This window comes from Paracoccaceae bacterium, assembly GCA_033344815.1.
In the GTDB taxonomy this organism is placed as follows: Bacteria; Pseudomonadota; Alphaproteobacteria; order Rhodobacterales; family Rhodobacteraceae; genus Roseobacter.
On the sequence record JAWPMR010000001.1, the window covers coordinates 3512840 to 3743525 of the forward strand.

Annotated in this window: 224 protein-coding genes, 2 tRNA genes, 1 other RNA gene and 4 pseudogenes (2 of these 231 cut by a window edge); 139 read left to right on the forward strand and 92 right to left on the reverse strand. The window is 55.8% G+C overall.

Annotated elements, in window-relative coordinates; genetic code table 11:
* The 4 genes from R8G34_16250 to R8G34_16265 form a co-directional block, all read left to right on the forward strand.
* Positions 1–933, forward strand: the 3' portion of a protein-coding gene (locus R8G34_16250; GenBank protein MDW3224406.1) for an ABC transporter substrate-binding protein. The gene continues 87 nt to the left of window position 1, outside the view; only the last 933 of its 1020 coding nucleotides appear in the window; the start codon falls outside the window, past its left edge; its stop codon occupies positions 931–933.
* 5 nt (positions 934–938) lie between these two features.
* The gene (locus R8G34_16255; GenBank protein MDW3224407.1) at positions 939–1706 is read left to right on the forward strand and encodes an ABC transporter ATP-binding protein; all 768 of its coding nucleotides are present in this window, start codon (positions 939–941) and stop codon (positions 1704–1706) included.
* Positions 1699–2493: an ABC transporter permease gene (locus tag R8G34_16260; protein MDW3224408.1), complete on the forward strand. Its 795-nt coding sequence runs from the start codon at positions 1699–1701 to the stop codon at positions 2491–2493. Before R8G34_16255 ends, R8G34_16260 begins: the two co-directional genes overlap by 8 nt.
* 127 nt (positions 2494–2620) lie before the next feature.
* Positions 2621–3157, forward strand: a complete 537-nt coding sequence (locus tag R8G34_16265; protein ID MDW3224409.1) for a peroxiredoxin-like family protein — start codon at positions 2621–2623, stop codon at positions 3155–3157.
* A 38-nt stretch (positions 3158–3195) separates the two neighbouring features.
* On the opposite strand, the gene R8G34_16270 is transcribed toward R8G34_16265, so the two are convergent.
* Positions 3196–4914, reverse strand: a complete 1719-nt coding sequence (locus tag R8G34_16270) for an AMP-binding protein (protein ID MDW3224410.1) — start codon at positions 4912–4914, stop codon at positions 3196–3198.
* Between the two features lie 25 nt (positions 4915–4939).
* Positions 4940–5812 (reverse strand): MurR/RpiR family transcriptional regulator, encoded by an 873-nt coding sequence (locus R8G34_16275; GenBank protein ID MDW3224411.1) that lies wholly within the window; start codon positions 5810–5812, stop codon positions 4940–4942.
* A 134-nt stretch (positions 5813–5946) separates the two neighbouring features.
* Between R8G34_16275 and R8G34_16280 the strand changes: the two genes are divergently transcribed.
* The 7 genes from R8G34_16280 to R8G34_16310 are packed head-to-tail and all read left to right on the forward strand — an operon-like array spanning position 5947 to position 13630.
* Positions 5947–6699 carry an N-formylglutamate amidohydrolase gene (locus R8G34_16280; protein MDW3224412.1) on the forward strand — a complete coding sequence of 251 codons (753 nt, stop codon included), beginning with the start codon at positions 5947–5949 and terminating at the stop codon, positions 6697–6699.
* Entirely contained in the window at positions 6699–7274 is a 576-nt protein-coding gene (locus tag R8G34_16285; GenBank protein ID MDW3224413.1) for a TRAP transporter small permease subunit, read from the forward strand. The genes R8G34_16280 and R8G34_16285 overlap by 1 nt, the downstream gene beginning before the upstream one ends.
* Positions 7264–8586: a TRAP transporter large permease subunit gene (locus tag R8G34_16290; protein ID MDW3224414.1), complete on the forward strand. Its 1323-nt coding sequence runs from the start codon at positions 7264–7266 to the stop codon at positions 8584–8586. The genes R8G34_16285 and R8G34_16290 overlap by 11 nt, the downstream gene beginning before the upstream one ends.
* Before the next feature lie 47 nt (positions 8587–8633).
* The gene (locus tag R8G34_16295) at positions 8634–9668 is read left to right on the forward strand and encodes a TRAP transporter substrate-binding protein (protein MDW3224415.1); all 1035 of its coding nucleotides are present in this window, start codon (positions 8634–8636) and stop codon (positions 9666–9668) included.
* 53 nt (positions 9669–9721) lie between these two features.
* Positions 9722–11086 (forward strand): glutamine synthetase family protein, encoded by a 1365-nt coding sequence (locus R8G34_16300; protein ID MDW3224416.1) that lies wholly within the window; start codon positions 9722–9724, stop codon positions 11084–11086.
* A gap of 2 nt (positions 11087–11088) precedes the next feature.
* A complete protein-coding gene (locus tag R8G34_16305; protein MDW3224417.1) occupies positions 11089–12462 on the forward strand; it encodes an aldehyde dehydrogenase family protein in 1374 nt (457 codons plus the stop codon).
* A gap of 4 nt (positions 12463–12466) precedes the next feature.
* Entirely contained in the window at positions 12467–13630 is a 1164-nt protein-coding gene (locus tag R8G34_16310) for an iron-containing alcohol dehydrogenase (GenBank protein ID MDW3224418.1), read from the forward strand.
* On the opposite strand, the gene R8G34_16315 is transcribed toward R8G34_16310, so the two are convergent.
* The gene (locus R8G34_16315; protein ID MDW3224419.1) at positions 13627–14376 is read right to left on the reverse strand and encodes a sulfite exporter TauE/SafE family protein; all 750 of its coding nucleotides are present in this window, start codon (positions 14374–14376) and stop codon (positions 13627–13629) included. The two genes, R8G34_16310 and R8G34_16315, sit on opposite strands and share 4 nt — an antisense overlap.
* Before the next feature lie 129 nt (positions 14377–14505).
* Between R8G34_16315 and R8G34_16320 the strand changes: the two genes are divergently transcribed.
* Entirely contained in the window at positions 14506–14907 is a 402-nt protein-coding gene (locus R8G34_16320; protein MDW3224420.1) for a rhodanese-like domain-containing protein, read from the forward strand.
* 2 nt (positions 14908–14909) lie between these two features.
* Here the strand turns inward: R8G34_16320 and R8G34_16325 are convergent, their stop codons facing one another.
* Positions 14910–15980, reverse strand: a complete 1071-nt coding sequence (locus R8G34_16325; protein MDW3224421.1) for a LacI family DNA-binding transcriptional regulator — start codon at positions 15978–15980, stop codon at positions 14910–14912.
* Positions 15981–16175: 195 nt separating this feature from the next.
* Here R8G34_16325 and R8G34_16330 point away from each other — a divergent pair, with 195 nt between their 5' ends.
* From R8G34_16330 to R8G34_16350, 5 genes are all read left to right on the forward strand, one after another.
* Positions 16176–17258 carry an ATP-binding cassette domain-containing protein gene (locus R8G34_16330; GenBank protein MDW3224422.1) on the forward strand — a complete coding sequence of 361 codons (1083 nt, stop codon included), beginning with the start codon at positions 16176–16178 and terminating at the stop codon, positions 17256–17258.
* A gap of 32 nt (positions 17259–17290) precedes the next feature.
* The gene (locus R8G34_16335; GenBank protein MDW3224423.1) at positions 17291–18622 is read left to right on the forward strand and encodes an extracellular solute-binding protein; all 1332 of its coding nucleotides are present in this window, start codon (positions 17291–17293) and stop codon (positions 18620–18622) included.
* 72 nt (positions 18623–18694) lie between these two features.
* Positions 18695–19612 (forward strand): sugar ABC transporter permease, encoded by a 918-nt coding sequence (locus R8G34_16340; GenBank protein ID MDW3224424.1) that lies wholly within the window; start codon positions 18695–18697, stop codon positions 19610–19612.
* Positions 19613–20485, forward strand: a complete 873-nt coding sequence (locus R8G34_16345) for a carbohydrate ABC transporter permease (protein MDW3224425.1) — start codon at positions 19613–19615, stop codon at positions 20483–20485.
* Complete coding sequence (locus tag R8G34_16350) at positions 20485–21192, forward strand: cytochrome b561 domain-containing protein (GenBank protein MDW3224426.1); 708 nt, start codon at positions 20485–20487, stop codon at positions 21190–21192. Before R8G34_16345 ends, R8G34_16350 begins: the two co-directional genes overlap by 1 nt.
* Positions 21193–21195: 3 nt before the next feature.
* On the opposite strand, the gene R8G34_16355 is transcribed toward R8G34_16350, so the two are convergent.
* Positions 21196–21612, reverse strand: a complete 417-nt coding sequence (locus tag R8G34_16355) for a heme-binding protein (GenBank protein MDW3224427.1) — start codon at positions 21610–21612, stop codon at positions 21196–21198.
* A 201-nt stretch (positions 21613–21813) separates the two neighbouring features.
* Here R8G34_16355 and R8G34_16360 point away from each other — a divergent pair, with 201 nt between their 5' ends.
* The 3 genes from R8G34_16360 (at position 21814) to R8G34_16370 (ending at position 27135) form a co-directional block, all read left to right on the forward strand.
* A complete protein-coding gene (locus tag R8G34_16360) occupies positions 21814–23196 on the forward strand; it encodes an endonuclease/exonuclease/phosphatase family protein (protein ID MDW3224428.1) in 1383 nt (460 codons plus the stop codon).
* Positions 23197–24341: 1145 nt separating this feature from the next.
* Positions 24342–26114 (forward strand): calcium-binding protein, encoded by a 1773-nt coding sequence (locus R8G34_16365; GenBank protein MDW3224429.1) that lies wholly within the window; start codon positions 24342–24344, stop codon positions 26112–26114.
* Positions 26115–26598: 484 nt separating this feature from the next.
* Entirely contained in the window at positions 26599–27135 is a 537-nt protein-coding gene (locus tag R8G34_16370; protein ID MDW3224430.1) for a sigma-70 family RNA polymerase sigma factor, read from the forward strand.
* A gap of 1 nt (position 27136) precedes the next feature.
* Here the strand turns inward: R8G34_16370 and R8G34_16375 are convergent, their stop codons facing one another.
* Positions 27137–27706 carry a hypothetical protein gene (locus R8G34_16375; GenBank protein ID MDW3224431.1) on the reverse strand — a complete coding sequence of 190 codons (570 nt, stop codon included), beginning with the start codon at positions 27704–27706 and terminating at the stop codon, positions 27137–27139.
* 186 nt (positions 27707–27892) lie between these two features.
* Between R8G34_16375 and R8G34_16380 the strand changes: the two genes are divergently transcribed.
* The 3 genes from R8G34_16380 (at position 27893) to R8G34_16390 (ending at position 31416) form a co-directional block, all read left to right on the forward strand.
* Positions 27893–29062 (forward strand): S8 family serine peptidase, encoded by a 1170-nt coding sequence (locus R8G34_16380; protein MDW3224432.1) that lies wholly within the window; start codon positions 27893–27895, stop codon positions 29060–29062.
* 511 nt (positions 29063–29573) lie between these two features.
* On the forward strand, positions 29574–30584 hold the full coding sequence (locus R8G34_16385; GenBank protein ID MDW3224433.1) for a serine hydrolase: 1011 nt from the start codon (positions 29574–29576) through the stop codon (positions 30582–30584).
* A 112-nt stretch (positions 30585–30696) separates the two neighbouring features.
* A complete protein-coding gene (locus tag R8G34_16390) occupies positions 30697–31416 on the forward strand; it encodes a DUF1194 domain-containing protein (protein MDW3224434.1) in 720 nt (239 codons plus the stop codon).
* Between the two features lie 36 nt (positions 31417–31452).
* Here the strand turns inward: R8G34_16390 and R8G34_16395 are convergent, their stop codons facing one another.
* The 3 genes and pseudogenes from R8G34_16395 to R8G34_16405 form a co-directional block, all read right to left on the reverse strand.
* Positions 31453–32907: a S8 family serine peptidase gene (locus R8G34_16395; protein MDW3224435.1), complete on the reverse strand. Its 1455-nt coding sequence runs from the start codon at positions 32905–32907 to the stop codon at positions 31453–31455.
* On the reverse strand, positions 32904–33623 hold the full coding sequence (locus R8G34_16400; protein ID MDW3224436.1) for a hypothetical protein: 720 nt from the start codon (positions 33621–33623) through the stop codon (positions 32904–32906). Before R8G34_16400 ends, R8G34_16395 begins: the two co-directional genes overlap by 4 nt.
* A 302-nt stretch (positions 33624–33925) precedes the next feature.
* Positions 33926–34217, reverse strand: a pseudogene (locus R8G34_16405) (hypothetical protein).
* Positions 34218–34736: 519 nt separating this feature from the next.
* Between R8G34_16405 and R8G34_16410 the strand changes: the two are divergent.
* Positions 34737–36257 carry a phospholipase D-like domain-containing protein gene (locus R8G34_16410; protein ID MDW3224437.1) on the forward strand — a complete coding sequence of 507 codons (1521 nt, stop codon included), beginning with the start codon at positions 34737–34739 and terminating at the stop codon, positions 36255–36257.
* 1113 nt (positions 36258–37370) lie between these two features.
* On the opposite strand, the gene R8G34_16415 is transcribed toward R8G34_16410, so the two are convergent.
* The 3 genes from R8G34_16415 to R8G34_16425 all read right to left on the reverse strand — a co-directional run bounded on the left by R8G34_16415 (position 37371) and on the right by R8G34_16425 (position 39965).
* Positions 37371–38153 carry a fumarylacetoacetate hydrolase family protein gene (locus R8G34_16415; GenBank protein MDW3224438.1) on the reverse strand — a complete coding sequence of 261 codons (783 nt, stop codon included), beginning with the start codon at positions 38151–38153 and terminating at the stop codon, positions 37371–37373.
* A 318-nt stretch (positions 38154–38471) separates the two neighbouring features.
* On the reverse strand, positions 38472–39278 hold the full coding sequence (locus R8G34_16420; protein ID MDW3224439.1) for an alpha/beta hydrolase: 807 nt from the start codon (positions 39276–39278) through the stop codon (positions 38472–38474).
* 405 nt (positions 39279–39683) lie between these two features.
* Positions 39684–39965: a hypothetical protein gene (locus R8G34_16425; GenBank protein MDW3224440.1), complete on the reverse strand. Its 282-nt coding sequence runs from the start codon at positions 39963–39965 to the stop codon at positions 39684–39686.
* 1377 nt (positions 39966–41342) lie between these two features.
* Between R8G34_16425 and R8G34_16430 the strand changes: the two genes are divergently transcribed.
* Positions 41343–42530 (forward strand): IS110 family transposase, encoded by a 1188-nt coding sequence (locus R8G34_16430; GenBank protein ID MDW3224441.1) that lies wholly within the window; start codon positions 41343–41345, stop codon positions 42528–42530.
* Here the strand turns inward: R8G34_16430 and R8G34_16435 are convergent.
* Positions 42473–44512 (reverse strand): EAL domain-containing protein, encoded by a 2040-nt coding sequence (locus R8G34_16435; GenBank protein ID MDW3224442.1) that lies wholly within the window; start codon positions 44510–44512, stop codon positions 42473–42475. The genes R8G34_16430 and R8G34_16435 overlap by 58 nt on opposite strands.
* A 188-nt stretch (positions 44513–44700) precedes the next feature.
* Positions 44701–44907 carry a 30S ribosomal protein S21 gene (gene rpsU / locus R8G34_16440; GenBank protein MDW3224443.1) on the reverse strand — a complete coding sequence of 69 codons (207 nt, stop codon included), beginning with the start codon at positions 44905–44907 and terminating at the stop codon, positions 44701–44703.
* A gap of 114 nt (positions 44908–45021) precedes the next feature.
* Here rpsU and R8G34_16445 point away from each other — a divergent pair, with 114 nt between their 5' ends.
* The 3 genes from R8G34_16445 (at position 45022) to R8G34_16455 (ending at position 47872) form a co-directional block, all read left to right on the forward strand.
* Positions 45022–45720: a COQ9 family protein gene (locus R8G34_16445; GenBank protein ID MDW3224444.1), complete on the forward strand. Its 699-nt coding sequence runs from the start codon at positions 45022–45024 to the stop codon at positions 45718–45720.
* Between the two features lie 126 nt (positions 45721–45846).
* Complete coding sequence (locus R8G34_16450; GenBank protein ID MDW3224445.1) at positions 45847–46833, forward strand: NAD(P)H-quinone oxidoreductase; 987 nt, start codon at positions 45847–45849, stop codon at positions 46831–46833.
* A 64-nt stretch (positions 46834–46897) separates the two neighbouring features.
* Positions 46898–47872 carry a quinone oxidoreductase gene (locus tag R8G34_16455; protein MDW3224446.1) on the forward strand — a complete coding sequence of 325 codons (975 nt, stop codon included), beginning with the start codon at positions 46898–46900 and terminating at the stop codon, positions 47870–47872.
* A gap of 6 nt (positions 47873–47878) precedes the next feature.
* Here R8G34_16455 and R8G34_16460 read toward each other — a convergent pair whose 3' ends face one another.
* Positions 47879–48508: a ribonuclease T2 gene (locus R8G34_16460; protein ID MDW3224447.1), complete on the reverse strand. Its 630-nt coding sequence runs from the start codon at positions 48506–48508 to the stop codon at positions 47879–47881.
* Positions 48509–48648: 140 nt separating this feature from the next.
* Between R8G34_16460 and R8G34_16465 the strand changes: the two genes are divergently transcribed.
* The 4 genes from R8G34_16465 (at position 48649) to R8G34_16480 (ending at position 53143) form a co-directional block, all read left to right on the forward strand.
* Positions 48649–49413, forward strand: a complete 765-nt coding sequence (locus tag R8G34_16465) for a cell cycle transcriptional regulator TrcR (GenBank protein MDW3224448.1) — start codon at positions 48649–48651, stop codon at positions 49411–49413.
* A 649-nt stretch (positions 49414–50062) separates the two neighbouring features.
* Entirely contained in the window at positions 50063–50839 is a 777-nt protein-coding gene (locus tag R8G34_16470; protein MDW3224449.1) for an ATP-binding cassette domain-containing protein, read from the forward strand.
* Positions 50836–51948 carry an ABC transporter permease gene (locus R8G34_16475; GenBank protein MDW3224450.1) on the forward strand — a complete coding sequence of 371 codons (1113 nt, stop codon included), beginning with the start codon at positions 50836–50838 and terminating at the stop codon, positions 51946–51948. Before R8G34_16470 ends, R8G34_16475 begins: the two co-directional genes overlap by 4 nt.
* A 52-nt stretch (positions 51949–52000) precedes the next feature.
* Complete coding sequence (locus R8G34_16480) at positions 52001–53143, forward strand: substrate-binding domain-containing protein (GenBank protein ID MDW3224451.1); 1143 nt, start codon at positions 52001–52003, stop codon at positions 53141–53143.
* 61 nt (positions 53144–53204) lie between these two features.
* On the opposite strand, the gene R8G34_16485 is transcribed toward R8G34_16480, so the two are convergent.
* Positions 53205–53555 carry a cupin domain-containing protein gene (locus R8G34_16485; protein MDW3224452.1) on the reverse strand — a complete coding sequence of 117 codons (351 nt, stop codon included), beginning with the start codon at positions 53553–53555 and terminating at the stop codon, positions 53205–53207.
* Between the two features lie 329 nt (positions 53556–53884).
* Here R8G34_16485 and R8G34_16490 point away from each other — a divergent pair, with 329 nt between their 5' ends.
* Entirely contained in the window at positions 53885–54046 is a 162-nt protein-coding gene (locus tag R8G34_16490; protein ID MDW3224453.1) for a hypothetical protein, read from the forward strand.
* Between the two features lie 916 nt (positions 54047–54962).
* Entirely contained in the window at positions 54963–55649 is a 687-nt protein-coding gene (gene aqpZ, locus R8G34_16495; protein MDW3224454.1) for an aquaporin Z, read from the forward strand.
* 7 nt (positions 55650–55656) lie between these two features.
* On the opposite strand, the gene recR is transcribed toward aqpZ, so the two are convergent.
* The 5 genes from recR to R8G34_16520 all read right to left on the reverse strand — a co-directional run bounded on the left by recR (position 55657) and on the right by R8G34_16520 (position 59574).
* Complete coding sequence (recR, locus tag R8G34_16500) at positions 55657–56250, reverse strand: recombination mediator RecR (protein MDW3224455.1); 594 nt, start codon at positions 56248–56250, stop codon at positions 55657–55659.
* A gap of 86 nt (positions 56251–56336) precedes the next feature.
* On the reverse strand, positions 56337–56681 hold the full coding sequence (locus R8G34_16505) for a YbaB/EbfC family nucleoid-associated protein (protein ID MDW3224456.1): 345 nt from the start codon (positions 56679–56681) through the stop codon (positions 56337–56339).
* Positions 56682–56759: 78 nt separating this feature from the next.
* A complete protein-coding gene (locus R8G34_16510; GenBank protein ID MDW3224457.1) occupies positions 56760–58511 on the reverse strand; it encodes a DNA polymerase III subunit gamma/tau in 1752 nt (583 codons plus the stop codon).
* A gap of 336 nt (positions 58512–58847) precedes the next feature.
* Complete coding sequence (locus R8G34_16515; GenBank protein MDW3224458.1) at positions 58848–59006, reverse strand: hypothetical protein; 159 nt, start codon at positions 59004–59006, stop codon at positions 58848–58850.
* Between the two features lie 7 nt (positions 59007–59013).
* Complete coding sequence (locus R8G34_16520; protein MDW3224459.1) at positions 59014–59574, reverse strand: TetR/AcrR family transcriptional regulator; 561 nt, start codon at positions 59572–59574, stop codon at positions 59014–59016.
* Between the two features lie 73 nt (positions 59575–59647).
* Here R8G34_16520 and R8G34_16525 point away from each other — a divergent pair, with 73 nt between their 5' ends.
* The gene (locus R8G34_16525; protein ID MDW3224460.1) at positions 59648–60544 is read left to right on the forward strand and encodes an alpha/beta fold hydrolase; all 897 of its coding nucleotides are present in this window, start codon (positions 59648–59650) and stop codon (positions 60542–60544) included.
* A 21-nt stretch (positions 60545–60565) separates the two neighbouring features.
* Here R8G34_16525 and ffs read toward each other — a convergent pair.
* Positions 60566–60664: signal recognition particle sRNA small type (ffs, locus tag R8G34_16530), an RNA gene on the reverse strand.
* Between the two features lie 44 nt (positions 60665–60708).
* Positions 60709–62580 (reverse strand): 5'-nucleotidase C-terminal domain-containing protein, encoded by a 1872-nt coding sequence (locus R8G34_16535; GenBank protein ID MDW3224461.1) that lies wholly within the window; start codon positions 62578–62580, stop codon positions 60709–60711.
* A 151-nt stretch (positions 62581–62731) separates the two neighbouring features.
* Between R8G34_16535 and nudC the strand changes: the two genes are divergently transcribed.
* Both nudC and R8G34_16545 read left to right on the forward strand, forming a co-directional pair.
* Positions 62732–63700, forward strand: a complete 969-nt coding sequence (nudC, locus tag R8G34_16540; GenBank protein ID MDW3224462.1) for an NAD(+) diphosphatase — start codon at positions 62732–62734, stop codon at positions 63698–63700.
* A 36-nt stretch (positions 63701–63736) separates the two neighbouring features.
* On the forward strand, positions 63737–64204 hold the full coding sequence (locus R8G34_16545) for an SRPBCC family protein (GenBank protein MDW3224463.1): 468 nt from the start codon (positions 63737–63739) through the stop codon (positions 64202–64204).
* Positions 64205–64232: 28 nt separating this feature from the next.
* Here R8G34_16545 and R8G34_16550 read toward each other — a convergent pair whose 3' ends face one another.
* Positions 64233–65075 carry a prephenate dehydratase gene (locus tag R8G34_16550; protein MDW3224464.1) on the reverse strand — a complete coding sequence of 281 codons (843 nt, stop codon included), beginning with the start codon at positions 65073–65075 and terminating at the stop codon, positions 64233–64235.
* Between the two features lie 119 nt (positions 65076–65194).
* Here R8G34_16550 and R8G34_16555 point away from each other — a divergent pair, with 119 nt between their 5' ends.
* From R8G34_16555 to R8G34_16575, 5 genes are all read left to right on the forward strand, one after another.
* Positions 65195–65698, forward strand: a complete 504-nt coding sequence (locus R8G34_16555) for a cytochrome c family protein (GenBank protein ID MDW3224465.1) — start codon at positions 65195–65197, stop codon at positions 65696–65698.
* A gap of 187 nt (positions 65699–65885) precedes the next feature.
* Positions 65886–67817 (forward strand): extracellular solute-binding protein, encoded by a 1932-nt coding sequence (locus R8G34_16560; protein MDW3224466.1) that lies wholly within the window; start codon positions 65886–65888, stop codon positions 67815–67817.
* Between the two features lie 9 nt (positions 67818–67826).
* The gene (locus R8G34_16565; protein ID MDW3224467.1) at positions 67827–68915 is read left to right on the forward strand and encodes a microcin C ABC transporter permease YejB; all 1089 of its coding nucleotides are present in this window, start codon (positions 67827–67829) and stop codon (positions 68913–68915) included.
* Entirely contained in the window at positions 68915–70021 is a 1107-nt protein-coding gene (locus tag R8G34_16570; GenBank protein ID MDW3224468.1) for an ABC transporter permease, read from the forward strand. The genes R8G34_16565 and R8G34_16570 overlap by 1 nt, the downstream gene beginning before the upstream one ends.
* A 22-nt stretch (positions 70022–70043) precedes the next feature.
* Positions 70044–71624, forward strand: a complete 1581-nt coding sequence (locus tag R8G34_16575) for an ABC transporter ATP-binding protein (protein ID MDW3224469.1) — start codon at positions 70044–70046, stop codon at positions 71622–71624.
* A 5-nt stretch (positions 71625–71629) separates the two neighbouring features.
* On the opposite strand, the gene hemN is transcribed toward R8G34_16575, so the two are convergent.
* Positions 71630–72985 (reverse strand): oxygen-independent coproporphyrinogen III oxidase, encoded by a 1356-nt coding sequence (gene hemN, locus R8G34_16580; protein ID MDW3224470.1) that lies wholly within the window; start codon positions 72983–72985, stop codon positions 71630–71632.
* A gap of 62 nt (positions 72986–73047) precedes the next feature.
* On the opposite strand from hemN, the gene R8G34_16585 reads away from it, so the two are divergent.
* The gene (locus tag R8G34_16585; protein ID MDW3224471.1) at positions 73048–73791 is read left to right on the forward strand and encodes a Crp/Fnr family transcriptional regulator; all 744 of its coding nucleotides are present in this window, start codon (positions 73048–73050) and stop codon (positions 73789–73791) included.
* A 48-nt stretch (positions 73792–73839) separates the two neighbouring features.
* Here the strand turns inward: R8G34_16585 and R8G34_16590 are convergent, their stop codons facing one another.
* On the reverse strand, positions 73840–74676 hold the full coding sequence (locus R8G34_16590) for a universal stress protein (GenBank protein MDW3224472.1): 837 nt from the start codon (positions 74674–74676) through the stop codon (positions 73840–73842).
* A gap of 195 nt (positions 74677–74871) precedes the next feature.
* Here R8G34_16590 and ccoN point away from each other — a divergent pair, with 195 nt between their 5' ends.
* The 8 genes from ccoN to ccoS all read left to right on the forward strand — a co-directional run bounded on the left by ccoN (position 74872) and on the right by ccoS (position 82605).
* The gene (gene ccoN, locus R8G34_16595; protein MDW3224473.1) at positions 74872–76488 is read left to right on the forward strand and encodes a cytochrome-c oxidase, cbb3-type subunit I; all 1617 of its coding nucleotides are present in this window, start codon (positions 74872–74874) and stop codon (positions 76486–76488) included.
* Positions 76489–76499: 11 nt separating this feature from the next.
* Complete coding sequence (gene ccoO / locus R8G34_16600) at positions 76500–77225, forward strand: cytochrome-c oxidase, cbb3-type subunit II (protein MDW3224474.1); 726 nt, start codon at positions 76500–76502, stop codon at positions 77223–77225.
* A 10-nt stretch (positions 77226–77235) separates the two neighbouring features.
* On the forward strand, positions 77236–77421 hold the full coding sequence (locus R8G34_16605) for a cbb3-type cytochrome c oxidase subunit 3 (GenBank protein MDW3224475.1): 186 nt from the start codon (positions 77236–77238) through the stop codon (positions 77419–77421).
* Positions 77418–78281, forward strand: a complete 864-nt coding sequence (gene ccoP / locus R8G34_16610) for a cytochrome-c oxidase, cbb3-type subunit III (protein ID MDW3224476.1) — start codon at positions 77418–77420, stop codon at positions 78279–78281. The genes R8G34_16605 and ccoP overlap by 4 nt, the downstream gene beginning before the upstream one ends.
* Before the next feature lie 79 nt (positions 78282–78360).
* Positions 78361–79788 (forward strand): cytochrome c oxidase accessory protein CcoG, encoded by a 1428-nt coding sequence (ccoG, locus tag R8G34_16615; GenBank protein ID MDW3224477.1) that lies wholly within the window; start codon positions 78361–78363, stop codon positions 79786–79788.
* Between the two features lie 8 nt (positions 79789–79796).
* Positions 79797–80264: a FixH family protein gene (locus R8G34_16620; protein MDW3224478.1), complete on the forward strand. Its 468-nt coding sequence runs from the start codon at positions 79797–79799 to the stop codon at positions 80262–80264.
* Positions 80261–82450 (forward strand): heavy metal translocating P-type ATPase, encoded by a 2190-nt coding sequence (locus R8G34_16625; protein MDW3224479.1) that lies wholly within the window; start codon positions 80261–80263, stop codon positions 82448–82450. Before R8G34_16620 ends, R8G34_16625 begins: the two co-directional genes overlap by 4 nt.
* The gene (gene ccoS, locus R8G34_16630) at positions 82447–82605 is read left to right on the forward strand and encodes a cbb3-type cytochrome oxidase assembly protein CcoS (protein ID MDW3224480.1); all 159 of its coding nucleotides are present in this window, start codon (positions 82447–82449) and stop codon (positions 82603–82605) included. The genes R8G34_16625 and ccoS overlap by 4 nt, the downstream gene beginning before the upstream one ends.
* A gap of 9 nt (positions 82606–82614) precedes the next feature.
* On the opposite strand, the gene R8G34_16635 is transcribed toward ccoS, so the two are convergent.
* Complete coding sequence (locus R8G34_16635; protein ID MDW3224481.1) at positions 82615–84075, reverse strand: D-alanyl-D-alanine carboxypeptidase family protein; 1461 nt, start codon at positions 84073–84075, stop codon at positions 82615–82617.
* Between the two features lie 223 nt (positions 84076–84298).
* Positions 84299–85006: an HAD family hydrolase gene (locus R8G34_16640; protein MDW3224482.1), complete on the reverse strand. Its 708-nt coding sequence runs from the start codon at positions 85004–85006 to the stop codon at positions 84299–84301.
* 88 nt (positions 85007–85094) lie between these two features.
* Here R8G34_16640 and clpS point away from each other — a divergent pair, with 88 nt between their 5' ends.
* The 4 genes from clpS (at position 85095) to hemF (ending at position 88239) form a co-directional block, all read left to right on the forward strand.
* Positions 85095–85436 carry an ATP-dependent Clp protease adapter ClpS gene (clpS, locus tag R8G34_16645; GenBank protein MDW3224483.1) on the forward strand — a complete coding sequence of 114 codons (342 nt, stop codon included), beginning with the start codon at positions 85095–85097 and terminating at the stop codon, positions 85434–85436.
* A gap of 4 nt (positions 85437–85440) precedes the next feature.
* Positions 85441–86433, forward strand: coding sequence for a class I SAM-dependent methyltransferase (locus tag R8G34_16650; GenBank protein ID MDW3224484.1), 993 nt, complete (start codon positions 85441–85443; stop codon positions 86431–86433).
* A gap of 37 nt (positions 86434–86470) precedes the next feature.
* A complete protein-coding gene (locus R8G34_16655; protein ID MDW3224485.1) occupies positions 86471–87271 on the forward strand; it encodes an SDR family oxidoreductase in 801 nt (266 codons plus the stop codon).
* Between the two features lie 74 nt (positions 87272–87345).
* A complete protein-coding gene (gene hemF / locus R8G34_16660; GenBank protein ID MDW3224486.1) occupies positions 87346–88239 on the forward strand; it encodes an oxygen-dependent coproporphyrinogen oxidase in 894 nt (297 codons plus the stop codon).
* A gap of 44 nt (positions 88240–88283) precedes the next feature.
* Here the strand turns inward: hemF and hemC are convergent, their stop codons facing one another.
* Complete coding sequence (gene hemC / locus R8G34_16665; GenBank protein MDW3224487.1) at positions 88284–89234, reverse strand: hydroxymethylbilane synthase; 951 nt, start codon at positions 89232–89234, stop codon at positions 88284–88286.
* A 103-nt stretch (positions 89235–89337) separates the two neighbouring features.
* Here hemC and hemE point away from each other — a divergent pair, with 103 nt between their 5' ends.
* From hemE to R8G34_16725, 12 genes are all read left to right on the forward strand, one after another.
* Complete coding sequence (gene hemE, locus R8G34_16670; protein MDW3224488.1) at positions 89338–90372, forward strand: uroporphyrinogen decarboxylase; 1035 nt, start codon at positions 89338–89340, stop codon at positions 90370–90372.
* Between the two features lie 53 nt (positions 90373–90425).
* A tRNA-Met gene (locus R8G34_16675) sits at positions 90426–90502 on the forward strand.
* A 348-nt stretch (positions 90503–90850) separates the two neighbouring features.
* Positions 90851–91891: a TRAP transporter substrate-binding protein gene (locus tag R8G34_16680; GenBank protein MDW3224489.1), complete on the forward strand. Its 1041-nt coding sequence runs from the start codon at positions 90851–90853 to the stop codon at positions 91889–91891.
* A 78-nt stretch (positions 91892–91969) separates the two neighbouring features.
* Positions 91970–92539: a TRAP transporter small permease gene (locus R8G34_16685; GenBank protein ID MDW3224490.1), complete on the forward strand. Its 570-nt coding sequence runs from the start codon at positions 91970–91972 to the stop codon at positions 92537–92539.
* A gap of 10 nt (positions 92540–92549) precedes the next feature.
* The gene (locus R8G34_16690; GenBank protein MDW3224491.1) at positions 92550–93869 is read left to right on the forward strand and encodes a TRAP transporter large permease; all 1320 of its coding nucleotides are present in this window, start codon (positions 92550–92552) and stop codon (positions 93867–93869) included.
* A 108-nt stretch (positions 93870–93977) separates the two neighbouring features.
* Entirely contained in the window at positions 93978–95519 is a 1542-nt protein-coding gene (locus R8G34_16695) for a benzoate-CoA ligase family protein (protein ID MDW3224492.1), read from the forward strand.
* On the forward strand, positions 95516–96337 hold the full coding sequence (locus R8G34_16700; protein MDW3224493.1) for an alpha/beta hydrolase: 822 nt from the start codon (positions 95516–95518) through the stop codon (positions 96335–96337). The genes R8G34_16695 and R8G34_16700 overlap by 4 nt, the downstream gene beginning before the upstream one ends.
* A complete protein-coding gene (locus R8G34_16705) occupies positions 96324–96782 on the forward strand; it encodes a DUF309 domain-containing protein (protein MDW3224494.1) in 459 nt (152 codons plus the stop codon). Before R8G34_16700 ends, R8G34_16705 begins: the two co-directional genes overlap by 14 nt.
* A gap of 131 nt (positions 96783–96913) precedes the next feature.
* On the forward strand, positions 96914–98560 hold the full coding sequence (boxC, locus tag R8G34_16710; GenBank protein ID MDW3224495.1) for a 2,3-epoxybenzoyl-CoA dihydrolase: 1647 nt from the start codon (positions 96914–96916) through the stop codon (positions 98558–98560).
* Between the two features lie 40 nt (positions 98561–98600).
* Positions 98601–100052, forward strand: a complete 1452-nt coding sequence (gene boxB, locus R8G34_16715; GenBank protein ID MDW3224496.1) for a benzoyl-CoA 2,3-epoxidase subunit BoxB — start codon at positions 98601–98603, stop codon at positions 100050–100052.
* Between the two features lie 226 nt (positions 100053–100278).
* Positions 100279–101475, forward strand: coding sequence for a benzoyl-CoA 2,3-epoxidase subunit BoxA (gene boxA / locus R8G34_16720; GenBank protein MDW3224497.1), 1197 nt, complete (start codon positions 100279–100281; stop codon positions 101473–101475).
* Between the two features lie 49 nt (positions 101476–101524).
* Complete coding sequence (locus R8G34_16725; GenBank protein ID MDW3224498.1) at positions 101525–102442, forward strand: helix-turn-helix transcriptional regulator; 918 nt, start codon at positions 101525–101527, stop codon at positions 102440–102442.
* A gap of 545 nt (positions 102443–102987) precedes the next feature.
* Here the strand turns inward: R8G34_16725 and R8G34_16730 are convergent.
* The gene (locus R8G34_16730) at positions 102988–103989 is read right to left on the reverse strand and encodes an IS110 family transposase (GenBank protein MDW3224499.1); all 1002 of its coding nucleotides are present in this window, start codon (positions 103987–103989) and stop codon (positions 102988–102990) included.
* A gap of 80 nt (positions 103990–104069) precedes the next feature.
* On the opposite strand from R8G34_16730, the pseudogene R8G34_16735 reads away from it, so the two are divergent.
* Together R8G34_16735 and R8G34_16740 are read left to right on the forward strand one after the other, a co-directional pair.
* Positions 104070–104201, forward strand: a pseudogene (locus R8G34_16735) (IS3 family transposase).
* A gap of 269 nt (positions 104202–104470) precedes the next feature.
* Positions 104471–105094: pseudogene (locus R8G34_16740) on the forward strand (DDE-type integrase/transposase/recombinase).
* 68 nt (positions 105095–105162) lie between these two features.
* Here the strand turns inward: R8G34_16740 and R8G34_16745 are convergent.
* A pseudogene (locus tag R8G34_16745) lies at positions 105163–105596 on the reverse strand (integrase core domain-containing protein).
* Positions 105597–105761: 165 nt separating this feature from the next.
* Positions 105762–107426, reverse strand: coding sequence for an ABC transporter substrate-binding protein (locus tag R8G34_16750; protein ID MDW3224500.1), 1665 nt, complete (start codon positions 107424–107426; stop codon positions 105762–105764).
* Positions 107427–108223: 797 nt separating this feature from the next.
* Between R8G34_16750 and R8G34_16755 the strand changes: the two genes are divergently transcribed.
* Positions 108224–108649 (forward strand): RidA family protein, encoded by a 426-nt coding sequence (locus R8G34_16755; GenBank protein MDW3224501.1) that lies wholly within the window; start codon positions 108224–108226, stop codon positions 108647–108649.
* On the opposite strand, the gene R8G34_16760 is transcribed toward R8G34_16755, so the two are convergent.
* The 3 genes from R8G34_16760 to hmgA all read right to left on the reverse strand — a co-directional run bounded on the left by R8G34_16760 (position 108646) and on the right by hmgA (position 111798).
* Positions 108646–108861, reverse strand: coding sequence for a hypothetical protein (locus tag R8G34_16760; protein MDW3224502.1), 216 nt, complete (start codon positions 108859–108861; stop codon positions 108646–108648). The two genes, R8G34_16755 and R8G34_16760, sit on opposite strands and share 4 nt — an antisense overlap.
* A gap of 195 nt (positions 108862–109056) precedes the next feature.
* Complete coding sequence (gene fahA, locus R8G34_16765) at positions 109057–110310, reverse strand: fumarylacetoacetase (GenBank protein MDW3224503.1); 1254 nt, start codon at positions 110308–110310, stop codon at positions 109057–109059.
* A 126-nt stretch (positions 110311–110436) separates the two neighbouring features.
* On the reverse strand, positions 110437–111798 hold the full coding sequence (hmgA, locus tag R8G34_16770; GenBank protein ID MDW3224504.1) for a homogentisate 1,2-dioxygenase: 1362 nt from the start codon (positions 111796–111798) through the stop codon (positions 110437–110439).
* Positions 111799–111859: 61 nt separating this feature from the next.
* Between hmgA and R8G34_16775 the strand changes: the two genes are divergently transcribed.
* Positions 111860–112333, forward strand: coding sequence for a MarR family transcriptional regulator (locus R8G34_16775; GenBank protein ID MDW3224505.1), 474 nt, complete (start codon positions 111860–111862; stop codon positions 112331–112333).
* Between the two features lie 20 nt (positions 112334–112353).
* Here R8G34_16775 and R8G34_16780 read toward each other — a convergent pair whose 3' ends face one another.
* Both R8G34_16780 and R8G34_16785 read right to left on the reverse strand, forming a co-directional pair.
* Positions 112354–113181, reverse strand: coding sequence for a spondin domain-containing protein (locus R8G34_16780; GenBank protein MDW3224506.1), 828 nt, complete (start codon positions 113179–113181; stop codon positions 112354–112356).
* A 147-nt stretch (positions 113182–113328) separates the two neighbouring features.
* Complete coding sequence (locus R8G34_16785) at positions 113329–114138, reverse strand: division plane positioning ATPase MipZ (GenBank protein MDW3224507.1); 810 nt, start codon at positions 114136–114138, stop codon at positions 113329–113331.
* A gap of 558 nt (positions 114139–114696) precedes the next feature.
* Here R8G34_16785 and R8G34_16790 point away from each other — a divergent pair.
* A complete protein-coding gene (locus R8G34_16790) occupies positions 114697–115398 on the forward strand; it encodes a polyhydroxybutyrate depolymerase (protein ID MDW3224508.1) in 702 nt (233 codons plus the stop codon).
* A gap of 198 nt (positions 115399–115596) precedes the next feature.
* Here R8G34_16790 and rpmE read toward each other — a convergent pair whose 3' ends face one another.
* Entirely contained in the window at positions 115597–115818 is a 222-nt protein-coding gene (rpmE, locus tag R8G34_16795) for a 50S ribosomal protein L31 (GenBank protein ID MDW3224509.1), read from the reverse strand.
* A gap of 12 nt (positions 115819–115830) precedes the next feature.
* A complete protein-coding gene (gene rplS, locus R8G34_16800) occupies positions 115831–116214 on the reverse strand; it encodes a 50S ribosomal protein L19 (GenBank protein MDW3224510.1) in 384 nt (127 codons plus the stop codon).
* A 279-nt stretch (positions 116215–116493) separates the two neighbouring features.
* Between rplS and R8G34_16805 the strand changes: the two genes are divergently transcribed.
* Entirely contained in the window at positions 116494–117330 is an 837-nt protein-coding gene (locus tag R8G34_16805) for a nucleotidyltransferase domain-containing protein (GenBank protein MDW3224511.1), read from the forward strand.
* Between the two features lie 259 nt (positions 117331–117589).
* Here the strand turns inward: R8G34_16805 and trmD are convergent, their stop codons facing one another.
* The 12 genes from trmD to R8G34_16865 form a co-directional block, all read right to left on the reverse strand.
* Entirely contained in the window at positions 117590–118381 is a 792-nt protein-coding gene (gene trmD / locus R8G34_16810) for a tRNA (guanosine(37)-N1)-methyltransferase TrmD (GenBank protein ID MDW3224512.1), read from the reverse strand.
* Positions 118382–118490: 109 nt separating this feature from the next.
* Positions 118491–118997, reverse strand: coding sequence for a ribosome maturation factor RimM (gene rimM / locus R8G34_16815; protein MDW3224513.1), 507 nt, complete (start codon positions 118995–118997; stop codon positions 118491–118493).
* Complete coding sequence (locus R8G34_16820; protein MDW3224514.1) at positions 118994–119137, reverse strand: hypothetical protein; 144 nt, start codon at positions 119135–119137, stop codon at positions 118994–118996. Before R8G34_16820 ends, rimM begins: the two co-directional genes overlap by 4 nt.
* A gap of 100 nt (positions 119138–119237) precedes the next feature.
* Complete coding sequence (rpsP, locus tag R8G34_16825; protein ID MDW3224515.1) at positions 119238–119603, reverse strand: 30S ribosomal protein S16; 366 nt, start codon at positions 119601–119603, stop codon at positions 119238–119240.
* 48 nt (positions 119604–119651) lie between these two features.
* Entirely contained in the window at positions 119652–119948 is a 297-nt protein-coding gene (locus R8G34_16830; GenBank protein ID MDW3224516.1) for a chorismate mutase, read from the reverse strand.
* Positions 119949–120044: 96 nt separating this feature from the next.
* Positions 120045–120647, reverse strand: coding sequence for a GNAT family N-acetyltransferase (locus tag R8G34_16835; protein ID MDW3224517.1), 603 nt, complete (start codon positions 120645–120647; stop codon positions 120045–120047).
* Entirely contained in the window at positions 120644–121165 is a 522-nt protein-coding gene (locus tag R8G34_16840; GenBank protein ID MDW3224518.1) for a GNAT family N-acetyltransferase, read from the reverse strand. The genes R8G34_16835 and R8G34_16840 overlap by 4 nt, the downstream gene beginning before the upstream one ends.
* Entirely contained in the window at positions 121162–121683 is a 522-nt protein-coding gene (locus tag R8G34_16845; GenBank protein MDW3224519.1) for a GNAT family N-acetyltransferase, read from the reverse strand. Before R8G34_16845 ends, R8G34_16840 begins: the two co-directional genes overlap by 4 nt.
* 2 nt (positions 121684–121685) lie before the next feature.
* On the reverse strand, positions 121686–122021 hold the full coding sequence (locus R8G34_16850) for an NIPSNAP family protein (protein ID MDW3224520.1): 336 nt from the start codon (positions 122019–122021) through the stop codon (positions 121686–121688).
* The gene (locus tag R8G34_16855; GenBank protein ID MDW3224521.1) at positions 122018–122560 is read right to left on the reverse strand and encodes a GNAT family N-acetyltransferase; all 543 of its coding nucleotides are present in this window, start codon (positions 122558–122560) and stop codon (positions 122018–122020) included. Before R8G34_16855 ends, R8G34_16850 begins: the two co-directional genes overlap by 4 nt.
* Positions 122557–124065, reverse strand: a complete 1509-nt coding sequence (ffh, locus tag R8G34_16860; GenBank protein MDW3224522.1) for a signal recognition particle protein — start codon at positions 124063–124065, stop codon at positions 122557–122559. Before ffh ends, R8G34_16855 begins: the two co-directional genes overlap by 4 nt.
* 244 nt (positions 124066–124309) lie before the next feature.
* On the reverse strand, positions 124310–124558 hold the full coding sequence (locus R8G34_16865; GenBank protein ID MDW3224523.1) for a hypothetical protein: 249 nt from the start codon (positions 124556–124558) through the stop codon (positions 124310–124312).
* A gap of 159 nt (positions 124559–124717) precedes the next feature.
* Between R8G34_16865 and R8G34_16870 the strand changes: the two genes are divergently transcribed.
* The gene (locus R8G34_16870) at positions 124718–125275 is read left to right on the forward strand and encodes a hypothetical protein (protein ID MDW3224524.1); all 558 of its coding nucleotides are present in this window, start codon (positions 124718–124720) and stop codon (positions 125273–125275) included.
* 47 nt (positions 125276–125322) lie between these two features.
* Here R8G34_16870 and R8G34_16875 read toward each other — a convergent pair whose 3' ends face one another.
* Positions 125323–125901: an NAD(P)H-dependent oxidoreductase gene (locus tag R8G34_16875; GenBank protein ID MDW3224525.1), complete on the reverse strand. Its 579-nt coding sequence runs from the start codon at positions 125899–125901 to the stop codon at positions 125323–125325.
* Positions 125902–126032: 131 nt separating this feature from the next.
* Between R8G34_16875 and R8G34_16880 the strand changes: the two genes are divergently transcribed.
* Both R8G34_16880 and R8G34_16885 read left to right on the forward strand, forming a co-directional pair.
* Positions 126033–126911 (forward strand): LysR family transcriptional regulator, encoded by an 879-nt coding sequence (locus tag R8G34_16880; protein ID MDW3224526.1) that lies wholly within the window; start codon positions 126033–126035, stop codon positions 126909–126911.
* The gene (locus tag R8G34_16885) at positions 126908–127825 is read left to right on the forward strand and encodes a DMT family transporter (protein MDW3224527.1); all 918 of its coding nucleotides are present in this window, start codon (positions 126908–126910) and stop codon (positions 127823–127825) included. The genes R8G34_16880 and R8G34_16885 overlap by 4 nt, the downstream gene beginning before the upstream one ends.
* 113 nt (positions 127826–127938) lie before the next feature.
* Here R8G34_16885 and R8G34_16890 read toward each other — a convergent pair whose 3' ends face one another.
* The gene (locus R8G34_16890; GenBank protein ID MDW3224528.1) at positions 127939–128271 is read right to left on the reverse strand and encodes a metalloregulator ArsR/SmtB family transcription factor; all 333 of its coding nucleotides are present in this window, start codon (positions 128269–128271) and stop codon (positions 127939–127941) included.
* 39 nt (positions 128272–128310) lie between these two features.
* Positions 128311–128532: a hypothetical protein gene (locus R8G34_16895; protein MDW3224529.1), complete on the reverse strand. Its 222-nt coding sequence runs from the start codon at positions 128530–128532 to the stop codon at positions 128311–128313.
* Between the two features lie 104 nt (positions 128533–128636).
* On the opposite strand from R8G34_16895, the gene R8G34_16900 reads away from it, so the two are divergent.
* The 6 genes from R8G34_16900 to R8G34_16925 all read left to right on the forward strand — a co-directional run bounded on the left by R8G34_16900 (position 128637) and on the right by R8G34_16925 (position 132290).
* Positions 128637–129533: a LysR substrate-binding domain-containing protein gene (locus R8G34_16900; protein ID MDW3224530.1), complete on the forward strand. Its 897-nt coding sequence runs from the start codon at positions 128637–128639 to the stop codon at positions 129531–129533.
* Between the two features lie 204 nt (positions 129534–129737).
* Positions 129738–130070, forward strand: a complete 333-nt coding sequence (locus R8G34_16905; GenBank protein MDW3224531.1) for an AtpZ/AtpI family protein — start codon at positions 129738–129740, stop codon at positions 130068–130070.
* A gap of 2 nt (positions 130071–130072) precedes the next feature.
* Positions 130073–130825, forward strand: coding sequence for a F0F1 ATP synthase subunit A (locus tag R8G34_16910; GenBank protein MDW3224532.1), 753 nt, complete (start codon positions 130073–130075; stop codon positions 130823–130825).
* A gap of 55 nt (positions 130826–130880) precedes the next feature.
* Positions 130881–131105 carry a F0F1 ATP synthase subunit C gene (locus R8G34_16915; protein MDW3224533.1) on the forward strand — a complete coding sequence of 75 codons (225 nt, stop codon included), beginning with the start codon at positions 130881–130883 and terminating at the stop codon, positions 131103–131105.
* An 85-nt stretch (positions 131106–131190) separates the two neighbouring features.
* A complete protein-coding gene (locus tag R8G34_16920) occupies positions 131191–131718 on the forward strand; it encodes a F0F1 ATP synthase subunit B' (GenBank protein MDW3224534.1) in 528 nt (175 codons plus the stop codon).
* A 5-nt stretch (positions 131719–131723) separates the two neighbouring features.
* On the forward strand, positions 131724–132290 hold the full coding sequence (locus R8G34_16925) for a F0F1 ATP synthase subunit B (GenBank protein MDW3224535.1): 567 nt from the start codon (positions 131724–131726) through the stop codon (positions 132288–132290).
* Between the two features lie 300 nt (positions 132291–132590).
* On the opposite strand, the gene R8G34_16930 is transcribed toward R8G34_16925, so the two are convergent.
* Positions 132591–133361, reverse strand: coding sequence for an FCD domain-containing protein (locus R8G34_16930; protein ID MDW3224536.1), 771 nt, complete (start codon positions 133359–133361; stop codon positions 132591–132593).
* A gap of 352 nt (positions 133362–133713) precedes the next feature.
* Here R8G34_16930 and smc point away from each other — a divergent pair, with 352 nt between their 5' ends.
* Positions 133714–137169, forward strand: coding sequence for a chromosome segregation protein SMC (gene smc, locus R8G34_16935; protein ID MDW3224537.1), 3456 nt, complete (start codon positions 133714–133716; stop codon positions 137167–137169).
* A gap of 89 nt (positions 137170–137258) precedes the next feature.
* Positions 137259–137627, forward strand: coding sequence for a hypothetical protein (locus R8G34_16940; protein ID MDW3224538.1), 369 nt, complete (start codon positions 137259–137261; stop codon positions 137625–137627).
* A gap of 112 nt (positions 137628–137739) precedes the next feature.
* Here the strand turns inward: R8G34_16940 and R8G34_16945 are convergent, their stop codons facing one another.
* From R8G34_16945 to R8G34_16955, 3 genes are read right to left on the reverse strand one after another with little or no spacing between them, the layout of a single operon-like run.
* Positions 137740–138903, reverse strand: coding sequence for a lytic murein transglycosylase (locus R8G34_16945; protein MDW3224539.1), 1164 nt, complete (start codon positions 138901–138903; stop codon positions 137740–137742).
* A 22-nt stretch (positions 138904–138925) separates the two neighbouring features.
* Positions 138926–139831 (reverse strand): adenosylcobinamide-phosphate synthase CbiB, encoded by a 906-nt coding sequence (gene cbiB, locus R8G34_16950; protein ID MDW3224540.1) that lies wholly within the window; start codon positions 139829–139831, stop codon positions 138926–138928.
* The gene (locus R8G34_16955) at positions 139828–140784 is read right to left on the reverse strand and encodes a threonine-phosphate decarboxylase (GenBank protein MDW3224541.1); all 957 of its coding nucleotides are present in this window, start codon (positions 140782–140784) and stop codon (positions 139828–139830) included. Before R8G34_16955 ends, cbiB begins: the two co-directional genes overlap by 4 nt.
* A gap of 190 nt (positions 140785–140974) precedes the next feature.
* On the opposite strand from R8G34_16955, the gene R8G34_16960 reads away from it, so the two are divergent.
* On the forward strand, positions 140975–141364 hold the full coding sequence (locus R8G34_16960) for a response regulator (GenBank protein ID MDW3224542.1): 390 nt from the start codon (positions 140975–140977) through the stop codon (positions 141362–141364).
* Between the two features lie 22 nt (positions 141365–141386).
* Here R8G34_16960 and R8G34_16965 read toward each other — a convergent pair whose 3' ends face one another.
* Positions 141387–142361, reverse strand: coding sequence for a glutathione S-transferase family protein (locus tag R8G34_16965; GenBank protein MDW3224543.1), 975 nt, complete (start codon positions 142359–142361; stop codon positions 141387–141389).
* A gap of 181 nt (positions 142362–142542) precedes the next feature.
* Here R8G34_16965 and R8G34_16970 point away from each other — a divergent pair, with 181 nt between their 5' ends.
* Positions 142543–142893, forward strand: coding sequence for a hypothetical protein (locus R8G34_16970; protein MDW3224544.1), 351 nt, complete (start codon positions 142543–142545; stop codon positions 142891–142893).
* A gap of 3 nt (positions 142894–142896) precedes the next feature.
* Here the strand turns inward: R8G34_16970 and R8G34_16975 are convergent, their stop codons facing one another.
* Positions 142897–144090, reverse strand: a complete 1194-nt coding sequence (locus R8G34_16975; protein MDW3224545.1) for a MalY/PatB family protein — start codon at positions 144088–144090, stop codon at positions 142897–142899.
* A 99-nt stretch (positions 144091–144189) separates the two neighbouring features.
* On the opposite strand from R8G34_16975, the gene def (R8G34_16980) reads away from it, so the two are divergent.
* The 4 genes from def (R8G34_16980) (at position 144190) to fmt (ending at position 146705) form a co-directional block, all read left to right on the forward strand.
* Entirely contained in the window at positions 144190–144708 is a 519-nt protein-coding gene (gene def, locus R8G34_16980; protein ID MDW3224546.1) for a peptide deformylase, read from the forward strand.
* Positions 144705–145208, forward strand: a complete 504-nt coding sequence (gene def / locus R8G34_16985; protein MDW3224547.1) for a peptide deformylase — start codon at positions 144705–144707, stop codon at positions 145206–145208. Before def (R8G34_16980) ends, def (R8G34_16985) begins: the two co-directional genes overlap by 4 nt.
* Positions 145205–145702 carry a peptide deformylase gene (gene def, locus R8G34_16990; protein ID MDW3224548.1) on the forward strand — a complete coding sequence of 166 codons (498 nt, stop codon included), beginning with the start codon at positions 145205–145207 and terminating at the stop codon, positions 145700–145702. Before def (R8G34_16985) ends, def (R8G34_16990) begins: the two co-directional genes overlap by 4 nt.
* Before the next feature lie 94 nt (positions 145703–145796).
* Positions 145797–146705: a methionyl-tRNA formyltransferase gene (fmt, locus tag R8G34_16995; GenBank protein MDW3224549.1), complete on the forward strand. Its 909-nt coding sequence runs from the start codon at positions 145797–145799 to the stop codon at positions 146703–146705.
* A 245-nt stretch (positions 146706–146950) separates the two neighbouring features.
* Here the strand turns inward: fmt and R8G34_17000 are convergent, their stop codons facing one another.
* From R8G34_17000 to R8G34_17015, 4 genes are all read right to left on the reverse strand, one after another.
* Positions 146951–150115 carry an efflux RND transporter permease subunit gene (locus R8G34_17000; GenBank protein MDW3224550.1) on the reverse strand — a complete coding sequence of 1055 codons (3165 nt, stop codon included), beginning with the start codon at positions 150113–150115 and terminating at the stop codon, positions 146951–146953.
* Positions 150116–150124: 9 nt separating this feature from the next.
* Positions 150125–151246 (reverse strand): efflux RND transporter periplasmic adaptor subunit, encoded by a 1122-nt coding sequence (locus R8G34_17005; GenBank protein ID MDW3224551.1) that lies wholly within the window; start codon positions 151244–151246, stop codon positions 150125–150127.
* A gap of 881 nt (positions 151247–152127) precedes the next feature.
* Positions 152128–154128, reverse strand: a complete 2001-nt coding sequence (locus R8G34_17010) for a peroxidase family protein (protein ID MDW3224552.1) — start codon at positions 154126–154128, stop codon at positions 152128–152130.
* Positions 154129–154372: 244 nt separating this feature from the next.
* Entirely contained in the window at positions 154373–155116 is a 744-nt protein-coding gene (locus R8G34_17015; GenBank protein MDW3224553.1) for an aspartate/glutamate racemase family protein, read from the reverse strand.
* Between the two features lie 243 nt (positions 155117–155359).
* Here R8G34_17015 and R8G34_17020 point away from each other — a divergent pair, with 243 nt between their 5' ends.
* Positions 155360–156604 (forward strand): FAD-dependent oxidoreductase, encoded by a 1245-nt coding sequence (locus tag R8G34_17020; protein ID MDW3224554.1) that lies wholly within the window; start codon positions 155360–155362, stop codon positions 156602–156604.
* Between the two features lie 211 nt (positions 156605–156815).
* Positions 156816–158906, forward strand: coding sequence for a PQQ-dependent dehydrogenase, methanol/ethanol family (locus R8G34_17025; protein MDW3224555.1), 2091 nt, complete (start codon positions 156816–156818; stop codon positions 158904–158906).
* A 56-nt stretch (positions 158907–158962) separates the two neighbouring features.
* On the opposite strand, the gene R8G34_17030 is transcribed toward R8G34_17025, so the two are convergent.
* The 6 genes from R8G34_17030 to R8G34_17055 form a co-directional block, all read right to left on the reverse strand.
* Entirely contained in the window at positions 158963–159262 is a 300-nt protein-coding gene (locus tag R8G34_17030) for a DUF4387 family protein (protein MDW3224556.1), read from the reverse strand.
* Entirely contained in the window at positions 159255–160610 is a 1356-nt protein-coding gene (locus tag R8G34_17035) for an acyclic terpene utilization AtuA family protein (GenBank protein MDW3224557.1), read from the reverse strand. The genes R8G34_17030 and R8G34_17035 overlap by 8 nt, the downstream gene beginning before the upstream one ends.
* Positions 160610–162115 (reverse strand): tripartite tricarboxylate transporter permease, encoded by a 1506-nt coding sequence (locus R8G34_17040; protein ID MDW3224558.1) that lies wholly within the window; start codon positions 162113–162115, stop codon positions 160610–160612. The genes R8G34_17035 and R8G34_17040 overlap by 1 nt, the downstream gene beginning before the upstream one ends.
* A 1-nt stretch (position 162116) precedes the next feature.
* Positions 162117–162554 (reverse strand): tripartite tricarboxylate transporter TctB family protein, encoded by a 438-nt coding sequence (locus R8G34_17045; GenBank protein MDW3224559.1) that lies wholly within the window; start codon positions 162552–162554, stop codon positions 162117–162119.
* Positions 162554–163522 carry a tripartite tricarboxylate transporter substrate-binding protein gene (locus R8G34_17050; protein MDW3224560.1) on the reverse strand — a complete coding sequence of 323 codons (969 nt, stop codon included), beginning with the start codon at positions 163520–163522 and terminating at the stop codon, positions 162554–162556. Before R8G34_17050 ends, R8G34_17045 begins: the two co-directional genes overlap by 1 nt.
* Positions 163523–164044: 522 nt before the next feature.
* Complete coding sequence (locus tag R8G34_17055) at positions 164045–164251, reverse strand: DUF6434 domain-containing protein (GenBank protein ID MDW3224561.1); 207 nt, start codon at positions 164249–164251, stop codon at positions 164045–164047.
* A 222-nt stretch (positions 164252–164473) separates the two neighbouring features.
* Between R8G34_17055 and R8G34_17060 the strand changes: the two genes are divergently transcribed.
* The 6 genes from R8G34_17060 to R8G34_17085 all read left to right on the forward strand — a co-directional run bounded on the left by R8G34_17060 (position 164474) and on the right by R8G34_17085 (position 170064).
* Complete coding sequence (locus R8G34_17060) at positions 164474–164815, forward strand: hypothetical protein (protein MDW3224562.1); 342 nt, start codon at positions 164474–164476, stop codon at positions 164813–164815.
* A 917-nt stretch (positions 164816–165732) separates the two neighbouring features.
* Positions 165733–166044, forward strand: coding sequence for a hypothetical protein (locus R8G34_17065; GenBank protein ID MDW3224563.1), 312 nt, complete (start codon positions 165733–165735; stop codon positions 166042–166044).
* A gap of 767 nt (positions 166045–166811) precedes the next feature.
* Entirely contained in the window at positions 166812–167165 is a 354-nt protein-coding gene (locus R8G34_17070) for a hypothetical protein (GenBank protein MDW3224564.1), read from the forward strand.
* A gap of 75 nt (positions 167166–167240) precedes the next feature.
* On the forward strand, positions 167241–167399 hold the full coding sequence (locus R8G34_17075; protein MDW3224565.1) for a hypothetical protein: 159 nt from the start codon (positions 167241–167243) through the stop codon (positions 167397–167399).
* A gap of 320 nt (positions 167400–167719) precedes the next feature.
* Positions 167720–167890 (forward strand): hypothetical protein, encoded by a 171-nt coding sequence (locus R8G34_17080; GenBank protein ID MDW3224566.1) that lies wholly within the window; start codon positions 167720–167722, stop codon positions 167888–167890.
* A gap of 365 nt (positions 167891–168255) precedes the next feature.
* Positions 168256–170064 (forward strand): amidohydrolase, encoded by a 1809-nt coding sequence (locus tag R8G34_17085; protein ID MDW3224567.1) that lies wholly within the window; start codon positions 168256–168258, stop codon positions 170062–170064.
* Between the two features lie 139 nt (positions 170065–170203).
* Here R8G34_17085 and R8G34_17090 read toward each other — a convergent pair whose 3' ends face one another.
* The 8 genes from R8G34_17090 to R8G34_17125 all read right to left on the reverse strand — a co-directional run bounded on the left by R8G34_17090 (position 170204) and on the right by R8G34_17125 (position 175217).
* Positions 170204–170827, reverse strand: a complete 624-nt coding sequence (locus tag R8G34_17090; protein MDW3224568.1) for a trimeric intracellular cation channel family protein — start codon at positions 170825–170827, stop codon at positions 170204–170206.
* On the reverse strand, positions 170824–171225 hold the full coding sequence (locus tag R8G34_17095) for an NUDIX domain-containing protein (GenBank protein MDW3224569.1): 402 nt from the start codon (positions 171223–171225) through the stop codon (positions 170824–170826). Before R8G34_17095 ends, R8G34_17090 begins: the two co-directional genes overlap by 4 nt.
* Positions 171218–171679: a ribonuclease HI gene (rnhA, locus tag R8G34_17100; protein MDW3224570.1), complete on the reverse strand. Its 462-nt coding sequence runs from the start codon at positions 171677–171679 to the stop codon at positions 171218–171220. The genes R8G34_17095 and rnhA overlap by 8 nt, the downstream gene beginning before the upstream one ends.
* Positions 171672–172265 carry a class I SAM-dependent methyltransferase gene (locus R8G34_17105; GenBank protein ID MDW3224571.1) on the reverse strand — a complete coding sequence of 198 codons (594 nt, stop codon included), beginning with the start codon at positions 172263–172265 and terminating at the stop codon, positions 171672–171674. Before R8G34_17105 ends, rnhA begins: the two co-directional genes overlap by 8 nt.
* Entirely contained in the window at positions 172262–172714 is a 453-nt protein-coding gene (locus R8G34_17110; protein ID MDW3224572.1) for a DUF3429 domain-containing protein, read from the reverse strand. The genes R8G34_17105 and R8G34_17110 overlap by 4 nt, the downstream gene beginning before the upstream one ends.
* Before the next feature lie 58 nt (positions 172715–172772).
* Positions 172773–173579 (reverse strand): GNAT family N-acetyltransferase, encoded by an 807-nt coding sequence (locus R8G34_17115; protein ID MDW3224573.1) that lies wholly within the window; start codon positions 173577–173579, stop codon positions 172773–172775.
* A 9-nt stretch (positions 173580–173588) separates the two neighbouring features.
* Positions 173589–174539, reverse strand: coding sequence for a 4-hydroxy-3-methylbut-2-enyl diphosphate reductase (gene ispH / locus R8G34_17120; protein MDW3224574.1), 951 nt, complete (start codon positions 174537–174539; stop codon positions 173589–173591).
* 120 nt (positions 174540–174659) lie between these two features.
* Positions 174660–175217 carry an NYN domain-containing protein gene (locus tag R8G34_17125; protein MDW3224575.1) on the reverse strand — a complete coding sequence of 186 codons (558 nt, stop codon included), beginning with the start codon at positions 175215–175217 and terminating at the stop codon, positions 174660–174662.
* Between the two features lie 111 nt (positions 175218–175328).
* On the opposite strand from R8G34_17125, the gene folK reads away from it, so the two are divergent.
* The 12 genes from folK (at position 175329) to recO (ending at position 184914) form a co-directional block, all read left to right on the forward strand.
* Positions 175329–175925, forward strand: a complete 597-nt coding sequence (folK, locus tag R8G34_17130; GenBank protein ID MDW3224576.1) for a 2-amino-4-hydroxy-6-hydroxymethyldihydropteridine diphosphokinase — start codon at positions 175329–175331, stop codon at positions 175923–175925.
* A gap of 71 nt (positions 175926–175996) precedes the next feature.
* Positions 175997–176350, forward strand: a complete 354-nt coding sequence (gene rpoZ, locus R8G34_17135) for a DNA-directed RNA polymerase subunit omega (GenBank protein MDW3224577.1) — start codon at positions 175997–175999, stop codon at positions 176348–176350.
* Between the two features lie 31 nt (positions 176351–176381).
* A complete protein-coding gene (locus R8G34_17140; protein ID MDW3224578.1) occupies positions 176382–178538 on the forward strand; it encodes a bifunctional (p)ppGpp synthetase/guanosine-3',5'-bis(diphosphate) 3'-pyrophosphohydrolase in 2157 nt (718 codons plus the stop codon).
* Positions 178539–178626: 88 nt separating this feature from the next.
* Positions 178627–179298 (forward strand): DUF2062 domain-containing protein, encoded by a 672-nt coding sequence (locus R8G34_17145; protein MDW3224579.1) that lies wholly within the window; start codon positions 178627–178629, stop codon positions 179296–179298.
* Between the two features lie 115 nt (positions 179299–179413).
* Positions 179414–180169, forward strand: a complete 756-nt coding sequence (locus R8G34_17150) for a pyridoxine 5'-phosphate synthase (GenBank protein ID MDW3224580.1) — start codon at positions 179414–179416, stop codon at positions 180167–180169.
* A 1-nt stretch (position 180170) separates the two neighbouring features.
* On the forward strand, positions 180171–180782 hold the full coding sequence (locus R8G34_17155; protein MDW3224581.1) for a LysE family transporter: 612 nt from the start codon (positions 180171–180173) through the stop codon (positions 180780–180782).
* Positions 180779–181183, forward strand: coding sequence for a holo-ACP synthase (gene acpS / locus R8G34_17160; protein MDW3224582.1), 405 nt, complete (start codon positions 180779–180781; stop codon positions 181181–181183). The genes R8G34_17155 and acpS overlap by 4 nt, the downstream gene beginning before the upstream one ends.
* 239 nt (positions 181184–181422) lie before the next feature.
* The gene (lepB, locus tag R8G34_17165) at positions 181423–182262 is read left to right on the forward strand and encodes a signal peptidase I (protein MDW3224583.1); all 840 of its coding nucleotides are present in this window, start codon (positions 181423–181425) and stop codon (positions 182260–182262) included.
* On the forward strand, positions 182259–182945 hold the full coding sequence (rnc, locus tag R8G34_17170; GenBank protein ID MDW3224584.1) for a ribonuclease III: 687 nt from the start codon (positions 182259–182261) through the stop codon (positions 182943–182945). The genes lepB and rnc overlap by 4 nt, the downstream gene beginning before the upstream one ends.
* Complete coding sequence (era, locus tag R8G34_17175; protein ID MDW3224585.1) at positions 182942–183850, forward strand: GTPase Era; 909 nt, start codon at positions 182942–182944, stop codon at positions 183848–183850. The genes rnc and era overlap by 4 nt, the downstream gene beginning before the upstream one ends.
* Positions 183851–183859: 9 nt before the next feature.
* Entirely contained in the window at positions 183860–184189 is a 330-nt protein-coding gene (locus R8G34_17180) for a DUF1491 family protein (GenBank protein MDW3224586.1), read from the forward strand.
* Positions 184189–184914 (forward strand): DNA repair protein RecO, encoded by a 726-nt coding sequence (gene recO / locus R8G34_17185; GenBank protein MDW3224587.1) that lies wholly within the window; start codon positions 184189–184191, stop codon positions 184912–184914. The genes R8G34_17180 and recO overlap by 1 nt, the downstream gene beginning before the upstream one ends.
* Here recO and R8G34_17190 read toward each other — a convergent pair.
* The 4 genes from R8G34_17190 to R8G34_17205 all read right to left on the reverse strand — a co-directional run bounded on the left by R8G34_17190 (position 184898) and on the right by R8G34_17205 (position 188315).
* Positions 184898–185296: an META domain-containing protein gene (locus R8G34_17190; protein MDW3224588.1), complete on the reverse strand. Its 399-nt coding sequence runs from the start codon at positions 185294–185296 to the stop codon at positions 184898–184900. The two genes, recO and R8G34_17190, sit on opposite strands and share 17 nt — an antisense overlap.
* 5 nt (positions 185297–185301) lie before the next feature.
* Complete coding sequence (locus tag R8G34_17195; protein ID MDW3224589.1) at positions 185302–185823, reverse strand: TetR/AcrR family transcriptional regulator; 522 nt, start codon at positions 185821–185823, stop codon at positions 185302–185304.
* Between the two features lie 144 nt (positions 185824–185967).
* Positions 185968–187653 (reverse strand): acyl-CoA dehydrogenase family protein, encoded by a 1686-nt coding sequence (locus tag R8G34_17200; protein MDW3224590.1) that lies wholly within the window; start codon positions 187651–187653, stop codon positions 185968–185970.
* Positions 187654–187955: 302 nt separating this feature from the next.
* Positions 187956–188315: a helix-turn-helix transcriptional regulator gene (locus R8G34_17205; protein MDW3224591.1), complete on the reverse strand. Its 360-nt coding sequence runs from the start codon at positions 188313–188315 to the stop codon at positions 187956–187958.
* Between the two features lie 155 nt (positions 188316–188470).
* Here R8G34_17205 and R8G34_17210 point away from each other — a divergent pair, with 155 nt between their 5' ends.
* Together R8G34_17210 and R8G34_17215 are read left to right on the forward strand one after the other, a co-directional pair.
* Complete coding sequence (locus tag R8G34_17210; GenBank protein MDW3224592.1) at positions 188471–189403, forward strand: LysR family transcriptional regulator; 933 nt, start codon at positions 188471–188473, stop codon at positions 189401–189403.
* A 53-nt stretch (positions 189404–189456) separates the two neighbouring features.
* On the forward strand, positions 189457–190188 hold the full coding sequence (locus tag R8G34_17215) for a hypothetical protein (protein ID MDW3224593.1): 732 nt from the start codon (positions 189457–189459) through the stop codon (positions 190186–190188).
* A gap of 929 nt (positions 190189–191117) precedes the next feature.
* Here the strand turns inward: R8G34_17215 and R8G34_17220 are convergent.
* Positions 191118–192716, reverse strand: coding sequence for a phosphoenolpyruvate carboxykinase (locus R8G34_17220; protein MDW3224594.1), 1599 nt, complete (start codon positions 192714–192716; stop codon positions 191118–191120).
* Positions 192717–193039: 323 nt separating this feature from the next.
* On the opposite strand from R8G34_17220, the gene R8G34_17225 reads away from it, so the two are divergent.
* From R8G34_17225 to R8G34_17255, 7 genes are read left to right on the forward strand one after another with little or no spacing between them, the layout of a single operon-like run.
* Complete coding sequence (locus tag R8G34_17225; protein ID MDW3224595.1) at positions 193040–193741, forward strand: response regulator transcription factor; 702 nt, start codon at positions 193040–193042, stop codon at positions 193739–193741.
* Between the two features lie 8 nt (positions 193742–193749).
* A complete protein-coding gene (locus tag R8G34_17230; protein MDW3224596.1) occupies positions 193750–195468 on the forward strand; it encodes a sensor histidine kinase in 1719 nt (572 codons plus the stop codon).
* A gap of 3 nt (positions 195469–195471) precedes the next feature.
* Positions 195472–195927 (forward strand): HPr kinase/phosphatase C-terminal domain-containing protein, encoded by a 456-nt coding sequence (locus tag R8G34_17235; GenBank protein ID MDW3224597.1) that lies wholly within the window; start codon positions 195472–195474, stop codon positions 195925–195927.
* Positions 195924–196811 (forward strand): RNase adapter RapZ, encoded by an 888-nt coding sequence (gene rapZ / locus R8G34_17240; protein MDW3224598.1) that lies wholly within the window; start codon positions 195924–195926, stop codon positions 196809–196811. Before R8G34_17235 ends, rapZ begins: the two co-directional genes overlap by 4 nt.
* Before the next feature lie 3 nt (positions 196812–196814).
* Entirely contained in the window at positions 196815–197228 is a 414-nt protein-coding gene (locus R8G34_17245; protein ID MDW3224599.1) for a PTS fructose transporter subunit IIA, read from the forward strand.
* Positions 197225–197494, forward strand: coding sequence for an HPr family phosphocarrier protein (locus tag R8G34_17250; GenBank protein MDW3224600.1), 270 nt, complete (start codon positions 197225–197227; stop codon positions 197492–197494). The genes R8G34_17245 and R8G34_17250 overlap by 4 nt, the downstream gene beginning before the upstream one ends.
* 44 nt (positions 197495–197538) lie before the next feature.
* The gene (locus R8G34_17255) at positions 197539–198420 is read left to right on the forward strand and encodes a lysophospholipid acyltransferase family protein (protein MDW3224601.1); all 882 of its coding nucleotides are present in this window, start codon (positions 197539–197541) and stop codon (positions 198418–198420) included.
* 12 nt (positions 198421–198432) lie between these two features.
* Here R8G34_17255 and R8G34_17260 read toward each other — a convergent pair whose 3' ends face one another.
* A complete protein-coding gene (locus R8G34_17260; GenBank protein MDW3224602.1) occupies positions 198433–199308 on the reverse strand; it encodes a 3-hydroxybutyryl-CoA dehydrogenase in 876 nt (291 codons plus the stop codon).
* Between the two features lie 155 nt (positions 199309–199463).
* On the opposite strand from R8G34_17260, the gene R8G34_17265 reads away from it, so the two are divergent.
* Complete coding sequence (locus R8G34_17265; GenBank protein ID MDW3224603.1) at positions 199464–200300, forward strand: DUF6473 family protein; 837 nt, start codon at positions 199464–199466, stop codon at positions 200298–200300.
* Between the two features lie 52 nt (positions 200301–200352).
* On the opposite strand, the gene R8G34_17270 is transcribed toward R8G34_17265, so the two are convergent.
* From R8G34_17270 to R8G34_17295, 6 genes are all read right to left on the reverse strand, one after another.
* Positions 200353–201279: an FAD-binding protein gene (locus R8G34_17270; GenBank protein MDW3224604.1), complete on the reverse strand. Its 927-nt coding sequence runs from the start codon at positions 201277–201279 to the stop codon at positions 200353–200355.
* On the reverse strand, positions 201279–202037 hold the full coding sequence (locus R8G34_17275) for an electron transfer flavoprotein subunit beta/FixA family protein (GenBank protein MDW3224605.1): 759 nt from the start codon (positions 202035–202037) through the stop codon (positions 201279–201281). The genes R8G34_17270 and R8G34_17275 overlap by 1 nt, the downstream gene beginning before the upstream one ends.
* Positions 202038–202255: 218 nt before the next feature.
* Positions 202256–202828: a cob(I)yrinic acid a,c-diamide adenosyltransferase gene (locus tag R8G34_17280; protein MDW3224606.1), complete on the reverse strand. Its 573-nt coding sequence runs from the start codon at positions 202826–202828 to the stop codon at positions 202256–202258.
* 3 nt (positions 202829–202831) lie between these two features.
* Positions 202832–203110, reverse strand: coding sequence for a twin transmembrane helix small protein (locus R8G34_17285; protein ID MDW3224607.1), 279 nt, complete (start codon positions 203108–203110; stop codon positions 202832–202834).
* Between the two features lie 12 nt (positions 203111–203122).
* Positions 203123–203950, reverse strand: coding sequence for an SDR family NAD(P)-dependent oxidoreductase (locus R8G34_17290; GenBank protein ID MDW3224608.1), 828 nt, complete (start codon positions 203948–203950; stop codon positions 203123–203125).
* A gap of 59 nt (positions 203951–204009) precedes the next feature.
* On the reverse strand, positions 204010–204654 hold the full coding sequence (locus tag R8G34_17295) for an SH3 domain-containing protein (protein MDW3224609.1): 645 nt from the start codon (positions 204652–204654) through the stop codon (positions 204010–204012).
* A 204-nt stretch (positions 204655–204858) separates the two neighbouring features.
* Here R8G34_17295 and parC point away from each other — a divergent pair, with 204 nt between their 5' ends.
* Complete coding sequence (parC, locus tag R8G34_17300; protein MDW3224610.1) at positions 204859–207162, forward strand: DNA topoisomerase IV subunit A; 2304 nt, start codon at positions 204859–204861, stop codon at positions 207160–207162.
* Positions 207163–207173: 11 nt separating this feature from the next.
* Here the strand turns inward: parC and R8G34_17305 are convergent, their stop codons facing one another.
* Positions 207174–208544 (reverse strand): cytochrome P450, encoded by a 1371-nt coding sequence (locus tag R8G34_17305; GenBank protein MDW3224611.1) that lies wholly within the window; start codon positions 208542–208544, stop codon positions 207174–207176.
* A 129-nt stretch (positions 208545–208673) separates the two neighbouring features.
* Between R8G34_17305 and R8G34_17310 the strand changes: the two genes are divergently transcribed.
* Both R8G34_17310 and tuf read left to right on the forward strand, forming a co-directional pair.
* Positions 208674–209297, forward strand: a complete 624-nt coding sequence (locus tag R8G34_17310) for a hypothetical protein (GenBank protein ID MDW3224612.1) — start codon at positions 208674–208676, stop codon at positions 209295–209297.
* Positions 209298–209408: 111 nt separating this feature from the next.
* Complete coding sequence (tuf, locus tag R8G34_17315; protein ID MDW3224613.1) at positions 209409–210584, forward strand: elongation factor Tu; 1176 nt, start codon at positions 209409–209411, stop codon at positions 210582–210584.
* Between the two features lie 131 nt (positions 210585–210715).
* Here tuf and R8G34_17320 read toward each other — a convergent pair whose 3' ends face one another.
* Entirely contained in the window at positions 210716–211036 is a 321-nt protein-coding gene (locus tag R8G34_17320) for a hypothetical protein (GenBank protein MDW3224614.1), read from the reverse strand.
* 54 nt (positions 211037–211090) lie between these two features.
* Between R8G34_17320 and R8G34_17325 the strand changes: the two genes are divergently transcribed.
* The 16 genes from R8G34_17325 to fusA all read left to right on the forward strand — a co-directional run.
* Positions 211091–211747, forward strand: coding sequence for a CatB-related O-acetyltransferase (locus R8G34_17325; GenBank protein MDW3224615.1), 657 nt, complete (start codon positions 211091–211093; stop codon positions 211745–211747).
* A gap of 79 nt (positions 211748–211826) precedes the next feature.
* Positions 211827–211902: transfer RNA gene (locus R8G34_17330), tRNA-Trp, on the forward strand.
* A 488-nt stretch (positions 211903–212390) separates the two neighbouring features.
* Positions 212391–212588 carry a preprotein translocase subunit SecE gene (gene secE, locus R8G34_17335; GenBank protein ID MDW3224616.1) on the forward strand — a complete coding sequence of 66 codons (198 nt, stop codon included), beginning with the start codon at positions 212391–212393 and terminating at the stop codon, positions 212586–212588.
* A gap of 206 nt (positions 212589–212794) precedes the next feature.
* A complete protein-coding gene (gene nusG, locus R8G34_17340; protein MDW3224617.1) occupies positions 212795–213328 on the forward strand; it encodes a transcription termination/antitermination protein NusG in 534 nt (177 codons plus the stop codon).
* Between the two features lie 104 nt (positions 213329–213432).
* Positions 213433–213858, forward strand: a complete 426-nt coding sequence (gene rplK, locus R8G34_17345; GenBank protein MDW3224618.1) for a 50S ribosomal protein L11 — start codon at positions 213433–213435, stop codon at positions 213856–213858.
* A gap of 1 nt (position 213859) precedes the next feature.
* Positions 213860–214558 (forward strand): 50S ribosomal protein L1, encoded by a 699-nt coding sequence (gene rplA, locus R8G34_17350; GenBank protein ID MDW3224619.1) that lies wholly within the window; start codon positions 213860–213862, stop codon positions 214556–214558.
* Positions 214559–214799: 241 nt separating this feature from the next.
* Positions 214800–215315, forward strand: coding sequence for a 50S ribosomal protein L10 (rplJ, locus tag R8G34_17355; protein ID MDW3224620.1), 516 nt, complete (start codon positions 214800–214802; stop codon positions 215313–215315).
* Positions 215316–215391: 76 nt separating this feature from the next.
* Entirely contained in the window at positions 215392–215766 is a 375-nt protein-coding gene (gene rplL / locus R8G34_17360) for a 50S ribosomal protein L7/L12 (protein MDW3224621.1), read from the forward strand.
* Between the two features lie 287 nt (positions 215767–216053).
* Complete coding sequence (gene rpoB / locus R8G34_17365) at positions 216054–220190, forward strand: DNA-directed RNA polymerase subunit beta (GenBank protein MDW3224622.1); 4137 nt, start codon at positions 216054–216056, stop codon at positions 220188–220190.
* Between the two features lie 89 nt (positions 220191–220279).
* On the forward strand, positions 220280–224527 hold the full coding sequence (rpoC, locus tag R8G34_17370; protein ID MDW3224623.1) for a DNA-directed RNA polymerase subunit beta': 4248 nt from the start codon (positions 220280–220282) through the stop codon (positions 224525–224527).
* Positions 224528–224767: 240 nt separating this feature from the next.
* Positions 224768–225118, forward strand: a complete 351-nt coding sequence (locus R8G34_17375; GenBank protein ID MDW3224624.1) for a hypothetical protein — start codon at positions 224768–224770, stop codon at positions 225116–225118.
* A gap of 3 nt (positions 225119–225121) precedes the next feature.
* Positions 225122–226354: a biotin/lipoyl-binding protein gene (locus R8G34_17380; protein MDW3224625.1), complete on the forward strand. Its 1233-nt coding sequence runs from the start codon at positions 225122–225124 to the stop codon at positions 226352–226354.
* A 65-nt stretch (positions 226355–226419) separates the two neighbouring features.
* On the forward strand, positions 226420–227316 hold the full coding sequence (locus R8G34_17385; GenBank protein MDW3224626.1) for a DMT family transporter: 897 nt from the start codon (positions 226420–226422) through the stop codon (positions 227314–227316).
* 370 nt (positions 227317–227686) lie between these two features.
* Positions 227687–228058 carry a 30S ribosomal protein S12 gene (gene rpsL, locus R8G34_17390; GenBank protein MDW3224627.1) on the forward strand — a complete coding sequence of 124 codons (372 nt, stop codon included), beginning with the start codon at positions 227687–227689 and terminating at the stop codon, positions 228056–228058.
* 12 nt (positions 228059–228070) lie between these two features.
* Positions 228071–228541, forward strand: coding sequence for a 30S ribosomal protein S7 (gene rpsG / locus R8G34_17395; GenBank protein ID MDW3224628.1), 471 nt, complete (start codon positions 228071–228073; stop codon positions 228539–228541).
* Between the two features lie 62 nt (positions 228542–228603).
* Positions 228604–230686: the 5' portion of an elongation factor G gene (fusA, locus tag R8G34_17400; protein ID MDW3224629.1), read on the forward strand. 38 nt of this gene lie beyond the right edge of the window; only the first 2083 of its 2121 coding nucleotides appear in the window; the start codon lies at positions 228604–228606; its stop codon lies off the right edge, out of view.

The following is a 230686-nucleotide window of genomic DNA, read 5'->3' on the forward strand; positions in this document are numbered from 1 at the left end:
AAGAAGATCACCCTTGGTGCGTTGCGGTTCACCAGCCATTCCGGCAGTTTCATCGCGTTTGAGCGCAATTATTTCGCCGATGCAGGCCTTGATGTGGACCTGAAGTTCTTTCAGGCTGCGCAACCCATGGCCGTGGCCATTGCCAGCGGCGATGTGGATTACGCCGTCACCGCGATTTCGGGTGGTCTGGTATCTCTGGCCGACAAAGGCGCCATCAAGGTCATCGGCGGCGCACTGTCCGAAGAGCCTGGCATCGACGGGCAGAAGATCCTTGCCAGTGATGCGGCATTTCAGGCGGGTCTGACCACGCCAGCCGCGTTGGAGGGCAAGAGCTTCGGGATGTCCACGGCTGGGTCGTCTTTTCACTATATGGGATCCAAAGTCGCGGCAGCCGAAGGCGTTTCGATGAGCTTCAAACCCTTGCAAAAGGTGGGCGCGATCATTGGCGCCTTGAAAACCGGACAAATTGATGCCTGGTCGATTGTGCCTCATATTGCTAAGCCGCTGGCCGGGTCGGGGGCGGTGCATATCATTGGCAATATTGCGGATTATCTGCCCGATTATCAGGTGACGACAGTGTTTACGTCGGCAACGAACGCGGCGAATGAAAAGGCAATGACGCAGGATTATCTGGCGGCCTACGCCAAGGGTGTCGCGGATTACAACGCCACGATGATTGCGCAGGCGGATGGACAGGCAGGGGTCGACGCAATGGTCGATCTGATCCACAAATATGTCTACACGGATCGACCGCGTGAGAAGGCGGCGCCGTCAATCATCAATGGCACCATGCGTTTGAACGAGGGGGCGGCATTGAATGTGGCCTCGGTGCGCGACCAGTTGCAATGGTTCCAGTCAGAGGGTCTTGTGGGAGAGGACATTACGCTCGATACGCTGCTGGATACTTCCTATGTCGACACGGTTGGCAGCTAGACCCGGTGGAGCTTCGTCTGGCGGGTGTCGGTCACAATTACGGTGCGCGCGAAGTGTTGCGCGGCATTGATCTGGAGGTGCCGGCAGGAAAGATCGTCTGTGTTGTCGGGCCATCGGGATGCGGCAAATCCACCTTGTTGCGCATGATGGGCGGGCTGGAAGAGCCGGATCAGGGCGAGATTGTTCAGGTCGGCGCGGTGCCAGAGGGGTGTCTCAATCCGCTGACCTATATTTTTCAGGATTTCGCGCTGCTGCCGTGGCGTACTGTGGCAGGTAACGTATCGCTTGTGTTGGAGGATCATGGGCTATCCGCGTTGGAGCGATCTACATTGATTCAGGATGTCCTGACGCGCACACGGCTTGGCGAGTTTGCGGACGCCCTGCCGCGGCAGCTATCGGGTGGCATGAAGCAACGGGTGGCGATTGCAAGAGCGCTGGTGGTCAATCCTGCCGTGATGCTGATGGATGAACCGCTTTCCGCGCTGGACAGTCAGACGCGCGAATTGCTGATGGATGATCTGGTCGGATTGTGGACGCGGGCGCCGTTCACCGCCGTCTATGTGACGCATAATCTGGCGGAGGCGGTGCGTTTGGGGCATCGCATAGTTGTGCTGTCGCGCAGGCCCGGCGAAATTCGCGAGGTGTTGACCCTAGATACACCGCTGGCGGAGCGTCGCTTTGGCGATGCGGAACTGGAGCTGCAACAGCGGCATTTGTGGGAGGTCATGCGGGCCGAGGCCGCAGCCGCAGATGCGGAGTTGGTGGATGGCTGATCCAGCGCGCAAAGTGCCATTTCGCGGCGGCGGGTTCGCGCCTGTGACGCGGCGCTGGGTGGGTTTTTGCGCCTTTGCGTTGCTGATCCTCTTTGCGGAATGGGGCACGCGAGCCGGGTTCATTTCTGCTTTGACCCTGCCGCGTCCCAGTGATGTCTTGATGACCTTTCAGGAGCTTTACGTATCCGGATTGCTTTTCAAACATCTGTTGCCCTCGCTGAGCCGGTTGGTGGTCGGGGCCGCCCTTGGGGTCACGGTGGGCGTTGGTGTGGGGCTGTTAATGGGTTTGTTTTCCTATATCCGGGCAGGTCTGGTGCCGTTGGTTGCGGCGATTTTCCCGATCCCCAAGATCGCGTTGTTGCCGTTGTTCGTGATCTGGTTCGGGATTGATGAAGGCAGCAAATATGCCTTGATCGCATTTGGCACCTTCACACCGACCGTCGTGGCGACCTATGCGGCCGTGGACAATGTGGACCGTACCCTGATCCGCATGGGACAGAGTTTTGGGCTTACGTGGCAGTCGATTGTGCGCAAGATCGTCCTGCCCGGCGCGATGCCGGGGATTCTGTCGGGGCTGCGCATTTCGCTGGCAATTGCGATTATCCTGCTGGTGGCGGCTGAAATGCTGGGCGCGGAATATGGCATCGGCGCATATATTCTGGAGGCCGGGTCGCTTTATGATCTGGAACGTTTGTTTGCCGGTGTGGTCATTTTGTCGCTGTTGGGTGTGATCACAAGTGCGGCAATTGGCGCAATCGAGCGACGCGTATTGCGGTGGCGTAGCTGAAAGGCCTTACAGGACAGGCAGACGATGCATTGTAGGAAATCACAAGCATACGTGAACTGGGGGCGCTGGTCTTACACAGCCTTTCGTGAGACGACCGGCGCGCAAACACACCAAAAGGAATTCGAACATGCTGATGCCTCGTGAAAAAACTCCGGACCTTCAAGTGCCGCTTTTGGGGGGCGGGCAGTTCGATTTGTCAAACGATGGTTCGGAAAAAGGCACCGTGGTGTGTTTTTATCGTGGTTTGCATTGCCCGATCTGTGCGACGTATCTGACTGAGTTGGAAAAGCGCACGGCCGATTTTGCTGAACGTGGTGTCAAGACCATCGCGATCAGTTCGGATGGGCAAGAGCGTGCACAGGCCATGGCCGATAAGATTGAGGCAAAGACCCTGCGTTTTGGATATGATCTGAGCCTTGCGACAGCGCGCGAATGGGGCCTGTATATTTCGACGTCACGCGGCAAGACATCGATCGGAATCGAAGAGCCAGCGCTGTTTTCTGAGCCGGGATTGTTCATGGTGACGCCGCAGCAGACACTGTATTACGGGTCGGTTCAGACGATGCCCTTTGTGCGGCCGCATTTTTCAGAACTGGTAGGTGCGTTGGATTTTGCCATTGCCAATGAGTACCCGGCGCGCGGTGAGTACAGCGGCGCCGTCTGATCCAATAGCGCGGCTTGCGCCGCACGACATGTCCCGGATCAATCCTGACTGGATTGATCCGGTGTGGGTGCGCAGGCAAGGTCAGCGATCATCTGATCCCGCATGATGAATTTTTGAGGCTTGCCAGTAACGGTCATGGGCAGATCTGTCTTGAATTGGACATGCGCGGGCACTTTGAAATGCGCAATGTTGTCTTTGCAGTATTGTCTTATGGCGTCCTGCGTCTGGGAAACGCCGTCCTTGAGCACGATCCAGGCGCAGGTGATTTCGCCTAAAGCGGCATCCGGGATGCCAAAAACCTGCACCTGCGCGATGTCTGGATGGGTGTAGAGGAATTCCTCGATTTCACGCGGGTAGATGTTTTCTCCGCCGCGTAGGATCATGTCTTTCAGACGCCCTGTAATCGCACAATACCCGTCAGGATTCAGCGTGCCGAGGTCTCCGGTGTGCATCCAGCCGTCCTGATCGATGCTACTGGCGGTTTGGTCGGGCTCGCCCCAATAGCCTTGCATCACCGAATAGCCGCGGGTCAGCAGTTCGCCCTGTTGTCCAGTGGGTACGGTATTTCCATCCGGATCCACGATGCGCACTTCCACATGGGGATGAATGCGTCCGACGGAGGAGACGCGTTGTTCCAGCGGATCATCCATATTGCTTTGAAAGGAGACCGGGGAGGTTTCCGTCATGCCATAACAGATGGTCACTTCGCCCATGTTCATTTGGGATTGCACCTGCTTCATGACTTCGATCGGGCAGGGTGCCCCGGCCATCACCCCGGTGCGCAGGGAGGAAAGATCGTAGGTTTCAAAATCCGGCAGGGCCAATTCATTCACGAACATGGTGGGCACGCCAAAGAGGGCGGTGCAGGTTTCTTCGGACACCGCATGCAGGGTTTCGCGTGGATCAAACCCTTCGCCTGGCACAACGATGGTCGCCCCCTTGGTGACGCAGCCCAATGTACCCATGACCATGCCGAAGCAATGGTAAAACGGGACCGGGATGCAGAGCCTGTCCTTTGCGGTGAAACCCATCGTCCAGGTCACAAAATGGGCGTTGTTGACGATATTGTGGTGCGTCAGGCTGGCGCCTTTGGGATTGCCAGTGGTGCCGGAGGTGAATTGAATGTTGATCACATCATGGGGGTCCAGCGTGCCGCTAACAGCATCCAGATCGGCGCGTAATACGGTATCACCTGAAGCGCAGACACTGTCAAAGCTCAGCATCCCGGCAGGGACATCGGGTCCCATGACCACGATGTGACGCAGGTGCGGCAGTCTCCTGGCGTTGAGAGGCGCATCTCCTTTCAATTCAGGGGCCAGTTCACGCAGCATGCCGGTATAGTCCGAAGATTTGAACGCACGCGCCGTGATCAGGGTTTTGCAGGCGACCTTGTTGAGCGCATATTCCAGTTCCGACAGGCGATAGGCAGGGTTTATACACACAAGGATGGCACCGATACGGGCTGTCGCGAATTGTGTGAGCAACCATTCATAGCGGTTGGGGGACCAGATCCCAACCCGGTCGCCTTTTTGCAGACCTAGAAGGTGCAATCCGCCAGCGAGCCGGTCGACTTCGCGGCTGAACTCCGCGTAGCTCCAGCGGATATCTTGAGCGCGGAAAACGGATGCCGGGTGGTCCGGCAGTGCAGCCACGGTTTGTGCAAGCAGGTCGGGAATCGTGAGATTGAGCAGGGGTGTGGCGGTATCCCCGATTACATGGGACAGGCCATTGCGGGGGCGTCGGTCATGCAGGGCCATGTGGTTCCTTTCCGGGCGGCGTGTATCAGGTGAATTTACGGAAAAGTTTGGTTTGATCAAACATATCTTCCAGCGTCTGCATCCGGTCCTTGGTGTCGGACCACATGAGATCCTGCACCGCTGCAATTGCCGTTTCAACGAGCAAGAGCGTTGTGGCGGCGGAGTCCCAGGCAGAAGGAACTACGATACGACTGGAAAACGAAATCTCCGCCAGCCGATGTACAGGAGAGCGCCATTGATCGGTAAAGAGGATGATTTTTGCGCCACGTTGATGCGCCATTTCCGCCAATTTCAGTGTGTTGCTTTCATAACGACGCACGTCAAAGATCACGAAGGTATCACCCGGTTTCACATCCAGCAGGTAATGGGGCCAGGCGTTCGAGGTAGATTGGATGTGTATCACGTCGGGTCGGATCATCTGCATGTGCAAAAACAGGTATTCGGCCACTGTGTGCGTAATCCGCCCGCCCACGATGTGCAGGCGTGACGTGGTATCTGCCAGCTGCGCGCAAGCGGCGTCAAAATCACCGGTGTCGATTTGCGCCAGAGAATGGCGGATGTTGTCGATCACGGCATCGGTGAAGCGATTGAGCATATGACCAGAGGGCACGCCCTCGGCCCATGTGTCATGTTTCGCGATGGGGCTTTGGACTTTGGCCTTCAATTCTTCGCGCAGGTCGGATTGGAATTCCGGATAGCCTTTGAACCCCAGCTTCTGAACCATGCGTGCGACTGTTGGGGTCGATACATCTGCGTCCTGCGCCAAGGTTGAAATGGGCCCCAGTCCGGAGGCGGGATAGTTTTGCAGGATGGAATCGGCCAGTTGCCGTTCGGCGCGCGTCAGGCTGTCGAGCCTTTCCTGAATGCGGTCTGCGATGGTGAGGTCGGCCTCTTTCACGAGATGTGCCTTTGATTTGACGGATTTTGTTACAGGAATATAAAAACTGAAAGGATCGTTTCATTATTGTGTTGACAGAATCCCGATCCGGCAAGAGATTTGTGCCAATCGGGGGACGAATGACGCCAAAAACCATGTCTGATAGGGGGATTTCACCTGTCGTGGTCAGCCGCGAAAGCGGTGCGTCCGGCATTGTCCTGGTCTGCGAACACGCGTCCAAGGCCATTCCCGAGGCGTATGGCGATCTGGGTTTGAGTGCGGCCGCGCGCGACAGCCACATCGCGTGGGATCCCGGCGCGCTTGGCGTGGCGCAGCGATTGTCAGAGTTGTTGGATGCGCCCTTGGTCGCTGGCGGCGTGTCCCGTCTGATATATGATTGCAATCGCCCGCCCGAGGCACCGGGCGCGATGCCCGTCCGGAGCGAAGCCTATGATATTCCCGGTAATGCAGCCCTTGACGCTTCTGCTAAGGCCAAGCGCGTGGCGCAGGTATACGCTCCTTTCAAGGCCGCCCTGTCCGAAGTGTTGTCGCTGGTACAGGCCCGTGCGATGATCACCATCCACAGTTTTACACCTGTTTATCTGGGCCAGCCCCGCGCAGTTGAAATCGGCGTGCTGCACGATGCAGACACGCGACTGGCGGACGTAATGATGGCTGCTGCGCAACATCATACTGACCTGACCACACGCCGAAATGACCCTTATGGTCCGCAGGACGGCGTGACCCACACACTTCAGGAACATGGTGTCAAACGTGGTTTGCTCAATGTCATGCTGGAAGTGCGCAATGATCTCATCGCCACGCAAGAGACGCAAAGCGCGATGGCGGATACGCTGGCGCCATGGCTGGCAGAGGCCGTTGCCGCAACGTTGGAGCCGCAGGCATGATGCGATTGGCTGCGCTATACGTGCGTGTTGTCGATGCGGTAAATTACCGGATTGGGCGAGCCATGATGTATGGCATCTTTGTGATGATGGCTATTTTGCTCTGGTCTTCCGTGTCCAAGACGTTTTTTCTGCCCTCGCTCTGGACGCTGGAAATCGCGCAATTCGCCATGGTCGCCTATTACATCATGGGCGGGCCTTATGCGGTGCAGATGGGTGCGAACGTACGTATGGATCTGTTTTACGGCACCTGGTCCACGCGAAAAAAGGCGTGGTTTGATGCGTTCACCGTGCTGCTGCTGATTTTTTATCTGGGCATTCTGTTTTATGGGGGCCTCAGTTCGACCGCCTATTCACTGGGCTATTGGGGGCAGGAACCGCTGGCGTATTTCGCGGGACTTGTGACCGGGGCGGAAGAAATTGGGCGGCTCGAACGCTCCAGCACCGCATGGCGCCCCTATATCTGGCCGGTGAAGTCCATCATGGTTTTAGGCTTTTTCCTGATGTTGTTGCAGGCGATTTCTGAGCTGATCAAGGATATTGCCACCCTGCGCGAGGTTGATCTCAATGTCGTATGAGATGATCGCGCTACTGATGTTCGCATCCATGATGCTGATGATGATGACCGGACAGCGCGTGTTCGGGGCCATCGGCGGCGTGGCGGCGATCGCCGCCGTGCTGCTCTGGACGCCGGGCGGGGTGAATATCCCATTTTCCTCTGCGATGAAGCTGATGAAATGGTATCCGCTGCTGACGCTACCGATGTTCATTTTCATGGGCTATGTGTTGTCGGAATCCAAAATAGCCGATGACCTTTATAAGATGTTTCATGTCTGGATGGGCCCGGTATCGGGTGGCCTGGCGATTGGGACGATTGGCCTGATGGTTCTGGTTTCGGCGATGAACGGTCTGAGTGTGGCAGGCATGGCCATTGGTGCCACCATCGCGCTGCCCGAACTGCTGCGCAGGGGCTATGACAAGCGCATGGTAACGGGGGTGATACAGGCAGGATCGTCCTTAGGAATCCTTGTCCCGCCCTCAGTTGTCTTGGTGCTTTATGCGATGATCGCGCGCCAACCCGTTGGGCAGTTGTGGCTGGCGGGCGTGGTGCCGGGCCTGATGATGGCGGCAGCGTTCATTTTGTATATCTACCTGCGTTGCAAGGCGAACCCGGCTTTGGGGCCAGTGTTGCCGCCGGAAGAATACACCGTCCCACTGGGTGAAAAACTACGGTTGTTGCGGGCCGGTTTGTTGCCGGTTGTGATCTTCATGGCGATGATGGTGCCTTTTGTGAATGGCTGGACGTCTCTGGTGGAAAGCTCGGCAATAGGGGCGATCACGGCCTTTGTCGCGGCGGTGCTCAAAGGGCGCATGAACCGTGAAGTGTTTGAAACTTCGGTCCGCCAGACCTTGGCGATTTCCTGCATGTTCATGTGGATCATTCTGGCGGCCTTGGGTTTTGGCGCGGTTTTTGACGGGCTCGGTGCCGTCAAGGCAATCGACACGCTTTTCACTGAACAATTGGGCCTCAATCCCTGGATGATCCTGATCCTGATGCAACTGAGCTTTTTGCTGATGGGGACGTTCCTGGATGACACCGCGATGCTGGTCATTGTCGCGCCGCTCTATGTGCCGCTGGTGGCGGCTCTTGGGTTTGATCTGATCTGGTACGGCGTGCTCTATACGATCACCACGCAGATCGCCTATATGACTCCGCCTTTTGGCTATAACCTGTTTTTGATGCGCGCGATGGCCCCGCCCGAGATTACACTGCGCGATATATATACCTCGATCCTGCCTTTTGTGGGGGTCATGCTTGTGTGCCTCGCGCTGATCATGACCTTCCCGCAAATTGCCCTGTGGCTGCCGGAATACGTTTACGGAAAATAACCAAGACCCCGCAGAAGGGGGCGTTCATTTCAACAAGGAGAACCACCATGACGACAAGACGTAAGTTCATCACCACCGCTGCCGCAGGGGCCGCTGCTGCGCCGCTGGCCGCCCCCGCACTCGCACAATCCACCATCAAATGGCGGATGCAGACCTATGCTGGCCCCGCGCTGGCCGAACATGTGATCAAGCCCGCCATCGACAGTTTTAACAAGATCGCTGGCGACCGGATGCAGATCGAGCTGTTCTTTGCAGACCAGTTGGTGCCAACGGGCGAATTGTTCCGCGCCATGCAGAACGGTACCATCGACGCGGTGCAATCGGATGATGATTCCATGGCCTCGCCCACGGATGTGACTGTATTCGGGGGGTACTTCCCCTTCGCATCACGCTATTCTTTGGACGTGCCGGTCCTGTTCAACCAATACGGTTTGAACGAAATCTGGGACGAAGAATACTCCAAGGTTGGCGTGAAACACATCTCTGCGGGCGCATGGGATCCTTGCCATTTCGCCACCAAGGACCCAATCAATAGTCTTGAAGACCTTAAGGGTAAGCGCGTCTTTACATTCCCGACTGCGGGTCGGTTCCTGACGCAGTTTGGCGTCGTGCCTGTAACTCTGCCATGGGAAGACATTGAAGTCGCCGTACAAACGGGTGAGCTTGACGGTATCGCCTGGTCGGGCATCACCGAAGATTACACGGTTGGATGGGCTGATGTGACCAACTACTTCCTGACCAACAACATCTCCGGTGCCTGGGCGGGATCGTTCTTTGCCAATATGGAAAGCTACAACGCGCTGCCGCCGGATTTGCAGGAGTTGCTCAAGGTCTGCATGGATCAGTCGCACTATTACCGTCAGTGGTGGTACTGGGGCGGTGAAGCTAATCTGCGCGTGAATGGTACAAAAATGTCATTGACCACGATTCCGGATGAAGAATGGCAGCAGGTTGAGGACGCGGCACTTGTGTTCTGGGACGAAATTGCCGCCGAAAGCCCAACCAAGGCAAAGGTTGTAGAGATCTTCAAGAAATACAACGCGGATATGGTGAAGGCTGGACGCCCTTACCGTTACGGCTAAACTTGCAGGGGCGGCTTCGGTCGCCCCAACCTCAATTTGGAACGGAATTCCTGATGGCTGGCACGCTGAGTTTTGATCAACTGAAATCGCAGGTCGCGGAGGGTGCGGTCGACACCGTTCTGGTCTGCTTTGTCGACATGCAGGGGCGCCTGACCGGTAAACGCTTTCACGCCGCCAATTTCGTCGAGCATTCCTATGCAGAAACCCATTGCTGCAATTACCTGTTGGCTACGGACCTCGAAATGGCGACGCCAGAAGGTTATGCGACCACGTCTTGGGCCTCTGGGTATGGCGATTATGTGATGAAACCGGATCTTGAGACCATCCGCCCGGTGCCATGGCTGGAGGGAACGGCGATGGTGCTCTGTGATCTGCTGGATCATCGTACCCATGATCTGGTGCCACAAGCGCCGCGCACCATTTTGAAACGCCAGATCGCGCGCCTTGAGGCGATGGGTCTGACGCCGATGATGGCAACGGAACTGGAATTCTTTCTGTTTGAGAAGAGCTTTGATGATATCCGCAAAAACGGCTTCCGGGATCTGACCCCGATCAGCGGGTACAACGAGGATTATCACATCTTCCAGACCACCAAGGAAGAAGCCATCATGCGCCCGCTGCGCAACCATCTATATGCGGCGGGCATCCCGGTTGAAAACACCAAGGGTGAGGCGGAGACCGGCCAAGAAGAGCTGAACATCCGTTACGCTGAGGCGCTGGCTTGTGCGGATCATCACTCTATCGCCAAACATGCGGTCAAGGAAATTGCTTGGCAGCACGGGCATGCAGCCAGCTTCCTGCCCAAATGGGCAGCGGATAAAGTCGGTAGTTCTTCGCACGTTCATCAATCCCTCTGGGAGGGGGACACGCCCGCGTTTTACAATGCCAAAGACAAGCTGGGCATGTCGGATGTGATGAAACACTACATGGCCGGGCTGATTGCTTACGCGCCTGATTACACGTGTTTTCTGGCGCCCTACGTGAACAGCTACAAACGTTTCGCCAAGGGCACTTTTGCGCCGACAAAAACCGTCTGGTCCGTGGATAATCGCACCGCTGGGTTCCGCCTGTGCGGTGACGGCACCAAGGGTGTGCGCGTAGAGTGCCGCATCGGCGGGTCCGATCTGAACCCATACCTTGCGCAGGCCGCGATGCTGGCTGCCGGGATCAAAGGGATCGAGGACAAGATGGAACTCTCCGCCCCAACGCAAGGCGATGTTTACGAGGACGCCAAGGCTGCGGATATTCCCCAAACGCTCAGGGCGGCCACGGAGACCTTGCGCGGGTCGAGCATGTTGCGCGAAGCGATGGGGGATGAGGTTGTGGATCACTATACTCGTTGCGCCGAGTGGGAGCAGGAAGAATTTGACCGCGCGGTCACGGATTGGGAAATCGCGCGCGGTTTTGAAAGGGCATAAAGATGACAATCACCTGTATTTCGCCGATCAACGGATCGGTCTATGCGACGCGTGCGACGCTCAATGAATTTGAGGCGGCTGAGGCCGTTGCAAAAGGGCGCGCGGCGCAGATCATGTGGGCTGCGCGCCCCTTGAGCGAACGCATCGACATGGTGATGCAGGGCGTCGCCAACATCGGGGCCATGAACGACGAAATCGTGCCGGAACTGGCTTGGCAAATGGGTCGGCCTGTGCGGTACGGCGGCGAGTTTGGTGGATTTAACGAGCGCGCGCAGCATATGGCGCAGATCGCCGAAAGTGCGCTGTCTGATATTGAGGTAGAGGACAGTGGTGATTTCCGCCGTGTGATCAAGCGTGTACCGCATGGGTTGGTGCTGGTCGTCGCACCTTGGAATTACCCCTATATGACCGCGATCAACACCGTTGCGCCTGCCTTGATTGCGGGCAACGCGGTGATGTTGAAACACGCCAGTCAAACACCGCTGGTGGGAGAACGGTTGGCGCAAGCCTTTGCAGATGCGGGCGTACCTGAAGGGGTGTTCCAGAACGTTTTCCTGGATCACCAGACAACGTCCGCCCTGATTGCGGATCGTGCCTTTGGGTTCGTGAATTTTACCGGATCGGTGGGCGGTGGCCAGGCCATGGAAGCTGCCGCACAAGGCACGTTCACAGGGCTGGGACTGGAACTGGGCGGGAAGGACCCCGGCTATGTGATGGAAGACGCGGATATCGATGCGGCGGTGGACACCTTGATTGATGGCGCGATGTTCAATTCCGGGCAATGCTGCTGTGGGATCGAGCGGATCTATGTGCTCGAGAGTCTTTTCGATGACTTCGTGGCCAAAGCTGTGAAGATCGTTGAAGGGTACAAACTCGGCAATCCCATGGACCCCGACACGACGCTTGGCCCGATGGCACAAGCCCGGTTTGCCGACATGGTACGTGGCCAAACGGCGGATGCGGTGGCGGCCGGGGCCAAGGCGCTGATTGATCCGGCACTGTTCCCCGAGGATGATGGCGCTTATCTGATGCCGCAGATCCTTGTGAATGTGGATCATACCATGCGGGTGATGCGTGAAGAGAGCTTCGGCCCTGTTGTTGGCATTATGGCCGTCAAGGATGACGCCGAGGCGATCCGCCTGATGAATGACAGCGATTATGGTTTGACCGCATCGCTCTGGACCAGGGATATTGCGCGCGCCGAAGCCATTGGGGATGCCATTGAAACCGGTACTGTGTTCATGAACCGGGCCGATTATCTTGATCCGGGCTTGTGCTGGACCGGGTGCAAGGATACGGGCCGTGGGGGCGGATTGTCGGTGATCGGCTATCACAATCTGACGCGCCCTAAATCGTTTCATCTCAAAAAGGTCTGATCTGATGTCTCTTATTGCAAATTGGTCCTATCCCACGTCTGTGCGTTTCGGCGCGGGGCGAATTTCGGAAATCGGCGAGGCTTGTGCGGCCGCAGGGATCACCAAACCCTTGCTTGTCACTGACAAGGGGTTGGCGGACTTGCCCATCACTGGTGCAACGCTCGAACTCCTGACGGCCGCGGGTCTGCCGCGCGGGATCTTCTCGGACGTGGACCCGAACCCGACAGAAAAAAACGTCGAAGAGGGCGTGAAGGCGTACCGCGAGGGCGGGCATGATGGGGTTGTGGCTTTTGGCGGCGGTTCTGGCCTCGATCTGGGGAAAATGATTGCCTTTATGGCCGGACAAACCCGCCCGCTGTGGGATTTTGAGGACATCGGTGACTGGTGGACACGTGCGGATGCCGACGCCATCGCACCCATCGTGGCCGTGCCAACCACCGCTGGAACGGGGTCCGAAGTGGGGCGCGCGAGCGTGATTACCAATTCAGAAACACATGAGAAAAAGATCATCTTCCATCCTAAATTGCTTCCCGCAGGGGTGATCTGTGATCCCGAACTGACCGTGGGCATGCCGAAAATGATCACGGCAGGCACTGGGATGGACGCCTTCGCGCATTGTCTGGAGGCTTATTGCTCACCGCATTATCATCCGATGTCACAAGGTATTGCGCTGGAAGGCATGCGCTTGGTCAAAGACAATTTGGTAAATGCCTATGAAGACGGTACAAACCTGACGGCGCGCGCGCATATGATGTCTGCGGCTGCCATGGGTGCAACCGCGTTTCAAAAAGGTTTGGGTGCCATTCACGCCTTGTCCCACCCAATCGGCGCGGTGCACCACACGCATCATGGCACCACAAATGCGGTGGTGATGCAGCAGGTGCTGATGTTCAATCGCCCCAAGATCCGCAAACACCTTGCGCGCGCGGCCAATTATCTCAGCATTTCGGGCGGATTTGATGGGTTTTACAATTTTGTCGGTGAGATCAACACGCAATTGGGCATCCCGAAAAACTTAACCGAGCTGGGTGTCACAGATCCCGATATCGCGGCCCTTGTGGCCTCTGCCTTGCAGGATCCCAGTTGCGGCGGCAATCCGGTGAAGATGACAGAAAAGAATACTACAGATTTGCTGGAAAGCTGTTTTGAGCAACCTGCCAATGATTAGGGATACCAAATCGCCCGGCGGATCAAGTTAAGCCCCATCAGTACGAAAACGATCAGAATGGCGTTACGAAACGCCTGAACGGACAAGCGGTTTCTTAGCACTTCGCCCATGGAGAACCCGATCAATGTCGGGATCAGCATCAGGGCGGAGGCGCCGGCCAGAGGACCTGTCATGAAGCCAAGCCGGACATAGGCGAGGCACAAAGGCACGCTGCCGACAAAAATCAAAAAGCCGGTGGCGCGGACAAATTCGTCCTTATCGACTTGTTTGGTGGCCAGATACATCGCCAGTGGCGCGCCCCAGCCCGCGGTCATCCCGCCGACGATACCTGCAAAGAGCCCAAAACCGATCTGGGCGGTTCGATCATAGCGTGCGCGCAGAGGCGGTACGAGACCTTTCCAACTGACGGCGACGAACACCAGAATGACCACACCCAGAATGGCAAGGAGCGCCCGGTCGCCCGTGTTTCGAGTGGCAAAAGCGGTCAGCGTGACCCCTGCCAAAAGTACGATTGCGAACACCGCATACCTGCGCGCGGTACGGCGTAATTCACCTGCCCGCAACACTTGCCACGCATTGGAGCCGATCATTGGAAACAAGACCAGTGCGATGGCCGTGCGCGGGTCCAGATATAATGTCATCAAAGCAATTGCTGCCGTGGGCATGCCGATGCCCGCAAGGCCTTTGACAGCGCCCGAAAAGAGAAAAGCAGCACCTGCCACAAGAAGAGTGGTTGTATAGTCCAAAAGGCCCGTCCTGCGGTCGTGTTGGTTTTCATCCCCCGAAAGCAAGGGGTGTGTCAATCACATGCCGTTGCTGACAGGCGCGGGCTATGCCATTCTGATTTCGTAACATCACACAAGAAAGACATTGCCATGCCCGCCTTGAAAAAGAACTCCGCCCAAATGGTTGCCGATGCGCGGGCACGGATCGAAGAGGTCGAGACACCAGATCTGATCGCGATGCTGGCAGACCCAAAGGTGGTTGTTGTGGACATCCGTGATGTGCGCGAGCGTCAGCGCAGTGGGTTTATCCCGGGCAGTTTCCATGCGCCGCGCGGGATGATCGAGTTCTGGGTGGACCCGGACAGCCCATATTTCAAGGAAATCTTTGGGCAGGATAAAAAGTTCGTTTTCCATTGTGCATCGGGATGGCGATCCGCGCTGACCACCGCGACACTGCAGGACATGGGATTTGAGGCTGCACACCTCAAAGAAGGTTTTTCCACATGGGAAAAACAAGGTGGACCTGTCGAATTCCCTGAGCCCAAAGACTAAGGCTATCGGTACAGTGCTGTTGGCCCAGTGAACGACGGCCGGGGCAATCTGTCATTGTCGGTCTGAAGCCGGGTCGTTTGGCCGGGTTGTAATTCAAGCGGCAAAGTCGTGATCCGTTCAGTCGGAACGCCATTGATCCGTGCCAGCAATTGGCGTGCACCTGTGATCCCCATCAGACGTCGCAAAGTGCGCACTGTCGTCAGTTTGATCGGCAAGACAGACCCAAGATCCAGACCGTTAAAACCGACGACCCCAATGTCATCCGGGACCGACAGACCCTGCGCCTGACAACACATCAATCCGCCAAAGGCCATGTGGTCATTCAGATAGCAGATGATATCTGGCGCGTGATCTGCCAGCAGGCTCTTGGTGCCCTCAAAGCCGGTCACAAACGCATTTCCCAAGGGAGGTCGTGCGGCGATCACGGGGGCCGCACGTTGTTGGGAAAACACATGCCGGATCCCCTCCAGCCGGGCATCTGCGCGTTTGTCATGGCCGCGCGGGGTGCTTACAAATGCCGGGCGCTGATACCCTAGCGACACTGCGTGTTCCCCGATTAATTGACCCGCCATGAAGTGATCGATCCCCACACAAATATCGATCGGATCGTCGGTGTGGTCCCAGATTTCCAAAACCGGAATAGGCGAAGCCCTGAGTAATTCGCGGGTTTCGGGATGGTGATCGGTGCCGGTCAGTATGATAGCCGCCGGTTGCCAGGACAAAAGTCTGCGCACCCAGTTCAGTTCGGTTTCGCTGTTGTATTCGGTGGTGTCGATAACGCTGGAATACCCGGCGGTGTCGAATGTCTGGCGCATACCATTCAGGATCTCGGCAAAGACATCAGCAGCAAAGGTCGGCAGTGAGATGCCGATCAGGTTCGAGTTGGCCACCGCCAGAGATCGCGCTGCGCTGTTGGGCATGTATTTCATTTGCCGGGCGATCTTCAGAATCTCCGCCCGTTTCTTTTCCGAAACCCCCTCTACACCGCGAATGGCGCGCGACACACTCATGATACTCACATCGGCCCGGCGTGCGACATCTTCGATTTTGCTGGGCTTTGAGGGGCGTGACATAGGTATTCATGCTTTCTGTTGAGTCATTCAAGAGTTCGGATTAATTATTAATTTCAATGAGTAAACTGCAGGATACGTTAACGTTAACGTAGTTTTCAGTTTTTGTCCTTCCTGAAATTAGCTGTCGGATGCACTCTGATCGCAGACAGGCGTGTATTTTGTACAGCCTGAAAGTTGCGCTTTGGGGGGAATTGCGTGCCACGAATTGTCTTTGACCAAGTCGCAAAGAGCTATGGTGCCGTTGAGGTCTTGCCACCGTTTGATCTGGCGCTTGATGACGGCGAATTCACGGTGCTTGTCGGACCGTCCGGTTGCGGCAAATCCACCACATTGCGCATGTTGGCAGGGTTGGAAACGCTGTCGGGGGGCGAAATCTATTTTGACGAAAAACCGATCAGCAAACTTGACCCCAAGGAGCGGGATCTGGCGATGGTATTTCAGGATTATGCGCTCTACCCGCATATGAACATCGCCAAGAACATGTCTTTCGCGCTGCGTCTGGCGCGGGTGTCCAAGCCTGAGATCGAAGAGAAAGTTCAGCGCGTCGCAGGTATGCTGAATATCGCCCATTTGTTGGATCGTAAACCCGCCGAACTGTCGGGCGGACAGCGCCAAAGGGTGGCAATGGGCCGCGCGCTGGTCCGCGATGCTGGTACGTTTCTGTTTGACGAACCGCTGTCCAACTTGGACGCTAAATTGCGTGGTAAAATGCGCGCGGAACTAGCCGAGATGCGTGATACAATCGACAAGAACATGGTCTATGTCACACACGATCAGGTCGAGGCGATGACCCTTGGCGACCGCATTGTGGTGATGAGTGACGGTTTCATTCAACAACAAGGCTCGCCCGAAGAGTTGTTCAAATCGCCCGCCAACAAGTTTGTGGCTGGGTTCATAGGCTCGCCAACGATGAATTTCGTCGATGGGGACCTTGTGGAAGAACAGGGTGCTATCTGGGTGCGGGGCGATGGGTTTCATCTGCCGCTGGACCCGGAAACGAGCGTGCGAGCGAAAACCGCTTCAGACAAGAGCATCACGTTGGGTGTACGCCCATCGAGCTTTACCACCGATATGACACAGGGTGCGCCGATTGAATTGCGCGTTGTTGTTTCTGAATACCTGGGCGCGCAATCGGTTCTTGTGACCCGCTGCGGGGCTGCCGAAATGCTGGTTGAGACGCAAAGCGCGGCCCCGGTCAAAGCGGGCATCGTCCAGACCTTTGGCGTGCTCACCAATGAATTGATGATTTTTGACAAGACGTCCGGGCTCAGGCTCTGACACCAAGAAATAGCATCAGGGAGGACTGAAGAATGCTATCATTAAAAACGATCCTGACGGGGACTGCGGTCTCGGTGTCATTTGCGAGTATGGCGCTGGCGCAAGACGGGCCTTATGCGCCCTATGCCGGCACCACGCTGGTGATCAACGTTCCAGCGCATCCGCATTATAACGCGATGATGAAGGTGCTGCCTGCCTTCACCGAAGAAACCGGCATCGAGGTCGAAGTGGACCAGTTGCAGTATCTCAAAATGCGTGAACGCCAGACGCTTGAACTGACAAAGGATGAAGGCGATTACGACATGATCGCCTATGTGGTTTTCTCAAAGGCGGATTATGTTTTTGCCGACCAACTTGAAAACCTTGCACGGTTCTTCATGGATCCTAAACTGTCCGATCCTGCGTATGACGCAGAGGATCTGATTGACGGATATGTCGCCAATATCGGGATTGCGGGCGGCAAAAAAGGTTATCTGCCGGGCGCAACAGGATCACTTTTTGGCATCCCGTTTGGGTCTGAAACCTCTGTGCTGGCCTATCGCAAGGATATTTTCGAAAAGCACGGCATTGCCACTCCCGAAACCTATGACCAACTGCTGGATGCGGCCTGCAAAATCCCTAAAGTTGAGCCGGGCATGGGTGGTATGGCGTCGCGTGCGGCCTCCGGTCACCAAGCAAGCCACGCGTTCTTGTTGCACCTTGCCCCATTGGGCGGGCGTGTATTTGATGACGCATGGGAACCGATCATCAACAATGATGCGGGCGTGGCGGCAGCCAACGCTCTGAAAACCATCGTGGATTGCGGACCTGAAGGCAGCCAGACATTTGGCCCAGCCGAAGCGGCAGCCGCGTTCCAGCAAGGTCAGGCGGCCATGTTCATGGACAGCATTGCCTTTGCTGCCGGGTTTGAAGATCCCAGCAAATCGACCGTTGCGGGCAAGGTCGGCTATGCGCTGCACCCCGAAGGCGTGCGTCGCGGATCTCAAACCGGTGGATTCGGCATCGCAATCCCCCAGAACGCCCAGAACAAAGAGGCTGCGTTTTTGCTGATGCAATGGTTGACCTCGAAAAAAGGCGATCTGATGGTGGCGATGGCCGGCGGCAACCCGTCGCGGTTCTCGACCTATGAAAACGCCGAGTTGAACGAGAAGTACCCTTATTCTGCGACTTTTGGTGAAGCACTGAAATATGCCGACCCTGACTGGCGTCCGATCATCCCCACATGGGGCAAGATCAATGCGGACATCGGTACAACCATGAGTCAGGTGCTCACCGAAGGGCTTGACCCGCAGGAAGCTCTGAACGGCGTGGCCGAACGCGCCCGCGCGATCATGGATGAGGCCGGATACTACACCTGGCAATAAACGTTACCTCCCGAACGTTGGCCGGGCGGCACGTCGTCGCCCGGCACCCTTAGGCCCCTGGAAATCAGAGTCATGCAAAGCGCAAACGTCAACAGGCTCACGCCTTACCTGTTCCTTGCTCCGGCGGCCATTATCATGGCCATCGCATTGCTCTACCCCATCGGGTACATGATTTATGCCAGTTTTCTGGACTGGAACCCCAGCCAGCGCATTGGCGAAGCTGAATTTGTCGGACTGCGCAATTATATCAACCTGCTGAGCGATGCGAGTTTCCTCGAAAGCTTCTGGGTTACCATCAAATTCGCAGCCGTTGTTGTCTTCCTGGAGATGCTTTTAGGCGTGGGTCTGGCCCTTCTTCTGGACCGCAATATTCGCGGCATGTCGCTGCTGCGCACGCTTTTCATCCTGCCAATGATGATCGCCCCCATCGTGGTTGGCCTGATGTGGCGCTATATGTATCACCCCACAGTCGGCATCTTTAACCGCACGCTGAAATCCATGGGGTTGGAACCGATCCCGTGGCTGTCCAACGGTGATTGGGCCTTTGCCTCTGTGGTGATCGCGGATGTCTGGCAATGGACCCCCTTCATTTTCATCCTGTCATTAGCGGCTCTGCAATCTTTGCCGCAATCCGCCATGGAGGCTTCGCGCATTGACGGGGCAACGGGGTGGCAACAAGTTATCTATATCAAACTGCCGCTGATGTTGCCGGTACTGATCGTGACGCTTTTGTTGCGCCTGATTGATGCGTTCAAAGTGCTCGAAGTCATCTTGGTGCTGACCAACGGCGGTCCGGGTCTGTCCACTGAAATTCTGTCGCTGCGGATCTCGCGCACAGCCTCGGAATTCCGCGAATTGGGTGAGGCGGCGGCGATGTCGAATTACCTGCTGATCCTGTTGATGCTGCTGACTTTCGGGATGTTCTTTTACAACAAGGCCATGGAAGCGCGCGCCGCCCGGTTGCGCAAGGCAGCGGAGGAGGATCTGTAGATGTCCACCAAAACCTACGACCGTCAGAACCCTGCGTTTTATGCCCTGTTGGTTGCCCTTGTGGTGATGTCCGTCGGGCCCATCGCCATGATGCTGATGACCTCCCTCAAGCTGAACGTCGACATCATGTCGGACACGTCATCGCTGATTTTCATGCCCACTTTGCGCAACTATGAAACGGCGCTCTGTGATTTCCTATGGTACGAAGCGCCCCATATTGAGTATTGCGACAAGACCTTCGGGCGGGCGCTGGTCAACTCACTGATCATCGCGCTGATTTCCACTGTGCTGACGCTGGTGATTGGCTGTATGGCCGCTTATGCGCTTGTGCGATTCCGCTTTATGGGGCGGGACACGGTATCGCTTTCTACACTGGCGATGCGCATGGTGCCGCCTGCGGTGCTTTTGGTGCCAGTCTTTGGCATCTGGACATTCCAGTTTCAGATCGATGGGACGCGTGCGGGCATCATACTGGTTTATGTGGCGATGAACCTACCGTTTGTGATCTGGATCCTGCAAAGTTTCATTGTGCAGGTTCCGATCCAACTTGAAGAAGCCGCGCGCATGGACGGTGCGGGGCCGTTTCAAGTGTTTTTCCTTGTGGTGCTTCCGTTGATCAAACCGGGTCTGGCAGCCGCAGCGATTTTCACATTCCGGGTGGCGTGGAACGAATTTCTTCTGGCCAACGCACTGGCGGATCGCAATTCGCGCACGGTGCCGGTGACGATCGTGAACTCAATTACGGAATTCAACATCGACTGGGGCGTCATTATGGCCACGGGTATGTTGCTGGCCATCCCACCGATCATCTTTACTTTTGTGGCGTCGCGTCAGATCATCACTGGCATGACCGCAGGAGCGGTCAAAGGCTGATGTGGGACTGGCTGCTTGCTCCGATGGATGCGGCCAGTGCGCATAACGTCGAGGGGCTTCTGAGCTGGCATGCCCGCTTGATGGTTTTGGCCTGGGGGGTGCTGGTGCCCTTAGGCATCGTCATCGCAAGGTATTTCAAGATTTTTCCCGGGCAGGATTGGCCCCGCAGTCTGGACCATCACTTCTGGTGGAACACGCACCGTGCTTGCCAATACAGCGCCTGTGCGTTGATGGCGATTGGGGTTGTGCTAATCCTGTTGGCATCCCCCTCGACGGTAAAAACGGGACCGCATTTTTATATCGGTTGGGCGGTGCTTTCGCTTGCTGTCATGCAGATTGTAGGCGGCATTCTGCGCGGTACCAAAGGTGGGCCGACGGCGCCTGCGCCGGATGGCACTTTGCACGGTGATCATTTTGACATGACACCGCGCCGGCTGGCCTTTGAATACATACATAAATCTGCAGGCTACGCGGCGCTGATCCTGTCAGTCGTTGCGATTCTGACGGGTCTTTGGCAAGCCAATGCGCCAAACTGGATGTGGCTTAGCCTGTCTTTGTGGTGGGCGTGCCTGATGGCGACCGCAATAATGATGCAACATCGCGGGATGGCGGTGGATACCTATCAAGCGATTTGGGGCCCTGATCCGGCGTTGCCCGGAAACAAGCGAAAACCCATTGGGCTGGGCGTGTCGCGCCGCTTGGAGTGAGGCTCAAATCGCAGCCCCAATGGCTTTCAGGGCGGCCGTAGCCACAGCCACATCTTGATCACCTGTTCCTGATCCGACACCAATTGCGCCAATACACTCGCCGCCGATAAAAATGGGCAAACCACCAGGAAGGCCGGTCATGTTCCCGTCCGTTGCCATGCCGATGGGCTGTCGTACGGATTCGGGAATGGCGGTTGTCGCCGCCCGGATGGACGCCGCTGTCAGCGCTTTTGATCGGGCGCTTTTCCGACTTAGAAACTTCGCGCCGGACATCCGGATTTCACCCAGCGTTTCCCCACTGGCATCTACAATGATGATGCATTGTGGTTGACCGTGCTCTTCGGCTTCAGAGATCGCGGCGGACAGCATCGTCATGACGGCTGTGTGGGTCAGCACTTGTGACGGTTTGGTAAAGGTCATTTATGATGTTTTCCGAAAGACTGATCGTTCTTGAGTACCTTGAACCAGTTTTGGCGCAGGTGGAAGAGGTTCCCTTTGTGCACGTCTTGAAACGATGGGTTTTTTCCTATGATGCATAAAATGCTGTTGCGGCGTTGTTGGACATTCGCTCGTGCCGCCGTAGCATGAGTCCACTAACGAATTTGCGTGAGAGGATAACAGATGCCGACCTACGATCGCCTGAGCCTAAGCCACCCAGCCGGATCGGGTGAGGAAACCTTGCGCAAAAGAACCATCACCGGTCTGCGTAGCTTGCGCCTGGCACTTGCAGCACATTTTCCCCAGGATACCGACCGCATGGCTACTGTGCGCATCGGCACATGGAACATTCGAGAGTTTGGCAATACCAATTTTGGTGGCCGAGATACCTATGAACCATTGTATTACATGGCTGAGATCATTTCCAATTTTGATATTGTTGCTGTGCAGGAAGTCCGTGATGACATGCGCGAATTCCTCCAGTTGCTGGCCATCCTTGGGCCGGATTGGGATTACCTTGCCACGGATGTGACGGATGGTGGTGCTGGCAATGGAGAGCGGATGGTTTTTGCCTTCAACCGCAACCGGGTGCGTTTCAGAAATATTGCCGGAGAGTTGACGCTGCCGGATGGAAAGAAAGTTCTGGCAAGTTTTGGAGAGCGGCTCCGGTTGGAGAATGGCATCGCGCTTGAATTACCCGGCGGCATAGACTTGTCCGGTGTCTATGAAGCGCGCAGCAACAAAAAGAAAAGTGGCACAATTAAGCTTGCAGAAGATGTAGACATCGCCCTGCCGGAAGGCACGCTTTTGAACCTGCCCGAAGGAAGTGCGCTGGCGGTGACCAGAGGCACTGAAGTCACGCGCCCCGCCGGCACACGCGGCAGAGTCCAATTGCATGTGCCGCAAGGGCAGGTGGAAGGTAAAGCGTTTCGCCTGCGGTTTCCCGGTGCCGCTTTGGATCAGAGCTTCAAGCAATTCGCGCGCACGCCCTATCTGGTCAGCTTTCAGGCCGGCTGGCTGAAGATCGACCTTGCAACGGTCCACATCTATTTTGGCGACAATGAGGATGAAAAGCTGTTGGCGCAGCGCAAACGGGAGATTGCGAGCCTGACGGCTGCCCTTGGTAAAAGAGCCGCAAAAGAAATGTCCAAAGATCCGGAAAACACGGTGCTGACGGCGGTGCTTGGTGATTTCAATATCCTGAGCGCAGAGCATGAAACCATGCAAGCACTGGAGGCCAACGGGTTTGAAGTGCCTGAACAGATACGCTCGATTCCGGGCTCGAATGTGGCGAAAGACAAGGCCTATGATCAAATTGCCTTTTGGGAACCAATGCGCGCGGGCGGCTATACACGTTTTGAAGTGAGAGGGGCAAATGTGTTCGATTTTTTCGAACATGTTTACCGGCTCGATCAGCGCGAGACATATCAACCGGAACGTTCCGAAGGCTCCTATAAGACTTGGCGGACGTATAAGATGAGTGATCACCTTCCAATGTGGGTCGAGCTCACCAGTGATTTTTCTGATGCATATATCGAGGCATGTGATGCCGTTGATCCGGCTTAGGTCGGCCGGTCGATCGGGTTGCTGTAGCGGGTGACGTTACAATCTCCCGCCCGGGCTTAGGTTCTCTATTTGCGTCTTGTGGCCACACAACAACCGATTGTTTCGAAGGAGAAAAAGTAGATGAAATACCGGCTGCTGATCCCGAGTGTAACCTGCGTCTTTACTTACTCATATGATAACGCATCCTACCTGACATTTACGCTGGATTTTCGACCTGACGTGCAATTCTGATCTTTTTTCCAGGACAATCACTGCACACCGGACGCCACTAAAAGATGTACAGGTGCTGTCACCTAAGGCGCTCACACACCAGAACCATATGACGCCCCAGGCCTTCCGAGCAGAATGAAGTTTTGATCAGGGCGTTTCGTCAATCATCTTGTGTGAAACCCGGTGCAGTCGCACCAGAGTCCGTGAATTCGTTTCACGTGTACTAATCCGATTTATTTTTCGCTGATGACAAGACTACGAGGCAATCGCAGTGTCCATTTTTTGCGGCCACAGTCGTCTGCCAGATGGCCGGACTAAGCATCAAGATGCTCTATCTTCTCAGCAGCCTGTAATTTCCGTTAAGTGCCCGAAGTGTTCGTGCCGCGCATTTCTCGTCAGCCACTGTTGGCAACGATCCGATAGATAGTCTGCCGGAAGCGCGTGTTCGCTTGATTGCCGCCAGTTCTGGCCTGATACGTGTGTTTTAAACCCGACATTTTCCAGAAACATCAGACCGCCGCCGGCTCAGGGCGACTGAAGGTCGTTTCGCGGAGTTTCTAAGTGTCCGTCCCCAAACTGCGCATGAACAGTATCAGCCATCAAACTTTGAGCCGCCAAAACACCGGTTAAAACAAGCGGCGCACAGGGAACAAATCGTCAGGGAAACCGCGCCTGGATCAACGTCACAGCACCAAGACAAGCCAAGTGCAGATGGCTTTTTCTTTGATCATTTTGGTCCGGTGGGAACGTCCTTCACATGGAAAGACAATTTCAAAGCCAAAAGAATTTCATTTTTTTTGAACCGCAGACTGTGCCGGACCGACCAACGGGTATCTCGCCAGTTGCGGGGCTCTGAAACAAATCCTGATCATCAGGACCAACCGCCCAACAAATGGCGAAATTGAGACCAAAATCACTTTTGAATGGAGAATGAAATGTCCCTTATTAATATTTTAAACCTTTTTTCCGGTGGCCTGAAAACAAGCGGTTCAGACGAGAGCGAACTGATCATCGGGTCTTTTGGAAATGACGAATTAGATGGAAATGGTGGCGATGATTTGATCTTTGCTCTGTCTGGCGATGACAAGCTGTCAGGCGGACTTGGCGCTGATACGATCTTTGCTGGTAGCGGTGATGACACTGTTGAGGGCGGGGACGGAGAAGATCACCTGTTTGGCGGTACCGGCGACGATCGCATTGTCGGCAACAAAGGCAATGACTCGATGTTTGGCGGGCAGGGAAATGACATGCTGGTCTGGAACAACGGTGATGGTTCCGATTTGATGGATGGCGGCCAAGGATACGATCAGGTACAAGTCAATTTCGACACTGATCTTGTAGACAACGATCTGCAGAACAAAGACGTGGCGGAGTTTTCCGTGACAGACGAAGGTGTCCAATTTGCGCGTATCGAGGTAAATGATCAGACGGAGCGCGGGCTCTTTCAACTCGACATCCGCAACACCGAAGCGCTTGAAACCAATTTTGGTGGCGGCGATGATACGGCTGTGATCAAAGATACCGTACTGGATGAAATCACCCTGGATCTTGACGGCGGCGATGGCATTGACACGCTGGATCTGTCGCAGGCAGCAGGTCCCGCAGAGGTGATCTTGGGCCGAAACAAGCTGAACGAGTCTACTGTCGAAAACTTCGAGAACGTTGTTGGCACGGCCTTTGATGACACAATCCGCGGCAATAATCAGGATAACGTCATTTCCGGCCTTGACGGCCAAGACAAGATTTTCGGCCATGGCGGCGATGACACCTTGGTTGGTGGCAAAGGCAACGACAAGATCTTTGGCGGCAAGGGCGATGACAAACTGGTCTGGAACAATGGTGATGGTTCTGACTTGATGAAAGGTGGCAGCGGCGATGATCTGGTTCAGGTCAATTTTGACACAGATCTTGTCGATGATGATTTGCAAAACAAGGATGTGGCCGAGTTTTCCACAACCAGTCATGGCGTTGAGTTTGCGCGCATCGAAGTGAACGAACAGACCGAACGGGGGCTCTTCCAGCTCGATATTCGGGAAACGGAAACGCTGGAGACAAACTTTGGCGGTGGCGATGACACGGCGGTGATCGTTGGGACCGTATTGGATGAGATTGTTCTGGATCTGGACGGTGGTGACGGGATTGATTTGCTGGACTTCAGCCAAGCAGCCTACGGGGTAAACGTAGATCTGGCCGCGGGAACCATGAACAGCATCGGCGATGTTGTCACCGGTGAAAGCGGGGAAGGCGTCATTTCCAGCAGCGGCGAGGGTGTCATCGACACTAGCGGTGCAACCGGCGTTCCCGTAAGTGCAGAAGATATTGATGCCTTGACGCCTCTTAACAGCACCTCAAGCGCCGTCAACTTCGAGAATGTCACCGGCTCGGCATTCGACGATACAATCACCGGCAATGATCAGGATAACGTGATCCGCGGTGGTGCGGGCAATGACATCATGTTGGGTGGTGAAGGCGCGGATACTTTCGTTTTCTTCGAAGAAGATACAGGTGTCGACGTCATTCTGGATTTCAATTTCGGAGAAGACAGCTTGTTGTTCGTTACAAATGATCCGGATGTGACGACCGAAAACCTGCTCGCCAATTTGTCCCAGGTCGGAGACGACGTGGAACTGTCTCTGAACAACAAAGTGATCACATTCGAAGACGCTGTGGTCACAGACTTTTTCGCCGACGATTTTATGATTGCATAGTTTAACGATGACATCTGAGGCGTGCGGCCCCGTCAGCTTTCTTGCTGGCGGGGTTTCGTACTTTGTGAGCTTGCGCAATGCCATGAACGCCGTCAGTCATGTGACGCTCTTGGAACCATTTCCTTAAACGAAAAGCGGCAGTGAAACAGCCTTTGCGACCTGCGCCTCAAAGAAATCATATTCATGGGTTCGTGTCTCGCGGCAATCGGGAACCCTTTGCGCTAAACTCCAAGGCACTCAGCGCGGTTGCGATCTGAGGGCGCGAGAGAAATTACGGCAATTCGATGCATCTTCGCGGGGAAGTCGGGGCAAAGTGCAGATCGCGAAACCAGGAGCGCGCGCCACATTCTGTCTGACTAGATATGCAAGAATGCGCTCAGCGCACTTTCTTACCCGTCCAATCCGCTTCGCTTATGAGTTGTATCTGCCCTCTTCAAATGGCAATTGTTAACTGAAATTTTGTGGATCGGCGAACCTAAGAAAAATGGATGATCAAGATCTCATTGCCAGCATCGGGACGGGTGACAAGAGCGCCATGCACGAGTTCTATAAGCGCTACAATGATGCAGTATACGCCTTTGCAATGGCGCGCTGTGGCAATACCGAGTTGGCATCAGATTGTGTGCATGACACGATGCTTGATGTCTGGCGTACCGCGTCGCGTTTCGCGGGGCAGTCAAGTGTCAAGACCTGGCTGTTTTCCATCGCGCGCAATAAACTGGTCGATGCCTTGCGTAAGCGCGGGAAGCTTTCTTTTGTGGAAGAAGTGCCTGAAAGCGTGGACAGCGCGCCCAATCCTGAGGCAGCAGCCATAGCGGCGTCAGAAAACAAAAGACTTCATGCTTGTCTGGATGGGTTGAAAGACGTTCAGCAGGCCGCGATCCGCCTCGCCTTTCTCGAAGACCTGACATACCCGGAAATCGCTGAAATCGAAGCCGTGCCCGTCGGGACGATCAAAACCCGCATTTTTCACGCCAAGCAGGCTCTGATGCGGTGCCTTTCGGCAGGATTGCGCCGTTAGATCATTGCTCGGTAACAAACTCCACCAGATCGGTGCGCGTAGTGAGAACTTCGAGCGCCTGCTGCTGCACCTCCGCGTTGGCAAATGAAATGCGCACCAGTCCCAGTGCGCTCGGACCGTCGGTGATCCTACCTTCCAAGGGCAACAGCAATGCACCGATGTCCCCGATCGTCACGTTCTCGGCAAATTTGATCTGAATAACGAAAGCCTCCGCGCGCTCCGTCGCGGTGCTGAACCCCTCTGACACGCCGTTCGTGTGGGGCACTATGGTCAATTGCCAAGCTGCGACTGCGATTGTTGCGACAGCTGCATATTTCAAAAGCGGCGCCCAAGGGCGGCGGTTCTCATTCGCAGGCTGTGGTTTGGCGTCAATGCTGTTTGACAATCTGGTCCAAACAGCTTCTGCGTTTTCGTGCCTTGGACCTGTCGCCAGTTGCGCGCGCACGGATCGCATCACATTGACTTCCGAAGAAAGTGACGCGTCGCCCGCCATGTCTTGCTCGAACTTTTCGCGGTCCTTCGGGCCAAGCCGGTTTTGCAGGTAGTCCAGTATTGTGTCGTCACGATCCATGTCTTCACGCCGATGCAGTTGCAGTGTCCTTAGCTTTGTCGCACAGTCTTTCGACAAGGTTCAAAAAAATAGCTGGCTGGATCCACATTTTTTTCGTTTCTTTTGAACCTTGGCCCGGTTTCGGGCGACAAAACAGATGATACAAGGCATGTCCTTGTTCGACCCTGCATCAAAAGGAGAAGAGACATGTTTCGTGCAGTGATCTGCATTCGCCCAATCGTCATCGTCTTTCTCTTCCTTGCCCTGTTTGGGTGCGCGCCAGTTCCCGGTGGTGTCGACGCACAGGGTATGGACGGCACGACTGTTGTCGGGCCGCGCATCGTAATCGGTCTGGTCCCGGATGCACAATCAACGGCTGACATGCGTGGTGCCGCCTTGTCAGGTGGGTATCAGGAGCTGGACGTATCGCGTCTGGCCGGCCTTGATCTGACAATGCTGACGTTCCGGATGCCTGAGGGCATTACCGGACCCGAGGCCATAGCAGAACTTGAAGCTGCGGTCCCGACCTCAACGGTGGGCATCAACCACGCCTATCGGCTGCAGCAAGCAACGGGGGGCTTGCAGGCGTTGGATTATGCCAACGATATGATGCGGTGGCGCGAAAATGGATGTCGCGCGGTTGCGCCAGTCGGGGTGATTGATACCGGAATCGATACTGCCGCTCCTGCGCTTAAAGGTACGCAAATTACCACACGCGCTTTTTTCGCAGGTCGCGCGTCCCCGGCCGTTCATGGCACTGATGTCGCCTCGGTACTGGCCAGCCCCAGCCGCTTGCGCGGAGTCAAGATCTATGGCGCAAATGTATTTGGACAGCAGGATGCGCTTGGGTTGAAAGCCGGTGCGGATGCGCTGGTGCGCGCGCTTGACTGGCTGGCCGAAGAAGACGTTCGCTTTGTCAATCTGGCGCTCGCCGGGCCTTACAACAAGCTGCTCGACCTCGCTGTAGATCGGGCTGTTGCGCGCGGTTTGGTTTTGGTGGCCGCCGTCGGCAATGACGGACCAGAGGTCGATCCGCTTTATCCTGCAGGTTTTGACGGGGTGATCGCCGTAACGGCAGTCGATGCGGAGGGGCGGATTTACCGCAATGCTGTGCGGGGTCCACATGTGGATGTCGCTGCTCCCGGCGTCGATGTACTTGTAACTTCGAGCCAAAACGCACGTTTCGTGACCGGCACGTCGATTGCGACACCCTTGATTACTGCTCGCCTGGCTGCCGATCCGGGGCTCGCCACAGCGCGCAATGTTTCGGATGTACGCGCGCGCCTCGCAGTAACCAGCGCAGAACTTGGACCAGCAGGACGTGATCCGATGTTCGGCTACGGCTTGGCCCTTGCCGAAAACATCTGTGATGAATGACCTTTGGTTGCGTTTTTGTCGCGGATCTTGTCAACCACAAATGGAAGCGCAGGACCCCTGGTCTAAGGTAACATCCACGGTTGCAAACTCACACAAAGCAAACGCCATTATCCAATTGGGCCGATCGTTTTCGAGACTGGTGTCTTCTTATGCGGCAACGTGTTCCGCACTGCGAAACTTTCTGTCACATCTGAGGTCAGATCCAAAACGCCGCTTCTTTTTTGACGGTATCCGGCGTGATTCCATGACTTGTCATCTCAGATGAGGTCGCCCTTTCATGCAGATCTCAACCAGCGAGCAGATTGTGAGTTTTGACGACACGCTTCACATAAAGCCTCAAGATGTGATCGGTTCAACGGCTCGCTACAGCCTCTGTTTTTCAAACTGACACACCAACGGAGTGGCGTAACTGTGTCGTTTTTTGCAGTGGGATATTAGCCGGTCCAGCGTTGACATCTGGCCGGACTGGCTGAAAATCTAAACATTCCCGTCAGTCCGCGGACAGTTTTCAATGCAGCGCTTCAACCGACGACACTTCATTGCAGCCTCAGCTGCCATTACAGCGCTCCCGTTGCGGGCCCAGTCACAGACGTGGGGTATGGTTGCTGGCGCGGCAAATACGCTTGAGCAGTGTCACGCGATCCTCATTCATCAACATGGGAAAGCTGTGCTGTCTGAGGTGTTTCGCGGTCCGCAAATGGGCCGCGCCGTGCCCATCAAATCGGTGTCAAAAACGCTTGTCGCGGCCCTCACCGGGGCAGCGCTTGATCTTGGTGAAATCCCTTCCACGCAAGCCACCATCGTCCAGCTTGCGCCGGGGCTGATCCCGCCCGGTGCTGATCCGCGCGTGGAACAGATCACGGTCGAAAACCTTGTGACCATGCAAGCGGGACTGGAACGGACTTCGGGTCCCAATTACGGAAGATGGATCAATAGTGCCAATTGGGTCAGCGACGCGTTGACGCGCCCTTTTGTGGCAGAGCCAGGCACGCGAATGCTTTATTCAACGGGTTCTTTTCACGTGCTTGGAGCGATACTGTCGGAAGTCGCGGGTCTGAGCCTGCTAGACCTCGCGAGGCAACGGCTCGGGGCACCGTTGGGTATCGATATCCCTGCCTGGACCCGTGATCCACAAGGGCGCTACCTGGGTGGCAACGAAATGTCGCTCAGCCTGCCAGCGATGGTCCGCTTTGGGGAGGTTTATCGACTGGGCGGAATTTTGGAAGAAACGCGTGTGCTCAGCGGTAACTGGATAAACGCATCTTTCCAACCGGCGACCCGTTCGCCATGGTCTGGTTTGCGTTATGGTTATGGCTGGTTTCTGGGTGAGTCCGGTGGTGATTTTTATGCGCTGGCACGAGGGTATGGTGGGCAGATAATTTGCGTCGTTCCCGGGCTTGGATTGACGATTGCCATCACGTCTGATCCGACACGACCCGCACGCAGTGGCGGCTATTTCGGCGACTTAATCCGCTTGATCGAAGGCACGATCTTGCCAATGGCCCGTCGCGAAGCAGCATAGCTCTCGTGCTTCTGCCTGTATTTGTAGCAAGTCGAGCCCATCGTATCATAGGCAGACCCGGCGACACAGGATGCCCCTTGTCCGGCGCATCATGATGCAAGATAAACAGAATATGGTTCTACGTTTAATTCTGCTTTTGCTTCTCGCGGGCCCGTTGGCCGCACAAACCCAACGTGAAGCTGGGTTGGAGCTGGTTCTTCTTGCTGATGCATCCGGCTCGATTGATGCCGAAGAACTCTCCTTTCAGCGTCAGGGCTATGCGCTTGCCATCACCGATGAGGCGGTGGTGTCGGCCATTCGCAACTCGATCTACGGCAACGTGGCTGTTACCTATGTCGAATGGGCCAGCAATACCGCTGTGGTGGTGCCCTGGACCATCGTGGACAGCGCAGAAACTGCGCGAGCCTTTGCAGACAATCTGACGGGCCCGCCACGTCAGGCATATGGGAGCAACGCTATCGGAGGCGCGCTTTTGGATGCAAAACGCTTGATCGAGCAAAATGACATCTACGCGCCACGCGCTGTCATCGACTTTTCAGGCGACAGTATCCGCAATTCTTCGGGTCCGTCCATCAGTGCCGCGCGCGCCGAAGTGCTTGCCGCTGGCATCACGATCAACGCCCTGCCGATCCTGCGACCGGAAGACGGGCGCCGTGCGGGTGCCAATCTTGAAGCGGAATATGAAAGTCGGATCATTGGAGGGCCCGGGGCCTTCATGGTCACCGCTGAAGGGCGTTCCAGCTTTGCGGAAACGGTGCGACGCAAACTGGTGCTGGAAATATCGGGCCTGACTCCAGACACACAGATCGCAACGGTCGAGGCACCGCGATAGTGCTGCGGCCACTCCCAACGCGACTTTCGTGTTCGGTCATTTAAATGCGGCCGCTTTAGTTGCAAGTTCCAGCAAGCGATCTTTTGTTTTTTGAACTTCATCGTTGTCGGTCAGTTTCAGACAAGCTTCAACGGCGCTCAGCCCATCTTCGATAATCTTGCTCGGTTGAACTACGCTAGGCTCGCCTTGCAGCACACGCTCGGCCCAGTCGCGATAGGACGCTGCCATAATGCCTAGTGGCTCGTGTGCCCAAGGCATCAGTTCTTTGGCGACGCTGCAGTATTTGAGCGCGCCGGAGATATCGGTTAGCGAATGAAGATGATAGCCCATATTGATCAAGTCAGGTCCCATGAAAAACTGAAGCGCAAGCCGTCTCCGCGTTGTCATCTGATGGAAATCGAGTAACTCCGCAGGCAGGACACCGACCGCTTGTGCGTAGACGTTGCTCAGGATTTCGCACATTTCCGCCATGGGCGTTTCGGGTTTGTATTTGCCTTCGGCGTAAAGCTGTAGCTGCAGTTCCAATTGCCAGGCTGTCTGTCTGACCCGGTTTGACAACAGCAGGTCCGTCGCCTCGTGATCAGGTGCAAGAAGCGCAAGCAATCCCGCAAAACGGGGTGCTGCGAAGCTGGTTCGTTCATCGGGCTTTGATTGAAATAGATTGAGGTCAACATGGGCGGCCTGCTTGAAATCAACGGTGTCACCGTCCCATGTCGTTGTAGTCCCCCCGTGCCGTTCCCGCAAAACCGTCTTGTAGCCGACCGCGATCGTTTGCGGCGAAAGGGCAGGGCAATATCCGCGGCTCTGGGTATTGCCAGCAGCCGCCACGAAGGTTTGGCCGGGTCGCGCGGCGGTTTCGATCATCTTGCAAATACAGGCGTGAGGTTGCCTGCATTTTTGCACCCTCGGCCCCTTGTAATCACGGCTTTGCGCAAGAGCGCGCGCATCGGCGACCGGGTCACCGATGAGCGGGCCCAGAATGCGGCCTTCGGAAAAAGCTTTTCCGACGACTTTTGCCAGAGAAGAGGGATCAATCTGTGTTTGCTCAAACCCAAGCGAGAGGCAAACAACATCCGCTTCGACAAGCCGAGGATGTGCAAAGGCTTGACGCAAATAATTCGGAGAAATCCGCGGGCCTTTTGCGGTTTGAAGCGTGACGTCGAAATGCAGGATATGCGCCTCAGGCGCGACATCAAGCACCATAAGATCCACCAGCGTACCATGTGCGTCAGGTTCGTTTTGGCGACGCGGCGTGACATTCTCGACCCGGCCTGCCAGCGCCGGGTGCAGCAGATCAGGCGCGCTGTCAAAAACGGCAACAGTGACACCGGAACCAGTTACATCCCTCGGTCGCGCTGCCAGCGGAGCCGTGAGCCCATCTTCTAGAGGTTTTTCCCATTCCCGCTGATCCGAATTGTATTGAGCCAGCAACCTGTCGGCTGCCCGTTCATCGCCTAAAAGCTCGATCTCGGCTTCTGCAATATCAGTCACGGCATCAGATCTGGGTGAAGCTCAACGATCCCTTCATCCTCGTCTTTGGTGGCATCCAGTTGTGAGAAGCCAAACCAACCACGACCGTAAAGCTTCAGAAAAATTGCTGAGGGCTGGTGAAAATTTCGCGCTGCGACAGCGCCCGAACGGCTTGCCAATGCAACAGCGGCATCGCCAAGCTTTATGGCTTCCAACGCCTTCAGATCACCTTTGGCACCTACGCTCCACCCGCCCTCATCGGATACGATCGCGCCCCCGGTCTGCGCGACCCGAATCTCCGTGACCAGTACATATTCGGCGGATGCCGGATCATGTTGAAAGGCTTCAACGATGGCATCCATACGCTTGAAGCGTTCGATGTAACCAGTCTCGAAATGAACCGCCAGCTTGGTTTCCCCGTCTGCAACAAGCCTGCCCGATACTTCTACCGGTGCGCCTGCAATGGTTTCGGCGTTGGCAGAGGCTTCAAAACTTACGCCACTGTCTTGAACAACCTCGCCCGTAAAGGGTTCACGTTCCAGTTCGGCTGTGGCCTCAGTGAGACGGTCGTTTATATTGGAAAATCTCACAAACTGGTACCGTCCGCTCAGAAGCCCGGAACGTCTTTCAAGCGTCCCATAGTCGCCAACCTTTATTGGGGTGCCAATAGGCCAGACCGGATAGGCTGACACATCTTCGTCGCGCATGAAGTCGTAATAATTGTCAAAACCGCTCATTTGAAAAACCTCCCTAAAAAATCAACAGCATAGCGCAGATGGCAGACCGACGAACTACAAAAGTATCACCCGGCGTAAACCGCTCAGATCGTGCAAATGAGTATACGGTCGGTTGTTTTTGAGGATGTGGCAAGTCATTTTTGGCAAACTCGCGCGTCGATGTTCAACACGAACAGCTCACGGATTGCTTACTTTACAACCTTGCTAAATGACCTTGCACTCAAGTCATTTTGAAAAAATCGGTGAGGTAAGCGCGTCAGCCGGTGCTTCCATCATTATCCGGACCTATGCGGCCTTCATCCCGTCAGGATCAGCTTGTCCAGCGTTTGGCCTGACACTGCTTGACTCAGGTGCTCGCGTGCCTTCTGAACACGTTTCAGCTCTCTCAATTGGTCGCTTACCATACCGTCCGCGACTATTGTCTTCGGAACAATGGCGGACAAGGTCTCGGTGTTTGCGCCAGCGGTAGAATATTGGTTCTGCTATCTCTACTTGCCGGCTTGCATCAACGCGCTGCATCCCTTGGCCGCACGGCACCCCAACCTGCGGCAGCTTCGTGATAATCTCTTCCGGTTCGTGTCGTTTGATTCCCATCTCCGATCCTCCTTTTCTCAACTACAGGGGCGGAGCAACTCCGAGGAAGAGGGTCAGTGATATGTACCGCAGTGGCATGAACAATAAATTTTGCGTTCACCTGTATGTGAGGGCTGCCACAACGCGGTTCGCAAAAAAGATGCTTTTCGATTGTATCAGCTACCCTCGAAGCTCAATGCCCAGGCGTGTTTGAAGCATGACGTTAATATCAATAACGGCGCAACGCATTGCGAAAAGGAAGTAAGCCAAGCAGTTTATGAAGGATCGCCATTTTCCCCCAAAAGCTCGACGCAGGCTAATTATCCCCTTACTCCTAGAACGTCTCGTTTGACATTTGCACGCTAGAAACTTCGTTTTAAACCGCAATAAGGGATGCTCACATGAAACAAATGCTCACTCGGGATTCCAAATGTGCAAATTCAGAATGATTTCTTTGGTTCTGTCCAGCGCTGGCTGAATGCAGATCGCGGCGGTATTGCACGTCTACATCATGTTACCGTGCTGTTGTAAGGTACATGCATGGACACAAAAAATCTTGCTTTGAAAGACACCAAGACAATTCTCGATACTTGCTGGACAGTCGCAAAGGCTGAACGCGTTTCCTTTATTGTGGACGGTGCCGACTATTTCCGCACCCTGCGCGAGGTTCTGTTAGACGCGGAACGCGAGGTGCTTTTGATTGGCTGGGACTTCGATTTTGAAATAGAAATGCTGCCTTCGAAGAGCGATGACGACGGCAACGCGCCTGACGGTTTTCCAAACCAACTTGGACCATTTCTTGAGGCGGTCATCGAGCGCAAGCCAGAGCTGAACATTTACATGCTGAAATGGAACGGGGCAGTGCTGGTCGCTCCGGGACGTTTGGGTCCTTCACTCGCACTTTATGTCTTTGCAAACGACCGTATCCACTTCGCTCTTGACGGGCATCACCCTTTTGGTGCTTGCCATCATCAGAAAATTGTCGTGGCAGATGGCCATTTTGCTTTTTGTGGGGGCATCGACGTTACGGAGGGTCGTTGGGACACAGGGCAACACCTGTCAGATGATCCGCGCCGCGCCGGCAAGAATGGGAAGATTTGCGAACCGTGGCATGATGCGACATCCGTTTTGGCCGGGCCCGTGGCACTGGATCTTGCCGAACTGGCACGCTTGCGATGGTACCGCGCTACCGGAAAGACGCTTGCGGTGCCGAAGGACCTGAAACAAGTCACTTGGCCTACGGGCTTGCGGGTAGATGCCAGAGAGGTTGATGTCGCGATTGCGCGCACCGAACCACCATACAATGGAGAACCATTAGTCAACGAAATCGAAGAACTGACTTTGGCAAGCATCGCCGCAGCGCAGAAAACGATCTACATTGAGTCGCAGTACTTTGCTGCTGAGACAATTTGCGAGGCGCTCAAGACAAGGCTTGGCGAACCGCATGGTCCTGAAATCATCCTGATTAATCCAGAAGCTGCGCTGTCACGCTTGGAAGATGATGCGATGCATGTGTTGCGCGAACGCTACCTAAGTGATTTGCGAGAATGTGATCACTCCGATCGGTTTCGAGCGTATTACCCAATCAACGATACAAGAGAGCCGATCTATGTTCACGCCAAGATTGTGATTGTGGACGATGAAATCTTAAAAATCGGGTCGAGTAACATGAATGATCGATCCCTGGGGTTTGACACAGAATGTGACATCATGATCCAAGGGCATGAAAACGTTGTTTCAGAATTTCGAACACGGCTCCTGAGTGAGCATCTGGACGTTTCACCGACAACTTTTTCCAAGACTTTTAAAGAAACGGGTTCGCTGATTGAGACTATTGACCTGTTGAATTCGGAAAATGGTCGCGGCTTGCGAAAGCTTCTTCAGTCTCGGAGTGGAAAAGTAGGTGAAGTTTTGGCAGATACTCGCGCGCTCGACCCTAGGTACAAGCCCGGACAAGAAACCTCCACAGGACAAGGACTTCGGCCGCGCCACGTAGCAGCCGTCGCCGCAATCGGCTTGTTTCTGTATTTGATATGGCGAGTTTGGGATGGTTTCCGATGATTTTTTCCTCAGCGGTTGGCGATATAGTCCCAGTAAAAGCATGAAAATCGTTTCGAACCTGAAGTTTGAAAATTCTCGATGATCCCTCGCGCACGCCATCCCAGCTGATGAGCGTGACGGGGCCTATCCGTAGTTGAACGGCTCTGGCCCACATAAAACAAGAGAGCCCTTTTCATAGCTTACTTTGAGCCTGCCGTATCTGACAAAGTGATCACATCCTTAGGCACATTGACGGGTTGTTTGGCCGGGCTTTCTGCGGTGCTCATTGGTCTGCAAAGCTTTTCAACAGTCTTGCACCCTCCCATTGAACCCGTAAGCAGAATGCGTTTGTCAATTCTTCATATTTGAAGACGCTACGGTTTCAGTGATCTTCGCCCCTTGTGTAACCGACAAAGCGAAAAGGAACCGTAGGTACATCGGGTCTTACTAGGTTGTGTAGCAAATGAATTCTTCGAGAGCCGCAATGGTGAGGCAGGTCTACTCTCGGTCATTGTAGATCTCGACCTAAGTCACATCAATTTGGAAGCGCTTGTCCAATCTGTAAAACGTAACATCTGGCGGTCAGCAAGACAGAGCATGTGAGTGTTTTCAGCGGACATATTTCTATACGTCGTGGCCGTTCGATGGAACAGTCATGCCATCAAAGTCGCTCATGGTGTGTCGCTAATACAGATCCGACCCTTGGCAAATGGCTCGCTATCGCGACGTCTTGAAGACAATGGCAAGGAATTTTATGCAGTACTTTCTTTGGGCAATAACGACCGTGGATTATCAGCAAGCATGCTGTCACAGCGACGCCGCGCAAAATTCGAATGTATCCATTCCGTTTTGTCTGCAAGGAACCGGTCACAAACACATGATCGTTGCGCGTGACAAAACAACAGTCCTAAAACTGCCCTTCTTCGCCAATCATAGCTACAAACTGCACTTGGATGCCCAATGCTCATCAGACAGTTTTTTTAACCGCCTGTTTTGTTGCCATCATAGTCTGCGTTCACCACTGTCGACGCCGCATTTCAGGATCATGTGCCCGGATGTACACGCCCATCTGTGCGATCAGGTTGGGTTGTCAATTCTGTTGCGAAAGCTCATGAAAATCCAAAGCAGTTGCCCTCAAGGATCAACTGGTTTGGGTGGTGCCGTCATTTTTACGCTCAACCGGCCAATCCCTTCGATCACGACCTCAACAGTCATACCGGGTTTGATGGGGCGCGCGCCCAAAGATGTACCACAGGCAATCAGATCGCCGGGGTTAAGCGTCATGTCCCGCGACAGGCAACTAACAATTTCCGCAGGGTGCAGGATCATGTCTGCCGTTCGATATGACTGTCTTTCTCTGTCGTTTAGCAGCGTTCTAACTGTGAGGTCTTGCCAGTCCAACTCTGTTTCAATCACTGGCCCGACGACGCCAAACCCATCGAAACTTTTGGCGCGTGTCCATTGCGGGAAAGACGGATCTGCGTTCAGAACATCCAGCGAGGTGATGTCATTGACACAGGTATAGCCAAAGATGGCATTTTCAGCTTCCGACACTGTGACATCCTTGCAAGGTTCACCGATCACGATTCCCAACTCGCCCTCATAGACAACACGCCCGGCGGATTGCGGTATGTCAACTTGTGAACCCGGACCTGACAAGGAACTGTCTGACTTAAAGAAATAAAGCGGATGTGTCGGGTGAGCTAACCCGCCTTTTTCCGCAGCGGCCTTGAAGTTATTCCACAACCCGATGAATTTTCCCGGTGTGACGGGCGACTGTAGGGTGATGTCAGACATTGGCACGGAAGGACCTGCAGAAACATCTGAGCCGAGAAACTCGCGCGGGTGCAATGCATCCTCAATGATTACGCCGCAGACATTTTTGCCGCTGCTTGCATAGCCTTTGGCCCATTTCATTTTTCGTCTCCCAGTTTGGTTTTTGGTTGGGCGGGCCATAAGTTGGACCGAACCGGCACTGCATTTGATATATTTGCAATTCTGAAAGATGTCACGCAAGCCGCTTTGCCAGATCGTCGTTTACCAGCAGCATTGGATATTTCGCGCGGATGCAAGAAAATGAACCACCTATCAAGGAGCATTAAAATGGATTTTGGTGATGCACATCTTTTCACATCGCCAACCGGCCACTACGCAGTGAGAACTTCCAAACCGTTTTCAAAACGACGCCGCATCTTGGTGTGTTTCCCAACAAACTCGATAGACGATAAGGCGTTATCAAATCCGCGAACGTGCGATTGTCCGCTCGATCAGTTGGTTCACCAAAACCGGTGCTTCTATCGACGACGAATGTCCGACACCCTGAAACAGCATCAGTTCCGACCCCTCTATAGCCGTCTGAATGCGGTCGGATTGCGCAGGCTTGGTCGCAAAGTCTTCGTCACCGACGCCAATACCAACTGGTGTACGGATCGCGCCCAGCAACTCACTGCAGCCCTCACGCGCAATGACGCCCGCCACCGCTCGTGTGATGCCGACGCGATTATTGCCTGAAATCGCACTGGCCCAACGCCTTCTTTCTTCGGCGCGCATTGTGTCATTCAAGAACGTTTTTCCGAACAGGATGGGCATCACGCGCCCCACAACCGCCCATAAACCAACCCACCGCGCCACGAGGTTCAACATCCGGTATTTTGGTCCGTTCTCCGGGGCTTCTGGGTCAGCGGACGTATTCAGCAACGTTAGCGTTTTCAATATTGCGGGCCTATGAGCGGCCAAGCGCATTCCGACAAAGCCTCCCATGCTGAGCCCAACAAAATGCACGGGTGAAACGCCAAGATGCTCAATCAGAGCCGCGGCGTCAGCGCTAAGAGTATCCATGTCGTAGCCATCCTCAGGAACGCCGCTTTGACCTTGGCCTCGGTGGTCGAATGTGATGCAGCGGCAGCTGCCTTGGAAGTGGTGGATTTGCCTTTCAAACATGGCTCCGCTCATCAAGAGGCCATGCGAAAATACGATTGTCTCTTCGCCTGAGCCCGTGTCGGTAAAATGAATGGAGGTACCATTCAGGTCAATTTGCGGCACATTCTTTTCCTCATCTCAAAGCGTCCTGTAACATACTGGCAGGATAGCATCATTTGCATGGCAGGACGGAGAAAATATGGCTGAAATGGCGCATGTCGCTTTGCATGTGCAAGACGCTTACTTGATGCGTAGAACTTTCAGATGCTCAGGATTAAAGAACCTGTGGAATTATATAGACGGACCTTCAAGACCTATCAAAATCGAAATGCGTGATGTTGGCATTCTTTTGGTCCTTCGTGTTTGAACAGGGCGGTCAGGACTCCTGGATTAGGCGTGTTGATCATCTTCTGTCTGGTCATTTGCATGACGTTTTACAAGCTGACATCCACACTGGCGATCCTGCTATCTCAGTGGCCATTATGCCAAAAAACAAAGCTTTATACGAGGCAGTGAGACCCCAAATTCCTAATCCTCACCGATTTCGACTTCTTTCTGCCGGCGCTCTTGCACAAAATATCGGCCTTCCTCTCGCGCGGCTTCAAACATTGCCGCCCCAGTCAGAGCGTTTAGAAGAGTTCTGTTCTTCTGATCAACCAACCGCTGCGCATCATTCGGCACAATTGCATCAACCGAGGACGCGGCGGCGCGATCACCCTTAAACCGCGGCGGGTCTACAGTTGTTTGCGCGCATGCCATACCGGATGTGGACACGATCAATAGTCCTGTCTTCAGATATCGTATGAGCATTATCGGCGCACCTTTTTAAAAAACCGTCCGCCGGACGCTACCATAACTGAGACCCAAGGGCCTTACCGAGTTTGGATGTTGCTTAATCAAGTGTTAACCCGGTTTTTCGGTTGTGGGTGCGCCAAGCTTATTCGTGTCATCTGCTAGCTGCTCTCATTCGGTTTTCGAGGGGCGTTTGATTTGTTGATCGCCGCGATGCTTGAAACATTTTCGCGTTGTGAGCACGGTGCGGTATTTGGACGTTGACGCTGCGCACGGCGTAACGTCGGAAACAAGGGCGCCTCTTAGGTGCGCTGCAATTGGATTTCCTGCCGAGCCAACTCTTGTGATCTGTCGACGTTGCCAATCAGATGCGGCATGCTGCGTATGGGAGAGGCATGGTGCAAGCCAGCAAGTTCAACACTCAAAAGTTACTTGGTCTCGACTCAATGGCAGGCGTTAATTGTTACATTGAAAGCGCAGTGTATTTCCGCCTGCTTCCTCATCACGTCATGCACTTAACGTTTCTCTGTGCCGGATGCCTAAGCGCGTGCTTCTGATCATAACTTCTTTGAAATAGTTCCAACAAAAATCCAGATGTCGTGACAGCGCTCCAAAGCCAAATATTCCGTCTGGCCGCCATGTATGTGCGACGACCAAAACGAGCTTCCTTTTTTACATTCTGACGCTGTTCGGTTGGCAACGGACGGGACACGGGTTTCGCCGCGCTCGGTATAGGCTTTGGGTAGAGAAACAAGCACGGGCTTTTCAAGAATATCGACAGGTGTTGGCCGCCCAGCCCAACCATTCCGCCCGTGTAAACGTACGAAATTTGACCTAATTTTTGTGCAAGTCCTGCCCCCGGAATATTTCCAACCTTCGAGTACCGGGAGCCGAAGGAAAATGCCGTAAAAAGGTCGGCTTCTTGGCAGGAACGCGCAGTGGACCTTTTCCATCGGACGGAATCGCGCTTCTTGGCGCTTCGCTCACAGATGAACAAGAGTTGAGGTTTTGGTAGGCGTGATCGAAAAGACTTTACCAGGGTAAAAACTCTTGAAAAGCAGATGGTCAATTAAATCGCGAAATGGAACCCATCGGTTTTTGCGTTCTCATCTTACTTTGATTTGTAAGTGTTGTTATCGGGCATGCTGACTTTGACGCTTCGATTTCGGCCCCTGTTTCCATATGTCATGTTAAACAGGTTCTGCGGGATCGGGGCGTCGGAGTGCGAAGAAGCGGGCAGGCCGACTAGACAATGAGCTGCGAGCTCGTGTTGTTATCTGGCCGCCCCTGCGACCAGCCCGTCTGCGCCGCGAGCGCGTATCCGTAGATGTCGTACGAGCCCGTGCACTCCTTATGGCAACAGCAGAGGAGACGCAGGCAATGCGATCAATTGGAATGGATGTACATCGAAGTTTTGCGCAGGTCGCGATCTACGATGATGGACAAATAACTGAAAGCTTCAGGGTCGACATGGAACACGACGCGGTGGTGGCTTTCGGGCGAAGTCTGAGGTCGGAAGACGAGGTGATCCTAGAAGCGACGGGAAACACCTCGGCAATCGTCAGATTGTTGACGCCTTTCGTCAACCGGGTGGTGATTGCCAATCCACTTCAGGTTAAGGCAATTGCTCATGCGCGCGTGAAGACCGACAAAGTCGATGCGAAGATCCTAGCCCAACTTCACGCCGCAGGATTCCTACCTGAGGTTTGGGCTGCAGATAATGAGACTTTGCATCTGCGACGCCTGGTTTCGGAACGTGATGCAACGGTTCGTTCGATCCGGCGGGTGAAGAGCCGTGTTCAAGCCATCCTTCATGCCAACCTGGTTCCTAAATATGCAGGGCACCTGTTTGGCAAAGGTGGTCGCAAATGGCTGGGAAAAGTCCCACTTCCCAAGTCGGAACGCGACCTATTGGGTCGCCATCTTGATGAGCTGGATTGGTTAAGCCGCAAGCTTGAAGAACTGGAGAAGGATCTGATCGGGATATCGCTCGATGACACGCGCGCTCGTAAACTCATGACGATCGCCGGCATCAGCTCTGTGATTGCAACTGCCGTAATCGCTTCCATCGGAGATATAAGCCGCTTCCAAACACCCGAGAAACTCGCCAGCTATTTTGGGCTGACACCGCGGGTCCGCCAATCTGGTGATCGGGGTGCCATCCATGGGCGGATCTCGAAGCAGGGAAACGCGACGGCTCGAACAATGCTGATTGAAGCTGCATGGGGAGCATCTTCGGTCCCAGGTCCACTGCGGGCTTTCTTCTTGCGGATCAAAGATCGCAAGGGGGCCAATGTCGCGGCTGTGGCGACAGCACGCAAGATCGCAAATCTTATCTGGCATCTTTTGACCAAAGACGCCCCTTATCAATGGGCAAGACCTGCGTTTGTCGCAATGAAGATGCGCAGGCTGGAGTTACGCGCTGGAGCACCGAAAGCTCACGGCAAAGCTGGTCCAGGGCGTGATTACTGGATCAAGGAACTCAGGCACCGCGAGATGGAACTGGTTGCCAATGCCGAGGCCTCCTATGCAAAGATGGTTGAAGCTTGGCGAGAAAAGCCACCAAGACCGCAAGAAAACTGAAAAAGGGGCTGTTCAGTAACATCCGTATCTTTCGCGCCACTCAGGACTTGCAAAGCCTGTTTAGCAGTCATCGGTTTGCCAAAATAGAAACCTTGAAACTGATCGCAAGCCAGCTCACGCAACATCTCGTGGTGGTGTGCCGTTTCCACGCCTTCCAGCGTTACTGTCATGCCCATTTGGTGGCCAAGGATCACGATCGTTTCGATGATCTGGCGATAGCGTTCCCGATCAAAATCCAATCCTTCCAAAAACACTCGATCAATCTTCAGTTTGTCGAAGTTATACTTCCAAAGGTAACCCAAGCTTGAATAGCCCGTCCCGAAATCGTCCATCGCAATTGAAATACCCATTTGTTTCAATCCGATCAGTTGGTCTGAAACGCGCTGTTCATCTCCCATAAGCAGGCCTTCAGTGACTTCGAATTCGAGGCGATGTGCCGGAAACTCAAGCTCACGCAAGATATCGGCCACATTTTTGACCAAGTCACCTTGTTTGAATTGCGCGGGTGATAGGTTTACGGAAACGAATACATGGTCTGGCCAGGTTTTTGCATTTGTAACAGCGTCGCGTAGAATGAATATGCCGATCTGCTGGATCAAACCGCTCTCTTCGGCGATCGGTATGAATTCAGTTGGCGAAATAGGCGTCCCATCTTGTCCGTCCAGTCGCAGCAAGGCTTCAAAACCGACAATTGCGTTTTCTTTTGGGGTCGTGATCGGTTGAAATACAACTTGAAATTGGTCGTTTTTGATGGCGTCTCGCATCCGACGTTCAATCTCTCGCCGACGGATCATAGCGGTATCTAGTTCGGGGAAATACTCAACCATTGTATTTCTGCCAATTGCCTTCGCGTGATAAAGAGCAAGATCCGCTGCGTGTAAAGCATCCTGTCGTGACACTGACCTTTCCGCCAAATAGTATCCAATACTGACGCTTGTCTGCATTGTTCGACCTTTGTATTCAAAGGGTTCACGCGCATCTAAAAGGATTCTCTTCCCAATTTCCTGCATCGTTTGCAGATTTACCCTGCGCAGCGTCATTACAAATTCGTCTCCCCCCATACGCCCAACAAGATCGTCAGGTCTCAGGTTTGACAGAATGACCGAACTGATGAATTGAAGATATGCATCTCCATACTCATGACCATATTCGTCGTTCACAGTTTTGAACTTATCGATGTCGAGAAAGAATACGCCGACCAATTCAAGATTGCCGCGGTCGACAAACATTTTTCTGCTTTCCTGCGTCATTGTATGTCGATTGAGCGCGCCAGTCAGTTGATCGAAACGAGACAGCAGGGCAACTCGTCTGGTCCGGGCGTGCGCCTGCTCCCTCTTCATGACATAGGCAAGCGATGGGATGGCATATAATAACGCGCAGAGCGCCGGCAGGACCCAGCCGAATGCGGTCATCACTCTTGTGTAAACAGCGGCGCTTTCGGATTTGTCTAAGAATAGGCCGATGACACCAATTGTGGTTCCATCGATGCCAACAGCTGGAACATAGGCTTGCACGTATACGCTCTGATCTCCATTGGGGTCTGTTCGGTTGATAATTTCAATGATGGGCGTTTCGGAATTAAGGACTTTATTTGCAAAAGCGCTTTCGGATCGTTCCGAAGGTGACAAAACAACGCCGTAGTCGGTCGAGTAAATCAAGGCGCCGGTCATGTCGAATACTGTGAAGGAATGGACTTCCGAAAACTTTATGGCGGCACGAACTACTTCTTGCTGCCCTTCAGATAAGGCACCTCGTTCGACAATGGCGCTCAGTTCTGTGAATTCCGCGTTGAAATGGGATGCCCAGGCCAAAGCCGCATCCTGTGCCTTGGCCTTGATGGTTGTCTTTACCGTCCATTTCATACTGGTGTGCACGCCAAGGGTAATCAAAGCGGTCAATCCGCATACGATGAGGAGCGGCATCCAGCATTGCTTCAAAAAATAGTTTACTTGCTCGTATGCGTAAGAAATACCTGCGGCCACATCAGATCTCATTTGTTCTTAGTCTGTGAGGCTTTAAGGCTTCATCGTTAAAAACACGTAGAAACCGAAAGGTGATCCGGCAGTTTTTTGCACAGAATTTTAACGGTACGGCTTGTCTTGAGAAAAAAGAAACCCCCGTATGACTGGCATACGGGGGCTAAATCTTTCAGCTTCAATGCGGTAATGACTTACATCATTCCTTCGCGCTGAGCTTTCTTACGTGCCAATTTACGGGCACGACGGATCGCTTCGGCTTTTTCGCGCGCTTTTTTCTCTGATGGCTTCTCGAAATGCTGCTTGAGCTTCATTTCACGGAAGACACCTTCACGCTGTAGCTTTTTCTTCAGAGCGCGGAGCGCCTGATCGACATTGTTGTCGCGAACACTGACCTGCATGTGGTTTTCACCACCTTTCTAAGTTGAGTTGCAAGGAGTTGCAGGAAGTGGGCATATAGCAATCGAACACTATGTTGTCCAGTGTATCGCGTATCGCAGCCCCGGAGAAATGCCATGACAGTATCCTATGAGATTGCAAAGAAACAGCTTTTGGACACAGCATTGGCACATGTACCCTTTGACGGATGGTCTGAGGCGACGTTTCAGGCCGCGATTCGCGACGCCGACATCGCACCAGCCGTCGCACGTTCAATTTGTCCGCGCGGTGCGGTGGATTTGGCAATTGCGTTTCATCACCGTGGCGATGAAGCGATGATGGATCGGATCAAATCAGAAGATATGAACGCCTTGAGATTCAGCGAAAAAGTTGCCGCGTCTGTACGGTTCAGAATCGAGGCAGTTACCGACAAAGAAGCGGTGCGGCGTGGGACGACGCTTTTCGCCTTACCGATGCATGCAGCGGAGGGTGCCAAGCTGATCTGGGGAACGGCAGACCATATTTGGGAGAGCCTTGGAGATACATCAGATGATGTCAATTGGTACACAAAGCGGGCCACGCTCAGCGGCGTTTATTCTGCGACTGTCCTCTATTGGCTTGGGGATGACAGTCCGGAGAGCGCATCCACATGGGAGTTTCTGGACCGGCGGATCGAAGATGTGATGCGGATTGAAAAACTAAAGGCGCGCGTGCGAAAAAACCCTGCGCTAAGCCGTCTTATGACGGGGCCGAATTGGGTGATGAGCCATATCAAAGCGCCTGCAAAAAGGCCCAAGATGGCGTTACCCGGCAGTTGGACCACACCGCGCGATTGAGACTTGAAGCAGAAGAACAGCGGCAATCGTTGATGAAGCGCGCCTTCTCAGTGCGAGGCCCTGTGGCTTTGGTTTGCCATTCTGTTTTGTCCTGTTACGCATAGGCATACAGAAAGGATCACGAAGATGTCTCAGATGATGCGCGCTGTTGAAATCACAGCCCCGGGCGGCCCGGATATGTTGCAAGTGACGGAACGACCAATGCCTGCACCTGCTCATGGGCAGGTGGTGATCAAAGTTGCCTGGGCTGGGGTGAACCGACCTGACGCTTTGCAGCGCGCTGGTTTATACGCGCCGCCGCCAACCGCCAGCGATTTGCCAGGCCTTGAGGCTTCTGGTGAGGTGGTAGCCCTTGGTGAAGGTGTCTCAGAGGTTTGCGTCGGAGATCAGGTATGTGCGTTGTTGCCCGGAGGGGGCTATGCGGAATATGTCGCGACGCCAGCAGCGCATTGCTTGCCGATCCCGGAAGGCATGGGATTGAGGGAAGCGGCTTGCCTGCCGGAAACCCATTTTACGGTTTGGTCAAATGTTTTTACCCGAGGTGGTCTTAAGGCGGGAGAGCGATTTCTAGTGCACGGTGGCTCATCGGGTATCGGAACCACAGCCATCCAATTGGCCAATGCATTTGGCGCGCGGGTTTTCACGACAGCGGGATCGGCGGACAAATGCGATGCCTGCACGGATTTGGGCGCGGAAATCGCAATCAATTACCGGGAGCAGGATTTTGTGGAGGTTGTGCGCGCAGAAGGCGGTGCCGATGTCATCCTCGATATGGTCGGTGGAGACTATATTCCACGCAACCTGAAGACCTTGGCCAATGATGGTCGGTTGGTCCAGATTGCCTTTCTAGGCGGCGCAAAAGTGGAGGTGAATTTCACCACGCTCATGACGCGACGATTGAGCATGACGGGCAGCACATTGCGCCCACAAAGCGACCTGGTGAAGGCGCAAATCGCGACGGAATTGCGCGGCGCGGTCTGGCCTTTGCTGGCTGCGGGAAAGGTCAGACCGGTGATGGATCAGACATTTAATCTGACGGATGCAAGTCAGGCGCACGCCCGCATGGAAAGTTCAGGTCATATTGGCAAGATCGTCCTAAAAGTTGGTGGGTAAAGGTGGCCTGAAGCCCACCCTACGAGGCACTTTCAACATGTCGAACACGCGGGAGTGAGAGCAAATGGCGAAAACAGTGATCATTGAGGAAGTCGGCGGAGCAGATGCGATGAAGCTCGTTGAGCAACAAATCGGCGACCCCGGTCCAGGAGAAGTTCGCATCGCGCACAAGGCCTGTGGGTTGAACTTCATCGATGTGTATCAGCGTACGGGCCTTTATCCGCTGGCATTGCCACATGCGTTGGGCATGGAAGCGGCCGGTGTGATCGAAGCGGTGGGGCCGGGTGTGACCCATCTCAAGCCGGGAGATCGTGCGGCCTATGCGGCGACCCCTCCGGGCGCTTATTCGGAAGCGCGGGTAATGCCTGCGGCTCAGGTGTGTCCGATACCGGACGGCATTTCGTTTGAGCAGGCAGCTGCGATGATGCTGAAGGGCATGACCGTCGAATACCTGTTCCATCGCACGACTCCCATTGCAAGAGGCGATACCGTGCTGTTTCACGCGGCCGCCGGGGGTGTCGGTCTGATCGCTTGCCAATGGGCAAGGTCGGAAGGCATAACCCTGATTGGAACGGCAGGTACAGACGAGAAATGCGCTCTGGCTTTGGAACACGGCGCGACCCATTGCATCAATTACAGAACCGAGGATTGGGCCGCCCGTGTCCGCGATTTGACGGATGGCAAGGGCGTGGATGTGGTCATGGACGCTGTGGGAGCGGATACATTTGAAGGATCGCTCGACAGTTTGAAGCCTTTGGGAATGATGATCTCTTTTGGCAATGCATCTGGGCCTGTCCCACCTTTCAATCTGGCGGTTCTGGCGCAAAAGGGATCTTTGAAAATCACCCGCCCGACGCTTTTTGCGCACATCAGCGAGCGCGCGGCCTGCGAGGACATGGCGGATCACTTGTTTGACAAGGTCCTGTCAGGGGATGTCAAAATCCGGATTGATCAACGATTTGCACTGAGTGATGTGCGTGCCGCGCATGAAGCGCTGGAAGCACGTCAAACCACGGGCAGCACGGTTTTAGAGGTGTAGCGACACTCACCGGACGGGTGTGAAAAGCGCTCCGGTTGCCGTGCAATCCCGCAGCACATCGGATCCACAGCGGCGCGGGTTCAGATCGCGCGTTAGGCAGATGCGCGCTTCCTGAATGTGATTGTCCCGGCAGGTTATTGTAATGCCGTCGGGCGACAAATCGGGGTTGTCGCGCAGGAAGGCTTCCTCCACTACAGAGGCTGGCAGGCGCACCGGATCTTCCAGTTTGCGAAAGACCTCGGGTCGCGTTACGAGATCATAAGCTTCGCGAGACAGGGCGTAGTAATCCTGTGCCTCCAGCCCTGTACAACGCCCGTGCTTTTTCCACTGATGCCACGCCAGGCCCGAGGTGCCCATGATGTCGGTCATGGCGGCGGTCATGGCGCGCGACGGGTTGCGCTCGGTCGTATTGCAATAGGACGGGAAACCCCTTTCAAACTGCGGCCATAGCCCATGCAATATCCATCCGTGATCTTCGCGCGCCTCACATTGCGGGGAGTCGCGCGCGTCCCCTTCAAGCGCGCACCAATTTGGTGACCAACTGAGACTGAGCACGTAGTAGTCAAATTCTCCGGGTCGCTCCCCCTCTGCGGCGAGGGGCAAAACCATCATCATCCAAAACATCACTGCGCGCATTGGCTCTTTCCTTATCTCGCCGTCCCACCTATATAAGCCATAAGTTCCCCCACAATGGAAACCGTCCCAGACCATCGGGACAGCCTTTTCAGGCGACAGAGAAGTTGTGGCCCGCAGATATATGAGACAGGAGACCGACAATGGCAAAACCGATCATGACCAAGGCCACGGCCGTATGGCTGGTGGATAATACAACGATCAGCTTCAAGCAGATTGCCGATTTTGTCGGCATGCACGAGTTGGAAGTGCAAGGCATTGCAGATGGCGATGTGGCACAGGGCGTCAAGGGATTTGACCCGATTGCCAACAACCAACTGACACAGGATGAAATTGATGCCGCGCAAGATAGCGTGATGCACAAACTTCAGTTGAAATTCAACGCCGCCGCTCAAGGAGAGGAAAAACGCCGTGGGCCGCGTTACACGCCGCTTTCCAAACGTCAGGACCGCCCGGCTTCGATTCTATGGTTGGTTAAATTCCACCCGGAATTGAGCGACGGTCAGATCAGCAAGCTGGTTGGCACAACCAAGCCAACCATTCAGGCAATCCGTGAGCGCACGCATTGGAACATTTCGAACATCCAGCCGATTGATCCTGTGGCACTGGGCCTTTGCAAACAGTCCGAACTTGACACCATCGTGCAAAAGGCCGCCGCTAAAAAAGCTGCGGATACGCCCGTGATGAGTGATGACGAACGCCGCAAACTGGTCAGCACGGAGCAGAGCCTTGGTATGGACGCCGAGCCCAAAATTCCTACTGCCATAGAAGGGTTGGAAACATTCACGTTGTCGCGTGACGTCGAAGAAGAAAAAGAATCTGCGGGTGATTTCTCGGACGCAGATAGCTTCTTCAATCTGCCTGAAGGTACGCATGACGATGATGAAGACGAAACCAAGCGCGACTGATCGGCGCGGTGCATGATGAAACCGGCCTTACCATGCGCCGGTTTTTTCTATGTCAACAACCAAGTCTGAAAAGGCAGTCTCGGTTTGGTTAGGGCGTTTGGTGATATGGATCATCGCATGACACGGGATCGTATCGTTCAGGACGTGCCGTGCCTGGGTCATTCATGGGCATGCAGACGTGCAATGTCGATGATGGCGTCAAAGAACATTCTTGAGCCGCAGGGATGTGGAAGTCTGTAATGAGGTTGTGTGTCAAGAGACGTGCAATCCTCTGACTGACACGACAGCATTTACCTGCATGCCCTGAAAAAATGGCGCCAGCCGCTTCCTGCTCCGCGATAGAAGAACTGTTGCTGGGATTTCTAAGATTTGAAAATAACTACATTTTCCAATTTCTTGCCGGGTCCGGGTTGCGACGGGTCGTACGGTTGTGCAGGTCCAATTCCAGAGCGGTGACAATTATCTTGACAGCTCCTTCGAATCCACAAATGCTAGGGATACGTTACCGGTAACTCAAATTATTGGTGACTGCAGGAGGGGAAGTAAATCAAACCGAACGCTCAATTTCACCGCGAAAGCGCGGCTCTTGACGCGCCCGGCGTTGATCGTTTCACCAAATGCATTTTTTTACACTATCGGGGGCATTGTGATGTCTGAGCCTACACCCATCATCAATATGCGCAGCATTACAAAGCGTTTTGGCGGCGTAACAGCGTTGCGCGATGTAGATCTGTCTGCCTATGCAGGCGAAGTCCTCGCGATTGTGGGTGACAACGGCGCGGGAAAATCAACGCTGATCAAGGTCCTGACAGGTGTGTATCAACCAACTGCCGGGCATATCACATTTGATGGTAAACCGTTGGTGATGAGCAGTCACGCTGATGCAATCAGCAACGGCATCGATGCAGTCTATCAAAATCTTGCGATTGCGGATCACCTGACACCGGCGCAAAATCTTTTCCTTGGATCCGAATTGACGAAAAATGTACTCGGCGTTCCAATTCTCGACAATCGCACCATGACGGAGCAGGCTACGGCGGTACTCAAGGACAGATTGGGTGTTCAACTCAAAAGCATGGATGTTCTAACCGAGAGCCTGTCCGGGGGGCAGCGTCAGGCGGTCGCGATTGCTCGCGCCGTGAGGCATGATGATTTGCGCGTTCTTGTAATGGATGAACCGACCGCAGCCCTCGGGCCACAGGAAACCGCACGGACGCTGAAGCTTATTGAGGTGCTCAAGAGCCAAGGTCTCGCCGTGATCGTAATCAGCCACGCGTTGGATGATGTTTTTGAGATCTCGGACCGCATACATGTGATGCGGCGCGGAGAATGTGCGGGCGTCGTGCGCACTGCCGAGACGACAACCGAGGAAGTTCTGGGCTTGATTACTGGCGCCAACCTGACCCAGGGAGGGGCAGCAGCATGAGCGACACAGCCACGCCCACAAGCATCGCCGCACGCATCGAACCCTATATGGGTATCCTTGGTCCGATGGCGATGATCGCGATGATCGCGCTGTTCATGGGCGCGGTTGAACCCGCCCGTTATTTCCGAATGTCCAACATTAATCAGATCCTTTTGGACGCAGCGCTGTATATGCCGATGGCGATGGCGATGACTTTTGTCATCACGCAGAGGGGGATTGATCTGTCGATCGGATCCGTCGCGGCGTTGTCCGCAATCATGATGGCGTTTCTAATCAAACAATATGATTTCCCTGCGTGGGTTGCTGTGATCATTTGCCTGCTGCTCGGCGCTGGAATGGGTCTGATCAACGGCCTCGTGATCACCGTTTTCCGCGTGCCGGATTTGATCGGGACGCTCGCCATGGATCTGGTCTACCGCGGGTTTGCACTGGTTCTGGCCAAGGGATTGGTACTTGCACGCTTTCCTGATCTGATCACCGAAATCGGTCGTGGGCAGGCCTTGCAATTCCTGCCAACACCTGTGGTCATTGGGGTTTTGACGTTAATTGGCGGCTATATCCTGCTCCGCGCAACGCATTTTGGTCGCTATACGATTGCAATTGGCTCAAACCCGGAAGCCTCTGAAATGACGGGCATCAGCGTCGATCGGCACCGGGTCTATGCCTATGTCCTGATGGGCACGATGGCGGCTCTTGGTGGCCTCATGCTGACCGGCAAGCTCAATGCGGTGCAGGCGACATCAGCACCCTATTTCAACCTTCACGTGATTGCTGCTGTCGTGGTCGGAGGCACGTCGTTGTTTGGTGGACGCGCATCGATGATTGGATCACTTGCGGGTGTTTTGTTGTTGTCCATGATGATCAACGCATTGGTGACCTTGCGGATTGAGTTCTTCTGGCAATCGGTCGCCTCTGGCGTGGTGATCATCTTGTCAGTGGCAATTTATACATGGCTGCAAAAGAAAGACCGCGACGGCAGCGGCGGACTGACGGCGGCTCTGGCCAACCCGGACAATCGAAAGGTCGGGTTTCTGGCCATTGGATTGTCGGTTGCGATCCTACTGCTTCTGGCAATTGGTGCGCTGACAGGGGGACCTGTTGAAAGCTGAATAACCAGATAACCGGGGAAAATCCCCTTTCATCACCATGGGAGGTATCATGATGAAAACCTATCTAACCTTTGCGACCTGCGCGGCGGCTCTGCTGGCTGGCAGTATGGCGCTTGCCGACGGGCATTTGCCGCTCAAAACCTTGCCCGATGATGGCGAGCGCGACTATTGGGTGCCAGAACAGGTGAACGCGGATGGCGCATTAGATGCGTTACAGGCTGTTGTTGGCGCCGAAGCCGTCCCGTTCAAAGGCAGTCTTGAGAACCCGATCCAGATCGCGCTGATCTATCCATCAGCAGATACGTCTGACTTTTGGGCACGTAACTATCTGGCTCTGATCAAACGTCTCGATCAGCTTGAAATAGCTTATGAAACAACGGAATTCGCATCCCGTCAGATCGAGCATTCGCTGCAATCAACCTATGCCTCACAGGTAGAACAAGACGCCGATCTTTATGATTTCGTCATTTTTGGTCCATCTGAATTGGCAACACAGGCCGATAACATCGACAAACTGGCGGGGAATGCTGATCTCACCACATTTGTCTGGGCGTTCCACACACCGCTGACCTATTTGGAAAACCAACCTGCGAACTGGTTTGATTTCTCATCCGCTTTTGGCGCGCTGAAGATGTGCGACTACATGTTGGAACGGTTGGGTAATGATGTAACTTATGCGATGAACCGTGGGATTCCGGGGATCACCGACAACCAGCGTTCGGGCGATTTCAAGGATTGCGTAGCCGAAAAAGGCAACTGGAACCCGGTCTATGAGCATTATGGCGAATACCAGCGCGAAGGTGGATTTGAAGGTACAAGCCTGATCCTGCAAGCCTATCCTGAAGCCAAGGTTATCCATAATGCGAACACCGCGATGGCCATGGGTTCTGTGGAGGCACAGATCGCGGTGAGTGCGGAAAAAGATGTTTTCTCAACCGGTTGGGGCGGAACGGGTCTCGAACTTGACGCGATCCGTCGTGGCGAGTTGGATGCGACGCCAATGCGGATGGGCGACGATGTGGGTGCCGCCACGGCAGAGGCGATCAAATACCACCTTGAAGGTCGCGCAGCCGAGCTTCCGTTTGTTTTCCTTGGCCGCATTACCATCGCCCATGATGAAATGAGCGTGGAGGAAATCGACGCGCTTGAAATGGAAGCCTTCCGGTTTTCCGGCGTGGGCGCGTTGGATCGCTGAAATCACAACCCGTCTCCGATCTTCCATCGGGGACGGGACCACAATTTATGTGCCAAACTTGCTAGGTCTCGGCAGATATCCGATCACCCTGCGTGGTCGGAGATGAGATTACCAGAAACCGCGCCGGTTTGGTTTGACTGTCGTTTCTTACCTGGTGCATCTGGCCGGGTTTGATATTCAGCGCGTCTGAGGGCGCCAGTTGATGTATGACATCGTCGAGGTCGATGGTAAGGGACCCCTCCAAAAGAAAGAACAGTTGGTTGGCCTGTTCATGGAGGTGCCGTTCTTCCCGGGTCTGGGGCGGCATGCGTTCTTCGGTGACACTGAGATCATCACCCTCCAGGAGCCGCCATCCTTCACAGATCTGTGCCCACATGTAATGCGGCGCATTTGCACGATTGATCACTGTCATAGCTCTAGCATGCCGTTTCGGATAATGCGACGCAAGCTGCGGGTTTTTACACCGAATAAAGCACGGACTTGGCCGCCTCGGGATGTCTGGCAAATGGCTGAGCAGACCATAGCACAGTCGCTGGAGAGTACGGGTACAACCGATAAATTGCTCTTTTGGTAGTGGTGAAAAATAGCCAGTGATATGGGGTCTGCACGATCCCGAAATTGGTATGAACGCGCTTTCGCATGAGGCTGTGTTTCTCCCGGGCAGGGTGCAGTCGAGCTTGCGGTTATAGGGCGACGGAATCGGTTTTTTGAATGACTTTTGAGGTTTAACTCTCGGTCTCTTTGGAGATCACCACGAACACCTTGGCATTGGGCACACTGCGCGCCACCCATCCTGTATTTGCCGACCATGCAGCGGTTATCGCCGCAAATAGTGTCGTCAAACCAGCATTTTTGACCGACCGGGAGCCTGTTGACCGCCGAAAAAAAGGCGGAATTCGATAAAAACTGCTACCATGGTCAGGGCACGCACGTCTATCTGCGCTTGAGCGCCGAAGACTCCCCGACCGATCAGCCGGTTTGCCAAAAACCAGGGAGTGCAGTATTGGCATTCTCCTGTTTGCCGGATTATGCGTGGCCGTGGGTCTGGTGCTTTGTGGATTGTCTTGCCATGCCATGTCCCTCAACCACTACACCGCATTTTGGGAACTGTCTCTGGGTCCGGTCGCGCCTGTCGGAACTCACCCAGAAATGCCGGTTACGAAGTGCCATTCCTCACTATTGTTGGCCGCTTTTCCGCATTCAATGACCAGATAATTCAGACGTCGCCGGCTCTATATCGACGATCCAAAAATGGTTTGGCAAAGCGGCTGACATTATGGGCGAGTCCGGTTGCGGCGTCGTTACCGCCGTGATGCCGGTTTCGAAAGAGGGCGGAAGTGATCCGTATAATTCGACCTAACCGGACATCGAGCGTCTACCGGACAGTGTCAAACCCAAAGACAACGCAATCCGCTATAGACGCCTTACGGCGCACATCATGGGCGAAACGAGGCCTTGCGTGCTGCCTTGTGACAATAAGAGAATTTTACAAGATCTATCTCCGGTTCAATTGTGTGCTCGCGGTAGAATTGTGAACCACTCTTGCTCGGCTTGAACATCCGGCTACACGCCTATCGGCTTTACTGGATTTCCGCCGTTGGAAAGCTTCGTTCTGTGAAGGCGATCGCAGCGCAGAATATAAAGACAGCTTTTTTCAAGTGGGGCGGCGCTTGTTGTTTTCATGTCAAAGCTAAATGTCGGTTCTCTTCACGGTCTGGTTGCATTTCGATTGGGGGAATTCTCCAGCAAAGGTCCCATCGACAACGCGCGATTTCGTGGTAGCGTTCAAAAAAATGTAATCGGAGAAGAGGGTGCCGCTATGACGAAAAAATTGATCGCTGAATTCATTGGGACGTTTTGGTTGGTTCTGGGTGGGTGTGGCGCTGCCGTTTTGGCCGCTGGCGTGCCAGACGTTGGGATCGGTTGGCTGGGTGTCAGTTTCGCCTTTGGCTTAACGGTTTTGACCATGGCCTACGCTGTGGGTCACATCTCCGGCGGGCATTTCAATCCGGCCGTTTCTCTGGGTCTGATGATTGCCGGGAAATTTGAGGGTAAGGATTTGTTACCTTATTGGTTTGCACAGGTCGCTGGCGCGATCATTGCCGCGGTTGTCCTCTATTTCATAGCTTCCGGCTTGCCGGATTTTGCGGCAGGCGGATTTGCCTCCAACGGTTATGGTGACGCGTCCCCACAGGGTTTTTCCATGACGGCCGCACTGGTGACTGAAATCGTGATGACGGCGTTTTTCCTAATCATCATTCTTGGGGCCACATCGGCTGGTGCGCCCGCAGGATTTGCCCCTATTGCAATCGGTCTTGGACTGACGCTAATTCATCTGATCTCGATCCCCGTGACCAATACCTCGGTCAATCCGGCGCGTTCGACGGGCGTCGCACTTTTTGCCGATGGTCCGGCTTTGTCCCAGCTTTGGTTGTTCTGGTTGGCGCCGTTGGTGGGGGCTGCTGTTGGCGCGCTGATCTGGCGTGCGATGGACCCAGACAGCTGAAGACGCGCTAGATGTCTTTGCGTGCCCGCATGGCGGCGGTTATGGTACCATCATCAAGGTAATCTAATTCACCGCCAATGGGCACGCCTTGTGCCAGGGAGGTCAATCGGACCTGCCCATCAAGCTGATCGGCGATGTAATGCGCGGTGGTTTGCCCATCAATCGTCGCATTCAACGCCAGCACGACTTCGGTAATATTCTCGGATGGTACCCGGTCGATCAAACGTGGGATGCGTAGCTCTTGCGGCCCAATCGCATCCAAAGCAGATAGCGTACCGCCCAAGACATGGTAACGTCCCTTGAAGACGCCTGAACGTTCCATCGCCCAGAGGTCGGCGACATCCTCCACCACACATAGCTCGCCATTGGCGCGTTTTTCGGAGGTGCAGATGTCGCAGATGTCGAGCGTTCCGACGTTGCCGCAATTCAGGCATTCGCGTGCTGTCGCGGCAACAGTTTGCATGGCGTCCGCCAACGGCGTCAGCAGCAGGCTGCGTTTGCGAATAAGATGCAAGACCGCCCGCCTTGCCGAGCGCGGACCGAGGCCAGGCAATTTGGCCATCAGTTCGATCAAGGCGTCAATGTCTTTGGTGCTGCTCATTGATATGGTAGCTTGGACCTGCAGGAAGAGTACGGCGCAACCCCGTGCTGTGACATTGGGTCACCGGATTTCATCGCCACACCAGATTAAAACGGCAGCTTCATGTCAGCAGGCAAGCCCAAGCCTTCGGTCAGCTTTGCCATTTCTTGTTGTGCGCGTTCTGTTGCTTTGCTCTGCGCATCCTTGATCGCGGCTAGGATCAGGTCTTCCACGACTTCCTTGTCATCTCCATTGAAGATCGACGGATCAATATTCAAGGTTTTCAATTCACCTTTCGCGGTGCAAGTGGCGGTCACAAGTCCTGCGCCTGAAGAGCCCTCGACCATCAGGTTGGCCATATCCTCTTGCAGCTGTTCCATCTTGCCCTGCATTTCCTGCGCTTTTTTCATCATTCCGGCCATGTCGCCGAGGCCACCTAATCCTTTGAGCATTCTCTCGTCCTTGTTGTAGGTCTGTTTCTGGATATATGCGGCTTGATGCGCGTTGGGGCAAGGGCTGCTTGCGATCGCCTAGTCATCCTCGAAAGGGTCCCATTCGTCCTCAACTTCGGGCAAGGCCTCTTGTACAGCCTCCGAGGCGATCTGGTCGGGGGTCCGGATATCCTTGATTTTGGCCTTCGGGAACTGTGCCAGAACGGCTTGCATCAAAGGGTGCTTATGTGCCGCATCTTCCAGCGCGTATTTCTTGGCATTGCGCACCTCATCGATGGTCTTGCCCCCGCCCTCGCTGACGATAGTCACGGCCCACCGGTTACCAGTCCACATTTGCAACCGCTGGCCCAACCGTTGTGCCAGATCACGCGGCGCGCGGTCTGTTGGTTTGAATTCTATGCGCCCGGGTTGATAGGACACCAGCCTGACGTCGGTTTCCACATCGGCAAGCAATTTGCCATCCCGGTTCGCGCGGATGAGTTCTACCACATGATCAAATGTCGGGAATCGGGCAAGGGCCGCGTCTAGGTCGACGGCCTGTGCCGTGGCCGTCCCAGCGCTGCCAGTCGCGTTTGGTCGGGCCGAGGCGATAGCCGAGGCCCCCCCGCCCGCGGCACGCGCGCCAGCGCTTTGCGCTGGTTTCCCACCGCCACCGGCGGGAGGATTGGTCCCGTTCAGTTTGCGCACCAATTCTTCCGGGCTTGGCAAATCAGCCACATGTGTCAGGCGAATGATCGCCATCTCCGCAGCCATCATCGCATTGGGCGCATTGGCAACTTCGTCCAGTGCCTTCAGCAACATTTGCCATAAACGTGTCAACACGCGCATCGGTAACGCCTGCGCCATTTCCAGCCCCCGGACGCGTTCATCTGGTGATATGGTTGGGTCTTCTGCCGCTTCGGGGGTAATCTTCACAACCGACACCCAATGGGTAATTTCGGCGAGGTCCCGCAGGACTGCCATCGGGTCTGCGCCTTCAGCATATTGCGATGACAACTCTGTCAACGCGCCGGTGGCATCACCCCTTAAAATCATGTCAAACAGATCAAGAACGCGTCCCCGATCCGCCAAACCGAGCATTGCACGTACCTGAATGGCGTTCGTCTCTCCGGCTCCGTGACTGATCGCCTGATCCAGGAGAGACGTCGCATCGCGCGCTGACCCTTCAGCGGCGCGCGCGATCAGGGCAAGCGCGTCTTCGGCAATCTCGGCATTTTCCGCGTCGGCGATCTTTCGCATCAACGCGATCATGACTTCTGGTTCGATGCGACGCAAATCAAAGCGTTGGCAGCGCGAAAGAACCGTCACAGGGACTTTGCGGATTTCGGTTGTCGCGAAAATGAATTTCACATGGGCAGGCGGTTCTTCGAGGGTTTTCAAGAGCGCATTGAACGCTCCGGTGCTCAGCATGTGCACTTCGTCGATAATGTACACCTTGTAGCGTGCGGAGGCAGCCCGGTAGTGCACCGAGTCGATGATCTCGCGGATATTGGCCACACCGGTGTTAGAGGCCGCATCCATTTCCATAACATCTACATGGCGCCCCTCCATGATCGCAAGGCAGTGCTCGCAAACACCGCAAGGCTCTGTCGTTGGCCCGCCTGCACCATCGTCCCCGATACAGTTCATGCCTTTTGCAATGATCCGGGCGGTGGTGGTTTTGCCAGTCCCGCGGATACCAGTCATCACAAAGGCTTGGGCAATCCGATCCGCGTCAAAGGCATTTTTCAGGGTCCGCACCATTGCATCCTGCCCCACCAAATCGGCAAAGGTCTCAGGGCGGTACTTACGTGCCAGTACCTGATATTCATTCTTTTCGGTTTTGGTCATGCAGTGGCCTTGAAGCAGGAGATTCGGCGGTCAGCCTGTAGGGTAGGGGTCCCAACGGAAGACGTAAACCAGAGCCGCACAAGAAAGCGATCTGTTACCAGGTGCGTGCACCCCGGAGTATATCAGAACGTCACCTTCAATGGCCGTTACTCGCTTCGTCCGCCGAAAAAACGTTGCCTTGATCACTCAATGTGGGCCAGGCATCGGTCCAGATGATACATAATTCGCTACGGGTCTGATCGGTTTTCAAGTTGCGCTCTGGTTTGAGGTGTTCAGGCAACGCTTGTTAAAACGCCCCGCCCGGGGATGGTTCGCGCGGGTTCGGAGCGCAAAAATCTAATTCTGTCGGGTGCCTAGGGTATCAGCCATCATGCATGGGATGTCGACCGGTTCGCCTATGAACGGTTTGACGGGCTTGGTTTTTTCGCGCTTTGTGCCATTATTTTCTGCATCATCCTGCCCCAGCGTGCGGTGCGCACCGTGGAGATCTTCCACTGGCTGGTCAGGTCAGATCAAACAGATTTGGCAAATCACGAAGCACTTGCGAACTGCGTCTCGCGCGGGACAATTGCCACCCGCCTTGAATGAGGAGGAAAAGATGCTCGGCGTGACGTTCTGCCCGGTCTTTGTCCATGCCCAAACGGATCGCATGGTCATACACTTCCTCAATCCAGCCTTGATAACACCGTTCCGCATGTTGCAGGAAGATAGCGTTTTCAGGTCCCTCAAAAAGCGTGGACCCAATCGGGCACCCATCTCTCTGTCCGGTCAGGTCAAATAGTTTTGCGAGTTTAAAACAGAGCGTTGTGGCGCCATCGTTAACGGTCGATGCATCAGCGAAGCTGGCGGCAATAACACGCAGCATTTCGTCGGAGGCCCAGGTCGCGGCGGCGATGGCCAAATCTGCCTTTCCATTGGGGAAATGGTGATAAAGCGACCCTTTTGGCGAGGCGGCCTCGGCCAACAAATCATTCAATCCCACACCGTGATACCCCCGAGAGCGGAACAGCTGCGCTGCGGCGCGGATCAAACGATCCTTGGTTGGAAGGGCGGAATTATTCACATGGTCAACTTGACAGGACTAGACCGATTGGTCCACACATAAGAATAGACCAATCGGTCTAGACATCTTATTAATGAGAGGCACGCCTGTGTTGAAAGTTGTGGAAACGCCGGTGATCCGTCGTCGCCTGATAAAAACCAAAGACGGCGCAGAACTCGGTGGCACGCTTTTCTTGCCGCCCCTCCCGCCCCGCGCAGCGCTTGTCTTGAATGGCGCGACCGGGGTGCCACAAACGCTTTACAAGGCGTTTGCCCAATGGGTCGCTGCCGAACGCGGCGTAGCTGTTTTGACCTATGACTATCGCGGTATGGGACAGTCCGCCGAGACCGGTTTGCGCGCGTGCCGCGCAACAATGTCTGATTGGGGGCTGCGCGACAATTCAGCGGCGCGTTCCCATCTCAGACGCGCTGTGCCTGATGTGCCACTTTGGGTCATGGGGCATTCACTCGGCGCAATGATGTTGCCGATGCAAGAGGACATCGATGGCATTGACCGGGTGATTGGTGTGGGATCGGGATTGGTCCATTATATGGATCATCCCTGGCCGTACCGGGGAGTAGCGATGCTTTTCTGGTTTGGCTTTCCGCCGCTGGTGGCGCGTATGTTTGGGTATTTACCCGGTCGCGCGCTTGGCTTCGGGGCGGATTTGCCGACAACGGCTTTCAATGAATGGCGGGAATGGTGCACCACACCGGGTGTTTTTGCCGGTGCGATCAAACAAAGACTTCCTGTCGCAGACTGGTCCCGGTCTGGCGCTCCTGTGCGCCTGATATCAATAGCTGACGATGACTTGGTTCCCCGCGTCTGCACAGAGCGCCTCGCGGCGTTCTATGATGGCAAAGCAAATATTGAAAGCATTCAGCCGGCTGACTTTGGATTGGGAAAAGTAGGCCACATCGCTGCGTTTTCACGGCGCAACAAGGCATTGTGGGATACTATCCTGGGCACTGACTTACCGGTGTTTAGCTGAAACACGTCCGGTTTGGGAAAGTGGTGAGAGGCTGGACAACGACCCAAGCGGGGCTCGTTACGGCTGCTGCCTTCCGGCTCTGACCGGGTTGGCGAGGCGCTCGCCCGCGCCAACCTCTCAATCGGACATATAGGCAAGGCTGATCCGGGACGCAAGTCTTTGACCTACAGGTGCAGGCGCATTCTTATGAAACCGTCAGGTGAGTAACCACAGGCTTCCGGGCGCATATAAGCGATGTCTTGTAGATAATTGAGTGCGTCTGGCGCCGTGTGCAAAAACGCGCTTATTCCTGAGCTTGGCTTGAAGCGCCAAGGATCTGCATAGCGTTCAACGCTTGAGTCCGGTTGTTTGAGAAAATCAATCAAAACCTGATCCAACGCCAGTTTTTCCCGCACGACCGTGTCAGAGTCCTTGAAAGGTCGGAAAGTGCCCCCGCCGCCTGCGCGGTGGTCGGTGACAGCCACTAAAAAATCATCATCAGGATGAATGGGCTGACCTTCATGGCAAATGTCTGTGACCCGACCTGTCGCCCCTTCAATCGCGCGACCCGCGGCGTCAAACCGACAAGGCCTCGTCAGATCAATCTGATAGGTAAGCCCATAAATTGCATCATATCGAAAACCCGGCACTTTTGGATCGACCAACATCTGATCCGGTACGTCGGTACTTAACACATTGAAAAGCAGTGCTGAGCGTTCCAGCCACCCGGCAAGACGCGCGCCGGATGCTTTGACAGCCCAAACTTGATTTGCATAAGGAATAAGCCCCGCAATGTGGCGTCTTTCCAGCTGTCCGGCGGGCAGGGAGACAAAATTCTCAGGACCATCAAAACCACCTGTCGCAGTCGTCGCGACAGCAGCGAGAAGCGGCAACTGTGCGAGGTCGGTGCCTGCGACCGCCTTGCTGATGGCCAGCCGTTTTGCGGCTGCAATCATCGCGGGGATCTGACTTGGCTGCGCCAGCGCAAAATAGCTATGCATCGGATCTGAAAGCATGGCGACCGGTTGCCCCAGGTGCGCGCGGGTCTGATCATGGGCATCTTTTACAAGCGCTTCGATGGAACGGTCCACAGCCAATGCGCTTGTGGGCTGGCGGAGAGAAGAAGAACGTGCTCCGATCCGCCAAGACTGGTCTTTTGGTCGATGATGCAGGGTCAAATCAATCACGCCAAGTTCCGAGGCGCTGCTGCCGGGCATGACCACCGGCACGTTGCCAATCATGCCTCCCTCGCAGTCTATTCCGCTCACGCCCAAATGATCGGGTCCCGGGAAACGCAAATGCGTATGGCCTGCGACAACTGCATCGATCCCTTTGATCCGGGCAACGTCGAAGATTTGATTTTGCTCGTCTTCTCCTTCGTCAAACTGGGCAATGCCCATGTGAGCCAGTGCAATCACGATGTCAGCACCTGCCGATCTTGCAGCGGCGACTGTCGTTTCGAGTGCCGCAAGCGGTGCGTCAATCTGGACAACGCCTTCCAACTGATGCCGGTTCCAAGACGCTGTCTGACGCGGCAAAACCGAAACAACGCCAACGCAAAGTGTTTGGTAAACGCCTTGCGGGCCGACGAATTTACGTTTCAACAGGCAGAACGGTTTTATCATGGGCAACTTTGTGGACCGCAGATTCGTGCACACGACTGCCGCATGAGACTGGCTCAGACTGTGCGACAGATGATCAAGCCCGTGATCAAAGTCATGATTGCCGATACCAATAGCGTCGTATTTCAGTGCGTTCATTGCCGCGATCATGGGGTGGGACGGCATCGGGCAATCGGCAAGGTATCCGCCAACCGGCGTGCCCTGGAGGGTGTCACCATTGTCCACCAGCAAGCAAATCGCGCCGCGTGATTCCGCCTCGGATCGGGCCTGGCGGATCACGGTCGCCAGCCTGGCCAAACTGTCGCCAGTCGTGTTCTGATCGTTCGCGTAGTCATAGGCGATCAACTGCATATGCAGATCGCTGGTCGCCAACAGGCGCAGTTCAACGGTTGCACTTGCCGCGTCGGGATCAGAAACGATGGTAATCTCGGTCATTTCCTTAAACGTAAAAAATCAACTCTTGCACGAGTTAATATCCAACAGATCACGTACAAGTTGGCAAGAGCGCAGATGCCGCAGGGCCCGCTTTGATCTTGCATGATCAAAAGGCACATGACAGTCGTTTCTCTATTAGCGGGGGAACTCTATGAAACACGCGGAATCAGTAACTTTTGGCGGCTCTGCCTTGGATCGCGCAGCTGAATTGCGCAATTGCGCCGCCACGCTTGAGGCCGCCCGCGAACATCCGGATGCCCGCGCCATTCTGTTTTGGCGCGGAAAACCGTTGATCATGCCAAGTAATCCCGCGACGCTGGTGCAACTGCCGATGGGCCATCCCGTGTTGTCTGGCGCAGGTGAAGAGACGGTTTTTCTGGGGCAAGAGGACGGCGCGGGTCGTTTTGCTTTTGACCTATCTGCCTGGCAGCCGGAAGATCTTGACGCCAGCAGCCTTGGAGGTTTTCTGGATCCATCCGAACAGCAACATCCCGACTTGCCTGAAACGATGGTATTTGCCGAATTGCGCCGGGTGATGACTTGGCTGACACCGCGCGACGCGGAACTGGCGGCAACCGGCAAAGCGGTATTCGGATGGCACGATAACCATAGGTTTTGTTCCAAGTGCGGCGAAAAATCCGAATTGAGCCAGGGGGGATGGCAGCGCAAGTGCCCGGTATGTGGCGCGTCTCATTTTCCGCGGACAGATCCGGTGGTGATTATGTTGATCACACATGGCAATAAAGTTCTCATGGGACGATCGCCGGGGTGGCCGGACGGGATGTATTCTCTGCTGGCCGGATTTGTAGAACCCGGAGAAACGCTGGAAGCTGCGGTACGGCGTGAGGTTTTCGAAGAATCAGGCATAAAAGTGGGGTCAGTGAGTTATCTCGCCAGTCAGCCCTGGCCCTTTCCTGCGTCCTTGATGTTTGGCTGCGCAGGCGTGGCATTAAGCGATAGAATCACTATCGATCCGATCGAGATCGAGGATGCATTGTGGGTCAGCCGCGAAGAGATGATGCTGATATTTGCGGGCGACCATCCTAAAATTCTACCAGCGCGCAAAGGCGCAATCGCGCATTTCTTATTGGAAAACTGGCTTGCGGACCGGCTGGATTGATCTGACATTGGCAGGATCGGCGAGGGTGGGAGCCAAATGAAGTTTGCGACGCAACAAGACATAGAGGCTCCGATTTCAGCAGTTTTCGAGATGATGTCGTCCTTTGAAACCTTCGAAGACGCTGCATCGAAGTATGGCGCGGATGTCAAAAGGGTGGATAATTTGTCACGCGCGGGAATTGGAATGCATTGGAATGTTCAGTTCATTTTCAAAGGTCAAAGTCGCGTGTTGGACATGGAAATCACGCAGTTTGATCGGCCCAAGTCTATTGCTTTGGACATGACTTCGGAGGGGTTGTTCGGGCCCGCCCGAGTGGATCTGGAGAAGTTATCAGACACCAAAACGCGCATCGCAGTTGGTGGCGAGATACGGGCGAGCTCGCTCAAGGCCCGCGTTTTGCTGCAACCCCTAAAACTTGCGAAATCAACCTTGGACCAACGGTTCCAAGAGCGTGTGGCAAAATTCGTCCACAGCTTGGAACGGCAGTACAAGGACAGCACCTGAATGTTGTCTTTTGCAGGGATCTGATGGATCAGTTGCGACCCGGATCGGCCGGGTAAACACCAAGAATCTCAACCATATTCGTAAAATAATCAAGCTCTTCGAAGGCGCGTTTTACATTGGAATCATCCGGGTGGCCGTCGATATCGGCATAAAACTGCGTGGCCGTGAAGGATCCCCCGACCATGTAGCTTTCCAGTTTCGTCATGTTGATCCCGTTCGTCGCGAACCCGCCCATGGCTTTGTAAAGCGCCGCGGGAATATTGCGCACCTCAAACACAAAACTGGTGATCATTCTTTCTGAGCGTCGGGAATTATCCGGCGCGTGCGCCATCAATAAAAACCGCGTTGTGTTGTGCTGCAAGTCTTCGATGTCACGGGCCAATATTTCCAGACCGTGGATGTCGGCGGCGACTGCGCTGGCCAGCGCACCGACGCCTTTTTCCCCGCTTTTGGCCAGGTCAGCCGCCGCTCCTGCACTATCGGCGGCCGCTTCGCTTGATATGCTATGTTGCTCCAGAAAGCTGCGCGCCTGAGGCAATAGCACAAGGTGCGCTCGCACATGTTTGACATCCGCCAGCTCTGTGCCTCTCGGGGCCATAAGGTTGATGCGTACGCGAACAAACGCCTCTTCGATGATATGAAGTCCCGATTTAGGGAGCAGGCTATGGATGTCTGCAACGCGACCGTAGGTGGTATTTTCAACCGGCAGCATCGCAAGATCAGCGCGACCCTCGTGCATGGCGCGCACGACATCTTCGAATGTGTGACAAGGCACGGGGATCGCCTCTGGACGGGCGTTCAAACAGGCCTCGTGGCTATATGCGCCAAGTTCACCCTGAAATGCGATGCGCGTGGCAGTTGCAGTACTCATTAATTGGTCCTAAGTTTTTTTCTTCTATGCGAGGTCGATTGGTCGCGGTAAGTACACCTTGCCACCGGGAAGGTGAAGCAATAGATACCGCACAAACACAAACAGATGGACGGATAAGCATGTTCGACACAATGACCTTTACCAAAGCGGCCGGCGGCATCTGCGGCGCGTTGCTTGTGTTACTTCTTGGCAAGTGGATGGCAGAAGAGCTTTACCACGTTGGCGGTCACGGAGAGGCTGCCTATGTAATCGAAGTAGAAGGTGGCGAAGAAGTCGCAGAGGTTGAGGAAGTTGATTTCGCGACGGTGCTTGCCTCTGCCAGCGTCGAAGATGGCGCCAAAGTATACCGCAAGTGTTCTGCGTGCCACAAAATCGTGGAGGGGGAGAACGGGACAGGCCCTTACCTCTATGGCGTGGTGGATCGCCCGAAAGGTTCCGTCGATGGGTTTAACTACTCTGACACGCTCGCTTCAATGGATGGCGCTTGGACAGCAGACAATCTGAATGGTTTCCTTGAAAAGCCGTCTTCATACGCGCCAGGGACTTCCATGAGCTTTGCCGGATTGAAAAAAGTCGATGATCGCGCGGATCTGATCGCATATCTGGCCAGCCTCGACGACTGAAATTAACGCAAATTTAACCACTAAGGCCGCTTGCTGGACCGCAAGTGGCTTTTTTGTTGCGCGTATGCCTGATTCACACCCTGGATCACATTTTCGCAACTTGTAACTTGGCACTGCGTCCCGTTAGCTTACATCCAGAGCGAGCAATAGGCCGGATCACACGGCGCCAGACTGGAGGAAACACCATATGACAGAGCAACAGGGGTCGACGCGGACGCGCAGCACGACGAATTCTGCGGGGTTTCTGAGTTACCTGTTGGCAGCGGGTCTTGCGCTGGCACTCTGGACACACACAGTATCGGCACAGGACGAAACGACTGTCAGCCATGGCTATTCCTTCTACGGTGATTTGAGCTATCCCGCAGATTACACACATTTCAGATATGTTAATCCTGACGCTCCGAAAGGCGGCGAGATTTCCTTCTCTGCTCTTGGCACGTTTGATTCCATGAACCCCTATACCCGAAAGGGCAGAGGCGGCGCGCTTAGCACAATCATGTATGAAAGCCTCTTGGGCGAGGGCACAGGTGGCACGACTGCGCCTGCCGACGTCTATGCGGAATACTATGGACTGGTCGCCGAACGTTTGGAGTATGACACGGGCAGGAACTGGGTTATTTTCTACATGCGCCCTGAAGCACGGTTTTCCGATGGGACGCCTCTCACGGCACATGATGTGGAATTCAGCCAGAAACTGATTCTGGAACAAGGGCTGCAATCCTACGCCGACGCGGTCAGCAAACGCATCACGGGGATCGAAGTCATTGACGATCACACGATCAAATACTCGTTTACGCCGGGTATTTCGCGACGCAGCTTGATCGAAGTCGTTGGAGGCATGTCAATCTGGTCAAAGGCCTGGTACGAAGAAACAGGCGCGCGCCTCGACGAAAGCCGGCTGACGACCTCACCGGGGTCCGGTCCCTACATGATCGATACAATCGACGTGAATCGCCGTATCGTTTACAAACGCAACCCCGACTATTGGGGCAAAGACCTCCCGTTCAACGTGGGTCGCAATAACTTTGATGTCATTCGAGTTGAATATTTCGGCGATGAGAACGCTGCATTTGAGGCATTCAAGGCAGGCGAGTATACGTTCAGAACGGAAGGTAACTCGCGTCAGTGGGCCTCGGCATATGACTTTCCAAAAGTGAACAACGGGCAGATCATCAAGAAAGAACTGCCCGATGGGGCACCGCCAACCCCAACAGGATTTGTGTTCAACCTCGGTCGCGACATCTTCAAGGATCGGCGGGTGCGCGAAGCGGTGGCCTTGGGTTTTAATTTTGAGTGGACGAATGAATCGCTGCAGTTTGGCCTGTTCAAACCACGCGCGTCTTTCACGCAAGATACTGATTTGATGGCGGTCGGTGCGCCCGAGGGTGACGAATTGGCGTTCCTGCAATCTTTGGGTGACCTTGTCCCCGAAGAAATGCTCACAGAAGCTGCGCGCATACCACATACTTCCAGCGCGGATCGTTTGTTGGACCGACGTAATCTGCGGCGTGCGATGAAGCTTCTGGATGATGCGGGATGGGCGGTTGGTGAAGACGGCAAACGGCGCAACGCTCAAAATCAGCCACTTCGGATGACCTTCCTGATCAACTCGGCGGGCTCATCGACCTTGCGTGCCGTGGTCGAAAACTTCCTGTCCAACCTGGAGGCGATGGGCATTGAAACCGTTCTGGAAGCAGTAGATGCATCGCAATATACCAGCCGCGAGCGAGACCGGGACTACGATCTGGTTTTTGACCAATATATCCCTTTTCTGAGCACGGGCGGGGGCCTGCAACAGTTCTACGGATCCGAGGCAGCGGCATTTTCGGTGTTCAATCCGGCCGGTCTGGCGAGCCCACTGGTTGATGAAATCATCGAAGCCTCTCAAAGGATGGACACCAAAGAGGAAACAGACGTAACCCTGATGGCTCTTGATCGCGCGCTGCGCTATGAGTTTTTTATGATCCCTGCGTGGTACAATGACAGTTTCTGGGTCGCTTATTATGATAAGTATGAGCACCCCGAGGAAATCCCGACCTATGCGTTGGGCCAATATGATTTCTGGTGGTATAATCAGGAAAAAGCGGATGCCTTGCGCGCCGCCGGTGCGCTGAGGTAGCTGCCGCATATGGGCGCCTATATTGTCAGAAGGCTCTTGCTGATCATCCCAACATTGCTTGGGATTATGCTGATCAATTTCGCCCTGGTGCAATTTGTGCCAGGAGGTCCGGTAGAACAAGCCATCGCCCGCGCCCAGGGCGGCGGTGATGTGTTTGGCGGTTTTGCAGGGGCCGGAACGGATGCGGGCAACTCCGAATTGGCCAGCAACGACAGCCAATACATCGGTGCACGTGGCCTGCCGCCAGAATTCATTGCAGAGTTGGAAAAGGAATTTGGTTTCGACAAGCCGCCGGTCGAGCGTTTTCTGAATATGATCTGGAATTACATGCGATTTGACTTTGGCGAGAGTTACTTCCGGTCGATCTCTGTGATTGATCTCATCAAGGAAAAGTTGCCGGTCTCGATTACGCTAGGTTTATGGTCGACCTTGATTGCCTATTTGGTATCGATCCCCTTGGGCATTCGCAAGGCTGTGCGGGACGGCAGCAGCTTTGACACATGGACATCCGGACTGATTATAGCCGCTTATGCCATTCCAGGTTTTCTCTTTGCCATTCTGCTCCTGGTGCTCTTTGCGGGTGGGTCGTATTGGCAAATATTCCCATTGCGTGGTCTGACGTCGGACAATTTCGACCAGCTCAGTCCCCTGGGGAAAGTCGCTGACTATTTCTGGCACATCGCTCTGCCCGTGCTGGCTTCCACCATTTCGGCTTTTGCAACCTTGACTTTGCTCACCAAAAACAGCTTTCTGGACGAGATCAAAAAGCAATATGTCATCACCGCTCGTGCCAAAGGGCTGTCGGAACGCAGTGTGCTTTATGGTCATGTCTTCCGCAACGCGATGCTGATTGTCATCGCGGGCTTCCCGGCGGTTTTCATCGGCGTGTTCTTTGGTGGGTCCCTGATCATCGAGACGATTTTCAGCCTGGACGGACTTGGAAGGCTGGGCTTTGAAGCAGCCGTTGCGCGGGATTACCCCATCGTTTTTGGCACATTGTTTATCTTTGGTTTGATTGGTCTGCTGGTCGGGATTATTTCCGATTTGATGTATGTGTTGGTTGATCCTCGAATTGACTTTGAGCGGAGGGAAGGCTGATGGCGCTGTCTCCCCTGAACCAACGTCGATGGCGCAATTTCACCCGCAACAGGCGTGCATATTGGTCCCTTTGGATTTTTGCAGTGCTTTTTGGATTGTCGCTCATGGCGGAATTCATCGCCTATGACAAACCGATCCTCGTACAGTACCGGGGCAGCTATTACACACCGATCTGGAATTTTTACCCTGAGACTGAATTCGGTGGAGATTTCCAGACAGAAGCCGTTTACCGCGATCCGGAAGTTAAATGCCTGATCGAAACCGGTGGTTTGGAGGGGTGTTTTGATGATCCAGATGCGTATTTCGAGGATGCGCAGGATGGTATTGTGGAAGGTGCGGAAATCGAAAAGGGATGGGCTATCTGGCCGCTGATACCCTATTCTTACAACACGGCTGTGGATCGGCCCGGTGCGGCACCGTTGCCTCCGAATGCACAAAATCTGCTCGGCACGGATGGAACCAAACGCGATGTGCTGGCACGGGTGATCCATGGCTTTCGATTGTCTATTCTGTTCACGTTGCTGGTCACCGGCGCGGCGAGTTTGATCGGGATCATTGCGGGCGCTGTGCAGGGCTTCTTTGGCGGCAAGACCGACCTGATTTTTCAGCGCTTCATAGAAATATGGTCCTCGACGCCATCGCTCTATGTGATCATAATTATGTTCGCCATTCTGGGGCGAAGTTTCTGGTTACTCGTTATATTGCTGGTGCTGTTCAGTTGGACATCCCTTGTGGGCGTGGTGCGTGCCGAGTTCTTACGCGCGCGCAACCTCGAATACGTACGCGCGGCGCGCGCGCTTGGCGTCGGGAACCTGACCATCATGTTCCGTCACATGCTGCCGAATGCGATGGTCGCCATGCTGACCATGTTGCCATTTATCATCACGGGCACCATTTCCACATTGGCAATTCTTGACTTCCTTGGCTTTGGATTGCCGTCTTCTGCGCCCTCCCTGGGCGAATTGACCCTACAGGCGAAACAGAACCTGCAAGCGCCTTGGCTTGCCTTCACAGCCTTTTTCACCTTTGCGATCATGCTGTCGCTTCTGGTGTTCATCTTTGAAGGTATCCGGGATGCCTTTGACCCTCGAAAGACATTTTCCTGATGCAGAACTGTGTAAAGATGTCATGAGCGCACTTCTGGAAGTCAAAGATCTGCGTGTCAGTTTTCGTCAGGATGGCGCGCTGACCGAGGCTGTCAAAGGTGTGAGTTTCGCGGTTGAACGCGGAGAGACTGTAGCGCTGGTCGGAGAATCCGGCTCGGGCAAATCCGTATCCGCCCTTTCGACAGTATCCCTGCTGGGCGAAAGCGCTGTCGTCTCCGGTTCCGTCACCTATGACGGTCAGCAGATGATCGGGGCGGATGAAACGCGCCTGCGCAAAGTGCGCGGCAATGACATCAGTTTCATATTTCAGGAACCGATGACATCGCTCAACCCGCTGCACACTATTGAGAAGCAGCTTGGCGAAAGCCTTGCCCTTCATCAGGGTCTTGCAGGGGCAGCGGCGCGTGCGCGTATCTTGGAATTGCTCGAACAGGTCGGAATTCAGGACGCTGAGGCGCGAATTGGCAGCTACCCACACCAGCTCTCTGGTGGGCAACGTCAGCGGGTCATGATCGCCATGGCGCTTGCAAATGAACCCGATGTACTGATCGCGGATGAGCCTACCACAGCGCTGGATGTGACCATTCAGGCGCAAATCCTGGATCTGCTCAAGGACCTCAAAGATCGGCTGGGCATGGGGTTGTTGTTCATAACCCATGACCTCGGCATCGTGCGGCGCATCGCGGATCGGGTGTGTGTCATGCAAAACGGTGTCATTGTCGAAACAGGCCCGACTCGTGAAATTTTTGACACTCCGCAGCATGCCTACACAAAGAAATTGCTGGGCGCGGAACCTTCCGGTGCGCCTGCGCCGCTTGCGGCCAATGCTGAGATCATCGCGAAAACTGAGAACCTCAAAATATGGTTTCCGATCCAGGCTGGTCTGTTGCGCCGCACCGTGGGCCACGTCAAAGCGGTGAACGACGCAAGTTTGACTGTACGCGCGGGCGAAACCATCGGGATTGTGGGCGAAAGTGGGTCCGGGAAAACTACGCTGGCTCTGGCCATCATGCGGTTGATCGCCTCTGAGGGTGAGATCGTCTTCATGGGACAAGACGTGCGCAGATGGTCCACACGACAATTGCGTGGCCTGCGCAAGGACATGCAGATCGTGTTTCAGGACCCGTTTGGCAGTTTGAGCCCACGCATGACATGCGCTCAGATTATTTCCGAAGGGTTGAGCATCCATAATGTGGACGCCGACCGTGACGCGCGTGATCTTGTGCGCGAAGTGATGGTGGAAGTCGGCCTCGATCCCGCAACCATGGACCGGTATCCGCATGAATTTTCAGGTGGACAGCGCCAAAGGATCGCCATTGCGCGGGCGATGGTACTGCGACCCCGGCTGTTGGTGTTGGATGAGCCCACATCAGCGTTGGATATGACCGTTCAGGTTCAGATTGTGGATTTGCTGCGAAATCTCCAGAAAAAATATGGGCTGGCCTATATTTTCATCAGCCATGATTTGAATGTGGTGCGTGCCATGTCTCATCAGGTTATGGTCATGAAGCGCGGTGATGTTCTGGAAACCGGAAACGTGGATGCGATTTTTGATACACCATCGCACGAATATACCCGCACGCTGCTACAGGCCACAGCCTGATGGTGTCATACTGCGGTTGCGTGACCCGCGGTTGACATATCATAGGCGTCAAAATGTCTGGCCATATTTCGTGCGAGTGGCTGCGCTTCCGGTTTGATGTGAAGGCCATCTTCGCTCAGACGCACCATGTCGCCAAACCGTCCGGCCAAGTCTTGAAGCAATCGGGCGGCCAAAGCCGTATCATCAGGGAATTCGGCCGCGACACTGCGATTATTCACGCCGAAATCACACAGGATGCTTTCTATGATGCGCGCGCGCAGTTTGTCCTCGCGCGTCAAAGCGTGTCCTTTGTGGGTCGCGAAGCCGCCGGCACCAATTGCCGCTGCATAGTCGGACGTTGCGCCGTAATTCTGCGCAAATCCCTGAGGATAACGAGAAATCGCTGATGCCCCCAAGCCAATCAGAACACTTGAAGGATCATCAGTATACCCTTGAAAGCTTCGTCTTAGATTTCCAGATTCTGCGGCCTTTGTCAGGCTATCTTCCGGTCTTGCGAAATGATCGATACCGACCTGGCGGTACCCGTCCCAGTCGAGCAAGCGACGGCCAGTTTCGAAGAGCGCCAGACGTTTCTCTGGGGTTGGAAGGGTATCACTTGGAATCATGCATTGTCTGCGCGCCATCCAGGGCACATGTGCATAGCCATAAAGGGCAACGCGATCGGGATTGAGCGTCAGTAATTTTTGCACCGACGTAGCAATGCGTGTTTCGTTCTGATGGGGCAGACCAAACAGAATATCGGCGTTTAGAGATTTGACGTTTGACGCTCGCAAGGTTTCGGTGGCATCCCGTGTTACTTCGAAACCCTGAATGCGCCCAATGGTTGATTGTATTTCCGGATCGAAGTCCTGAACCCCGATACAGGCCCGTGTCAGTCCCGCGCGCACCAGGGCATCAATACGCGCCGAATCGATCTCTTTTACGTCAATCTCAACCGAAAAATCGGCGTCAGGCGCCAAAGGAGCGATTTTGTCTATGGCATCGGACAAGGCATCAATCATTTCGGCGGACAGCAAGGTGGGCGTGCCGCCACCCCAATGCATACGACTTAACGTCACACCCTCGGGCAGGAATTGCCCAAGCAGGGCTACTTCCTGTCGAACAGTCTCAACGTACTTTGCAATTGGTGACAGGGTCGGTGCACCCTGCGTGCGGCAGGCGCAAAACCAGCATAGACTGCGACAAAACGGGATATGCAGATAAAGTGAAATCGTGCTGTGTGCCGGGATGGACGCGATCCATGACTGAACATGCCCACTGGCGACATCAGTGTTGAAGTGGGGCGCTGTGGGATAACTTGTATAACGCGGTACCATCGCGTCAAAAAGCCCCAGCTTGGCTAGCTTGGACGACATGTGCATGATAGTGATATAGAAGGGTGAGTGTCAGCGTTCCTTGACACAGATCAAAATGGAAATTGGACATGCAACAATTGGTGTCTCCAGACTTAAAGAGATGCTCGGATTGCCCGATCAGACACCGGGCGGTTTGCGCCAAGTGTGACAGCGATGAATTGGAATTGCTGGAAGACATTAAATATTATCGCAGTTTCGCCGCTGGGCAAACTGTGATGTGGGCCGGGGATCATATGGATTTTGTGGCGTCAGTAGTGTCCGGGGTCGCGACGCTGACGCAGACCATGGAGGACGGTCGCACGCAGATGGTCGGGCTGTTGTTGCCGTCTGATTTTGTGGGTCGTCCTGGTCGCGGAGCTGCCGCCTATACTGTTACGGCCACGTCAGATCTGACGATGTGCTGCTTTCGGCGCAAACCGTTTGAGCAGATGATCGACACAACGCCTCATATCGCGCACAGGTTGCTGGAAATGACCTTGGATGAGCTTGATGCCGCCCGTGAATGGATGCTGGTTCTGGGGCGGAAAACGGCGCGCGAAAAAATTGCAAGTCTGTTGTCCATTATCGCACGACGCGACGCCGTTTTGGATAACGAAGCACCGGGCAGGGCGGTTCAATTTGATCTGCCTTTGACGCGGGAAGCCATGGCGGATTATCTCGGCCTGACACTGGAGACCGTGAGCCGGCAGATTTCTGCGCTGAAGCGCGACAAGGTTATTGCGCTGGCGGGAAAACGCAGTGTCACCGTGCCGGATATGGACAGATTGCTGCAAGAGGCTGGCGATGACAGTGACGGCGGTATGCTTAGCTGACGTATTTTTGCCTTGCCAGATACAGGCGCAAAAACCTCGCTGGACGGATCAATGCGCCATGAAAACTGGAACAGTCGTATGTTCAAGCATCTCTCGGGTGGCCCCGCCCAGAACGGCCTCGCGGAATCTGGAATGGCCGTAACCTCCCATAATCAGCATTTGTGAATTGGTTTCTGTGACATGGCGGCGCAGACGTTCGCTGATTTTCGCGCCACCACGGGACATGACCTGTATGTCGCACCCAATGTCATGGCGTGACAGCATGACGGCTAATGCACCACCGGGATCAGAGCGGTCCGGAGCGTGTTCCGGTGGATCGATAATGGCGATATGGACCTCTTTTGCCGCGCGCATCAGGGGGATCGCCGCCCGAACCGCGCGCAGGGCCTCGGCACTTTCGTTCCATGCGATGACGATCCGTTCGGGGCGACCAACCGGATCTCCCTCGGGTGCAACGATTGTAGGACAGCCCGCGTCCAGCATCATCGTTTCCAGAATGAGGCTTTCTTCGGGACTACTGTGATCCCGGTAAGGCAATGGCGAGATACAAAGGTCGGCGAAGCGCGCCGCCCGAGACAAGGGGCGACCTGCGTCCGCAAGTGTTGTGACTGCCGTTGTCACATTCCAGCGCAGGTTGGAACCTTCGAGCCAGCCTGTAACCTGCGCTTGGATCTCTTTGGCTTGAGTGTCAGCCTGCTGTATCGCGGCCTGAAGGATGGCTGCATTCGCGCCCACCTCATAGTAATTGCTATGCGAACGGTCCACCCCCACACACATGACTTCCAGATGTGCGTCTTCTGCCTGAACCAAACTTGCCGCTTGCTCCAAAGCGAATTTGCTCGTTTCAAACGATGAAAGCGCCGTGAAAATGGTTTTGAAGGCCATCAGTCAACTCCTTGTTCGTTAGAGTACAGGCTTCAGTATAGCGGCAGGCACTGACGATGCGTTGATCGGGATCAGGCAAAAAGCCGTCAAAACTTGATGCAGATCAAGGTTGTTGACAGCGTTCCGGGCGACACGGGGAGCATATCGAACATCCTTGGGCCTTGCGCGCGAGGCAAAGCGGAAGGGAGCCCCGGAATGACAAGTACCGGAACACTCAACTATGTGAAGCTGGTGGTCTTAGCAATCGCCACGCTATTTGCTATGATCGCGGCAAGCTATGCACGCGACATGGCCTATCAGGTTCACATGGTCATTTTCATGATTGTCGCGGCGGGGTTGTTCCTTGCAACGCTGCGCGCCACGGACGAGCCGGTGGCGCCGATTGCGACAAACGAATACTTTGATAGCGTCGTCCGTGCAGGCGTCATCGCCACTGCGTTCTGGGGCGTCGTCGGGTTTCTGGTAGGGGTGGTTATCGCCTTTCAACTGGCGTTTCCGGATCTGAACTTTCGCTGGGCGGAGGGATATGCCAACTTCGGCAGATTGCGCCCGCTGCATACTTCTGCGGTGATTTTTGCCTTTGGGGGCAACGCTTTGATCGCCACCTCTCTCTTTGTGGTACAGCGTACGTCGGCCGCGCGCTTGTGGGGCGGTAACCTCGCGTGGTTCGTCTTTTGGGGGTATCAGCTCTTTATTGTTCTGGCGGCCACGGGCTATCTGCTCGGTGGTACGCAATCCAAAGAATATGCCGAACCTGAATGGTATGTGGATATTTGGCTGACCATTGTCTGGGTCGCTTATCTGGCGATTTTCGTCGGCACGATCGTCAAACGCAAGGAACCACATATCTATGTGGCAAACTGGTTCTTCCTTTCGTTTATCGTCACGGTTGCAATGTTGCACATTGTCAATAACATCTCGATCCCGGTCTCGATCTGGGGCTCTAAATCCGTGCAGGTCTTTTCCGGCGTGCAGGATGCCATGGTGCAATGGTGGTATGGACATAACGCGGTGGGCTTCTTTCTGACCGCCGGCTTCCTCGGGATGATGTATTATTTTGTGCCCAAACAGGCCGAACGTCCTGTCTTTTCCTACAAGTTGTCGATCATCCATTTCTGGGCACTGATCTTCCTTTATATCTGGGCGGGACCGCATCACTTGCACTATACGGCGCTGCCAGATTGGGCAACGACCCTGGGTATGGTCTTTTCGATCATCCTGTGGATGCCCAGCTGGGGCGGTATGATCAATGGTCTGATGACGCTGCAGGGCGCCTGGGACAAACTGCGCACCGATCCGGTTCTGCGCATGATGGTTACCTCGCTGGCATTCTACGGGATGTCCACTTTCGAGGGGCCCATGATGTCGATCCGCGCGGTGAATTCCCTGTCGCATTACACGGATTGGACCATCGGTCACGTGCATTCCGGTGCATTGGGTTGGAACGGCCTGATCACTTTCGGAGCGCTCTACTATCTGGTGCCGGTCCTTTGGAAACGTGAACGCCTCTATTCGCTGTCACTGGTCAGCTGGCACTTCTGGCTCGCGACCATCGGCATCGTCCTCTATGCAGCCTCGATGTGGGTGACCGGGATCATGGAAGGCCTGATGTGGCGTGAAGTTGACGCCAATGGTTTCCTTGTGAATTCTTTCGCAGACACCGTGAGTGCGAAATTCCCGATGTATGTGGTGCGCGGTCTGGGCGGGGTTCTGTTCCTGTCAGGTGCTTGCATCATGTGCTACAACCTTTGGATGACTGTTCGCGCTGCGCCTGCCAAGGCGGGTCTCGGCACAGTCGTTCCAGCCGAATAAGGAGGGAACACATGGCAATCCTTTCAAAACACAAGTTCATTGAAACCAACGCAAGCCTCTTACTGGTCCTCAGCTTTCTGGTGGTCACAATTGGGGGGCTGGTTCAAATCGTCCCACTTTTCTACTTGGAAAACACCATCGAGAAAGTAGAGGGCATGCGTCCCTACTCTCCGCTGGAACTGACCGGACGGGACATCTACATTCGTGAAGGCTGCTATGTTTGTCACAGCCAGATGATCCGGCCCATGCGCGACGAAGTCGAGCGGTACGGCCATTACTCACTGGCGGCAGAATCCATGTATGACCACCCTTTCCAGTGGGGGTCCAAACGCACCGGGCCCGATCTGGCACGGGTTGGTGGGCGGTACTCGGACGATTGGCACATTGATCATCTGCGCGATCCTCAATCGGTTGTGCCGGAGTCAATCATGCCCAAATACGGGTTCCTCGAACGCACATTGCTGGACGGGGAATACATCGAAGACCTTCTGTCCACGCACGCCCTCGTCGGGGTTCCCTATACCGATGAAATGATCGAAGCTTCAGTCGCCGATTTCCGCGCACAGGCGGATCCCGACAGTGACTACGATGATATGCTGGAACGCTATCCGGGGGCGCAGGTGCGCAACTTTGACGGGGCGCCCGGCACCTCTGAGGCCGATGCCTTGATCGCCTATCTGCAAATGCTCGGCACATTGGTCGATTTCTCGACCTTCACGCCAGATGCAAGTCGCTGAGGGGGCAGATATGGAAACTTATTCACTTCTACGGGAATTTGCGGACAGTTGGATGCTGCTTCTTTTGTTCCTCGTCTTTGTTGGCATGATGCTCTGGGTTTTCCGACCCGGCAGCCGCAAATTGCATCAGGACACTGCGAACATTCCCTTTAGAAACGACGACAGACCCGCCCCAGATCAGGAGGCAGACAAATGAGCAAGATACCCCCGAAACAAGAGGGCGATCCCAATACCACCGGTCACAGCTGGGATGGCATTGAGGAGTTTGACAACCCGATGCCGCGCTGGTGGCTCTGGACTTTCTACGCAACCATAATCTGGGGCGTTCTTTACACAATCGCTTATCCGGCCTGGCCGCTGGTGTCTTCTGCCACGGCTGGTCTGTTGGGGTATTCAACACGCGGCGAAGTCGCGGTTGAGATTGCCGCCGTCGAAGAGGCCAACGCCGGGATCAATGCGCAATTGGCATCGGCTGAGTTGACGGAGATTTCGGCCAATCCTGAACTGAACGGCTATGCGGTTTCAGCAGGAGCCGCAGTATTCCGGACCTGGTGCGCGCAGTGCCATGGTTCTGGTGCCGCAGGCTTTGTCGGCTATCCCAATCTCTTGGATGATGACTGGCTATGGGGCGGGGATATCGAATCCATCCACGCCACAATCGCTCATGGTATCCGCAATGAGGAAGATGACGACGCGCGCTATTCAGAAATGCCCGCCTTTGGTGAGATTCTTGAACCAGAGGAAATCGCTCAGGTCGTGAACTATGTAATGGAACTTTCCGGAGCCGATGCAGACGCAGCCCTGGCTGGTCCGGGCGCTGAACTTTTTGCAGATAACTGTTCGGCCTGCCACGGCGAAAATGGGATGGGGGATCGCGATCAGGGCGCCCCTAACCTTACGGATGCCATCTGGCTTTACGGTGGTGACGCAGACTCGCTGACCGAGACTGTGACCTATAGCCGCTATGGCGTCATGCCACCTTGGACTCAGCGCTTGAGTGAGGCTGAGATAAGGGCGGTCGCGCTCTATGTGCACCAGTTGGGCGGGGGCGAATAATCCCGCCGGCTTCATCTATTTTGTGGTAGGGCTGTGTCGTAGATCACGACATCTCCCTTCCCAACCCACAAGGACCGCCGTGACCGATCAAGCACCGCCTCCCAGCCTCTATGCTGCACGAGAACCGATTTTCCCGCGCCGCGTTTCAGGCCCGTTTCGCAACCTCAAATGGGTGATCCTCGCGGTCACGTTGGGAATCTATTATCTGTTGCCATGGATTCGGTGGGACAGGGGTCCCAGCTTGCCGGATCAGGCCGTGTTGCTCGACATGGCCAACCGGCGTTTTTACTTTTTCTGGATCGAAATCTGGAGCCACGAGTTTTATTTCGTCGCCGGACTGCTGATCATGGCAGGACTTGGACTATTCCTGTTTACGTCTGCGCTGGGGCGGGTCTGGTGCGGTTATGCCTGCCCTCAAACCGTCTGGACGGATCTTTTCATTCTCGTAGAACGCTGGATTGAGGGGGATCGCAACGCCCGCCTGCGTTTGCACCGACAGAAAAAACTGGATGCTCGCAAAATACGATTGCGTCTGACGAAATGGGTGGTCTGGTTGCTGATTGCCGTGGCCACAGGCGGCGCTTGGGTTTTCTATTTCGCTGACGCTCCGACGCTCTTTGTCGACATCTTTACCGGACAGGCGAGCGCCGTTGCCTATATTACGATTGCCTTCCTGACGGCCACAACATTCGTGTTTGGTGGCTTTATGCGCGAACAGATCTGCATTTATGCCTGTCCTTGGCCCCGGATTCAGGCGGCGATGATGGATGAGGACACCGTCACAGTTGCATATCGGGAATGGCGCGGCGAGCCACGCAAGCACAGCGAAGAGGCCAAGACAGAGCCGATGGGGGACTGCATTGATTGCATGGCCTGCGTCAATGTCTGCCCGGTCGGTATCGACATCCGGGACGGGCAGCAGCTGGAATGCATCACCTGCGCACTTTGCATCGACGCCTGTGATGATGTGATGGAACGGATCGGCAAGCCGCGCGGTTTGATTGATTACATCGCTTTATCGGATGAAACCCGTGAAAGGGAGGGCCATGCCGCCCGTTCCGCATGGTACCATGTGTTTCGACCTCGCACGATCCTCTATACGGCGCTTTGGGGCGCGGTTGGGGTTGCTTTGATTGTGGCGTTGTTCATTCGTGCAGAGATCGAAATGACTGTCGCGGCCGTGCGCAACCCAACCTTTGTGACCCTCTCGGATGGATCGATCCGCAACACCTATGACATTCGCTTGCGCAACAAGAATGGCGAGGAACGACTGTTTCGGATGTTTGTGAAAGGTGACCCCGCTCTGCGTATCCAGCTTGAGGGCACACCCTATGCTTCTGTGCCTGTACCGGCGGATACTTCTTTTCTGCAAAGGGTCTATCTGATTGCGCCCCCGGGTTCGGATCCGGCGGCAATGGCGCGCAGCGATGTGCGGTTCTGGGTCGAGGATCTGACCAACGGGGACCGTGCCTACAAGGACAGCAGCTTTAACGGTAAGGGAGAATGACCATGGCTATGACACCGCGCGTTTTGACCGGACGACACGTTGCGATGATGTTTGTGTCGGGTTTCGCTGTGATCATCAGCGTGAACCTGTGGCTCGCCTATAGCGCCGTCAGCACCTTCCCGGGCCTGGAAGTGCGTAATTCCTATGTCGCCAGCCAGAAATTTGATGAACACCGCGCTGCGCAGACCGCTTTGGGATGGTCCGTTCTGGCGCAGGCCCGTGGCGATGATGTCCACGTGTCGATCACCAACGCAAAGGGTGAGTCGGTCGAAGTCGTATCTCTAAAGGCAACGTTAGGGCGGGCCACGCATGTCCGGGACGACCAAACCCCCGCATTTGTTTTCGATGGGACGCGTTATGTCGCCCCGGTAAGACTGTCGGCAGGCAACTGGAACCTTCGAATGGAGGCCATGGCCGAAAACGGCACAGTTTTCCAACAACGCGTGATTCTGCATGTACCAAAAGGCTCTGAGTGACCACGGTAACTACAAATACGCCGGTCGCCTGTCCCGGTTGCCTCGCCACTCCCAGCGAGGCGGTGCCGGTTGTGGTGCCAGATGCGCGCTTGATGTTGTCGCTGCCGACCATTCATTGCCAGGCCTGTATAGCCAAGGTTGAAAAGGCCTTGAACGCATACCCAGGCATCAAAAACGCGCGGGTTAACTTGACCTTGAAGCGTGCCGTGATCGACGCTGATCCTGAAATCAATGCGCCGGAATTGGTGACATTGTTGAGTTCCGAAGGGTTTGAAGCCCATGAACTTGATCCCGGTGCATTGAACGATACAGCAACAAACATGGCAGGTCGCGATCTCTTGATGCGTTTGGCCGTGGCCGGGTTTGCATCGATGAACGTTATGTTGCTCTCTGTTGCGGTGTGGTCTGGTGCCACGGATGCGACGCGCGATCTTTTTCATTGGATTTCGGCGGCGATTGCGATCCCAGCGGTGGCGTTTTCGGCTCAACCATTTTTTCGAAATGCCTGGGCCGCATTGCGCGCAGGTCGCCTCAATATGGATGTGCCTATTACGCTTGCCATTCTCCTGGCTCTGGCAACCTCTCTTTGGGAGACTTGGCTTTCAGGGCATCACGCCTATTTTGATGCAGCACTTACCTTGACCTTTTTCCTGCTCGCGGGACGCTGGCTTGATGCGCGGGCGCGTTCCGCAGCGCGCTCGGCCGCCGAAGAACTAACCGCTCTCGAAGTGCCGCGCGCCTGGCGTCTCGGGGCCGATGGCGCTTCGGAAGTTCCAGTCGCAACCCTGCGTGTGAACGATTTGGTTCAGGTACGTCCCGGCGCCCGTGCACCGGTCGACGGGATCGTGACGGAAGGTCGTTCCGAAGTGGACCGCGCAATGCTAACAGGCGAAACCTTGCCCGAAGCGCGCGGCGTTGGTGATGTGATCAGCGCAGGCGAAATCAATCTGACTGGTCCCTTGACGCTTCGCGCATCTGCTGTGGGACCTGACACCTCGCTCCAACGGATGGCCGCTCTTGTTGCAGTCGCGGAAAGTGGGCGTTCGCGGTATACGTCTTTGGCGGATCGGGCGGCTAAGCTTTATGCGCCAGGTGTGCATGTTATCTCTGCCCTGGCGTTCTTGGGTTGGTTAATCTGGTCGGGCGATATGCGGGTTTCGCTCAACATTGCGGCGGCGGTTTTGATCATCACCTGTCCCTGTGCCTTGGGTCTTGCTGTGCCTGCTGTCACGACGGCGGCATCGGGACGGCTTTTTGGCAAAGGGTTGCTGATCAAGAATGCTACAGCTCTCGAAAGGCTGGCGGAAGTTGATACCGTAATTTTTGATAAAACGGGTACTTTGACAACAGGTAAACCACATCTATCCAATTGGGATAGATTGACCGCGAAACAGCGTAGTGTTGCCTATGCGCTTGCGAAAGGCTCATCACATCCGTTGTCGCGCGCGGTTGCAGCCAGGGCAACCGCCGAGCGTTGTGAACCGGCGCTTTTGACCGATATAACGGAAAAACCGGGATGGGGCACCGAAGCACAACTGGATGGTCAAACTGTGCGCTTGGGACGCCCGGATTGGTTGGAAATGATCCCGGATGGTGACGGTATATGTGCCGGCCTCGATATGGGCGACGGTGTATGTCGCCTTCTGACGTTTGAAGATGATGCGCGAGGTGGTGCAAGTGAGACGATTGAAGCTCTTAAAAAGCTCAAGGTGAGCGTTATTCTGCTTTCGGGCGATAGAGCGTGCGTGGTTTCTGATTTTGCGTTCAAACTGGGCGTGCCGGAATGGCATGCAAGCATGCTGCCCAATGAGAAGGCCGAGTTCGTGGATGCTTTGAGCCGCGATGGCCGACGGGTCTTGATGGTTGGGGATGGTCTGAACGACACGGCGGCACTTGCGACGGCGCATGTCTCGATCAGCCCGGCTCAGGCTTTGGATGCCGCGCGCGCGGCATCGGATATGGTACTCCTCGGTCAGGATCTGTCACCTGTTGCTGAGGCTATTGTCGTCGCGCGTCAGTCGACAAGGCGCATCAAGGAGAACTTTCGGATTGCAACGATTTACAATGTCATTGCGGTGCCTTTGGCCGTTGCGGGTATGGCCACTCCGTTGATTGCAGCGCTGGCCATGTCGACGTCTTCGATCACAGTGTCGCTGAATGCTTTGCGTGTGAGAGAGCGCAAATGAATGTGCTGGCCTACCTGATTCCCATCTCGTTGATCTTGGGAGGTTTGGGTCTCGTTGGATTTTTGTACACGCTCAAAGCACGCCAATATGATGACCCCGAAGGTGATAGTCGTCGAATCCTTTCAGATACCTGGGATGATCATCCCAAACCGTAACTGTAGTATTCAAGAAGGGCCAACCATCAGGCAGTTGATGTTTCGAGCAGCAAGACGTCGGCACGCCAAATCCGCGCTGTCGCGCGTCATACCAAGGAAATTGGCATCAAAGCCCGACGGTTTTTTCACAACTTTGCGCAGCGTGCCTTCCAGTGTGGTCATTTCAGCCAGTGCTGTGGTCACTAATGCTCGCTCTGCTTTGTAACGGCTGGGAAAACGGCCAACATTTACACCCCATTGATGTCCTCCGGAGGTCGACAGACGTGTCACAACCTCGTTTTGCAATGCCGGCTCCTCTGAGACAGACGAAATCAGATCGGCTGGGCGTAAAACGGGGCGGATTGTTGATGCGTCTATCCCGGAAGTGGAGGCTGCAGGTTGAGGCGTTGCTACGGGCGTAGTTTGCGCTTCGATCAAGGCGCTGTTGATATCTGAGGACAGAACGCCGCTCGTGCTGGCCTGTGATACAGTGTCTGCCTCTGACGCCTCTTTGATTTCTTCACCTAAAGAGGCCAGAACGCTGCCCACATCAGCGACCGGCCTGACACGCGGGCGCAAACTTTTGCGGGGCGGGCTGCTCGCGAGGGTGGTTGCGCGCCCACCGGGCGTATAGGCAGGTTTTTTTGGCTTTTGCAAAGCGACGCGTGCTGGTGCGCGTTTAAATCCCATATCCAGGAGTTCGGCTACACGTGCATTGCGCGCCCGGGTTGATGTGCCGCCAAATACGGTGGCAATGATGCGCTCGTTGCCACGCTCTGCGGAGGCGACTAGGTTAAATCCTGCTGCTCGGGTGTATCCGGTTTTGATGCCATCAGCGCCCCTGTACGCACCAAGAAGACGACGATTGGTGTTTGCCACTTCACGCACCCCCGCATGCGTCGAGCGGCGCGAAAACAGGTTGTAATATTCAGGGTAGTCATAGAGCACATGCCGCCCAAGGATGGACATATCGCGCGCTGTTGACATATGGCCAGATTCCGTCAGCCCATGCGCGTTCTTAAAAGTCGTTCGGCTCATACCCAGTGCTTTGGCGGTTCTTGTCATACGGCGTGCAAAGGCGGCCTCTGACCCCTCCAGTGCTTCGCCAATGGCGGTGGCAGCATCATTGGCAGATTTCACCGCGGCGGCGCGGATCAGGTAACGAAACGCAATACGCTGGCCCGATTTCAAACCCAGTTTCGATGGCGGTTCCGAAGCGGCGTGGCGCGAGATTTTCACTTTTGTGTCGAGCGATATCTCCCCGCGTTCCACCGCCTGAAAAGCAATGTAAAGAGTCATCATTTTGGTCAAGGACGCAGGGTGCAAGCGTGTGTCTGCGTTTCTGGAATGCAGCACCTTACCCGATCGGGCATCCATCACATAGGCCGCATATGGTGCCGCCGCCGTACTGAGCGGAAGAACAACCAACAACCATAAAGCTGCAAGTAAAAATAGCCCGTAACGGGCCGGCATTGGGCGCCGAGCCTTCATGATAACCTGCCTTTTTTCTGCCTCATGTCGCCGATTTATTCGACTGACTGTTTTATGTGGAGAGGCTAACACAGTTCTGCGTTTCAATAAAGCCTTTGATTTAAGGTATTTGCGTTAACTTTTGGTGAAGCGCGAACCATATATTGGGGCCATCGCCAACCGGTCACCCAAAAGTGCTATCGTGGCAGAACTGTGACAATTTCGCGTCACTGCGCAAGCGGGATCAACTGGTTTCAATTTTGGCGATCAGCTTGGACAACCCGCTCAGATTGGGCAAAGTACGAAATCGATCGTTTGTTTTGGGCGGCGTGGCTTTTTCCAGTTCCCATTCCTGCGCGTGCGGCACAAATACGCCCCATCCACCAGCATCAATCATTGGGAGCACATCTGAACGCATCGAATTACCAATCATCAGCCCTGTTTCAGCGCCCTTTCCATGGCGCGCAAAGATGTCGGCGTAGGTTTGTGGCGTTTTATCAGAAACGATTTCTACACCGTGAAACAGATCTCCAAGGCCGGATTGTGCCAATTTTCGTTCTTGATCGAGTAAATCGCCCTTTGTGATCAGGACAATCGAATGTGTCTGACGCGCCAGTTCCACGGCCTGTTGCGCATGCGGCAACAAGTCCACCGGGTGTTGCAACATATCGCGCCCGGCATCCAGTATTTCAGCAATTACGGAGGCCCCAACCCGGCCGTCGGTGACCTCAATTGCAGTTTCGATCATAGAAAGGGTAAAACCCTTCACACCATAACCATAGTGTCCAAGGTTCCTTTTTTCGGCCTGCAACAACCGATCCATCAGATTCGCAGGCTCGGCAAATTCCGCGAGAAGCTCAGCAAAATGTGCTTGCGTCATCTGAAAAAAACGTTCGTTGTGCCACAGCGTATCATCCGCATCAAAACCAATCGTTGTGAGCTTGGTTGCCATTCTGCGCGCCCCCTTTTCTAAACCTTCAGACAGTTTATATAGAGCGTCTAGCGACTCACCACGACCGATAAGCAGATCAGGAGCAGAAATGCACCGCGACATGTTCATGATGGCAGACCGACCAGACGATGAGGGTGACACCTCTATTCTGACGGCGACCAAACCCAAGACAAAGCGACCGCCGCTTTACAAGGTCCTGTTGCTCAATGACGACTTCACGCCGATGGAGTTTGTCGTACACGTACTGGAACGGTTTTTTGGCCTCAATCACGCGCAGGCCTTTGAAATCATGTTAACCGTGCACAAAAAGGGTGTGGCTGTTGTGGGCGTGTTCAGTCATGAGATCGCAGAAACAAAAGTCGCACAGGTGATGGACTTTGCACGTCGCCATCAGCATCCGCTGCAATGTACCATGGAAAAAGAAGAATAATCGCGTGATCGACGCCCGCCTGTCGTTGGCCCTTGAAGGGGGTGGTTTGACGTGGCCGGATGAAGGGCGCATTGCAGTATTCCAACCTGCCATTTCCTCCGCGCTGAATGGAATTCCCAAAAACCGCGCGCAGGTAATCCAAGGTTTCAAACCTGATCACGACGCCTGGCTGACGCGTGGGTATGCGTGTTCTGTAGCGCCTGAGGGACGCTACGGCGCTGCGGTCATCGCCTTGCCGCGTGCCAAAGTTGAAGCCCGTGCCATCATTGCGTCGGCGCTGCACTATGTGGACGGACCAATTGTGATCGACGGTTTGAAAACCGAAGGCGTCGACAGTATTCTGCGCGACATGCGCAAGCGCTGCAGCATTGGCGGCCCGATTTCCAAAGCACATGGCAAAATGTTCTGGATCAACGCGATCCCCTCTGAGGTTTTTGATGATTGGGTGGCCGGGCCTGTTTTGACGGAGGGCGGTTTCTGGACAGGTCCCGGTGTTTTCTCTGCGGATGCAGTGGATCCGGCCTCTGCGCTCCTGGTGGACGCATTGCCTGAAAAACTGGGCCAAAGGATTGCAGATGTGGGCGCCGGGTGGGGTTTTTTGTCAGCGCACTTGCTCACCCGCTCCGATATTGAAGAGGTGCATCTGATCGAAGCGGGACATATGGCTCTGGAATGCGCGCGCCGCAATGTAACGGACGCGCGTGCTCGGTTTCACTGGGCAGATGCCACCACATGGCGGCCTGAGGCAAAACTGGACGCTGTCATAATGAACCCGCCGTTTCACACGTCACGGGTCGCGGATCCGAAACTGGGTCAGAACTTCGTGCGCGCCGCATCGCAAATGTTACACGCCCAGGGGCAATTGTGGATGGTTGCCAATCGCCATCTGCCCTATGAGGCGACGTTGACGAAACTCTTCGCAAAAGTGGCAGAGATCGGTGCGGATCGGAGATTCAAACTCTTTCACGCCAGTCGACCGCTTCGCAAACGGGCCTGAGTATGCCTAAGATGGATCTGGGCCAAGGGGGGATGCGATGTCATTTTCAATAAACGGCAAGACTGCGATTGTCACAGGGGCTGCAAACGGTATCGGCCTTGCCATCGCGCGTCAATTTGCGGATCGCGGCGCTAATGTGATGTGCGCGGATATGGATGAAAAGAAGCTCTCCGAGGAATGGGGTGATCAAAGCGAAGACAGCAACCTGCGTTACTTTGCAGGAGACCTTCGGCAACGGCTGACAATTGCGAATCTGGTGTCTGCAACGATCGATGCATTCGAGCGCGTTGACATCTTGGTCAATGCATCGCGCCAGGTCATGCCGACGGAGGCCTTGAATGTCGAAGACACTTCAGTGGCAGTGTTGTTGGAACAAAATCTAATGACATCGCTTCATCTCTCTCAGCAAGTGGCAAAACGCATGATAAAACAAGGCGCTGATCAAGCTGAAGGTCAGCTCGGGTCGATCATAAATCTCAGCTCGATTGTATCAAAACACACGCGCCCGGAGTTGATGGGATACTCCATTGCAACCGCTGCTTTGGATCAGATGACCCGTTCTTTGGCGCTGGCTCTGGCGCCCGAGCGCATCCGTGTGAACGCTGTGGCATTCGGATCTGTGATGAGCGCTTCGTTGCAATCCTCGGTCGTAGAAAACAGCGAGTGGCGCGAAGATATTCGGACCCACACGCCGCTTGGTCGCATCGCCGGGCCAACCGAAATTGCGGATTCAGTGCAGTTTCTGGCGGCGGACAGCGCCGGGTTCATGACGGGTGAAATCATCACGGTGGATGGGGGGCGCAGCCTGCTGGACGTTGTCGCGGCACCTGCGCATTAAGAATTCGGTCTTTCCGTCACGGTGGTTTCCGGTCTAGACATTGTGTCAAGGCAACGTGACACAATGGATGATGCATGACTGATAGTTTTGAGACCGAAAAGACGAAAGCATCTGCGTGGTTTCGCACCTTGCGTGATGAGATCGTGACTGCCTTTGAAGGGTTGGAGCAGGATCACGCCACAGGGCCGCTTTCTGAGGCCGCACCGGGCGCGTTTGAGGTGTCTGAGACACAGCGCAGCAGCGATGATGGTTCTGATGCTGGCGGCGGGCTTATGAGCGTCATGCGAGGCGGGCGTGTTTTCGAAAAAGTTGGCGTCAACGTATCGACCGTTTACGGAACACTTGGTGAGCGCGCGCAAATGGCGATGGCCGCGCGCAAAGGTATCCCCGGGATGAAAGACGACCCGCGATTCTGGGCATCTGGCATCAGCCTTGTGGCCCACATGCAAAACCCACATGCCCCTGCGGTTCACATGAACACACGTATGTTTTGGACCCCGCATGCGTGGTGGTTCGGTGGCGGGTCCGATTTGAATCCCTGTATCGAATACGCTGAAGACACGGCGCATTTTCACGCGACGCAAAAACAACACCTCGACCCGCATGGCGCTGATTTTTATCCCCGTTTGAAAGATTGGGCGGATGAGTATTTCTTTATCCCACATCGCAATCGTGCCCGCGGTGTGGGTGGAATTTTCATGGATGACCACTGTACCGGCGATTGGCAGGCGGATTTCAAACTAACGCAGGATATTGGTCGGGCTTTTCTGCCCGCCTATCTGCCTCTTGTCCAAAAACGTCGTGTGCGGGATTGGTCAGATGCGGACAAGGATGCACAACTTGTGCACCGCGGGCTCTATGCTGAATACAATCTGGTTTATGACCGGGGCACTAAATTCGGCCTCGAGACAGGGCATGATGCCAATGCCGTGCTGATGAGCCTACCACCCCTCGCAAAGTGGATCTGAGCGGGGTCAGTAAGGCACCGTACTGGACTAGCTCGATTTCGCGGTCACCCGGTATGCCAGTCAAAGAACCCCGATCCGGCGCGCGACAGCAACTCGTCGGCGAGGTCCTTACCCATCGCGGTGCCGTCGGCGATGGTGCCTCTGCGCATGCCGCTAATGGCTTGGGATCCATCCGGGCGCAGCACTTCGCCGCGCAGGGTCAGGGTGTCGCCGTCAAGCTCAGCCAGACCAGCGATGGGCGTTTCACAGGACCCGTCCAATGTCAGCAAAAAATTACGTTCTGCGGCCAAGCGCTGCCCTGTTTCAACGTGATGAATCGCCATAAGCATTTCGGCGGTATTGTCGTCCGAGATACGGCGCTCAATACCAATCGCCCCCTGCGCGACGGCAGGCAACATTTCATCCGGATCAATCGGCCTGGCGGGCACATCGTGCATTCCCAAGCGGTTTAGACCTGCAGCTGCAAGAAAGGTGCATTCTGCGACACCCTCACTCAGCTTCTTCAATCGCGTCTGCACATTACCGCGAAACTCGACGACCTCAAGATCCGGCCTGCGGTTCAGCAATTGCGCTTTGCGCCGCAAACTGGAGGTGCCAACAACGGCACCCTGCGCCAGGTTCTTGATACCCGTTAAGGTTGGTGACACAAACGCATCGCGCACATCCTCGCGGGGCAGATAGGTATCAAGGATCAACCCATCCGGCTGCAAAGTCGGCATGTCCTTCATGGAATGCACGGCAATGTCAATTTTCCCTGACAGCAAATCCTCTTCGATTTCACGGGTAAAAAGCCCCTTGCCGCCGATCTCTTTGAGGGGGCGATCCTGAATGGCATCCCCGGTGACTTTGATGATCACTATTTTAAAGCAATCCTCTTCAATATCAAAGGCTTCTGAGAGTCTTTTGCGGGTTTCATAGGCCTGCGCAAGCGCTAGCGGGGAACCTCGGGTGCCGATATTCAGCGGGGAGTCGGGAGTGGGGAGCGTTACTGTCATGCGCCTATCTTTATGCGCGTCAATTTATCCTGACAACCCGTCTGTGTCTTGACAACCGCCTTCCCGCGCTTGACCAACGGGATACGAAAATATGAGGACACCCATGGCCCCGACAAAAACGATCCTGCGCGCCCTTGCCGGCGAGACACAAGCAACCCCACCGATCTGGATGATGCGCCAGGCGGGACGTTATTTACCCGAATACAAGGCGACGCGCGCACAGGCCGGGGATTTTCTGTCGCTGTGTTACAATCCGGAACTCGCGGCCGAAGTGACACTGCAGCCGATCCGTCGATACGGCTTTGATGCGGCAATCCTGTTTGCGGATATTTTGCTCTTGCCGCAGGCTCTGGGCGCGGACCTTTGGTTTGTGACAGGCGAGGGCCCCCGGTTGTCCACGATCCAGACCCAAGCGGATTTTGACAAGCTCGGTCCGGTATCCGACATTCACGAAACACTGAACCCGATTTATGAAACCGTTCGTATTTTGCGCCGTGAATTGCCCTCTGAAACCACTTTGATCGGATTTGCCGGGGCACCATGGACCGTGGCCACTTATATGATCGCCGGGCGTGGCACGCCCGATCAGGGTCCGGCGCATGCGCTGCGCGAAGAAAATAACGCACTCTTCGAGGCTTTGCTGGCACGGATTACCGCCGGGACCATCGACTATATGGCTGCACAGATTGAAGCTGGTGCAGAGGTCGTCAAGATTTTTGACAGCTGGGCCGGATCTCTCAAGGGAGAGGCATTTCAGAAATACGCGCTGGAACCTACACGGGAAATTACCGCAGCCTTGAAGGACCGCTATCCGCATATCCCAATCATTGGTTTCCCGCGCGAGGCGGGTGACAATTACATCGGTTTTGCTAAAGCAACAGGTGTTGATTGCGTTGCGTTGGATAACTCCATAAGCGCCGATTGGGCTGCGGCCAATGTACAGGTTGATGGCTGTGTGCAGGGAAACCTTGCCAGCAGCCATATGGTCACCGGGGGCCAGGCATTGGTGGATGAGACCCGCGCGATTGTGAAAGCCTTTTCAAACGGCCCGCATATTTTCAATCTGGGCCACGGCATCACACCGGATGCGGACCCGGACAATGTGCAGCGCATGATTGACGCGGTGCGCACGCTTTAATCGCGCTTTCTGGCTTGACGGCACAGCGGGGCTGGCATAACCCACGCTCCGACGGCGTTATAGCTCAGTTGGTTAGAGCGAACGACTCATAATCGTTAGGTCCCTGGTTCAAGTCCAGGTAACGCCACCACATCTCCAATCAGACTCGTATGACGGGCAAGCAAGGGCTGGGCGTGAAGGAATGCGTCTGGGTGGCCTAATTCAATTCGCTGAACACGTCGGGTTCTTCCGCGTCTGGTCCGGGGCCACTGGGATAGACGAATAGCAGATGCAATATGCCCATGCGTCAGAGCCCGGTCCAGTTTGACACTGCTCTCCGAAAGCACAGACGGATTACCAAAGGCGACCCCATCCACACACCGATGATAGTTACAAACACAGGTGACATCCCGCCGCATCTGCAATAGCAATTTGTCAGGGAAGACGAGTCAACGGCCGCAAAACGCAAAGCCGGACGAGGATTTATGGGAGGAACAATATGAAAATCTCACGGAAATCATTTTTGAACACAGCCGCAAGCGCGGCATTGGTATGCGGATTTGGCGCAACCTCTGCTATGGCGCAGGATGTCACGCTGCGCATGCATCAGTTCCTGCCGCCGCAGGCGAATGTGCCAAAGCTGGTGTTGGACGTTTGGGCGGACAGCGTTGAAGAAGACAGCGGTGGGCGCATCAAGGTGGAGCGTTACCCGTCAATGCAGCTTGGTGGTAAACCACCGGAACTGATGGATCAGGCGATTGACGGCGTTGCTGATATCGTTTGGACGGTGGTTGGCTATACACCGGGGCGTTTTCCGTCGACCGAAGTATTTGAGTTGCCATTCATGATGACGAACGCCCGGGCCGCATCGCGCGCCTATTGGGAAATGTTCGAAACGCACATGAAGGATACGGAATTCAAGGATGTACACATCCTGGGCACATGGGTGCATGGTCCGGGGCTTATTCACGCCAATAAGGAAGTTCGGGCACCCTCCGATATGGAAGGTCTGAAAATCCGTGGCGGGTCGCGCCTGGCCAATGCGCTGTTGGAAAAAGTAGGTGCCACGCCGGTCGGCATGCCCGTTCCCGCCGTGCCTGAAGGTCTGTCCAAAGGGGTGATAGATGGCACGACAATCCCGTGGGAAGTCACAGCCGCGCTTAAAATTCCGGAGCTTGTTGGCAACCACACTGAGTTTACAGGTAATGCGCTGTATGTGCTGACTTTCGTTCTGGCCATGAACAAGGATCGCTATGAAAGCCTGCCTGCCGATTTGCAAAAGGTGATCGACGATAACTCCGGTCTGGAGTTCTCGGTTTTCGCGGGCGGCACACAGGCAGACAGTGATGGTCCTGCCCGCGCCGCGGCCGTAGAACGCGGCAACAACATCGTGACGTTGAACGCTGAAGAAACAGCCGAATGGCGCGCGGTTGCCGAACCGATCTATGCGGAATGGGTGACAGAAATGAATGACAAGGGCATTGACGGTCAGGCTTTGATTGACGAGGCCCGTATGTTGATCGACAAATACACTGAATAGGCGCCCAGAAACCAAGAAAGCCCGGTGCAAGCACCCCTTGCTTCGGGCTTTTTTTATACCTGAAACGGAATGCATCGAATGCACCGAGCGATAAAACGACTGGCCCATGTAACGGCGATGATCGGCGGACTGGTACTGGTCGGCATTATCCTTTTGACAACGGTGTCAATCATCGGGCGGACGCTGAACAAAATGCTGCATTCTGACAACGCAGAGCGTTGGTTTGCGGAATTTTCTCAAACGCTGCTGGATCTTGGCATCGGAGAAGTAAACGGTAGCTATGAATTGCTTGAGGCAGGCGTCGCTTTCGCAATCTTTTCGTTTTTTCCAATCTGCCAACTGTACGGTGCCCATGCCACGGTGGATATTTTCACATCCAAACTGCCGGGACGGTTGAACCGGGCCATTGTCGCCTTCTGGGAGATTGTTTTGGCCGCTGTGCTGATCCTGATCAGTTGGCGCCTGTATGAGGGGATGCAACGCTACATCGGTAACGGGGAAACGACGTTTTTCCTGCAATTTCCGGTGTGGTGGGCCTATTCGGCCAGCTTTGCAGCCTCGGTCGTGACATGCATCGTTGCTGTGTACTGCGCAGCGATGCGCGTTGGTGAAAGCCTTTCGGGGCGTGTTTTGTTGCCAACGGCGTAAGGGTCTGAATGTGAGTAACCTCGAATTAGGATTCTGGTCCTTCCCGATCTTGTTGATTATGGTCTTCATGCGCGCGCCGATTGGCCTTGCCATGCTTTTGTGTGGCTTTGCCGGATGGTATTTCGCCATGGGGGGTAACCCCAATGTCCTGCTGAACAAACTGAAGTCAGAGACCTATTCGCAATTCTCCAGCTATTCGCTGTCAATAATTCCGATGTTCTTGCTAATGGGGCAATTCGCGACGCTCTCGGGCATGTCCACGGCCTTGTTCAAAGCGGCCGAGAGCTTTCTGGGGCATCGTCGGGGCGGTGTCGCTATGGCGTCCGTCGGAGCCTGCGCCGGGTTTGGCGCGATTTGTGGCTCATCACTGGCGACGGCGGCCACCATGTCGAAAGTGGCGCTGCCGGAACTGCGTCGCTACGGGTACTCCGGCGGGTTCTCTACGGCGACGCTGGCGGCGGGCGGCACCTTGGGCATTCTGATCCCGCCCTCCGTCATCCTGGTGATCTATGCGATTCTGACCGAACAAAATATTGCAAAACTGTTTCTGGCGGCCTTCATCCCAGGCATCCTTGCTGCGCTCGGTTACATGTTGACCATTTCACTTTACGTGCGCCTCTACCCGAAATCCGCCGGGACCCGCGCGCCCCAACCAATGTCAGAACGTTGGGCGGCACTTGGTAAAACATGGCCCGTCTTGATGATTTTTGGCCTTGTGGTCGGTGGCATCTACCTTGGGTGGTTCACTCCAACAGAAGGTTCAGCCATCGGGGCGGCGGGCACCGGACTCGTGGCTCTTTTGTCGGGAAGCCTGAATTGGACGGTCTTCCGCGACAGCTTGTTTGGCACGGCGCGCACCACGGCCATGATCTTTTTCATTGTGCTGGGGGCCGGGTTTTACAATAGCTTTCTCGCTCTGTCCGGCGTGCCACAGTTCATGGCCGACTGGGTGCTCACCCAAGGCTTCAGCCCGTGGTTTGTGCTGTCGATCATCCTTGTGTTCTATTTGATCTTCGGGTGCCTGATGGACAGCTTGTCGATGATCCTGCTGACGGTGCCGATCTTCTTCCCGGTCATCTCGGCCATGGATTTTGGCATGTCACCAGAGCATGTGGCGATCTGGTTCGGCATTCTCGTCCTTATTGTCGTGGAGGTTGGACTGATCACACCGCCGGTCGGCATGAACCTGTTCATCATCAACGCCATGGACCGCGAAACCCCTATGACCGAAACCTATAAGGCGGTCATGTTTTTTGTGGGGTCGGACATCGTCCGAGTGATCATTCTGGTAATGTTCCCGGCGATAACGTTGTTTTTACTACCCTCCTGAGGTTGCCAACTGGCTTCCGTAGCAAACCGGCCTAAGCACAGATTTGCAGCATCTTGCCCGCCGCCTCCGAAAAGGTCACACTCACGCTGAGGTATGTGGGAGAGAGCAGTGAGTAGTATTCATGACAATGCGGCAAGCTATTTTGTGGATCGTCATCTGTCCGAGGGGCGCGCAAGGAAAGTCGCATACCGTGAAGCTGGCACGGGCCGCAGTTTGACGTATCAGCAACTCGCCGAGGGTGCTGGGATCGTTGCAGGGGCTTTGCAGCGGGCCGATGTGCGTCCTGAAGAACGCGCGGCGATGTTGGTGCTGGATACGATCGAGTTTCCACACTTGTTTTTTGGCGCGCTCAAATGCGGCGTGGTGCCGGTCCCGATCAATACGCTCTTGGCGACCCCTATTTATGATGCGATCCTGCGGGATAGCCGCGCAGTGATCTTGTTTGTCTCTGCCCCGCTTTTTGCAGCCGTAGAGCCCATTTTGGCGGCCAACCCCTATTTGCGGGAGGTGGTTGTTATTGGCGATGAAGCCGTTGAGGGTACGCAAAACCTCGAAGCTTTCATATCTGGCGCACACCCATTGCCGACTGTCGCGGTATCGCCGGATGAAACGGCCTTTTGGCTCTATTCGTCGGGGTCAACCGGGCAACCCAAGGGTGTGCAGCATGTTCATTCCAGTCTGAAGGCCACAGCCGATACCTATGGCGCAAATGTATTGTGCCTCAAAGAAGACGATACGGTGTTTTCGGCGGCAAAGTTCTTCTTTGCCTACGGTCTTGGGAATGCAATGACTTTCCCATTGGCCGTGGGTGCCACCACTGTGATTTTCGCTGGTCGGCCAACACCACCGGATATGATCGTCACTTTGAATGCGGAAAAACCAACGGTGTTTTGCGGGGTGCCCACACTATTTGCCGCCATGGTGGCCGAAATAGATCGAACCGGTCCGCCGCAAGCGCCGCTCCGGATGTGCATTTCGGCGGGGGAGGCGTTGCCTGAGGATGTGGGGCGTCGTTGGCAGGCGCATACCGGCGTGGATATTTTGGATGGGGTCGGGTCCACCGAGATGCTGCACATTTTCCTGAGCAATCGTGCGGATGATCTTGAATATGGAACCTCCGGTACGCCAGTGCCCGGCTACAATGTACGGCTCGTGGATGAAGCAGGTTCAGATGTGGGTGACAACGAAATTGGCGAGTTGCTGGTGGATGGCGCTTCTGCTGCATCGGGGTATTGGAACCAGCGCGACAAATCACGCGCGACCTTTGAAGGTGTCTGGACGCGGACCGGTGACAAATACGAACGGCGACCGGATGGGCGATATGTGTACTGTGGTCGTACGGATGACATGTTCAAAGTTTCCGGCATTTGGGTGTCGCCCTTCGAGGTGGAACAGGCGCTTGTCAGCCATTCTGCCGTTCTGGAAGCTGCGGTTGTAGCAGCGCGCGATGATCTGGGGCTCGAAAAACCCAAGGCGTTCGTTGTGCTGCATGGGACTGCGCCAGAGCGCTTTGAGGCGATGTTGATCGAACACGTCAAAGACCAGATCGGAAAGTGGAAATACCCGCGTTGGATTGAAGTCGTGGAGGAGCTTCCGAAAACGGCCACCGGCAAGATACAACGGTTTAGGCTGCGAGGAGAGGGTGCATGATACGCTGGTGTGCGGAGCCTGGCCAGACGCTGTCCATCGAAGGTATCGACCTGGAATACGCCTGCTTTGGACCGCCGCCCGGCGAGGCAGCGACCATTGTTATGCTGCATGAGGGGCTGGGATGCGTCGAAATGTGGCGCGATGTGCCGAAACAACTGTCTGAGGTCACCGGGCTCGGTGTTTTGGTTTATTCCCGTCGTGGGTATGGCCGTTCTGCTGCGGCGGATCAGCCGTTTCCAGTCGACTACATGACCCTTGAGGGCGAAAACACGCTGGGCAAAGTCATGGATGCGAGCGGCTTGAAAGAAGTCATCCTTTTGGGTCATTCGGATGGGGCGACGATTGCCTGTATCTATGCCGGTTCGGTCAGCGACATGCGGGTGCGCGGGTTGGTGTTGATCGCGCCACATTTTTTCACCGAACCCCAAGGTCTGGCCGCGATCCGGTCGGCGGGAAAAGCCTATCGAAAAGGCGATCTGAAATCAAAACTGGCACGCTATCACGATGATATTGATGGCGTTTTCCATCGCTGGTATGATGTTTGGACATCACCGGAGTTTGAGAATTGGAACGTGGCGGATGCGATTGATCATCTGCGCATACCGGTTTTGGCAATACAGGGTCGCGATGACGCCTATGGCACGCTGGCGCAAATTGAAGAGATCGACGCCCGCATCTATTCCCCCCTCGAGACATCAATCCTCGATCATTGTGGACATGCGCCGCATTTCGAACGGGGACCCGAAACTCGACATGCAATCGCAGAGTTTTGTGCGCGGTTGATGCGTTTGGAGCACCAAAAGATTGCCCTGGCCTGATCCACCTGAGGGTCTGATATTTCCGCCTTTCGCGTATATCCCGGGAAAAAACAGCCGGCATCCGGAGAATTTTTTTGAGGACATAAAGGCGAGCGTTACCCGCGACATATGCCCCTCAGATTTACAGGATACGGCCGCATTCAAGGCCGGTCTGGCCTATCTGGATGCCGGATATTTTTGGGAATGCCATGAAGTCCTGGAGGCTGTTTGGATGCGTACAGAGGACCCAAGCCCGGAACGTGAAATGGTGCAAGCCTTGATCCAATTGGCCAACGCGAAGTTGAAATTGCTTATGGATAAGCCGCGCGCGGCGCTTCGATTATGCGATATGGTCGTTGCGCATCTTGCCCGATGTCATCCGCGCGACGGCGTGCTGGGTCTTGGAATCGATTGTGTCGCACGGCGCACTGAAATTGCGCGCACTGATGCAATAAGAGCATTATAATGCCAATTAATGCAAATATCCTATAAGGCAGCGCAAATTATGCAGGTTAAACGCAGCTCAATACGTACTATAATACATTTTTGAATGTGGTTTGGATCATGAACTCTGGAGGATGCTAGGTGGACGGGGTCGTGGATTTTCAAGTTGATCCCGATGCGATGCGGCATTGGCGTGTTGAATATGATGGTGCGGTCGCAAATCTTTTCATGGATGTTGACGAAAATGCCGGGCTCTTTGAGGGGTATGAACTCAAGCTGAACTCATATGACCTTGGTGTGGACATTGAACTGTCCGACATTGTTCAACGCATGCGATTTGAGCACCCGGAGGTCAAAGTCGTTGTGTTGAGGTCGGGAAAGGACAATGTGTTCTGCGCCGGGGCCAACATTCGTATGCTGGGCCGGGCGACACATTCCCATAAAGTCAATTTTTGCAAGTTCACAAATGAAACGCGCAATACCTTTGAAGCCGCCTTGGCGGACAGCGGACAGAATTACATCTGTGCAGTAAGGGGTGCTTGTGCGGGCGGCGGCTATGAATTGGCGCTGGCGTGCAATCACATCATGCTGACCGATGACAGCACATCATCCGTTGCTTTGCCGGAAGTGCCGCTGTTGGCGGTTTTGCCAGGAACCGGCGGGTTGACCCGTGTGACAGACAAACGCAAATTGCGGCGTGATTTGGCGGATGTCTTTTGCTCCGTCGAGGAGGGCGTAAAGGGCAAGCGCGCGTTGGAGTGGGGACTGGTGGATGAAGTCATCCCCAATTCCAAATTTGACGACGCCGTTATCACCAGAGCCCAGGAACTTGCTGAAAAATCCGAAAAACCCAATGTGACAGGGGGCATCCGTTTGACGCCGCTGGAGCGTCGATTCGAGACATCTGGCATAGAGTATTCAACCGTGACCGTAAGTCTGAACAAATCGGCCCGGCGTGCAGTGATTACGATCAAGGGTCCGCGCGAAGACCCGCCAACTGATATGGCGGCTTTCGAAGCGCAAGGGTCTGATGCATGGATGTTGCGATGTGCGCGGGAACTGGATGATGCAATCCTACACTTGCGAACAAACGAAGGCGAACTTGGCCTGATCGAATTTCAGACAACTGGCGATCCGGCAAAAGTTGTTGCGCATGAAGCTTTGGTGTTGGGCGACAAAGACCACTGGCTCGCCAATGAAGTTCTGTGTGTCTGGAAACGCCTGTTGAAACGTGTCGATATGACCTCGCGGAGTCTTGTCGCAATCGTTGAGCATGGATCTTGTTTTGCTGGCGTTCTGGCAGAACTGCTGTGGGCCGTTGATCGCAGCTACATGATGCTTGATGCCTTTGAGGATGATGACCGCCCGATGGCGAATGTGGTTCTGACCAGCGCGAATTTTGGCACGTTCCCGATGGGGAATGGATTGAGCCGCTTGCAAACCCGCTTTTTGGGATCCCCCGAACAGATAGATGTCCTGAAGGCGCGCAAGGGCGAACTGCTGGACGCTGCGGCATGTGAAGAGCTTGGATTGGTGACATATGCTTATGATGACATCGATTGGGAAGATGAGGTGCGGCTGTTTGTAGAAGAACGTGCCAGCTTTTCTCCGGATGCTTTGACCGGGATGGAGGCCAATCTTCGGTTTGCCGGTCCCGAGACAATGGAGACCCGTATTTTCGGCCGCCTGACTGCGTGGCAAAACTGGATATTTCAGCGCCCCAACGCCGTGGGGCCCGAAGGCGCGCTGCAGCGTTATGGCACTGGCGTTCGCGGTGATTATGACATGCAACGCGTGTAGCCAAGTTGGGCTTTAGGCCACCAACCGACAGGAGAACAAGATGCTCGATCTGATTGATGTCAGCTATGATAGCCAAATTCCAAACAACGTCGGGCTGAGCTCGGATAGAAAGGTTCTGAAGGCGCTGGAAAAATGGCACCCCGGTTATATCAACTGGTGGAATGATCTGATCCCGAAAAACTTTCAGGACTCAATGGTCTATCTGCGAACTGCCGTCAGTGTGGACCCTAAAGGTTGGGCAAAGTTCGATTACGTCAAGATGCCGGAATACCGCTGGGGTGTTTTACTGGCTCCCGCTGTCGAGGACCGAAAAATCCCAATGGGTGAGCATATGGGCGAAACCGCATGGCAAGAGGTGCCTGGCGAATACCGCAATATGCTCAAACGGTTGATCGTCATTCAGGGTGATACGGAGCCGGGCTCAGTGGAACAGCAAAGGTTCCTGGGTCTCACAGCGCCGTCGCTTTATGACATGCGCAACCTCTTTCAGGTCAATGTCGAAGAGGGGCGGCACCTTTGGGCGATGGTGTATCTCTTGCAAAAATACTTCGGACGGGACGGACGAGAAGAGGCAAACGACCTTCTTGTGCGCTCCTCTGGATCAGAGGAAGCCCCACGTATGTTGGGCGCGTTCAATGAGGAAACGCCGGATTGGTTGTCCTTCTTCATGTTCACCTATTTCACCGACCGCGATGGCAAGATGCAGCTGGAAAGCCTAGCACAATCAGGTTTTGATCCCTTGAGCCGAACGTGTCGTTTCATGCTGACCGAAGAGGCCCACCATATGTTCGTGGGCGAAACCGGTGTGGGGCGGACCATTCAAGCCACGCTCGAGGCGATGAACAAAAACGGGATCAGCGATCCCTATGACATCAACAAAATTCGAGATCTGGGGGTAATCGACCTGCCGACGATCCAGAAAAAACTCAATCTGCATTATACGCTCAGCCTTGATTTGTTCGGGCAGGAAGTCTCCACCAATGCGGCAAATGCGTTCAACTCTGGCATCAAGGGGCGCTACATGGAGCAGCGTATTGATGATGATCACAAGCTTCAGAATGATACCTATGCCGTAACGTCTATCAAGGAGGGGGTCATCCTGACGGAGGATGTTCCAGCGTTGACGGCGATCAACATGCGACTGCGCGATGACTACGTCCGCGATGCGTCGGGTGGTGTCGGGCGCTGGAACAAGGCGATTGCGAAGGCCGGCGTCGAGTTTGAATTCAAGCTGCCGCATGAAGGTTTCCACCGTCAGATCGGGGTGTTCTCCACAGTGGCGGTTGATCCCGATGGCAACATAATCTCTGCCGAAGACTGGGAAAGCCGCCGTGCCGAATGGTTGCCCACCAAAGCGGATGGTGATTTCATTCAGTCTCTGATGGTGCCGTGTTTCGAGCCGGGCAAATACGCGTCTTGGATCGCAGCCCCCAAGGTCGGCATCGACAACAAACCGGGTGACTACGAATATGTGCAATTGCACATGGCTTGATCCATATCAACGCACCCGCGACGCAGGCCGATGACATTGGTTTGCGTCACTGCCAGTGACCTTACTATTCAAAGGAGACCGGACCCATGCAAACCCAACCAAACAACACCCCTAAGAAGGCTCAGCAAAATTGCCTCGGATGCACCGATTGCAGGGGCATGTGCCGTGCGATATTTGATCTCGCCGTGTTGCCGGATGTTGTGTTGCACAGGTCCTCTGCCAGTCCATGAACAAACCGGTAAAACAACACCTTATTGATCCCGAAATCTGCATCCGCTGTTATACTTGCGAGATGACGTGCCCCATCGGAGCGATCCAGCATGACGACAACAATGTCGTTGTGGATCCGGACATTTGCAATTTCTGTATGGATTGCATTCCGGTTTGCCCCACAGGATCGATTGACGAGTGGCGTGTCGTACAAACGCCTTATACCTTAGAACAGCAATACGAATTTGAGGAGTTACCGGAACAAGACGACATCACGCTTGAGGCAGATAGTAAAGACGATGGCATAGAAGCTCATGATGATGCGGTAGCGGCACTCCTCGCAGAGGCGCACAAAGGGGCAGGCGGCAAGGCAAGGGCACCCGCCTCGGCCTCAAAGCCGACGATCAATCTATACAATCTGGCGAACCCTGCTTTGGCCAAGGTGCAAGGCAACTACCGACTAACCGAAGCGGGAAGTGATAGTGATGTCCGCCATATTATCCTCGATCTCGCCAATTTGCCGTTTCCGGTTCTGGAAGGCCAGAGCATTGGGATCATTGCGCCGGGTACAGACGACGCGGGCAAACCTCACTTGCCACGGCTTTATTCGATTTCCAGCCCAAGGGACGGGGAACGACCCGGTTTCAACAACTTTTCCCTGACCGTTAAGCGGGAGGTAGAAGGGATATGTTCCAACTACGTGTGTGATCTTGAGAAAGGTGACGAGGTTCAGATCACGGGTCCATTTGGATCGACTTTCTTGTTGCCGTCGGATCCAGAAGCCAAACTTCTGATGATCTGCACCGGGACGGGATCCGCCCCTTTTCGGGGCTTCACCATGCGCCGACAGCGGGAAATGCCAAGCCTGAAAGGCAGTTTGATGCTTGTGTTTGGCGCGCGCAGCCCGCGAGACCTGCCCTATTTTGGACCGCTCAAAAAAGTAGCCGACAGTTTCATGCACAAAGAATTCGCCTTTAGCCGCGCGGAAGGCACACCTAAGGAATATGTGCAGGACAGGTTGCGCGCGCAAAAAGATATCGTCGCTGACATGTTGCAGTCAAACCAAACCGTCATCTATCTGTGTGGTCTGAAAGCAATGGAGCAGGGCGTCGAAGCGGCGCTGAGCGAAATCGCGTCTGAGGCAGGGCTAGAGTGGTCAAGTCTTCGGGATCAAATGAGGGAAAACGGCCGTTATCATGTCGAAACATATTAGCCGCCTATTTGGGTAATTGATGTGAAAAGACTCTTTGTCAGGCCGTGCTGTGAGCGCCAAGACAACGGTCGTGAGCATGTCTGACAGGCTGACGCCACCTGATACCTCTGCGTTCGTGCTCAAGAGACTTGCGGCACGTGTACGCGAAATCCGAAAGGCACAAGGTCTACCGCGCCGCGTATTGTCTGAAAAGTCAGGTGTTTCGCCAAGATATCTGGCACAACTGGAAGCGGGTGAGGGCAACATATCAATAGCGCTATTGCAAAGGGTTGCTAAAGCGCTGGACGTCAAGATTGAAGCTTTGCTTTCTGAAAATGAGCCATGGGATCGTGAAGTTCAAAGAATTGCGTCGCTATATCGCCATGCGCCCGAAGAACTTCAGCAACAGGTGCGCAGTCTGTTGGCACCACAAAACCCTTCGGTATTGCGCGCAGGGCGTATCTGCCTCATTGGACTGAGAGGGGCCGGTAAATCCACGTTGGGAAAACTGGCCGGGGCCGCCTTGAATGTGCCTTTCATTGAGTTGAACGCCGAAATTGAAGAACACACAGGGATGCCTCTATCAGAGGTAATGGCGTTTTACGGTCAGGATGGTTATCGCGCCTTGGAGGCTGAGGCGGTGACACGTATTGTGACCCGAAATGATCGAATGATCCTTGCCGTGGCCGGGGGGCTTGTCGCAGAAGATGGGACCTATGCCCAGGTTTTGGAGCGTTTTCATACAGTGTGGCTGCGAACGTCACCCATGGAACACATGCAGCGTGTCCAAGCGCAGGGTGATCTGCGCCCGATGCGGGGAAATCCAGCGGCGATGGAACAATTGAACGCGTTGCTTAAGGCCCGTAGCCCCCTCTACGAACGGGCAAACGTTCAGATCAACACATCCAAACGTACCGTCTCAGCCTCTTTGAATGACTTGCTTAAGATGATCGCAACCGAAAGGTTTCTTGAGACCCTTTCGGGGTGAACGATGAAGCGAATAGCCTTGCATTTAAGGACGGTTTGGATGGTTGCGCCCGAACCTTGTTTCCGTTGGCTAACAATCTGTGGAAGCTAACAGACCCGTTCCCCTGGCATGTGCGTTGTTTTGAGTTGGTCTGTTCTCCAAGAAGGAGACAGACGGTGAAGAGAAGCTGTTTCAGCGAAGAACAGATCATTGGAATGATCAAGGAATACGAGGCTGGCGTAAGGCGCGGGAGCTGTGCCGTCCCACTGCCGGCAGTCGAAACGCCGTGTCGATGAGAGGGGTGAGGGGCTATCGCAGGGCATCTTCTACATCTATGGATGTCTCTCCGGTTGCAAGGTTTTTTCGGTCCTGATCTGACGGCGTTGCCTGGTTGCAAACATCTATCCGGCGTCGCCGGTAGGATGGCGCGCCCAAATGGGAATTCCGCGTGGTAAGCCTCAACAAGTGGTCGGCCTCATAGGGCCATTGTAAAAGCCAGGTTCCTCACACACCGGAGTTTGCCGGTCGGTTCATGTCCTTGGTCGTCTTGCAATCCTCTTCTTTGCTCAGGCTTGAGCGCGGAACTCTTCGTTTCTGTGCAGCATCGCCCAGATGATGTGCGCGTTCTTGTTGGCAACAGCGACGATGGCACGATTCATGCCTCGGCGCTCCCGGATCGCGTTGACCCATTTGCTGAATGCGTCTGTTCTGCCCTGTGAAACGCGGGCTACCGACCTGGCTCCGTGGATCAACAGCGTCCGGAGATGCTTGTCGCCCCGTTTGCTTATCCCCATCAGGAGGTGTTTGTCGCCGCTGGAATGCTGGCGTGGTACCAACCCCATCCATGCGGCCATATGGCGACCGTTCTTGAACTCTTTTCCATCACCGACAGCAGCAACGACTGCTGTAGCTGTCTTCGAACCAACGCCACAAATTTGCGCGATACGTTGGCAATGTGGGTTTGCGCGAAAAACCTGATCGATACGACGGTCGAAAACTTTGATCCGCATATCAAGTTGCAACATAAACTCGAATAGATCAGCGATAATCTCGCGGGTCATCTCCGTCAGCCCGTTCGAATGATCTTCAAGGATCTCCGGGATCCGCTGCCGTGCTCGGCTCAAGGTCAATGGGATCGTGACACCCCTGTCGAGTAAGAGGCCCCGCATCTGGCAGGCCAAGGCCATGCGGTGGTTCACAAGACGCCGACGCGCCCGGTGCAGAGCCTGAATGTCCTGTTGCTCTTCGTTTTTGGGTGGGACGAACTTCACGTTCGGTTGCAAGAGTGCGGTGCAAATGGCTTCCGCGTCGTTGCGGTCATTCTTCTGGTGCTTGAGGAATGGTTTAACATACTGCGGTGCGATCACCTTGACCGTGTGATCCAGAGCTTCAAATTGGCGCTGCCACCAGAACGCGCCAGTACAGGCTTCGATACCAATCTTGCAGGGGGGTATATCTGCCAGCTCGGCAAGCAATCCCTCGCGTCGAACCCGCTTCTTGAACACGGAACGGCCATCGTCATCAACGCCGTGAAGCTGAAACACATTCTTGGCCAAGTCGGTCCCCATGAATACTATCCATCTCTTCCTCCTGTGTGCTGTGATATTCTCACAGCGTCGCGGTTTGAGGGAGAGACATCCATCCCATTAAATACAAGGCCAGGTTCGGTGGCATGAATGTGTCGGATGCGAAGAAGCCGCGCGCGCTTGAAGATGAGAACAACCGTCTGAAGCGGATGCTGGCAGATGCCATGCTGGACAACGCTGCGCTGAAAGACCTCGAAACAAAAAACGACGGGCGGCGAGATCTTGTCCGCTATTGGTCCCAGGACAATGGTCGAGCATGTCAAAAGACGGGCTGTGTCGGACGTGATGGATTGGCACGGCTTGTCCGAGCGTCCACTGCCCGGCAGGCGATTGCGCAGCAATCTGCCGAGAGGGGGCGTGTGAACTGGCTGATCTGCATCGGTCAGTCTTTCAGTATCGGAAGCAGGATCAGGGCGATGACGCTTTGCGAAAGCGGCTCCGCGAACTGGCGAATGAGCGTCGTCGGTTCGGGTATCGGCGGCTTGGTATCCTGCTGGCCAGAGAGGGGTTTGAAGTGAACTCTCACCCGGCAGTCGTTTCTGAAGGAAACGATGAGAGGGTACAAGAAGCTGTTCCGGATTCATCGCGAAGAAGGGCTGGCTGTACGCCGCAGGCGTTCGCGCAAGCGGGCTTTGGGCACGCGCAGGCCTATTCCTGTGCCGGATCGGGCCCACCAGCGCTGGTCGTTGGACTTCCTGTCCGATACCTTCGCAGACGGGCAGCGGTTCCGCGTGCTATGCATCGTGGATGATTGCACCCGCGAAGCTTTGGCAACTGTGGTGGATCGTTCACTGTCAGGCCGACACATGACCCGCCAACTGGATCGGATCGCCCAACTGCGCGGCTACCCCTGCCTTGTGGTCAGCGACAATGGAACCGAACTGGCGTCGAACGCGATGTTGAAATGGCAGGAGGACCGCAAGGTTGACTGGCATTACATCGCACCAGGCAAACCCATGCAGAACGCCTTCGTGGAAAGCTTCAATGGTTGGCTGTGCCTCTCTCGGCAGATTGCTGTGCAATCGCCTGCCGGGCAATGGACGAATGCCGGAATGAGCATATGTGTGACAGCTTGCAGAATGCCCGGCGCAACGATTTCAACCACTACCGCCTGCATTCCATGATCGGCCGCACCTAAGTGCTCCAGTTTAAATGTTAGTGCATGATCGACCTCTGGTCCATCGGGACGATGGTTGCCGGCGTTGGTGGTCGGTATCCCAATGCACTGAGTGGTCCATTGCCTGGCAATCGATGCGCAGTATGGATGAGAGGGGTTTGGTGTTGTAGTGTTTCCTCTATTCTTCAATCAGGATGTAAGCTTCGCGAAGAGAGTAAAAGACCTCGCCGTTGAGCAGTTTATCCCTGAAGCGGGCATCGAAGCTCTCGCAGTATTCGGTTTCCCAGGGTGATTCAGGCTCGATGTAGTCCGTCTTCGCTCCGACCGCCTTGATCCAATCTCGGACGACTTGGGCAAAGAACTCGGGGCCGTTGTCCGAGCGGATGAAAGCGGGAACGCCGCGCAAGATGAACAGGTAGGTCAGCGCGTCAATGACATCGGTCGAGTTCAGCTTGCGTTTCATTCGGATCGCACGCCACCATTGTCCTTGGACCAATGGCGGACTGACCACTTCAGGTTCAGCATGCCTTCGAATGCATAACTAATAGCTGTTCACGGCCAATAATCGTTCACGGGCATGATGTCAGTTGTATAGCCGGGGCCGCGCATCACGCGGCCCCTCATCATATGGAGCGCTTCAGGTCCAAGCCATCCGAGCGGGGTGGTATTCGAAACCGATATGGTGTTCCGCGCCAATCAGGCCTTCCTTTGAGAAGTTATAAAGCGAGCGCCAGTACGGTTGAATGGTGACGCCCTCATCCTGAACGATGGCCTCCATTTCCGACATCATAGCGCGGCGTTTTTCGACGTCGGCGGTTGCCAGTGCCACTTCAAGTTTGGCGTCAAAATCGGGGTTCGCCCAGCCGAATTCGTTCCATGCTTCACCTGAACGATAGGCCAGCGCCCAGATCTGAACACCAAGTGGGCGCGCATTCCAGTTGGTGGACGAGAAGGGATACTTGGTCCAATCGTTCCAGAATGTCGAACCGGGTAAGATTGTACGCTTCACCTTGATACCCGCATCACGTAACTGTGCTGCTACTGCGTCGGTGGTATCCTTGCGCCATGCATCGTCGATCGAAAACAGCTCATGCTCAAAATCGCCAAAGCCAGCTTCATCCATCAATGCTTTCGCCCCCGCCGGATCAACTGTGCGCGGAGGCAACTCAGCGTAATCCGGGTGCATCGGACCCACATGGTGGTTTTCCGCTTCGATTCCGCGTCCACCATAGCCGAGTTCGAGTAGGATCTCATTATCCACCGCCATGGAAATGGCCTGACGTACTCGTTTGTCGGCATAGGGTTTTACGCCATCGACTTCTGCCAATTGGTTCGGGCGGATAACGATTGTTGCGGCCGTCGCAATCGAGGCTTCAACCCAACCGTCGAGAGTGGCGAAGATGTCGATGAAATCGCCCTCGATGGAGTAGAGCGTATCAATCTCTTCGGCTTCAGCGGCCGCAACAAAGGCCGAAGGATCGGTCCCGTAGTCGATGTATTCAAGACGATCAATGTAGGGTCCGCCAAACACTTCTGTGCCCCACCATGTGTGATCTGGGTTCTTAACCAAAACGCCTTTCACGCCCACTTCAAGCGATTCCGGCAGATAGGCGCCGGTACCGACCGGGTTACCGGTCATGTCATCTGCGTTGAAGTCAGCGGGCGTGATGGCCGCAGGGTAGTCCGCCATCCCGGGGATCAATGTGATGTCGGGTTGCGGCAGCGTCAGCTTGACCGTGTGCGTGTCGACAACCTCGATTGCCCCTTCAATGGCCTGCCCGGTCGCATCATCGATCAATGTTGCAAAGCGCCCCGCCATTGAATTGCCTTCAAGGCCTTTGTCGCACCAGCCCGCGATGTTACGCGCAACATCTTCTGCGGTGAAATCGTCACCATTGTTCCATTTCACACCCTGACGCACATTCAGCGTGTATTCTGTGGCGGTATCGTTGATTTCCCAGCTCTCAAGAAGTGCAGGTGTGAAACTGCCATCGTTCTCCCAGATCACAAGATACTCCAGCCAACCGCGACTGAAATTCGCGATCTGGCTCCAGTCATATGTACGAGGGTCTTTGAGTGCCCGGACTTCCATCTGCATGCGTACAGTGCCGCCCATCTGGTGTCCCGCAGCGCGTGCCGGTGGTGCCATGCCGATCATGGCATAGGCTGTGACTGCCGTTGCGCCAAATGCGCTTGCAGTCGCCAAAAACTCGCGACGATTTATCGGATCGGTGCCGATTTTCGCAGCTGAATCCACGACGGCTTTTGGTAATGGTTTGCCGGTACGTGTGAAAAATGTCATTTTCTTCCTCTCTGTTGCCGCGCGGTGTGAAGGCGCGCATTGCCGAAATTGGGTTCGGCTCGGTGATGCAGTTTTTCTGCTCTTTTGATGTCCTTTTGCAGACGCCCGGAGTTTGATTCCTAGAGCGTTGGGCGTCAACCCCATCCAAGATCCACAGCTTTGCGCGGGCTGTTGCAGTAGAACGCCAAGTCATTCGATGAGTTCCTCGAAGGTCGACCGTGAGATTGTTTTCCCGTTCATTCGGGTTGTATCAATAGCTGGCCAATTCCTGAATCTGCGCTCTATTGGGCGTAAAATTGATGCCCAGTGTCGCTTATGAACCTTGAAAAATATATTGGCCGGATTTCATTCATTTAGCCGTCAAACACGAAAAACTCTGCCCCAGGAGGCAATCCAAAGCGATTTGAACGCGTTCATCCAAGAAAATTTTTTTGAGAATGTTGTTGCCGGAGTGCCAAATACGGATGGATTTGTGGGTTGCGGTCGGAGAGCGAATCTATTCCATGAACAGACTGGCTTTCCAATCTTCGCCGTTAAACGGTGAGACCTTGCGCCATTGAATTTGAAGGGCGTCAATGATGGCGCGTCGCCAGTATGATCCAAAGGGACGGTATTGCGACCTCGCCGCGTTCGGTATTTTGTGCAACACTTGCGACTGACATCCCCTCGTACTGAGCCGCTCGGGCATGGCGCATTGTCTCCTTGAAAGCTTGCCAAGGGTAAACTGCAAGATTGCCAGGCATCAACGCTGCCTGTCGTTTTGCAAGATACAGTTTTAATTCCCGTTCGCATCGGTCATGTTCGCGATATTCTACCTTGGGGAGAACATGATGAAAGCTTTGTCGCCAGATACCATTGCACCCCCATTTGCCCGATATTCGCATGGTATCGAAATACCTTCGTCGGCGCGTATTGTTCGGACGTCCGGGCAATTGGGATTGGCTGGCGACGGAAGCGTTCCAGAGGGATCAGAAGCGCAGGCACAGATTTGTTTCGGCAATATCGCGGCAATTCTGGAGGAATCCGGAATGCATGCCGAACATGTCTTTCACCTCAGCGCCTTTGTCACCGACAGGGCGCATATGGCTGGATATATGCGAGCGAGAGATGCGTATTTATCCGCAGTACAAGTGTTGCCGACGTCAACGCTTGTGATTGTATCCGGCTTCACCCGGCCCGAATTCGTGGTGGAAATTGAAGTCTGGGCGGCTTTGGCGCCTTAAGGTTCATCCGAGAATTCTTTTCTTACCAGTTTTTTCAGTGTCCAGACAAAGGAACCACCAAAGAATACGCCTGCGATGCCGACGGTTTCAAATACGGCAGCTCCCTGCGGCATTCCACGATAGACAAGAGCCCCTGCCAATAACGACAAGCCGGCAAAAGAGACGACAAGGCGGAATTGCAACTCCTTCTTGCTCGGGCCGTATTTGTTCATTCCCAACGGGCCTGTTCCGACGGTGCGCGTTCAGGCCATGACAATATCACGCAGAAGAATACTGCATCGGCGGAAGCATTGCTTTGCATCCTGGCTATGAAACTCGTTCTCACAGACTTCCTCCTTCCCGGGACTTTGGTTCCATCGTCAGGCTGTTATCAAACCTATGAGTTAGGTGCATGCCATGTCGCGTCCTCATGGAAAGGACGGGGCAGAAACAATTTTGCCACTACAGACCCCAAATCCAACCCTGTAACCGTCACCCTGTGCGAGACCCGTCAGGATCACGGTATCGGCATCCGAAAGAAAACTACGAGTTTGTCCATCCTTAAGTCGAAGCGGTTCATTGCCCCCCCAACTGAGTTCCAGAAGAGATCCGCGTTGATCTTTCTGGGGACCGGAAATTGTCCCGGATCCCAATAGATCGCCGGCGTTCATAGCACATCCCGAAGACGCATGATGCGCCAACTGTTGCGCTGCTGAATAATACATTTCGCAATAGTTTGTACGTGCAATGACCTCTGGCGCATTCCCTTCGGTTTCGATCAGAACCGATAGGTCTATGTCAAACAGCGTCGGGCCGCCTTCCTTGAGGTAAGGTAGCAATTCATGCTCTTTTGTCGGCGTGGAGGTCCGGAACGGATCAAGCGCTGCGGCTGTCACAATCCACGGGCTGATTGAGGTTGCGAAGGCTTTGGCCTGAAAGGGTCCGAGTGGTTGGTATTCCCAGGCCTGAATGTCCCGCGCGGACCAGTCATTCAGCAGAACATAGCCAAAGATCATCTGATCCGCTTCGGCAACCGTGATCGGCTGACCCATTTGCGTGGACACGCCAACAATTGCGCCCATTTCCAACTCAAAATCCAACCGTTGGCTGGGGCCAAAAACGGGATACTCTGCATCTGGCGCTTTGGTCTGACCCAGTGGGCGCCGGATCTCTGTACCACTTACGACGACTGTGCTGGCACGCCCGTTGTAACCAATTGGAATATGAAGCCAGTTCGGTGGCAGCGCGTTTTCGGCCCCGCGGAACATCGTGCCCACATTGGTTGCGTGATGGCGGTTGGCGTAAAAATCAGTGTATTCCGAAACGACCAGCGGCATGTGCAGGCGCACTTCGCTCATCGGCACAAGATGCGGCGCAACGCGCGCCTGTTCCGGTGCATTCTCGATCAGCAACTCAAAAAGACGATCCCGCAAGACCTGCCATACCTCAGGCCCCAATTCCATAAGATCGTTCCAATAGGGCAAATCGAATATGGGTGCCTCGCTGATGGTGATCAGCCCGGCCGCTTCCAGAGCTGCCATATCAAGGATCTGATCCCCAATCGCAACACCGCACCGCGCATCATGGGGGTCGTTTGAAAAAACGCCATAGGGGAGGTTGTTCAGCGGAAAGTGTGAGTCAGGATCATTTGCACTTGCGACCCAGCTTTTTAACAGAGGCATTAGTCGTCCTTTGGCAGGTGGTCGCGTTTTTTGCGGGCCTGCAGCCAACGAAAGACAACGAAAAGGACGACCATGACGGCGAGTCCGGACAGAAGATCAAAAAGGGCTGTGGTCATAGCTCTGTTTCTATTTCTTACCGGGGCTGCCGTCGAACTTTTTCTCAAGACTCTCCCAGCAATCGATATAGTCATCCTGTAAGGGGGCTTCTTTGGCGGCAAACTCGGTCAGATGCTGGGGAAAGCGTGTCTCGAACATGAACGACATGGTGTTGTCCAGTTTTTCCGCTTTGAGATCCGCGTTTGAGGCACCTTCAAAGGCGTTTTTGTCCGGCCCATGGGGCAGCATCATATTATGCAAAGACATGCCACCTGGCACGAAACCTTTCGGTTTGGCATCGTACTGGCCATATATATTGCCCATCAATTCGGACATAATGTTCTTGTGATACCATGGCGGACGAAAGGTGTTTTCGGCCACCATCCAGCGTTCCCGGAACAGGACAAAGTCGATATTTGCGGTTCCCTCGACGCCCGAAGGTGCGGTCAACACTGTGAATATTGACGGATCTGGGTGATCAAACAACACGGCGCCAACTGGGCAATAGGTACGAAGATCATATTTCACCGGGGCGTAATTGCCGTGCCATGCCACCACATCCAGCGGGCTATGACCGATCTGCGTTTGATGAAACTGACCGGCCCATTTTATGGTCACGGTTGAAGCTATCTCACGGTCCTCAAAGGCGGCGACGGGCGTTTTGAAATCCCGCCGGTTGGCCATACAGTTGGCGCCAATGGGTCCGCGTCCGGGCAGGTCAAACTTCTGGCCGTAGTTTTCGCAAACAAATCCACGCGCCGGGCCTTCAAGAACTTCGACGCGGTAAACCAATCCGCGTGGCAGGATCGCGATTTCCTTTGGTTCCAAGTCCATTACGCCAAGCTCGGTGCAAAAACGCAGCCGACCTTCTTGCGGCACGACCAGTAATTCGCTGTCGGCGGAGTAGAAATAGGACTCCACCATAGACTCTGTGACCAAATAGATATGTGTCGCCATGCCGACCTGCGTATTCACATCGCCTGCCGTGGTCATTGTGCGCATGCCGGTCAACCACGTCAGAGACGCGCCGCTATGCGGCACCGGATCCCACCGATACTGACCCAGAGAAATGATGTCTGAATCGATGTGTGGCGCGGATTTCCAATAGGGCAGATTGATCTTTTCGTAGCGATGGGAATGTTTCACGGAAGGACGAATACGGTAGCACCACGTGCGTTCGTTTTGATGGCTTGGAGCGGTAAAAGCGGTTCCCGAAAGCTGTTCACCGTAAAGGCCGTAATTGCATTTTTGCGGACTGTTCATGCCCTGCGGCAAGGCACCGGGCAGGGCTTCGGTTTCAAAATCGTTTCCAAAGCCGGACATGTATTCATTGGAAATGCCGGAGACCTCTGAGGCTTGCGTCATGCCATTTGAATTTACTTGCCGGTTCATCGTGCGCTCCCTTGCCAAGACTTCGCGTGGTTGTAATAGTTGTTTTTGTAACTAACAAGAGATGCGCATGTCTAGGATCGAAAAAGACGGTTTTGATTTGGAAGATTTCCTGCCTTATCTGCTTAATCAGGCCGCCGAAACCAGCAGTCTGGAGTTTCAGCGTATCTACAAAGACCGCTACGGGATGCTGCGCACGGAATGGCGGGTGCTTTTTCACCTTGGTCTTTATGGGAGCATGACCGCAGCCGACATTGTCAAATCCGCGAAGATCCACAAGACCAAGATCAGCCGTGCGGTCCTGAGGTTGGGGGAGCGCCGCTTTTTGATACGCACACGTGACGTCAAGGATCGCCGTGTCGAGCATCTGAGCCTCACACCACGCGGTCAGGCGGCATATGTGGACCTGCGGGGCGTGGCACAGCGCTATGATGCGACTTTGTGCGCTCAGTTTGATGCCGATGAGTTGGAAGTTCTGCGCAAGGCTTTGCGGGCATTGGCGCAAATGCCGATGGCGCGGGCTGTAAAAGGCCCGTAAAGGGCCTTTCTAGTGGTGCTTCAGCTGCGCTGTTTGCGGCGACGATGACCCCATCCGAGAAGTCCCAGCGCGCCCAAAAGAAGTGGTGCGCTTGCAGGTACTGGCACCTGCGAAATCTCGATCGTCAGCAAGTTGAAGTTGTCTGGATCCGTTGTGAAATCCAGAAATGCCGGGTTGAGTGTATCCCCGGTTGCCAACAGCACACCCGGTGCAAAAAGCTCATCTGAAAGCGCAAGGCCTTGCTGGATCAAACCCTCTCCAACCGGACTGTCTCCAATCTCAGCGCCCTGAATGAAAGCGGCCCCTTCAAACCCGTTGGCTTCGGTGCCTGCGTCATAGATCTCTGCACCTGTGACGCTGATCGTTCTGGCGCCGTTGAAATTGCCCGACGCGTCAAAGAGCTGATACGCAAGGGGATTATCGTTGCCAATGAAGTGGTCGTTCGAGGGCAAGAGCATTGAAAGGAAGGTGAAATAAAGCGCTTCAGTCGCATTGACGCTCAATCTGCCGGATACGCTTTCACCGGGCTGTACCGGGGGAGGGCCAGCGGGTGAACCCAAGACCAGCGGTTGGGAAACTGGATCGATGGCACGCCGTTCGGCCGCAATTTCCGAAGGGTTGCCCGTTTCCGCAATTAATTCCAACCCATCAGTGGCGGTTCCGCCCAGATCAAAGGCATCGAAATTGCCATCATGCAACGCGGTGTACAGCGGCGTGATGGACAAGCCCCCGGTGGCCTGATTGTTTGTCACAGTGATTTTCAAGGTCGTTGCCTGGGCTGAAACGGCGAAGGTTGTGCCAACGGCCGCAAGGGCCAGAGCCAATAGGTTTCGGTTTATAAATCGCATTTTTTACTCCTATGCAATAAGCCTTCCCTGGTGGAAAACTTCGGCACTTTAGGAGCAGGAAATAGTCACGGCGCACTCACACCTGCGTGACACTCTCGTTTCTATTCGTGTTGTGAAAAAAACTGAAATTTCCGTGAGTTGGGCAGTTTAAAAATCGATGGACACACCTGGGAGTTCCAGCGCTTTCATCAAGTCGCGCAGCTCTTGTCGTGCCGCCACATTTGAAATGTTCAGTTGTTTGACGCCGATGTCCTTGAGGTCAAGCAGCGTCAACCCGCGCGGGAACAGTTCGCGAAACACGACGCGCTCCGAAAAACCGGGTGCGATGCGAAAGCCAATACGCTTGGACAGGTTTTTTATCGCACGCTCCATCTTTTCCTTGTTGACCATGCGTTGTGCGCCCATGCGATTGCGCACGACGATCCAATCAATGGGGGCAAGCCCTGCCTGCGCGCGTAACTGGCGCGCATTCCAAACCATTTCGGAATAAACCGATGGTCCCAGAATCTGGTCGCCGGAGGAATCTGTCCTTGCCAAAAGGTCAAAATCCACAAAGCTGTCATTGAGTGGTGTGATCAATGTGTCCGCCAGTGAATGTGCAACTTGGCTCAGCCTCGTGTGTGATCCGGGGCAATCGATCAGAATGAAATCATTGTCCGGTTCCAGCGATGCAACTGATGCTGACAGGCGATGATCATAGATGTTTTCGCCGGGTTTCAGGCTGTCGGCCGAGATTTCGGGCAACTCGTGCGTGTGTGGGCTGGCAAGCGTGATCCCGGATTTTTCAAGAAACGCCTTTCTGTTTTCCGTATAGCGCCCAAAGGTGCGTTGGCGCAGATCCAGATCAAGTGCGCTGACCTTGTGACCCATCCGGACCAGCGCCGTCGCCACATGCATGGACACAGTAGACTTCCCAGCGCCGCCTTTTTCATTACCGACGACGATGATATGCGCCATTTGCCTGATCCTTTGCCCAGCGGCTTTGTACCGCCTTCTATTGCGCGAGACTATATGTGGGGTTTAGGGGTTTGGGAAGGTGTGTTACGTTCGATCGTCGTCTAAATGTCGCGAAAACCAGAAGCCAGTAATCAGAGGGTGATTGTGCATCGGCACCCCGGTCCCTGAAGGTCTAACGCCGCAATTTCGCTTGATCCGCTTCCAGAAATCCTTGCACGCACATGCCGTAGTCAACGCAGGCGTTCCAAATTCATTTTGCATTTTGGGAGCCTGTTGCCTTCGGGTGCTTGCGGCGCGTGACGGCCCTGCAAAAGAGTAAGCCGGCGCAGGGATGGAACTGCCTATGACTTTCAAAGGACGCTTTGTCGAAAAGGTTACTGGACGGGCTGGTGCCCATCAGTGTTCTATCTTTGACGGAAGCAGGAGTGCGGAATGCGAAAAAGGATATTTTTTCTACTGGTAGTGCTGTTGGCGAGTTGGTTTCCGCTTTTGGCCGCGGCCGATGATACATGCGGCGCTGCGGAGATACCCTGCAGCGTGTCTTTGGGAACGTACCATATGATAATGCCTCAGGCAGAAACGCCAAAGGGCATCGTGATGCATTTGCACGGGGGCGGGGCGACAGGTCAGGGAATGCTCAAATCCGGTATGGCCCGTACGGCTGTGGCACGTGGATATGTTTTTGTCGCGCCAACCGGGTATCATCCGAATGCTCGGTATAAGCGTAACTGGTCGGTACGTGCGGGGACGATGCGCTTTGATCGAGATGACGCTGCATTTCTGAAAGACGTGCTGGAGGACGTGCGCAGCCGACCAGCTTTAGGCGCTGTGCCATTGCTGTTGAGCGGATTCTCACGCGGCGGTTCGATGGTCTGGGATATTGCGTGCCAAAGCCCAAGCTTTGCGGAAGCTTATGCTCCTATGGCCGGTGCATTCTGGGATGACCTTCCAGATTCCTGTGAAGGCCCGGTCAAACTTTTTCATACGCACGGCTGGAATGATCGCACGGTGCCGCTTGAAGGGCGTTCCTTTGGCGGTGGTACGGTTGTGCAGGGCGATGTCTGGGCATCGTTGAAACTTTTGCGCGAAACCAATGGGTGCGACAAACGTCAGCCAGAACGCAGCAGCTTCGAGGGGGAATACTGGCTGCGCCACTGGACTGATTGCACCTATGGGCAGATAGAGCTCTTGCTGCATCAGGGAGGTCACGGCGCGCCGAAGGGCTGGTCAGCGCGGATGCTCGATTGGTTCGAACAGTAAATCATCCCGAGCATTGGCTGGGGCATTTGTGGTCACGGACAGGCGCGAACTGGCGTGCTGGAGCCATCGCCAACGTAAAACTGCCAGGCAATCGTCTATATGGTTGTGTTCACGGGTTTGCCTGGCATGCAGCGCATAAACACAAAAAAAGGCCGCTCCTGAAGGAGCGGCCCATGTCGATTAAGCAAGGTGTGTGGCTTAGAAGCCCAGACCTGCATATTTGTTTTTGAACTTGGAAACGCGCCCACCGGTATCCATCAGACGCGATGTGCCGCCTGTCCAGGCGGGGTGCACGGAAGGGTCAATATCGAGCGACAATTGATCGCCTTCTTTGCCCCATGTTGATTTCATTTCCACGATGGTGCCATCCGTCATTTTGACGTTGATCGTGTGATATTCGGGATGTGTATCGGCTTTCACAGGGTCAGCTCCTTACGCGTCTTTGGCCGCGAGCGGCTTGTAGTTGGAATTCTCGGTGATACGTGCGGATTTACCGCGACGGCTGCGCAAGTAGTACAGCTTGGCGCGACGCACACGACCGCGACGCACAACTGTGATGCTGTCGATGTTGGTGGAATGCAGCGGGAACACACGTTCCACACCTTCGCCAAAGGAAATCTTGCGAACTGTGAAGGAACCGGCGATGCCCTTGCCGTTGTTGCGCGCGATGCACACACCTTCGTAGTTCTGCACACGCGTGCGCGTGCCTTCGGTCACTTTAAAGCCCACGCGGACTGTGTCGCCGGCGCGAAAATCGGGGATCTCTTTCCCCAGAGCGGCGATTTGTTCCGCTTCAATCTCTGCAATCAGGTTCATCTGATCGTCTCCTATGATGCTCGTGGTTTGTTCCACGAAGTTTTCCGCGTTTCAGAGCTTCCGGTCTGTGGTCGGGTCCGCATGTCGCGCCCGCCGGGAGGGTTCAAACGTCGTTACTTAGTTCGTCGTCCCGCACACGCAGAACGATCCGGGGCCGCAATAGCGATTCCGAACTCGCGCGGTATAGGCGCAAATGAAAAGCGGATCAAGAGGTGCCGTTCAGCAGGCGAATGGCGGCTTTGCTATATAATTGACGATCTGTTCGGCCATGCTAGCCTGATGCCATTGACGCATGAGGAGCTACTGAAAGTGAACCACCAGCAGGTTATTCAAACGATTGCGGATGCGACAATCAAGGTGCCTGCCATCCGGGCGCTGTTTCTGAGTGGTAGCTACGGGAACGGGATGGCTGACGCTTTCAGTGATATTGATTTCGTATTGGTCTCGCCAGAGGGTGCAACCGACAATATCGCAACGCTATGGCGCGAGGCTATTGAGCAAACGGGCGAAATCGTTCTGTGGTGGGATCGAAACTCTGTTCCGGTGCTCATCAACGCCATCACCCAAGACTGGACCCGCACGGATGTCATCATTTTGAAACCAGAGCAAATGGGCTCACAGGTGCAGAGCGCCTTGAAACCATTGTTCGACCATGATGATGTTTATGGCGGCTTGGCGGAAAGGGCAGTGAATACTTCTCCTGATCTTGCCAAAACCCTTCATCAGTTCGAAGAATTCATCAGGATCCTCGGCCTGCTCCATCTTGCAGCGGGTCGGGAAGAGTACATCAACGGCGTTCTGGGGGTCTTTCATCTGCGTAACTTGTTGGTCGAACTGATGATCGCCGAAACAAACGCGCCTGACCGTGGTGGTGTCCTTCATCTTAACCGCCTTATCACCGATGAACAGAAAGCTGTCTTGGTCTCCCTTCCGCCAGCCGTTGTAGATCGTGACGCAATGATTTTCGCCCATCTTGCCTATGCAGAAGCCTATTTTCCGCGCGCCCGAAAGAGAGCGTCTCATCTTGGCTTGGTGTGGCCCGAAAAGTTTGAGGCCGCAACATGGGCAAAACTCCGCCAAACTTTGGCAATTGACCGCCCTTATGCCCCTGCATGATTTACCCGTTCAAGGAGCTTGCAGGCGTTGTCCGTTGCCGCGTGCTAATTTACTTGGAATGACGAGAGGCCCATGTGTAAAGCGAACGTCGTACTGAAAACCATCAAGTTTCGCGCCATCGCGAAGGGTCGGTCAGGAGTATTGAAATCGGTACATTTTACTGGCGTTTGAAATTAGGGGCGGCATTGTTCCACGACTTGAAAGGATGCTGACGCGCCGGATCACTTTGGACGGCACGCGTACCAGCTGTTATCTTGGCTCAGTCTTCATCGCAGAATTTTTTCCATAGATCGGGACGGCGGTGTTGGGTCAACGCTTCTGACCGCGCGCGGCGCCATTGTGCGATCTCGGCGTGGTTGCCTGACATCAAGACATCCGGTATGGCGCGCTCTTCCCAAAGTGCCGGTCGGGTGTATTGCGGGTGTTCCAGCAGTCCGTTTGTGTGGCTTTCTTCAACGGTGCTTTCGGCGTTTCCCAAGACGCCAGGTAACAATCGCACAGTAGCATCCAACATTGCTTGGGCGGCCAATTCACCTCCGGTCATAACAAAATCCCCCAGAGAGACTTCGGTCACGCCAAAATCCTCCAGCACGCGTTCGTCCACGCCCTCAAAACGCCCACACAGCAGGGTGACACCGTCACAGCGCGCCAGATCCTGCGCCATCGCCTGATCAAACCTGCGTCCACGCGGTGACATGTAAAGAATGGGCCAGCGCCCGCGTGCGTGGGTCTGTGCCTCGACCAGCGCCGGGCCAACGACATCGGCGCGCAACACCATGCCTGCGCCACCACCCGCAGGTGTATCATCTACATTCCGGTGCTTCCCGATCCCATATTCGCGCAAATCGTGGGTGTGCAACTGCCAGCGACCGTCCTGCAAGGCTTTTCCGGTCAATGACGCACCTAAAACGCCGGGGAAAGCGTCCGGAAACAGGGTCACGATGCGCGCCTGCCACACACCCGCCAATTCCTCGCCGGTTTCCATGAGGGAACGGGGTTTCAAGGTCGGGCGTATCGATTTTCGACCAAAGGACTTGGGCGTATCCGTCATGGTTTTCTGTTCCATCTGCTGGGCGTGGTCGGCGTCGTGATTTGACTGCGGCGGTGGGTTTAGACTTGGTCCAGTATACTATTGGCTTTATTTTTACGCAGACCACTGCTCAAAAAAGCCCCTCGGGCGGATCTGCAATGATGCGCTGTGTGCTCAGATCGACGGTGGGCACAGCGGCGCGTGTAAAGGGCAGCAGAACGGTTTCGGATGATCCGGGACGTTGAATGTCGAGAAGGTCGCCTGCGCCGTGATCCAGTACGTTCTTGACAGAGCCCAAAAGTGTGCCCCCCGCATCCAACACCTGCAAGCCAATCAAATCCGCGTGGTAATATTCGTCATCCGGGAGCGAAGGTAGTTGATCGCGCCGGGCAAACAATTGGGTGCCTTTCAGCGCGTCGGCCTCTTCCTTGCTCGCCACCTCGGCAATGCGTGCGACAAACCCGTTTTTTGCCGGTCGAATGAGGGCCAGATGGAACGCCCTGCCACCATCCTCATCACCCAGCGGGCTGTAGGTCTCAATGTCTTCCGCAACGGCGCAAAAGCTCTTGATCCGGATCTCGCCGTGCACGCCGTAAGACCCCCCAATGGCCCCGACACAAATCCTGTCTTCCCTCATTCCTCTGCCCCCAGGCAAATACCGTCTGACATTTCACCACCTCGATCAATACAGGTGTCGCGTTGTAGTTCACGCGCAAAAATGATCCCAGACACAAAAGCAATCCCGATCAGGATCAAGGTTCGGATCGGTCTGAACATCCTGGCTCCTAATCAACAGTGAAAAAAGGCGCTGTACCCATGAAAGAGCGCAGCGCCAATCTTGTCCAGCCCGGCGAGCAGGCCATCTCAAAAGAACCGATTATTCGGCGCTTGCTTCTTCTGCGGGTGCAGCGGACTTGGCGGCTTTTTCTTCTGCGCGCTCCTGGGCTTTCTTGCCGGGCGTGCCTTTGTTTGGGTTGTTGCGCTCGGTTTTCTCTTTCAAACCAGCGGCTTCCAACATACGCGCCACACGCTCTGTCGGCTGTGCGCCCTGGCCCAGCCAATGCTGAACCCGCTCCACGTCCATTTTCACACGCTCTTCGCTGTCTTTTGGCAGCAGCGGGTTATACGTCCCCAGTTTTTCGATGAAGCGGCCATCGCGTGGCATGCGGCTGTCAGCTGCAACGATACGGTAAAACGGGCGCTTTTTGGAGCCGCCGCGGGCGAGACGAATTTTCATAGCCATGATGTATTTCCTTTTGCGTTCATTGGGTAAGGTGGGCTTCAGGCCACCTTATTTTTGATGTTGATGGTGGTGCTGAATGACTTCAGCGATGATGAAGTTGAGGAACTTCTTGGCAAATTCCGGGTCCAGATCGGCCCGATTTGCCAAATCTTCGAGCCGTTCGATCTGCGCAGCTTCACGCGCAGGATCGGACGGGGGAAGGTCGTGGTTGGCTTTGAGTTTCCCCACCGCCTGCGTGTGTTTGAACCGCTCGCCTAGCGTATAGACGAGGATCGCATCAAGCCGGTCAATGGAGGCGCGGTGCTCCTTGAGAACCTCCGCGGCGCGCTGCTCGGTATCACTCATGACAGGCCTCCAATACAGGCAAACCGGCGCTGCACAGCCTGTGCACAGCCTGTACACAAGCTGTACACCGATGCTGTGCACATCCTGAAAACCAAATCAGTCAATCGCCCATCCTTTCGGTTTGAACAGCGGATCAGCGTAATGGCTGATTTCCATGTCGATGCCATGCGCCAACTGCGTTCCGGCCAGAGCTTCCGGCGCGGGGTGACGATAAACGGAATCATTGCCATCAATGGTGAGGGCCTCGGCGTCCTTCACCGCGCCCAACCGTTCAGCCAGCCGGATGCTGTCAAGGTTCTTGGGGTCAATGTAACTTACGGCGGTTTTCCAACCCTTATGCCCATAAAGATACTGACGCACCGCATGGGTCGCCTCCAGCGCATAACCCTTGCCGTTCTTGTCCGGCCAGATCACCCAGGCGATTTCCGCCTCCGGCCATTTCGCCGGTTTCCATGCCCCGGCCATGCCATAAGTCTCGTCGGTGTCGCGATCATGGATCATCCACATGCCATAACCCCGGATCTGCCAATGGCCGATTTCGGCGGCATAAAGCATCCATGTCTCATAGGCGTTCAGCGGCCCGCCCATGAAACGCGCGCGGTAGCTGGTGAAGGTCGCCTGAAAATCCGGGTAGTCCTCGGGCTCCGGGCCACGCAGGATCAGACGCTTGGTCTCGAGGGTGGGAATCAACTTGCTCATGCGGCGTGCCTCACATGACGAAAGACCAGAACATCCTTTTCCGAATTCGGGATTTGCGCTGTTTCATCCCGTGTCGCCCCCAACCGTTCAGCCAACGCAATCGAGGCCGCGTTGGGTGCGTCCACATAGCTGACGATGGTGTCCCATTTCAGCACGTCCCACGCCCGCGCGATGCAGGCCTCAGCCGCTTCAAACGCAATGCCCTGACCCTCAGAGGCAGTATCAAACAGGATCCAGCCGACTTCCTTTTCCGGCCAGCCGTGCGGGAACCAATGCCCCACAATGCCCAGCGGTGCATCTGAGCCTTTGAGAGTAACGATATACATGCCAAATCCACGGATCGCCCAATGCCCGAATGCCGTGCCAAAGGTATTCCACGCCTGCCGTGCGGTCATCGGCCCGCCCACGTATCTGGATCGGTCTGACTGGTAAAACGCCATGAACGCCCCGGCATCCGAGGGTTTTGGACCGCGCAGGATCAAACGGGTGGTTTCCAATGCGGGGATGGCAGCGCTCACAGGGTCACCGCCTTTGGGTCGGGGTGACGATAGACCTGCATTGTGCCATAGACAGGATGCTCGAAATCCTTTGTCTCGCGCTGGGCTCCCATGGCTGTGGCCAGGCGAATGGAGGCGGCGTTTGCCGGGTCAATCGAGCTGATCAGCGTGGTCATGCCCAGCGTATCATAGGCATAGCGCCGTGCCGCAAGGGCAGCCTCAAGCGCATAACCCTGACCATTACCGGCCCAGAGCATCCAGCCCACTTCGGGTTCCGGCCAGTCAAGCGGCGCGTGCAGGCCAATAAGGCCAATTGCACCGGGCGTGTCGCGGCGTTCGACCATCCAGCGCCCGAAACCGCGCAACTGCCAATGGCCAAGCACCTCGGCAGTGTACCGCCAGACCTCAAAATCCCGCAAAGGTCCCCCGACGAAACGCGCGGCCTCGCTGCCATAGAACGCAGCAAACCCGGCAACGTCGCCTTGCGCGGGGGCACGCAGGATCAAACGATCCGTGGTTATGGTGGGGATCGGCGTCACGGCTACATCAGGCCCAGATCAGCGGGGCTTTCGCCTTCCAGCACGGGGCGCGTGAAGTGGCGGTCATAACGGCGGATACACCCTGTGCGCTCGGAATGGGCGTATGTGGCGATGCAGGCGGGATCGCTCGCCATGGCGACGCGATATTCTTCATAGGCTGCAAGCGAGGGGAAGCTGAAACCGCACCATGCCAGATCGGAGGGTCCTTCCGAGGGCAGCCAGTAGCCGTGATGCGTGCCGCCCATGCGGTTGATGTTGTGAATCCAGGCCTTGGCGTAGATTTCAAAATCCGCGACTTTCGCAGGGTCAATCTCGTATTTCAGGAAACAGGTGATCATGCGGGTACTCCGGCTGCGGTAAGCTCAAATCCAAAGACGTCGCGGCTGTGACCATCCGGGAAGGCGTCGCGGCGCAGTTTTTTGCCGCCGAGCCGTTCCACCAGACGCAGGGCTGCTGCGTTTGTGTCACGCACATGAGTTTCGACGCGCTGCCAGCCCAAGGCATCGCGGGCATAGGCCAACACCGCGCGCGCCGCCTCGGATGCGTATCCCTTGCCGCGTTCGGTGCCAAGCAACCACCAGGTCAGCTCATGGCTGGGCCAGCCGTTCCAATGCACGATCCCGCAGCCGCCCACGGGTTTTTGGCTGTCACGCTCGATCACGACAAACTTGCCGAAACCATTCATCTGCCAATGTCCGATGTCCGCGGCCAGTCGCACGTTGGCCTGATCAGGCCGCAGAGGTCCGCCATAGAAATACCCATCACCGGTCTGCGCATCAAAGAAATCCGCATAGAGTTGCGCGTCCGCGCGACAAGGGCCGCGCAGCACAAGGCGCTGTGTCTCAAGGACAGGTATATCCAGAGCTGGTGTGGTCATTTTTTCTTGCCGAACCCTGACAGACCGGGGGGCAGGGCCATGCCGCCCCCGCCCATACCACCAAGACCGCCGGGCAGCTTGCCGCCCATGGCTTTGGCGGCGGCTTCAAGCTGTTTGGGATCCATCTGGGACGGGTCCATGCCGGGCATACCGCCCTTGCCCATCATGCCCTTCATCGCCTGTTTCATCATGCCGCCTTTGCCCATTTTGCCCATCTTCTTCATCATGTCGCCCATCTGGCGCTGCATTTTCAGAAGCTTGTTGAGCTCGGAGACCTCCATGCCCGCCCCCTTGGCGATCCGCTTTTTGCGGCTGGCCTGCAGGATCTGCGGATTGGCGCGTTCCTTTTTGGTCATGGATTGGATCAGGGCAATCTGGTGTTTCAGAACCTTGTCGTCGAACCCTGCGTTTTCCACCTGTTTGGCCATTTTACCCATGCCGGGCATCATGCCCATCATGCCCTGCATGCCGCCCATCTTGATCATCTGTTCAAGCTGCATCTTGAGGTCGTTCATGTTGAACTGACCTTTGGCCATGCGCTTCATCATGCGCTCGGATTGCTCGATTTCGAGCGTTTCCTGCGCTTTTTCGACCAATGCGACGATGTCGCCCATGCCCAGAATCCGGCCCGCGATGCGTTCCGGCTCAAAGGTTTCAATGGCGTCCATCTTTTCGCCGAGGCCGACGTATTTGATCGGCTTGCCCGTGACTGCGCGCATCGAGAGCGCCGCACCGCCGCGCCCGTCGCCATCCATTCGCGTCAGAACCACGCCGGAAACGCCGATCTTGTCGTCAAATTCGGTGGCCACATTGACCGCGTCCTGCCCGGTCAGACCATCCACCACCAGCAGCGTTTCGCGTGGGTTGGCCACATCGCGCACCGCAGCGGCCTGCGCGATCAGTTCCGCGTCAATGTGCAAACGGCCCGCCGTATCGAGCATATAGACGTCATAACCGCCCAGACCCGCTTGGGTTTTGGCGCGCTTGGCGATGGCAACGGGGTCTTCGCCTTTGACGATGGGCAGGGTGTCGACGCCGATTTGTACGCCCAGGATCGCCAGCTGTTCCATCGCGGCGGGGCGGTTGACGTCAAGCGAGGCCATCAGCACGCGTTTGCCGTCGCGATCCGTGAGACGCTTGGCGAGTTTCGCGGTGGTCGTGGTTTTCCCCGAGCCCTGAAGGCCGACCATGAGGATCGGCGCGGGCGGATTGTCGATCTTCAGCGCACCCGGCTCGCCTTCGCCTGTGAGCACGTCGATCAGCGCATCATGCACGATCTTGACGACCTGTTGGCCCGGCGTGATGGATTTGGTGACGGCCTGACCGGTGGCTTTTTCCTGCACGGCTTTCACGAAATCGCGCGCCACGGGCAGGGAGACGTCGGCCTCCAGCAGCGCCACGCGGACCTCGCGCAGGGCCGTTGTCACGTCCTCTTCAGAGAGCGCGCCTTGTTTTGTCAGCCGGTCAAAGACGCCAGAGAGGCGTTCAGAGAGATTTTCAAACATGGGCCAGGGCCCCCTTCGATTGTCGGTTGCATCACCCCATGATGTAGGGCCTGCGCAGGTCATTCACAAATGCCCTTGTCCGTGCGTGCGCGGGCAAAACCGGATGGTCTGTGACGAACCCTGTGCGGAGCAGGGTCAAAACCAAACAGTTCTGCCCCCGTGGGCGCGACGCGCTGACGGAGGGCGATCCCGGGAAACATCCCAAAGGACCGGAAGATCAAAGCTTCCGGGATTTCAGCAGCATTTAAGTCGCTGGCGAACCTGAGTCAAGCCGTTTGAAAACGCGTTCCTCCAGCGCCTTGACGTGTTCTTCGAGGTGGCGGAAGCGCCGCTCGATTTCGTCGCTGGGCATGAAGGCCGTGCGCGAGGCGTCTTCCACCAGATTGCCCAGCACTTGAACAAAGCCCGGATCATCGCGCAGCCGCATGTTCACCATGCGCATCAGATCGTGGTGTTCGGTCGCGGTTCTCAATGTGAGGTTTGGCAGCGGCATCGTTGTCTCCTGTGCATACCCGATATTCGTGTTGCGATTTGCGTATCAGAACGTATTGCGAATAGAAAGCCCATTCTTATATCCGTTGTAACACGAAACGCATTGCAAAACGCAATGCATTCCACTGGATCGTGTTGGTAAATGTTTAAGGAGATAGCAATGAACTATGCAGACGTGGAAAACTTTAACGTCGATGAGACAGCGCCGCTGATTTACATGATACATATCGATAAGGGAGAGACGCGCGATTTATTCATCGGCTCTGCTGCGCGGGGCAGTGATTTGCCACGCCAGGGGCAACTCTGGGCAGCAGAGTCGCTGCTTCAGAGCGACCCGCCCTATCCGGATTGGTTCTTTCGATGCGAACGCGTGCATTTCGCCATGGCAGAAGCCTCGCTGCTGGACCACCCGATCAAGCTGCTCCTGTTGGGAAACACGTTGCTGTCGCAGCTGGAAACAAAGCGCAGAAAACTGGAGCAGACGATGCGCCCGTCGCTGAACGTCTGCCTGCCAGATGAAACAAGCTCCATGATCGCGCGCCTCAGGATGCTCCGGTTCAAGGCGCTCGACGATTTTCGAAAGGCTGAAAGCCCCAAGGCGTTACGCGCACAAGTACCGCACCGTTGGAATGCGGCCTGCGAAGGCTACGCGGATATGAAGAGCATCAGCGTCAAGGAGGCCGAGCAAAGGCTCAAACGCAAGTTCGCGATTTTCTAGCGATGCGGGGCAGTTGTTTTTGGGCTGCTGCCCCGCATGATTTGCGCTCAGGCCGCGAGCGCGGCAATCCCGGCGTGGGCCTTGGCCATGGCTTTGTCAGAATTCGCCATCACCTGATCCGCCGCCACGATTTCAACGTCCGAAATACCGATGAATCCCATGATATGACGCAGATACCCGGAGGCAAAATCAATTTCTGAACCCACGGGCGTGCCGCCAGTGGCCAGGGCAATCACCGCGCGTTTGCCGTCCAACAGGCCCTTGGGGCCGTTTTCGGTATAGGCAAAGGTCACGCCTGCTCGTGCGATCAGATCAATCCAAGCCTTGAGAGCAGCGGGCACGCCAAAGTTATAGACCGGCGCGCCGATGACCAGAATGTCAGCGGCCTTTATCTCGGCAATCAACTCATCCGACAGCGCCAGCGCCTGTTGCTGGGCGGGCGTGCGCTGATCGACAGGTGTGAAATTGGCGTTGACCCAGGTCTCGTTGATCTGGGGCAAGGCGTCGCTCAGATCGCGCCGCAGGACCGTGCCGTCGAATTTGTCGACAATGCGCGCCGTGAGGTCGCGGGTGGTGGAGCCTGTGTGACGGGCGGAGGCATCAATGTGCAAAATGGTCTTGGTCATGTCGGATGTCCTGTTATCATTTGGGTGGATGTTTCCTGCCATGAACGTGGGGCATTGCATTATCGAACACAATTGGCGATATGTAACAACTGGTGTGCGCTTGTGCACATCCTGGAGCACGGAAGTGTGGCATGGACAATTGGGACGAAATCAAAACCGCCTATCAGGTCGCCCGCATGGGCACTGTCAGCGGGGCCGCGGATGTGTTGGGCGTACATCACGCCACGGTCATCCGCCATATTGATGCATTGGAAAAACGGCTGGGCGTCAAACTGTTTCAACGTCATGCGCGCGGCTATACGGCCACGGAGGCCGGGCAGGATCTGTTGCGCGTCGCGCAGGCCACGGATGATCAGTTCAGCCAGTTGGCCGGACGCATCAAGGGGTTGGGCAATGAGGTGTCGGGCGAGTTGGTCGTGACCTCCCTGATCAGTCTCGCCCCCCGCATGGTGCCGCTTTTGGTCAGGTTCCAGAACAAATACCCTGATGTGGTGGTGCGGTACCTGACCGGCGACCGGCTGTTTCGTCTGGAATACGGCGAGGCCCATATTGCGGTCCGCGCCGGGTCCGCGCCGGATCAGCCCGACAATGTGGTGCAGAGTTTTCACCACCAGCAAATCGGGTTGTTTGCCACCAAATCCTACCTGCGCGAGTATGGGATGCCCCAAAGTCTGGAAGATTTTGCCGATCACCGGTTTGTCGGGCATGACAGTGACACAAGCCGCGCGCCTTTCAATCGCTGGCTGCGCGCGCATATTCCGGCAGCCTCTCTGACCTTTCGGTCTACCGATACCCATGCCCTCGAAGAAGCGGTTAAAGCCGGCGCAGGCATCGGTTTCCTGCCGCTGGTGGAGGCCCGCAAGAACATCGATCTGGTGGAGGTATTTGAGCGACAGGAGGCCTGGTCCGCGCCGCTCTGGCTGGTGACGCATGTGGATCTGCACCGCACGACAAAGGTGCAGGCGTTTCTGACCTTCCTCAAGGACGCCTCAAAGGACTGGACGCGATGAGTCCGGACAGGCAGGGGCATCTGGCGATGCTGACATTTTCTGCCCTGGTGGCGGGATCTTTCGCGCTGGGCGCGCAGGCGGCGAATGAAATTGACCCGGTTGTGCTGAACGCCGTACGCTTTGTGATGGCGGCGGCGGTGATCGGTGCCGTGGCTGCAGTGACCACGGGTCTGCCCCGCGCAGCCTTTCAGGCACCCTGGCGGTACGTGGTATTGGGCGCGTCTTTCGTGCTGTATTTTGTGCTGATGTTTGAAGGGCTGAAGACGGCGGCGCCGGTGAGTGCGGCGGCAGTGTTTACCCTGACCCCGGTGATGGCGGCGGGTTTTGGCTGGCTGCTGTTGCGGCAGATCACCACGCCGCGCATGGCGCTTGCGCTGACGATTGGTGCTGCGGGCGCTTTATGGGTGATTTTTCGCGCCGATCTCGCGGCGTTGCGGGCCTTTGAGGTCGGGCGCGGCGAATTGATATTCTTTGTTGGCTGTATTGCGCATGCGTTTTACACGCCGATGGTGCGCAAACTGAACCGGGGCGAACCGGCCGTGGTCTTTACCTTTGGGGTTCTGGTCGCGGGGGCGGCCCTGCTGATCCTTTATGCTTGGTCCGACATCTGGGCAACCGATTGGGCGGCGCTGCCCGCCATCGTCTGGATTACCCTGCTCTATATATCCATCTTTGCATCCTCGGCGACCTTCGTGCTGTTGCAATTTGCCTCGCTGCGTCTGCCAAGCGCCAAGGTCATGGCCTATACCTACCTCACGCCAAGCTGGGTGATCCTGTGGGAAATGGCGCTGGGCAATGGCGCGCCGGGTCTGGTCATTCTGGGGGGTGTGGCTCTGACCATTCTGGCGCTTTTGCTGCTGTTGCGGGACGACAGCGCGCCGCTGGTGGAACCAAAACCGCAGAACGCGCGTTAACCTGTCACACCAAAGAGAGGGAAAACAAAATGCGTAGTATTATTTATCTGGTCGGTCTTGTGGTAGTTGTGATGGCCGTGATCAATCTGGCCACCTGATACCCCCTGCGCCCTTCAGGCGCTTTCTTCTGGCAGTTCGGAGGCGAGAAATCGCTCGAAATCATCGAGATGAACCGGTTCGAACTGCCCGAAGCCCTGCATCCAGACCGAGGCTGTGCGCAGGGCGTCCGGCTCCAGTTTGCACCATTTCACGCGGCCACGTTTTTCCTGAGAGATCAGACCGGCGGCCGTGAGGACACCAAGATGTTTCGAAATCGCGGCCAGTGACATCTGAAACGGCTCGGCCACGTCGGTCACGGCCATATCATCCTCCAACAACAAGGTCAGAATGGCGCGCCGGGTCGGGTCGGCGAGGGCTGCAAAGGTCTGATCGAGTGTCCGCGACATGCCCCGATATAGCGTCGCCCCGCACAGAGGGGAAGTGGGTCAGCCATAGGGGTGATGATGGGTTTGGGAGGGCAGAGTGAGTTTATAACGTGTGTGCTCAGCCTCCGTCAGACCGATGTCGCGCGCCAGATGTGCGTTGAGGCGGCGAATGTGCAGGCCTTTGGGAGCGGGTTTGATGCGCCTGAACACCTTCAGAACCCAATATTTGAGTGACTTTTTCGCAATAAAATTTTGATCGCCCACGAGCGGTATATCGGTCATTGTTCGTTCCTTGGTTGATGTTTGACTGAAACATTCCACGAAAACGACGCCGAAATCAAAATCAATTGCTTGACAGAGCATGTGCGAAAAATGCACATAACCCTATGTCCCGTACATTACCCCCGCTGAATGCCCTGCGCGCTTTTGAGGCCGCCGGACGTCATGAAAGCTTTTCCCGCGCGGCGGAGGAATTGGGTGTGAGCCACTCGTCCATCAGCCGCCATGTGCGCGGGTTGGAGGATCGCCTGAACCGACAGTTGTTCCGCGATTTGCCGCGTGGCCTCGTTCTGACACAGGACGGCGTTGCCTATCTGGCGGATGTGACCCCGGCCCTGGATGCCATTGCCGACGCCACGGAGCAACTGACCGAAAGCCCCGCCGGTACGGTAAGCGTGAACAGTGAACCGCTCTTTGCGGAACGCTTCATCATTCCACGACTGGCCCGCTTTCAAAAAGCCTATCCGGATGTGGAAGTCAGGCTGGATGCGTCATCGCGGCTTGCGGATGTGGAACGCTATGAAGCCGATATCGCCATTCGCTTTGCGCATAGTGGCCGGTTGGATGTGCCTTGCGATCTGTTGAGTTCGGCGCTGATCTACCCCTATGCAGCACCGGATTTCATTGGCAAGCAGATCGCTCAGCCAGCGGATTTGTTGACACAGCCACTGCTGCGCGACCGGATTGGCAACATCTGGAAACCCTGGTTCGCGGCGGCAGGTGTGGTGGCAGATGACCTGCCGGAAAAAGGTTGGCGGCTGAAATTCCCGCTGGCCTATGAGGCGGCCTTGAACGGGTTGGGCGTTTACCTCAGTTCGTCCGAATGCGTGTCTTTGGACGTGGCGCAGGGGCGTCTGGTGCGGTGCTTTGACATTGGCATCCGCGATGGCGCGTTTTTCCTCGTCTATGGAAGCCGGGTGATGCGGCGCGCGGCGGTGCGCCAGTTTCGCGCCTGGTTACTGGATGAAGCACGGCCGTTTCGCGACGCGGAGGCTGGCGCGTGAAAAATCAACCAGATGGTTGAATATGCTTTTAGAGGCTTTTCCGCCGACAAGGGGCCTGCGACATGTTGCAACGGATGTTTTGAGAATGCTTGAAGTCGATTAATATCAAAGGCTTATTGGGTTCCTGGCCGCTGCACCTGATCGGTTGACTCACGCCCCCCTGCGCAATAGCACAGGCGCAACCATCCAGAGGGGTGTTTTGACGTGACAGAGAGTGACCAAAAGCAGCGCTTGGAGCAGCTTGAGGCCAAGATCGCAGCGGCAAAACAGGCGCAAGCACCAAAACCCCGGTCGGATGAACACTATTCTCAGGCGCAACATGCCTGGCGGATGGTGATCGAACTTGTAGCCGGTCTCGGGATCGGTTTTGGCATCGGATACGGGCTGGACTGGCTCTTTGGGACAATCCCGATCTTTCTGGTGCTGTTTACGATGCTGGGTCTGGCGGCCGGAGTGAAAACGATGCTTCGCTCCGCGCAGGAGATGCAGGAAAACAAGATGGCCCAGGAGGCCGAAACGAAAGACGGGGAGCCCTGAGAATGGCGACAGATGCAAGCGAAGAAGGCGGTCTGGTTTTCCACCCGATGGACCAGTTCATCATCCAGCCTTTGTTTGGAGAGGGTGCCATTGCCTGGTACACGCCGACAAATGCAGCGCTCTGGATGGGACTTGCCATCGTCGCCGTGATCCTTCTGATGGTTGTAGGCAGCTCCAAACGCGCCGTCGTGCCCACGCGCAGCCAGTCGGTTGCTGAACTGGCCTACGGTTTCATCTACAAGATGGTCGAGGACATTTGTGGCAAGGAGGGGCTCAAGTATTTCCCCTATATCATGACGCTGTTCATGTTCATTGTCTGCGCCAACTTCCTCGGTCTGATCCCCACAGCCTTTACGCCGACGTCGCATTTCGCTGTGACGGTTGTGATGGCGATGGCAGTGTTCCTGACAGTCACCATTCTGGGGTTTGTCAAGAATGGCGCGGGTTTCCTGAGCCTGTTCTGGGTGTCTTCGGCACCGCTGGCGTTGCGGCCCATTCTGGCGATCATCGAATTGATTTCCTATTTTGTGCGCCCGGTCAGCCATTCCATTCGTCTGGCGGGCAACGTCATGGCGGGTCACGCGGTGATCAAGGTCTTCGCAGGCTTTGCGGTCATCACAGCGGTCAGCCCGGTGGCGATCCTCGGCATCACTGCGATGTATGGTCTGGAGGTCCTCGTGTCCTTCATTCAGGCCTACGTTTTCACCATTCTGACGTGCGTGTACCTCAAGGACGCACTTCATCCGCATCACTAATTCGGGCGGTTTCACCCGTTCAAATACTCAACTTCCAATCGTAAGGAGAATTCACATGGAAGGCGAACTCGCACACATCGGCGCAGGTCTGGCAGCAATCGGTTCCGGGGCAGCAGCCATCGGTGTTGGTAACGTTGCAGGCAACTACCTGGCAGGCGCATTGCGCAACCCCTCTGCCGCGGCCAGCCAAACAGCTACACTCTTCATCGGTATCGCTTTCGCAGAAGCGCTGGGGATCTTCGCATTCCTCGTCGCCCTGCTTTTGATGTTCGCTGTTTAAGCTTCAAACAACGATATTCCTTACGGTCGGGCGGCGCATTTTGATGTGCTGCCCGATGTAACGGCCCGCCGCGCAGGAGAACGACATGGCTACCGAAACACATAGCGCTGATGCTGCTGCCTCCGGGGGCATGCCACAGCTCGATTTCTCTACTTGGGCAAACCAGATTTTCTGGTTGGTGATCACACTGGTTGTGATTTACATGATTTTGTCGCGCGTGGCCTTGCCGCGCATTGCGGCCGTTCTGGCGGAACGTCAGGGCACGATAACAAACGATGTGGCCGCTGCCGAAGACCTGAAGGTCAAGGCACAGCAAGCCGAAGCCGCCTATGATCAGGCGTTGGCCGATGCCCGCACAGAGGCTCACCGCATCGTCGGCGAAGCAAAAGCTGAAATTCAGCAGGATCTGGATGCTGCGATCGCAAAAGCAGATGCAGAGATCGCCGCCAAAGCCGCCGAGTCCGAAAAAGCAATTGCGGAAATTCGTGCTGGCGCTGTGGAAGCTGTCAAAGAAGTCGCAGCCGAAACCGCGCAGGAAATTGTGACTGCCATGGGCGGTACAGCCGACGCGAAGGCGGTTTCTGCCGCTGTCGACACGCGTTTGAAAGGATAAGCGAGATGCGTTTTCAAACAGTCTTGATTGCCACTGCCGCAAGTGCAGGCGTTGCAAGCCCGGCTTTGGCCGCTGGCGGTGGTATATCCTTGAGCAATACAGATTTTGTGGTGTTCCTGGGTCTGGTCGTTTTTATCGGTATTCTGATTTATTTCAAAGTGCCGGGCCTGATCATGGGAATGCTGGACAAGCGCGCCGAGGGCATTCAGTCCGAGCTGGAAGAAGCCCGTGCGCTGCGCGAAGAAGCACAGTCGTTGCTGGCGAGCTATGAGCGCAAGCAGCGCGAAGTTCAGGATCAGGCGGACCGCATCGTGGCTGCGGCCAAGGAAGAAGCTGGCGTTGCCGCTGAGCAGGCGCGTGCTGATCTGGAAGTGTCTCTGGCGCGCCGCATGGCTGCCGCCGCCGAGCAGATCGCAACAGCCCAAAGCGCTGCCGTCAAGGAAGTGCGCGATCAATCCGTCACGGTCGCAGTTGCAGTGGCGCGCGAGATGATCGCCAAGCAAATGACCGCCGCACAGGGCAACAGCCTGATTGATGGCGCCATCGCTGAAGTGGACGCCAAGCTGCACTAGCCCAATGGTGGCCTGAAGCCCACCCTACGGCAGTCCCGGTCATTGGCCGGGAATGTGCATTGTGCATTGTGCGTATGCGGTGCGCTGCGCGTGTGTCAGGGCGGGAAACGCGCAAGATTATCAGGTACATTCGGTCTTGCACGGAACCGGTGCGCGCAGTCTGGATCCGCCCGGCCCGCGGCTTTTCAGGCCGCTCCGATTAAGCAGCTTCGGCATATGTGCTGACCTTCAGGGCCACCAGTGGATTGCGCCCGTTTGCATCAGGTATCGCGTCAGAGAACGGGCAGCCTTGCGGTGACCTCAGTGCCGCTCCATTTCATGATCCAACCTTTGTTGCGCCACGGCTTCGTTCTGGTCTGCCTTGATCTGATCGCGCAGGCAAATCTCGACATAGTTCAAGTGTTCCTGCACCGCAGCGCGCGAGCGTTCGGGATTGCGTTGCTGTAGCGCCTCGTTGATTGCACGGTGCTGATCCAGCAACATCCCCCGCGTGGCGCGTTGTTTGAACATGATCTGACGGTTGTAAAAAACCCCTTCGCGCAGCAATTGGTACATGGAACGCATCATATGCAGCATGACCACATTGTGGCTGGCTTCGATGATCGCCATGTGGAACTGCGCGTCCAACTGTGCTTCCTCCTCGGGATTTCGTTTGGAATGGGCCGCTTCCATCTTGTCAAAAACCGTCTGCACCACGCGCAGGTCTGTGTCCGAGCCCAACCGGGCGGCGCGCTCTGCGGCGAGGCTTTCCAGATCACGGCGAAACGACAAATAATCAAATACCGCCTCATCATGGCGCGAAAACAGCTGCACCAGCGCAGGCGCAAAGGCAGACCCCAAAACGTCAGCGACGAATACACCGGCCCCGGCGCGCGTGCTCAGGAGGCCCTGTTCCTGCAGGGTGCCGATGGCGTCGCGCAGGCTGGGCCGTGACACGTTCAGCCGTTCAGCCAGTTCACGCTCGGCTGGCAGCCGTTCGCCGGGGCGCAACACACCGCGCAGGATCAGTTGTTCGATCTGATGGACAACTGCCGTGGACAGCTTTTCCAGATGCACAGGTCGGAAGGGCATGATATCTCCTTATTGGTCAACTAATATGACCACATGCGGGCCCGGTAAACCGTTTTTATGGGTGGACTGCATCTCGAAACCTATGCGCTCTGAGCGAGTAGGGTGCTCTGAGGGGCGCATTTGACACACAGAACGTTCAACATCTGCTCGCTGTACCAAAGAGGGCAATGGCGGCTCGTGACGGGACAGGCCACGCTTTGCACAGGCTCTTGTTTCATGCGATGGCATCGAATATTCGTCAATATCTTGTGGATAACTGGCAAACTCACGCAGGTTGTGGGGTCTGCGTGTTGACATGAACCCTCATGGACCCGCAGGCTGTCCCACCTAAGGAATCATTGGAAAACTGGCTTTGCGCTTTTCAAAACTCAGACTGACCGGCTTTAAAAGCTTCGTGGATCCCACGGATCTGATCATTGCGGACGGGTTGACGGGCGTTGTGGGCCCCAATGGCTGCGGCAAGTCCAATCTGCTGGAAGCGTTGCGCTGGGTGATGGGCGAAAACCGTCCCACAGCCATGCGTGGCGGCGGCATGGAAGATGTGATTTTCGCCGGGGCGGCCACCCGACCGGCGCGCAATTTTGCCGAAGTGGCCCTGCATCTGGATAATTCCGAACGGCTGGCCCCGGCGGGGTTCAATGATCATGATCAACTCGACATCGTGCGCCGCATCACCCGCGATGTGGGCAGCGCCTATAAGGTCGGGGCCAAGGATGTGCGGGCGCGAGATGTGCAGATGCTCTTTGCCGATGCCTCTACCGGGGCGCATAGCCCGGCGCTTGTGCGACAGGGTCAGATTGCGGAGCTGATCAACGCAAAACCCAAAAATCGCCGCCGTATTCTGGAAGAAGCGGCCGGGATCAGCGGGCTGTATCAGCGACGCCATGAGGCGGAATTGAAGCTGAAGGGCGCGGAGACCAATCTGGCCCGCGTGGATGATGTCATCGAACAACTGGCCAATCAGCTGGCGCAATTGGCGCGTCAGGCGCGGCAGGCTGCACGATACCGCGAGATCGGCAACGACCTGCGCCGCGCTGAGGGCATTTTGCTGTACCGACGCTGGCGTGAGGCGGATGAGGCGCGGGCTGGCGCCGAGGAGAGCCTGCGCGCCCGCGTGACGGAGGCCGCACAGTCTGAAACTGCTGTGCGTCAGGTCGCCAAACAGCGGGAAACCGCAGAAGAAGCTCTACCGGCGATGCGGGAAGAAGAGGCCATTGCCGCGGCGGTTTTGCAGCGCCTGTCGGTGGAGCGCGATGCGTTGGATGATCAGGAGGCGCGTGCGCAATCCCTGATCGAAACCCTGAGCGGGCGGATCGCGCAATTGGCGCGTGATATCGAGCGAGAGGGCGGGTTGAACCGCGATGCAGGGGAAACGATCGAGCGTCTGGAGTGGGAGGCGCAAGAGCTTGCCAAAGCGGCTGAGGGCCATGAGGCCAAGCTGGCAGAGGCCGCTGAGGCCGCACGGGAAGCCGCCGCCATTTTGCAGACGCGCGAAGGCGAAATGTCCCAGCAGACCGAGGATATGGCGCGTCTGTCTGCACGCCATGGCTCTGCACAGCGCTTGTTGGAAGACAGCCGCAAGACACAAGCCAAGGCCGAAGCGGATGCGGGCCAGGCCCGCGCAGCTGTGAGCGAAAGTCAGGCGGCCCTGAGTAAGGCGGCACTGGATTTTTCGGCCGCTGAGCGCGAAGAAACAGCCGCGACGCAGGCCTCCGAGGAAGCCGAAGCGGCGCTGTTGGCCGCAGATGAGGCGCGTGCCGAGGCACAAGCGCGCGAGGCAGATGCAAGGGCGCATCGCTCCGAGGCGGAGGGCGAGATGAACGCGCTGCGCGCGGAGGCCGGGGCCCTGGCCAAACTGGTGGATCGCGATACCGCCGAGGGCGGTCAGGTCTTGGATCAATTGCAGGTGAAAACCGGCTATGAAAAGGCGCTGGGGGCCGCGTTGGCGGATGACTTGCGCGCACCGGAGGTAGGTACGGATGGACCTTCGGGCTGGGCGGCTTTGCCTGCCTATAAAGCGCATCAGGCCCTGCCGGCAGGGGTGCAGCCGTTGTCGTTATTCGTGGAGGTGCCGGACGTTTTGCAACGCCGGATCGGTCAGATCGGCCTGGTTGATGCAGATGCGGGACCGGGCTTGCAAGCGGCCTTGCAACCGGGTCAGCGCCTGGTCTCTGCGGAAGGCGATCTGTGGCGGTGGGACGGGTTTCGCGCCTGGGCCGAGGATGCGCCGTCGGCGGCGGCCTTGCGCTTGCAGCAGCTGAACCGCCTCGAAGAGTTGAAACAATCCCTTGAGCAAGCCACGCAGCGCGCCGAAGGGGCCAAGGCCGCGCATGATCATCTTGGGGCACAACTGGCGGAGTTGACGCGTGCAGATGCGGCGGCGCGTGAGGCACGACGTGGGGCGGATCGTCTGGTGGCGGATGCCGGACGGCGTCTGAGCCGCGCAGAGGCGGATCGCAATCTGGCGGAGGGCCGTTTGGAGTCCCTGGGGCTGGCGGTCACGCGACACGAAGAAGAGGCCATGGGCGCCCGCACGCGGTTGTTGGAAGCCGAGCGCGCGCTGGAAGAATTGGGCGATTTGAGTGACGCGCGCGCCATGGTGGAGGCCGTGCGCATGGCCGTTGAGGCTGCACGCATCACCATGATGTCGCGCCGCTCGGGTCATGATGAACTGCGCCGCGAAGGCGAAGCACGCACCAAGCGCAGTCAGGAAGTGACCAAAGAAGTCAGTGGCTGGCGGCACCGGCTGGAAACGGCCGAGAAACGCAGTGCCGAACTGGTGGAGCGCAAGACAACTGCAGAGGCAGAGCTGGAAGATGCCAGCGCCGCTCCAGAGGAAATTGCCGCCAAGCGCGCGGAAATGAGCAACGCGATCACCGTTGCCGAGGCGCGAAAAGCGCAGAGTTCGGATGCCTTGTCGGTCGGGGAGGCAACGCTGCGCGAGGCGGCTTTGGCGGAACGGGAGGCTGAACGCGTGGCCTCAGAGGCACGGGAAGCGCGTGCGCGGGCAGAGGCCCTGAGTGATGCGGCGCGTGAAACCGTGGCGCAGGCCGCCGAGCGGATTGCCGATGAAAGCCAGATGACGCCCAGCCAGCTTTTGGGTCAGTTGGATGTCACGCCGGATCAGATGCCTGGCGCGGAGGCCTTGGAGACCGATGTGAACCGGTTGAAACGGCAACGCGATGCCCTGGGCGCGGTGAACCTGCGTGCCGAAGAGGACGCGCGTGAGGTTCAGGTGGAATATGACACTTTGACCGGGGAAAAGGTGGACCTCGAAGAGGCGATCAAGACCCTGCGGGGCGGGATTTCCAGTCTGAACCGGGAAGGGCGCGAGCGGCTTTTGACCGCATTTGAGCAGGTGAATTCCAATTTTTCGATGCTGTTCACACATCTGTTTGGCGGCGGTGAGGCCAATCTGGTCATGGTGGAGAGCGATGATCCACTCGAAGCCGGCCTTGAGATCATGTGTCAGCCGCCCGGCAAGAAACTGTCGACGCTGAGCCTGTTGTCCGGCGGGGAGCAGACCTTGACCGCGATGGCGCTGATTTTTGCAGTGTTCCTCGCCAATCCTGCGCCGATCTGCGTGCTGGATGAGGTGGACGCGCCGCTGGATGATGCGAATGTAACGCGGTTCTGCGATCTCTTGGATGAAATGTGCCGCCAGACGGAAACGCGTTTTTTGATCATCACACACCATGCTGTGACCATGGCGCGGATGGATCGATTGTTTGGGGTCACAATGGCCGAGCAGGGCGTCAGCCAGTTGGTTTCGGTGGACCTGAAGAAGGCGGAAACGCTGGTGGCGTAAGGGAGCGGTGGCCTGAAAGCCCACCTTACGGCGCTTGGGATCACCGGATCGTGTTCACGCGGGCCGGATTTCCTGTCTATGCTTGCGGCATGATCAGATGTCTTTTGGGAACTTTTCTGTTGGCCTTGCCAGTGTCAGCGAGCGCGCAGGACTGGGCGTTGCGCGGGGATGACCGGGCTTTGAGCCATGCGGAGGTGGTGGCGCTGACCGATGGTCAAACGCTTGTGTTTTATGACGACGGCGCGTCGCAGTTTTCAGAGGGTGGCGCCTATTCTTATACCTATGCTGGCGGTGGTACGGCGTTTGGGGTCTACACAATTGGCCCGGACGGGACGGTCTGTATCGCTTATCGTAATGGGTTTGAGCGATGTGATCGCTATGTCCAGAGTGGCGCGCGCATTGTCATGTTGACGCAAAAGGGAGAGCGGTTTCCGCTACGACCTCCTGCGGTTGAGTAAAAAAAGACCCCGCATCGCCTCGGCGCGCAGGGTCCAGTAATGAAAACCTGAATGTATGTTTCACCAGAGAAATTATATTTATGGCGGTAAAAAAAGGTTAACAGCTCGGGCGTCAGAGTCGTGACAGCAGGGTCGGTGTTGGCCATGCGTCCGCGGGCAGGCCCAAACGTTTTTGTTCGGCTTGAACCGCAGCGCGGGTGCGTGCGCCCAGGATGCCGTCGACCTTGCCCACGTTGTGGCCTCGCGCCTGCAGTTTGCGTTGCAGTTCCTTGGTTTGTGCGCCGGACAGTCCAGTATCGGGATTGCCTTGGGTGTAGGCTGGCGCGCCTTCGAGCCGCGTGGCAAAATAGGCGGCGGTCATCACATAGGTAAAGCTTTGATTCCATTCGAAATAGACGTTGAAGTTCGGATAGGCAAGGAAAGCCGGTCCCTTGTGTCCTTGCGGCAGGATCAAGGCGGCAGTGAGATTGTTTGCAAGTGATCCATGGCGCGCTTTGACGCCCATTGCCGCCCATTCCCGGACCGGTTTGACCACCTTCAATCCGCTTTGGGACCAGTCAAAATTGCTCGGGACGGCTACTTCGTGGATCCAGGGTTGCCCGGCGCGCCAACCGAGACTCTGAAGCATGGAGCCTCCCGACATCAGCGCATCGGTCGCGGAGGTTTTTAACGAAACCTTACCATCGCCATCCCCGTCAACGCCATTTTCGATGATGTCGCGGGGCAGCATTTGCACCATGCCGATCTCGCCCGCCCATGCGCCTGTTGTGGTGCGCGGGTCAAACGCGCCGCTTTCATAGAGTTCAAGGGCGGCAAAGACTTGCGGGCGAAACAGATTTGGGCGACGGCAATCGTGGGACAGGGTCACCAGCGCATTGGCGGTATTGAAATCGCCCTGAAACCCGCCGTAATCGGTCTCAAACGCCCAGAAAGCCAGCAGCACCCCCCGGCTTACCCCATATCGCCGTTCGATCTGATCAAAAACGGCGTCGTATTTCTTGGCGTTGCTTTGGCCCCGTTTCACCCGGTCAGCGGAGATCAGGCGCTGCGAGAAATCCAGAAAAGGGCGTTGAAAGACGCCCTGGGCGCGGTCGGCTTTGATGACGCTGGGGTCTTGTCGGACGCTGGCGAAAAACTGATCCACATTTGTGCGATTGTGGCCCTTGGAGACAGCTTCCGCTTTGAGACCGTTGACGAAGTCGGAGAAAGATCCGCCGCAGGCGTTGGCCGCAAAGGGTAGGGTGGCCAGACAAAGGGCCAGCAGGGACAGTCGCATCAAAAAACCTCCAGAAGTCGAATCACACAAACATGACTAACACGCAGAGAGTTAAAAACCCGGCCCACGCGCGCCACAGCATCGCGATACTGGCGTCGATGTCCACAGGTGTCAAAACGCGCCGTCCGTCCGCGTTCACCCAAGGGAAGTCGCGCATTTGCCCCTCATAGGCGCGTGGGCCCGACAGCGAGATGCCAAGGGCGCGCGACATCGCGGCTTCGGGCCAGCCGGCGTTGGGGGACCGGTGCAAAGCTGCATCCGCGCGGATGCCACCCACATCATAGCACCGCGCGGGCAGGGCGATCAGCACGGCGGTCAGGCGGGCGGGGATGAGGTTCAGCAGATCATCCAGACGCGCGGCGGCCCAGCCGAAGTCTTTATGACGCGGGGTGCGGTACCCGATCATGCTGTCTGCGGTGTTGATGAGTTTATAGATTATCAGCCCCGGCAGACCCGCCACCAGAAACCAGAGGGCGGGGGCGATCACCCCGTCGGAAAGGTTTTCTGCGCCGCTTTCGATGGCGGAGCGGGCAATTTGCGTTTCGTCCATGGCGTTGGTGTCGCGACTGACGATGCGTGCGACCCCGCGGCGGCCTTCCTGAACGGACATGCGCAACCCGTCGCCCACAAGGCGCACATGATCCACGAGAGAGCGCTGCGCCAGGAGGATCGCCGTGACGAGGATTTCAACTAACGGGCCGAAAGCTTGCAACAGGAACCCCGTAAGACCCCCGACACAGATCAGAACGACAACGCAGGCGATGCCTTTCGCCCTGCGCCCTGCGCCCTGATTAAAGCGCGCGTCCAGACGCCCGATGAGTTTGCCCATCAGGACAGCGGGATGGGGAAAGCGATCCCATAACCACTTGGGCTCCCCCAATGCGGCGTCCAGCAGCATTGCAACAATGAGCACCACTGCGTTGCTCATGCCAGGGCGGCTTTGAGCCGGGGCCAGTGCAGGGTATGGGGCAGGCCAAGGCGCAGCCAGCCGGGCGCATAAGGAAAAGTGCGGCTCCAGATATGGTGATGCGCCAGTCTGGTTTGCCAGGCTTCGGCATCATCTACGTCATAGAGGCGAAAGAGTGTGGTGCCGCCAAGCACCCTGGCCCCGGCGATCTGCATCAGCGCATCCAGTTGTGCGGCGTCCTCTGAAAGGCGTTGCCGTGTCGCCGTTGCCCAGCGGAGATCACGCAACGCCTGGGCGCCGATGTGCAGGGCCGGTCCGGACACCGCCCAGGGGCCCAATCTGTCGCCCAGCTCTTGGATGAGCGTTGCATCGCCGATAAGAAATCCCAGCCGCAGACCGGCCAAGCCCCAGAATTTGCCAAAGCTTTTGAGAATTACGGTGCCCGGCCTGTCCGCCAAAGCAATCAGGGACAGGGCGGGGTCCACATCGCAGAAGCTTTCATCAATGATCGTGAGGGTGGCATCCTTGCAGGGCAGGGTATCGCGCGTCCACAACCGCCCGTCTGGATTATTGGGGTGCACGATCACCTGCGCCTTGGCGGTATCGGCATCGGTGATCGACCATCCTTGCGCCGCAAAGGCCGCTGCATGTTCATTATAAGTAGGGGCGGGAATGCAGACAGGGCCTTTTGAGACCAGCTGGGGGAGCTGCGCAATCAGGGCGGAGGCCCCGGAGGCGGCGATCACACCCGCCTCGTCGGGGATGTTCCAGAACGCGCGTGCGGCCGCCATCAGGTCGGACATCGCCTTTTTATCGGGCAAAGCGATCCATGCGTCCGGCGGCAGAGGCGCGCGCGGGTAGGGATGCGGGTTTATCCCGGTGGAAAGATCAATCCAGGTGAGTCGCGTTCCGCCAAACCGGGCAATGGCTGCATCCAACCCGCCCCCGTGGTCCCGTTGCTTTGCGTTAAACAATCTTTGCTCTCATTCCCCATTGTGGCGCAAAACCGCGCTTTTCCCCCGCGCACAAAGCGAAAAACTGCCGGTTGTTCAAGTCTGTTATCAAATGATAAAGATGTCGTAGGAACCTTAATCGTTTGTTAATCTTTAGAGCACACCACAGAGGTGCGGTGCAAAATTCAACTAGTGCTAGAATGGAGGGCAGATGAAGGTTCTAATCGTAGAGAGCCAAAAAGATCTGGCTATTATTTGGCAGAGGCATCTGGAGCGTATGGGCATGAGTGTCCAGCGCGCGTCAGGTCAATCAGACGCAATCGCGCATCTTCGTGAGCATCACACGGATGTTATCATTATGGATCTGGTGTTGGGGGACGGATCGGCGTTGGCCGTGGCGGATTACGCCAGCTACCGCCTGCCCAACGCACAGGTTATATTTGTAACTAATACGTCGTTCTTTTCGGACGGGTCGATTTTCCGACATGCCACAAATGCCTGTGCATTTGTGCAGAGCGCAACACCGCCTGAAGATCTGGCGGCAATGGTCGAGCATTACGGTGCGGACTCCAGCGACGCAGAGGTAGCGCAAACCTACTGACAGCACGCAGGGCCGGACGGCGTCAGCCGCGGCCGTGTGCCACGCCAAAATCAAGCTGCGGCCCAACCGGAATAATTCGGTTGGGATTTATGCTGTCGTGGCTGTAGTGGTAGTGGCGAATGATGTGCGTAAAGTTAACGGTTGCCGCCACGCCAGGCATCTGGAAAAGGTCCCGGGTGTAGGCCCACAGATTAGGAAAATCTATTAAACGCTTGCGGTTACACTTGAAATGCAGGTGATAGACCGGGTCAAACCGCACCAGCGTGGTGAACAGACGCCAATCCGCTTCGCTCAGGTGCCCCCCCATCAGATACCGGTTTTCGGACAGGTGTGTTTCAAGCCACTCAAGGGTGTCAAACAGCGGCTCAACCGCGGCGTCATAGGCATCTTGGGTGGTCGCGAAACCGCATTTGTAGACCCCGTTGTTGAGAGTGTCATATATGCGCGCGTTTATCGGTTCGATTGCGGTGCGAAGGTCTTCGGGCCAATAGTCATCGCTATTGCCTGTGATGCCATCAAAGGCTGAATTCAGCATGCGGATGATCTCGGAACTTTCGTTGGAAACGATTGTACCGCGCTGTTTGTCCCATAAGATTGGCACCGTCACACGCCCGGTAAATGTGGCATCTGCCTGTGTGTAAATATCCCGCGCAAAGGAGTGGTCATAAAGTGTGTCACCGGTGGCCCCATCGTCATCTTTTTCGAAGGTCCAACCATCTTGCAGCATGTCGGGGTGGACCGCAGAAATACTGATGTGGTCGGTCAATCCTTTCAGTGTGCGAAAGATCAAGGTGCGGTGTGCCCAGGGGCAGGCATAGCTGACATAGAGGTGGTAGCGCCCCGAATCGGCTGCAAACCCGCCCTCGCCAGACGGGCCAGAGGACCCATCAGCTGTGATCCAGTTGCGAAATTTCGCCTCTGAGCGTTTAAATTTTCCTCCTGTCGATTTCGTATCATACCATCTGTCTTGCCAGATCCCGTCGACCAAAAGTCCCATATCCGTTCCCCTTGCTGCCTTGAGCCACATCTAGGTCGCAGATTGGCAAATTGACAGGTTTCCGCGCGCGCAGGTTCTGCGCTGAGACGCACAGGTGCCGCAGTCTGACATAAAAACTTAACTTGATTTTTAGGAGATTACCGCCTCATGTGCGCTTGGGGCGATGCAGGGTAGTAACGATATGGAAGCGTTTTTTTCCAAGGAAATTCAGGATGGTCTGGACAAGGCGCGCGTTGCCTCTCTGAAACGGGCCTCGCGCTTGCGGGTTGCGGTCGGCGGCGACGTTCATCCGGTTCTGCGCCTTTGGAAATCCGGTTTTTCGATCGAGACCGAGGCACCGGACCTGCGTGGACTTGTCAATCTGTACGATGGCAGCGTGCACCTGATGCAATGCCTGATCATTGCCAGCGATGCCGCCCCGCACGAACGGCGTTATGAGTTCAAGCGCGCAACGGCTGTAGCTGACAAACCGGCGCTGGATTTTGAAGTTGCGCGCGACGCGCCCACAGGCCTGATAGAGGACCGTCGCTAAGACTCACTGCAGATCGCCAAAGGCTTTTGCCAAACGGTCGCAGGCCTCCCTGATCCGCGCACGGGGGGTGCCCAGGTTGAACCGCATGAAGCTCTCACCACCGCTGCCAAAGCTGGTGCCGTGATTGGCGGCGATCTGTGCATCGTTCTGAATGCGGCGAATGATCTCGTCTTGCGCCATGCCGGTTCCGGCGAAATCCACCCATGCCAGATAAGTGCTTTCCAGAGCCATAGAGCTCAGTCCCGGAATGGCATTGATCTGTGCGTCAAACAATTGCCGGTTGCCGTCCAGATAACCCACCAGATCATCCGTCCAGGCCGCCCCTTCCGGGGAATAAGCCGCTTTGGCCATCACCAGTCCAAATGAGTTGGCGGACATGCCGAGACCCGCCATCCGCCGCGCAAAAACCGCGCGCAAATCCGGGTCCTCAATAATGACATTGCCCGTGTGATGCCCTGCCAGATTGAAGGTCTTGCTGGTGGCCGTCATCATGATCAGTCGATCCGTGATGCCATCGATCAAAGCCATGGGGGTATGTGTATGGCCCGGCATTACCAGATCATGGTGGATTTCGTCCGACACCAGAATGAGGTCATGGCGGCGGGCAAAATCCGCAACCTGTTGCAGTTCGTCCCGGTGCCAGACGCGTCCGCCGGGATTGTGGGGTGAACACAGGATGACCATTTTTTCGGTGCCGGTCATCTGGGCGTCATAGGCGTCAAAATCCATGTGGTATTGCCCGTCTCTGGTCACCAGCGGGCATTCAACCACGTCGCGTTCGGCGGCTTTGATCACGCGGGCAAAGGCGTGATAGACGGGCGTAAACAACACAACACCATCACCGGGGGCGGTAAAGGCGTCAATGCACATGCCGGTGCCATTGACCAACCCATGGGTGTTGAAAATCCAGTTGGGTTCTATGGCCCACCCATGCCGTTCCTGCATCCACCACTGGATGGCAGCGTGATAGCTGGCCTGATTGCCATAATAGCCGTAGATCCCATGATCCAGCATGCCTTGCAGCGCGTCCTGCACGCAGCTCGGCGGGCGAAAGTCCATGTCCGCAACCCACATGGCAAGGCCGTCTTCCGGCGACACGCCATAGGCCGACTGCATGTTGTCCCATTTGCTGCAATCGGTGCCGCAGCGGTCGATGATTGTGTCAAACCGCGCGTCATGGGGGGCATCAAAGCTCATCGGTGTCTCCTTTTTCTGCGCTCTACAGTTATCGGAAATCTAGGGGGCTGCAACCCTTGCGATATTGCGAAATTGCGGGCGCTCAATTACATGCAGGTCATGAAAAGAAATATATTGTTGCACCCGGACCCGAGGCTGAAAAAACACGCCGAACCCGTTGCTGATCTGACCGATGAGTTGCGACGTTTGGCCGATGACATGCTGGAGACCATGTATGACGCGCCCGGTATTGGTCTGGCAGCGCCGCAGGTCGGTATTTTGCAAAGGCTGGTGGTTCTGGATTGCGTCAAGGTCGATGAGGGCAGTCCGCGCCCGCTGATCATGTTCAATCCCGAGATCATTGCCTCATCTGAGGAGACAAACGTTTACGAAGAAGGCTGTTTGTCGATCCCGGAACAATTTGCCGATGTAACGCGGCCCTCCGAGGTGCAAGTCCGCTGGATTGACCGGGATGGCAACGAACAGAATGAGGTTTTTGACGGGCTCTGGGCCACTTGCACACAGCATGAAATAGATCATTTGGATGGCAAGCTGTTCATTGATTATCTCAAGCCCCTCAAGCGCCAGATGATCACGCGCAAGATGGTCAAACTGAAACGGGAGCGCGCCCGCGCATGAGCGTGCTCGAGATCCTGCGTTGGCCTGATCCGCGGTTAAGCACGGTTTGCGCGCCTGTAACCGGCATTGATGCCATGATCAGAACGCTGGCAGGCAATATGCTGGAGACGATGTATGCGGCCCCCGGCAGAGGTCTTGCCGGCCCGCAGGTTGGGGCCATGAGCCGCATTTTTGTGATGGATACGGATTGGAAAGAGGGCCCTTCCACCCCAATGGTTTTCATCAACCCGGTCATTGAGAGCACAAGCGACACTCTGGTGACGCAGAGCGAGGGGTGTCTGTCGATCCCCGGTATGAGCCTGCAGATCAGCCGACCCGCTGAAGTAACGATGGTCTGGACCAATCTGGAGGGCGCGCAGAAAACCCAGGAGTTTTCAGGGTTTGCCGCTGCCTGTGTGCAGCACGAATTGGATCATCTGAATGGTGTGGTGACTTTTGATCACCTGCCGCCGGACATGCGCGTGGCGCGTGAAGCTGAATATGCGGAAATTGGATCGTGAGTGTGCGCATGTGCCTGCGCTGGCCTGATCTGCGTTTGAGCAAAGAGGCCGAGGCGGTGGATGACATCACCGATGACATACGGACCATTTGGCAGGATATGGTTGACACAATGGATGCGATGCCCGGGGTGGGACTTGCGGCGCCGCAGATCGGTATTTCTATGCAGTTGGCGGTTGTGGATGCATCAGACAGGCGCGACAAACGTATTTTTCTGGCCAACCCCCGAATTCTGGAGGCCTCTTCCATTATGAACAAACATCAGGAAGCGAGCCCGAATTTGCCAGGCGTGTCGGCTTTGGTAACGCGGCCCCGCGGCGTTACCGTTCGGTTCATGGATGAGACAGGCGCTTATGTGCAACGTGATTTCGTTGGGCTTGAAGCGACCAGCGTTCAGCATCAGATCGACCACCTGCAGGGCAAAATGTACTTTGACCGGTTGAGCAAAATGAAGCGGGACATGCTTTTGCGCAAAGCGCGCAAGGCCCGTGCCTAAGGTGGCCTGAAGCCCACCCTACGGTTATTCGCATTAGGTGCTGGTAACGCGCCGTAAGGTGGGCTTCAGGCCACCGTTTGTTGGAGATTTCGCAATGCGTGTGACTTTTATGGGCACTCCTGATTTTTCAGTCCCCGTTCTAAATGCTTTGGTTGAAGCGGGGCATGAGGTTGTCTGCGTCTATTGCCAGCCACCCCGTCCTGCCGGTCGTGGAAAGAAGGAAAGACCCAGTCCGGTGCAAGCCCGCGCGGAAGAGCTCGGTCTGACGGTGCGCACGCCCAAGTCGCTCAAAGACGCCAAAGAGCAGGCAGATTTCGCCGGGCTGGACGCCGACATTGCTGTTGTGGTCGCCTACGGCTTGATCCTTCCGCAACCAGTTCTGGATGCGCCTGCGCGCGGATGCCTCAATATCCACGCGAGCCTATTGCCGCGCTGGCGGGGGGCTGCCCCCATTCATCGCGCGATTATGGCGGGCGATACCGAAACCGGTGTGTGCATCATGCAAATGGAAGCCGGTCTGGATACGGGACCCGTGTTGTCGCGCCAGAAGACGAGGATTGCGCCAGGCGACACCACGGCTTCATTGCATGACCGATTGAGCGAAATGGGGGCCACCTTGATCGTGCAGACGCTCGCCGATCTGGACGCTAAAACGGCCATACCCCAAACCGCCAACGGGGTGAGTTATGCGCAGAAAATCGACAAATCCGAGGCGCGGGTGGATTGGCATCGGTCCGCCATTGAGATTGATCGTCAGATCCGCGGTTTATCCCCCTTTCCAGGCGCGTGGACGTTGCATGGCGACACGCGTGTGAAACTTCTGGCGTCGAAACCCGCGCAAGGCAGCGGTGCGCCGGGCACCGTATTGCTTGATCCGCTGCGCGTGGCCTGTGGCGAGGGTGCTGTAGAGCTTACCCGATTGCAACGTGCCGGGAAAGGATCACAGGATGCGCAGGAATTCCTGCGGGGTTGGCCGTTGGCGCCGGGCACAAAGTTCGAATAGCAATCTGCCCGTTTTTGAAACGCGTCAGCGCCCTCGTGATCACAACATGTGCAGGTTCTGCCTCTGATCGGAACTGTTGTGCGTGCGATGGATACATCCATTGCATCGTCACCCACCTTGACGGCGACTTTCTGTTCCGTGTCATCCCGGCGGCGTTCCGGATCAGGCTCTCAAGATCGGGACACGAGGCCATCGCGGTTTCCCGACAAGTCCCAACCCCCGCCGAGGCGCTTGCCCAAACAATGCTATTGCGCCGGTGTGCTGGCCAGAATCGCGTCCTCATCCGGTTTCGGGGCGCGCACGCAGAGACGCAACAAGGGTGGCACCGTCAGAAGTGTCAGGAAGGCAGACATCGACAGACCACCAACAACCACGGCGCCCAAACCACGATAAAGCTCCGAACCCTCGCCCGGAAAGACCACCAGCGGCAGCATGCCAAAAACACTGGTCAGCGTGGACATGAAGATCGGCCGGATCCGGTTGCGGGTGGCCTCCTCGATGGCATCGACCGGCGCCATGCCTTCATCGCGCAGATGATAGAGCGTCTGGTGCACGATCAGAATTGCGTTGTTCACCACGATGCCGACAAGGATGATGAAACCGAGCAAGGTCAGCATGTCCAGTGGCTGGGATTGAAACGTGTTCAGCAACGCCAGACCGCCCACACCCCCAGCGGCGGCAACCGGCACGGAAATCAGGATCACCAGCGGCAGAATGAAGCTCTCAAACAGGATCGCCATCACCAGAAACACGATCACCAGCGCCACGGCGAGGTTGATCTGAATAGCATCCCAGGTCTGGCTCAGCTGATCGGCGGTGCCGGACACGCTGACGCGAATGCCATTTGGCAGGCCGCGTTCTTCCAGCACACTGACGACCTCGGATTCCAGCAGTTCAACAGCTGTTTCCAATGGCAATGCATCGGAGGGGCGTACTTCCAGCGTGACAGTCCGCAATCGATCGCGGTGCCGGATTTCTGTAGGCCCGGCGGTGACGATGACATCCGACAGGGCCGTGACGGGTACGATCTGCCCGCCCGGCGTCACGACCGGATAGTTGCCGATGTCCTGCGTGCGCTGCGCGGTTTGCAGGCCCGGATCCCCCTTGAGCATCAGATTGAGCCGTTCGGCACCTACGGTAATCTCGGCAACGCGCAACCCGTCATTAAAGGCATCCACCGTCAGAGCTAGATCGGAGGCGGTCAACCCTGCATCCGCCAACCGCAGCCGATTGGGCACCAGCCGCACCTCTGGCGCGCCCAGTTCAAGTCCGGGAATGGGGCGGAACTGATGGCCTTCCGAGCGTGGCAAAAGACCGGCAATAATGCCCGCGGCCTGACCCGCGACAGACAGGATTTCATCCAGATCCTGGCCAGAAATATTCAGCTCGATTGTGCGCCCACCGCCGACACCGCGTCCAAAAAGCGAAGGCTGCGTCATGAACCCGAAAGTGCCCGGTTCTGCGAATATCGGCCCCGACAGCACGGGGATCAGATCACCTGCCCGCGTCCCATCCACAGCGGCGGCGCCAACAAAACTTGCCCCCGGACGCGCCACGAAAAAGAAGTTGGCGATTGTCGGTGTGCCGTCATCCATGGCCGGTTCCGGGGCGGCTTCCCAAAGCGGGCGGGCGACACGTTCGATGCGCTCCGCAATGGTTTGTGTAGTGACCAGATTATAGCCGGGCGGCGGTATGATCAGGCCAAAGACGAGGTTCCGATTGCCTTCGGGCAGGTATTCAAGGCGCGGTAGGAAGGCGATGGCAGCAACGCCTGCGCCCCCGGCGATCATTGCCACCATCATCACGCCCACGGCCCGGAACCGCACGGTCAGGCGCACATAAGACATCACCAGCGCATGAAAACCGCGCGCCAGGTGATCCAACCCCCAGATCTTCATGGTGACCTGTTCGCCTTGTTTCAAAAGACGGCTGGCAAGGGCGGGAATGACTGTGATCGCCACCACAAGCGATAGCAAAACAGAGACTGAAATGGCCACCGCGATGTCTCGAAACAGCTGTCCGGCCTCAAGTTGCATGATCAGGATTGGCACGAACACCAGAACCGTCGTCAGCGCGGAGACAAGGATCGCGCCCCAGACCTGTTTTGCACCGAGATAGGCCGCCTCGCGCCGGGTTTTGCCCTGTTCGCGCAGTCGATAAATGTTTTCCAGCACCACAATCGCCGCGTCGACGATCATGCCGACGGCGAATGCAATTCCTGCCAGTGAAATCACATTGAGGGTCCGACCGGTGGCCGCCATGGCCACGAATGTCGCCACAATGCTGACCGGAATGGCCAGCGATACCACAAGCGTTGCCCGCGGGCTGCGCAGGAACATCAACAGGATCAGCGCGGCCAATCCCCCGCCGATCCAGATGTTTTGCGTCACCAGTTTGATCGCGCCGTTGATGTAGATGGTCTCGTCGTACACCTGCCGCATGATCAGGCCCGCGTCTGTGACAGGCCCGCCGTCAAGTTCGCTCAGAACGCTCTGAACCTCTTCCATGGTTTCAATCACATTGGCGCCGGGTTCACGCACAATATTGAAGGCCAGCCCCGGCTCGCCACGAAACCGCAGGCGCGCAGTTGGGTCTTGAAAGGCAAAGCCGACCTCTGCCACATCGCCCACCCGGACGCGACCAGACCCGCCCGCACTGAGTTCTGAGCGCAGCACGACTTCCTGAATGGCCGCCACCGTGTTGAGATTGCCTTCGGCGCGCACCACATAGCGCCGCTTGCCTTCTTCCACATCGCCGGCGGAGAGCGATATGTTTTCATTGCGCAGTGTCCGAACCACATCCGGTACGGTCAGGCCAAAGCGGGCCAATTGCCTCGGGTCCACCACGACTTGCAATTCGCGCGTGACCCCGCCGAATATGTTGACCGCAGAAACGCCCTCGACCCGTTCGATGCGGTCCTTGATGATATCCTCGACGAAATCACCATAGCTCGGCATGTCACGCGTATTGCCCTCCTGCGCTGTCAGCAGGACCCAGGCAATCGGGCTGTCATCCCCGCCGGAGGTATTAAGCGAAGGTTCACCCGCCTCATCCGGATAATCTCCGACACGGTCCAGCCGGTTGGACACCAACAAGAGCGATTGGCCCATGTCGGTACCGATCCCGAATTCCAGCGTGATTTCCGCCTCGCCGGACTGCGAGCGCGAGGTCATGACATCGAGCCCCTCCAGCCCGCGCAGAGCTTCTTCCTGCGGGTTGACGATTTCGCGTTCGATCTCGGACGGGGCGGCGCCGGGCCAATTTGTGGTGATCACAACAATTGGTTTGCGCACGTCAGGCGCCAGTTGAATGGGGATGCGAGTCACGGCAATGACGCCAAAAAGAACGGCCATGATAACTGCGGCCATCACAGCAACCGGACGGTCAATTGCAAATCGAATGAAGTCCATTATGTCCCCCTAATTGCTTGCGCCCATGGGCGCAATTTCCTGTCCGGGCCGCAGCCGTTCGTTGCCGCGCGTCACCACGGTGTCGCCTTCGCTGAGACCATTCAGAACTTCAAACCGGTCGCCAAGAGCCACGCCGATCTGAAGGGTGCGCGGTTGCGCGGCACCCTCTTCGGCGACAAAAACCATCCACCCTCCACGCGCCTGCACCAGCGCATCCTTGGGGACCGAAAGCACTTCGCGCGGGGCACTGATCGGAATGGAAACAGTGATTGATTGCCCGATCGCGATGGTTTTCAGATTGACCAGATCAGGCGATGAAAACCGCACCGGCCGCGTCCGCGTTGAGGCATCCTCCACCGGCAAAAGCACGCGTACTGTCAGGTCCAGTGCTTCGCCCACCTCGGTGATGCCGGAAACTTCCAGCCCGGGTTTGAGAACGCGGATGTATTTGGAGGGGACACTGGCCTCGATTTCAAAGGATTGTGTGTCCAGCAGGGACACCACCGGCGCACCGGAACTGATGAATTCACCGGGGTTGGTGTTCACTTCCAACACGATGCCCGAAAACGGGGCACGGATCAGCGCGCGTTCCAGTTGATACCGGGTTTCCGCCTCATTCGCCTCTGCGGTCTTTACCCGTGCGTCGGCTTCGGCCAGTTCGCCTCGCGCTTCAAAGAAGTCGCTTTGCGCTTCGTCGAACCGGCTGGTCGAAAAGGAGGTGGTGCCGCGCAGCCCTTCGACACGTGCCAAGGCTTTGGTGGAGCGATCCACACGGGATTTGGCAGTGGTGATGCCCGCGCGGGCCTCCGCCAGAAGCGCCTCGGCCTGGCGCGCCAGAATATTCAAAAGCTCCGTATCCAACTCGGCCAGAACCTCACCCTGCATGACGCTCACGCCTTCAAGGACATGTACCTTATCCACTGTGCCGGCGATGCGGCTGGCAACAGTGCCTTCACGTGACGTGACCACCTCGGCAAACAGCGGCACGGTTTCGGCGATGGTCTGAAACTCAACGGTCTCGACACCCACCGCGGCAGGGCCACGCTGCGCCATCAATGCAGACGCCGTGCAGATGGTAATCAACGACAACACAAGCGCATAGGCCGATCGCAGAACAGGAAAATTACTCATGGGACGGGCCTTTTGGAATCGTTTTTCAACTGAGATGTAGACCTAGCACATTCCGGCTGGATTCAAATCACACTTCAGTGCACAGGCGAAGATGTTTCTGTGCAAGAGTATGGAAATCAATCAGATTCTTTTACGCGCCTTTTGATCTCACCCGCAGAGCGTCGATGCCACGACCCCCGCTCATGACGGCGTTGTGATGCCCGGCCCACGCGGGGTTGGTCAAGCGTCACCTGCAATTCTCTCGCGGTCCGTCCAGCCGCACATTGCCTGACCGGTCTGCATGTCATCGCAGATGCTGGCAAGCGCGATGGTTTCAGGATCAGGGCAACCTTGTCTCGCGCTTTTCTTTGAGACGATTGCGGCAGGTCGCTGAGATTTGGGCGTATGTCTTGTGGTTCGGGTTTTCCTAAGGGGGTCCGGGGGTGACATGTGCGTTACATGTGAGGAAACGCGCTCAACTGGAGCGCGGCCAGATTTCAGATCACCGCGCGGCGCATGTCGCCAAAGCGCAGGGCTGCCCTTGATGCACCAGATGTCGCAGTTGAACAGCCCAAGGTTCTGGAAAGCGTCCATCTTCTGCCAATACCGCGACCTGCCACATGCGCCACCCTCTGCGCCGTTTGTTCGCTGCCCCAGCACGTTTTTTGACACGCGGAATGCGGCAATCCCTGTCACCCGCTTTTCAGGCGCAGGGGGGGACGTGACGTCTATGCCTGCCGCGCACGGACAGTTTCCGACGCGTCTGCGTGACAACTGGCATGGCGGTCAGAGAGCATAACGGCGTGGCCGCAACAACTGCGCCTGCACCCAAGAAACGCACTGTATAGCACCACAGATTAGCGCTCCGAAAAGCCCCAGAAAAACGCCCCGGCGCATAAAGCCTATTCTCGTTGCCAGTCTCTCTGCGTCATGCCCACAAAGCCAAGGGCATCAGGGTTGGCGATGTTGCGCGCCACCAGATCGCGCATTGACCCGCAGGCCGCAATCTGCCCCCAGCCATAGCGTGAAAACGTCGGATGATCCGCATCCGGGTCTGTTGGCGGCTTGAACACATGCTCCGACAGCAATGGATTGGTCAAGGCCTGAGAAAACGCATCCAGTGCCACAAAGGACAGGATCATGCTGGGCAGAGGCGCGTTTTTCACCCGGTCTTCACAGAAGAGTCCGACAAAGAAATCCACCTTTTCCACGTCACCATATGCTTCCTGCAACAGGCTCGAGACCTCCGGGTCAGAACTGATATCAGACATCGTCTCGATGGGCAGGCGCTCCATATATTCCAGATAATCGGTAAAAGGTCGTATCTGGCAAAATCGCCCCTGAGCAACCGAGGCCGCTTCCACGTTGAGCAGGGATTTGGTCGTATTGCGCGGACCCAGTTCACCCGCCTTCTGCGCACTCATATCTTCAAACGCCTGCGCCAACCCAGTCTGGATCAAGGGTAGGTTGTTCATGAAATAGGATTGACCGGTCTGGTGGGTCGTGTCCCCCCATGTGATTTCATCCGGGATCAGCGCGTGCCAGCGGTAAAGCAGACTGAATTCCGTGGTGATCCAGTTGGGCCGGTTCCATTTGGCCTTCCAGGCCGCTTTTGGGTCCGCCTTGATGCGAAACTCACTGGGCGCGATATGATTGATGTAATCCTCCACCACGACCTTGATGAACTGCACCACAACAATGTTGCGGGCGGTTTCAAAAACGCGGTCGTCGTCCCAGTCGGGGTTCAATTGACCCAATTCGCGGGCCAATCTGTTGTGTTCGCGCAGCAACAGCGTGTTGATCATCGCCGTCTGCGGCACCGAATTGGCGCGATCCCCGCCAAATGCAAAGAGCCTTGCGCGCTTCTCGCGCACAGGCTCTGCCACTTCCGGGGGCCCTTCGGCGATGGCTTTATTGAGGTTTTCCAGGCCAAGCGGTTCATCCAGATCCGCAAATTCGGGCTTGATGTCGTCCCCCTCAAACAGGAACGGCGCGAATTCTTCGCCATTTTCAATCTGGCTTTTCAGCTTGCCCCGTTCCTTGTGCCCGGGGTTTTGCACCCGCAAGGCTTGGGTCTGCTCAAGCGTGCGCCCATAAAGCGGGCACAGGTCGATGTTGTGGTTTGATGTGTTCTTTTTCAGCCGATCGGGATCCGTTTCATCGGTTTTTGTGCGGATGAACCCATCTGTCAGGTATTGTGCAAAAGACGGGAAAAGGCAGGTCGATTTGGGACACATGCGTTGTGAGGCATCTGTGCGTGCAAACAAGGGGCGCAGCTTTTCAAAGGGTGGCAGGGCGGTCTGATCCAGCGGCGAAACCCCCAGATGACGCGCGCTCCATGTCTTGTCTGTCAGGCTCGCCCATGAGGTATAAGATGATTTGGTCGAAAAGACATGGGGCCGATTGCGCACCTGATTGACGATGCGATTGATCACGATGCGGTTGATCAAAGCATCCAGCGGCGGGATCATGCCAATGGCGCGCACGATCCACGGCACATTGAGCAATCCCATCGCTTTGTCGCCAATGGCACCAAGGATCTTGCGACGCATCAATTCCACCGGGCGAGAGGTTTTCAAATAGGGGTAATGCGACCAGAACACGGCAGAAAAGATGATGTGCAACAAGGTGTTGCGCAGCCAGGCGTCCTTGATCCAGAAGATGAACAGCGCGGCGGCAAGAACGTTCATCGCCGTCAGGATCCAGAATCCGTGTTTCCAGCCGCGCGCCATGGTGACAATGCCAAAGATGCCAACGAAATGGACCACGCCAAGGAGCCTCAGGACACCCTCACCGGGGCGGTCGCTAAGGTAAATATATCCGCGATAGGCCATGATAAGGCCCACAATCAAACAGGTTGCAAAAAATACAGTATTGCGCGAAAGCGCGCTGTTCTGTGCCATCGTTAATCCTCCGGCGCTGGTTAAATGACTCTCTGAAATACGTTCTATCAGACACTAAAATTCACAATTTTTCTAGTTCAGATTGAGAATTCCGCCAATCTATCAGCGCCACGCGCTGCGTCGGGCGGCGCAAATTCGCTCAAAAAGCGCGTTTCAACGGGTGTTAAAAAGCGGCTTGTCCTGTCCAAAACGGCGGGGATCGTTTCGCCTTGTCACAGGGTGTGGTTTTTAGCGTTCCACGCGGTCAGGGCAGGCGCGGATCATCCAACGCGTGCGCAAACCGGCGTGGTGACAAGGCGGATTGAAACCATGTCACCAGCGAATAGATGGAATAGACAGGCAGGCCGGTGGCCACACGAATATCACGGGCATAGGGCACCATATTTGTGCATTCCAGCACAATGGCCCCAAGATCATCATGGGCCTCCACCAAGGCCTTTGCGGCATCCAGCATGTCCAGACGGCAGGCATCAAAGTCCACCTCAGACCGGTCCGACAGGAACGCATCATGAAACGCACGCCCGCCTTCGGTGCCCATCACGGGCGTATCCTCTGGCGCGCCTGCAGCGTTCAGGTGATCAGCTGTGAGGCTGTCTTTTGAAATGGTCAGAACACCGACGCGTTTGCCGGCTGGCAGCGTCTGGGCAATCATCGGCACCTGCATCAGCGAAGAGGCCGCCACAGGAACGCCCAGTGCTGTCTTCAGATCGTCCTGAAGGACCGATAAAAACCCGCAATTGGTGACGATGCCATCACAACCCATCCGCACCAGGGCCCGCGCCTCGTCAATAAAGGCATCACGCATTTGGCGCGCATCCTGACGTACAATCCGGTCCGGTGTTGCGCCCTCCACGATGCGATAATGCACCGGAAACGGCCAGGTCGTGGCATTTCCAATGTCACCGGGGATGCGCGGAAAGCGCGTTTCCAGCATCAAAATGCCCACCGTCGCGCCGTAAACAGTCTTGCCGCCCGCCTGAACGCCCATGTGGCACCTTTCAAATCCCTATGTGTCCCAAGCATCGCAAATCCCCACAAATGTCCAGTCCTGACATTGCGCGCACTCTGCTCCGCGGGGCGCAGGGCATGAAAGAGGCGACACCGCGCGCAGACGGCACAGGCGTCCAAACATAATGTTGCGCGCCGTTACGCCATGCAAAACCGATTGACGAACCCTCGTGGAACGGCATTCTGCACGTTCCATGTAAAATTCGGCCCTGTAGGACAAACCGTGACGCAAAAAATCATCATCATCGGGGCCGGTATTGTGGGCGTGTCCACGGGCATTTGGCTTCGACGCTATGGCGCGGACGTTACGATATTGGATCGCGGTGCACCCGGACAGGGGACGTCATATGGGAACGCGGGCGTGCTGGCGGCTTGTTCTATGGTGCCTGTGACAACGCCCGGATTGATGCGCAAAGCGCCGGGAATGTTGCTCAACCGGGATTTTCCACTGTTCCTGCGGGCCTCCTATTTGCCCAAACTGGCGCCGTGGTTGATGAAATACCTGCGCCATGCAAATGACGCCGATACGCGGCGCATCGCGACAGGTTTGACGCCAGTCGTGGCGGACACGGTCGAGCAGCACAAAGCCCTGACCCAAGGCACAGGAACCGAGCATTGGGTCAGCGACAGCGATTATCATTTTGCTTATCCCACCCGCGCCGGTTTTGATGCTGACAGCTATGTCTGGTCCTTGCGGCGACTGGCAGGGTTCATCCCGCAAGTGCAGGAAGGCCGCGCCGTGCAGGACCGCGAACCCAACCTCTCGGAGGCCATCGGCTGTTTGGTAACGGTCAAGGATCACGGGTTTATCCGCGACCCCGGAGGCTATGTCGCGGCCTTGGCAGAGGTGTTTACTGAGATGGGCGGGGACATCCGCCAGAGCGAAGTGGTTGATTTTGACCTTTCCGGTGGGCGCATCACATCGGTGATGACCAAGGATGGCACGTTGCCTTGTGACGCGGCCGTTTTGGCAACAGGGGTGTGGTCCAAACCCCTGATGCAAAAACTGGGTATTTCCGTCCCGCTGGAAAGCGAGCGCGGTTATCATATTGTTTTTGAGGGTGCGGAAAACGGCCCACTTGCCCCGACCATGCTCGCAAGCGGGAAATTTGTCGCCACGCCAATGGCCGCAGGGGTGCGTTGCGCGGGGATCGTCGAATTTGGCGGCTTGGAGGCGGGGCCTTCCAAAGCCCCGTTTGAGTTGCTGCGCCGTAAAGTGGCCGAGGCCTATCCCAATCTGACCCATGTGCGGCAAAACGAATGGATGGGGCATCGCCCCGCCCCTGCTGACAGCCTGCCGCTGATTGGTGAAATCGGGCAAAGCGGCGTCATGACCGCATTTGGGCATCATCATATCGGTCTGACGGGCGGGCCTAAAACCGGACGGTTGGTGGCGGATTTGCTGACCGGGCGTGCGCCCAATCTGGACATGCAGGTCTACACGCCGAACCGATTTGCCGCGCGTTAGGACAGGGCTTTAACGCAGCGCGCACCAAATAAAGTCAGAAACTTCCCGTAACAGTTGATTTTACGCGCTGTTTCGCGGACGCTGTTACAACAGCTGATCGTTTTGAAGCGCCTTTGACGGGCGTGGTGTGATCCCAAGAGTGGCATCCAAAGCCACCATGATCGCCATACTTCAAGACGGGGCGCTGCAGGACCAAACGGGAGGAAAACATATGAAATTGTGGCAATGGACCTTTTGCGCCTTGCTTGGGGCAAGTGCTGCTTCGGCGCAGTCCCTGACCGAAGATCAAATCCGCGACATCACAAGCACCATCAATACCGATGCGATCATTCAAAACGCGGATACGACACAGAACTGGCTGAACTACGGGCTGGATTACGCCGAAACGCGCCATTCCAAGCTGACCGGGATTACCACCGAAAATGTGGGTGAACTGGGCCTTGCCTGGTCCCATAACCTGGAGTCCCGCCGGGGCGTCGAGGCAACCCCCATCGTGCTGGATGGTGTGATGTATGTCACCGCCTCCTGGTCGGTTGTGCATGCGCTGGATGCGGTCACGGGCGAAGAGCTTTGGGTTTACGATCCCGAAGTGCCGCGTGATTACGCCTATAAGGGCTGTTGCGATGTGGTGAACCGGGGCGTGGCGATCTATGAGGGGGCCGTTTTTGTCGGCGCTTATGATGGAAACCTGCACGCGATTGATGCGGCCACCGGCGAACGGCTTTGGAAAACCGACACCATCGAAAACCGCGAAATGTCCTATACCATCACCGGCGCGCCGCGTGTGATTGATGGGCGTGTGATCATCGGCAATGGCGGCGCGGAATTCGGCGTGCGCGGTTACGTCAGCGCCTATGACGCCAAATCCGGCGAGATGGACTGGCGTTGGTACGTGATCCCCGGTGATCCGGCGGACGGTTACGATGATCCCTCGATGGAGGCGGCTGCCGCCACGTGGGACCCTTCGGCGGAATACTGGAAAGCGGGCGGGGGCGGCACCATCTGGGACGCGATGGCCTATGATCCCGAGCTTGATCTGCTCTATGTGGGCACGGGCAATGGATCGCCCTGGAACCGGCATCTGCGCTCGCCAGCAGGCGGTGACAACCTTTATCTTGCCTCCATCGTGGCGCTTGATCCTGCGACAGGAGAATACAAATGGCACTATCAGAACACGCCCGGGGATACGTGGGATTACACCTCCACGCAGCATATCATTCTGGCTGATCTGGAAATTGACGGGGCCGAACGCAAAGTCCTGATGCAGGCCCCGAAAAACGGGTTTTTCTATGTGATTGACCGCACGAATGGCGAATTCATCTCCGCTGAACCCTTTGTCGAGGTGACATGGGCCACGGGATATGATGAAAATGGCCGCCCCGTTGAGGCCGAAGGGGCGCGCTCCAAAACCGACCCGTGGGAGACGATCCCCTCGGCTTACGGCGCACACAACTGGCACCCGATGAGCTTTAATCCCGAAACCGGTCTGGTCTATATCCCGGCGCAGGGCGTGCCATTGGTGCAATCGACCGATCCGGCGTGGGAGCTCAATTCGCACAAACCCATGTCCACCATGTCCGGCGTGGGCTGGAATCTTGGATACCTCTTTAATGTGGTCGCTCCGGAGGCCACCGCTTTTGGCCATCTGCTGGCCTGGGACCCCGTCGCGCAAAAGGAAGTCTGGCGCGCTGAATATGTCTCACCCTGGAACGGTGGGACGCTGACCACTGCCGGAAATCTGGTGTTTCAAGGCACCGCGGATGGACGTTTCATCGCCTATGATGCAGCTACGGGCGAGGTGCTTTGGCAAACGCCTGTGGGTTCTGGCGTGGTCGCGGCGCCGGCCACATGGGAAAAGGACGGCACGCAATATGTCACCATCGCGGTGGGCTGGGGGGGCGTCTATGGCATGATGCAACGCGCCACGGATAAGGTCGGACCGGGACGGGTCTATACCTTCAAACTGGGTGGGGAGGCAGCCAAGCCCGAGACCATCACATCTGAGCGGCTGAGCCTTGTTGAGGGCGTTCCCTATGACCCCAACCATATCGCGGATGGCTTGGCGCTTTATGTGTCCAACTGCCTGTTCTGTCACGGTGTGCCGGGCGTGAACAATGGCGGCGGCGTGCCAAATCTGGGGTATTCCGATGCGTCTGTGTTGATGAATGCCAAGGACGTGGTTCTGGGCGGTGCAATGGTTGAGGGCGGCATGCCGTCATTCGCGGACAAGCTAAGCGAGGCAGATGTGGAAAAGCTGATCGCCTTTGTGCAGGGCACGGCGGATGCGGTGCGCCCACAGTAACCTGAAATCCGAGCGGGGCATCCGTGTCCCGTTCGGTCCTGCCGGATCAGGTGATCCTAAATCTCTACTTCCCCCAGCAAGGCGGCCCAAGACGCGCCATGCATGTCGCGATCCGCAACCGAGCCTTGCACCGCCGGGCGGGGCAGGGAGAATTTCACCACATGCAATTGCTCGATATCAAAGCGTTTGATCGCCTGCCCGTCGGTGGCAAAAACCTCTGCCACCCTTGTTGTGCTGAGGTCGTCGCGCACGCGTGCATAGGCCTCAGCCGAGCCGCAGAAGATGTCGATGGTGAGCCAGAAAGGCCCTGCGTTTTTGCTGCGGACTTTTGAAACGAGGCTGCGGAGTTCAGGCAAGGTCAATCACCTCCAGCTCAAATGCCGACATCGGATCGCTCAGATGCAGCACATGGTTCAGGGCAAATTCATAGACCTGACCCTGATGCATTTCAGGGGGTGAAAACAGGAAGGCAAAGGTGGGTTGTTCCTCCTCCTGCGTCAGCGGGTGGTGCAACAGATAGGGGTTCAAAAGCTTGCCAATCTCGCTGGCCTGCGCCTCGGTAGGGGCGGTGATGATCCCGATCACGCCGATCTCCAAAGGTGTCGCCTCGCGTGTCTCCAGCGTCCCAAAACTCGCGGATTGCCCGATCAGGCGCAATTCCAGCGTGAAGTCTTCCGCTGCAAGGTCCATCCGATTTCGCACTTTTGCGCCGCATTTATCCACAATATCGTCGGCCCAGACCTGCGCGTTTGCCACATAATGGGGATCTCTTAACAAGGCCATTACCACGGTGCGACAGCCTACAGGCCGCGCGCCTTCCAGCTTCACGGTATAGCGGTCCGAGGGCACCCATTTGGACCCCTCCACGCGTACCGATGTGCCATCCACCGCCGCATACTCCGCCTGCGTCACATCCAGATAACCACCGGGTTCATACAGGATGAACGGGTCGGAATTCTCATACAGCATATGCGCAGACACTGTATGCGGGCTGGCATGTGCGCCATCGGCAAGTGGTGTGACGGTAAAGCCTGCATCGTCGAACTCGATCGAAATCACGCCCGATTGCGGGTTGGTCGCGCAGAGTGCGCCGCATTCGCCGATCTTGGCCCCGTGCCACGCAGCACCCGCGTGACAGTCGCGCATCAGGGGCAATGCCGCGATGATCGCCGTATCCGTGGTACGCCCCGCGATGATGACATCCGCGCCGGTGTCCAGCGCCGCTGCGATCTGTTCCGCCCCGGCGAGGGCCACGATGTTGGAACAGCTTCGGATGATGTCTGATGTGACATCGGGTGCATTGGCCAGCGGGGTGATATCACCGCCTTCAAAGGCCTGCGCGATCTGGTCGGGGTCCTGTGAGGAGCGCAGCACCGCGATTTTCAAGGGACGGCCCTGTTCCGCAGCGATCTCGCGGGTGATGTCGAGCATCCAGTCCACAGCTGAATCCGCGCCACAGGTGCCAGCCGTGCCAATGACCAGCGGCACGCCCGCCTCAGCCCGCGCTGCCATCAGCCCAGCCCATTCCAATTTGGTTGAGGCACGGGCGTATTTCGACACACCGCGCCCCAGATAAGAGGGCCCGGAATCTGTAGAACCGCCATCAATTGCGATGATGTCAGGCTTTGCCGCGATCCCGCGCTGCAAAGCCTGCGCGTCATAGTTCAGCCCCAGGGCACCCGAAGGGATCAGGACGCGGACCATCAGTCGGTTACCGCCTGCGGCTTTTTAAGGACTCCGCGCAGGAACATCGGGGCGACGAAACCCGCGATGGCCGCGATCCACAAGCCGATGGCGATGGGCGTGGAGAACAGAAAGGCAAAATCCCCATCCGACAGCACCATGGCACGGCGCAAAGCGTCCTCCATTTTGCCGCCCAAAAGGATGCCCAAAATGATTGGAACGGTTGGTATATCCAGCTTGCGCAGGATATACCCAAGCAAGCCAAAGCCGACCATCAGCAGCAGATCGAAGTAGCTGCCCGACAACGAATAGATCCCCACAAAGGAAATCATCGTCACACCCGGTAACAGCACCCAAGGCGGGACCATCAGGACCTTTACGAAAATCTTGACCATCGGCACGTTCATCAAGAGCAATACCACATTGGCGATCAGCAGCGAGGCGATGAGGCCCCAGACAACTTCGGGCCGGTCGGTGAACAGGGTCGGCCCCGGCGTAATGTTCAGCGTCATCAACAGCGCCAATAGCACGGCGGTGGTTCCCGACCCCGGTACGCCCAGCGTCAGCATGGGCACGAGCGCCCCGCCCGCGGCTGAGTTATTGCCTGCTTCTGGGGCCGCGACACCTTTGGCCACACCGGTGCCAAATCCGCCTTTGGGACCGGCGATGGATTTTTCGGACATATAGGCGAGGAACGAGCCAAGTGATGCCCCCGCACCGGGTAGAATTCCGGCAACAAAGCCCACCCCAGAGGCCCGCAGCATGGTCCATTTGGTGGCCGCGATGTCTCTCCAGGGGATGCGGACCTTGTCGAGCTTCACGCCCAGAGAAGAGCCTTTGCCGTGGCTTTCGATGAAAAAGAATATCTCGGCGATGGCAAACAGCCCGACGATTGCAACCAGGAAATCAATGCCATCGTAAAGGTGCAGGTTGCCGCCCGTCAGACGCGGCAGGCCAGAGGAGGAATCAACCCCGATCATGGCGATCCCGAGACCGATGCAGGAGGCCAGTGCCGCCTTGGCCTGATTGTTCGAGGCCATGCCCCCCAGCGTGCAGAACGCCAGCAGATACAGCGCGAAATACTCAGCCGGGCCAAACAGATAGGCCACGCGCGCCAGCATCGGTGCCAGCAACATCAAGCCGATGGTTGCGAGAAAGGCGCCGACAAAAGAGGCCACACCGGAGAGCACCAACGCATCACCTGCGCGCCCCTGTTTGGCCATGGGATAGCCATCCAGCGTGGTCATCAACGCGGGTTCGTCCCCGGGAATGTTCAGCAGGATGGACGAAATCCGCCCGCCATACATCGCGCCGTAATAGACCGACGTCATCAGCACCAAGGCAGAGGTCGCATCAAGCCCCATGGTAAAGGTCAACGGGATCAGGATCGCCACGCCGTTTGAGGGGCCCAGACCCGGCAATGCGCCGATGATCGTGCCCAGAAAGCACCCGGCAACCGCCAGCATCAGCGTGAACGGCGACAGGGCGACGCTGAATCCCAGCGCCAGATTTGCCATCATGTCCATGTCAGAACCATCCCTTTGGGAAGGCCACTAGACCCAAACCCAGTGCAAATTTGAAAAGTATGAACAGCCCGACAGACAGACCGATGCCCGAGGCAATGGCCGGCAGGGGGCGCGGCGAAATCTGATAACTCAGAATGCCGGCTGCAAAAATGGTCGGGATCACAAACCCTAACGGTTTTAGTGCATAAGCATAACAGATCAACACGATCACGGCGATGGCCAAACCTCCCCAGGTGCGGGCTGCAGGCCAATCGGGATCAGGATCCGGCTTGAAAATCATCACCAGCGCGCAGATTGCGGCCACCGCACCGATCAGCATCGGAAATGCCTTGGGGCCGACGGGGTCGCTTAGAAAACTGGTCTGGATCTGCGTGGCGCTCGCGATATACGCGAGCGCCACAAAGAGCGTGACCAGACCGAAAATCCGGTCACTTGCCATTACTGGATGACTCCCAGCTCTTTGGACATGGTGTTGATTTCGCCCACAAGGCCATCAACATAGGCTTGGAAATCGCCACCAACCTTGGTGAAGGGTGCCAGACCATTAGCGACCATGGCTTCTTTCCACTCGTCGCTATCCGCAACTTGTTGCAGTTTTCCAGCCCATTCATCGAATTTGGCGTCCGAGATGTCTTTGGGAACGTAAAGACCGCGCCAGTTCACCGCGACCACGTCGAGGCCCTGTTCCTTGGCTGTCGGGATGTCGTCAAAGCCCGGCACACGCTCGTCGGTCAGAACCGCAATCACGCGGATTTCGCCCGCTTTGAGAAACCCAACCACTTCGGACATGTCGCCCGTCATCGCTTGGGTGAACCCGCCGACGGTCTGGGTGATCGCATCCGCGCCGCCATCAACGCCGATGTATTTCACTTTCTTGATGTCGGTGAAGCCCGCGCGTTGCAGGATCATCAGCGGTTTGATGTGATCAAAACCACCCACGGCAGACCCACCCGCAAACGCAACGGAACCGGGGTCGGCTTTGATTGCGTCGACCAGATCATTCAGCGACTGAAACGGGCTGTCGGCAGCCACGGCAATCACACCGGGATCGGCCCCAATCGCGCCAACGAAACGGACCTGATCCGCCGTCATGCCCGCATAGGCGTTTTGCGCCAGACGGGTGGAGGTGGCTGTGGAGGCCGCAACGATCAGATCCTCGTCCGAACCGCGCTCCGCGACCACGTGGTTATAGGCAAGACCACCGCCCGCTCCGGCCATGTTGGTGACCTGAACCGGTTTGTCCACCGCGCCAATGTCATACATGATCTTGCCGATCTGGCGGCAGGTGAAATCCCAGCCCCCGCCGGGGTTGGCCGGTGCGATACATTCGGCAGCGTATGCGCCCCCTGTGACGCCCACAGAAAGCACGGCACCCGAAATGAGCGCCTTGAAAAAGCGTTTTGTCATTGGTTCCTCCCATTTGACACACGGGTCTCCACCCGTTTCATGTGATGACCAGACTTTAGGAACCTGACACCGAACTGTCACGCCACAAAATGGCCCACCTTTTTTCGGCACCAAAACGCGGCAAATCTCGGGGGAGCGTATATGTGTGGCAACGCCTTACTTACCGGTAGATCCGGGTGCCCCGTACTGGGTTATTATGTGCCGGGCAGCTACGCGAGGACACGTCTTGCGGATACGCCGGGCATTGTGGTGGTTGAGATGGGCAATTTTGTCTCGATGTGCTGCGCACAGCATTGATCCCCGGGGACCGCACAAAACCCCGGCGAGGCCGGAGTAGAGATTGGCTTGCTGGCGGGTCTGAACGCGCAAACCGGCCTGTCGTCCGTGGCGGGCGCCGTATCCCAGAACGAAGCCGTGATCTGCCCGATGCGTCTTACCCCGGGCTTGCTGATAGTCCTGGGTCAAATCTGCCAGGATGCGTTCCTGCGCAATTGGATCACCTCGATGGCGCAGGACCAAACGCTACCCCCGGCGCCGCTGCCACTCGGCCACCACATCGCCCATCGTCTTGTCGCTGCCATCCTTGATCCAGGCCATGAAGGCGCGGTCAAACTTGAAGTCAGGCCCGCATTGCGCGGTCATGAAGCGCCGCACATTCTGCGTGTTTCTGTACCCTTTGGTCACCGGTGTCTCCGGGCCAATCGCGTCAGAATGCCAATCGAAAACCATGCCATGCCCCTTGTCTGCTTATGCTTTGACATTACAGGCATCTGTGTCGGCGCGCCAAACGATTGCCGCTCTGGTCCGCAAAAAATTGCCAAAAACCCGACGCCTGCCGGCGTGTTCTGATTGACCCGTGCGGCCAATCGGTGCTGCGGACAGATTGGAAAAAAAATTTGACTGGCTCTGACATGTATTTATTCTCCGGGCAGGTGTGAGGGAGAAAGTATCGTGTTTCGAAGCTTTATTTTGGTATGTCTGATGGTGGGGTCGCCCCTTTACGCCGATCCGAACAACAAAATCCCGACGCACAGGTCGATCAAGCTCGATATCGGCCAATCGGTTATCGTGAACGGCTATCGCGGCGAATGCGGGAAACGTCCGACGAACGTGGATCCCAATCGGACGCGCGAAACCAAGCTGGGCACGCTGAGCAATGGCAAATGGGGCGTGACCAAAAGTCGAACCTGTGGGGGATGGACACCCGCGGTTGAAGTCATCTTCACGGCAAAAAAGAAGGGCCGCGAAACTATCGAAGTCGCAGGCACGAAAATCAAGGTTGCGGTGCGCTGAATTCCGGGTCAGTTCGGTCCGGATGCATTGCCGCTCCGGTACCACACCTCACACCGGCAGGGCGGCCAGTGAACCTCGAAAACCAGCCTGTTCAAAGACCCAGGCCAGGCCCGATCACAATACCTGCGCGGGCCGTCCCGACGGTTGGCGCGCACAAGCCGCCATTTTGCCTCCGCCAGGTGGGTTTTGGCGCAGCGTCCATCCCCTATCAACGCCAGCTTCATATCGGGTGAAGCGCGCTGTCGGCTTGGCTGCCTCTGGTTTGTTTTTGATCACTGGCCCCGCGCAAGGGCGCGCATTTTTTCAGGACCAGCGTTGGCTAAATTGGGTTTTCTGTCGAGATCGGCGGGCATGATCGCAGGTCTGGAGTTTTGGGCATGGTGAACGGTTTTTGTGACGCCGCGTGTTTCATTTCTGCCCGCGGGGTCACGCACCGGATCCGTGACGATCTGCGATCCATCAATTTCCCGAACGATTGTGGCCGTTCCGAAAAAGCATGTATGATAAACGCCCATTCTTGATGGCCATACACGCTGTTAAGGCGGCTGCTTTCAGGATGACCAAAACGACAATTCTCTCTCACTGCCGATCAAATGGATACATTGGAACCGTCGCAGCTTCGGTTGGTGACAGCGGATTCTGAAGCTGCACTTGCCTTGTCCCTCACCGGAAACGGATCTGTTTTTGTTGCCAAGACGACCCGGCTGGACAGGATCCCGCAAACACAACGCGCCTTGCCGAAATACAATCGGCGTCTGGCAGCAACGGGCCATTCATTACCGCGTCGGATGTGTCAATGACACTGACAGCGCTCTTGGAGACGATCACTATCCGCGATCTGGCCATTGTTTTCGGGATCAGACACTATGCAAAGGCTGATCTGCGCGGTTGTCTAACGCAAAGCGCCCATCATCTACATGCCTGCGGCCACAAAGATCATCGGTCTTTGCACTGGCGTTCTGATACGCATGGCGGCTTTCGGGCAAACCGTGACAACGCCGTGCTGGCCTGCAAGGGACGCGCAAAGCGGCGATCCCGACACGCATATTGCAACCGATCCGATGGTGATCCGAGAGGGGTGCATCACAACGGCAGGCGCAGCGTATTTTGATGTGGTCCTTTCAGACCATCAGTTGGGGACGGGCGCGCAAATCTCACTGCTTTGTCTGAAATCAGGACAGAATGCAGCAACAGGCGTGCGCCATACCCATGCCCGCGGCCTTTCTTGACCTCAACTGCTCAAGGTTGATCGAAGGTTTCTCAACTGGCAAACAGGTCCGGATCGCCAACAGCCACCCCGGACATGCCCCTGCAGACCCGTCAGAGACATTGTCAGCGGGATGTTTAGAAATCCCATGGGTATTCAAAAAGCAACACGGTTGCGCGGCGCAAGATACACACCGGAGTTCACTCACTATGTCATGGACCACATCCCAGAGATCGCGCGGTATGAGGATAGAAACCCATGCCGGTGGACGCAACGCGCCCGGTGCAGCATGACGCCGGCGGCCCGTCGCCGGATGCGCAGGACCTATATGTGACAAGGCTGCGGGGATGCGGTTCCAGTGATCGTCGCGCGCCAAGGGCATCAATGCCGCTGATTTGCTTGCACTTGCAATCAGGGGTGCCGTCGCGCCGGAACCTGCGGCGCGCGCAATCATCAGGTCCCCGATGAGTGTCGCGAGACGGGGCCAGGCCTTTTCATTTTTCCTCAGAAGCGGGCCCGCCAGAAAGGCCATGGCAGATCCGTTTTCAGTGCCCATGCGGTGCTTTGCCTCAAAGCAACAGTCCGCATATGCGACGGTGCAACGCGCTCCGCGTGGATTATTGGAAGGCAGGGTTGGCCTTGAAAACCTCTTCAAGGCCCACCCGCAATGCGGAATGAAATGCGCCGCCCCTGGACTTTACAGGCGCGTAAAAAGTTCCGGATGTTACACCCGTTTCCTTGGCAATAGAGTCGACACCGACCCACGCATGCCCAGCCCTTCGAAAGCGCTTGTCCGCAGACCGCATCGGCGCGAAATTTTCGGAAATTATGTTTAAAAACAATATATTGAAATTTGATACAACGATTACTGCATTTTTGCATAGACGCCTGAAAGCCTTCAAATTGGCAATATTTTGGTCGCTCAATTTTGGCCTTCTGGTCACAGTAAGGCGGTACGCCCCACAGCAAGCGCCCATGTCTCCACGGATGCGCCCAAACGCTTTCATCTACGCCAAGCTTCTCGCGTGGATGCCGTTTTCCGATATGCTCTGGCAGGAGTCGAGCACGGCAATTCCAGCAGAGCCGGGCTTTATCGATAACGCGTGGCTCTCCGGTATGAGCGCGCAGGCGGTCGGCGGGTGATGCAGCCTCCCAAGCGTTCCGGATGCGCTGCGCTGCTACGCCAGTTTCTTCCCGGTATTGGTGCGGGAATTTGGCTTGACGCAAACCACGCGCGCGTTCGACGCAGCAGCGAAGGCGAGCGCGGACGAGACACCAACAGATTGTCGCGGCACTGTGACACAAGCGCCCGGTGTTCTGGTAGATACCGACGTCTGGGCAGTCGTCCCTTTTGATCTGGCACGGTTACGCGATTGAAATCCGGTGTTGCTGTGGCAGCGCGGCCTGCGGTCCAATGTCGGTTGAGCGGTCTCAGCACCAAAACGTCTGGAAGCCTTCGATGTGGTTGAAAACGCAAGGCAGTATACGCTCGATGATTTGCCTGAAACGGCGGCCTCCCTGCACGCTGCGTGTACGACACGCATCTTTGGCAGATGTGTGAGCACGGGCGGAACTTTCTTGACTACCCTCGGCATAGGTTGATCGACGGCGAGACTATGAAACAGACAGCATTTGCCGCAACGATCCCGGCTGTCATGCTTTGAAGTAATGCCGCCATACCCGCAGATTGCATTCAGATGGGAGGCGTCAGCGCGCCCGGCTTTTTTGAGGAGGGCAATGATACACCGCGGACCATCTCGGTGGTACTTACCGGGACCGCGCAGAATAATGCAGGCAAGATCACCGCGATCCACAGGACTGAAACGGGCATGTCGCATGACTTCGGCTGCAGATGGGGCCATGCCTGATGCGCCCATCTCGTTTGACCCCGACGCGTGCGCGCAATATGCGAGGCGGCCTCGGCCGAGCGCAAGCGGTCAGATTGGCCCTTACAAAGGCTTTTGTAACCCGGTTGTCGTCCTGTCCGACCCGGGCACCACATCGCGCATCGCGCACTGTCCGGGCGTAGCGCGCAAAAGGTTGCAGGCGGTGCAATGCGCCTGAAATGCATAGCGAAAACCTGGGCAGCATTGCCGAAATCCAGCTGGTCAATTTGGTCTGCATTTTGTCAATCGGCTGCGCCGTGCGGGTGGACAAAGCTGATGCCTGTCGAACCGTCAGCTTCGTTTTCAGGGCATCATTGACGCTCTGACACCGAAACTGTAAAAATGATGTGACCTCGAACAGTGCCGTTGATGGCAGCATTTCTTATGTAGAAGAGGCATTCCCGATGTTGCGCGCCGTGTCCTCACAGATTTTTCGCTCCCTGGCCCTGGCGGTTCTGCTTCCGGCCTCGTCAGGCTTGGCGCAAGACACCGAGATAACCGTCTATGTCGCCGAAAAGATCATCACAATGGATCCGGGGCTGCCGGAAACAACTGCCGTGGCGGTACAGAACGGCCGGGTCGCGGCTGTTGGTGACCTTGAGGATCTGCAGGCATTGATCGACCGTTTTCCACACCAGATCGACCGGACCTTCGCGGACAAGATCCTCGTGCCCGGACTGATTGCGGCACATGAGCACCCCTTTATCGCTGCCAGTACAATCACCCATCGCCCGCTTGTGGCCTTCTATGCGACCCCCAACCCGTTCGGGACAGATATTGCAGGCGTTGCCAGCAAGCAGGAGGCAATGGCGCGCCTGCAAGAGGTGGTGGCGCGTGATCCGGAGTCGAGCGACACGATCTTTACCTGGGGATATGACGTGATCGCGATGGGGGGGCATCTGAGCGGTGATGATCTTGACGCGATCTCGACAACCCGCCCGATTATCGTCTGGGACGCGTCGGTCCATTTCGCCTATGCGAACACGCCCTATATGGCTCAGATCGGTGTCACTGCCGAGGACGCGACAAAGATCCCCGGCATCGAACTGGGCCCGGATGGGGTGCCAAACGGACAGTTCCTTGCTGTCGAAGCGGCAGCCTTTGCGCTTGTCCCGGAAATCACCAAGTTCCTTGCCAATATGGGCCCGGCGGTCGACAAGATCACCGCGCTCAACCGTCAGGCAGGCATCACCACAACAACCGAATTGGCATTCGGATCGCTCAACCCGGAATTCGAGCGGGAATTCTTCAGATCATACTACAATGATCCGGACATGCCGCAACGAGTCGTGGTGGTGGCTGATGCGCGAACATATTCCCGGCTGCACGGGGAAGACGCCGTCAGGGCGGTCACTGAACTTGCCGAAGACAACACCGACAAGGTCATCTATTCCGGCATCAAGTTCTTTGCCGATGATGCCTTTCTCGGTCTGGCCATGGCGCTGCGCGAGCCCGGCTATCTGGACCCTGACCTGAAGGGCATCTGGAACACCCAGCCCGAGGCAATGTTCGAGGCGATGCTGCCCTGGTGGGAGGCGGGCTTCCGGATCCACATTCACTCGAACGGGGACGCGGCACAGGATGCGGTTCTGGATGCGCTGTCCGAGCTGCAGAACCACAAGCCGCGCTTTGACCACCGGTTCGTGTTTGAACATTTCGGCCTGTCCTCACTGGATCAGATCCGGCGGCTGAAAGCGCTCGGCGCTGTCGCCAGCGTCAACCCCAGCTATGTCTATCTGCGCGGTGATCTCAATGCTGCCTATATCGGACGCAACCGCGCGGCACAGGCGGCGCGGCTGGGTACGCTGACGGCAAATGGCGTGCCGACAACCATCCACTCCGATTTACCGGTGGCCCCGGCGCAGCCGTTGTTGTTGATGTGGATCGCCGTAAACCGTTTTGGTCAGTCCGGTGAGGTGCTTGCGCCCGCTGAGCGCGTTACGGCGGAACAGGCGTTGCGCATGGTGACCATCGACGCCGCCTATGTGCTGGGCATGGACGACCGCATCGGCAGCATCGAACCGGGCAAATACGCCGACTTCACAGTGCTCGAAGAGAACCCGCTTGAGGTCGCACCCGAGACCATCCGCGACATCGGCGTCTGGGGTACCGTCTTTGCTGCGAAGAAGTTCGCAGCGCCCGCAAAAAAGCCATAATGGCACCGACCTTTCAGTGCCAGCGGGCGTTCCAGCCACAAAACCGGGGGCGGTGCGGCAACCTACTGGGCTATCGCGCAACTGGCGCTGGCGGTTTGGCCCGGCTCACTCCCAATAAACAACCGGCGTGTCCCGGCGCTCACGTTCTCGGCGGGCGCGATTTATAGACCGGCAAGCGCCAGCCAAAAGCCAGCGAGCCGGCGCGCAAGGCCCATGTGACGCCGGAGCACAACGCCAGCGCGGGCAGGGCGTCCGGAAAATAGGGGCGCGCGAAGGCCGCCACGGTCGCACCGGCAAAGGCCGCCGTCACATAAAGCTCACCCTGTTTCAGCACCAGCGGCACGTCATCCAGCACCACATCGCGCAACAGACCCCCCATGCACCCGGTAATGGTGCCCATCAGAACCACAACCAAAATCGGCTGATCCAAGGCCAGCGCCACGCCCGTTCCGGCTGGAACCGCCACGGCCAGTGCAAAACTGTCTAGCCAGATCAGTGTCTTGAGGCGGCTTTCAAACAGATGTGCTGTCAGAAACACCAGCAAGGCGGCCCCGCAAGCTACCCCGATATAGGCAGGCTGCGCGATCCAGAAGATCGGATTGCGATCCAGCAAGACATCGCGCACCGTGCCGCCCCCGACCGCCGTCAAACAGGCCACAAAAGCAAAGCCCACAATGTCGAGTTGCTGGCGGCTGGCCACCAGCGCGCCAGTCAGCGCAAAGACAAAGACGGAGGCATAATCGAGAAAACTGATCAGGGTCATAGGGCCGTCTTTATCCATTCAAACGCGCGTGCGTAAGGGGGCGCAAACCCTTCGGGCAGTGGCGCATCTAGTTCTAGCCAGAAAAACCGGAACAGATGCCCACCATCATCTGCGCACAGATGCTGCCAGTTGGGGCGCAGGGGTCCCGCCAACCGGCACAGGCTGAAATGCCAGCGCGTCCCTAGGGCAATATCCGGGCTGGATCCCAGATAAATCGCGGCGCGTGTTTCCAGCCCGCTTTCCTCGAAAAGCTCGCGGGCGGCGGCTTGCTCGGGGCGCTCGCCTGCTGCCACGCCACCCTTGACCAGTTGCAACCCGGCTTGCGGGTGTTCAAAAGCTGCGATCCGGCGCGGCACACCGTCCAGATGCAGGGCCACCGGGCAGGCGATGTCACGCATTGGAAGGTTTGAACGGGGCCATGCCCGCGCGGGCCAATTCATCCGCGCGCTCGTTTTCAGGGTGGCCGGCGTGGCCCTTGACCCATTCCCATGTTACGTCGTGCTGTGCGTTGGCCGCATCAAGGCGTTGCCAGAGTTCGGCATTGGCCACGGGCTTTTTCGCGGCGTTTTTCCAGCCGTTTTTCTTCCAGCCAAAGATCCACGAGGTGATCCCGTTTTTGACGTAATTGCTGTCGGTCACGATTGTGATGCTGGAGCGGCGCGACAGGGATTCAAGCGCGTTGATCGCCGCCAGCAACTCCATGCGGTTGTTGGTGGTATCGGGTTCGCCGCCCTTGAGTTCGCGTTCCTTGACGATTTTGTCGCCATCCATCGCGCGCATCAAAGCGCCCCAGCCCCCGGGGCCGGGATTGCCCGAACAGGCGCCATCGGTATATGCAAATAATTCAGCCATGAGCGCTGAGGCATATCCACGGTGCCTCCTGACCGTCAAGGCCTTTTCCAGACCCTGTGGCGCGATAGGTCACGGCGAACCCTGCGTCCTCCAGCAACCCCGTCAATTCGCTGTCCGTATAATAGGTGTAAAACCGCCCTACGCGATCGCGTTTGCTGCCCTCACCGGATTTCAGCGCAATGTGAAACCGGCCGCCGGGGTTCAGGGCGGTGGCGATTTGGGTCAAGTGGCGCGGCATGTCTTCGCGCGCGGCGTGCAAGAGTGAGAAATTGGCCCAGATGCCGTCATATTCATTCTCTGCATTCAGATCATCAAAGCTCGCTTGCCGCGCCGTGACGCCTGCATGGGCGGCGGCCATCTCGACCATTTCCGGCACCGGGTCGTAGGCGGTGACCACAAGGCCCGCGCGCGCCATTTCCGCTGCAAAGTCTCCGGGTCCACAGCCGAGGTCCAAAACGGTGCCTCCCTTCGGAATATCCGCGATGAACGCGGCCAGCAGCGGGTCTTTCGCCACCACGTCTTTGAGCATGTCGGCATATTCTGCTGCCTTGTCACCATAGACCTTCAGGGTTTCATTATCGCTCATAAGAACACTCCGACGCTGAGGCACAGGATTACAATCGTAGTCAGTAAAAGGCGTAGCGACATCCACCAGCTCGGCGTCAGCCCCCAGCGCCAGAAGGCGAAATCCAGCACCAGAAGGCCTGCAAAGCCGAAAATCAGGTTCATACCTGCTGTGACCGGCCCGCCGCCCGTCATGAAGAATGCCCAGAGGGCGGGAATGACGGACAGGGTGTAGCCAACGGCAGCCCGCGTCCCGGCGGTTTTGGTGGCAAACCCCCAGAGCACGCCAGACATGAAGGACAGGATAACCGAGCCGTAAAACAACTGGATGTAGGGGCCGATGAAGCGGGACCCGAGGCTGCGCAAACCCCAGTCGGCCAAGGGCTCAATAAGATAGGTTGCCGCGCCCCACAGGAAGGGGATCAACCCGGCAAGGCCAAGGATCAGGGGGGCGGGCGGGATACGTTTCATGGGCGCCACAATGAGACCGCGGGCAGGGCGAGGCAAGAGGCAAGACGGCGCATGCGGCTCACTTTGTCATACGCCCGCCGGGCACGAGACTGGGATCGGCAATGCCCAGGATCCCGCTGTCGCTGGCGGACAGGCCCAGACGCGCACAAACTGCCTCAGAGGGGGCGTTGCCCGGCTCCACACCGGTGAAAAAGCGGCTAAACCCGTGCCGTTGGTTCATGTGGAGCATGACCTGTGCACCCAGCAGTAAAGACAGCCCATGCCCGCGCCACGCAGGATCCGTGGCCAGCATGCCCCACCAGCATTCATGTTGGCCCAAGGGGTGCTCGGGGTGGGAAAAGGCGGCCGCCGCCGCGCAGGACACAACTTTGCCCGCCTCGTCCAGCGCCATCAGGCACAGACCCGGGCGCAGCGCACCACTCAGCACGGCAAGGTTGGGCGGCAGCACGCCACAGGCCAGCGCCATATCGGCAAATGACGCCCGGATCTCATGGGGCGTTTCAGGCGACAGCCACGCGGTTTTGAGCGGTTTTGGCAAGGGACGGTCATTCAGGGTCTGCTGCGCCATCTGCAATGCGGTATTGCCCCCTTCCCAGCGGGCGTAGCGCTGGGGGACAAAACCGCTGTGTTCCGCCTCATCGCTCAGCACGGTCATCTCTGCCAGCGGCACACGCGCGTAATTGGTGCTGCCCTGCAATCGCGCCAGATGGCTCAGATGTTCGAACGGGGCGTCCTGCGGGCTGAAAATCCCCACTGCGCGTCCGTAATAGGTGAAATGCGTCGCATCGCGCGTCAGATCAAACAGCGCGCGCCCACGATGCAACAGCACCTGTTGCGCCTCCGCGCCAAAATAATCCTGCGGCATCGCGCGGCCTTACGCCGGTTCGCGCAGCACGCGCGGCACCTTGAACTCCACGTTCTCAACAGCCGTCTCCACCACGTCCCGTGTCACGGTGTAATGCGCGGAAAATGCGTCGATGACCTCATTGATCAATACCTCAGGGGCCGATGCCCCGGCGGTGATCCCGATGCTGGTGATTCCCTGTAAGCTACGCCAGTCGATGTCGCTCGCACGCTGCACCAGTTGCGAATATTTGCATCCTGCGCGCGCGCCCACCTCGACCAGCCGTTTTGAGTTGGAGGAGTTTGGCGCACCGACCACCAGCATGGCATCGCATTTCGGCGCCATGGCCTTGACCGCTTCCTGCCGGTTGGTGGTCGCATAGCAGATGTCTTCCTTGTGCGGGCCGACAATGCCGGGAAACCGTGCCTGCAAGGCGGCGACCACATCGGCGGTGTCATCCACGCTCAGCGTTGTTTGGGTGACATAGGCCAGCCGCTGCGGATCACGCACTTCCACGGTGGCCACATCGCCGGGTGTTTCCACCAGCAACACATCCCCTTCGGGCAGTTGCCCCATGGTGCCCACGGTTTCAGGGTGGCCGGCGTGCCCGATCATGATCATCTGCAACCCGTTGTCCGCATGGCGCTGGGCTTCGATGTGCACCTTGCTGACCAAGGGGCAGGTCGCATCCACATAGACCATTTCACGCGCGGCGGCGGCGGCGGGCACCGATTTTGGCACGCCGTGGGCAGAAAATATCACCGGCCGGTCGTCGGGGCAGTCATCCAACTCCTCAACAAACACCGCGCCCTTGTCGCGCAGCGCGTCGACCACGAATTTGTTGTGCACGATCTCGTGGCGCACATAGACAGGCGCGCCCCATTTATCGAGCGCCATCTCGACGATCTTGATGGCACGGTCCACGCCTGCGCAGAATCCACGCGGGGCCGCCAGATAAAGGGTGAGAGGGGGTTTGCTCATGGTACTGCTCCGGACCCGCACCAAAGGTGCGTTAAAACTCATGGGACCAGAGTTAAGGCTTTGCTGCCCAAGCGTCCAGAGGGGCGTGCTGTCACGCCCCCCGGGGTATTCTCAAACGCCTCAGCCGGTGGCGGCAGCATCCGGGAATTCACGCGGCGGGCGGCCGATCACATCCTTGAGTTCGTCCAGCTCGATGAAATTATCGGCCTGACGACGCAAATCGTCTGAGATCATGGGTGGCTGGCTGCGAATGGTCGATACAACCGAAACGCGAACGCCGGAGCGTTGCAGGCTTTCCACCAGCGGGCGGAAATCGCCATCGCCGGAAAACAGCACGATGTGATCGACACGTGATGCCAGTTCCATGGCATCCACGGCCAGCTCAATGTCCATGTTGCCCTTCACTTTCCGACGGCCCATGCTGTCGGTGTATTCTTTGGCGGGCTTTGTCACCATGGTGAAGCCGTTGTAATTCAGCCAGTCAACCAAAGGACGGATCGGGGAGTATTCGTCATTTTCCAGAAGCGCTGTGTAATAAAACGCCCTCAGAAGTTTGCCCCGACGCATGAACTCGGTGCGCAGCAATTTGTAGTCGATATCAAAACCAAGCGACTTTGCAGCGGCGTAGAGATTCGATCCGTCGATGAACAGCGCGAGCCGTTCGTCCTTGTAAAACATTTTTTGTCCTTCCGATGTGTCAGGCGCTAGCGTTTAAAAAACGTCCATATTAAATAAACAGCGATCTAACATGTCCGAAAATAGGGTTTTTTCACTGTGCCGCAAGAGACGATGACCCCCAAAGCAAGCGAGATTTTGCCACAAATCCGGTCAGTTGCGCTGATTGCCCTAGGGTCAAACCGCTCTTCCGTCCAGGGTGACCCAAGGGAAGCTGTGCAAAAGGGCATACAATCAATAGTTGAAATTTATGAAATGATTCGCGGGGTTAGCCCCCTTTACAGCACCCCTGCTTTCCCGCCGGGCAGCGGGCCTGACTTCGTGAATGCGGTCCTGGCGATTGAGACCGAAGATTCTCCGGAAAAAGTGATAAAAACTTTACACGAAATCGAGAAAAGGATGGGGCGCACGCGTGAAACCAGATGGGGGCCCCGTACGCTGGACCTGGATTTGATTGCGTTGGGCAGTGAGGTGCGCCCGGATCGGCAAACCCATGCCGAGTGGCGTGATCTGAGTCTGGAGCAGCAACTGGCGCGCGCGCCGGATCATTTGATTCTGCCCCATCCGCGTGCGCAGGAGCGTGCCTTTGTTTTGGTCCCGTTGGCGGATGTGGCGCCGGGGTGGGTGCACCCGGTTCTGGGCAAAACCGTGTCCGAGATGCTCGCAGCCCTGCCAGAGCAGGAAAAAGAACAGGTCGTGGCGCTGCAATAGGCGCTTGTAAATCTCGAAAAAGGGGCCTAAAACCGCGCTTTCTGACAAAACCCCGATTTATGGAGTGTTCCATGGCCCGCGTCACCGTTGAAGATTGCGTCGATAAAGTCCCCAACCGGTTTGAACTGGTTATGCTTGCGGCGCATCGCGCACGTGAAATTTCGGCCGGTTCGGCGGTCACTGTGAGCCGCGACAACGACAAGAACCCCGTCGTGTCCCTGCGCGAAATCGCCGATGAGACCCAAAGCGCGGATGAGTTGCGCGAGCGTCTGATCGAAAGCAACCAGAATCAGATCGAAGTGGATGAGGCCGAAGAGGACTCCATGGCACTTCTGATGGGAGCCGAGCAGGACAAGCCCGAAGAGGACAGCATGTCCGAAGAGATGCTTTTGCGCCAGTTGATGGCTGCACAGGGACAGGGCTGAACGCAGCCCCAAGCGCCCAAAGGGCATGTGAATGACACCGCCTGACCAGTTCGACATCACCGCAGACGATCTGGTCGGCCTCGTCACCAAGTACAATCCGAAAACCAATGCAGAGCTTATTCGCGCGGCCTATGCCTATGGTCGCGAGATGCATGAGGGGCAGCTGCGCCATTCCGGTGAACCCTATTTCACGCATCCCGTGGCCGTGGCCGCGATCCTGACCGAACAGCAGCTGGATGATGCCACCATCATCACCGCGCTGTTGCATGACACCATCGAGGACACCAAGGCCTCCTATCTGGAGGTGACGCGCCTGTTTGGCGCCGAGGTGGCTGAACTGGTGGATGGTGTGACCAAGCTGACCAACCTGCAGCTTAATTCCTCCGAGACCAAACAGGCGGAGAATTTTCGCAAGCTGTTCATGGCGATGTCCAAGGATCTGCGCGTCATTCTGGTGAAACTCAGTGACCGTTTGCACAACATGCGCACGATCAAGGCGATGCACCCGGACAAGCAGGCGCAAAAGGCGCGTGAGACCATGGATATCTTTGCCCCCCTCGCGGGACGCATGGGCATGCAATGGATGCGCGAAGAGCTCGAGGATCTTGCCTTTCGCGTGTTGAACCCGGAAGGGCGGGCCAGCATCATTCGTCGCTACATCAATCTGCAAAAGGAAACCGGCGATGTCATTGAGCGCATCACCGGGGACATGCGGTTGGAATTCGGGCGCGCGGGTGTTGAGGCCGAAGTCGTAGGCCGGGCCAAGAAACCTTATTCGATGTGGCGCAAGATGCAGCAGAAGGACCAGAGTTTTTCTCGGCTTTCTGACATCTACGGGTTCCGCATCATCACCGACAGTGAGGAAGATTGTTACCGCGCGTTGGGTGCGATCCACCAACGTTGGCGCGCGGTGCCGGGGCGGTTCAAGGATTACATCAGCCAACCCAAATCCAACGGCTATCGCTCCATCCACACCACCGTGTCCGGGCGCGATGGCAAGCGGGTGGAGGTGCAGATCCGCACGCGGCAGATGCATGATGTGGCCGAAACCGGGGTGGCGGCGCATTGGTCTTATCGTGATGGTGTGCGCTCCCAGAACCCCTTTGCGGTGGACCCGGCGAAATGGATCACGCAGCTGTCTGAACGGTTTGACGCCGAGGAGGATCACGAGGATTTCCTCGAAGCGGTCAAGCTGGAGATGTATTCCGACCAGGTCTTCTGTTTCACGCCCAAGGGAGAGGTGGTCAAACTGCCACGCGGGGCCACGCCAATAGATTTCGCCTTTGCCATTCACACCCGCATCGGGTCGGCCTGTGTCGGGGCCAAGGTGGATCACATGCGTGTGCCGCTCTGGACCCGCTTGAAAAACGGGCAGAACGTGGAAATTATCACCGCTGAAGGCCAGAGCCCGCAGGCCACCTGGCTCGATATTGCCAGCACCGGCAAGGCGCGTTCTGCCATCCGGCGGGCTTTGCGTGATGAGGATCGGGCGCGCTTTGTCAAGCTGGGCCGCGAACTGGCGCGCTCTGCTTTTGAACACGTGGGTCGCAAGGCCACCGACAAGGCGCTGGCCACGGCTGCGCGCCACATGCGCTTTGAAAACCGCGATGATCTGCTGGCCCGCATGGGCAGTGCCGAAATCACCGGACGCGAGGTGGTGCAGGCCGTCTATCCCGACCTCGCGCCGAAAAAGGGCGACAAGGTGGATGCCCGCCGCGCGGTTGTGGGTCTGACGCCCGGGCAATCCTTTGAGCGTGCGTTTTGCTGCCAGCCGCTGCCCGGGGAGCGCATCGTCGGCATCACGTTCAAGGGGCGCGGCGTGGTGGTGCACGCCATCGATTGTGATCGGCTTAGCGCCTATGATGATCAACTCGAGCGCTGGATTGATCTGCGCTGGCACGAAGGCGAGCATGCGGCCGTGCATGGCGCGACGCTTGACGTCACCTTGACCAACGACGCCGGTACACTTGGCCGTGTCTGCACCTTGATTGGTGAGACCGGCGCGAATATTTCAGACTTACAATTTGTTGACAGGAAACCTGACTTTTACCGACTTCTGATCTATGTGGAGCTCAGAGATGTGGCGCATTTGCATTCCTTGATGCTGACACTTGAGGCAGAAAGCGATGTAGCGGAAATTTTACGCTCTCGTAATATGTCACAGGGGGCGGTTGAAGCACCCGCATGATTCTACGCCCGGCCCGTTGAGGGGTCATTTTTTGAAGGTGGTTTGCGCGGGCAAGCCCCGTTTTTGGAGATTATGAGGACCCCGCCCCTTGGTTTTTAAACGCCGCGACCCCAAAAGTTGGCCCCGTGCCTTCTTCGAGCTGCTTTGGCCGCGCGGCGGCTGGACGCGTGCGTTCCACTACGTCAAACACCGGATGCGGCGGCTGCCCGACAGCCCCGAACGCATCGCACGCGGTCTCTGGGGCGGTGTATTTGCCTCTTTTACTCCATTCTTCGGGTTTCACTTCTTCATCGCGGCGGGCTGCGCGTTCTTGATGCGCGGCAATATCCTCGCCTCCATCATGGGGACGTTCTTTGGCAACCCGCTGACCTATGTGCCCATCGCGGCCTCTGCCCTGTCCACCGGTCACTGGCTTCTGGGGGATGACATGGATGAACGCCTGCCGCGTTCTTTTGGCGGCAAATTCATGGATGCCGGCGCGGATCTCAAGGATAACTTTCTCTCCGTCTTCACCGGGGCGACGCCTGATTGGTCGCGCCTGTCGGTGTTTTATGACGAGATCTTCTTTCCCTATATGGTCGGTGGCATTTTGCCCGGCATCTTTTTTGCCACCTTGTGTTATTATCTTTCCGTCCCTGTGATCCGCGTGTATCAAAAACGCCGCAAAGGGATGATCAAAGCCAAACTTGAAGCCCTGAAGGCAAAAGCTGCTGCAAAAGCAGATGCAAAACGCAAAGCAGAACACTCAACCGGGGACTAACGTGCGGTGTGTTTTTTGAAATGAACGAGGGATCAAAAACGCGTTCGAGCCAGCGGCGAGAGGCAGTTTTTTGATCTCCTGTAAAACACATTGCACCTGACAAGGGGGCTGACACATGGCCAACACTGAAAAACTGCGCCTCGGCGTGAATATTGATCACGTGGCAACGGTGCGCAATGCGCGCGGCGGTGCCTATCCCGACCCGCTGCGGGCTGCGCGCATCGCGCAGGAAGCGGGTGCCGATGGCATCACCGCGCATTTGCGCGAAGACCGCCGCCATATTTCGGATGCTGACATCGAGGGGCTGATGGAGGTGCTGAGCGTGCCGCTCAATTTCGAGATGGCGGCCACGGACGAGATGCAGAAAATCGCCCTGCGCCACAAACCCCATGCGGTCTGCATTGTGCCGGAAAAGCGCGAAGAACGCACCACCGAGGGCGGACTTGAGGTTGCGCGCGAGGAAAACAAACTGGCGCATTTCATAGCACCCCTGCGCGAGGCGGGCTGCCGCGTGTCGATCTTTATCGCCGCGGACAAACGCCAGATCGAAGCGGCGCATCGCATCGGCGCGCAGGTGATCGAATTGCACACCGGGGCCTATTGCGACGCCTTTGCCGAGGGCGACATGGACACCCACGCCCGCGAAATGGACGCGCTGCGCGAGATGTCCACATTTGCCCATGGTCTGGGGCTTGAGGTCCACGCGGGCCACGGGCTGACCTATGACACCGTGAAACCTATCGCGGCCTTTCCTGAGGTGATGGAACTCAACATCGGCCATTTCCTGATCGGCGAGTCGATCTTTCTGGGTCTGGAACCTGCGATCGCGCAAATGCGCCGCCTGATGGAGGACGCCCGTGGCCAGCGCTGACATGCTGCTGCCGCTGTCGGGCCTTCTGGTCGGCTGGATGGTGATGGGCGGCAGCCCCGGACCGGCCACCTTGGCGATCTCCGGAACTTCCATGCAACAGGGCCGATGGGCAGGCCTGACGCTCGCGGCGGGCATTGTGGTAGGATCCGCAAGCTGGGGGATCATGGCTGCTTTGGGCTTTTCGGCGGTGATGATGGCGAATGTTTGGCTGTTTGAAGTCATCCGTTACCTCGGCGCGGCCTATCTGATGTATCTCGCCGTCAAATCCTTGCGCTCTGCCTGGCGCGGTGGGGGTGCCCTGACGGCGCATGTTCCGCACAACCGGCTTTTCGCCAAGGGACTGTTGCTGCATTTGACCAATCCCAAGGCGATCCTTGGCTGGGGGGCGGTTTACGCGGTGGCGCTGGTGCCCGGCTCAGGACCTCTCGCGGTCTGGAGCCTGTTTGCGACTTTGATCTGCTGCTCCATGGTCGTGTTCTTTGGCTATGCGATGCTGTTTTCATGGGGGCCGATTGCGCACGGATACGCCCGGGCGCGGCGCGGGTTTGAGCTGGTGTTTGGTCTGTTGTTCGGCGCGGCGAGTTTCAAGATTCTGACGGCCCGCTTGGCATGATCCTTGGAATCGGCACCGATTTGGCGAATATCGAACGCATCCAGGGGACGCTGGACCGTTTCGGAGACCGGTTCCGCAACCGCGTGTTCACCGAGATCGAACAGGCCAAGGCCGAACGTCGTCGCGATACCGCCGGAACCTATGCCAAACGCTGGGCCGCCAAGGAGGCCTGCTCCAAGGCGCTCGGCACCGGGTTGGCCATGGGCATCGCGTGGAAAGACATGTCCGTGACCAATCTCAAGTCAGGCCAGCCGGTGATGCATGTGACGGGTTGGGCGCGCGACCGTCTTGATACCATGACGCCCCCAGGCCATGAGGCCGTCATCCACGTGACCCTGACCGATGATCACCCCTGGGCGCAGGCCTTCGTGGTCATCGAGGCCCGCCCGATCTCCAGTTAACCTTTTGCTCACAATAGCGCCCGTGCGGCCTGTTAATTGCGGTTTTGGTGCACGCCCGGTGCACAGGTTGTGTACAGCTTGTGCACGGGCTGTGCACCGCGATTTGCGATGAAAACAACGGCGTTAACCCTGATTCGCTGTCCCGTGACAAAATACGTCACAAACCGTTGCGTGCGCCCGCCTTGACTTGCCCCTTTTCGCCCCGCATTTAGGCGCAGATTAAATCACGGGAGCGCCCCATGGCCGCCAAGGAAGAAAAGAAGCAGAATGCCGTCCTCGAGACGATCAAGACCGTTGTTTACGCGCTGCTCATTGCTGGTGTGTTTCGCACCCTGTTTTTCCAGCCGTTCTGGATTCCATCCGGCTCCATGAAAGAAACGCTGCTGGTGGGCGATTTCCTCTTTGTGAACAAGATGGCCTATGGCTATTCCTATGCGTCCTGTCCCAGTGTGATCCTGCCGCGGTTTGGCATAAATGTAGATGCGCGTGACATCTGCGGCTTCTTTGACGGGGATAATACGCGCCTGTTTGGCAGTGAGCCTGAGCGCGGCGATGTGGTGGTATTCCGCCACCCCGTGTCGGGGCGCGACTACATCAAGCGCGTGATCGGCATGCCCGGCGATTCCGTACAGATGCGCGGCAGTCAGGTGCTGATCAATGGCGTGGTTGCACCGCAGGAACCCGCTGGAATATTTGAAGAATTGATGGAACCCCAGGGTCCCGAAGGCCGCCGTCCGCGATGTGGGAATGGGCCCGTCGGCGATGGCGGTACCTGTGAAAAAGCCCGCGCAATCGAGACCCTGCCCGGTGGCAGGCAGCACGTGGTGCTCGACATCGGGCTGCAGGCTTCCGACAATACGGGCGTCTATCAGGTGCCAGAGGGGCATTACTTCTTTATGGGCGACAACCGCGATAATTCCGCGGACAGCCGTCTGGGGCCGCAGGTTCAGGGTGTCGGGTATGTCCCGCTGGAAAACCTGATCGGGCGCGCAGATCGCATCGTGTTTTCCTCAGGCGGGCGCTCCATGCTGTTCGTTTGGACTTGGCGTGGGGATCGGTTCTTCAAGGCGGTCGAGTGAAACTTTCTGCCGAGTTGAAATCCTTTCAAGAGCGCCTGGGGCACCAGTTTGAGCGCCCCGATTTGCTGGCGCAGGCGGTGACACATGCCTCCATGTCTTCGGCCAATCGGGACGACAACCAACGCCTTGAATTTCTCGGGGATCGGGTGTTGGGACTGGTGATGGCCGAAGCTCTGCTGGCCTTGGACAAGACAGCCGCAGAGGGGCAATTAGCGCCCCGTTTCAATGCTTTAGTGCGTAAAGAGACCTGTGCGGACGTGGCGCGTGAAATTGATCTGGGCGCGGTTCTGCGGTTGGGCCGTTCGGAGATGTTATCAGGCGGTCGGCGCAAGCAAGCGCTGCTCGGAGATGGCATCGAGGCAGTGATTGCGGCGGTCTATCTGGATGCGGGGTTTGAGGTCGCCAAGGACCTGATCCTGCGGCTCTGGGGCGCCCGCGTTCATGAGGTCGAAGAGGACGCGCGGGATGCCAAAACCGCGCTGCAGGAATGGGCACAGGCGCGTGGCCTGCCGCCACCTGCCTATATCGAAGTGGCCCGCACCGGACCGGATCACGCCCCCGTTTTCACCATTGCCGCAGAACTTGAAACCGGTCAGAGCCAGCGGGCAACCGCCGGCTCCAAACGCCAGGCCGAACAGGCAGCGGCGGGAAATCTGCTGGCCGAACTGGAGACTTCCTCATGAGCACACGCGCCGGTTTTGTCGCCCTGATCGGGGAGCCCAACGCGGGCAAATCCACGCTTCTCAACCGAATGGTCGGGGCCAAGGTTTCGATCGTGACACATAAGGTGCAAACCACGCGCGCGCGCATCCGCGGTGTCGCCATGGAAGGTCAAAGCCAGATTGTATTTGTCGACACGCCGGGGCTGTTTCAACCACGCCGCCGCCTTGATCGCGCGATGGTCGCGGCCGCTTGGGGCGGCGCTGCGGATGCCGATGTTGTCGTACTGCTCATTGAAGCGCAGCGGGGCGTCACAGAAGGTGTTGAACGCATTCTGGAGGGGCTCGAAAATATCGGGCAAGGGCGCAAAGTTGCGCTTGCAATCAACAAGATAGACCGGGTGCAGGCCGAGGTTCTGTTGGGGCTGAGCCAAAAGCTCAATGACCATTACCCTTTTGTCGAAACCTTTATGATTTCCGCCGAAAAAGGTCATGGTGTCGAGGCCCTGCGCCAATGGCTTGCCGGGCAGGTACCCGAGGGACCGTGGCTCTATCCCGAAGACCAGATTGCCGATTTGCCAATGCGCATGATTGCCGCTGAAATGACGCGCGAAAAACTGACGCTGCGCCTGCATCAGGAATTGCCCTATCAGTTGACGGTGGAGACCGAGGGCTGGGAGGAGCGCAAGGATGGATCGGCCAAGATTGACCAGCTGATCTATGTGGTGCGCGACGGTCACAAGGGGATCGTGCTGGGCAATAAGGGTGAAACGATCAAGGCTGTGTCCAAAGCCGCCCGTGAGGAATTGGAAGAATTCCTGGGCCGCAAGATACATCTGTTTTTGCAGGTCAAAGTGCGCCCTAATTGGCTTGATGAGGCGGAACGCTATTCCGAAATGGGCCTTGAGTTCAAAGATGGCAACGCGTGAGGGACCCGGATGGCGCGGCTGACCGCACGGTTCTGGATTGATGCTTATCTGGCGCGGCTGAGGGTTCAGGATATTCCGGCCTTCATTGTGGCGCACGGTGATGACACAGCAGGCAGCGTTCTGGTCAAAGTGAACCATCTGAACGGCCATTCGGAGCTTTTGCAGCGCAGCTATGATCTGATGAAGGACACACAATCCTGGACCGTGCTCGCGCAGGGCAGTGATGCGGAAGTTGACGAAAACATTCAGCGGCAACAAGGGTTTGATCCTGACTTGTGGGTGGTTGAGGTCGAAGATCGGCAAGGCAGACACCTGCTTGATGAACCCGGTCTCAGCTGATGGAATGGCGTGATCAGGGGATATTGCTCAGCACCCGGCGTCACGGTGAAACATCCGCCATTATCGAAGTTTTCACGCCTGAACATGGGCGTCATGCGGGCGTGGTAAGAGGCGGCACAAGTCGCAAGATCTCGCCCATTCTGCAACCGGGCGCACAGCTTGATGTGACGTGGCGCGCGCGTCTCGAAGATCACATCGGCAGTTTTCACGTCGAACCCGTGCGCAGCCGTGCTGCCGTCGCCATGGGGGATCGGATGGCGCTGGCTGGATTGAATGCTGTGACCGCCCTGCTGGCGTTCTGTCTGCCCGAGCGTGAACCGCATCCGCCGCTTTATACGCGCTCGGAACAACTCCTTGATCTGTTGGAACAGCATGACTTGTGGCCGCTGGCGTATCTCCGTTGGGAAGTCAGCCTACTGGAAGAAATGGGATACGCTCTGGAACTTGACAAATGTGCAGTGACGGGCAGCACTGAAAATCTAACGTATGTATCGCCGAAATCTGGCCGCGCTGTGTCTGAGGGCGCGGCAGGGGAATGGGTTGACCGGTTGTTACCGCTGCCGGATGTTTTGCGCGGCCTTGGCGATGGGGAGGACGCCGAAATCGCGCAAGGTCTTGTGACAACAGGTTATTTTCTGAGTACGCATCTGGCGCAGGATCTTGGAAACAAGCCGCTTCCCGAGGCGCGTACACGTTTCATCGAGGCGTTCACCCGTCAGCTTTGAACACCATCGTGCGACCGGCATCATTGGACAAAAGCAACGTATCTCCGAGAACTTCAGACAAGCTCATTGCAGATAGGGCCGCAAAGAATGTCGTTTCAGCTTCCAGATCCGGGCAAGCCATGCGCGTGGCGGCAAGCGGTCCTGCCTCGAACCAAGGATAGGGGACCGTCATGCTGCCGGTATAGGAGTTGCAGGGCGCTTTGCCGGCAATCTGACCTGTTTCCGGGAATGTGAGGGTGGCGCTGTAAGTCACAGGCGCATCGTCCAGCTCCACAAGCCGCCAGACTTTATCCGCCGCGCCGTAAGCCTTGACGGTTTCATCCTTTTGGCAGCCTATAAGGCCGAAAATTGCGATCAAAGCGACGCTTGTTACATGTTTCATGCGTGTTACTTTAGCGCGAGGACCAGATCTATCATAGTATCAAACGCGGCACTTGGATCAGCCTGGTCACCCAGCTGTGGCATGCCAATCAATGCCCCAAGGCAACTCTGTGCAAAACCGGGATTACTCACGCCTAATTGTCTCAAAAGATTGGTGAAATACGTAAGCCGCTCCGCATCAACCTGTGCTATGGCCTCAGCGACGATTGCAGATGTCTTTGCCCAGGCCCTGAAGGCAGGATCCTGATCGTCCGACAGAATTTGCACGCCAAATCTACGCAATCGCTGTTCTGCAGACCCGTCTGAACTCAAGGCGGCAAGCACCTCAGCAAAAGCGCGGGATTGCCAATCTTCAAGGATCGCTTCCTGAAAGGCCGGGACATCCTTGAAGTGCCAGTAAAACGAGCCCTTAGTCGTTCCGATCTTGCGCGCCAAAGGTTCGGCGGCCAAGGCCGAGGCACCGTTTTCAACCAGCTCGGACAAGCCGGCGTCGATCCACAATTGGCGGGTGAGTCGCTGGTGTTTCATACCTCAGCAATATGGAGCCAGAAGCCATGCTGCAAGGGCGACGAGGTCGCGGGTGGCGAATTCCAGCTTGGCGCGCGGAGATAGACAACAATTGCAGGAATTGCGCCTGCAAAACGGGCATAATTCCGCCGCTGGAAAAGGATGTTACCCCAATAATCTGCGTGCAATCACTTGCGCCTGAATTTCTGCAGCACCTTCAAAAATGTTGAGAATGCGCGCATCACACAGGACCCGGCTGATCTTGTATTCCAGCGCAAATCCATTGCCGCCATGGATCTGCAAACCGTTGTCCGCTGCGGCCCAGGCGATGCGTGCGCCGAGCAGCTTGGCCATTCCCGCCTCGACATCACACCGTCGCCCCTGATCTTTTTCAAAAGCGGAGAAATACGTAAGCTGACGTGCGATCATGATCTCAACGGCCATCATCGCCAGCTTGCCGGATACGCGTGGGAAATTGATCAGGGATTTGCCAAATTGTTTGCGGTCCTGTGCGTATTGCATGGAAATATCCAAGGCCGATTGGGCGACACCTATTGCGCGGGCCGCCGTCTGAATGCGTGCACTCTCAAAGGTTTCCATCAACTGCTTGAAGCCTTTGCCTTCCTCGCCTCCGAGCAGGTTTTCGCCTTTGACGTGGAAATTGTCGAACGCCAGTTCGTATTCCTTCATACCGCGGTATCCGAGAACTTCGATCTCCCCGCCGGTCATGCCCTCGGTTGGAAACGGATGCGCGTCATCGCCAGGGGTTTTTTCGGCCAGGAACATCGACAACCCTTTGTAGTCGGACGTTTCAGGGTCGGTGCGGGCGAGCAGTGTCATCACCTGCGTGCGCGAGGCATGCGTGATCCACGTCTTGTTACCGGTGACCCGGTAGTCTTCACCGTCTTTGACGGCGCGGGTGCGCAGGCTGCCGAGATCGGAGCCAGTATTCGGTTCGGTAAAAACAGCCGTGGGTAGAGTTTCAGCAGATGCCAGACGCGGCAACCACTTCTCTTTTTGCGCGTCTGTGCCGCCTGCAAGGATGAGTTCAGCTGCAATTTCAGAGCGCGTGCCAAGGCTGCCGACGCCGATATAACCGCGCGACAATTCCTCTGAAACGACGCACATGGACGCTTTGGATAAGCCAAAACCGCCATATTCCTCAGGGATTGTCAGCCCGAACACGCCCATTTCCGCAAGCTCTTCGATAACTTCGAGCGGAATCAGTTCATCTTTGAGATGCCATTCATGTGCAAAGGGTTCCACTTTTTCCACCGCGTAACGCCGGAATTGCTCGCGGATCATTTCAAGCTCTTCTTCCAGCCCGCAAGCACCGACGGTGATGTTGGCGGAATGCTCCTGCATAAGGGCGACCAACCGTGTACGCGCCGCCTGTGTATTCGCGCCCTGTGTCAGGGCCATCACGGCGGGATCCATCAGCGCGCGCATGTCTGATTGGCTTAAACCGAGGTCTTGCAACCTCAGGATTTCGCCCTGATTCATTTGAATGCCGCCGTAAATTTGCCAAAGGTATTCGCCAAAAGCGATCTGATGAAGCAATTGCTCTGTCTCACCAAAAGATCCTTTTGCGCTTAGGTCTTCGGCCCAACGCTGCATCTGGCGCAACGCCTGAGCATATGTTGCGAGCCATGCGAGGCCGTGAGCTGCCGTCTGATGCTTTTCGATCAGGGAACCAGATACGCGCCCGCCCTCAGAAACCAGATCCCTTACATGCACGGTTGCGGTGTGCAGCACCTTTTCAACAGGCACTAGGGATGCTGCCGTCAGATCAAGAAGGTTCTCCATTGTAACTGGTGCTGAAACTGGCGGCGTTTGTCCGTCATGGGGCATTTTTCGGGTCCTCTGTGGTTCGCCTGTGATGTAGTTCTTTCGCAGTTGCAGCGCAACAAAAATACCCAAAAAAGGTGTAAATCGTTCGAAAGTTTCACATGGGAGAGTGGAGGCACAGGGCTGACGCTGTAGAAGTTGACCCAATTTCGAGGGAAGCCCGCGTAACCCGAGGTGTGTTGAGCAAAAAAAATGCCGCTTCCGCGGCATTTCCCTTTGGCTCTCACCTTCTCAGGCGAGATCCCATTGTGTTCCGAGCGAAAGACTCCACCTAGTCGACTCAAAACACGTCTGTTGCCAAAGCTTCAGCCTTGACGCGCAACGGTTACGCCTGAAACGTCTTCTATAAATGTTACGATACGCGTCTTGATCGTATCGTCCCGGATAGCGGCAAGTGCTGTGACTATTTCAAGGCTTGGATCACGTCTTGGCGAATTTTCTGCCGACGTATCAAGGCCTTCGAAGAAATATGACGTCGGTACGTCGAGGATCCGAGACAACTCATATAGCCTGCTGGCGGCAATTCGATTGGACCCGATTTCATATTTTTGTATTTGCTGGAATGATAGCTCCAGTTTCCGAGCGACATCTGTTTGAGACAAACGGCGCATTGTCCGGATTTGTTTTAATTTGCGACCAACGTGAACATCTACTGGATGGGACATAACTATTTAACACCTCTGGTTGTGACTGTACTCACTTTTCGCGGGAAACGCCGAATCGATCAACTGAGTACCTTTTTCCTTTTTTTGACTAAAAATGTTCAGATAATGGATGAAAAATGTTGCATTAGTGGGTGATATATTTACCATCAACCGTGATGAATCGTATCGTGGACCCTTCTGAAACGACGCAAGCAGTAAGTAAAACTGCGGAATCTCATGGACTTTTGCATGAGATGATTAGGTCATTCACGACGCTCGCGAAGACACTAAACCTGAGCCACGCCGTCAAAGAGTTGGGAAGCACCCGGCAAACAGTGCGTAGACACATCACACAACTGGAAGAAGCGAAGGGGGTTGCTCTCTTTGCGGTCGAGGAGCGCCAGTATCGTTTGACCGAAGAGGGAGAGCGTGCATTGCCAGAAGCTCTCGACATACTTGCACGCGGCAATGCCTGGTTGAATAGAAACACCAGACATGTAGATGGTTTGCAGCTTTTCAGCACGACATTGCCAAATGGATGGTGTTTTTGGCAGCAACAGCATTCACTCAGCCGGATATGGAATTCGCCGTCCTGCCTGATGCGAGAAACACTTCGAAGCTGGTCAATGTCAGGCGGCGATATCGAATCACCTTTGATGGAGCATGTGCGCCCATACCTCATTGTTTACCGTCATACGATCGCCGGATGGATATGCGTGGAGTTCGGTGAAGAGTCTTTTTTTGTGAAATGGTTTGGCTGGGCAAAAGCCCGCAGCAGTGTTGGTCGATCCCTGGGCAGAATGCCCGGTGGGGATGATTTTGCGCGGATGCTTGATCAGCCATTTCACGAAGTGCAAACGACGCAAAGTGTGCGTCTAGATCACGTTTTTACACTTGTTCCGCGCGAATCTGACGGGACTTTGCAGCCTGTTAACTATCAACGCTTAATGCTTGGAGGGCGATTCCCTGACGGCAGTTTGGCGCTTTATGCTTTGGTCGAGCCATCGGCAGATGTTGAGATATTTGGTCTGGATCATGGCAAAATTGTGCAACCTTCTGCCGAGATTATGGTAAATTTCGATCCGGTTAACGCAAAATACGAGCGTTAACCACTTATTTAGGCTAGCCTTTGTCTGAGGATGCTCGGCAAAGGAGTTTTGGCATGTCATTTCATAGTATGAACGAAGGGGCGCAATTCGTTGCGACCAGTCGTGATATTTTACTTCAAAATCAAATTTCAGTCACAATTGGGTCCAATTTCCTAGAATACCGCAAGCTTTTGCGTGATGAGCGTCCGCAACAAGTTATGGGAGCGCCTTTTGATCCGGACGTTCATGACCTTAACCATAAAAACGCTTTCTGGCTCGTTGCTCGGGATGCAGATGGACTCTTGATGCACACTCAGGCATCCCGTCTCATACAACTCAAGCAGCAATCTTTGAGTGGCTACATGCTCAAGAAGTTTCGCGAGTTTCCTCCAGCTATCCCAGATTTGGACCTAAAACGGTCACGGTACCGCGCGAGCCCCGGTGCCAGTCGTATAACCGGAGATGTGGTTTATCACGGCGAAGTCTGGATGGGTGATACCGGTCAGTACCGCGGGACGGGTCTGTCGACTGTTTTGGCCCGATACGGTATTCATGAAGCAATGTGTCGCTGGAATCCGGACTATATCTTTGGTTTCATGGCAAGAACCGTGGCGTTCAAAGGATTTGCTGAGCGCATGGGCTATATGCACAATGAACCTGGCGCATTGCGCTGGTATCGGAAGGGCAGCGACATGCCGCTAGAAGGTTTTGTGAGCTACCTCAGCAATGAAGATACCCGCTATCTTCTTGAAATGCCTGTCGTAGACGTTGTCGATGTACCTGATCAACAACCAAAAGCTGCCTAAAACGATTCGGTGGTTGGAGGGTGTCTGGCGTTGTTTTGCGGTGGATTTCGATCGTGACCTCGTCTGATCGTGTCATGTTCTTTTGTGCCGAGTGTTGCGCCATGGTTTTATAAATGGGCCATCGATCCGGTGAAAGTTTGGTCCCTACGGGTCGGTTCAGGCGTGTATGTCGGGATGCAAAAAACCCAGACTCTAAGAGCCCGTGGAGTCTCGGCTTTATGCGGTTCCCTAGATTGCCCCGTATGGATGGTGCCAGATTTGACATTTGCGCCGCGCCCGGGCCGTCACTTGGCGAACCATGTTCACTAGCTAAGCGCGAAAGGTACTCTCCGCAAGCAGGTGAGCATGCGTTCATAGGCCAGGTCGAAAAGTCGTATTGAGCGGCCAACTCGCTGCCTTGGGCGGCGTTTGCAGCCAAACCAGCACGGTATTCCTCTTCGGTCGTACGGCAAGGTTTGAAACACTCCACAGGCAATTTTTGCATGACGACATGGCAGGACAGTAAACCAGTGATGGACGCACGCTAAGCCTGAACCACCTCCGCATCGGCAAACGCATCTCTCAAACTGAAGAGCGCGATATCACGGTCATGCTCATAAATCCTCGCAGAATGCAGCGAACTGTATGGGTCTGTCGTAACCCTATGGACGTCTCTGTGGTACGGGCAGGGCGACGCTCGCCATTCGGACTTGCCACGCCTGACGTGCACCTCTCGCCGGCAATACAGTCCAGCGCCCCACCACTGCGCGCCTTTGACCCGTTTTCAGCGGGCTTTTGCAAGCCGCCTGCATGTCGGATGGCAATGGGGCTGACGTGATCCGCTCTCTTACACTGGATGACTAACGTCCATATCTCAAGGACATACCCGCGTCGAAAACTGCTCTGAGGCGGGTCAATGCAACAGATCAAGGGCTTAAAGCCAACAAGGATCAGCTAATCGCTGCTGCTTTCACATCATCATCGATAAAGGGCAGATATTGGTCAAAATTGTCTGAGAACATTCTGACCAGTTTCGCTGCTTGCCGATCATAGCTTGCCGCATCATCCCAGGTGCGCCGCGGATCGAGTAGGATATTTGGTACACCTTTTACATCGACCGGGACATCGAACCCGAAGTTTGGGTCCTTGCGAAAGGCTGCGTCCGCCAAGGACCCATCCAGAGCGGCCGTCAAAAGACCGCGTGTCGCCTTGATCGGCATCCGGCTGCCTGTGCCATAGGCTCCGCCGGTCCACCCGGTATTCACCAACCAGCAAGTTGCACCATGGGTTGCAATTTTTTCACGCAACAGATTCCCGTAAACTTCCGGTCTGCGTGGCATGAAAGGGGCCCCAAAGCAGGTCGAAAACGTTGGTTCAGGCTCGGTCACACCGCGCTCCGTACCGGCCACCTTCGATGTGAAACCAGAGAGAAAGTGATACATTGCCTGTGCCGGGGTGAGCCGAGAAATCGGAGGCAACACGCCGAAAGCATCACAGGTCAGCATAATGATATTCTTCGGATGTCCGCCGCGTGCAGATGTGGAAGCGTTCGAAATATAATGTAACGGGTAGGCACAGCGCATATTCGCTGTCAGGCTGTCATCTTCAAAGTCCAAATCTTTGGTTTCGTCGTCGTAAATCATGTTTTCGATGACAGTGCCGAATTTTTCGGTTGTTGCGTAAATCTCGGGTTCTGCATCCGGGCTCAGGCTGATGGTTTTGGCGTAGCATCCACCTTCAAAGTTAAAAGTGCCCGTGTCAGACCAGCCGTGTTCGTCATCGCCGATCAATGTCCGGGCCGGATCCGCCGACAGTGTTGTCTTTCCTGTACCCGACAGGCCAAAGAAGACAGCCGTATCCACGGGGTTTCCAGTTGCGTGGTTTGCCGAGCAGTGCATTGGCATCACGCCTTTTGCCGGCAGGAGATAGTTTAGCAAAGTGAACACCGACTTTTTGTTTTCCCCGGCATATTCCGTGCCGCCAATAAGGATCAGCTTCTTGTCGAAATTCATTGCAATTACAGTGTCGGAGCGACAATTGTGGCGCTTCGGGTTGGCCTTGAAGCTTGGACAGTTAATCACGGTGAAATCTGCAATGAAATGGTCGAGATCTTCACGATCAGGCCGGCGCAACATGTGTCGAATGAAAAGACCATGCCAAGCCAATTCCGTCACCATCCGCACATTGATCGCATGTTTCGGATCCGCCCCGCCTGTCAGGTCTTGCACGAAATAGTCGCGGCCTGCCATGTGCGACACCATATCTGCGTATAGCGCGTCAAAGCCCGCTGGGGACATTGCTGCATTGTTTTCCCACCAAATCGTATCAGTTACGCTGTCGGTTTTTACAACATGCTTGTCTTTGGGCGAACGGCCGGTGAACTTGCCAGTTGTTACCAAGAACGCGCCACCTTTCCCGAGCGCACCTTCCCTGCGCTCCAATGCGTGCTGAATCAAATCTGGTTCAATCAGATTGTAATAGACGGTTCCCGCCCCTTTGATCCCTTGATCTTCGAGCTTAAAGTCAGGATTCACCCGTCCATATGTCATACGTATTTTCCTTTGTTGGGCATTCATAAGAGACGCACAGGGGTCTTAACATGGCGTTTTTGTGATTGAACAGGACGGTTTGCAGCAGTTAGCGCCACCATTGCAAACTTTGTGTTAAGTGCCTGGTCGAAAACGCGTTTGGCGTGAGTGAGCACAATAAACCATTGATGATTTATTTCGCGATTTAGTCATTCGTAATCAAATTATGACCCCAATGCAGCGACGCGCGATACTGATTCGCACACAACAAATGCGCCCAACTCCGTGGGGCGAGCGGTGTGCGTTAAAGTCTGTCTATATTGAGCAGTTCAAGGAAATGGATGATGTCTAAAATAGCTTTGGTGGATGACGACAGGAATATTCTTACGTCGATTTCCATGACGCTTGAAGCAGAAGGCTTTGAGGTTGACACTTACAACGACGGGCAAGCCGCCCTTGATGCGTTCAACAAAAAACTTCCCGACATGGCAGTCCTCGATATTAAGATGCCGCGGATGGATGGCATGGATTTATTGCAACGCTTGCGCCAGAAAACGGCGATGCCAGTCATTTTCTTGACGTCAAAAGACGACGAGATCGATGAAGTTCTCGGACTTCGTATGGGCGCAGATGACTACATGAAAAAACCGTTTTCGCAGCGCCTTTTGGTTGAGCGGATTCGTGCGCTTTTGCGGCGTCAGGATGCGGTCGCAGGGGAAGCGGTTGCGGACAGTGAAGAAACCAAAGTCATCGAACGTGGCCAGTTGCGCATGGATCCTTTGCGCCATTCCGTAAGCTGGAAGGGCAAGGACGTTTCTCTGACGGTGACCGAATTCCTGCTCTTACAAGCGCTTGCGCAGCGGCCAGGATTCGTGAAGTCGCGCGATCAATTGATGGATGTTGCATATGACGATCAGGTCTATGTTGATGATCGAACGATCGACAGCCATATCAAACGCCTGCGCAAGAAAATGCGCACTACAGATGATGAATTTTCCGCGATTGAGACCCTTTATGGTATCGGTTACAGGTACAATGAAGAATAAAGAAGGTTATGGTTTCAACGGAGAGGAACTTTGTGCGCGATCTGGCCCCTCCTGTTCAGGACGGTGCCGTTGTCCTTGATGAAGGGTGGGTTGCGCAAGGCGGGACGGTCGAAACGGAGTCGCCCACATCTCAAACGCCGCGCAGTGTGCTGTCATTGCGAGCATCTCCGTTAACACGGAAGATCATTTCCCTCAACTTGGTTGCATTGATTTTCCTCTTTGCAGGTTTTGCGTATCTAAGTTCGTCGAAAGACAGTCTGGCGCTTCAAAGAGCTATGTCCCTTGTTTTTGAGGCTGAATTGATAGCCGACGTGATCGAGGCAAAGCTACCGCTGGGAGCTCCTGTCAACTTGGCAACAGGCGATGGCGTTGATGTGATAGCCGCTCTGAAAAGGCTGGACCTTCGTCGCGGCATTGAAGTTTTTGTTTTTGATCAATCCGAAACGCTTGTTGCGAATATTGAGGGCAGCTTGACGGCGGAAGCACTTGATGAGAGCGCGCATTCTCAAACTTTTATTACGGATAGCCTTACGTCCTTGTGGAGCGCTTTTTCCAGTCCTTTTGGGAAAGCGGTATCGACAGACCAAACACCACTTGTCGACAGGTTGCAGCCTTGGGTTGGCGACAGCCTCGTCAATGGTACTCGGATTCGAAACGAATTAGATGTGGCCGGCGGCAAACTTTTTGCTGTTGTGACGCCAATAATGCAAGGTAATCGAGCGCTCGGCGTAGTTGCTGTGGCGACGGCTGCAGGTGAGATTGATGGCTTGGTGCGGGGCGAACTTGAGAGCGTCCTGCAGATGTTCCTCATTGCGACAATAGTGTCAGTGGCGGTCAGTTTGGTTTTAGCTTCCACAATTGCCAACCCCCTCTCAGATCTTGCTGCGGCTGCAGAACTCGGCCGGGATAAAAACGCACGAAAGATGAAACCTGGACGCATCCGTATTCCGGATCTTACAGCGCGGGCAGATGAAATAGGTCGTCTGAGCGGCGCGCTCCGTGGCATGGTCTCCGCTCTTTATAATCGCATCGAAGGTAACGAACAATTCGCCGCAGATGTTGCTCATGAAATCAAAAACCCGCTTGCTTCTTTGCGTTCTGCGGTCGGTACTCTGCGTATGATCAAACGCGAAGATCAGCGAGACAAGCTGCTGGACGTCATAGACCACGATGTTCGAAGGCTGGATCGATTGGTTAGCGATATTTCTAATGCGTCGCGGCTTGATAGTGAACTGGTCAAAGAAGAAGAGGAGGCCTTCGATGTAGTCAAAACACTAGCCAGTTTGGGCCAGTATCTTGGCGATGATGCTTCCTCCAAGGGCATTGAGTTTGTAACTGATTTCCCGGATGCACCGATTCAAGTTTACGGATTAGAAGCCCGTCTGGCCCAGGTTTTTGTAAACCTGGTAACCAATGCAATTTCTTTTTGTGAGGAGGGTGACGCGATCCGGATTTGGGCGCGCACCAAGAAAAATCGAGTTTTAGTCGTCATAGAAGATACTGGACCAGGCATTCCGGATCAGGCGTTGGCGAAGATATTCAAGCGCTTCTATTCGCAACGCCCGGATGTTCACTTTGGCAACCATTCTGGCCTTGGTTTGGCGATATCCAAGCAAATCGTCGAGGCACATGGAGGCGTAATTTGGGCCGAAAACATTCGCCCGACTGAAATGGATATAACGTCTGATCCTTTGGGCGCGCGTTTCGTCGTGGGCTTGCCGATTTAAAGTATGATGTCGGAAACTCCTACAACTGTTGAACCCATGCCCACCCAATTGCACGCGTCGTGTGTGGCTTACCGCGGGCAAGGAGTGGTCATTTTAGGACCATCGGGATCAGGAAAGTCCGCTTTGGCTCTTCAATTAATGGGATACGGCGCAAATCTGGTAGCCGACGATCAAACTACATTGACCGCTTCAAATGGTGACCTGATTGCATCGTGCCCGCCTGCCATTGCCGGTTTGATCGAGGCACGTGGCATAGGGTTGCTCAACACGGACTATGTTGCACAAATATGTGTTAAACTCGTGGTTGATCTCGATCGTGTCGAGGAGAAAAGGTTACCCGATATGCACAGCATCGAGTTGGCTGGTGTGACTTTGACTTGTTTGTACAAAGTGAAAAGCCCCCATTTTCCTCCGGCGATCTTGCATTTTTTAACGTATGGTAGGCAAATTCCGGAATGACAGAAGTCAGCCTGACCCAACGAAAAATTGTTTTTGTAACTGGTCCATCCGGAGCCGGTCGTTCAACCGCGCTGAGCGTATTGGAAGATGTCGGTTTTGATGCGGTGGATAACTTACCCTTGCGTCTGTTCAAACCTCTTTTGGTGGGAGGAAACCAGGTTCGTCCGCTTGCTTTGGGGATAGATACGCGAAATCATGAATTCTCAACCAATGAAATAATTGACTTGCTGGGAGCACTTGAGGAAGCCCCTGATTTGACAGTGGAACTCCTCTTTCTCGATTGTTCGACTGATGTATTGCTGCGCCGGTTTTCGGAGACTCGACGTCGTCATCCGTTGGCACTGAATGGACGTCCCTCAGAAGGCATCGCGCGGGAATTGACAATATTGCAGCCATTGCAGAAACGCGCGCATGTTTTGATTGATACCAGCGATTTGAACGTTCATCAGCTTCGCGACGAAGTCGAGCGATGGTTTGCGCCTGATGGAAAACGGTCACTCACGATATCCGTCCAGTCGTTTTCCTATAAACGCGGTCTACCGCGTGGCGTGGATATGATTTTTGACTGCAGATTTCTACAGAACCCACATTGGACGCCTGAATTGCGTGGACTGGACGGCACGGACGCAGCAGTAAGAAATCATGTTGTTGCCGACCCTCGCTTCGCGTCATTTTCCGAGAAGGTGCTGGATCTCCACCTCCTGCTCTTGCCCGCTTATCGCGAAGAGGGAAAGTCATATCTTTCAATCGCCTTTGGGTGTACCGGCGGGCAGCATCGATCTGTCGTCACCGCACAAACGCACGCTTTGCGCCTTGCAGAAGCGGGCTGGCAAGTGTCAATTAGACATCGCGAGTTGGATCTGAAAAAGAGAAAAGAGGCTTAAGCCGTGATCGGTATTGTCATTGTCGCGCATGGCGGTTTGGCCAAGGAATACCTGTCCGCAGTTGAGCACGTTGTCGGCAAGCAGACCGGTATTGAGGCAATCTCCATTGAGGCAGATCATGACCGCGATGCTAAAGAAAGAGAGATCTGTACTGCCGCGGACAACGTCGATCAAGGCGGCGGTGTTGTGATCGTGACCGATCTATATGGCGGTTCTCCGTCTAACCTGAGCCTGCTGGCGTGCCAACCTGGTGACCGTCGCATTCTTTACGGTGCGAATTTGCCTATGTTGATCAAACTGGCAAAAAGCCGGCAGAAACCCGTTTCAGATGCCGTGCGATTGGCGTTGGAAGCGGGGAAAAAATATATCGATAGCCAAAACATCAGTTTTGGCCCGGAGAGCAGATCAAAATCATGACAAGTTGCACACTCAAGATCGTGAACGAAAAGGGATTGCATGCGCGCGCGTCTGCGAAACTGGTCGAAGTGGTAGAGGGTTTTGACGCCGAGGCAGAAGTCTCCAAGGATGGTATGACAGCTTCAGCTGACAGTATTATGGGACTTTTAATGTTGGCAGCGTCGAAGGGAAGCTTTATTGACGTTAAGACATCGGGGCCGGACGCAGCTGCATTGGCAGAAGCTCTGACGGCTTTGGTGGCTGATATGTTTGGCGAAGGTCAATGAAGTAACACGCGTCTGTCTTATAGCGCGCAACAGGATAGCAGGTCTTGGTAGAAAGCACACAAGACGTCAATATTGCCCCGGGCGAAACCGAGCCGGTCAATTTTGCACAATATGACCGGCGGAGTCTTTCCTATGCCTCGACCTTTGAGGATCCGTGGAAGTCAGCGGCAATTCGGCTCATCGAAGCTCTCACCGGGAAGCTCACCATACTGCGTTTGGTAAAAAGGTTCGAGCGGCGGGGTGCACCCAAAGGGCAGGCTTTCTGGCGGGCGGCGCTTGATGTCATGGGCATCGATCTTCTAACGCCGCAGGAACAACTCGAACGCATCCCGAAAACGGGGCCGGTGATCGTCGTGTCAAACCATCCGCATGGCATGGTGGATGGCATGATTTTTGCTGATCTTATTGGTCGGGTTCGTCCTGACTATCGGATCCTGACTAGGTCCCTTTTGACGGTCATTGACGAGGTGGCTGGGTCGTACATGATACCTGTGCCGTTCCCGCATGATCCGAATGCACAGCGCAAAGGCGTTGAAATGCGTGCAAATGCTATGAAGCACTTGCAACAGGGCGGGGTCGTCGCGCTCTTTCCATCAGGCGGCGTCGCTGCATCGGAAACCTATTTTGGCCCTGCGATTGAGGGCGAGTGGAACGTTTTTACAGCTAAACTCATCCGTCGCTCCGGTGCCACGGTCGTGCCAATAAAGTTCCTCGGCCAGAACTCCCGCGCGTATCAAATCGCAAATAAGGTATCCCCGATGTTGCGTCAGGGTCTTTTGCTGCACGAAATCGTCTATTCACTGAACAAGCCACAAGCGCCCATTGTTGGGCATCCTCTGTCGCAGGAAGATCTGCAAAAATGGGAGGACGATCCGCGCGGCTTCATGGCATGGCTGCGCGAGCACACTCTCTCCCTTGAGGACTAGCTCAGTTGGGGTTCAGCGGGTCGGGACGGGTGTTTCGCCCCGATAGTCATAAAAACCGCGTTCTGTCTTGCGTCCAAGCCATCCGGCTTCGACGTATTTGGTCAACAGCGGGCAGGGTCGGTATTTGGTGTCGGCCAACCCGTCATGCAGCACGTTCATGATCGCAAGGCATGTGTCCAAACCAATAAAATCGGCCAACTCCAATGGTCCCATGGGGTGGTTCGCACCAAGTTTCATGGAACTATCGATGGATTGAACGCTGCCGACCCCTTCGTAAAGAGTATAGACCGCTTCGTTGATCATAGGCATCAGGATACGGTTGACGATAAAAGCCGGAAAATCTTCTGCAGAGGCGGCGGTTTTCCCCAGTTTGTCCACCACTGTTTTGCAAGCAGTAAAGGTCGGCTCATCAGTGGCAATGCCACGAATAAGCTCGACAAGTTGCATTATGGGTACCGGGTTCATGAAGTGAAAACCCATGAACTTTTCGGGCCTATCTGTACGGCTGGCCAGCCGCGTGATGGAAATCGAAGAAGTGTTCGATGTTAAAATTGTATGAGGTGCCAAATGTGGCACGAGGTCTTCGAAGATCGCCTGCTTTACCGATTCCCGCTCGGTCGCGGCTTCGACGATAAGATCAGCCTGCCCCAGATCGACCAATCGGGCCGTCGTCTTGATCCTCTGCAGAGCCTGAACCTGTTCGTCGCCGGTGATCTTTCCACGTGATACTTGGCGGTCCATGTTTTTCGACATCAGCGCCATGGCTGCGTCCAGAGCGTCTTGGTTCAGGTCATTCAGCAGAATATCGTACCCAGCCAGCGCCATAACATGCGCGATGCCGTTCCCCATCTGGCCTGCACCGACAATTCCGATCGTTTTGATGTCCATCGGACGCCCCTCTTGATTTGTGATACTCTACGGTGCCTGCTTGGTCCGCCGCAAGGCCAAGCGATCTTTAAAATTCGGTTCAAAGCTTCCGTTTAACAGGATGTAAGGATTGGGCGTGCACATTGGCCAACGGGTGATTTAAGAGAGGTGGGTTTATGGCCTATGATGTGTTGGGAGCGGGGGCTCTCGATTATGCGCCATGTCACTATGGCAATTCTAAACTACTGTTCAGGGGGCCGCCGCGGCGGTTGGACGCGCCATATGTTGCGTTCCTTGGCGGCACAGCAACCTATGGAAAGTTTATAAAATGTCCGTTTCCAGCGCTGATTGAAAGCGATCTCGGGGTGAATTGCATTAATTTCGGGATTTCCAATGCAGGCATCGATGTTCTGCTAAACGATCACACGATCAATGAGGTAACAGATGCGGCAGTGGTAACCGTGTTTCAGGTGATTGGGGCGCAAAACCTGTCCAACCGATTTTACACTGTTCATCCCAGGCGAAACGACCGTTTTGTAAGTGCATCGACTTTGCTGAAAACGATCTATCCAGAAGTCGATTTCGCGGAGTTCCATTTTAACAAACACATGCTGAGTTGTTTGTTCCAAGTATCTCCCGAGCGGTTTTCGGCCGTCAGAAATGAATTGCAGAATGCATGGTCGGCCCGCATGAGGCTATTGCTGCAACAAACCTCTGGTAAGAAAGTACTGTTGTGGTTCGCGGATCATGCGCCAGTAGCGGGAGGAAGTCTTGGACTGGATCCTGCCAAGGCAAAGACGCCGCTTTTTGTGACCCGCGAAATGCTCGACGCATTGACAGCAAGCGTTACGAGCGTTTTGGAAGTTGTCGCAACACCTGAAGCAATCGCGGCTGGTAAGGATGGAATGGTATTCAACCAGATGGAAGCAATGGCCGCTTCGGAGGTGCTGGGCCCCAAAGCGCACGGTGAAGTGGCCGCAACGCTTGGTAAAACTCTGCATGAGCTCATTTAAAAGGGCCGCTCCATACTGAGGGCGGCCCTTTTACTACGATCAATCTGCGCAGTTACAGTTTTTCAATGAATTCGGGCACGGCAGTAAACAAATCCGCTACAAGGCCATAGTCCGCGACTTGAAAAATTGGCGCTTCCTCGTCCTTGTTGATCGCGACAATCACTTTGGAGTCTTTCATCCCGGCCAAATGTTGGATGGCGCCAGATATACCAACCGCGACGTAGAGGTCGGGCGCAACCACCTTGCCGGTTTGACCAACCTGCCAGTCGTTGGGGGCATAACCGGAATCCACGGCTGCGCGCGAGGCGCCTACAGCAGCTCCCAACTTGTCCGCAAGTTTTTCAATCAAAGCGAAATCATCTTCCGAGCCAACACCACGGCCACCTGAAACAACAACGCCAGCTGACGTCAGTTCCGGGCGGTCACTTGCGGCGACCTTGTCTTCAAGCCATTCGCTCAAGCCGGGATTATCCGAAGCGGAAATGGTCTCGATTGAAGCCGATCCACCTTCACCAGCAGCATCAAAAGTTGAAGTACGAAAGGTAATCACCTTTTTCGCGTCGGCCGATTTGACCGTTTGGACGGCATTGCCAGCATAGATCGGACGTTCAAAGGTGTTGGCGTCTACAACGCCAGATGCGTCCGAAATCACCATTACGTCCAATAGTGCAGCCACGCGCGGCATTACGTTTTTCGCATCTGTGGTCGCGGGAGCAACAATGTGCTCGTAGTCACCGGACAGCGAAACAATCATTGCTGCCGTGGATTCCGCAAGACGATGACCCAACGACACGTCTTCAGCGACCAGTACTTTGCCTACACCGTCAATCTTTGATGCAGCTTCACCGGCAGCGGCTGCAGAACCTCCAGCGGCCAGAACGGTTACATCGCCAAGCATCTTCGCGGCGGTGACAGCTTTCGCGGTGGCATCCATCGCCAATTCGCCATCGGTTACTTCGGCAAGGAGTAAAACAGCCATTATACAGCCCCCGCTTCTTTGAGTTTCGATACCAGTTCTTCGACAGAAGCCACCTTGATCCCCGCTGCACGAGCTTCGGGTTCAACGGTTTTCACAATCTCCAGCCGCGGGGTCACATCAACGCCGTAATCCGCCGCCGTTTTCTCATCCATTGGCTTTTTCTTGGCCTTCATGATGTTGGGAAGCGACGCATAGCGCGGTTCGTTGAGACGCAGATCGACGGTGATCACTGTAGGCATCGTAACCTTGATAGTCTGCATACCGCCATCTACTTCACGGCTGACTACAGCATGATCGCCCTCAATTGCAATTTCAGATGCAAAGGTTGCCTGGCTCCAGCCCATCAATGCGCTGAGCATTTGACCCGTTGCATTCATATCGTTGTCGATTGCCTGTTTGCCGCAAAGCACCAAACCGGGCTTCTCTTCGTCCACGATGGCTTTGAGTATTTTGGCAACGTTCAAGGGTTCGATATCCTGATGAACATCGTCTGCCGCGATGACCAGAATGGCGCGATCAGCCCCCATGGCCAGAGCTGTGCGTAACGTCTCCTGGCTTTGTTTGACGCCAATGGAGACCACAATGATTTCGTCCGCCTGGCCTGCTTCTTTCAAGCGGATGGCCTGTTCGACGGAAATCTCATCAAAAGGGTTCATCGACATTTTCACATTGGCAAGATCAACACCGGATCCGTCCGCTTTAACGCGAACCTTCACATTGTAGTCGATCACGCGTTTGACAGGTACAAGAACCTTCATTGGCGTCTTTCTCCTTGGGATTGCGACTCACGCACTGCGTCAGTCTGACTTTATCTGAGGTGAGGTTTACCCAAGGTGGCGCGCATGAAACAGTGTAAAATCGTCACGCCTTCACACAGGAACGCCGCGTTCTTCACGAATTCCATGGTTAGAAGCAAAAATTTCCGATCAGATCATGACGTGCCCGTGAAATGTCACGCGCTTTTGCGAGACTTGTTTCAACGGTTTGCGCCGGGCACCCAGAGCACGTCGTCCTTGCCACCGTTGTTCGCGCTCCGTGCCGCGACAAAAAACCAGTCACTCAGGCGGTTCAGGTATTTTACCGCGGATGAGTTAATGGCCTCCATCGTCGCGAGTTCGACACACAGCCGTTCTGCGCGTCGTGACACGGTGCGGCACACATGCAGATGCGCGGCAAGAGCAGAGCCGCCCGGAAGAATGAAACTACGCAATGCATCCAAGTCTGCATTCATCTCATCTATTTCAGCTTCCAGCCGACTGACCTGTGCATCAATCATGCGCAGCGGCGGGTATTCTGCATCAGCGTCAAGTTCGATATCAGGTCGACAGAGATCTGCACCCAGATCAAAGAGATCGTTTTGAATGCGGCTGAGCGCCTCATCGATGTCGCCTTGGGCTTCCAGGCGAGCGACACCAACGAAAGAATTCAATTCATCAGATGTGCCATAGGCCGTCACCCGCAGCGCATGTTTTGCTACACGCGCGCCATTGCCAAGCGCGGTTTCGCCGGCATCGCCGGTTTTTGTGTATATTTTGTTCAACACCACCATGGTCTACTGGCCCCCTTGCTTCCGGAAGAAGACATACGCAACAATCAAGCACACGGCGACAAACTGTGCCGCTAAACGATAGCGCATCAACTTGTTGGAGTTTTTCTTGTTGAACGCGCCACCTTTGGCGAATCCGCCCAGGCCGAGCGTCAAGACAACGACGACCGCAAGGCAGGCTGCAACGGCTACAATGAACAGGGGATCACCCACGGCGTTTTTCCTTCTCTTGCCCAGCGGCATATGTAGGCGCGCAATTGGTAAAGGCGACCCGCTTTTTTGCATTTTCGACTTTTGTCATCGCGTCAATACCCAATCCAAGGCGCGGGTCGGAAGCAGCCGACGTAACGCGCCCATGATATAAGTTGGCGTGGTCACATAATACCTTGGTTGCGGGCGCGGCGATTCCAAAGCTCGAATCAGTTTGCTGAGCACAGCGTTTGCGGGCAATTCGAATGTATCTGGGCCGCGGTCTTCGTAAAGGCGTTTGTTTAGGTCACTTTCATATTGCATGCGGCGGGGTGACGCGCGCCAGTCTACCCATTTTTCAAAATGGGCCACAGAATTTTGGCGGATTTTTGAGGTCACCGGGCCGGGTTCTATCAACACCACATCAATCGGCGTGTCACGCATTTCAATGCGTAGGGTGTCTGTCAGCCCCTCGAGCGCATATTTTGTGGCGTTATATGCTCCGCGCCACGGCAGGGTAATAAACCCCAGGACCGAGGAGCATTGAATGATCCGGCCATGCCCTTGTTTGCGCATCACGGGAATGATCGCGCGCGTCAGGTGATGCCATCCAAAGAAATTCGCTTCAAAAATAGCGCGCAGAGCGTTCGTCGGCAGATCTTCGACGGCGCCCGGAGTACCGTGGGCACCATTGTTGAAAACCGCGTCAAGTGTACCACCGGTCGCGGCAAGTACTTCGGCCAATGCGGAGTCGATTGACTTTGGGTCGGTGTAGTCCAACTGGGGACTGTCAAAACCCTCAGATTTTAATCGCTCGCAGTCTTCGACTGCCCGACAGGCTGCGAAAACACGCCAACCTTTGGCCTTCATACCAACCGCGCAACAATACCCGATGCCAGATGAACAGCCGGTGATGAGGATGGATTTTTGCGTCAAAAGAGCCTCTTTGCATGGGTCACTGACAGAATTGGCAAAAAGGACAACGAGGCGCAAGCCTATCCGTTGGTCAACAGATAATCAGCAATCCATCCTTCAGGTCCGCCAGAGACCGGGCGCAATCTGATCCATCCGGATCCATCATCCTGTAGAACTTCAACCTCTGTATCGCGATTCAGTTTTGTGACAACATCAAAACCCGTACCCGGACCGCCACGCATATTAACGATCGCACCGGCAACAAAGCGTATGTCGCGACGTGTAGTTACATTTTCAGACGAGGCCTGCGAGCGCGATCCAGAAAAAATGATGCTGGGCAAAACACCATTCTCATCAGGTGTGCTGTCAAAGGTAACAGTCGTCGCGTCGATGACCTTTGGCGATGCCAATGGCACAATCTCGATCGGCCGTTCCGCTGGTTTCGCAAGTATGGGCTGGCTGGGCGTATTCTGACGCGCGTTGGCGACGTCCTCGAACGAGGTAAGATTCAGCGCCATGCGCGTGACGCTCGGCCTTTCTTCGATCGCTTCCGGTTCGGCGACCTCGGCACTGGCAGTGTCGATAGTCCGAGATGTTTCATCGGGATCCATTCGCGCAAGAACCGCAGCATTTCGCGCAGCAACCGGATCGAAATCAGCACCGCCACTTAGCTCATAAAATGCCAGAGCCAGAAATCCAAAACTTACCAAAATCAAATTTCTCATAACCAAACCCTCGTCCCAACTGATTCCTGTCTAACACATATTTGACCGTTTTGGGTCTGTCACAATCGAAATTGGTTTCTTTTCGCGGCAATTCACAGTTTGGCATACGATTTTTATGATGTTGCGGCCGCGCCCAAGCAAACCGGTGTGGTTTCGATCATATCCTGCTTGTTTGGGCGTCTGCAGAGCGTTACACAACCTCTAATGGCCGACGATATTGATATTCCCGACATGCCGCATGACGATTTGTCCGAACCTTTGCGTCGGGCTTTGGGCGAGCGTTATCTGACCTATGCACTCAGCACGATTATGCATCGGGCATTGCCGGACGCGCGTGACGGTCTGAAGCCGGTTCATCGACGAATACTCTATGCGATGCGAGAGTTGCGGCTAAATTCAACGGGCGGTTTTCGCAAGTCGGCGAAGATCTCTGGTGACGTGATGGGTAATTATCATCCGCACGGGGATGCGGCAATTTACGACGCCATGGCGCGGCTCGCACAAGATTTCAACGTGCGTTATCCGCTTGTCGACGGGCAAGGAAATTTTGGCAATATCGATGGGGATAACCCAGCGGCCAGTCGATATACCGAAGCCCGCATGACCGCTGTTGCCGAGGCAATGCTTGATGGGCTGAATGAAAACGCTGTCGATTTTCGTGAAAACTACGATGGAACGCTGACCGAGCCTGTCGTATTGCCCGCGCAGTTCCCGAATTTACTCGCCAATGGATCCAGCGGGATCGCTGTGGGCATGGCAACAAATATCCCACCTCACAATATTTCGGAGCTTTGTGATGCCTGTATCCACCTGATCAAAACGCCGGATGCACGCGATGATACGCTGTTGAACTACGTACCGGGTCCGGATTTTCCAACGGGTGGCGTGATCGTGGAGCCTCCCGAAAATATCGCGACGGCATATCGTACCGGGCGTGGGTCATTCAGGCTGCGGTGTCGTTGGGAAATTGAGGATCTTGGACGCGGTCAGTGGCAGATTGTGGTCACGGAAATCCCGTACCAAGTTCAAAAATCTAAACTGATCGAGAAGATCGCGGAGCTTATCCAAACCAAAAAGATACCTATTTTGGCAGACGTACGCGACGAGTCTGCGGATGATGTGCGCATGATCATTGAGCCTAGATCGCGGTCTGTAGATGCGGATGTTCTGATGGGCATGCTGTTTCGAAACTGCGATCTGGAAGTCCGGTTCTCGCTGAATATGAACGTGTTGATTGACGGTCTCACGCCCAAAGTGTGTTCGATGAAAGAAGTGCTGCGTGCTTTCTTGGACCACCGCCGGGAAGTTCTGGTCCGTCGCTCTACGCATCGGTTGGAAAAGATCGATCATCGTCTGGAGGTTCTCGAAGGGTTCATCATTGCCTTTTTGAACCTTGACCGCGTGATCGATATCATCCGTTACGATGAGGACCCAAAAGCTGCCTTGATGCGTGAGGACTGGGGTAAAACGCATGCCCGCGCGATGGACGAGGCCGATTACGTTTCGCCATCCGCAGGCGAAGGTGAGCTCAGCGAAATCCAGGTCGAAGCCATTTTGAATATGCGCCTGCGGTCCTTGCGGCGCCTTGAAGAAATGGAATTGTTGCGCGAGCAGTCCGATCTGATGGAAGAACGGGCCAGCATCGAGGACTTGCTGGAAAGTCCGCAACTACAATGGGATAGCATCACGGCCCAGTTGCGTGAGACGAAAAAACAATTTGGCAAAGATTACGCAGGTGGTGCGCGTCGCTCGACCTTCGCCGAAGGCGCTGTCATTGAAGAAGTCCCCATCGAAGCGATGATCGACCGCGAGCCCATCACCGTTGTTTGTTCGCAGATGGGGTGGGTACGGGCCATGACCGGGCATATTGATCTGACCCGCGAGTTGAAATTCAAAGACGGCGATGCGTCACGGTTTATCTTTCACGCCGAAACAACGGACCGGTTGCTGGTGTTTGGCTCAAATGGCCGGTTTTATACAGTATCTGCGTCAAATTTGCCCGGTGGGCGGGGCATGGGTGAACCACTTCGTTTGATGGTTGATCTGCCCAATGAGGCCGAAATCGTGACTATTCTGACCCATCAGGCCGGGCGCAAACTCCTCGTCGCTTCCAACGCGGGGGACGGTTTCGTCGTGCCGGAAGATGATGTGATTGCGCAGACCCGCTCGGGCAAGCAGGTGTTGAACGTACGCGGTGATACACGGGCTTTGGTCTGTAAACCTATTGAGGGTGACAGCGTGGCTGTCGTGGGCGAAAATCGCAAAGTGCTTGTGTTTGGCCTTGATGAACTGCCGGAGATGGGCCGTGGCAAGGGCGTGCGATTGCAAAAGTACAAAGACGGCGGCCTGAGCGACGCAACCACATTCACTGGCTCTGAGGGTCTCAGCTGGCTCGACCCGGCAGGGCGCACGCGCACAGAAAACGAGCTCACTGAGTGGACCGGCAAACGTGCGAGCGCCGGTCGCATGGCACCGCGTGGATTCCCAAGAGACAATAAATTCAACTGACGCTGAGTCACCTAGATGGGCTCTGCCATCAACCAAACCCCACCTTCAGGTCGCAAGGTCAGGATCATCACAGGATTAGGATCACGCCCTTTCACGGGTGTAAAACGGAACCTTCCGAGCAGCGTGGCAAGGATGATCACTGCCTCTTGCAGAGCAAATGACGCGCCAATGCAAATGCGTGGCCCATCGCCAAAAGGCAAGTAGGCGTAACGGTCAATCGCTTTTCGGTCCGCAAACCGATCCGGATCAAATTGATCGGGATTGTTCCAGAGCATTTGATGCCTGCCCAAAGCATAAATTGGGATCATCACCGTATCGCCGGGTCGGATATCCGCGCCACCAAGATCGTCCGCCTTTTGGGCCGTGCGCGATACAATTCCTGCCGGGGGATAGAGGCGCAAAGCTTCATCAATGATCTGCCGTACCATTGGCAATTGATCGACATCATCCCCTGTGGCGGACCGTTCGCCCAAAACGTTTTTTACTTCTTTGCGCGCACGGTCCTGAACACCTGGATCGAAGGCGCACAGGTAGAGCGACCAAGCGAGAGTTAGGGCGGTTGTTTCATGTCCGGCAACAATGAAGGTCAATAGATTGTCGCGTAATTCTGCAGTGTTCATACTGCGTTTCGTTTTGGGATCCTCTCCAGCAAGCAGAAGGTCCAAAAGGTCCGGGATTGTGCCTGGTCCGCGCGCCGCACGCGCCTCTATTGCGCGGTCAGCATCTGCCTTCATGCTGCTCATCGACTGCGCTGACACGATCCGTCCCGGACGTGGCATCCAATCCGGCGCGCCCAATACATCAAGCAAAGACACACGCCCGGCTTCGGCGACATAAGCGTCGATGGAGCGATGAATGGCTTCTCGATCGAAACTGCCGTCATCGCTGAATGTGACTTCGGAAATCACGTCGAAAGTGGCCGTGATCATCTCATCCAGCAGATTTATCGCCTTTGGTCCTGCCTGGCCAATCCGATCCGCACTCCGTTTTGCCGCTGCAGTCATCACCGGGGCAAGAGCACGCACGTTGCGATGCGAAAAAACAGGAGCGGCCATGCGTCGTTGCCATCGCCACTGCGCGCCCTCCGCTATAAAAAGTGAATCGCCTACTGCGGGTCGCAACAGGTTTTTGGTCACAATGGATTTCGGGTAATTATCCAGCTTGTCCAACAGCATCTGGCGAATTGCCGTGGGCTCCATGATCATATGCCAACGCCGCCCGGTCTTTCCGGAAACGACCGGATCACGCGTCGCAATCTCGGGTATGATGCTCAAAATGTTTTCTCGCATCAGGCGGAAGCTCTGAAGTACGTTTTGTTGTTCGCGCACCAGTGAAACGCGTACTGGCAGATGAATTGTACTGTCTGTGGCTGGTTTGAGCATGAATTCCCACCCTTAATGCCGAAAAATAGCGTGGATCATGCGGGCTTCCACCTATGAAATGGGGCGGCGGATTGCACGCCCGCATGGCTTGAGCTAGTCAGGTGCACAAGAAAAACAAACGGGTGCAGTATGATCAGGCTTCTCATGGTTCTAACGGGCGTACTTGGACTTGCTGCCTGTACTGGGGCCAGTGACCTTAATGAACCTCCGGTGCCTCTGGGTAATTTCAGTCTGGAGCACAATATTGTGGTTGCACCGAAAGTTGAGACAACCGCAACAGTAAGCCGGGAGGTTACCCAAAAAGAGCTTACGGATGCCGTACAACTGGCAATTGCTGAGCGTTTCGACAGGTATGAAGGTTCAAAGAAGTATCATTTTGGCGTGAGCATCGAAGGGTATGTTTTGGCCAAGCCAGGCGTTCCGGTCTTGCTGGCCCCGAAGTCAGCGATGATTTTGCGGATCACCGTTTGGGATGATGCACAGGGCAAGAAACTCAATGAGGAGCCCGAGCAGCTTACCATTTTGGAAACATTGGACGGCGATAGTATTATCGGCACCGGTTGGACCCAGACGAAAGACACGCAATTGCGTAACCTGTCGCGGAATGCAGCTCAGGCGATCGAAAACTATATCGTAAAACAGAATGCGGAACTGGGTTGGTTCAAGGATGAAGTCGGTGAAACAGGCGCTGTTATCGGCGGCACCGACTCCACTGTGACGACCTTGAAAAGTGAAGCGCTTAGCGAAGAGTAGTCGATCGACTCAACTCGTGCTTGATTTCCAACGATGATCGCAATACATCGCGCGCCATGTGAATAGCGGGGTCAATCATGGCCCCTTGCAAGGAAAAGGGCGCCTCTCACCATGGCAAAGGCAAAGTTTGAACGTAATAAACCGCACGTAAACATTGGCACGATTGGTCACGTTGACCACGGCAAGACGACGTTGACGGCGGCGATCACGAAGTATTTTGGCGATTTTCAGGCCTATGACCAGATTGATGGTGCGCCCGAAGAGAAAGCCCGTGGCATCACGATTTCCACGGCACACGTGGAATATGAGACCGAAAACCGTCACTATGCCCACGTCGATTGCCCGGGCCATGCGGACTATGTGAAAAACATGATCACGGGTGCGGCGCAAATGGATGGTGCGATCCTGGTGGTGAACGCGGCTGACGGCCCGATGCCACAAACCCGCGAGCACATTCTGCTGGGTCGCCAGGTCGGCATCCCGACGATGGTTGTCTACATGAACAAAGTCGACCAGGTCGATGACGAAGAACTGCTGGAACTGGTTGAGATGGAAATCCGCGAGCTTCTGTCCAGCTACGAATATCCTGGTGACGACATTCCTGTGATCCCCGGCTCGGCGCTGGCGGCGATGGAAGGCAACAACCCTGAGATTGGTGAAGAATCCATCAAGAAGCTGATGGCGGCTGTGGATGAGTTCATCCCGACGCCGGAGCGTGCGATTGACCAGCCGTTCCTGATGCCTGTGGAAGACGTGTTCTCGATCTCCGGTCGCGGGACTGTTGTGACGGGCCGTGTTGAGCGTGGCGTGATCAACGTGGGTGACGAGATTGAAATCGTTGGCATCCGCGACACGGCGAAAACCACCTGCACGGGCGTTGAAATGTTCCGCAAACTGCTGGATCGTGGTGAAGCTGGTGATAACATCGGCGCATTGTTGCGCGGGATCGACCGTGAAGGCGTTGAGCGGGGACAGGTGCTGTGCAAGCCCGGTTCCGTGAAGCCCCACACCAAGTTTGAAGCCGAAGCCTATATCCTGACCAAGGATGAGGGTGGGCGTCACACGCCGTTCTTCGCAAACTACCGTCCGCAGTTTTACTTCCGCACAACGGATGTGACGGGCACGGTTCAGCTGGCAGAAGGCACCGAAATGGTGATGCCGGGCGACAACGTGTCCTTTGGTGTTGAGCTGATCGCGCCGATCGCCATGGAGCAGGGCCTGCGTTTCGCGATCCGCGAAGGCGGCCGCACCGTCGGCGCCGGCGTCGTCAGCAAAATCACAGAGTAAGCTGCACAAAGAGCCGTGGATAAAAAATAGAAATGGGCCATCGCTATTCGGTGGCCTATTTGTCGTAAAGGCTTCTATCAGCGGTCGGGCGGGTCAAGCGATTAAGGTCGCTCAATACGAGAGTGAAAACTCTAATATTGTTGGAGACCAGATGTATCGCCGATCTGCACACTGTCGCTTTCATTTCCAGCAACATCCGTAATTGGATGGTTCATTTTAATGGCACATCCAGCCAGTATGATTGCGAAGGTTGCGACAAAGGAGATAAATTCCTTATGCACCGTTACGTTCCTTATTCTCGTTGTTTCCTGTAATCTGGCAGCAGTCAAAAATGTCTGTTCCGTTTTGGTTTCGCGAAATTGCGCGCCGTGAACCTGACCTGCCTGCAAATCGCTGGTGTGTAAGTGAACCGGATCACATATGTTGGCTTTTTTAAGTGCTGCGCTTTTCAAACGCTGCGTGTCGGATGAATCCGGGGGCAGCGACCGATCAATCGGAGACGTCCCATGAGTATGCCACCCCCTGACACAGTCCACCCGGTAGTGTTGCCTGATGGGACGGCGCTGCCCAACAATGTGTTCTTAAAAGCGGTGATAGATCATCCACGCATCACTGTCGGTGAGTATACCTACGCAAATGACTTTGATCCGCCGGCGGATCCTGCCGCCTGGGCGGGCCGTATCGCGCCGTATCTTTTTCCCACATCTTCGGATAGGTTGGTGATCGGCAAGTTCGGTCAATTTGCCCATGGTGTTCGCTTTATCACCCACTCTGCCAATCATGACATGCGTGGGTTTTCCACTTATCCTTTCGCGATTCACGATCCGCAACGGATTGTGTCCTATGCGACTGCCTTGCCAAAAGGGCGGGATACGGTAATTGGCCATGACGTTTGGATCGGCGCTGACGCACGCATTCTGCCCGGGGCTCGCATTGGCTGCGGAGTAATCATCGGCACTGGAGCGGTCGTAGGGGGTGATGTGCCAGACTACAGCGTGATCGTGGGTAATCCCGGTCGCATAGTTAAAAGCAGGTTTGAACCGGAAACAGTCGCGCGGCTAATGGCGGTGTCGTGGTGGGATTGGCCCATTGAAACCATCGTGGCGCATGAGGCGTCAATCGTTGGTGCAGACATAGATGCGTTGGAAACAGTCATGCATTAGTTGTGATCGATTTTTCCTGCTATGCCGTGCGATCCCCCTTGAACCCAGCAGCATTTCCGACTAGGCCAATCCCCGGCATAGGGGTTTAGCTCAGTTGGTAGAGCATCGGTCTCCAAAACCGAGGGTCGTGGGTTCGAGTCCCTCAGCCCCTGCCAATTCTGAGAAGGCGCTAAGGAACGCTGCACGAGTGGTGGCGATAGTCCCAGACTGATATCATCTGCTGAAAACAAACATTCGGTGTTCTGGCAAGTCTGTGTGTGGGTAAGATTGCTCCGTACCGTGTTGAATTGAGTGACAACCGCAAGATGACGCAGCCATAGCGTCCAGCTCTCGAAATGATGTTGTTTCGCTTCTGCCGTTGGTGGGTCCGACTGGTAAGCTTGGCCGTTAGCGTAAAAACAGATGCGAAAAACGCGTCGAAAGCCGAGTTTGTTTGGCAATCGTTTTGACCAAAGCCTTCGAACAACAAATAACGTGACCGGTACCCTGCTAAGCCAGTTTTTTGAGAGGCAAATGAAATCCCGCAAATGCCGGGAAACGGGTGGCTCAGGAGGCACGCACATTTGGTTGGCTTGTTGGCTGCTCTTGAACTTCTTCGAAAGGCTCGCTATGTGACCAGGCACGCAACTTAGGACGATGATCGATGACAACGACCAACCCGCTTCAGTTTATTCAACAGGTCCGAGCGGAAGTGGCCAAAGTGGTTTGGCCCACGCGGCGTGAAGTCATGCTGACTACCGTCATGGTGTTCATTCTAGCCGCTCTGACTGCGGTATTCTTTGCAACAGTCGATATCATAATTCGCGGCGGTCTACAGGCCGTGTTGGGCATGTTTGGCTAAAGCCAGACGCGCGGGTCAAAAAACCAACCAAACCCCTTGAAACATTTGGTCGTGCGGAGTATTCGGCACACCTGACTTCAAACAGGGCGTGCGGCGATTCGGGCTGCGCGCCGATTTTTGTTGAGAGTGATAAGGCTAAGCGCCTGTAAGTTTTAGAAATTCTGGCGTTCGTAGCTTCGCCTGACAAGACAGGGACCAAAGATCAGATGGCAAAACGGTGGTATTCGGTCAGTGTTCTGTCGAACTTCGAAAAGAAGATAGCAGAACAAATCCGTACATCCGTGGCTGAACAGGGCCTTGAGGATCAGATAGACGAAGTATTGGTGCCAACCGAAGAAGTTATCGAAGTGCGTCGCGGCAAGAAGGTCACGACGGAGCGTCGCTTCATGCCTGGTTATGTGCTGGTGCATATGGAGATGTCAGATGGCGGTTATCACCTGATCAATTCGATCAACCGCGTGACCGGCTTTCTGGGTCCACAGGGGCGCCCAATGCCAATGCGTGATGCGGAAGTGAACGCGATTCTGAACCGTGTTCAGGAAGGCGAAGACGCGCCGCGTACGCTGATCCACTTTGAAGTGGGCGAGAAGGTCAAAGTCGCGGACGGTCCGTTTGAAGATTTCGACGGGATGGTCGAAGAGGTAGATGACGAAAACCAGCGCCTGAAGGTGACGGTGTCGATCTTTGGCCGGGAAACGCCGGTCGAATTGGAATTCACGCAGGTCAACAAACAGATCTGACGTGCAACTTGTGGGAGGCGAGGGTGCCGCGGCATCCGGACCGAACCACAACAACAATCAGCTGAGCCGGCGCGCCGGAGCAGTGTTGGAAAAGGAGAAGGCCCATGGCCAAGAAACTCGTTGGCAGCATGAAGCTGCAAGTGCCCGCCGGGCAAGCAAACCCCTCCCCGCCGGTTGGTCCGGCGCTGGGTCAGCGCGGCATCAACATCATGGAATTCTGTAAGGCGTTCAACGCCAAGACAGCTGACATGGAGGCGGGTGCGCCATGTCCGACCGTGATCACCTACTATCAGGACAAGTCTTTCACCATGGATATCAAGACGCCGCCTGCGTCCTACTATCTGAAGAAAGCCGCCAAATTGAAGTCCGGTGCAAAAACACCGTCGCGTGAAGTTGTTGGTCATGTGACATCCAAGCAAGTGCGTGAAATCGCTGAAGCGAAGATGAAGGATCTCAACGCCAATTCTGTCGAAGCGGCCATGAAGATCATCCTGGGCTCAGCCCGCTCCATGGGCATCGAGGTAAAGTAAGATGGCAAAGCTTGGAAAAAGAACCCGCGCCGCGCGCGAAGCATTCGCTGGCAAAGGCAATGTAACCGTCGAAGAAGCCGTGACATTGATTAAAGCTAATTCGAACGTGAAATTCGATGAAACCGTTGAAATCGCCATGAACCTCGGTGTTGATCCGCGTCACGCCGATCAAATGGTGCGTGGTGTGGTTGGTTTGCCGAATGGCACAGGTAAAACTGTTCGTGTTGCGGTATTCGCCCGTGGGCCAAAGGCCGAGGAAGCCGAAAAGGCGGGTGCGGACATCGTTGGTGCCGAAGACCTTATGGAAATCGTGCAGGGCGGCAAAATCGAATTTGACCGCTGTATCGCAACGCCTGACATGATGCCGATCGTCGGCCGTCTTGGAAAAGTGCTTGGTCCGCGCAACCTGATGCCGAACCCGAAAGTTGGTACCGTCACAATGGACGTCGAAGCCGCTGTGAAAGCAGCGAAAGGCGGCGAAGTTCAGTTCAAGGCCGAAAAAGGCGGTGTCGTGCACGCAGGTGTCGGCAAGCTGAGTTTTGATGAAGCTAAACTGGTTGAAAACATTCGCGCCTTTGTCGGAGCGGTGTCAAAAGCAAAACCGTCCGGCACCAAAGGGACATACATGCAAAAAATCGCGCTGAGCTCGACTATGGGCCCTGGCGTTTCAGTTTCCGTGGATAACGCGGTTACCGAATAACGAAATCTGGCGGGGCTACCCGTCTGATAAACAAGGCCAGATCATCGGCCTTGTTTCTGTCCGAGACGGAGGGTTCGAACGCAAGTTCGCATAATTCCTTCCTGAGATGGGAAACGGGAAATCACCAGCCTTCGGGCGGTTTTGGACTCGGGACCCTGAATTGGACCCGAAACGAGATGCAGGATACCGCATCTCTAAACTGAGCCGGGTAGGGAAACCTGCCCAATTTTGGAGTGAAACTGTGGATAGAGCACAAAAAGAACAGTTGGTCGACGAACTCGGCCAGATCTTTGAAAGCTCTGGCGTTGTTGTGGTAAGCCACTACGCCGGTCTGACAGTTGCTGAAATGCAGGACCTACGCGCGCGTGCACGCGATGCGGGTGGGTCTGTGCGTGTTGCCAAAAACAGGCTCGCCAAGATCGCCCTTGAGGGCAAGCCATGCGCAAGCATTGCTGACCTCCTGACGGGTATGACCGTTCTGACCTTTTCTGAGGACCCAGTGGCTGCGGCCAAGGTTGCTCAGGAATACGCCAAAGGGAATGACAAATTCGTCATTCTCGGTGGGGCAATGGGTGAGAACGCGTTGGACGCATCCGGCGTCGAAGCCGTGTCCAAGATGCCATCGCGCGAGGAGCTTATCTCCACAATCGCGGGCATGCTGGGCGCACCTGCTTCGAATATCGCCGGGTCCATTGGCGCACCTGCAAGCAATATCGCATCCATCTTGTCCACGATTGAGGACAAGGCGGCTGCCTGAAGCACATCGTCAAATCGGCGTCGGGTTGAAATCGCGACGTTGGAACACACATATCGTAAACGGAAAGAGCTAAAACATGGCTGATCTGAAAAAACTGGCAGAAGAGATCGTTGGTCTGACCCTGCTTGAAGCACAAGAACTGAAGACAATCCTCAAAGACGAGTACGGCATCGAGCCAGCAGCCGGTGGCACTGTCATGATGGCGGGCCCTGCGGACGGTGCAGGCGCTGCTGAGGAAGAAAAAACGGAATTCGATGTCGTCCTGAAGAGCCCGGGCGCATCGAAAATCAACGTGATCAAAGAAGTCCGTGGCATCACGGGTCTGGGCCTCAAGGAAGCCAAGGATCTCGTGGAAGCAGGCGGCAAGATCAAAGAAGGCGTCGACAAAGCCGAAGCCGAGGAAGTCAAAGCCAAGCTGGAAGCAGCAGGCGCAGAAGTCGAACTGGCGTAAGTCGTTCGGACTGGGGGTCGGGCTCTGATAGGGCGCGGCGGGGGTTTTTGTGGAACCCCGACACCCCAAGAAAAATAAAGCTGGGCCTGAGTTTTTCGGGTCCAGCTTAACCTGTCTTGGAAAGGGCCTTTTGCCCAAGGCTTTTTCCAAGATGCGGTTCAATGGTCGGGAGGCCGCCGGTGGGACGGCGACCACGAATAGACCGAAACGTATCGTCTCGTATGGGCGAGGTGCCGTGGCCCGACGGCATCCTTGACCGGTGAGAACTCTGAAAGGTGACACCTATTATGGCTCAATCGTTCCTTGGCCAGAAACGTTTACGTAAATATTATGGCAAAATCCGTGAAGTTTTGGATATGCCGAACCTGATCGAGGTCCAGAAGTCCTCGTACGATCTTTTCCTGAACTCCGGCGATGCTGACGTCCCAACGGACGGCGAGGGCATCACGGGCGTTTTCCAATCCGTTTTCCCTGTGAAGGATTTCAACGAAACCTCCGTGCTGGAATACGTCAAATATGAGCTGGAAAAGCCGAAATACGATGTTGAGGAATGTCAGCAACGTGACATGACCTATTCCGCGCCGCTCAAAGTGACGCTGCGGCTCATTGTGTTTGATGTGGACGAAGACACAGGCGCGAAGTCCGTAAAAGACATCAAAGAGCAAGACGTGTTCATGGGTGATATGCCTTTGATGACACCCAACGGAACGTTTGTTGTGAACGGCACCGAGCGTGTCATCGTGTCTCAGATGCACCGCTCGCCCGGTGTGTTTTTCGATCACGACAAAGGTAAGACGCATTCATCCGGCAAACTGCTTTTTGCCTGCCGCATCATCCCCTATCGCGGCAGCTGGCTCGACTTTGAATTCGACGCAAAAGATATCGTTTTTGCCCGGATCGATCGTCGTCGCAAATTGCCTGTGACAACGCTGCTCTATGCGCTTGGTCTCGACCAGGAAGCGATCATGGACGCGTATTACGACACAGTGACCTACAAGCTGAAGAAGAATAAGGGCTGGGTCGCCCCGTTCTTCCCGGATCGCGTGCGCGGAACTCGCCCGACTTATGATCTGGTGGATGCAAAAACCGGCGAAATCCTGTTTGAAGCTGGCAAGAAAGTCACGCCACGGGCCGTCAAGCAGTTAATCGACGAGGGCAAGGTAACCGAACTCTTGCTGCCTTACGAGCATATCGCGGGCAAATTTGTCGCCAAAGACATCATCAACGAAGAAAACGGCGCGATTTACGTCGAAGCCGGTGATGAGATGACATTGGAGTACGACAAAGACGGCACGCTCATTGGTGGAACGGCCAAAGAGCTCGTCGATGCTGGTATCACCGAGATCCCATTGTTGGACATCGACAACGTCAATGTCGGTCCCTACATGCGCAACACCATGGCGCAGGACAAGAACATGAACCGCGACACCGCGCTCATGGACATCTACCGCGTCATGCGCCCAGGCGAGCCGCCCACCGTTGAAGCGGCCTCTGCGCTGTTTGATACGTTGTTCTTCGATTCCGAGCGCTATGATTTGTCCGCCGTGGGCCGCGTGAAAATGAACATGCGTCTGGCACTTGATGCTGAAGACACCCAGCGTACGCTGCGCCGCGAGGACATCGTGGCCTGCATCAAAGCGCTCGTCGATCTGCGTGATGGGCGCGGCGACATTGACGACATCGACCACCTTGGGAACCGCCGCGTGCGCTCTGTCGGTGAGTTGATGGAAAATCAATATCGCGTTGGTTTGTTGCGCATGGAGCGCGCGATCAAAGAGCGGATGTCTTCGGTCGAGATCGACACGGTAATGCCGCAAGATCTTATCAACGCAAAACCAGCTGCGGCTGCGGTGCGTGAGTTCTTTGGCTCCTCGCAGCTCAGCCAGTTCATGGACCAAACCAATCCGCTTTCGGAAGTCACGCACAAACGTCGCCTTTCTGCGCTCGGGCCAGGGGGTCTGACACGCGAGCGTGCGGGTTTTGAGGTGCGCGACGTGCATCCCACGCATTATGGCCGGATGTGCCCGATTGAAACGCCGGAAGGGCCGAACATTGGTCTGATCAACTCGCTGGCAACTTTCGCCCGCGTGAACAAATATGGCTTTATCGAAACGCCATATCGCAAAGTCGAAAACCGCAAGGTCACCGACGAAGTGCAGTATATGTCCGCAACCGAGGAAATGCGTCACACTGTGGCGCAGGCGAACGCCAACCTTGATGGGGACATGAAATTCGTCAACGATCTGGTTTCTACACGGAAGTCGGGCGACTACACTCTGTCACCTTCGGAGAGTGTGGATCTGATCGACGTCAGCCCGAAACAGTTGGTCTCGGTTGCGGCTTCGCTTATTCCGTTCTTGGAAAATGACGACGCGAACAGGGCCCTGATGGGCTCCAACATGCAACGTCAGGCGGTACCTCTACTACAAGCCGAAGCACCTCTTGTTGGTACGGGCATTGAAGAGGTTGTGGCACGCGATTCGGGCGCCGCGATTATGGCGAAACGCGCCGGCATTATCGACCAAGTGGATGCGCAACGGATCGTTATTCGCGCAACTGCCGATCTGGAACTGGGGGACGCGGGTGTGGACATCTACCGCATGCGTAAATTCCAGCGTAGCAACCAGAACACCTGCATCAACCAGCGTCCGTTGGTCAAAGTGGGTGACACGGTTCAAAAAGGGCAGGTGGTTGCTGATGGTCCGTCCACCGATATGGGGGAGTTGGCGCTTGGCAAGAACGTCGTCGTCGCCTTTATGCCGTGGAATGGTTATAACTACGAAGACTCCATTCTGATCTCCGAGCGGATTGCCCGCGATGACGTCTTCACCTCGATCCACATCGAGGAATTTGAAGTCGCCGCGCGTGACACGAAGCTTGGGCCAGAAGAGATCACCCGCGATATCCCGAATGTCGGTGAGGAAGCCCTGCGCAACCTCGACGAGGCGGGCATCGTCTATATCGGTGCCGATGTGGAGCCAGGCGATATCCTTGTGGGTAAGATCACCCCCAAAGGTGAAAGCCCGATGACCCCGGAAGAAAAACTCCTCCGCGCGATCTTCGGTGAAAAGGCCTCTGACGTGCGCGATACCTCGTTGCGCGTGAAACCGGGTGATTTTGGCACGGTCGTCGAAGTGCGTGTGTTTAACCGACATGGCGTGGAAAAAGACGAACGTGCGCTGCAGATCGAGCGCGAAGAAGTCGAACGTCTGGCACGTGACCGCGATGATGAGCTCGCGATCCTGGATCGCAACATCTATGCGCGTCTGAAGTCGATGATCATGGGTAAGATTGCGGTTAAGGGCCCCAAAGGCGTTTCCTCGAACTCCGAGATCACCGAAGACCTGTTGCAGATGCTGACCCGCGGTCAGTGGTGGCAATTGGCGCTCAAAGACGAAGCGGATGCGCAAGTCGTAGAAGCTCTGAACGAGCAATACGAGATCCAGAAACGTGCGCTTGATGCCCGTTTTGAGGATAAGGTCGAGAAAGTCCGCCGCGGCGACGATCTGCCCCCGGGTGTGATGAAGATGGTCAAGGTTTTCGTAGCGGTGAAGCGCAAGCTGCAGCCGGGCGATAAAATGGCCGGTCGTCACGGAAACAAAGGTGTTATTTCCAAAGTGGTTCCTATGGAGGACATGCCATTCCTCGCGGATGGGACACCTGTTGATTTCTGTCTGAATCCTCTGGGCGTTCCTTCGCGTATGAACGTCGGTCAGATTCTTGAAACCCATATGGGTTGGGCGGCACGTGGCCTTGGGATCAATGTGGATGAAGCTCTGCAGGAATATCGTCGCTCTGGTGATCTGACGCCTGTGCGTGATGCGCTGAGCCATGCTTACGGTGAAATCATCTATGAAGAAGGCATCGCAGGCATGGATGAGGAAACTCTGATCGAAACTGCCGGGAACGTCAGGCGCGGTGTGCCGATTGCGACGCCGGTTTTTGACGGGGCCAAGGAAGCCGATGTGAACGACTCGCTCAAACGGGCGGGCTTTGACACATCCGGTCAATCGGTGCTGTTTGACGGTCGTACGGGTGAGCAATTCGCGCGCCCTGTGACTGTCGGTGTTAAATACCTGCTGAAACTGCACCACCTTGTGGACGATAAAATCCACGCGCGTTCTACCGGTCCATACTCGCTGGTCACCCAACAGCCTTTGGGTGGTAAAGCGCAGTTCGGTGGGCAGCGCTTCGGGGAAATGGAGGTCTGGGCTCTGGAAGCTTATGGCGCTGCATATACCCTGCAGGAAATGCTGACCGTGAAATCGGATGACGTGGCCGGGCGGACGAAAGTCTATGAAAGCATCGTCAAAGGCGAGGACAATTTTGAAGCGGGCGTGCCCGAAAGCTTCAACGTTCTTGTCAAAGAAGTCCGTGGCCTCGGCCTCAATATGGAACTCCTGGACGCGGAGGAGGATGAATAACGGTGGCCCAAAAGCCCACCCTACGGCGCGATCCGTAAGGTGGGCTTTAGGCCACTTTCCTCCCATGCTCCCCTTTCAAGGATTTGAAAATGAACCAGGAACTGACAAACAACCCGTTTAACCCGCTGACACCGCCCAAGGTGTTCGATGAAATCAAGGTTTCTCTGGCATCGCCAGAGCGCATCTTGTCGTGGTCTTTCGGGGAAATCAAAAAACCCGAAACCATCAACTACCGGACGTTCAAGCCGGAGCGTGATGGTCTTTTCTGTGCGCGTATCTTTGGCCCGATCAAGGATTACGAATGCCTCTGCGGCAAATACAAACGCATGAAGTATCGCGGCGTTGTCTGCGAGAAATGCGGCGTGGAAGTCACGCTGCAAAAAGTCCGCCGTGAGCGGATGGGTCACATTGAGCTGGCCTCTCCGGTTGCGCATATCTGGTTCTTGAAATCGCTGCCGTCCCGCATCGGTCTAATGCTGGACATGACGCTGCGCGATCTGGAACGCGTGCTCTATTTTGAAAACTACGTCGTTATCGAACCGGGTCTCACGGAACTCACCTATGGTCAGATGATGACCGAAGAAGAGTACATGGACGCGCAAGACATCTATGGAATGGACGCCTTCACCGCCAACATCGGTGCTGAAGCGATCCGTGAAATGTTGGCGGCTATCGATCTTGAGGCCGAAGCAGACCAGCTCCGCGCTGATCTGAAAGAAGCCACTGGCGAGTTGAAACCCAAGAAGATCATCAAGCGTCTGAAGGTGGTTGAATCCTTCCTTGAATCCGGCAACCGCCCGGAGTGGATGGTTCTGACCGTGATCCCCGTGATCCCACCAGAGTTGCGTCCGCTGGTGCCGCTGGATGGCGGTCGTTTTGCGACGTCTGACCTCAACGATCTCTATCGTCGGGTGATCAACCGGAACAACCGTCTCAAACGTCTTATCGAGCTGCGCGCGCCTGATATCATCGTGCGCAACGAAAAGCGGATGTTGCAGGAATCTGTAGATGCGCTGTTTGACAATGGCCGTCGTGGTCGTGTGATTACGGGTGCCAACAAGCGTCCGTTGAAATCGCTGTCTGACATGCTGAAAGGCAAGCAGGGTCGTTTCCGTCAGAACCTTTTGGGTAAACGCGTCGACTTCTCCGGTCGTTCCGTAATTGTGACGGGACCGGAACTCAAGCTGCACCAATGTGGCTTGCCTAAAAAGATGGCGCTCGAGCTTTTTAAACCGTTCATCTATTCGCGCCTGGAGGCCAAAGGGCTTTCCAGCACCGTGAAACAGGCCAAAAAGCTGGTTGAAAAAGAGCGGCCCGAAGTCTGGGATATCCTCGATGAGGTGATCCGCGAACATCCCGTGATGCTGAACCGTGCGCCGACGCTGCACCGTTTGGGCATTCAGGCGTTCGAACCAGTGTTGATTGAGGGTAAAGCGATCCAATTGCATCCGCTTGTTTGTTCGGCTTTCAACGCCGACTTCGACGGGGATCAGATGGCTGTGCACGTGCCGCTTTCGCTGGAAGCCCAGTTGGAAGCGCGCGTCTTGATGATGTCCACGAACAACGTTCTGTCACCAGCGAACGGTGCGCCGATCATTGTGCCGTCGCAGGACATGATTTTGGGCCTGTACTATACCACTTTGGAGCGGGAAGGCATGCCGGGCGAAGGCATGGTTTTCGGATCCGTTGAGGAAGTACAGCACGCTTTGGACGCCGGGATGGTGCACCTGCATTCCAAAATTACAGCCCGGATTCCGCAGATTGACGAAAACGGCATGGAAGTGATGCAGCGGTTTGAAACCACACCGGGGCGCGTGCGTCTGGGTGCGCTTTTGCCGCTGAATGCCAAAGCGCCGTTTGATCTCGTCAACCGTCTGTTGCGCAAGAAAGAAGTGCAGCAGGTCATCGATACGGTTTATCGGTATTGCGGCCAGAAAGAGTCGGTTATTTTCTGTGATCAGATCATGACAATGGGTTTCCGCGAAGCGTTCAAAGCCGGGATTTCCTTCGGTAAGGACGACATGCTGATCCCTGATTCAAAGTGGCCCATTGTCGAAGAGACACGTGCGCTGGTGAAGGATTTCGAACAGCAGTACATGGACGGTCTGATCACTCAGGGCGAAAAGTACAATAAAGTGGTCGATGCCTGGTCGAAGTGTAACGACAAGGTCACCGACGCGATGATGGGTTCGATCTCTGCCAGCCAACGCAACGACGCGGGTGCTGAAATGGAACCGAACTCGGTTTACATGATGGCCCACTCCGGTGCGCGGGGTTCGGTAACACAGATGAAACAGCTCGGCGGGATGCGTGGTCTGATGGCCAAGCCGAACGGCGACATCATCGAGACACCGATCATCTCGAACTTCAAAGAAGGCCTGACCGTTCTGGAGTACTTCAACTCCACACACGGCGCGCGTAAAGGTCTGTCGGATACCGCTCTGAAAACAGCGAACTCCGGATATCTGACACGTCGTCTGGTGGATGTTGCGCAGGACTGCATCGTACGTATGCCTGACTGTGGCACTGAAACCTCGATCACCGCCGTGGCCGCAGTCAACGATGGTGAGGTCGTTTCGTCCTTGTCTGAGCGTATTCTGGGTCGTGTTGTTGCTGAGGACATCATGCGTCCGGGTACCGACGAGGTGATGATCGCGGCTGGCACGTTGATTGATGAACGCATGGCGGACTCGGTTGAGGACGCTGGCGTGGCATCTGCGCGTATCAGAAGCCCGCTGACTTGTGAGGCGGAAGAGGGCGTTTGTGCCATGTGCTATGGTCGTGACCTAGCACGCGGCACAATGGTCAACTCTGGCGAGGCGGTCGGTATCATCGCCGCTCAATCCATCGGCGAGCCTGGCACGCAGCTGACGATGCGTACGTTCCACATCGGCGGTGTTGCTCAGGGCGGACAACAGTCTTTCCTTGAGGCCAGCCATTCCGGCAAAGTCGTCTTTGACAACGCATTGACGCTGGAAAATGCCTCCGGCGAGATCATGGTCATGGGCCGGAACATGAAGCTCATCATTCAGGATGAGAACGGCGACGAACGTGCCAGCCACAAGGTTGGATACGGTACCAAGCTGTTCGTCACCGATGAGCAGACAGTAACCCGCGGGGATAAACTGTTCGAATGGGATCCTTACACGCTCCCGATCATTGCAGAAAAATCCGGGATGGCCAAATTCGTCGACCTTGTGTCCGGCATCGCGATCAAAGATGAGACCGATGACGCAACCGGGATGACACAGAAGATCGTGATCGACTGGCGCTCGGCTGCCAAAGGCAACGAGCTGAAGCCAGAGATCATTCTGGTGGATGCCGATGGCGAGCCGGTCCGCAATGACGCGGGCAATCCGGTGACCTATCCGATGTCTGTCGATGCGGTTCTGTCCATTGAGGATGGTTCCGAGATCAAAGCCGGTGACGTTGTTGCGCGTATTCCACGTGAAGGTGCGAAAACAAAGGACATCACCGGTGGTCTGCCACGTGTGGCTGAACTCTTTGAGGCACGTCGTCCCAAGGATCACGCTATCATCGCGGAAATCGACGGCTATGTTCGTTACGGCAAAGACTACAAGAACAAACGCCGTATCGCGATTGAGTCCTCGGAAGATCCGGATCACAAGGTCGAGTACATGGTGCCCAAGGGCAAGCACATCCCGGTTGCGGAAGGTGATTTCGTCCAGAAGGGTGATTACATCATGGATGGTAACCCGGCTCCGCATGACATTCTGGCCATTATGGGTGTCGAAGCCTTGGCGGACTACATGATCGACGAGGTGCAGGACGTTTATCGTCTGCAAGGTGTGAAAATCAACGACAAGCACATCGAAGTCATTGTCCGGCAAATGCTGCAGAAGTGGGAGATCCAGGATTCCGGAGATACCACACTGCTCAAGGGCGAACATGTCGACAAGCAGGAGTTTGACCTCGCCAACGAAAAGGCGCTGGCCAAAGGCGGACGTCCTTGCAAAGGCGAACCGATCCTGTTGGGCATCACCAAGGCGAGCCTGCAAACGCGCAGCTTTATCTCGGCGGCGTCCTTCCAGGAAACCACGCGTGTTCTGACCGAAGCCTCTGTGCAAGGTAAGAAAGACAAACTGGTGGGTCTCAAGGAGAATGTAATTGTTGGTCGTTTGATCCCAGCCGGGACCGGTGGTGCAACGATGAAAGTTCGCCGTGTGGCGCAAGATCGCGACAACGTCGTGATTGACGCGCGTCGCGAAGAAGCAGAAGCGGCGGCAGCATTGGCCGCCCCGGTACCACAAGACGATGTAGTGGGTGCAGGCGTTTTTGACACTGTCATCGACCCTCACGAGGAAAGCCGCGACTAAGAACGCGACTGGATGAAGCGATTGAGCCTCCGTGTCATTTGAGACGCGGGGGCTTTTTTTATAATACTGTTGCTTTTGGTTTTTAGCGGTCCGTGGCCCGGCAGGCTATGTCTACGATGCCCCGCGTCATGAAATTAGGGTTAAAATTGGGGAATCCGGATGGCAATATCCCCAAAGACTGGCTAGGACAATTAGAGCTGGGACGATCGAAGTTCGACTTAGAGCACAGAAGGCAATTTGATGACCGAAGACATTCACCCATTGGCGCCGCATCACCTGCCGCGTTATTTCCCAGCTGCGGATGGTTCTGATTACCTCTTTACGATCATGGTCGTGTTTCTTCTCGGAGCGATTTTACTTTTTGGGATTGCGTATTTCACGCTGCATTCGCTGCCGGAGCACTTGGGACACAAGAAAGACAGCACACAGGTGCAATTGATCAGCATTCTTTGCATTCTGGCCTTGTTTACCCATAATAACCTGTTTTGGGTCGCTGCGTTGGTTCTTGCCGCTTTCCGTCCACCGGACATCTCCACGCCGTTGAATTCGATCGCCAAATCCCTGCAAAACCTTTCCAATAGAGACGGGTAGAGCATGTTTGAACTGATCTTTTCTTCACTGATCACGATACTCCCGGATTTTCTTTATCGGCGCTACAAGCAAGGCAAACGCTGGGGAAAGGAAATCACGTTCTTTACGCTCTGGTACGAGTTGCGGTTGGGGATCACACTTTGCGCAATGTTGACGACCTGTCTTATTACGATTGTTTTTTATTACCACCCGAGCACCAGCAATGTGGCGTCTGGTTTTCGGACCGTGACCATCCTTTCCGAGACGGCGGGCCGCGTTGATGAGGTCTATGTCGAGATCAACCAAGAGGTAGAAGCCGGAGATCCGATTTTCAGTCTGGATAGCGCCAGTCAGGATGCCGCCGCAGAAACAGCAAGACGCAAGATCATCGAAGTGGATGCTGCAACGGATGTGGCCACCGCGCAACGCGCAACTGCAAACGCAGTCGTCGCTCAGGCGCAAGCCGCCTATCAGCAAACGGAAGAAGACTTTCAACGTCAAACCGCTTTGCAGGCACGTGGATCGACGGTCGTTAGCGAACGGGACGTTGAAGTGTTGCGCAACGAATTGGCCGTGCGGCAGGGCGAAGTTGATGCGGCAATGTCCAACGTAAATGCCATCAACGTGCAACTGGACATTCAACTGCCAGCGCAGCGCGCCAGTGCAGAGGCTGCATTGGCGCAAGCTGAGACAGAAGTCGCCAAGATGACTGTATACGCTGGCGTCGATGGCGTGGTTGAACAATTCACCCTACGCGTAGGGGACATTATTAATCCGATCTTGCGACCAGCCGGGATTTTGGTGCCTGTCGAGGCGGGTCGCGGGCGGTTCCAGGCCGGATTTTCCCAGATTTCGGCACAAGTGGTCCAACAGGGAGGTGTCGCTGAGATGACCTGCGCGTCGAAACCTTTCACGATTATCCCGATGGTGATTGTCGAAGTTCAGGACGTGATTGCGACCGGTCAGATCAGGCCATCAGACAGTCTGGTCGATTTTGTGCGCAGTGGGCCGCCGGGCACCATCACCGCCTTTCTGGAGCCAATTTATCCGGGTCAGGCCGATGGCATCCCGCCCGGGAGCCAATGCATGGCCAATGCCTATACGGACAACCATGAGGCACTTCAGGATCCCTCGATCGGAATGGGCAAGTTCCTGTTTCTGCATGTGGTCGATACCGTTGGGGTCGTGCACGCGGCCGGCCTTCGGATCAGAGCATTGTTGTTGCCATTACAAACCCTCGTTTTTAGCGGACATTAGTCCCTTGCCGGTTCCGTTTTGATGGCAAGAGTTGCTCGCAGGTTTTTCAAAGCAGGTGGTGAGCAATGAAAGCACGCCACCGCATCATGCATGGCATGTCACCCAATCTGGTCGGCTGCCTCTTGATGATGGCGTCCATGGCGTGTTTCACGTTAAATGATGCCTTGCTCAAGGCCACCGGCGGGGACGTTCCGTTGTTCCAACTGCTGGCGCTGCGCGGTATTTTTGCAACGCTGATGATTGGCGGTCTGGCGTATTCTCAGGGTGTTTTCCAAACTCGGGTTGCCGGGCGAGACTGGGTCTTGATCGGTTTGAGATCCTTATCCGAGGTCGGGGCGGCCTATTTCTTTGTGACTGCTTTGCTGAACATGCCGTTCGCGAATGTTACGGCAATACTTCAGATGCTGCCGTTAACGGTCACGCTTGGATCTGCGATCATCTTTCGGGAAGTCGTCGGATGGCGACGCATGAGCGCTATCGCGGTTGGGTTCTGCGGGATGCTCTTGATTGTGCGACCAGGATCGGAAGGGTTCACCATCTGGTCGATTTACGCAGTGATTGCCGTTCTCTGCGTCACCGCACGTGATCTATCGACCCGCAAGTTGTCGTCTGGGGTGCCATCGCTGGTGGTAACCTTTTCTGCCTCGTTGAGCGTCCTCGTCGCCGCCGGGGCGGCCTCCCTGACAATCCAATGGGTTCCTGTCACGCCCGACCTGGGGCTTCTGATCGGAGGGTCCTCCCTTTTCATTGTGGGCGGATACTTTTTCAGCGTTCAAGTGATGCGTGCCGGGGATGTCTCCTTCATTGCGCCATTTCGCTATACCGGGTTGATCTGGGCGCTGATACTCGGGCTGATCTTCTTTGGTGAATGGCCCTCGCCACTGACGCTTTTTGGAGCGGCTGTGATCGTTGCAACAGGTGTTTTTACGCTCTACCGGGAAAATCGGATGATGCGGCACTGATCGACTGCTGGACTGTAGCGACAGCTGACGGAATTATAGTATGTGACATGCAAGTCAGGGCTGTTGACACCACCTACGACTCCTTCTATACGCCCGCTATCTCGACGGCAGGACTGTTTCCTGCGCGCCGAATTCAAAACTGAAGTGGTCACGATCCGGCCCCCTATCGGCCCGATCCTCTGTAACCCCACCGCGTCGTTTCCTCGGTACGGAAACGTGGCGGTCTTTTCGGTTTGCGCCATGGGCGCATGAACTACAAGGCGCCTTGGGCGCTTCGACGTCGTTGGTGGACGCGCCCGCGATAAAGTATAAACCGCATGGGGGGCGTCCTCGTGCACACACATGTGAGCAACACGGGGAAAGAACCGGAATGCCAACGATCCAACAGCTGATCCGCAAACCGCGGCAGCCAAAAATTAAACGCTCAAAGTCCATGCACTTGCAGGAATGCCCGCAAAAGCGTGGCGTTTGCACGCGTGTCTACACCACCACACCGAAAAAGCCGAACTCGGCGATGCGGAAAGTGGCCAAGGTCCGTCTGACCAATGGCTTTGAAGTCATCAGCTACATCCCGGGCGAAAGCCACAACCTTCAGGAGCACTCTGTGGTTCTGATCCGTGGCGGCCGTGTCAAAGACCTTCCCGGTGTCCGTTACCACATTCTGCGTGGTGTTCTGGATACCCAGGGCGTCAAAGACCGTAAACAACGTCGTTCGAAATACGGCGCGAAGCGTCCGAAGTAAGAGGAATAGAGTATGTCCCGTCGCCACGCAGCCGAAAAACGCGAAGTCCTTCCAGACGCCAAATATGGTGATCTGGTTCTGACAAAATTCATGAACAACCTGATGATCGACGGCAAAAAGTCGGTCGCAGAACGGATCGTTTACAGCGCGATGACTCGCGTTGAAACAAAGATCAAACGTGCACCCATCGAGGTTTTCCACGAAGCGCTGGAAAACATCCAGCCCTCCGTTGAAGTACGTTCACGCCGCGTTGGTGGCGCGACCTATCAGGTGCCCGTTGAAGTGCGCCCCGAGCGTCGCCAAGCGCTGGCAATCCGCTGGTTGATCAAAGCGGCACGTTCGCGCAACGAGAACACCATGGAAGAGCGTCTTGCAGGCGAGCTCATGGACGCTGTTCAATCGCGCGGCACCGCCGTCAAGAAACGCGAAGACACTCATAAAATGGCCGACGCTAACAAAGCATTCAGCCACTACCGCTGGTAAACCTGTCGCGCCCTCAATTGGGCGCGATAATCCGTTTATAGATACCTCAAGGAAGCAGCCCCATGGCACGCGACTACCCGCTCGACCGATACCGCAACTTTGGCATCATGGCCCATATTGATGCCGGTAAAACAACCTGTTCGGAACGCATCTTGTACTACACAGGGAAGTCCCACAACATCGGCGAGGTGCATGATGGCGCCGCGACTATGGATTGGATGGAGCAGGAGCAGGAGCGCGGCATCACGATCACATCCGCTGCGACAACAACTTTCTGGGAACGCACGGAAGACGGTGAAACGGCTGACACGCCCAAGCACCGCATGAACATCATCGACACGCCCGGTCACGTGGACTTCACGATTGAAGTTGAGCGTTCGTTGGCCGTTTTGGATGGTGCCGTTGCTGTTCTGGACGCCAACGCAGGTGTTGAGCCACAAACGGAAACCGTTTGGCGTCAGGCGGATCGCTATAAGGTGCCACGCATCGTTTTTGTTAACAAAATGGACAAGATTGGCGCTGATTTCTTTAACTGCGTGCACATGATCCAAGACCGTACAGGTGCGACACCCTGCCCGATCCAGATTCCGATTGGTTCCGAGACCGAACTCGAAGGGATGATCGACCTGGTCACCATGGAAGAATGGGTCTGGGAAGGCGAAGACCTTGGTGCAAGCTGGGTTAAAAAGCCAATCCGCGACAGCCTGAAGGCGCAGGCCGACGAATGGCGCGGTAAGATGATCGAAACCGCCGTCGAAATGGACGACGACGCGATGGAAGCATACTTGATGGACGGTGCAGAGCCGGACGTCCCGACGCTGCGTCGTTTGATCCGTGCTGGCACGCTGGAAATCAAATTCATTCCGGTTCTCTGCGGCTCTGCATTCAAGAACAAAGGCGTGCAGCCGCTGTTGAACGCTGTGATCGATTATCTTCCATCGCCGATGGATGTTGTGGATTACATGGGCTTCAAACCCGGTGATGAAACGGAAACACGTGACATCGCGCGCCGTGCGGATGACGCGATGGCGTTCTCGGCGCTGGCATTCAAAATCATGAATGACCCTTTTGTCGGGACCCTGACATTCACACGCATCTATTCGGGTGTGCTGAATAAAGGTGACACTCTTCTGAACTCGACCAAGGAGCGTAAAGAGCGCGTTGGCCGGATGATGATGATGCACTCGAATGATCGTGAAGAAATCACGGAAGCGTTTGCAGGTGACATTATCGCGTTGGCGGGTCTGAAAGACACAACAACCGGTGACACGCTCTGCGCGGTCAATGACCCTGTTGTTCTGGAAACGATGACATTCCCAGATCCGGTGATCGAGATTGCGGTCGAGCCCAAAACCAAGGCTGACCAAGAAAAGATGTCCACTGGTTTGGCCCGTTTGGCAGCTGAGGATCCTTCTTTCCGCGTGGAAACTGATCTCGAATCCGGTCAAACGATCATGAAGGGCATGGGCGAACTTCACCTCGATATTCTCGTGGATCGTCTCAAGCGTGAATTCAAGGTTGAAGCCAACATCGGTGCGCCGCAGGTAGCTTACCGTGAGACGGTCAGCCGCGAAGCCGAGATCGTTTACACACACAAGAAACAATCTGGTGGCTCAGGTCAGTTCGCCGAAGTCAAAATGATCATCACACCAACAGAGCCAGGCGAAGGGTATTCCTTTGAATCGCGCGTCGTCGGTGGTTCGGTGCCCAAGGAATACATTCCAGGTGTTGAAAAAGGGATCAAATCGGTCATGGACTCCGGTCCATTGGCGGGCTTCCCCGTGATCGACTTCAAAGTGGCCTTGATCGAGGGTAAATTCCACGACGTTGACTCCTCGGTGCTTGCGTTTGAAATCGCGGCTCGGATGGGTATGCGCGAAGGCATGAAAAAAGCCGGCGCGAAGATGCTCGAACCGATCATGAAAGTCGAAGTGGTCACGCCTGAGGAGTATACGGGCGGCATCATTGGCGACCTCACGTCGCGTCGCGGTCAGGTTCAAGGGCAGGACACACGCGGCAATGCAATTGCGATCGATGCATTCGTGCCGCTGGCAAACATGTTCGGCTACATCAACACCTTGCGGTCGATGTCGTCGGGTCGTGCCAACTTCACCATGCAGTTTGACCACTACGAGGCCGTGCCGC

Excerpts from the sequence above, each read along its gene's own strand:
- R8G34_16280 (MDW3224412.1), top strand. The coding sequence starts at position 5,947 with ATGTCTGATAGGGGGATTTCACCTGTCGTGGTCAGCCGCGAAAGCGGT.
- trmD (MDW3224512.1), bottom strand. The coding sequence starts at position 118,381 with ATGACGGATACGCCCAAGTCCTTTGGTCGAAAATCGATACGCCCGACC.
- R8G34_17025 (MDW3224555.1), top strand. The coding sequence starts at position 156,816 with ATGAAATTGTGGCAATGGACCTTTTGCGCCTTGCTTGGGGCAAGTGCT.
- R8G34_16805 (MDW3224511.1), top strand. The coding sequence starts at position 116,494 with ATGCCATTGACGCATGAGGAGCTACTGAAAGTGAACCACCAGCAGGTT.
- R8G34_16970 (MDW3224544.1), top strand. The coding sequence starts at position 142,543 with ATGGAAGCGTTTTTTTCCAAGGAAATTCAGGATGGTCTGGACAAGGCG.
- R8G34_16390 (MDW3224434.1), top strand. The coding sequence starts at position 30,697 with ATGGTTCTACGTTTAATTCTGCTTTTGCTTCTCGCGGGCCCGTTGGCC.
- R8G34_17065 (MDW3224563.1), top strand. The coding sequence starts at position 165,733 with ATGCCTGCGGCCACAAAGATCATCGGTCTTTGCACTGGCGTTCTGATA.
- R8G34_17090 (MDW3224568.1), bottom strand. The coding sequence starts at position 170,827 with ATGACCCTGATCAGTTTTCTCGATTATGCCTCCGTCTTTGTCTTTGCG.
- R8G34_16570 (MDW3224468.1), top strand. The coding sequence starts at position 68,915 with ATGGCGCTGTCTCCCCTGAACCAACGTCGATGGCGCAATTTCACCCGC.
- R8G34_16290 (MDW3224414.1), top strand. The coding sequence starts at position 7,264 with ATGTCGTATGAGATGATCGCGCTACTGATGTTCGCATCCATGATGCTG.
- R8G34_16830 (MDW3224516.1), bottom strand. The coding sequence starts at position 119,948 with ATGAGTGATACCGAGCAGCGCGCCGCGGAGGTTCTCAAGGAGCACCGC.
- R8G34_16965 (MDW3224543.1), bottom strand. The coding sequence starts at position 142,361 with ATGGGACTTTTGGTCGACGGGATCTGGCAAGACAGATGGTATGATACG.
- rplS (MDW3224510.1), bottom strand. The coding sequence starts at position 116,214 with ATGAACCTGATTGCAGAGATTGAAGCGGAACAAATCGCCGCTCTGGGG.
- R8G34_16945 (MDW3224539.1), bottom strand. The coding sequence starts at position 138,903 with ATGCGACTGTCCCTGCTGGCCCTTTGTCTGGCCACCCTACCCTTTGCG.
- R8G34_16400 (MDW3224436.1), bottom strand. The coding sequence starts at position 33,623 with ATGAGCGGTTTTGACAATTATTACGACTTCATGCGCGACGAAGATGTG.
- R8G34_16635 (MDW3224481.1), bottom strand. The coding sequence starts at position 84,075 with ATGAAGGCTCGGCGCCCAATGCCGGCCCGTTACGGGCTATTTTTACTT.
- R8G34_16755 (MDW3224501.1), top strand. The coding sequence starts at position 108,224 with ATGTTCGCGATATTCTACCTTGGGGAGAACATGATGAAAGCTTTGTCG.
- R8G34_17000 (MDW3224550.1), bottom strand. The coding sequence starts at position 150,115 with ATGGACTTCATTCGATTTGCAATTGACCGTCCGGTTGCTGTGATGGCC.
- R8G34_16880 (MDW3224526.1), top strand. The coding sequence starts at position 126,033 with ATGGACAATTGGGACGAAATCAAAACCGCCTATCAGGTCGCCCGCATG.
- ccoO (MDW3224474.1), top strand. The coding sequence starts at position 76,500 with ATGGCAATCCTTTCAAAACACAAGTTCATTGAAACCAACGCAAGCCTC.
- R8G34_17215 (MDW3224593.1), top strand. The coding sequence starts at position 189,457 with ATGTCATTTCATAGTATGAACGAAGGGGCGCAATTCGTTGCGACCAGT.
- boxB (MDW3224496.1), top strand. The coding sequence starts at position 98,601 with ATGCTCGATCTGATTGATGTCAGCTATGATAGCCAAATTCCAAACAAC.
- R8G34_16370 (MDW3224430.1), top strand. The coding sequence starts at position 26,599 with ATGGATGATCAAGATCTCATTGCCAGCATCGGGACGGGTGACAAGAGC.
- R8G34_16865 (MDW3224523.1), bottom strand. The coding sequence starts at position 124,558 with ATGCCGCTGCCAAACCTCACATTGAGAACCGCGACCGAACACCACGAT.
- R8G34_16410 (MDW3224437.1), top strand. The coding sequence starts at position 34,737 with ATGGACACAAAAAATCTTGCTTTGAAAGACACCAAGACAATTCTCGAT.
- rapZ (MDW3224598.1), top strand. The coding sequence starts at position 195,924 with ATGACAGAAGTCAGCCTGACCCAACGAAAAATTGTTTTTGTAACTGGT.
- recO (MDW3224587.1), top strand. The coding sequence starts at position 184,189 with ATGGAATGGCGTGATCAGGGGATATTGCTCAGCACCCGGCGTCACGGT.
- folK (MDW3224576.1), top strand. The coding sequence starts at position 175,329 with ATGACCCCCAAAGCAAGCGAGATTTTGCCACAAATCCGGTCAGTTGCG.
- R8G34_17115 (MDW3224573.1), bottom strand. The coding sequence starts at position 173,579 with ATGCCGCAGGATTATTTTGGCGCGGAGGCGCAACAGGTGCTGTTGCAT.
- R8G34_17040 (MDW3224558.1), bottom strand. The coding sequence starts at position 162,115 with ATGGACATGATGGCAAATCTGGCGCTGGGATTCAGCGTCGCCCTGTCG.
- R8G34_16575 (MDW3224469.1), top strand. The coding sequence starts at position 70,044 with ATGAGCGCACTTCTGGAAGTCAAAGATCTGCGTGTCAGTTTTCGTCAG.
- R8G34_16475 (MDW3224450.1), top strand. The coding sequence starts at position 50,836 with ATGAGCGACACAGCCACGCCCACAAGCATCGCCGCACGCATCGAACCC.
- R8G34_17095 (MDW3224569.1), bottom strand. The coding sequence starts at position 171,225 with ATGCGTGACATCGCCTGCCCGGTGGCCCTGCATCTGGACGGTGTGCCG.
- R8G34_16910 (MDW3224532.1), top strand. The coding sequence starts at position 130,073 with ATGGCGACAGATGCAAGCGAAGAAGGCGGTCTGGTTTTCCACCCGATG.
- R8G34_16300 (MDW3224416.1), top strand. The coding sequence starts at position 9,722 with ATGGCTGGCACGCTGAGTTTTGATCAACTGAAATCGCAGGTCGCGGAG.
- R8G34_17155 (MDW3224581.1), top strand. The coding sequence starts at position 180,171 with ATGCTGCTGCCGCTGTCGGGCCTTCTGGTCGGCTGGATGGTGATGGGC.
- ccoN (MDW3224473.1), top strand. The coding sequence starts at position 74,872 with ATGACAAGTACCGGAACACTCAACTATGTGAAGCTGGTGGTCTTAGCA.
- R8G34_16565 (MDW3224467.1), top strand. The coding sequence starts at position 67,827 with ATGGGCGCCTATATTGTCAGAAGGCTCTTGCTGATCATCCCAACATTG.
- R8G34_16850 (MDW3224520.1), bottom strand. The coding sequence starts at position 122,021 with ATGATCACCTGTTTCCTGAAATACGAGATTGACCCTGCGAAAGTCGCG.
- R8G34_16265 (MDW3224409.1), top strand. The coding sequence starts at position 2,621 with ATGCTGATGCCTCGTGAAAAAACTCCGGACCTTCAAGTGCCGCTTTTG.
- R8G34_17200 (MDW3224590.1), bottom strand. The coding sequence starts at position 187,653 with ATGCCCCATGACGGACAAACGCCGCCAGTTTCAGCACCAGTTACAATG.
- R8G34_16900 (MDW3224530.1), top strand. The coding sequence starts at position 128,637 with ATGTCCCGTACATTACCCCCGCTGAATGCCCTGCGCGCTTTTGAGGCC.
- R8G34_17055 (MDW3224561.1), bottom strand. The coding sequence starts at position 164,251 with ATGGTTTTCGATTGGCATTCTGACGCGATTGGCCCGGAGACACCGGTG.
- R8G34_16550 (MDW3224464.1), bottom strand. The coding sequence starts at position 65,075 with ATGAGTACTGCAACTGCCACGCGCATCGCATTTCAGGGTGAACTTGGC.
- hemN (MDW3224470.1), bottom strand. The coding sequence starts at position 72,985 with ATGCACATGTCGTCCAAGCTAGCCAAGCTGGGGCTTTTTGACGCGATG.
- R8G34_16260 (MDW3224408.1), top strand. The coding sequence starts at position 1,699 with ATGGCTGATCCAGCGCGCAAAGTGCCATTTCGCGGCGGCGGGTTCGCG.
- R8G34_16855 (MDW3224521.1), bottom strand. The coding sequence starts at position 122,560 with ATGACCACACCAGCTCTGGATATACCTGTCCTTGAGACACAGCGCCTT.
- R8G34_16730 (MDW3224499.1), bottom strand. The coding sequence starts at position 103,989 with ATGGGGACCGACTTGGCCAAGAATGTGTTTCAGCTTCACGGCGTTGAT.
- R8G34_16415 (MDW3224438.1), bottom strand. The coding sequence starts at position 38,153 with ATGAAATGGGCCAAAGGCTATGCAAGCAGCGGCAAAAATGTCTGCGGC.
- R8G34_17190 (MDW3224588.1), bottom strand. The coding sequence starts at position 185,296 with ATGAAACATGTAACAAGCGTCGCTTTGATCGCAATTTTCGGCCTTATA.
- rimM (MDW3224513.1), bottom strand. The coding sequence starts at position 118,997 with ATGAGGGAAGACAGGATTTGTGTCGGGGCCATTGGGGGGTCTTACGGC.
- ccoS (MDW3224480.1), top strand. The coding sequence starts at position 82,447 with ATGAATGTGCTGGCCTACCTGATTCCCATCTCGTTGATCTTGGGAGGT.
- R8G34_17015 (MDW3224553.1), bottom strand. The coding sequence starts at position 155,116 with ATGGGCGTTCAGGCGGGCGGCAAGACTGTTTACGGCGCGACGGTGGGC.
- R8G34_16510 (MDW3224457.1), bottom strand. The coding sequence starts at position 58,511 with ATGACCAAAACCGAAAAGAATGAATATCAGGTACTGGCACGTAAGTAC.
- R8G34_17285 (MDW3224607.1), bottom strand. The coding sequence starts at position 203,110 with ATGCAAAAAAGCGGGTCGCCTTTACCAATTGCGCGCCTACATATGCCG.
- R8G34_16885 (MDW3224527.1), top strand. The coding sequence starts at position 126,908 with ATGAGTCCGGACAGGCAGGGGCATCTGGCGATGCTGACATTTTCTGCC.
- R8G34_17125 (MDW3224575.1), bottom strand. The coding sequence starts at position 175,217 with ATGTTTTACAAGGACGAACGGCTCGCGCTGTTCATCGACGGATCGAAT.
- fmt (MDW3224549.1), top strand. The coding sequence starts at position 145,797 with ATGCGTGTGACTTTTATGGGCACTCCTGATTTTTCAGTCCCCGTTCTA.
- R8G34_17305 (MDW3224611.1), bottom strand. The coding sequence starts at position 208,544 with ATGCTCAAACCAGCCACAGACAGTACAATTCATCTGCCAGTACGCGTT.
- R8G34_16535 (MDW3224461.1), bottom strand. The coding sequence starts at position 62,580 with ATGACCGAGATTACCATCGTTTCTGATCCCGACGCGGCAAGTGCAACC.
- R8G34_17110 (MDW3224572.1), bottom strand. The coding sequence starts at position 172,714 with ATGAAACGTATCCCGCCCGCCCCCCTGATCCTTGGCCTTGCCGGGTTG.
- ccoP (MDW3224476.1), top strand. The coding sequence starts at position 77,418 with ATGAGCAAGATACCCCCGAAACAAGAGGGCGATCCCAATACCACCGGT.
- R8G34_16685 (MDW3224490.1), top strand. The coding sequence starts at position 91,970 with ATGCACCGAGCGATAAAACGACTGGCCCATGTAACGGCGATGATCGGC.
- R8G34_17010 (MDW3224552.1), bottom strand. The coding sequence starts at position 154,128 with ATGGCACAGAACAGCGCGCTTTCGCGCAATACTGTATTTTTTGCAACC.
- R8G34_17210 (MDW3224592.1), top strand. The coding sequence starts at position 188,471 with ATGAATCGTATCGTGGACCCTTCTGAAACGACGCAAGCAGTAAGTAAA.
- R8G34_17045 (MDW3224559.1), bottom strand. The coding sequence starts at position 162,554 with ATGGCAAGTGACCGGATTTTCGGTCTGGTCACGCTCTTTGTGGCGCTC.
- R8G34_16470 (MDW3224449.1), top strand. The coding sequence starts at position 50,063 with ATGTCTGAGCCTACACCCATCATCAATATGCGCAGCATTACAAAGCGT.
- R8G34_16430 (MDW3224441.1), top strand. The coding sequence starts at position 41,343 with ATGGATGTACATCGAAGTTTTGCGCAGGTCGCGATCTACGATGATGGA.
- hmgA (MDW3224504.1), bottom strand. The coding sequence starts at position 111,798 with ATGAACCGGCAAGTAAATTCAAATGGCATGACGCAAGCCTCAGAGGTC.
- R8G34_17180 (MDW3224586.1), top strand. The coding sequence starts at position 183,860 with ATGGCGCGGCTGACCGCACGGTTCTGGATTGATGCTTATCTGGCGCGG.
- R8G34_17050 (MDW3224560.1), bottom strand. The coding sequence starts at position 163,522 with ATGACAAAACGCTTTTTCAAGGCGCTCATTTCGGGTGCCGTGCTTTCT.
- boxA (MDW3224497.1), top strand. The coding sequence starts at position 100,279 with ATGAACAAACCGGTAAAACAACACCTTATTGATCCCGAAATCTGCATC.
- R8G34_16640 (MDW3224482.1), bottom strand. The coding sequence starts at position 85,006 with ATGGCAACCAAGCTCACAACGATTGGTTTTGATGCGGATGATACGCTG.
- R8G34_16365 (MDW3224429.1), top strand. The coding sequence starts at position 24,342 with ATGTCCCTTATTAATATTTTAAACCTTTTTTCCGGTGGCCTGAAAACA.
- R8G34_16465 (MDW3224448.1), top strand. The coding sequence starts at position 48,649 with ATGGCAAAACCGATCATGACCAAGGCCACGGCCGTATGGCTGGTGGAT.
- R8G34_16760 (MDW3224502.1), bottom strand. The coding sequence starts at position 108,861 with ATGAACAAATACGGCCCGAGCAAGAAGGAGTTGCAATTCCGCCTTGTC.
- R8G34_17270 (MDW3224604.1), bottom strand. The coding sequence starts at position 201,279 with ATGGCTGTTTTACTCCTTGCCGAAGTAACCGATGGCGAATTGGCGATG.
- R8G34_16960 (MDW3224542.1), top strand. The coding sequence starts at position 140,975 with ATGAAGGTTCTAATCGTAGAGAGCCAAAAAGATCTGGCTATTATTTGG.
- R8G34_16915 (MDW3224533.1), top strand. The coding sequence starts at position 130,881 with ATGGAAGGCGAACTCGCACACATCGGCGCAGGTCTGGCAGCAATCGGT.
- R8G34_16360 (MDW3224428.1), top strand. The coding sequence starts at position 21,814 with ATGCCGACCTACGATCGCCTGAGCCTAAGCCACCCAGCCGGATCGGGT.
- R8G34_16925 (MDW3224535.1), top strand. The coding sequence starts at position 131,724 with ATGCGTTTTCAAACAGTCTTGATTGCCACTGCCGCAAGTGCAGGCGTT.
- R8G34_17150 (MDW3224580.1), top strand. The coding sequence starts at position 179,414 with ATGGCCAACACTGAAAAACTGCGCCTCGGCGTGAATATTGATCACGTG.
- R8G34_17265 (MDW3224603.1), top strand. The coding sequence starts at position 199,464 with ATGGCCTATGATGTGTTGGGAGCGGGGGCTCTCGATTATGCGCCATGT.
- R8G34_16295 (MDW3224415.1), top strand. The coding sequence starts at position 8,634 with ATGACGACAAGACGTAAGTTCATCACCACCGCTGCCGCAGGGGCCGCT.
- R8G34_16750 (MDW3224500.1), bottom strand. The coding sequence starts at position 107,426 with ATGACATTTTTCACACGTACCGGCAAACCATTACCAAAAGCCGTCGTG.
- def (MDW3224547.1), top strand. The coding sequence starts at position 144,705 with ATGAGCGTGCTCGAGATCCTGCGTTGGCCTGATCCGCGGTTAAGCACG.
- R8G34_16305 (MDW3224417.1), top strand. The coding sequence starts at position 11,089 with ATGACAATCACCTGTATTTCGCCGATCAACGGATCGGTCTATGCGACG.
- ffh (MDW3224522.1), bottom strand. The coding sequence starts at position 124,065 with ATGTTTGAAAATCTCTCTGAACGCCTCTCTGGCGTCTTTGACCGGCTG.
- R8G34_16775 (MDW3224505.1), top strand. The coding sequence starts at position 111,860 with ATGCGCATGTCTAGGATCGAAAAAGACGGTTTTGATTTGGAAGATTTC.
- R8G34_17375 (MDW3224624.1), top strand. The coding sequence starts at position 224,768 with ATGACCGAAGACATTCACCCATTGGCGCCGCATCACCTGCCGCGTTAT.
- R8G34_16480 (MDW3224451.1), top strand. The coding sequence starts at position 52,001 with ATGAAAACCTATCTAACCTTTGCGACCTGCGCGGCGGCTCTGCTGGCT.
- R8G34_17260 (MDW3224602.1), bottom strand. The coding sequence starts at position 199,308 with ATGGACATCAAAACGATCGGAATTGTCGGTGCAGGCCAGATGGGGAAC.
- ispH (MDW3224574.1), bottom strand. The coding sequence starts at position 174,539 with ATGAGCAAACCCCCTCTCACCCTTTATCTGGCGGCCCCGCGTGGATTC.
- rpsG (MDW3224628.1), top strand. The coding sequence starts at position 228,071 with ATGTCCCGTCGCCACGCAGCCGAAAAACGCGAAGTCCTTCCAGACGCC.
- R8G34_17280 (MDW3224606.1), bottom strand. The coding sequence starts at position 202,828 with ATGGTGGTGTTGAACAAAATATACACAAAAACCGGCGATGCCGGCGAA.
- R8G34_17295 (MDW3224609.1), bottom strand. The coding sequence starts at position 204,654 with ATGAGAAATTTGATTTTGGTAAGTTTTGGATTTCTGGCTCTGGCATTT.
- R8G34_16680 (MDW3224489.1), top strand. The coding sequence starts at position 90,851 with ATGAAAATCTCACGGAAATCATTTTTGAACACAGCCGCAAGCGCGGCA.
- R8G34_16555 (MDW3224465.1), top strand. The coding sequence starts at position 65,195 with ATGTTCGACACAATGACCTTTACCAAAGCGGCCGGCGGCATCTGCGGC.
- rnhA (MDW3224570.1), bottom strand. The coding sequence starts at position 171,679 with ATGGCTGAATTATTTGCATATACCGATGGCGCCTGTTCGGGCAATCCC.
- R8G34_16505 (MDW3224456.1), bottom strand. The coding sequence starts at position 56,681 with ATGCTCAAAGGATTAGGTGGCCTCGGCGACATGGCCGGAATGATGAAA.
- clpS (MDW3224483.1), top strand. The coding sequence starts at position 85,095 with ATGCACCGCGACATGTTCATGATGGCAGACCGACCAGACGATGAGGGT.
- rplA (MDW3224619.1), top strand. The coding sequence starts at position 213,860 with ATGGCAAAGCTTGGAAAAAGAACCCGCGCCGCGCGCGAAGCATTCGCT.
- aqpZ (MDW3224454.1), top strand. The coding sequence starts at position 54,963 with ATGACGAAAAAATTGATCGCTGAATTCATTGGGACGTTTTGGTTGGTT.
- R8G34_16285 (MDW3224413.1), top strand. The coding sequence starts at position 6,699 with ATGCGATTGGCTGCGCTATACGTGCGTGTTGTCGATGCGGTAAATTAC.
- hemC (MDW3224487.1), bottom strand. The coding sequence starts at position 89,234 with ATGACAGTAACGCTCCCCACTCCCGACTCCCCGCTGAATATCGGCACC.
- R8G34_16310 (MDW3224418.1), top strand. The coding sequence starts at position 12,467 with ATGTCTCTTATTGCAAATTGGTCCTATCCCACGTCTGTGCGTTTCGGC.
- R8G34_16545 (MDW3224463.1), top strand. The coding sequence starts at position 63,737 with ATGAAGTTTGCGACGCAACAAGACATAGAGGCTCCGATTTCAGCAGTT.
- R8G34_16890 (MDW3224528.1), bottom strand. The coding sequence starts at position 128,271 with ATGTCGCGGACACTCGATCAGACCTTTGCAGCCCTCGCCGACCCGACC.
- rplL (MDW3224621.1), top strand. The coding sequence starts at position 215,392 with ATGGCTGATCTGAAAAAACTGGCAGAAGAGATCGTTGGTCTGACCCTG.
- R8G34_16920 (MDW3224534.1), top strand. The coding sequence starts at position 131,191 with ATGGCTACCGAAACACATAGCGCTGATGCTGCTGCCTCCGGGGGCATG.
- R8G34_17325 (MDW3224615.1), top strand. The coding sequence starts at position 211,091 with ATGAGTATGCCACCCCCTGACACAGTCCACCCGGTAGTGTTGCCTGAT.
- R8G34_17035 (MDW3224557.1), bottom strand. The coding sequence starts at position 160,610 with ATGGTCCGCGTCCTGATCCCTTCGGGTGCCCTGGGGCTGAACTATGAC.
- R8G34_16485 (MDW3224452.1), bottom strand. The coding sequence starts at position 53,555 with ATGACAGTGATCAATCGTGCAAATGCGCCGCATTACATGTGGGCACAG.
- rpsU (MDW3224443.1), bottom strand. The coding sequence starts at position 44,907 with ATGCAGGTCAGTGTTCGCGACAACAATGTCGATCAGGCGCTCCGCGCT.
- R8G34_17195 (MDW3224589.1), bottom strand. The coding sequence starts at position 185,823 with ATGAAACACCAGCGACTCACCCGCCAATTGTGGATCGACGCCGGCTTG.
- R8G34_16835 (MDW3224517.1), bottom strand. The coding sequence starts at position 120,647 with ATGAGCAAGTTGATTCCCACCCTCGAGACCAAGCGTCTGATCCTGCGT.
- era (MDW3224585.1), top strand. The coding sequence starts at position 182,942 with ATGAGCACACGCGCCGGTTTTGTCGCCCTGATCGGGGAGCCCAACGCG.
- R8G34_16340 (MDW3224424.1), top strand. The coding sequence starts at position 18,695 with ATGCAAAGCGCAAACGTCAACAGGCTCACGCCTTACCTGTTCCTTGCT.
- R8G34_16585 (MDW3224471.1), top strand. The coding sequence starts at position 73,048 with ATGCAACAATTGGTGTCTCCAGACTTAAAGAGATGCTCGGATTGCCCG.
- R8G34_16445 (MDW3224444.1), top strand. The coding sequence starts at position 45,022 with ATGACAGTATCCTATGAGATTGCAAAGAAACAGCTTTTGGACACAGCA.
- R8G34_17380 (MDW3224625.1), top strand. The coding sequence starts at position 225,122 with ATGTTTGAACTGATCTTTTCTTCACTGATCACGATACTCCCGGATTTT.
- R8G34_16655 (MDW3224485.1), top strand. The coding sequence starts at position 86,471 with ATGTCATTTTCAATAAACGGCAAGACTGCGATTGTCACAGGGGCTGCA.
- R8G34_17105 (MDW3224571.1), bottom strand. The coding sequence starts at position 172,265 with ATGAGCGATAATGAAACCCTGAAGGTCTATGGTGACAAGGCAGCAGAA.
- R8G34_16380 (MDW3224432.1), top strand. The coding sequence starts at position 27,893 with ATGTTTCGTGCAGTGATCTGCATTCGCCCAATCGTCATCGTCTTTCTC.
- hemE (MDW3224488.1), top strand. The coding sequence starts at position 89,338 with ATGGCCCCGACAAAAACGATCCTGCGCGCCCTTGCCGGCGAGACACAA.
- acpS (MDW3224582.1), top strand. The coding sequence starts at position 180,779 with ATGATCCTTGGAATCGGCACCGATTTGGCGAATATCGAACGCATCCAG.
- R8G34_16605 (MDW3224475.1), top strand. The coding sequence starts at position 77,236 with ATGGAAACTTATTCACTTCTACGGGAATTTGCGGACAGTTGGATGCTG.
- nudC (MDW3224462.1), top strand. The coding sequence starts at position 62,732 with ATGAAACACGCGGAATCAGTAACTTTTGGCGGCTCTGCCTTGGATCGC.
- R8G34_16270 (MDW3224410.1), bottom strand. The coding sequence starts at position 4,914 with ATGGCCCTGCATGACCGACGCCCCCGCAATGGCCTGTCCCATGTAATC.
- lepB (MDW3224583.1), top strand. The coding sequence starts at position 181,423 with ATGGCCGCCAAGGAAGAAAAGAAGCAGAATGCCGTCCTCGAGACGATC.
- R8G34_16460 (MDW3224447.1), bottom strand. The coding sequence starts at position 48,508 with ATGCGCGCAGTGATGTTTTGGATGATGATGGTTTTGCCCCTCGCCGCA.
- R8G34_16345 (MDW3224425.1), top strand. The coding sequence starts at position 19,613 with ATGTCCACCAAAACCTACGACCGTCAGAACCCTGCGTTTTATGCCCTG.
- R8G34_16875 (MDW3224525.1), bottom strand. The coding sequence starts at position 125,901 with ATGACCAAGACCATTTTGCACATTGATGCCTCCGCCCGTCACACAGGC.
- R8G34_16355 (MDW3224427.1), bottom strand. The coding sequence starts at position 21,612 with ATGACCTTTACCAAACCGTCACAAGTGCTGACCCACACAGCCGTCATG.
- secE (MDW3224616.1), top strand. The coding sequence starts at position 212,391 with ATGACAACGACCAACCCGCTTCAGTTTATTCAACAGGTCCGAGCGGAA.
- R8G34_16350 (MDW3224426.1), top strand. The coding sequence starts at position 20,485 with ATGTGGGACTGGCTGCTTGCTCCGATGGATGCGGCCAGTGCGCATAAC.
- R8G34_17310 (MDW3224612.1), top strand. The coding sequence starts at position 208,674 with ATGATCAGGCTTCTCATGGTTCTAACGGGCGTACTTGGACTTGCTGCC.
- R8G34_16820 (MDW3224514.1), bottom strand. The coding sequence starts at position 119,137 with ATGTTCAGACCGATCCGAACCTTGATCCTGATCGGGATTGCTTTTGTG.
- R8G34_16450 (MDW3224445.1), top strand. The coding sequence starts at position 45,847 with ATGTCTCAGATGATGCGCGCTGTTGAAATCACAGCCCCGGGCGGCCCG.
- R8G34_16975 (MDW3224545.1), bottom strand. The coding sequence starts at position 144,090 with ATGAGCTTTGATGCCCCCCATGACGCGCGGTTTGACACAATCATCGAC.
- R8G34_16895 (MDW3224529.1), bottom strand. The coding sequence starts at position 128,532 with ATGACCGATATACCGCTCGTGGGCGATCAAAATTTTATTGCGAAAAAG.
- R8G34_16385 (MDW3224433.1), top strand. The coding sequence starts at position 29,574 with ATGCAGCGCTTCAACCGACGACACTTCATTGCAGCCTCAGCTGCCATT.
- tuf (MDW3224613.1), top strand. The coding sequence starts at position 209,409 with ATGGCAAAGGCAAAGTTTGAACGTAATAAACCGCACGTAAACATTGGC.
- R8G34_16790 (MDW3224508.1), top strand. The coding sequence starts at position 114,697 with ATGATAATGCCTCAGGCAGAAACGCCAAAGGGCATCGTGATGCATTTG.
- R8G34_17235 (MDW3224597.1), top strand. The coding sequence starts at position 195,472 with ATGATGTCGGAAACTCCTACAACTGTTGAACCCATGCCCACCCAATTG.
- recR (MDW3224455.1), bottom strand. The coding sequence starts at position 56,250 with ATGAGCAGCACCAAAGACATTGACGCCTTGATCGAACTGATGGCCAAA.
- nusG (MDW3224617.1), top strand. The coding sequence starts at position 212,795 with ATGGCAAAACGGTGGTATTCGGTCAGTGTTCTGTCGAACTTCGAAAAG.
- R8G34_16525 (MDW3224460.1), top strand. The coding sequence starts at position 59,648 with ATGAGAGGCACGCCTGTGTTGAAAGTTGTGGAAACGCCGGTGATCCGT.
- R8G34_17385 (MDW3224626.1), top strand. The coding sequence starts at position 226,420 with ATGAAAGCACGCCACCGCATCATGCATGGCATGTCACCCAATCTGGTC.
- R8G34_16700 (MDW3224493.1), top strand. The coding sequence starts at position 95,516 with ATGATACGCTGGTGTGCGGAGCCTGGCCAGACGCTGTCCATCGAAGGT.
- R8G34_16940 (MDW3224538.1), top strand. The coding sequence starts at position 137,259 with ATGATCAGATGTCTTTTGGGAACTTTTCTGTTGGCCTTGCCAGTGTCA.
- cbiB (MDW3224540.1), bottom strand. The coding sequence starts at position 139,831 with ATGAGCAACGCAGTGGTGCTCATTGTTGCAATGCTGCTGGACGCCGCA.
- R8G34_16325 (MDW3224421.1), bottom strand. The coding sequence starts at position 15,980 with ATGTCACGCCCCTCAAAGCCCAGCAAAATCGAAGATGTCGCACGCCGG.
- R8G34_16870 (MDW3224524.1), top strand. The coding sequence starts at position 124,718 with ATGAACTATGCAGACGTGGAAAACTTTAACGTCGATGAGACAGCGCCG.
- R8G34_17275 (MDW3224605.1), bottom strand. The coding sequence starts at position 202,037 with ATGAAGGTTCTTGTACCTGTCAAACGCGTGATCGACTACAATGTGAAG.
- R8G34_16335 (MDW3224423.1), top strand. The coding sequence starts at position 17,291 with ATGCTATCATTAAAAACGATCCTGACGGGGACTGCGGTCTCGGTGTCA.
- rpsL (MDW3224627.1), top strand. The coding sequence starts at position 227,687 with ATGCCAACGATCCAACAGCTGATCCGCAAACCGCGGCAGCCAAAAATT.
- R8G34_17225 (MDW3224595.1), top strand. The coding sequence starts at position 193,040 with ATGTCTAAAATAGCTTTGGTGGATGACGACAGGAATATTCTTACGTCG.
- R8G34_17140 (MDW3224578.1), top strand. The coding sequence starts at position 176,382 with ATGACACCGCCTGACCAGTTCGACATCACCGCAGACGATCTGGTCGGC.
- parC (MDW3224610.1), top strand. The coding sequence starts at position 204,859 with ATGGCCGACGATATTGATATTCCCGACATGCCGCATGACGATTTGTCC.
- R8G34_17080 (MDW3224566.1), top strand. The coding sequence starts at position 167,720 with ATGGGAGGCGTCAGCGCGCCCGGCTTTTTTGAGGAGGGCAATGATACA.
- R8G34_17230 (MDW3224596.1), top strand. The coding sequence starts at position 193,750 with ATGGTTTCAACGGAGAGGAACTTTGTGCGCGATCTGGCCCCTCCTGTT.
- rpoC (MDW3224623.1), top strand. The coding sequence starts at position 220,280 with ATGAACCAGGAACTGACAAACAACCCGTTTAACCCGCTGACACCGCCC.
- rpoB (MDW3224622.1), top strand. The coding sequence starts at position 216,054 with ATGGCTCAATCGTTCCTTGGCCAGAAACGTTTACGTAAATATTATGGC.
- R8G34_16785 (MDW3224507.1), bottom strand. The coding sequence starts at position 114,138 with ATGGCGCATATCATCGTCGTCGGTAATGAAAAAGGCGGCGCTGGGAAG.
- R8G34_16320 (MDW3224420.1), top strand. The coding sequence starts at position 14,506 with ATGCCCGCCTTGAAAAAGAACTCCGCCCAAATGGTTGCCGATGCGCGG.
- hemF (MDW3224486.1), top strand. The coding sequence starts at position 87,346 with ATGACTGATAGTTTTGAGACCGAAAAGACGAAAGCATCTGCGTGGTTT.
- fahA (MDW3224503.1), bottom strand. The coding sequence starts at position 110,310 with ATGCCTCTGTTAAAAAGCTGGGTCGCAAGTGCAAATGATCCTGACTCA.
- R8G34_17220 (MDW3224594.1), bottom strand. The coding sequence starts at position 192,716 with ATGACATATGGACGGGTGAATCCTGACTTTAAGCTCGAAGATCAAGGG.
- R8G34_16930 (MDW3224536.1), bottom strand. The coding sequence starts at position 133,361 with ATGCCCTTCCGACCTGTGCATCTGGAAAAGCTGTCCACGGCAGTTGTC.
- rpsP (MDW3224515.1), bottom strand. The coding sequence starts at position 119,603 with ATGGCTATGAAAATTCGTCTCGCCCGCGGCGGCTCCAAAAAGCGCCCG.
- R8G34_16375 (MDW3224431.1), bottom strand. The coding sequence starts at position 27,706 with ATGGATCGTGACGACACAATACTGGACTACCTGCAAAACCGGCTTGGC.
- R8G34_17205 (MDW3224591.1), bottom strand. The coding sequence starts at position 188,315 with ATGTCCCATCCAGTAGATGTTCACGTTGGTCGCAAATTAAAACAAATC.
- rplK (MDW3224618.1), top strand. The coding sequence starts at position 213,433 with ATGGCCAAGAAACTCGTTGGCAGCATGAAGCTGCAAGTGCCCGCCGGG.
- R8G34_16590 (MDW3224472.1), bottom strand. The coding sequence starts at position 74,676 with ATGGCCTTCAAAACCATTTTCACGGCGCTTTCATCGTTTGAAACGAGC.
- R8G34_16620 (MDW3224478.1), top strand. The coding sequence starts at position 79,797 with ATGACACCGCGCGTTTTGACCGGACGACACGTTGCGATGATGTTTGTG.
- def (MDW3224546.1), top strand. The coding sequence starts at position 144,190 with ATGAAAAGAAATATATTGTTGCACCCGGACCCGAGGCTGAAAAAACAC.
- R8G34_16560 (MDW3224466.1), top strand. The coding sequence starts at position 65,886 with ATGACAGAGCAACAGGGGTCGACGCGGACGCGCAGCACGACGAATTCT.
- R8G34_16455 (MDW3224446.1), top strand. The coding sequence starts at position 46,898 with ATGGCGAAAACAGTGATCATTGAGGAAGTCGGCGGAGCAGATGCGATG.
- R8G34_16780 (MDW3224506.1), bottom strand. The coding sequence starts at position 113,181 with ATGCGATTTATAAACCGAAACCTATTGGCTCTGGCCCTTGCGGCCGTT.
- rpoZ (MDW3224577.1), top strand. The coding sequence starts at position 175,997 with ATGGCCCGCGTCACCGTTGAAGATTGCGTCGATAAAGTCCCCAACCGG.
- R8G34_17250 (MDW3224600.1), top strand. The coding sequence starts at position 197,225 with ATGACAAGTTGCACACTCAAGATCGTGAACGAAAAGGGATTGCATGCG.
- R8G34_16425 (MDW3224440.1), bottom strand. The coding sequence starts at position 39,965 with ATGCTCATACGATATCTGAAGACAGGACTATTGATCGTGTCCACATCC.
- R8G34_17005 (MDW3224551.1), bottom strand. The coding sequence starts at position 151,246 with ATGAGTAATTTTCCTGTTCTGCGATCGGCCTATGCGCTTGTGTTGTCG.